Annotated in this window: 203 protein-coding genes, 2 tRNA genes and 2 pseudogenes; 125 read left to right on the top strand and 82 right to left on the bottom strand. The window is 53.1% G+C overall.

The window, feature by feature from the left end:
• Window positions 1-258: transposase (locus AYI96_RS04845; protein WP_144361100.1), on the top strand; the 258-nt coding region annotated here is incomplete at its 5' end.
• A 151-nt stretch (window positions 259-409) separates the two neighbouring features.
• Here AYI96_RS04845 and AYI96_RS04840 read toward each other — a convergent pair.
• Window positions 410-892 (bottom strand): hypothetical protein, encoded by a 483-nt coding sequence (locus AYI96_RS04840; RefSeq protein ID WP_144361099.1) that lies wholly within the window; start codon window positions 890-892, stop codon window positions 410-412.
• Between the two features lie 807 nt (window positions 893-1,699).
• Between AYI96_RS04840 and AYI96_RS04835 the strand changes: the two genes are divergently transcribed.
• Entirely contained in the window at window positions 1,700-1,927 is a 228-nt protein-coding gene (locus AYI96_RS04835; RefSeq protein ID WP_144361098.1) for a DUF2188 domain-containing protein, read from the top strand.
• Between the two features lie 537 nt (window positions 1,928-2,464).
• On the opposite strand, the gene AYI96_RS04830 is transcribed toward AYI96_RS04835, so the two are convergent.
• The 4 genes from AYI96_RS04830 to AYI96_RS20260 form a co-directional block, all read right to left on the bottom strand.
• Window positions 2,465-3,307 carry a DUF4435 domain-containing protein gene (locus AYI96_RS04830; RefSeq protein ID WP_144361097.1) on the bottom strand — a complete coding sequence of 281 codons (843 nt, stop codon included), beginning with the start codon at window positions 3,305-3,307 and terminating at the stop codon, window positions 2,465-2,467.
• Entirely contained in the window at window positions 3,297-4,562 is a 1,266-nt protein-coding gene (locus tag AYI96_RS04825) for an AAA family ATPase (protein ID WP_144361096.1), read from the bottom strand. Before AYI96_RS04825 ends, AYI96_RS04830 begins: the two co-directional genes overlap by 11 nt.
• Window positions 4,563-4,712: 150 nt before the next feature.
• Window positions 4,713-5,087: a molecular chaperone DnaJ gene (locus AYI96_RS04820; RefSeq protein WP_144361095.1), complete on the bottom strand. Its 375-nt coding sequence runs from the start codon at window positions 5,085-5,087 to the stop codon at window positions 4,713-4,715.
• 453 nt (window positions 5,088-5,540) lie between these two features.
• On the bottom strand, window positions 5,541-5,972 hold the full coding sequence (locus AYI96_RS20260; protein ID WP_186300014.1) for a hypothetical protein: 432 nt from the start codon (window positions 5,970-5,972) through the stop codon (window positions 5,541-5,543).
• Here AYI96_RS20260 and AYI96_RS04815 point away from each other — a divergent pair.
• From AYI96_RS04815 to AYI96_RS04805, 3 genes and pseudogenes are all read left to right on the top strand, one after another.
• The gene (locus AYI96_RS04815) at window positions 5,942-6,628 is read left to right on the top strand and encodes a cold-shock protein (RefSeq protein WP_144361094.1); all 687 of its coding nucleotides are present in this window, start codon (window positions 5,942-5,944) and stop codon (window positions 6,626-6,628) included. The genes AYI96_RS20260 and AYI96_RS04815 overlap by 31 nt on opposite strands.
• A gap of 65 nt (window positions 6,629-6,693) precedes the next feature.
• Window positions 6,694-6,873, top strand: a pseudogene (locus AYI96_RS04810) (helix-turn-helix domain-containing protein); the annotation flags it as partial.
• Between the two features lie 71 nt (window positions 6,874-6,944).
• Window positions 6,945-7,154, top strand: a complete 210-nt coding sequence (locus tag AYI96_RS04805) for a hypothetical protein (RefSeq protein ID WP_144361093.1) — start codon at window positions 6,945-6,947, stop codon at window positions 7,152-7,154.
• A gap of 58 nt (window positions 7,155-7,212) precedes the next feature.
• On the opposite strand, the gene AYI96_RS04800 is transcribed toward AYI96_RS04805, so the two are convergent.
• Together AYI96_RS04800 and fumC are read right to left on the bottom strand one after the other, a co-directional pair.
• Window positions 7,213-7,761, bottom strand: a complete 549-nt coding sequence (locus AYI96_RS04800; protein WP_039033497.1) for a DUF2799 domain-containing protein — start codon at window positions 7,759-7,761, stop codon at window positions 7,213-7,215.
• A gap of 100 nt (window positions 7,762-7,861) precedes the next feature.
• Window positions 7,862-9,253 carry a class II fumarate hydratase gene (gene fumC / locus AYI96_RS04795; RefSeq protein WP_071476725.1) on the bottom strand — a complete coding sequence of 464 codons (1,392 nt, stop codon included), beginning with the start codon at window positions 9,251-9,253 and terminating at the stop codon, window positions 7,862-7,864.
• 139 nt (window positions 9,254-9,392) lie between these two features.
• Here fumC and AYI96_RS04790 point away from each other — a divergent pair, with 139 nt between their 5' ends.
• Entirely contained in the window at window positions 9,393-10,373 is a 981-nt protein-coding gene (locus tag AYI96_RS04790; protein WP_144361092.1) for a catalase family peroxidase, read from the top strand.
• A gap of 115 nt (window positions 10,374-10,488) precedes the next feature.
• Here the strand turns inward: AYI96_RS04790 and AYI96_RS04785 are convergent, their stop codons facing one another.
• The gene (locus AYI96_RS04785; RefSeq protein WP_144361091.1) at window positions 10,489-10,722 is read right to left on the bottom strand and encodes a transposase; all 234 of its coding nucleotides are present in this window, start codon (window positions 10,720-10,722) and stop codon (window positions 10,489-10,491) included.
• 510 nt (window positions 10,723-11,232) lie between these two features.
• Between AYI96_RS04785 and AYI96_RS04780 the strand changes: the two genes are divergently transcribed.
• The 3 genes from AYI96_RS04780 to AYI96_RS04770 all read left to right on the top strand — a co-directional run bounded on the left by AYI96_RS04780 (window position 11,233) and on the right by AYI96_RS04770 (window position 13,428).
• A complete protein-coding gene (locus AYI96_RS04780) occupies window positions 11,233-11,895 on the top strand; it encodes an OmpA family protein (protein WP_071476728.1) in 663 nt (220 codons plus the stop codon).
• A gap of 189 nt (window positions 11,896-12,084) precedes the next feature.
• Entirely contained in the window at window positions 12,085-12,876 is a 792-nt protein-coding gene (locus tag AYI96_RS04775) for a molybdate ABC transporter substrate-binding protein (RefSeq protein ID WP_025011757.1), read from the top strand.
• A gap of 168 nt (window positions 12,877-13,044) precedes the next feature.
• Complete coding sequence (locus tag AYI96_RS04770; protein WP_144361090.1) at window positions 13,045-13,428, top strand: hypothetical protein; 384 nt, start codon at window positions 13,045-13,047, stop codon at window positions 13,426-13,428.
• A gap of 141 nt (window positions 13,429-13,569) precedes the next feature.
• Here AYI96_RS04770 and mgtE (AYI96_RS04765) read toward each other — a convergent pair whose 3' ends face one another.
• The 12 genes from mgtE (AYI96_RS04765) to AYI96_RS04710 form a co-directional block, all read right to left on the bottom strand.
• Window positions 13,570-14,934, bottom strand: coding sequence for a magnesium transporter (gene mgtE, locus AYI96_RS04765; RefSeq protein WP_025888608.1), 1,365 nt, complete (start codon window positions 14,932-14,934; stop codon window positions 13,570-13,572).
• Window positions 14,935-15,017: 83 nt separating this feature from the next.
• On the bottom strand, window positions 15,018-15,293 hold the full coding sequence (locus AYI96_RS04760; RefSeq protein WP_025011760.1) for an HPr family phosphocarrier protein: 276 nt from the start codon (window positions 15,291-15,293) through the stop codon (window positions 15,018-15,020).
• The gene (gene rapZ, locus AYI96_RS04755; RefSeq protein WP_144361089.1) at window positions 15,280-16,134 is read right to left on the bottom strand and encodes an RNase adapter RapZ; all 855 of its coding nucleotides are present in this window, start codon (window positions 16,132-16,134) and stop codon (window positions 15,280-15,282) included. The genes AYI96_RS04760 and rapZ overlap by 14 nt, the downstream gene beginning before the upstream one ends.
• Window positions 16,131-16,574, bottom strand: coding sequence for a PTS IIA-like nitrogen regulatory protein PtsN (gene ptsN, locus AYI96_RS04750; protein WP_039033488.1), 444 nt, complete (start codon window positions 16,572-16,574; stop codon window positions 16,131-16,133). Before ptsN ends, rapZ begins: the two co-directional genes overlap by 4 nt.
• A gap of 2 nt (window positions 16,575-16,576) precedes the next feature.
• Complete coding sequence (gene hpf, locus AYI96_RS04745; protein WP_039033487.1) at window positions 16,577-16,864, bottom strand: ribosome hibernation promoting factor; 288 nt, start codon at window positions 16,862-16,864, stop codon at window positions 16,577-16,579.
• Window positions 16,865-16,895: 31 nt separating this feature from the next.
• The gene (locus tag AYI96_RS04740; protein WP_144361088.1) at window positions 16,896-18,359 is read right to left on the bottom strand and encodes an RNA polymerase factor sigma-54; all 1,464 of its coding nucleotides are present in this window, start codon (window positions 18,357-18,359) and stop codon (window positions 16,896-16,898) included.
• Between the two features lie 95 nt (window positions 18,360-18,454).
• Window positions 18,455-19,183, bottom strand: coding sequence for an LPS export ABC transporter ATP-binding protein (gene lptB / locus AYI96_RS04735; protein WP_025011764.1), 729 nt, complete (start codon window positions 19,181-19,183; stop codon window positions 18,455-18,457).
• Window positions 19,180-19,713 carry a lipopolysaccharide transport periplasmic protein LptA gene (gene lptA / locus AYI96_RS04730; protein WP_039033485.1) on the bottom strand — a complete coding sequence of 178 codons (534 nt, stop codon included), beginning with the start codon at window positions 19,711-19,713 and terminating at the stop codon, window positions 19,180-19,182. Before lptA ends, lptB begins: the two co-directional genes overlap by 4 nt.
• Entirely contained in the window at window positions 19,700-20,260 is a 561-nt protein-coding gene (gene lptC, locus AYI96_RS04725) for an LPS export ABC transporter periplasmic protein LptC (protein ID WP_039033484.1), read from the bottom strand. Before lptC ends, lptA begins: the two co-directional genes overlap by 14 nt.
• Window positions 20,257-20,808 carry a 3-deoxy-manno-octulosonate-8-phosphatase KdsC gene (kdsC, locus tag AYI96_RS04720; RefSeq protein WP_039033483.1) on the bottom strand — a complete coding sequence of 184 codons (552 nt, stop codon included), beginning with the start codon at window positions 20,806-20,808 and terminating at the stop codon, window positions 20,257-20,259. Before kdsC ends, lptC begins: the two co-directional genes overlap by 4 nt.
• On the bottom strand, window positions 20,808-21,785 hold the full coding sequence (locus AYI96_RS04715) for a KpsF/GutQ family sugar-phosphate isomerase (protein ID WP_039033482.1): 978 nt from the start codon (window positions 21,783-21,785) through the stop codon (window positions 20,808-20,810). The genes kdsC and AYI96_RS04715 overlap by 1 nt, the downstream gene beginning before the upstream one ends.
• A gap of 30 nt (window positions 21,786-21,815) precedes the next feature.
• Window positions 21,816-22,778, bottom strand: a complete 963-nt coding sequence (locus tag AYI96_RS04710; protein WP_144361104.1) for a calcium/sodium antiporter — start codon at window positions 22,776-22,778, stop codon at window positions 21,816-21,818.
• 284 nt (window positions 22,779-23,062) lie between these two features.
• Between AYI96_RS04710 and mlaF the strand changes: the two genes are divergently transcribed.
• Genes mlaF through murA form a run of 7 tightly spaced genes read left to right on the top strand, consistent with a single transcriptional unit; the run spans window position 23,063 to window position 27,664 of the window.
• Window positions 23,063-23,890, top strand: a complete 828-nt coding sequence (gene mlaF, locus AYI96_RS04705; RefSeq protein WP_039033481.1) for a phospholipid ABC transporter ATP-binding protein MlaF — start codon at window positions 23,063-23,065, stop codon at window positions 23,888-23,890.
• On the top strand, window positions 23,877-24,662 hold the full coding sequence (gene mlaE / locus AYI96_RS04700; protein ID WP_039033480.1) for a lipid asymmetry maintenance ABC transporter permease subunit MlaE: 786 nt from the start codon (window positions 23,877-23,879) through the stop codon (window positions 24,660-24,662). Before mlaF ends, mlaE begins: the two co-directional genes overlap by 14 nt.
• 43 nt (window positions 24,663-24,705) lie before the next feature.
• On the top strand, window positions 24,706-25,179 hold the full coding sequence (gene mlaD, locus AYI96_RS04695) for an outer membrane lipid asymmetry maintenance protein MlaD (protein WP_039033572.1): 474 nt from the start codon (window positions 24,706-24,708) through the stop codon (window positions 25,177-25,179).
• Window positions 25,180-25,189: 10 nt separating this feature from the next.
• Complete coding sequence (locus AYI96_RS04690) at window positions 25,190-25,846, top strand: phospholipid-binding protein MlaC (RefSeq protein ID WP_039033479.1); 657 nt, start codon at window positions 25,190-25,192, stop codon at window positions 25,844-25,846.
• A complete protein-coding gene (locus AYI96_RS04685) occupies window positions 25,843-26,130 on the top strand; it encodes a lipid asymmetry maintenance protein MlaB (protein WP_039033478.1) in 288 nt (95 codons plus the stop codon). The genes AYI96_RS04690 and AYI96_RS04685 overlap by 4 nt, the downstream gene beginning before the upstream one ends.
• A gap of 7 nt (window positions 26,131-26,137) precedes the next feature.
• Window positions 26,138-26,395 carry a BolA family protein gene (locus AYI96_RS04680; protein ID WP_039033477.1) on the top strand — a complete coding sequence of 86 codons (258 nt, stop codon included), beginning with the start codon at window positions 26,138-26,140 and terminating at the stop codon, window positions 26,393-26,395.
• A 9-nt stretch (window positions 26,396-26,404) separates the two neighbouring features.
• The gene (gene murA, locus AYI96_RS04675) at window positions 26,405-27,664 is read left to right on the top strand and encodes a UDP-N-acetylglucosamine 1-carboxyvinyltransferase (protein WP_071476733.1); all 1,260 of its coding nucleotides are present in this window, start codon (window positions 26,405-26,407) and stop codon (window positions 27,662-27,664) included.
• 70 nt (window positions 27,665-27,734) lie between these two features.
• Here murA and AYI96_RS04670 read toward each other — a convergent pair whose 3' ends face one another.
• Both AYI96_RS04670 and AYI96_RS04665 read right to left on the bottom strand, forming a co-directional pair.
• Window positions 27,735-28,694 (bottom strand): sensor domain-containing diguanylate cyclase, encoded by a 960-nt coding sequence (locus tag AYI96_RS04670; RefSeq protein WP_039033475.1) that lies wholly within the window; start codon window positions 28,692-28,694, stop codon window positions 27,735-27,737.
• Window positions 28,695-28,709: 15 nt separating this feature from the next.
• On the bottom strand, window positions 28,710-29,705 hold the full coding sequence (locus AYI96_RS04665) for a response regulator (RefSeq protein WP_039033474.1): 996 nt from the start codon (window positions 29,703-29,705) through the stop codon (window positions 28,710-28,712).
• A gap of 362 nt (window positions 29,706-30,067) precedes the next feature.
• Here AYI96_RS04665 and AYI96_RS04660 point away from each other — a divergent pair, with 362 nt between their 5' ends.
• Window positions 30,068-30,871: a crotonase/enoyl-CoA hydratase family protein gene (locus AYI96_RS04660; protein ID WP_071476755.1), complete on the top strand. Its 804-nt coding sequence runs from the start codon at window positions 30,068-30,070 to the stop codon at window positions 30,869-30,871.
• Between the two features lie 90 nt (window positions 30,872-30,961).
• Window positions 30,962-31,465 (top strand): YqhA family protein, encoded by a 504-nt coding sequence (locus AYI96_RS04655; RefSeq protein WP_039033473.1) that lies wholly within the window; start codon window positions 30,962-30,964, stop codon window positions 31,463-31,465.
• Window positions 31,466-31,541: 76 nt separating this feature from the next.
• Here AYI96_RS04655 and AYI96_RS04650 read toward each other — a convergent pair whose 3' ends face one another.
• Window positions 31,542-32,522, bottom strand: coding sequence for a DUF3530 family protein (locus AYI96_RS04650; RefSeq protein ID WP_052247988.1), 981 nt, complete (start codon window positions 32,520-32,522; stop codon window positions 31,542-31,544).
• A gap of 226 nt (window positions 32,523-32,748) precedes the next feature.
• The gene (rapA, locus tag AYI96_RS04645; protein ID WP_144361087.1) at window positions 32,749-35,655 is read right to left on the bottom strand and encodes an RNA polymerase-associated protein RapA; all 2,907 of its coding nucleotides are present in this window, start codon (window positions 35,653-35,655) and stop codon (window positions 32,749-32,751) included.
• A 344-nt stretch (window positions 35,656-35,999) separates the two neighbouring features.
• Here rapA and AYI96_RS04640 point away from each other — a divergent pair, with 344 nt between their 5' ends.
• The 4 genes from AYI96_RS04640 to AYI96_RS04625 all read left to right on the top strand — a co-directional run bounded on the left by AYI96_RS04640 (window position 36,000) and on the right by AYI96_RS04625 (window position 46,592).
• A complete protein-coding gene (locus tag AYI96_RS04640; RefSeq protein WP_039033471.1) occupies window positions 36,000-37,394 on the top strand; it encodes a PhoH family protein in 1,395 nt (464 codons plus the stop codon).
• Window positions 37,395-37,528: 134 nt separating this feature from the next.
• Entirely contained in the window at window positions 37,529-41,221 is a 3,693-nt protein-coding gene (locus tag AYI96_RS04635; protein ID WP_039034942.1) for a response regulator, read from the top strand.
• 60 nt (window positions 41,222-41,281) lie between these two features.
• Complete coding sequence (locus AYI96_RS04630; protein ID WP_039034943.1) at window positions 41,282-43,687, top strand: zinc-dependent metalloprotease; 2,406 nt, start codon at window positions 41,282-41,284, stop codon at window positions 43,685-43,687.
• A gap of 121 nt (window positions 43,688-43,808) precedes the next feature.
• A complete protein-coding gene (locus tag AYI96_RS04625) occupies window positions 43,809-46,592 on the top strand; it encodes a M16 family metallopeptidase (protein ID WP_144361086.1) in 2,784 nt (927 codons plus the stop codon).
• On the opposite strand, the gene AYI96_RS04620 is transcribed toward AYI96_RS04625, so the two are convergent.
• Entirely contained in the window at window positions 46,589-48,397 is a 1,809-nt protein-coding gene (locus AYI96_RS04620; RefSeq protein WP_144361085.1) for a protein kinase domain-containing protein, read from the bottom strand. The two genes, AYI96_RS04625 and AYI96_RS04620, sit on opposite strands and share 4 nt — an antisense overlap.
• A 228-nt stretch (window positions 48,398-48,625) precedes the next feature.
• Here AYI96_RS04620 and AYI96_RS04615 point away from each other — a divergent pair, with 228 nt between their 5' ends.
• The 8 genes from AYI96_RS04615 to AYI96_RS04580 all read left to right on the top strand — a co-directional run bounded on the left by AYI96_RS04615 (window position 48,626) and on the right by AYI96_RS04580 (window position 57,194).
• A complete protein-coding gene (locus AYI96_RS04615) occupies window positions 48,626-48,973 on the top strand; it encodes a hypothetical protein (RefSeq protein WP_039034946.1) in 348 nt (115 codons plus the stop codon).
• 278 nt (window positions 48,974-49,251) lie between these two features.
• The gene (locus tag AYI96_RS04610; protein WP_039034984.1) at window positions 49,252-49,449 is read left to right on the top strand and encodes a YheV family putative zinc ribbon protein; all 198 of its coding nucleotides are present in this window, start codon (window positions 49,252-49,254) and stop codon (window positions 49,447-49,449) included.
• A gap of 173 nt (window positions 49,450-49,622) precedes the next feature.
• The gene (locus AYI96_RS04605; RefSeq protein ID WP_144361084.1) at window positions 49,623-53,294 is read left to right on the top strand and encodes an ATP-binding protein; all 3,672 of its coding nucleotides are present in this window, start codon (window positions 49,623-49,625) and stop codon (window positions 53,292-53,294) included.
• Window positions 53,294-53,944 (top strand): hypothetical protein, encoded by a 651-nt coding sequence (locus AYI96_RS04600; RefSeq protein WP_025011291.1) that lies wholly within the window; start codon window positions 53,294-53,296, stop codon window positions 53,942-53,944. Before AYI96_RS04605 ends, AYI96_RS04600 begins: the two co-directional genes overlap by 1 nt.
• The gene (locus AYI96_RS04595; protein ID WP_071476737.1) at window positions 53,941-55,161 is read left to right on the top strand and encodes a phosphoenolpyruvate carboxylase; all 1,221 of its coding nucleotides are present in this window, start codon (window positions 53,941-53,943) and stop codon (window positions 55,159-55,161) included. The genes AYI96_RS04600 and AYI96_RS04595 overlap by 4 nt, the downstream gene beginning before the upstream one ends.
• A 275-nt stretch (window positions 55,162-55,436) precedes the next feature.
• Window positions 55,437-56,579, top strand: a complete 1,143-nt coding sequence (locus AYI96_RS04590; protein ID WP_039034950.1) for a transglutaminase-like domain-containing protein — start codon at window positions 55,437-55,439, stop codon at window positions 56,577-56,579.
• A gap of 16 nt (window positions 56,580-56,595) precedes the next feature.
• Entirely contained in the window at window positions 56,596-56,913 is a 318-nt protein-coding gene (locus AYI96_RS04585) for a mercuric transporter MerT family protein (RefSeq protein ID WP_037437323.1), read from the top strand.
• A complete protein-coding gene (locus AYI96_RS04580; RefSeq protein WP_025011288.1) occupies window positions 56,910-57,194 on the top strand; it encodes a heavy-metal-associated domain-containing protein in 285 nt (94 codons plus the stop codon). The genes AYI96_RS04585 and AYI96_RS04580 overlap by 4 nt, the downstream gene beginning before the upstream one ends.
• Before the next feature lie 102 nt (window positions 57,195-57,296).
• Here the strand turns inward: AYI96_RS04580 and AYI96_RS04575 are convergent, their stop codons facing one another.
• The gene (locus AYI96_RS04575; RefSeq protein ID WP_039034951.1) at window positions 57,297-57,716 is read right to left on the bottom strand and encodes an HPP family protein; all 420 of its coding nucleotides are present in this window, start codon (window positions 57,714-57,716) and stop codon (window positions 57,297-57,299) included.
• 247 nt (window positions 57,717-57,963) lie between these two features.
• Between AYI96_RS04575 and AYI96_RS04570 the strand changes: the two genes are divergently transcribed.
• A complete protein-coding gene (locus AYI96_RS04570) occupies window positions 57,964-59,727 on the top strand; it encodes an alkaline phosphatase D family protein (protein WP_039034952.1) in 1,764 nt (587 codons plus the stop codon).
• A 114-nt stretch (window positions 59,728-59,841) separates the two neighbouring features.
• Here the strand turns inward: AYI96_RS04570 and mgtE (AYI96_RS04565) are convergent, their stop codons facing one another.
• Together mgtE (AYI96_RS04565) and AYI96_RS04560 are read right to left on the bottom strand one after the other, a co-directional pair.
• Complete coding sequence (gene mgtE / locus AYI96_RS04565; RefSeq protein WP_144361083.1) at window positions 59,842-61,197, bottom strand: magnesium transporter; 1,356 nt, start codon at window positions 61,195-61,197, stop codon at window positions 59,842-59,844.
• A 22-nt stretch (window positions 61,198-61,219) separates the two neighbouring features.
• Window positions 61,220-61,879, bottom strand: coding sequence for a hypothetical protein (locus AYI96_RS04560; RefSeq protein ID WP_144361082.1), 660 nt, complete (start codon window positions 61,877-61,879; stop codon window positions 61,220-61,222).
• A 548-nt stretch (window positions 61,880-62,427) separates the two neighbouring features.
• Between AYI96_RS04560 and AYI96_RS04555 the strand changes: the two genes are divergently transcribed.
• The 5 genes from AYI96_RS04555 to mtgA all read left to right on the top strand — a co-directional run bounded on the left by AYI96_RS04555 (window position 62,428) and on the right by mtgA (window position 66,583).
• A complete protein-coding gene (locus tag AYI96_RS04555) occupies window positions 62,428-63,480 on the top strand; it encodes an endonuclease/exonuclease/phosphatase family protein (protein ID WP_071476739.1) in 1,053 nt (350 codons plus the stop codon).
• A gap of 166 nt (window positions 63,481-63,646) precedes the next feature.
• Window positions 63,647-64,387, top strand: coding sequence for a sporulation protein (locus AYI96_RS04550; RefSeq protein ID WP_144361081.1), 741 nt, complete (start codon window positions 63,647-63,649; stop codon window positions 64,385-64,387).
• Window positions 64,388-64,453: 66 nt separating this feature from the next.
• Complete coding sequence (trxC, locus tag AYI96_RS04545) at window positions 64,454-64,879, top strand: thioredoxin TrxC (RefSeq protein WP_039034956.1); 426 nt, start codon at window positions 64,454-64,456, stop codon at window positions 64,877-64,879.
• Window positions 64,855-65,526: an esterase/lipase family protein gene (locus AYI96_RS04540; protein ID WP_144361080.1), complete on the top strand. Its 672-nt coding sequence runs from the start codon at window positions 64,855-64,857 to the stop codon at window positions 65,524-65,526. Before trxC ends, AYI96_RS04540 begins: the two co-directional genes overlap by 25 nt.
• A 340-nt stretch (window positions 65,527-65,866) precedes the next feature.
• The gene (gene mtgA, locus AYI96_RS04535; RefSeq protein WP_226684243.1) at window positions 65,867-66,583 is read left to right on the top strand and encodes a monofunctional biosynthetic peptidoglycan transglycosylase; all 717 of its coding nucleotides are present in this window, start codon (window positions 65,867-65,869) and stop codon (window positions 66,581-66,583) included.
• On the opposite strand, the gene AYI96_RS04530 is transcribed toward mtgA, so the two are convergent.
• Window positions 66,567-68,318 (bottom strand): diguanylate cyclase, encoded by a 1,752-nt coding sequence (locus AYI96_RS04530; protein ID WP_144361078.1) that lies wholly within the window; start codon window positions 68,316-68,318, stop codon window positions 66,567-66,569. The two genes, mtgA and AYI96_RS04530, sit on opposite strands and share 17 nt — an antisense overlap.
• A gap of 261 nt (window positions 68,319-68,579) precedes the next feature.
• A complete protein-coding gene (locus AYI96_RS04525; RefSeq protein WP_144361077.1) occupies window positions 68,580-70,607 on the bottom strand; it encodes an alpha/beta hydrolase family protein in 2,028 nt (675 codons plus the stop codon).
• A gap of 304 nt (window positions 70,608-70,911) precedes the next feature.
• Here AYI96_RS04525 and AYI96_RS04520 point away from each other — a divergent pair, with 304 nt between their 5' ends.
• Entirely contained in the window at window positions 70,912-72,279 is a 1,368-nt protein-coding gene (locus AYI96_RS04520) for an L-cystine transporter (RefSeq protein WP_039034959.1), read from the top strand.
• 140 nt (window positions 72,280-72,419) lie between these two features.
• Here the strand turns inward: AYI96_RS04520 and AYI96_RS04515 are convergent, their stop codons facing one another.
• From AYI96_RS04515 to AYI96_RS04505, 3 genes are all read right to left on the bottom strand, one after another.
• A complete protein-coding gene (locus AYI96_RS04515) occupies window positions 72,420-73,721 on the bottom strand; it encodes a type II toxin-antitoxin system HipA family toxin (protein WP_101095680.1) in 1,302 nt (433 codons plus the stop codon).
• Window positions 73,721-73,969 (bottom strand): type II toxin-antitoxin system antitoxin HipB, encoded by a 249-nt coding sequence (gene hipB, locus AYI96_RS04510; RefSeq protein WP_039034961.1) that lies wholly within the window; start codon window positions 73,967-73,969, stop codon window positions 73,721-73,723. Before hipB ends, AYI96_RS04515 begins: the two co-directional genes overlap by 1 nt.
• Before the next feature lie 514 nt (window positions 73,970-74,483).
• Window positions 74,484-74,663, bottom strand: a complete 180-nt coding sequence (locus AYI96_RS04505) for a PH domain-containing protein (protein WP_144361076.1) — start codon at window positions 74,661-74,663, stop codon at window positions 74,484-74,486.
• Between the two features lie 196 nt (window positions 74,664-74,859).
• Between AYI96_RS04505 and AYI96_RS04500 the strand changes: the two genes are divergently transcribed.
• The 5 genes from AYI96_RS04500 to mnmD all read left to right on the top strand — a co-directional run bounded on the left by AYI96_RS04500 (window position 74,860) and on the right by mnmD (window position 79,490).
• Window positions 74,860-75,264 carry a hypothetical protein gene (locus AYI96_RS04500; RefSeq protein WP_071476745.1) on the top strand — a complete coding sequence of 135 codons (405 nt, stop codon included), beginning with the start codon at window positions 74,860-74,862 and terminating at the stop codon, window positions 75,262-75,264.
• A 62-nt stretch (window positions 75,265-75,326) separates the two neighbouring features.
• Entirely contained in the window at window positions 75,327-77,414 is a 2,088-nt protein-coding gene (locus AYI96_RS04495) for a protein-disulfide reductase DsbD family protein (RefSeq protein ID WP_144361075.1), read from the top strand.
• A complete protein-coding gene (locus tag AYI96_RS04490; protein WP_071476747.1) occupies window positions 77,411-77,938 on the top strand; it encodes a protein disulfide oxidoreductase in 528 nt (175 codons plus the stop codon). The genes AYI96_RS04495 and AYI96_RS04490 overlap by 4 nt, the downstream gene beginning before the upstream one ends.
• Before the next feature lie 11 nt (window positions 77,939-77,949).
• On the top strand, window positions 77,950-78,687 hold the full coding sequence (locus AYI96_RS04485) for a DsbA family protein (RefSeq protein WP_144361074.1): 738 nt from the start codon (window positions 77,950-77,952) through the stop codon (window positions 78,685-78,687).
• Window positions 78,688-78,779: 92 nt separating this feature from the next.
• Window positions 78,780-79,490: a tRNA (5-methylaminomethyl-2-thiouridine)(34)-methyltransferase MnmD gene (gene mnmD, locus AYI96_RS04480; RefSeq protein ID WP_144361073.1), complete on the top strand. Its 711-nt coding sequence runs from the start codon at window positions 78,780-78,782 to the stop codon at window positions 79,488-79,490.
• Here the strand turns inward: mnmD and rarD are convergent.
• The gene (rarD, locus tag AYI96_RS04475) at window positions 79,476-80,369 is read right to left on the bottom strand and encodes an EamA family transporter RarD (RefSeq protein WP_039034967.1); all 894 of its coding nucleotides are present in this window, start codon (window positions 80,367-80,369) and stop codon (window positions 79,476-79,478) included. The two genes, mnmD and rarD, sit on opposite strands and share 15 nt — an antisense overlap.
• A 435-nt stretch (window positions 80,370-80,804) precedes the next feature.
• On the opposite strand from rarD, the gene AYI96_RS04470 reads away from it, so the two are divergent.
• On the top strand, window positions 80,805-81,461 hold the full coding sequence (locus AYI96_RS04470) for a thiopurine S-methyltransferase (RefSeq protein WP_144361072.1): 657 nt from the start codon (window positions 80,805-80,807) through the stop codon (window positions 81,459-81,461).
• A 120-nt stretch (window positions 81,462-81,581) separates the two neighbouring features.
• On the opposite strand, the gene AYI96_RS04465 is transcribed toward AYI96_RS04470, so the two are convergent.
• Window positions 81,582-82,679 carry a porin gene (locus AYI96_RS04465; protein ID WP_071476750.1) on the bottom strand — a complete coding sequence of 366 codons (1,098 nt, stop codon included), beginning with the start codon at window positions 82,677-82,679 and terminating at the stop codon, window positions 81,582-81,584.
• Window positions 82,680-83,247: 568 nt separating this feature from the next.
• Between AYI96_RS04465 and tcdA the strand changes: the two genes are divergently transcribed.
• On the top strand, window positions 83,248-84,093 hold the full coding sequence (gene tcdA, locus AYI96_RS04460; protein ID WP_071476751.1) for a tRNA cyclic N6-threonylcarbamoyladenosine(37) synthase TcdA: 846 nt from the start codon (window positions 83,248-83,250) through the stop codon (window positions 84,091-84,093).
• An 86-nt stretch (window positions 84,094-84,179) separates the two neighbouring features.
• A complete protein-coding gene (gene pepT, locus AYI96_RS04455; protein WP_039034990.1) occupies window positions 84,180-85,409 on the top strand; it encodes a peptidase T in 1,230 nt (409 codons plus the stop codon).
• Window position 85,410: 1 nt separating this feature from the next.
• Here the strand turns inward: pepT and AYI96_RS04450 are convergent, their stop codons facing one another.
• The gene (locus AYI96_RS04450) at window positions 85,411-87,042 is read right to left on the bottom strand and encodes an ATP-binding protein (protein WP_144361071.1); all 1,632 of its coding nucleotides are present in this window, start codon (window positions 87,040-87,042) and stop codon (window positions 85,411-85,413) included.
• Between the two features lie 167 nt (window positions 87,043-87,209).
• Here AYI96_RS04450 and AYI96_RS04445 point away from each other — a divergent pair, with 167 nt between their 5' ends.
• Window positions 87,210-87,821 carry a superinfection exclusion B family protein gene (locus AYI96_RS04445; RefSeq protein WP_039034972.1) on the top strand — a complete coding sequence of 204 codons (612 nt, stop codon included), beginning with the start codon at window positions 87,210-87,212 and terminating at the stop codon, window positions 87,819-87,821.
• A gap of 85 nt (window positions 87,822-87,906) precedes the next feature.
• Here AYI96_RS04445 and AYI96_RS04440 read toward each other — a convergent pair whose 3' ends face one another.
• Entirely contained in the window at window positions 87,907-88,035 is a 129-nt protein-coding gene (locus AYI96_RS04440; RefSeq protein WP_071237139.1) for a DUF3149 domain-containing protein, read from the bottom strand.
• Window positions 88,036-88,306: 271 nt separating this feature from the next.
• Between AYI96_RS04440 and AYI96_RS04435 the strand changes: the two genes are divergently transcribed.
• Window positions 88,307-89,896: a bacteriohemerythrin gene (locus tag AYI96_RS04435; protein WP_144131957.1), complete on the top strand. Its 1,590-nt coding sequence runs from the start codon at window positions 88,307-88,309 to the stop codon at window positions 89,894-89,896.
• A gap of 130 nt (window positions 89,897-90,026) precedes the next feature.
• Window positions 90,027-90,113: transfer RNA gene (locus tag AYI96_RS04430), tRNA-Leu, on the top strand.
• Between the two features lie 665 nt (window positions 90,114-90,778).
• On the opposite strand, the gene AYI96_RS04425 is transcribed toward AYI96_RS04430, so the two are convergent.
• From AYI96_RS04425 to AYI96_RS04400, 6 genes are all read right to left on the bottom strand, one after another.
• Entirely contained in the window at window positions 90,779-91,153 is a 375-nt protein-coding gene (locus tag AYI96_RS04425; protein ID WP_039034973.1) for a PH domain-containing protein, read from the bottom strand.
• Window positions 91,154-91,163: 10 nt separating this feature from the next.
• Window positions 91,164-93,017, bottom strand: coding sequence for a peptidase U32 family protein (locus tag AYI96_RS04420; RefSeq protein WP_039034992.1), 1,854 nt, complete (start codon window positions 93,015-93,017; stop codon window positions 91,164-91,166).
• A 469-nt stretch (window positions 93,018-93,486) separates the two neighbouring features.
• Window positions 93,487-93,810: a DUF6694 family lipoprotein gene (locus tag AYI96_RS04415; RefSeq protein ID WP_143078423.1), complete on the bottom strand. Its 324-nt coding sequence runs from the start codon at window positions 93,808-93,810 to the stop codon at window positions 93,487-93,489.
• Between the two features lie 230 nt (window positions 93,811-94,040).
• A complete protein-coding gene (locus AYI96_RS04410) occupies window positions 94,041-94,475 on the bottom strand; it encodes an HNH endonuclease (RefSeq protein WP_144361070.1) in 435 nt (144 codons plus the stop codon).
• A 41-nt stretch (window positions 94,476-94,516) separates the two neighbouring features.
• Window positions 94,517-94,816, bottom strand: a complete 300-nt coding sequence (locus tag AYI96_RS04405) for a hypothetical protein (RefSeq protein WP_039034974.1) — start codon at window positions 94,814-94,816, stop codon at window positions 94,517-94,519.
• A 143-nt stretch (window positions 94,817-94,959) separates the two neighbouring features.
• Window positions 94,960-95,616 carry a quinolone resistance pentapeptide repeat protein QnrA2 gene (locus AYI96_RS04400; RefSeq protein WP_039034975.1) on the bottom strand — a complete coding sequence of 219 codons (657 nt, stop codon included), beginning with the start codon at window positions 95,614-95,616 and terminating at the stop codon, window positions 94,960-94,962.
• A gap of 527 nt (window positions 95,617-96,143) precedes the next feature.
• On the opposite strand from AYI96_RS04400, the gene AYI96_RS04395 reads away from it, so the two are divergent.
• The 8 genes and pseudogenes from AYI96_RS04395 to AYI96_RS20255 all read left to right on the top strand — a co-directional run.
• Window positions 96,144-96,902, top strand: coding sequence for a substrate-binding periplasmic protein (locus AYI96_RS04395; protein WP_144361069.1), 759 nt, complete (start codon window positions 96,144-96,146; stop codon window positions 96,900-96,902).
• Between the two features lie 79 nt (window positions 96,903-96,981).
• Window positions 96,982-97,461 carry a tRNA (N6-threonylcarbamoyladenosine(37)-N6)-methyltransferase TrmO gene (tsaA, locus tag AYI96_RS04390; RefSeq protein ID WP_144361068.1) on the top strand — a complete coding sequence of 160 codons (480 nt, stop codon included), beginning with the start codon at window positions 96,982-96,984 and terminating at the stop codon, window positions 97,459-97,461.
• Window positions 97,462-98,029: 568 nt separating this feature from the next.
• The gene (locus AYI96_RS04385; protein WP_144361067.1) at window positions 98,030-99,793 is read left to right on the top strand and encodes a hypothetical protein; all 1,764 of its coding nucleotides are present in this window, start codon (window positions 98,030-98,032) and stop codon (window positions 99,791-99,793) included.
• A 4-nt stretch (window positions 99,794-99,797) separates the two neighbouring features.
• Window positions 99,798-101,720 carry a hypothetical protein gene (locus tag AYI96_RS04380; protein WP_144361066.1) on the top strand — a complete coding sequence of 641 codons (1,923 nt, stop codon included), beginning with the start codon at window positions 99,798-99,800 and terminating at the stop codon, window positions 101,718-101,720.
• A gap of 6 nt (window positions 101,721-101,726) precedes the next feature.
• On the top strand, window positions 101,727-103,619 hold the full coding sequence (locus AYI96_RS04375; RefSeq protein ID WP_144361065.1) for a hypothetical protein: 1,893 nt from the start codon (window positions 101,727-101,729) through the stop codon (window positions 103,617-103,619).
• Window positions 103,620-103,898: 279 nt separating this feature from the next.
• Window positions 103,899-104,930: a hypothetical protein gene (locus AYI96_RS04370; RefSeq protein WP_144361064.1), complete on the top strand. Its 1,032-nt coding sequence runs from the start codon at window positions 103,899-103,901 to the stop codon at window positions 104,928-104,930.
• Between the two features lie 663 nt (window positions 104,931-105,593).
• The gene (locus AYI96_RS04365; protein WP_039034981.1) at window positions 105,594-107,549 is read left to right on the top strand and encodes a BCCT family transporter; all 1,956 of its coding nucleotides are present in this window, start codon (window positions 105,594-105,596) and stop codon (window positions 107,547-107,549) included.
• 31 nt (window positions 107,550-107,580) lie between these two features.
• Window positions 107,581-107,760, top strand: a pseudogene (locus AYI96_RS20255) (hypothetical protein); the annotation flags it as partial.
• A gap of 50 nt (window positions 107,761-107,810) precedes the next feature.
• Here the strand turns inward: AYI96_RS20255 and AYI96_RS04360 are convergent.
• On the bottom strand, window positions 107,811-110,522 hold the full coding sequence (locus tag AYI96_RS04360) for a hypothetical protein (RefSeq protein ID WP_144361063.1): 2,712 nt from the start codon (window positions 110,520-110,522) through the stop codon (window positions 107,811-107,813).
• Between the two features lie 176 nt (window positions 110,523-110,698).
• On the bottom strand, window positions 110,699-113,419 hold the full coding sequence (locus AYI96_RS04355) for a hypothetical protein (RefSeq protein WP_144361062.1): 2,721 nt from the start codon (window positions 113,417-113,419) through the stop codon (window positions 110,699-110,701).
• A gap of 424 nt (window positions 113,420-113,843) precedes the next feature.
• On the opposite strand from AYI96_RS04355, the gene AYI96_RS04350 reads away from it, so the two are divergent.
• From AYI96_RS04350 to AYI96_RS04330, 6 genes are all read left to right on the top strand, one after another.
• Complete coding sequence (locus AYI96_RS04350) at window positions 113,844-115,130, top strand: acetyl-CoA hydrolase/transferase family protein (protein ID WP_039034996.1); 1,287 nt, start codon at window positions 113,844-113,846, stop codon at window positions 115,128-115,130.
• Window positions 115,131-115,225: 95 nt separating this feature from the next.
• Complete coding sequence (locus AYI96_RS04345; RefSeq protein ID WP_144361061.1) at window positions 115,226-118,480, top strand: winged helix-turn-helix domain-containing protein; 3,255 nt, start codon at window positions 115,226-115,228, stop codon at window positions 118,478-118,480.
• A gap of 20 nt (window positions 118,481-118,500) precedes the next feature.
• Window positions 118,501-118,854, top strand: coding sequence for a DP-EP family protein (locus AYI96_RS04340; RefSeq protein ID WP_039034997.1), 354 nt, complete (start codon window positions 118,501-118,503; stop codon window positions 118,852-118,854).
• 134 nt (window positions 118,855-118,988) lie between these two features.
• Entirely contained in the window at window positions 118,989-119,135 is a 147-nt protein-coding gene (locus AYI96_RS20250) for a hypothetical protein (protein ID WP_157823012.1), read from the top strand.
• Window positions 119,136-119,484: 349 nt separating this feature from the next.
• A complete protein-coding gene (locus AYI96_RS04335) occupies window positions 119,485-120,417 on the top strand; it encodes a sensor domain-containing diguanylate cyclase (RefSeq protein WP_083390217.1) in 933 nt (310 codons plus the stop codon).
• A 10-nt stretch (window positions 120,418-120,427) separates the two neighbouring features.
• Window positions 120,428-120,712, top strand: coding sequence for a hypothetical protein (locus AYI96_RS04330; protein WP_144361060.1), 285 nt, complete (start codon window positions 120,428-120,430; stop codon window positions 120,710-120,712).
• Here AYI96_RS04330 and AYI96_RS20245 read toward each other — a convergent pair.
• The 5 genes from AYI96_RS20245 to AYI96_RS04305 all read right to left on the bottom strand — a co-directional run bounded on the left by AYI96_RS20245 (window position 120,682) and on the right by AYI96_RS04305 (window position 128,160).
• Window positions 120,682-121,290: a histidine phosphatase family protein gene (locus tag AYI96_RS20245; RefSeq protein ID WP_039035001.1), complete on the bottom strand. Its 609-nt coding sequence runs from the start codon at window positions 121,288-121,290 to the stop codon at window positions 120,682-120,684. The genes AYI96_RS04330 and AYI96_RS20245 overlap by 31 nt on opposite strands.
• 2,648 nt (window positions 121,291-123,938) lie before the next feature.
• Window positions 123,939-125,186: a glutamate-5-semialdehyde dehydrogenase gene (locus AYI96_RS04320; protein WP_144361058.1), complete on the bottom strand. Its 1,248-nt coding sequence runs from the start codon at window positions 125,184-125,186 to the stop codon at window positions 123,939-123,941.
• A 46-nt stretch (window positions 125,187-125,232) separates the two neighbouring features.
• Window positions 125,233-126,375 (bottom strand): glutamate 5-kinase, encoded by a 1,143-nt coding sequence (proB, locus tag AYI96_RS04315; protein WP_039034427.1) that lies wholly within the window; start codon window positions 126,373-126,375, stop codon window positions 125,233-125,235.
• A gap of 105 nt (window positions 126,376-126,480) precedes the next feature.
• On the bottom strand, window positions 126,481-127,977 hold the full coding sequence (gene putP, locus AYI96_RS04310) for a sodium/proline symporter PutP (RefSeq protein WP_071476858.1): 1,497 nt from the start codon (window positions 127,975-127,977) through the stop codon (window positions 126,481-126,483).
• A gap of 3 nt (window positions 127,978-127,980) precedes the next feature.
• A complete protein-coding gene (locus tag AYI96_RS04305) occupies window positions 127,981-128,160 on the bottom strand; it encodes a hypothetical protein (RefSeq protein ID WP_039034429.1) in 180 nt (59 codons plus the stop codon).
• A 595-nt stretch (window positions 128,161-128,755) separates the two neighbouring features.
• Between AYI96_RS04305 and AYI96_RS04300 the strand changes: the two genes are divergently transcribed.
• The 5 genes from AYI96_RS04300 (at window position 128,756) to AYI96_RS04280 (ending at window position 134,340) form a co-directional block, all read left to right on the top strand.
• The gene (locus AYI96_RS04300; RefSeq protein WP_144361057.1) at window positions 128,756-129,091 is read left to right on the top strand and encodes an ArsR/SmtB family transcription factor; all 336 of its coding nucleotides are present in this window, start codon (window positions 128,756-128,758) and stop codon (window positions 129,089-129,091) included.
• Between the two features lie 65 nt (window positions 129,092-129,156).
• Window positions 129,157-130,179, top strand: coding sequence for an ACR3 family arsenite efflux transporter (gene arsB, locus AYI96_RS04295; protein WP_039034431.1), 1,023 nt, complete (start codon window positions 129,157-129,159; stop codon window positions 130,177-130,179).
• Window positions 130,180-130,192: 13 nt separating this feature from the next.
• Complete coding sequence (locus tag AYI96_RS04290; protein WP_144361056.1) at window positions 130,193-131,206, top strand: ArsJ-associated glyceraldehyde-3-phosphate dehydrogenase; 1,014 nt, start codon at window positions 130,193-130,195, stop codon at window positions 131,204-131,206.
• A gap of 11 nt (window positions 131,207-131,217) precedes the next feature.
• Window positions 131,218-132,459, top strand: a complete 1,242-nt coding sequence (arsJ, locus tag AYI96_RS04285; RefSeq protein ID WP_144361055.1) for an organoarsenical effux MFS transporter ArsJ — start codon at window positions 131,218-131,220, stop codon at window positions 132,457-132,459.
• Between the two features lie 426 nt (window positions 132,460-132,885).
• Complete coding sequence (locus AYI96_RS04280; protein WP_144361054.1) at window positions 132,886-134,340, top strand: MBL fold metallo-hydrolase RNA specificity domain-containing protein; 1,455 nt, start codon at window positions 132,886-132,888, stop codon at window positions 134,338-134,340.
• Between the two features lie 121 nt (window positions 134,341-134,461).
• Here AYI96_RS04280 and AYI96_RS04275 read toward each other — a convergent pair whose 3' ends face one another.
• Window positions 134,462-134,701, bottom strand: a complete 240-nt coding sequence (locus AYI96_RS04275; protein WP_039034436.1) for a hypothetical protein — start codon at window positions 134,699-134,701, stop codon at window positions 134,462-134,464.
• Between the two features lie 62 nt (window positions 134,702-134,763).
• Complete coding sequence (locus tag AYI96_RS04270) at window positions 134,764-135,165, bottom strand: hypothetical protein (protein WP_039034437.1); 402 nt, start codon at window positions 135,163-135,165, stop codon at window positions 134,764-134,766.
• A 239-nt stretch (window positions 135,166-135,404) separates the two neighbouring features.
• On the opposite strand from AYI96_RS04270, the gene AYI96_RS04265 reads away from it, so the two are divergent.
• Window positions 135,405-135,977, top strand: a complete 573-nt coding sequence (locus AYI96_RS04265; RefSeq protein ID WP_071476856.1) for an SRPBCC family protein — start codon at window positions 135,405-135,407, stop codon at window positions 135,975-135,977.
• Here AYI96_RS04265 and AYI96_RS04260 read toward each other — a convergent pair.
• On the bottom strand, window positions 135,965-136,906 hold the full coding sequence (locus tag AYI96_RS04260; RefSeq protein WP_101095651.1) for a sodium-dependent bicarbonate transport family permease: 942 nt from the start codon (window positions 136,904-136,906) through the stop codon (window positions 135,965-135,967). The genes AYI96_RS04265 and AYI96_RS04260 overlap by 13 nt on opposite strands.
• Before the next feature lie 92 nt (window positions 136,907-136,998).
• Here AYI96_RS04260 and AYI96_RS04255 point away from each other — a divergent pair, with 92 nt between their 5' ends.
• Window positions 136,999-137,961, top strand: a complete 963-nt coding sequence (locus AYI96_RS04255) for a LysR family transcriptional regulator (protein WP_071476855.1) — start codon at window positions 136,999-137,001, stop codon at window positions 137,959-137,961.
• Between the two features lie 114 nt (window positions 137,962-138,075).
• Window positions 138,076-139,443, top strand: a complete 1,368-nt coding sequence (locus AYI96_RS04250) for an alanine/glycine:cation symporter family protein (RefSeq protein WP_039034440.1) — start codon at window positions 138,076-138,078, stop codon at window positions 139,441-139,443.
• A gap of 51 nt (window positions 139,444-139,494) precedes the next feature.
• Here AYI96_RS04250 and AYI96_RS04245 read toward each other — a convergent pair whose 3' ends face one another.
• Window positions 139,495-140,847, bottom strand: a complete 1,353-nt coding sequence (locus tag AYI96_RS04245) for a flavohemoglobin expression-modulating QEGLA motif protein (RefSeq protein ID WP_144361053.1) — start codon at window positions 140,845-140,847, stop codon at window positions 139,495-139,497.
• Window positions 140,848-141,069: 222 nt separating this feature from the next.
• Here AYI96_RS04245 and AYI96_RS04240 point away from each other — a divergent pair, with 222 nt between their 5' ends.
• A complete protein-coding gene (locus AYI96_RS04240; RefSeq protein ID WP_071239136.1) occupies window positions 141,070-142,035 on the top strand; it encodes a PDC sensor domain-containing protein in 966 nt (321 codons plus the stop codon).
• Window positions 142,036-142,070: 35 nt separating this feature from the next.
• Here AYI96_RS04240 and AYI96_RS04235 read toward each other — a convergent pair whose 3' ends face one another.
• The gene (locus tag AYI96_RS04235) at window positions 142,071-142,253 is read right to left on the bottom strand and encodes a PA3496 family putative envelope integrity protein (RefSeq protein ID WP_039034443.1); all 183 of its coding nucleotides are present in this window, start codon (window positions 142,251-142,253) and stop codon (window positions 142,071-142,073) included.
• Between the two features lie 304 nt (window positions 142,254-142,557).
• Here AYI96_RS04235 and AYI96_RS04230 point away from each other — a divergent pair, with 304 nt between their 5' ends.
• The 4 genes from AYI96_RS04230 (at window position 142,558) to rimK (ending at window position 147,848) form a co-directional block, all read left to right on the top strand.
• Window positions 142,558-144,690: a CHASE domain-containing protein gene (locus tag AYI96_RS04230; protein ID WP_405130425.1), complete on the top strand. Its 2,133-nt coding sequence runs from the start codon at window positions 142,558-142,560 to the stop codon at window positions 144,688-144,690.
• The gene (locus AYI96_RS04225) at window positions 144,687-145,118 is read left to right on the top strand and encodes a response regulator (protein ID WP_039034444.1); all 432 of its coding nucleotides are present in this window, start codon (window positions 144,687-144,689) and stop codon (window positions 145,116-145,118) included. Before AYI96_RS04230 ends, AYI96_RS04225 begins: the two co-directional genes overlap by 4 nt.
• A 12-nt stretch (window positions 145,119-145,130) precedes the next feature.
• Window positions 145,131-146,858 carry a putative bifunctional diguanylate cyclase/phosphodiesterase gene (locus AYI96_RS04220; RefSeq protein ID WP_039034502.1) on the top strand — a complete coding sequence of 576 codons (1,728 nt, stop codon included), beginning with the start codon at window positions 145,131-145,133 and terminating at the stop codon, window positions 146,856-146,858.
• A gap of 84 nt (window positions 146,859-146,942) precedes the next feature.
• Entirely contained in the window at window positions 146,943-147,848 is a 906-nt protein-coding gene (gene rimK / locus AYI96_RS04215) for a 30S ribosomal protein S6--L-glutamate ligase (RefSeq protein ID WP_039034445.1), read from the top strand.
• 41 nt (window positions 147,849-147,889) lie between these two features.
• On the opposite strand, the gene AYI96_RS04210 is transcribed toward rimK, so the two are convergent.
• The 3 genes from AYI96_RS04210 to AYI96_RS04200 form a co-directional block, all read right to left on the bottom strand.
• Entirely contained in the window at window positions 147,890-148,582 is a 693-nt protein-coding gene (locus AYI96_RS04210) for a TorF family putative porin (RefSeq protein WP_071239134.1), read from the bottom strand.
• Between the two features lie 266 nt (window positions 148,583-148,848).
• Window positions 148,849-149,121 (bottom strand): HU family DNA-binding protein, encoded by a 273-nt coding sequence (locus AYI96_RS04205; protein WP_039034447.1) that lies wholly within the window; start codon window positions 149,119-149,121, stop codon window positions 148,849-148,851.
• 173 nt (window positions 149,122-149,294) lie between these two features.
• Window positions 149,295-149,690 carry a hypothetical protein gene (locus tag AYI96_RS04200; protein ID WP_039034448.1) on the bottom strand — a complete coding sequence of 132 codons (396 nt, stop codon included), beginning with the start codon at window positions 149,688-149,690 and terminating at the stop codon, window positions 149,295-149,297.
• A gap of 119 nt (window positions 149,691-149,809) precedes the next feature.
• On the opposite strand from AYI96_RS04200, the gene AYI96_RS04195 reads away from it, so the two are divergent.
• Window positions 149,810-150,319 (top strand): DUF4240 domain-containing protein, encoded by a 510-nt coding sequence (locus AYI96_RS04195; RefSeq protein WP_039034449.1) that lies wholly within the window; start codon window positions 149,810-149,812, stop codon window positions 150,317-150,319.
• Window positions 150,320-150,325: 6 nt separating this feature from the next.
• Here the strand turns inward: AYI96_RS04195 and AYI96_RS04190 are convergent, their stop codons facing one another.
• Window positions 150,326-150,631 (bottom strand): hypothetical protein, encoded by a 306-nt coding sequence (locus AYI96_RS04190; RefSeq protein WP_039034450.1) that lies wholly within the window; start codon window positions 150,629-150,631, stop codon window positions 150,326-150,328.
• Window positions 150,632-150,909: 278 nt separating this feature from the next.
• Here AYI96_RS04190 and AYI96_RS04185 point away from each other — a divergent pair, with 278 nt between their 5' ends.
• On the top strand, window positions 150,910-151,434 hold the full coding sequence (locus AYI96_RS04185) for a DUF3016 domain-containing protein (protein ID WP_039034451.1): 525 nt from the start codon (window positions 150,910-150,912) through the stop codon (window positions 151,432-151,434).
• Here the strand turns inward: AYI96_RS04185 and AYI96_RS04180 are convergent.
• Entirely contained in the window at window positions 151,431-153,164 is a 1,734-nt protein-coding gene (locus AYI96_RS04180) for a GGDEF domain-containing protein (protein WP_405130412.1), read from the bottom strand. The two genes, AYI96_RS04185 and AYI96_RS04180, sit on opposite strands and share 4 nt — an antisense overlap.
• Before the next feature lie 118 nt (window positions 153,165-153,282).
• Window positions 153,283-153,594, bottom strand: coding sequence for a hypothetical protein (locus AYI96_RS04175; RefSeq protein WP_039034453.1), 312 nt, complete (start codon window positions 153,592-153,594; stop codon window positions 153,283-153,285).
• A 47-nt stretch (window positions 153,595-153,641) separates the two neighbouring features.
• Between AYI96_RS04175 and AYI96_RS04170 the strand changes: the two genes are divergently transcribed.
• Complete coding sequence (locus AYI96_RS04170; protein WP_039034454.1) at window positions 153,642-154,529, top strand: TraB/GumN family protein; 888 nt, start codon at window positions 153,642-153,644, stop codon at window positions 154,527-154,529.
• Between the two features lie 45 nt (window positions 154,530-154,574).
• A complete protein-coding gene (locus AYI96_RS04165; protein ID WP_144361051.1) occupies window positions 154,575-155,210 on the top strand; it encodes a chemoreceptor glutamine deamidase CheD in 636 nt (211 codons plus the stop codon).
• On the opposite strand, the gene AYI96_RS04160 is transcribed toward AYI96_RS04165, so the two are convergent.
• On the bottom strand, window positions 155,171-155,965 hold the full coding sequence (locus tag AYI96_RS04160) for a methyltransferase domain-containing protein (protein WP_144361050.1): 795 nt from the start codon (window positions 155,963-155,965) through the stop codon (window positions 155,171-155,173). The genes AYI96_RS04165 and AYI96_RS04160 overlap by 40 nt on opposite strands.
• Window positions 155,966-156,163: 198 nt before the next feature.
• On the opposite strand from AYI96_RS04160, the gene AYI96_RS04155 reads away from it, so the two are divergent.
• Together AYI96_RS04155 and AYI96_RS04150 are read left to right on the top strand one after the other, a co-directional pair.
• Window positions 156,164-156,997 (top strand): MaoC/PaaZ C-terminal domain-containing protein, encoded by an 834-nt coding sequence (locus AYI96_RS04155; protein WP_071476860.1) that lies wholly within the window; start codon window positions 156,164-156,166, stop codon window positions 156,995-156,997.
• A gap of 233 nt (window positions 156,998-157,230) precedes the next feature.
• Window positions 157,231-158,937, top strand: coding sequence for a formate--tetrahydrofolate ligase (locus AYI96_RS04150; RefSeq protein ID WP_144361049.1), 1,707 nt, complete (start codon window positions 157,231-157,233; stop codon window positions 158,935-158,937).
• 57 nt (window positions 158,938-158,994) lie between these two features.
• On the opposite strand, the gene AYI96_RS04145 is transcribed toward AYI96_RS04150, so the two are convergent.
• Entirely contained in the window at window positions 158,995-160,614 is a 1,620-nt protein-coding gene (locus AYI96_RS04145) for a mechanosensitive ion channel family protein (RefSeq protein WP_144361048.1), read from the bottom strand.
• A 181-nt stretch (window positions 160,615-160,795) separates the two neighbouring features.
• Here AYI96_RS04145 and AYI96_RS04140 point away from each other — a divergent pair, with 181 nt between their 5' ends.
• Window positions 160,796-161,131, top strand: coding sequence for a hypothetical protein (locus tag AYI96_RS04140; protein WP_144361047.1), 336 nt, complete (start codon window positions 160,796-160,798; stop codon window positions 161,129-161,131).
• A 4-nt stretch (window positions 161,132-161,135) separates the two neighbouring features.
• Here AYI96_RS04140 and AYI96_RS20455 read toward each other — a convergent pair whose 3' ends face one another.
• Window positions 161,136-161,261, bottom strand: coding sequence for a hypothetical protein (locus tag AYI96_RS20455; protein WP_039034459.1), 126 nt, complete (start codon window positions 161,259-161,261; stop codon window positions 161,136-161,138).
• A 245-nt stretch (window positions 161,262-161,506) separates the two neighbouring features.
• Here AYI96_RS20455 and AYI96_RS04135 point away from each other — a divergent pair, with 245 nt between their 5' ends.
• The 6 genes from AYI96_RS04135 (at window position 161,507) to rraB (ending at window position 166,047) form a co-directional block, all read left to right on the top strand.
• On the top strand, window positions 161,507-161,797 hold the full coding sequence (locus AYI96_RS04135; protein ID WP_226684205.1) for a DUF2946 domain-containing protein: 291 nt from the start codon (window positions 161,507-161,509) through the stop codon (window positions 161,795-161,797).
• A gap of 81 nt (window positions 161,798-161,878) precedes the next feature.
• Window positions 161,879-163,078 (top strand): hypothetical protein, encoded by a 1,200-nt coding sequence (locus AYI96_RS04130; RefSeq protein ID WP_144361046.1) that lies wholly within the window; start codon window positions 161,879-161,881, stop codon window positions 163,076-163,078.
• Window positions 163,062-163,970, top strand: a complete 909-nt coding sequence (locus AYI96_RS04125; RefSeq protein ID WP_144361045.1) for a metal ABC transporter solute-binding protein, Zn/Mn family — start codon at window positions 163,062-163,064, stop codon at window positions 163,968-163,970. The genes AYI96_RS04130 and AYI96_RS04125 overlap by 17 nt, the downstream gene beginning before the upstream one ends.
• Before the next feature lie 2 nt (window positions 163,971-163,972).
• A complete protein-coding gene (locus tag AYI96_RS04120) occupies window positions 163,973-164,734 on the top strand; it encodes a metal ABC transporter permease (protein ID WP_144361044.1) in 762 nt (253 codons plus the stop codon).
• 149 nt (window positions 164,735-164,883) lie between these two features.
• Window positions 164,884-165,627, top strand: coding sequence for a 1-acylglycerol-3-phosphate O-acyltransferase (locus tag AYI96_RS04115; RefSeq protein ID WP_039034463.1), 744 nt, complete (start codon window positions 164,884-164,886; stop codon window positions 165,625-165,627).
• Between the two features lie 30 nt (window positions 165,628-165,657).
• A complete protein-coding gene (rraB, locus tag AYI96_RS04110; protein WP_144361043.1) occupies window positions 165,658-166,047 on the top strand; it encodes a ribonuclease E inhibitor RraB in 390 nt (129 codons plus the stop codon).
• Window positions 166,048-166,123: 76 nt separating this feature from the next.
• Here rraB and degS read toward each other — a convergent pair whose 3' ends face one another.
• From degS to AYI96_RS04095, 3 genes are all read right to left on the bottom strand, one after another.
• On the bottom strand, window positions 166,124-167,206 hold the full coding sequence (gene degS / locus AYI96_RS04105; RefSeq protein WP_039034464.1) for an outer membrane-stress sensor serine endopeptidase DegS: 1,083 nt from the start codon (window positions 167,204-167,206) through the stop codon (window positions 166,124-166,126).
• Between the two features lie 149 nt (window positions 167,207-167,355).
• The gene (gene degQ, locus AYI96_RS04100) at window positions 167,356-168,711 is read right to left on the bottom strand and encodes a Do family serine endopeptidase DegQ (protein ID WP_039034465.1); all 1,356 of its coding nucleotides are present in this window, start codon (window positions 168,709-168,711) and stop codon (window positions 167,356-167,358) included.
• A gap of 144 nt (window positions 168,712-168,855) precedes the next feature.
• Window positions 168,856-169,209 (bottom strand): ZapG family protein, encoded by a 354-nt coding sequence (locus AYI96_RS04095; protein WP_052248117.1) that lies wholly within the window; start codon window positions 169,207-169,209, stop codon window positions 168,856-168,858.
• 215 nt (window positions 169,210-169,424) lie between these two features.
• On the opposite strand from AYI96_RS04095, the gene zapE reads away from it, so the two are divergent.
• The 9 genes from zapE to AYI96_RS20240 all read left to right on the top strand — a co-directional run bounded on the left by zapE (window position 169,425) and on the right by AYI96_RS20240 (window position 177,823).
• Complete coding sequence (gene zapE, locus AYI96_RS04090; protein ID WP_101095635.1) at window positions 169,425-170,519, top strand: cell division protein ZapE; 1,095 nt, start codon at window positions 169,425-169,427, stop codon at window positions 170,517-170,519.
• A 298-nt stretch (window positions 170,520-170,817) separates the two neighbouring features.
• The gene (rplM, locus tag AYI96_RS04085; RefSeq protein ID WP_025009334.1) at window positions 170,818-171,246 is read left to right on the top strand and encodes a 50S ribosomal protein L13; all 429 of its coding nucleotides are present in this window, start codon (window positions 170,818-170,820) and stop codon (window positions 171,244-171,246) included.
• Window positions 171,247-171,260: 14 nt separating this feature from the next.
• Window positions 171,261-171,653, top strand: a complete 393-nt coding sequence (rpsI, locus tag AYI96_RS04080) for a 30S ribosomal protein S9 (protein WP_025009335.1) — start codon at window positions 171,261-171,263, stop codon at window positions 171,651-171,653.
• Window positions 171,654-171,765: 112 nt separating this feature from the next.
• Window positions 171,766-171,954 carry a DUF2065 domain-containing protein gene (locus tag AYI96_RS04075; protein ID WP_039034467.1) on the top strand — a complete coding sequence of 63 codons (189 nt, stop codon included), beginning with the start codon at window positions 171,766-171,768 and terminating at the stop codon, window positions 171,952-171,954.
• A gap of 65 nt (window positions 171,955-172,019) precedes the next feature.
• A complete protein-coding gene (locus AYI96_RS04070; RefSeq protein WP_071476840.1) occupies window positions 172,020-173,315 on the top strand; it encodes an adenylosuccinate synthase in 1,296 nt (431 codons plus the stop codon).
• Window positions 173,316-173,428: 113 nt separating this feature from the next.
• A complete protein-coding gene (locus AYI96_RS04065; protein WP_039034469.1) occupies window positions 173,429-174,049 on the top strand; it encodes a tetratricopeptide repeat protein in 621 nt (206 codons plus the stop codon).
• 45 nt (window positions 174,050-174,094) lie between these two features.
• Window positions 174,095-176,509 carry a ribonuclease R gene (rnr, locus tag AYI96_RS04060; protein WP_144361042.1) on the top strand — a complete coding sequence of 805 codons (2,415 nt, stop codon included), beginning with the start codon at window positions 174,095-174,097 and terminating at the stop codon, window positions 176,507-176,509.
• A complete protein-coding gene (rlmB, locus tag AYI96_RS04055) occupies window positions 176,510-177,247 on the top strand; it encodes a 23S rRNA (guanosine(2251)-2'-O)-methyltransferase RlmB (RefSeq protein WP_039034471.1) in 738 nt (245 codons plus the stop codon).
• 9 nt (window positions 177,248-177,256) lie between these two features.
• Complete coding sequence (locus AYI96_RS20240; RefSeq protein WP_162206925.1) at window positions 177,257-177,823, top strand: hypothetical protein; 567 nt, start codon at window positions 177,257-177,259, stop codon at window positions 177,821-177,823.
• Between the two features lie 26 nt (window positions 177,824-177,849).
• On the opposite strand, the gene AYI96_RS04045 is transcribed toward AYI96_RS20240, so the two are convergent.
• Window positions 177,850-178,593: a YdiY family protein gene (locus AYI96_RS04045; protein WP_039034472.1), complete on the bottom strand. Its 744-nt coding sequence runs from the start codon at window positions 178,591-178,593 to the stop codon at window positions 177,850-177,852.
• A 205-nt stretch (window positions 178,594-178,798) separates the two neighbouring features.
• Between AYI96_RS04045 and rpsF the strand changes: the two genes are divergently transcribed.
• Genes rpsF through rplI form a run of 4 tightly spaced genes read left to right on the top strand, consistent with a single transcriptional unit; the run spans window position 178,799 to window position 180,236 of the window.
• A complete protein-coding gene (rpsF, locus tag AYI96_RS04040; RefSeq protein WP_025009342.1) occupies window positions 178,799-179,200 on the top strand; it encodes a 30S ribosomal protein S6 in 402 nt (133 codons plus the stop codon).
• An 8-nt stretch (window positions 179,201-179,208) separates the two neighbouring features.
• Window positions 179,209-179,514, top strand: coding sequence for a primosomal replication protein N (priB, locus tag AYI96_RS04035; protein ID WP_028779665.1), 306 nt, complete (start codon window positions 179,209-179,211; stop codon window positions 179,512-179,514).
• 11 nt (window positions 179,515-179,525) lie between these two features.
• Entirely contained in the window at window positions 179,526-179,753 is a 228-nt protein-coding gene (gene rpsR, locus AYI96_RS04030) for a 30S ribosomal protein S18 (protein ID WP_025009344.1), read from the top strand.
• Window positions 179,754-179,783: 30 nt separating this feature from the next.
• Window positions 179,784-180,236 (top strand): 50S ribosomal protein L9, encoded by a 453-nt coding sequence (rplI, locus tag AYI96_RS04025; protein WP_025009345.1) that lies wholly within the window; start codon window positions 179,784-179,786, stop codon window positions 180,234-180,236.
• A gap of 296 nt (window positions 180,237-180,532) precedes the next feature.
• On the opposite strand, the gene AYI96_RS04020 is transcribed toward rplI, so the two are convergent.
• Window positions 180,533-182,734 (bottom strand): S46 family peptidase, encoded by a 2,202-nt coding sequence (locus tag AYI96_RS04020; protein ID WP_144361041.1) that lies wholly within the window; start codon window positions 182,732-182,734, stop codon window positions 180,533-180,535.
• Between the two features lie 130 nt (window positions 182,735-182,864).
• Here AYI96_RS04020 and dnaB point away from each other — a divergent pair, with 130 nt between their 5' ends.
• Window positions 182,865-184,271, top strand: coding sequence for a replicative DNA helicase (dnaB, locus tag AYI96_RS04015; protein ID WP_039034474.1), 1,407 nt, complete (start codon window positions 182,865-182,867; stop codon window positions 184,269-184,271).
• Between the two features lie 68 nt (window positions 184,272-184,339).
• Window positions 184,340-185,416, top strand: a complete 1,077-nt coding sequence (gene alr, locus AYI96_RS04010) for an alanine racemase (protein WP_025009347.1) — start codon at window positions 184,340-184,342, stop codon at window positions 185,414-185,416.
• A 58-nt stretch (window positions 185,417-185,474) separates the two neighbouring features.
• Here alr and AYI96_RS04005 read toward each other — a convergent pair whose 3' ends face one another.
• The 4 genes from AYI96_RS04005 to dsrO all read right to left on the bottom strand — a co-directional run bounded on the left by AYI96_RS04005 (window position 185,475) and on the right by dsrO (window position 191,038).
• Window positions 185,475-185,942, bottom strand: a complete 468-nt coding sequence (locus tag AYI96_RS04005; protein ID WP_039034476.1) for a chemotaxis protein CheX — start codon at window positions 185,940-185,942, stop codon at window positions 185,475-185,477.
• 179 nt (window positions 185,943-186,121) lie between these two features.
• Entirely contained in the window at window positions 186,122-189,232 is a 3,111-nt protein-coding gene (locus AYI96_RS04000) for a tetrathionate reductase subunit A (RefSeq protein ID WP_144361040.1), read from the bottom strand.
• Window positions 189,232-190,305 (bottom strand): NrfD/PsrC family molybdoenzyme membrane anchor subunit, encoded by a 1,074-nt coding sequence (nrfD, locus tag AYI96_RS03995; RefSeq protein ID WP_039034478.1) that lies wholly within the window; start codon window positions 190,303-190,305, stop codon window positions 189,232-189,234. Before nrfD ends, AYI96_RS04000 begins: the two co-directional genes overlap by 1 nt.
• The gene (gene dsrO, locus AYI96_RS03990; RefSeq protein WP_039034479.1) at window positions 190,295-191,038 is read right to left on the bottom strand and encodes a sulfate reduction electron transfer complex DsrMKJOP subunit DsrO; all 744 of its coding nucleotides are present in this window, start codon (window positions 191,036-191,038) and stop codon (window positions 190,295-190,297) included. Before dsrO ends, nrfD begins: the two co-directional genes overlap by 11 nt.
• A 214-nt stretch (window positions 191,039-191,252) precedes the next feature.
• On the opposite strand from dsrO, the gene AYI96_RS03985 reads away from it, so the two are divergent.
• From AYI96_RS03985 to AYI96_RS03945, 9 genes are all read left to right on the top strand, one after another.
• Window positions 191,253-193,064 (top strand): PhnD/SsuA/transferrin family substrate-binding protein, encoded by a 1,812-nt coding sequence (locus AYI96_RS03985; RefSeq protein WP_071476834.1) that lies wholly within the window; start codon window positions 191,253-191,255, stop codon window positions 193,062-193,064.
• Between the two features lie 26 nt (window positions 193,065-193,090).
• Window positions 193,091-193,735, top strand: coding sequence for a response regulator transcription factor (locus tag AYI96_RS03980; RefSeq protein ID WP_052248120.1), 645 nt, complete (start codon window positions 193,091-193,093; stop codon window positions 193,733-193,735).
• Window positions 193,736-194,014: 279 nt separating this feature from the next.
• Window positions 194,015-194,548, top strand: a complete 534-nt coding sequence (locus AYI96_RS03975; RefSeq protein WP_234595788.1) for a hypothetical protein — start codon at window positions 194,015-194,017, stop codon at window positions 194,546-194,548.
• Window positions 194,549-194,970: 422 nt separating this feature from the next.
• Complete coding sequence (locus AYI96_RS03970; RefSeq protein WP_144361039.1) at window positions 194,971-195,324, top strand: helix-turn-helix transcriptional regulator; 354 nt, start codon at window positions 194,971-194,973, stop codon at window positions 195,322-195,324.
• Complete coding sequence (locus AYI96_RS03965) at window positions 195,311-195,886, top strand: ImmA/IrrE family metallo-endopeptidase (protein ID WP_144361038.1); 576 nt, start codon at window positions 195,311-195,313, stop codon at window positions 195,884-195,886. The genes AYI96_RS03970 and AYI96_RS03965 overlap by 14 nt, the downstream gene beginning before the upstream one ends.
• Before the next feature lie 737 nt (window positions 195,887-196,623).
• On the top strand, window positions 196,624-197,646 hold the full coding sequence (dusA, locus tag AYI96_RS03960; protein ID WP_144361037.1) for a tRNA dihydrouridine(20/20a) synthase DusA: 1,023 nt from the start codon (window positions 196,624-196,626) through the stop codon (window positions 197,644-197,646).
• A gap of 242 nt (window positions 197,647-197,888) precedes the next feature.
• Window positions 197,889-198,188 (top strand): hypothetical protein, encoded by a 300-nt coding sequence (locus tag AYI96_RS03955; protein ID WP_039034481.1) that lies wholly within the window; start codon window positions 197,889-197,891, stop codon window positions 198,186-198,188.
• 127 nt (window positions 198,189-198,315) lie between these two features.
• Window positions 198,316-198,510: a PspC domain-containing protein gene (locus AYI96_RS03950; RefSeq protein ID WP_025009353.1), complete on the top strand. Its 195-nt coding sequence runs from the start codon at window positions 198,316-198,318 to the stop codon at window positions 198,508-198,510.
• Between the two features lie 41 nt (window positions 198,511-198,551).
• Window positions 198,552-198,881, top strand: a complete 330-nt coding sequence (locus AYI96_RS03945) for a hypothetical protein (RefSeq protein ID WP_025886876.1) — start codon at window positions 198,552-198,554, stop codon at window positions 198,879-198,881.
• 62 nt (window positions 198,882-198,943) lie between these two features.
• Here AYI96_RS03945 and AYI96_RS03940 read toward each other — a convergent pair whose 3' ends face one another.
• Window positions 198,944-199,684 (bottom strand): enoyl-CoA hydratase, encoded by a 741-nt coding sequence (locus AYI96_RS03940; RefSeq protein ID WP_039034482.1) that lies wholly within the window; start codon window positions 199,682-199,684, stop codon window positions 198,944-198,946.
• A gap of 52 nt (window positions 199,685-199,736) precedes the next feature.
• Between AYI96_RS03940 and AYI96_RS03935 the strand changes: the two genes are divergently transcribed.
• Genes AYI96_RS03935 through AYI96_RS03925 form a run of 3 tightly spaced genes read left to right on the top strand, consistent with a single transcriptional unit; the run spans window position 199,737 to window position 201,929 of the window.
• Window positions 199,737-200,204: a copper chaperone PCu(A)C gene (locus tag AYI96_RS03935; RefSeq protein ID WP_039034483.1), complete on the top strand. Its 468-nt coding sequence runs from the start codon at window positions 199,737-199,739 to the stop codon at window positions 200,202-200,204.
• 12 nt (window positions 200,205-200,216) lie between these two features.
• On the top strand, window positions 200,217-201,188 hold the full coding sequence (locus AYI96_RS03930; RefSeq protein WP_039034484.1) for a DUF2333 family protein: 972 nt from the start codon (window positions 200,217-200,219) through the stop codon (window positions 201,186-201,188).
• A 3-nt stretch (window positions 201,189-201,191) separates the two neighbouring features.
• On the top strand, window positions 201,192-201,929 hold the full coding sequence (locus tag AYI96_RS03925; RefSeq protein ID WP_071476827.1) for a TIGR04219 family outer membrane beta-barrel protein: 738 nt from the start codon (window positions 201,192-201,194) through the stop codon (window positions 201,927-201,929).
• A gap of 70 nt (window positions 201,930-201,999) precedes the next feature.
• On the opposite strand, the gene tolC is transcribed toward AYI96_RS03925, so the two are convergent.
• Complete coding sequence (gene tolC, locus AYI96_RS03920) at window positions 202,000-203,316, bottom strand: outer membrane channel protein TolC (RefSeq protein ID WP_039034486.1); 1,317 nt, start codon at window positions 203,314-203,316, stop codon at window positions 202,000-202,002.
• 236 nt (window positions 203,317-203,552) lie between these two features.
• Between tolC and nudF the strand changes: the two genes are divergently transcribed.
• The 7 genes from nudF to parC are packed head-to-tail and all read left to right on the top strand — an operon-like array spanning window position 203,553 to window position 211,490.
• On the top strand, window positions 203,553-204,179 hold the full coding sequence (gene nudF, locus AYI96_RS03915) for an ADP-ribose diphosphatase (protein ID WP_039034487.1): 627 nt from the start codon (window positions 203,553-203,555) through the stop codon (window positions 204,177-204,179).
• The gene (locus AYI96_RS03910) at window positions 204,160-204,594 is read left to right on the top strand and encodes a DUF1249 domain-containing protein (protein ID WP_039034488.1); all 435 of its coding nucleotides are present in this window, start codon (window positions 204,160-204,162) and stop codon (window positions 204,592-204,594) included. Before nudF ends, AYI96_RS03910 begins: the two co-directional genes overlap by 20 nt.
• A gap of 15 nt (window positions 204,595-204,609) precedes the next feature.
• Window positions 204,610-205,449 carry a 3',5'-cyclic-AMP phosphodiesterase gene (cpdA, locus tag AYI96_RS03905; RefSeq protein ID WP_039034489.1) on the top strand — a complete coding sequence of 280 codons (840 nt, stop codon included), beginning with the start codon at window positions 204,610-204,612 and terminating at the stop codon, window positions 205,447-205,449.
• Window positions 205,450-205,484: 35 nt separating this feature from the next.
• A complete protein-coding gene (locus AYI96_RS03900; RefSeq protein WP_039034490.1) occupies window positions 205,485-206,060 on the top strand; it encodes a YqiA/YcfP family alpha/beta fold hydrolase in 576 nt (191 codons plus the stop codon).
• Window positions 206,061-206,113: 53 nt separating this feature from the next.
• The gene (gene parE, locus AYI96_RS03895; protein ID WP_071476826.1) at window positions 206,114-208,000 is read left to right on the top strand and encodes a DNA topoisomerase IV subunit B; all 1,887 of its coding nucleotides are present in this window, start codon (window positions 206,114-206,116) and stop codon (window positions 207,998-208,000) included.
• Window positions 208,001-208,044: 44 nt separating this feature from the next.
• Complete coding sequence (locus AYI96_RS03890; RefSeq protein WP_083399850.1) at window positions 208,045-209,223, top strand: PQQ-dependent sugar dehydrogenase; 1,179 nt, start codon at window positions 208,045-208,047, stop codon at window positions 209,221-209,223.
• Window positions 209,223-211,490: a DNA topoisomerase IV subunit A gene (gene parC / locus AYI96_RS03885; RefSeq protein WP_039034492.1), complete on the top strand. Its 2,268-nt coding sequence runs from the start codon at window positions 209,223-209,225 to the stop codon at window positions 211,488-211,490. The genes AYI96_RS03890 and parC overlap by 1 nt, the downstream gene beginning before the upstream one ends.
• Before the next feature lie 76 nt (window positions 211,491-211,566).
• On the opposite strand, the gene AYI96_RS03880 is transcribed toward parC, so the two are convergent.
• Window positions 211,567-211,758: a bacterioferritin-associated ferredoxin gene (locus tag AYI96_RS03880; RefSeq protein ID WP_025009364.1), complete on the bottom strand. Its 192-nt coding sequence runs from the start codon at window positions 211,756-211,758 to the stop codon at window positions 211,567-211,569.
• A gap of 292 nt (window positions 211,759-212,050) precedes the next feature.
• Window positions 212,051-212,977, bottom strand: coding sequence for a D-2-hydroxyacid dehydrogenase (locus AYI96_RS03875; protein WP_039034493.1), 927 nt, complete (start codon window positions 212,975-212,977; stop codon window positions 212,051-212,053).
• A 47-nt stretch (window positions 212,978-213,024) separates the two neighbouring features.
• Between AYI96_RS03875 and AYI96_RS03870 the strand changes: the two genes are divergently transcribed.
• Window positions 213,025-213,357 carry a DUF3392 domain-containing protein gene (locus AYI96_RS03870; RefSeq protein ID WP_039034494.1) on the top strand — a complete coding sequence of 111 codons (333 nt, stop codon included), beginning with the start codon at window positions 213,025-213,027 and terminating at the stop codon, window positions 213,355-213,357.
• Window positions 213,358-213,373: 16 nt separating this feature from the next.
• Here AYI96_RS03870 and AYI96_RS03865 read toward each other — a convergent pair whose 3' ends face one another.
• The 5 genes from AYI96_RS03865 to rsgA all read right to left on the bottom strand — a co-directional run bounded on the left by AYI96_RS03865 (window position 213,374) and on the right by rsgA (window position 220,234).
• Window positions 213,374-214,093, bottom strand: a complete 720-nt coding sequence (locus AYI96_RS03865; RefSeq protein WP_144361036.1) for a glycerophosphodiester phosphodiesterase — start codon at window positions 214,091-214,093, stop codon at window positions 213,374-213,376.
• Window positions 214,094-214,099: 6 nt separating this feature from the next.
• Complete coding sequence (locus AYI96_RS03860) at window positions 214,100-217,306, bottom strand: mechanosensitive ion channel domain-containing protein (protein ID WP_144361035.1); 3,207 nt, start codon at window positions 217,304-217,306, stop codon at window positions 214,100-214,102.
• A 75-nt stretch (window positions 217,307-217,381) separates the two neighbouring features.
• Window positions 217,382-218,272: a DMT family transporter gene (locus AYI96_RS03855; RefSeq protein WP_405130411.1), complete on the bottom strand. Its 891-nt coding sequence runs from the start codon at window positions 218,270-218,272 to the stop codon at window positions 217,382-217,384.
• Between the two features lie 2 nt (window positions 218,273-218,274).
• On the bottom strand, window positions 218,275-219,138 hold the full coding sequence (gene asd, locus AYI96_RS03850) for an archaetidylserine decarboxylase (RefSeq protein ID WP_039034498.1): 864 nt from the start codon (window positions 219,136-219,138) through the stop codon (window positions 218,275-218,277).
• 31 nt (window positions 219,139-219,169) lie between these two features.
• Complete coding sequence (gene rsgA, locus AYI96_RS03845) at window positions 219,170-220,234, bottom strand: small ribosomal subunit biogenesis GTPase RsgA (RefSeq protein ID WP_144361034.1); 1,065 nt, start codon at window positions 220,232-220,234, stop codon at window positions 219,170-219,172.
• Between the two features lie 112 nt (window positions 220,235-220,346).
• On the opposite strand from rsgA, the gene orn reads away from it, so the two are divergent.
• Complete coding sequence (gene orn, locus AYI96_RS03840) at window positions 220,347-220,892, top strand: oligoribonuclease (protein ID WP_039034500.1); 546 nt, start codon at window positions 220,347-220,349, stop codon at window positions 220,890-220,892.
• Between the two features lie 115 nt (window positions 220,893-221,007).
• Window positions 221,008-221,083, top strand: a tRNA-Gly gene (locus AYI96_RS03835).
• Window positions 221,084-221,095 lie beyond the last annotated feature (12 nt).

Here is a 221,095-nt window from a genome sequence, read left to right as displayed (position 1 = left end):
ACCTATTTTAAGTACCCGGAATACGTGCGTAAGGCTATCTACACCACGAACGCGGTTGAGGCCGTACATCGTCAGTTTCGTAAACTGACGAAAACCAAGGGTGGTTTTGCCAACGAGAACAGTTTACTCAAACTGCTCTACGCCGGTATATTGAAGGCTCAGGAGCGGTGGTCACACCCGATTCAAAACTGGAATTTAACGCTATCTCAGCTGTCCATCCATTTTGAAGGACGACTGGATGCTCACATCGATCTGTGATTTTTAACGTGACACAGAATTTTGAACACCCTCTCCCTGTAAGCTCGGCGCCAACATCCATGTTGGCGACGGTCACTGATGCGCATATGCCGGGTGATTTGGTGCAGTCTGCGGGTGAAGTGTTTTGGCTGTCCTCACTCTTTCATGAAAATCAAATTCTCTTTATGCTGCACTGCTCCAACAATATTTCCGGCTTATATCCTACAGTGTTAAAGTCCGCTTTAACAGAAACCGCTCCGGGTGCTGGGGAAGTTGATATCACAACCCATCTTTTATTTTCTCCAATTAAGATAAGTCCGCATTCAGCAATTATGTCATCTTCTTCATTTATTAGAATATCAAGCGATGAAATATCTATCGGCTCAATAGCCACATATGTAATTAACTCTTTATTACTTTCAACTGGCTTCAAGTCCATTCTTAAATACCCATATTCTTTCCATCCTGTAGAACTCGCAACATCTGATGAAAAACTGAGAGTTTTATCAAAACCTTCAAAATAAAGGTTAAATATCCAAGCACAAGATAAGTTCTGTGATGCTGGGACACCATACCCAATCACTCTATTGTTCAAAAGAATGTGTTTTATAATGTCCAGTGAAACATCACCAGTACTAAACTTCAAATATTTCATTGTTTATTCTGCTCTTTTGATGGGTAATGCAATGTCTCATGAGGTTTGTCGCCATTAGCAGGAATGTCAATACTTGAGCCACTTCTTCTATTTTCTGGCCTTCCAAAGATTCCATTTTCACCGATCTGACTGCCTGGAGGTGCCGAATCTCCAGGCCCAGCAGGACGAGTCCCACCAGAGGGCTGCAGGCTCTACTTTTCGGCTCGTCGCCTTCTTACTAATAGATAGGTCCCTGTAGACTCCACACAGCAAAAGTGTTGTGGGTGTCCTGACTTTTGCTTATACTTGAGCCACTTCTTCTATTTTCTGGCCTTCCAAAGATTCCATTTTCACCGATCTGACTGCCTGGAGGTGCCGAATCTCCTGGCCCAGCAGGACGAGTCCCACCAGAGGGCTGCAGGCTTGTCGCCCTCTTACTAATAGATAGGTCCCTGTAGACTCCACACAGCAAAAGTGTTGTGGGTGTCCTGACTTTTGCTTGTTTGGGTTTGGAATGGCTTCCGGCTGATTGTGCCACTCATTGCCTGCCGCAGGCCTTATGCATATGCACCTCAGTGACACGCTGTGAATACATCCCTGTAAGCTCGGCGCCAACATCCATGTTGGCGACGGTCACTGATGCGCATATGCAGGGTGATTTGGTGTAATCTGCTAGTGATGAATTAGTCATTGATCGTATTGGGTTAGTGTTTAGCGATTAAACACTATATATTGTGTTGTTTATTTTAATTTAGCACAATATATATTGATAGCTTAGTTTTTTATCTGTACTATTAACTGGCATTTCACAGAATGAGGAATCAGTAAATGTCAGGAAAAAACCAACACGCTGTACCACACCCTGAAGGTGGTTGGGGGGTCAAAGGGGCTGGTAATGAACGTTTTACCAGTCGACATGCCACTCAAGCAGAAGCTGCAGCAGTGGCTAGAGAAATTGCTCGAAGACAAGAGTCAGAAGCGTTCGTACATCGAAAGAATGGAACGATACGTGAACGTGACTCATACGGTAACGATCCTTTTCCACCGAAAGGCTAGTTATCGGTTGCTGGTTCTCTTTCGTGAGAACTTATAAAGGCATGAGCCGTATGCGGGGGAAACTCGTACATACGGTTCTTAGGGGAGGGGGAGCCAGGAATGGCTGCTCCTTACCCGACATCTGCCCAGCCGCAGATTGATCAAGGCGGTTGCCTTGGTCTCTCTGTGACCACAATAAAACCCCGGATCTGTCCGGGGTTTTGTTTATTCCGAGAAAGGAAAAGGCCCGCGCATCGAACGCGGGCCTTTTCCATTCCAGCGGTTTCTGCCGAGGGCGGGGGAGTGGTTTGGGTTTGGAATGGCTTCCGGCTGATTGTGCTACTCATTGCCTGCCGCAGGCCTTATGCATATGCACTTCAGTGACACGCTGTGAATACATCCCTGTAAGCTCGGCGCCAACATCCATGTTGGCGACGGTCACTGATGCGCATATGCCGGGTCATTTGGTGCGACCTGCGGGTGAAGTGTTGTGGCTGTCCTCACTCTTTTCTCTTAATGGAGACCCTCGAAATAGCTAAACTTTTTAGTTTTATATTTCTAGAGCTTATTTATTTCCGATTCGTAATAGTAGTAGTGAGGGTGTTTGCTATCAAAGATAAAATCCCAAGCTTGAATTGCATTTCCAAAAAAACCATCTACGGAGGTTTTTTTTGATGAACCATTTTCCTTTATCAGCTTGTTTGTATATTTTATTGCTCCAGATATCAAGAAATGTCCTCTGATAAAGTCAGAATTTTTTCTATTAGATCCAATGATAGAGACTTTTGTTTTTTCTAAGTATGGTTTTAGTTGTTTTGATAATGAATTCGACGTTATATGATCTTCTATTTTTTTATCTGATGGTGTGATTGAATCTGCTGATGTCATGAATTTAGTACAGTTTGAGCATAGAATGTTTAATCCTTTATTGTTTGTGTCATTTGCTGCGTCCATTAAAATTAACTCATCAAAATGATTAAAGAATTTTTTCAACCAAGACAAACACTCGTTATGAGCGTTGGTACTATTCTTTTTACGACCATGGATTCTCGCCACACGACATATTACCTTTTCACAAATAATTGTGTTTTCTATAGAATGTCCATACGTCATTAATACTTTTGGGTTGTTGTAATGGTCTTTCCTTAATAAAGAGAAATCCATATCCATTGCTGCGAACGCTGTTAATTCACCCGAGTTAATCTTCTTAATTCTTTTTGAAAGTTCTTCTTTCCCATTTACGGACTCTATTTTGTATTTTGATATTATATTGAATTTGGCAAGAATGTGTTCCCAGAATATTTCGTCATCTTCACCTTCAACATATAGCATTTCTTGACAATCATGAAAAAGAGCTCGTACATTTTCTGCATCATTACTGTAATAGAAGTTATCTGACATTTACCACACCTTTCATATCTTTTATATAACTTCTATATTTTGATGCAACTTCAGGCGAATGGGTTGCAGCAATCACTTGTGCTTCTGGATTTAATTGCCTGACAGCAGGGATAATTTTTCTTTGCCATTCAATATGTAATGATATTTCAGGTTCGTCAGTTAAAAAAATAAATGGTGATGATCGCTGTAGAAGTGTTTCTATTAAAAGGATTAATAGCTGTTTTTCGCCAGATGATAGCTTTTTTAACTCTATTTCTTCATTGTTTAAATTGGTTGCTGTGAGTCCGCCTGCATCTAGATGAAATTTTTTATCTGGTATAAATTCTTTTAGTATACTTATAAAGAGTTCAATTTGGCTAAAAACTTTGTTTGTTTTTTCTTCTGCGGCAAGAGACATTTCAATAATTTTTCTCGTTCTAACAAAAGCCTCTAGTGCTGCAAAATCTATTTTTGTTTGACTTTTTTTGTTTTTACTGGTGCGTAGTTGTTCTACCGCCATGTCTATAGCGTCAACATGTTTAGTTATCTTATTTTTTATTGTTCTGTCCATAGCATTTAGTCTTTTGTATGCTGTGACTAGACTGTGTGTTTCCTTAGCTCTTTCAAAGTCGTTTGGAATATAAAGCTCTAGTTCTGAATCTGTGTATAGAATAGATGCCAAAACATCTTTCTGGAGACTGATTGATATATTCCTTGCTTCTAGTCCTAGTTCAAGTTGATACTGAGTTAATTCTGATGTTAGTTGACTTAAACGGAAGTCTACAGGGGATATTAGTTTTTTCTCTTTTTTGTCAAATACTTCTATCTCATCCCCTCCTCTAAGTCTGTAAACTGATAAAGATGCAAGAGATACAAAGCTACTAATTATTTTTCTTAGTTCTGATGAAACCTCCATTGCTCTTTTCTTATAGTGTAATCCAATTCTAATGTCATTTGTTATTATGGTTCTTAAACTGTACTTTTTATTTGATATGAAGTAGTCGATAAATGCAAATTGTGAGTTTTTATTTGATTCCTTTTTAACCTTTATGGTTTTTTGTTTGTTGTTGTGGTTTAGTTTTATTTCAATTTGGTCGAAGTCATTTTCAATTAATGCGTCAAGGTCAACATTTAAGGCTGAATGTAAAATGTTCATGAATGTTGTTTTTCCTGTTCCGTTTTTCCCTATAATGATATTAACATCTTTGTTGAATGTGCAGTAAGCATCTGCTCTATACCAAAAGTTATTTATTTTTACTTCTGTAACTTTGAACATTTTTATGTCTCTTTCAGGTTTTGTTTGGTATTTGATATACCTGTTGATTTTTTATGAGGTTATTTTTGGCGTAGGAATTATCCGCATCAATAAGACGGCGATTTTTCTCTTTCTTTCATATTTTTAGTACTTGGTTTTATTGAGTGTTAGTTAACTCTGGCTCTTGATTGCTGAGAAATAAAAACCGCATACCGAACCTATAATCGCTCCTGAAAATGCAAGTATTTCAGAGAAGTATTTGTTCTCAAATAGAGCCGATACGCCGATGATACCTAATAGGATTATTACTAAAGAAATCGCCAATAGGGGGGCTATTCGCTTGTTCATTCTTTCTGTTAACGGTTCTGCTTTTCCTATGCCACCGCATGAACCACAAAGCAGTCCATGTTGATTTCGTCTGCGCCAGAATGGTAGTTCATTCTTCTTGGCACAGACTTCACACGAGGTGTTATCTTTTTTGCTGCTGCAGGTTCCTGTACCAGAGCAGTGCTTGCAGTCGTATAGGTTGACTTTGACGTCTTGCATCTAGATTCATTCCTTTGAAAATACAGCGCTAAGATTGATTTTTTGGTTAGGGTTCAGCTATTCCGAGGTCGGGAGCGAGCCCATTGCGCCGAGATACTACTTAGGTGGTGGAATAAGCTTGGCAACTGGCGTCCACTGAAATGCGCCTCTATTACCCGTAATTTTGACGCTACCGCCCCTGATTTTGGCTATCAGACAGCAGTTTCTGTCATGTTGAATATTCTTTTAAAACAACGTTTAAGCTATCAATTTGTTGCCGGTGAAACCTTTGTCTAGGTCACAAGTTGCACAGCGGTTAAAGTGGCTTGGGTCAGGGAGGAATATGAGGTGAGGTATTGAAAGCTTGTCCTTGCCTTTTGCCTGCTCCGGGTGAGCGTGGCTGCCATCCCTGATTGTTGTTCGCACTTTAGCTAGCGCTTAAGTATTGCTTTTAGTTGGTTTTTTGTTAAAAGCTTAGCCAATCCTACAATATTGCCGCGGTGAAAAACAAGCTTTACCGCATGGGGTTTTGTTGTGCGGTTTGGCTGAAGTAACTTGTTTGAGTGACTTGTTTGAGTGGCTTATTTGAGTTGCCTGCTTGAGTTGCCCGTTTAATTTGCTCGCTTGAGTTAGCGGCTTCAGTGAATGGTTTTGCTGGCCTGTTGACGGGCAAAAAGTGGCTGGCGGGGAAGCGGCAATGATTTTTAGGGAAAAGTGAACGGTTTTAACCGGTTTTTGAGGATGTTGCAGCAGTTGCTGCCGGGTTGAGATGTTAGTATCGGTGGCTTGAATCTGTTCTGTTGCTGCAGCGGTTTTTTGTGGCTGTTGCTGTATAGGGCTTTGGAAGTCGTAGAGAAAGTTATCGGGATTGTGTAGTGAAAGGAAAAGTCGTTTCGTATGTCTCATCTAAAAAATTTGGCTTTATCAATGGGGAGGATGGTGAAAGCTATTTTCTGCATGTTTCGGCCCTGGTGAACAGGAGTGATGAGGCTAAGCTGGTCAAGAATGTGCTGGTCGAGTTTGACCCTACGCCAACCCCCAAGGGATTGTCTGCCAAGCAGGTCCGTATTCCTGAGGTCTATATAAGAGAACGACTGCTGAATTTCTTCACCTCCAAGGGTAGCAATCCCAAGCATGGTGACGCCGCGTTGCGCTTGCCTATTTCGACCCGTTTTTTCAAGGACCCGGCCAAGGGGCGCCAGTATATAGAAGAACTGGCTAAGCAGTGTGGCTGCAATGCCGTGCTCGGGCTTGAGTTTGAAAAGAAGACCTTCTCCGAAGGCAACTATCGCTTTACCGGCCATGCTTTCAAGGGGGAGTTGGCCCTGGTCACTGAAAAGCAGCCCTGTGACACCAAAGAGATGGCCCTAGCTGCCGAGCGGCAGTTGCAGCAAAGAATACAGGCGGCTGAGCAGGCCTTTGGGCCGATACAAGAGGCTGAGCTTAAGGCAAGGCAGAGCCAGCTTTCCGGTTGCCTCGGCAGCGCCGTTGCTGTGCTTGCTGTGGTGGCTATCCTGCCAGCGGCGATTATCGCCGGTATCGCCGGTCTGTTCCCGCAGTAACAGGCATGGTGATTTCAGCTTGAATGGATGAAAAAGTGTACTTAACTACACTTTGCGTCGTTCTTATGGCCCCATTAACTCCATATGCATCGGGTGCTTGGATTAAGGCCTGCAGAAAGGAAGCGGCATTCACTCAGTAAGTGGTGGCAATGTTTTGTGGTGTCACCAACAAAACCTTGATCCGGGTAGAGATGGCTGAAGATGTCCATATCTCTACTGTCTTCAAGATACTCAATGGTTTGGGGTTCGTTTGCTGGCGCAGCCCAAGCCTGATGTTGATTTGACCGGGTGTTACTGGATATGGGTGGTACTGGATATGGGGGGTATAAGTGGAACCGCAAACCTTGTCTTGGATATGCATCTTGGTGACCGAATCATAGGTGAGTTGTTATTCGATGCCGCCACCGAGAGTTTTGCCGTCAGTTATCGCCGGTATATTTCCTTGCTGAGGCAGGCTGTTGTTTCAGCGCTTATCTGTCTCTTGGCCGAGCGACAGATAAGCGGCGAAACCAAGCTCCTTGCGTAGCCCTTAGCTTTATCTGCCTGGGCGGTCTGTCGGCGGCTTAACTTAAGGTCGGCAAGTGTCAGAATTGCCATCTGAACTGCACATCCGGGACTTGCAGATACCTGAGCTCGTTCACCAGCTTGTCTTTTTCATTCAGCAGCTGTTTTTTCTTCTCCAGGGTGCTGGCCTTGTCTGTCATGGACACCAGCTTCTGATCCAGATCGCGGATTTGATAATCTATCTGACGCAGGCGGCTGCGGATCTCATCGGCACGTTTGTTGAGCTGGTATTGGTGGTAGCCGGCATTGTACTGTTCGACAAAGGCGTTGCTGGAACAGACACCGGCATAGCCTTCACCTGCCAGGCCGACTCGGTAGCCATTTTCCGGCTGACAGTAGTTTTGCAGCCCCTGTAGATAGCCATTGCGCCACTCGCCATGATCAACCCGAATGCCGAACTCGGCACAATCTTCGGCATAATTATTGATCCTGCTGGCATGAGCGCCATTGTTGCCATCCTGAAGTCCGAGGGAAAACCAATCTGAGTTTTGGCATTGGTTGAGGTCGAGTGAACTGCATTGGGTCAGCATGAGCGCGCTCAGTGCCAATAAGATATTTTGGTATTTCATTCTGTAAATGACTGCTTATTAGTTGAATAAGCCTAATCCGTGGCGAGGAGTCGGTATAATACAGCGATTAGCTCCAAACCTGATACGTATTAATACAAATTTACAATTTAGCCTGGAAAGGGCCCAACATGTTCGCCGGATTGACCCAAGTATCAAACTCGGCCTCTGTTACCAGTCCTGACTCCAACGCAGCTTGCCTCAGACTAATGCCTCTTTGGTGGGCGTCCTTGGCGATTTGGGCCGCCTTGGCATAGCCTATGTGAGGATTGAGGCTGGTGACCAGCATCAAGGAGCGCTGCAGCTGCTTGGCTATCATCTCGCGGTTGGGTTCCAGCCCCGAAGCGCAGCGCTCATCAAAGCTCAGACAGGCATCACCCAGCAATTCGGCGCTTTGCAGCAGATTGGCGGCAATGAGCGGCCGAAAGACATTGAGCTGAAACTGGCCGTTGCTGGCACCTATGCTGACGGCGAGATCGTTGCCCATCACCTGAGCCGCTACCATGGTCAGCGCCTCGCACTGAGTCGGGTTAACCTTGCCGGGCATTATGCTGGAGCCGGGTTCGTTGGCAGGCAACTGCAGTTCCCCTATGCCGCAACGGGGGCCGCTGGCGAGCATGCGAACATCATTGCCTATCTTCATCAGGCTGACCGCCAGGCGCTTGAAGGCGCCGCTGAGCTCGACCATGGCATCGCTGGCACTCAGTGCCTCGAACTTGTTGGCCGCGCTGACAAACTGCTCACCACTGAATGACGATATCAGTTCGGCAGCGCGCTCGGCATAACCTGCGGGAGCATTGAGCCCTGTCCCCACGGCTGTGCCGCCAAGGGCCAATTCACGGCAGTTTGCCAACGCCCGCTCTATGGCGCCTATGCCTTTATCCAACTGAGTCACCCAGGCACTGATCTCCTGTCCCAGGGTCAGCGGGGTGGCATCCATAAAGTGGGTGCGGCCGGTTTTGGGAATATCGGCAAACTGTTGTGACTTGTGTTTTAGGCTATCGCGCAGCGCAGCTATGGCGGGCAGTGTGTGCCTGCAGGTCTTGAGCACCACGGCAATATGCATGGCGCTGGGGAAGGTATCATTGCTGCTCTGGCTGCGATTGACATCATCGTTCGGGCTCAGGCTGATGGCCTTGTGTGCCAGCGCCATGCCGCGATTGGCTATTACCTCATTGAGGTTCATATTGGTTTGGGTGCCGCTGCCGGTCTGCCAAATGACCAGGGGAAAGTGCTGCTCCAGTTGGCCCGCCAAGATTTCATCACAAACTTTGGCGATGAGCGCCGCCTTGTCCTTGGGCAGTTGCCCAAGCTCGGCATTGGTCTGGGCTGCGGCTTTCTTCAACAGGGCGAAGGCGTGGATGATGGCCTTCGGCATACTCGCTTGCGGGCCTATGGGGAAGTTTTCCAGACTGCGCTGGGTTTGGGCGCCCCAGTATTTGTCTGCTTCGACCTTGACCTCGCCCAGGGTGTCGTGCTCAATCCGATATTGCATTGTCGCCTCCTGTCGTCTGTTGCCGTCCTCAGCATAGCATGGCCTTTGGGTTTCTCCTGAAATAATCCGCCGGGTTTCCCGGTCTGGGTTGGGCGGCCTGTTTCAGGCTTGGATTCTGATTTTTACAAAGGGAGTAAGCATGAGAGTATCGGTTTGGCCTGCGTTATTGCTTTTGGGAGCTCAGTTGTGGGCTTTGGGCTCCAGTTCGGTAATGGCGGCTCAGGCAAATGATTTTATCCAGGTATTTGAAGCGCTTTCCGGTCAACATCCGGGAGAGCGCAAGGGACATGCCAAGGGAGTTTGTACCATTGGCAGTTTCCGGCCAAGTGCCGGGGAGCCCTGGCTCAAGGAACTATCTCTGTTTGCCACAGAGCAGGCTCTGCCCGCTCAGGTGCGTTTTTCCATGGCGGGTGGCGATCCTTTTGTGGCCGATACCAGTCGCAGCCCAAGGGGGATAGGCGTGCGCATCGAACTGCCGGACGGGCAGGTGCATCAGTTGGCCGGGTTGACCACGCCAGTGTTTCCGGGGAAAGATCCCGACAGTTTTCTTGGCTTGCTGCGCGCGTCACTGGCGCAGCGTGAGGGGGAAACCGGCGCGGTTGCACGCTATCTGCAGCAACATCCGGATGCCGCCCGTCAGGGGCAGTGGCTAAAGCAGCACAATCCACCGGCGGCCTATACCTCGGTCAACTACTTTGGCATTCACAGTTTTATTTTTGGTAACCAAGGCCAGCAAAAGCGCTTTGGTCGCTGGGAGCTTTGGCCTGTGGACGGGGAGCAACCATTGACGGATGCCGAGATGGCGCAGTTGCCGGATGATTTTCTGCAGGAGAGGTTGATGCAGAGGCTGAAAACAGGGCCTGCTCAGTTTGAGCTTAAGCTGATCCTGGCCGAGGAGGGGGATCCCTTACTCGACCCTTCACTGCAGTGGCCGGATAACCGCCCCAGGGTTACTCTCGGGCGCCTGAGCATAGACTCGGTTGCGGCTTCGGCCTGCGACAGGCTGAACTTTGATCCCAATGTGCTCAGTAAAGGGATTGCCGCCAGTGACGACCCTGTGCTGCGGCTGAGATCCGCGGCTTATGCCATCTCTTTCGGCAAGCGTTTAAGCGGCCGGTAACGGCAATAAAATGACAGGAACGAACCTAAAAAATGTAGCGCTTTATCGTTGTTATATGTACATTTTTTATCGTTGGGGGCGATAACTGTGTGTCAGGTTCGCTCCTGTCGAAACTTTAACGGATTAAGCTGAACTTCTGGCTCAACTGACGAATGCGCTGCTGCAGTTGCTGCATTTCTCCCATCAGCCGGGATTGTCTGGGTCTGCCTGCCGTTTCATTCTGCGCCAGCCACTGATAAACCTGTTTGGTGGAGATCCCATGCTGACGGGCAACGTCAAACATGAGCCTGCCGTTTTGGGTCACTTCCTTAATGGCTTGCTGTCGCAGCTTCTGCTCGTTAATTTCCATACTGCCTCCTTGATGGTTCAAGAATGGTTTTCCAGAGCTGTGATTCCACCTCTGCTATTCCACATCCCATTGGCTGTAGCCCAAGTGCTTGAGGCAATGCCAGAGTGAATGCCAACTGCTGCGCATTTTCATCAATGTTTTCATAATGACTCCTGAACGGTGGAATACTGCTTTATAGGTATGTAAGAAACATGCCAGTTTTTAATCTTCTTTTAATATGTTGATATAAAAGAAAATTGATTCATTTCATTATCGGGTGTATCTGCCTGGCGCCACCCAATAGAGTGCAGTCTGCTCTATTTTGGGACTTCATTTGATGTCAGCGCCATGACACTTGGCTGACAATCCGGGGGTGGGAAAAGTCGGATTTGACTGAATCCATGCTGAACGCCGTGCGGATTTGCCACCTCTATGGCCTCCGGGGGATTGCCTGCTTGAAGCGCTGCTATATACTTTGGCGCCAGGTAGGTTCCGCTTAGGTTGGAACAAGCAGACGAAGGAAAAAATAACATGAAAAAGCGCGCTTTTCTGACAGCTCCTCTGTTGCTGGCATTGCTGGCAACTGGCTGTACTACAGTGAATCCTTATACCAATGAACAACAGACCGCCAAGGCGACCAACGGAGCACTGATAGGTGCCGTCGCCGGTGCAGCCATAGGTGTGGCTTCTTCCAGTAAGAGTGACAGGGGCAAGGGCGCCCTGATAGGTGCGGCATCCGGTGCTGCCGTAGGTGGAGGTATCGGCTATTACATGGATGTGCAGGAAACCAAGTTGCGTCAGCAACTGGCTTCAACCGGCGTCAGTGTGACCCGGGTGGGCGATACCATAGTGCTCAACATGCCCAATGAAGTGACTTTCCAGGTCGACAAGACAGATCTCAGCAGTGGTGCCATGCGGGTATTGGATAGCGTAGTGCTGGTGGCCAAGGAATATGACAAGACTCAGCTGAATGTAGTGGGTTATACCGACAGCAGCGGCTCTGAGTCTTACAACCTGAGATTGTCACAGGTTCGCGCCAGTGAGGTAGGTAATTACTTGATCCGTAAAGGCGTATCCGGACAGCGAGTGCTGACCCAAGGCCGAGGTGAGGCCAGCCCAATCGCCTCAAATGCCAGCCCTCAGGGGCGGGCACAGAACCGTCGGGTAGAGATTATTCTTAGTCCACTTGGCTAAGATTTTAAGCTTAAGGGTCGCTGCGGCGGCCCTTTTTATTGGGTCAAATTGTCCCTTTCTTCGGTTCTCCTTTTCAGATGGCGTGATCTTGAGGGGAATTTATGACAAGTTTTGCCGTGGTGCGTTGATTTGTGATGCGGTTTGGTTGAGTTTAGCGGCATCTGTATCTTATACACCGGAGAAAAATAAATGAAAAAGAGCGTCTGCTTACTCGCACTGTTACTGCCCGCCTTCTCGCAGGCGGCGGATTTGGAATTCAGGGCCGCAGGAAGTTTGAAGACAGCCATGACGGATGTTATCGCCAGTTATCAGGCCGATGGCGGCGTTAAGGTTAATGCTCAGTTTGCTCCTTCAGGCCTGCTCAGAGGCCGAATTGAAGAGGGCGAGAAGGTCGACCTGTTTGCGTCGGCCAATATGAAGCATCCACAGAAACTGATGCAGGAAGGCAAGGGTGCGCCTGTGGTGATGTTTGCCCGTAACCGCCTGTGCGCCTTGGCGCAAGATAATGTTCCTCTGACGACAGAGAATATGCTGGATACTCTGCTGGACAGCAAGATCAAGCTGGGCACCTCTACTCCCAAGGCCGACCCTGCCGGTGACTATGCTTTCAAGGTGTTTGACCGCGCCGAAGCTATCAAGCCCGGTAGTCAGGCCAAACTGGCGGCCAAGGCGCTCAAGCTGACCGGTGGCGCCGACAGTGCCAAGGCGCCGAAAGGCAAAAATCCCTATGGCTGGGTGATGGCCAACAAACAGGCGGATGTATTTCTAACCTACTGCACCAATGCCGTATTGGCCAAGAAAGAAGTGCCTGATCTCAAGATAGTGGCGTTGCCCGAGTCGCTGGCAGTGGGTGCCAACTATGGCATGCTGGTGCTGGATAAGGCCGACTCTGCCGCCTGGCCGCTGGCCATGTATATTCTCTCTCCCAAGGGGCAATCCATTCTGGCCTCTTACGGCTTTGAAGCACCGCTTAAGCCCTAAATCTCTATTCGGCGGAAGCGGGTTTTACTCTGGAGATGTGCGAGTCAGTTGCTCTGAACTTACCCGCACTCTCTTTATGGGTATTTCACGTTTTTTTGGCCAAATCAGCTTGCACAGGCAATTATTATCCTTCTAAAGTAGGGCATTATGTCCTTGCCAGGGGGGAGCATGCTCGAAACCAAAGGCTTACCGATAGCGACAGATTATCTCGGCGACGAGGTGAGATTTATCCGCCTTTGTTATGACAGTCAGGGCTTGGATATCGAACTGAGTGTTGAGGGCAGCCGAGCATTGGTGCACTTTGACTCTGTGGTTGGCTGTCGGATGCTGGATGAAGGCGATCTGATGGAGTTCTGGACCGAGTGCAGCCTTTCCAATGGCTGGTTGTTCCGTATCTCCAACGGTGGTTGGTATCGCCAGGAGGCCGAACGCAGCGGCTTTATGGCCAGCGCCAATCTCAAGTTGCAGGAATATCTGCTGGTGAGCCGCAATGAGTGTGTCTCTGTCTTCTGTGAACAGGATGAGCCCAAGGTGCACTGGCTTAAAGACTGACTCGCTATCTTCCACAGTCAGAGGACGAACCTGGTCGCCCCCTGCTATTTCTGCAATTCATCTAGGCCAGAGCTTCAGGCTATCAACACCAAGCCTTCAGCCCATTAGAACCTGAGCCTTCAGTCCATTAGAACCAGAGCCTCAGCTCATTAAAACGAGAGTCGCCAATCCCAGGAAGGCGAACAGGCCTATTACATCCGTCACAGTCGTCAGCACCATGCCGCCGGCCAGCGCAGGATCTACATTGAGCTTTTTCAGGATCAGCGGAATACTGGCCCCTGCGAGACCGGCTACCGTCATATTGATCAACATGGCGCCGCCAATAAGGGCGCCGAGCGCCAGATCGCCTTTCCAGATCCACACGGCAGTGAATACCAGTGCCGACCACAACAGGCCATTGAGAAAGCCGATGGCCAATTCCTTGCCGATAAGCCAGCGGGAGTTGCTCTGGCCTATGTGGCCGAGGGCGATACCGCGGATCACCAGCGCCAGCGTCTGGTTGCCGGCAACGCCGCCCATGCTGGGCACTATGGTCATCAGAATTGCTATAGTGGCAAATTTTTCCAGCGTGCCTTCAAACATATTGCTGACCGAGGCGGCCAGCAGGGCGGCAAACAGGTTGAAGGTCAACCATAGGGAGCGGCGAAAGGCACTCTTGAACACGGGGCCGAAGGTGTCTTCATCATCGTCCATCCCCGCCATACCCATCATGGAGTGTTCGGCGTCTTCTCGGATAACGTCCACCACGTCATCAATGGTGATCCGCCCAAGCAGATGGCCTTCGCTGTCGACCACTGGCGCCGAGACCCAGTCGTGGCGTTCAAACAGTTGGGCCACTTCATTGTCCGGCATGGTGACGGGAATGCTCTCAAGTTCGGGATCCATTATGCTGCGGATCCCGGCGGTGGGATTACAGGTTAGCAGGCTGGAGAGCTTGACGCCACCGAGCAAAATATCGCGTCTATCTACCACGTAGAGGGTATCTGTGGCTTCGGGCAGCTCGCCCCTTTGGCGCAGATAACGCAGCACCACATCGACATTGACGTCAGGCCTCAGGGTCACGGTATCTGTGTTCATCAGACTACCGGCGCTGTCTTCCGGATAAGAGAGCGCCTGTTCGACCCTGGCCCTGTCCTGGGCACTCATGGAGTGCAGTACCTGCTTGTAGAGGGTATCGGGAAGGCTTCGCAGCACATAGGCCAGGTCATCGGTATCCATACCCGCGGTCGCCCGCGCCAAACGCTCAGGACTCATAAGGCTGATCAGCTGGTCTTTCATATCCTCACCCAGCTCTTCGAGGATCTCGCCGCTCTGCTCCTGATCCACCAGTTGCCAGAGTACCTGACGGGTACGCGGCGGTGAAGATTCGAGAATAAAGGCGATATCCGAAGCCGTCATTCGCTGCAGCATGTCGCGCACATGCACGAACATACCACTGCTAAGAGCTTGGTTTAGTTGAGTAAGACGTTGTTCTGTCAGCTCTTGGTCGAGCGCTTCTATTGGCATGCAGTTCCCCCTGTGATGCAAAGCGAGGATATGTTACCTCAAGACTGGGGTGTTATAGAAACAAAGAGTGCAGCGCTAAGGCTTTAGCTGGCTTCGTCGAAACGGGCGTTGATCAGGGCGCAGATAGCGTCCATCGCGGGTTCGGCATCCGGGCCTTCGGCGATGAGGCGAATACTCTTGCCTTGGCCGGTTTCCAGCATCAAGAGCCCAAGCACACTGGCGGCCGAGGCTTTTTTCTCGCCTTGGATCAGGGTGATATCGGCTTCGAACTCGCTGGCCAGCACCGCCAGCTTAGTGGCGGCGCGGGCATGCAGGCCCAGCTTATTGACTATGGTGACTTCCCGTTCAACCTTTGCCATTACTCAGCTCCCGGTGACGGGCCTGTACCTTGTGTTTGCTGTTGCCAAAACGCTTGGCGAGCTGCTCAGCGACATAGACAGATCTATGCTGGCCGCCGGTGCAGCCTATGGCTATGGTGAGGTAACTGCGGTTGTTGCGTTCCAGGTGCGGCAGCCAAGTTTCCAATAGATTTTCTATCTGCCAGATAAACTTGTTCACCAGTGGCTGGCGGCTGAGAAACTCCTGCACAGCTTCATCCAGCCCGGTCAGTGGCCTGAGCGCCGGCTCCCAGTGAGGGTTGGGCAGAAAGCGCACATCAAACATGAAGTCGGCTTCCTGGGGCATGCCGTGCTTGAAGCCGAACGATTCGAAGTTGATCACCAACTCTTTGTCGACGCTGCCCAGCAGAATTTCTCGCACTTTGTCACTGAGTTCATAGATATTCAGTGCCGAGGTATCTATGTAGTGATCCACCAGTTTCGACATAGGCTCCAGCAACTTACCTTCGTGCTTGATGGCATCTTGCAGCGAGACAGTGCTCTTGGATAGGGGGTGTAATCTGCGGGTTTCGCTGTAGCGTTTAAGGAGTACTTTATCGGAAGCGTTGAGGAAGAAGCTGGTCAGTTGGGTGTTTTCCGGCAGTGCTGCCAACTGTTTTTCCAGCACTTTTTCCTGATCCGGCATGTTGCGCACATCTATGCTGATGGCGACCAGATCATTGCTGCCTCGGAGGTTTTCCAGCAGGCTGCCTATCATGGGCAGGGGCAGATTATCCACACAGTAGTAACCCAGGTCTTCCAGTACCCTGAGGGCAACGGATTTTCCGGAACCGGAGCGGCCTGAGACTATAGCGAGTTTCATCCTGTGATCACCTGATAGAGTTCTGTTTCATCGCGGGATTTACGCAACTGCTTGAGTATTGCTTTGTCGCTGAGCTTTTCAGCCATGGCAGACAGGGTACTCAGATGTTGTTGGCATTGATCTGCGGGAACCAGAAGGGCGAACAGTATGTCCACCGGTTGGTTGTCTATGGCATCGAAGGCGATAGGCTCTTCGCATTTGACCAGCACGGCAATCGGCTCTGTGATATCAGGCAGCCGGCCATGCGGAATCGCAATACCATTACCTATACCTGTGCTCCCCATCTTTTCGCGGGCCAAAAGGCTTTCAAAAATCGCTTGAGAGGAAAGGGTGGGGTACTGGGCGCTGGCGAGATCGCTAATTAGCTCCAGTACCTTTTTCTTACTGCCCGGAGTGGCACAGGTAGTGCACTCCGGCCGCAGGATGGTACTCAGTTCCATCGTTAGTGTTTTGTCAGCTTTTCTTTGTGTTTAATGACCTGACGATCCAATTTATCAATCAGAACGTCGATGGCGGCATACATGTCGGCATGTTCAGAAGTTGCATAGACTTCGCCGCCTGTGAGGTTGATCTTGGCTTCGGCAATCTGTTGCAGTTTTTGTACATTGAGCACAACGTGCACATTATTGATCTGTTCGAAATGGCGTTCAAGTTTCGAAAACTTACTTTCCACATAGTCACGCAGTGAGTCGGTGATCTCGATATGATGTCCTGTCAGGTTGATTTGCATAGAAAGATTCCTCCAATTTCCAACTGTGGATTTATAAACTCTTACGCTGGTTCGACGGTGGTATCATCATAGCCTCGCGATACTTGGCTATGGTGCGTCTTGCAACGTTGATTCCCTGTTCTGCCAGAAGTTGTGCCATCTTGCTGTCGCTCAAAGGTTTCTTCTGGTTTTCCGCTGCCACGAGCTTCTTGATAAAAGCCCTGATCGCCGTGGAAGAGCATTCTCCGCCATCTTCGGTACCGACATGGCTGGAGAAGAAGTACTTCAATTCAAATATTCCCCTCGGGGTATGCATATACTTTTGAGTGGTGACCCTGGAGATGGTCGATTCATGCATCTCGACCGCCTCGGCAATATCGTTGAGTACCATGGGTTTCATGGCCTCTTCACCATATTCAAAAAATCCCTGCTGGAACTGCACTATGCAGTTGGCCACCTTGAGCAGGGTATCGTTGCGGCTCTCCAGGCTCTTGATAAACCATTTGGCTTCCTGAAGATGACCACGAATAAACTGGCTGTCTGATTGGCTGCGGGCGCTACGGGCCATGGCAGCATACTGTTGGTTGATCCCGAGTTTGGGCATACAGTCCGGATTGAGCTCCACTACCCAGCGGCCGCTCTTCTTCCAGACGCTGACATCCGGGATCACATATTCCTCGTCCATCGGCTGCACCAGCAAACCGGGGCGGGGATTGAGGCTCTGAATAAGGTTGATGGCGTCACGCAGTTGATCTTCCTTGAGCTTGGTCTTACGCATCAGGGTGCGAAAGTCGCGGGTAGCGATGAGATCCAGATGTTCGTCAATCAACAAGCGGGCGTCGGCCAGATGCGGGGTGTCGGCGTTGAACTGTTGCAATTGGATCAGCAGGCATTCGCGCAGATCTCTGGAGGCGATGCCGATGGGATCGAAGTGCTGGATCCGCTTGAGTACCGCCTCGACTTCATCGAGCTCAATCTCAGGGTTGCCCATGGCTTCGAGGATCTCCTCAGTGCTCTGGGTTAGATAGCCCTGCTCGTCGATGGCATCTATGATGGCGGTGGCAATGGCGTCGTCGGTATCGGAAAACGGGGTCAGGTTTTTTTGCCATTCCAGGTGTTCATAGAGACCTTCGCTGGTTTCTCCCTGGAAGGGCATATCATCTTCACGGCCCATAGCCGGCCCTGAGGCGCTGGCGGCGGTAAAGACTTCATCCCAGGTGGTATCCATAGGCAATTCATCCGGCATAGACTCATTGTTCAATGCCTCTGAGGTTTCTACCGTGGAACCATCTTCCTGCTTGACGCTCAATTCGCCGGCGTCGTTTTCCTTGTGGTTGTCGTCGATAGCGTCATCCTGGTTGTCCTCGGCCATCTCCAACAGAGGGTTGGCTTCCAAGGCTTCCTGGATTTCCTGCTGCAGCTCAAGGGACGACAGTTGCAGCAGGCGAATTGCCTGCTGCAACTGAGGTGTCATGGTCAACTGTTGACCCAATTTGAGCTGGAGTGACGCTTTCATTATACCGCTAATCCCTACTCGTTATTTTTCAAGGAAAAAATTCAATAATAACAAACTATAATACCCGGAATTGCCGCCGGATGACATGATCCTAACTATAGCCTGAATTGTTCGCCTAAGTACACAGCACGCACTTGCTGGTTGTCCAAGATTTCAGCGGGTGTGCCTTCGGCAATCAACTGCCCATGGCTGACAATGTAGGCTCGCTCACAAACGTCGAGCGTTTCGCGAACATTGTGGTCTGTGATCAGCACCCCCAAACCGCGGGACTTAAGCTGTTCGATGATTTTCTTGATATCGATAACTGAGATGGGATCCACACCGGCGAACGGCTCATCCAGCAGAATGAACTGTGGATTGGCGGCCAATGCCCGGGCGATTTCCACCCGGCGGCGTTCACCGCCGGAGAGGGACATCCCCAGGCTGTCACGTATGTGGGTAATGTGGAATTCTTCCAGCAACTGTTCGAGTTGTTCCTCGCGCTCGTCGCTGTTGAGCTCTTTGCGGGTTTGCAGTACGGCCATGATGTTGTCATGTACCGACAGCTTGCGGAAAATACTGGCTTCCTGTGGCAGATAGCCTATGCCTTTACGGGCACGCAGGTGCATGGGATCCAAGGTCAGCTCGTCGTCGTCAATGAAAATACGGCCCTTGTCACTCTGCACCAGGCCAACCACCATATAGAAGGTAGTCGTCTTGCCCGCCCCGTTGGGGCCCAGCAGCCCCACGATCTGGCCGGTATTGACCGATAGGCTGACATCTTTGACTACGTTGCGCTTCTTGTAACTCTTTGCCAGGTTTTGTGCCGTCAGGGTGCTGGTCATTGCGGCTCCTGCTGCTGTTCTTTCTTATTGAGATCCTGATAGTTTTCCGGCTGGATAACAGTGGTTACCCTATCTTGGCCTTTGCCGCTGCTTTCCGCTTCCAGCTGCTGCTTGTTGATGTCGTAGACTATCTTCTCGGCGGTTACTTCGCTGCCGTCCTGTTCCACTTTGGCTTGACCTATCAAGGTCATGATGCGGCTGTCTATGTTGTAGTGGATCTCTTTGGCCTTGGCACTGGCCTGACGGCCATCTTCCAGCTTCTGGGTATAGGTGGCAGGTGAGCCCTTGGCCACCAGGATCCGCTCGCCACTCTTGTCCTCAGTGTAAGCCGTGAGTTCATCGGCCAGCAGCTTCAAACTGCCCTGGGTGACTGTGACAGGCCCGCCGTATACCACGCGCTTGTTTTTGATATCGGCAAACTGATTGGCGGCGCTGATCTCGACTTTTTGCAGCAGATCTTCTTCAATGGCCACCGCCGACAGGCTTGTGATGCACAAGAGGGCACCGATAAAAAGCTTACTTGGTTTCATAGGTTCCTTTCACCTGACTGGTCAGCTTTACTTGCTGAGCGTTGAGATCGGCATACAGGCCGGATCCCTTGATATTAAAGTCTCTGCCTTCGATCAGGATCTCGCGATCTGAGGTCATGATCATGGTGTCCAGATCCAGCTCCACATAACTGGTTTTCAGGCTCTGGATCGGTTCATTGGGGCTAATGGCGTCGATGATAACATTATTTTCAAGTACCACTCGGTTACTCTTGCGATTGAGCCTGCCCTCGTTGGCAGACAGGCGCCACTGCGCTTCGCCCTTGTCCGGATAGACCAGATAAACCGGTTGGTTGAAGAAGGTCTTCTCATTGGCTTCATAGTGTTCCATGTGTGCCGCCGCGACCCTGCTGGCGACATTGCCCTGCTCGTCAAAGTTGACTGAGCGCAGGTCATCGGCGACAAAGTCCGGCCGCACAACATCCACCGGCGCCTCGCTCTGTTGGGCGTTGCGCTTGTTCTGCACCTGCCAGTAAAGGATAAGTGCAGTGGAGAAAAACAAAATAATGGCCAGAGTGACCCTATTCATATACTCATTCCGTGGGCATTTTCAAATTTGTCCTGACTGAGCAGGATAAGATCCGCCAGCTCCCGCAGCGCACCATGGCCGCCGGTAATCTGGGTGATCATGTGGCAGTGCTGCCTTACCCAAGGATGGCCATCGGCCACGCAAACCGCCAGTCCAACTTGCTTCATCACCGGCAGGTCGACAATGTCGTCACCTATATAGGCCACTTGTTCAGGCTTGAGGTCATAATGTTTAAGCAGCGCCTCATAGGGCTCAAGCTTGTTGTCTATGCCTTGATAAATCTTGTCTACCCCCAGGGCCGTCATGCGGTTTTCGACTATCTGGGACTTGCGGCCGGTGATCACCGCCACCTGAATGCCGCAGGACAGCAGCGAGCGCACTCCATAGCCATCGCGGGTGTGAAAGGCCTTCAGCTCTTCGCCGCTGTTGCTCATATAGATACGGCCATCGGAGAAGACACCGTCGACATCACAAATAAGCAGCTTGATTTTGGCGGCTCTTTGCCAGTTGTCTTCGCTTATGGGTCCGTAAAAACCTTGATGACTCATCAGATAACCCCCGCCTTGACCATATCCAGCATATTGAGTGCTCCAATCGGCTCATTGGCGCCATTGATGACGATAAGGCCGTTAATGTCGTTTTCGTCCATCACCTTGAGCGCCTGCGCCGCGAGGATATTGTCACCACTGGTGATGCAATCCCGGGTCATGACGTCGCTTATTTTGGTGGTACGCAGGTTGACTCCGGCGTCGATGACACGTCTCAAATCACCATCGGTGAAAATACCCACAAGCTGCTTCTGCTGATTGACTACTGAGGTCATACCCAGACCCTTCTTGGAGATTTCATACAGGGCGTCTGTGATACAGATATCTTCTGTGACCAACGGCAGTTCTTCGTCTTTATGCATTACATCGCTGACCTTGAGCAGCAGTTTGCGCCCTAAAGCGCCGCCGGGATGCGACAGGGCAAAGTCGTCTTTGGTAAAGCCTTTGGCCTGCAACAGGGCGACCGCCAGGGCGTCTCCCATCACCAGGGTGGCCGTGGTGCTGGAGGTGGGGGCCAAGCCCAGCGGGCAGGCTTCTTCCGGCACCTTGATGCATAGATGCAGCTGCGCCAGCTTAGCCATGGTGGATTCTGGCTTGCCTGTCATGGAGATCATAGGGATCCCCTGGCGCTTGATGACGGGGATCAGGGTTAGAATTTCGCTGGACTCGCCCGAGTTGGAGATAGCCAATACGATATCGTTTTCACTCAACACTCCAAGGTCGCCGTGGCTGGCTTCGCCCGGGTGAACGAAGAATGCCGGGGTGCCCGTGCTGGCGAGGGTGGCAGAAATCTTGTTGCCTATATGGCCCGATTTCCCCATCCCCATCACTATCACCTTGCCGCTGCAGTTGAGGATCAGTTCGCAGGCTTGGGCGAACTCGGGGGAATCAACAAACTGGTACAGGTTATCCAGTGCTTGTTTCTCGATATCTATTACTCTGCGGCCCCATTGGCGCAGTTGCTTAGCTTCTGCCATAGTTGTCTCTCGTCTTTTTGCCCTTCATCGCTAGTGGGATTGAAACAGGCTGTATTGATAGCCAATGAAGCTTATCAGTAGTAAGGCACCGTGCCAGCGCTTGAGTTCACGTTGTTTACCTGTGCTCAGCACCAGGAGTGCCAGGGCACAACTGGTGCCCAAAGCCATATAAAAGTCGCGTCCGGCCGCTGCGGCGTCGATTACGCCCGGGGCGATAAGACCGGGTATTGCCAATACCGCCAGAATATTAAACAGGTTGGAGCCGACAATATTGCCTATGGCCAAGTCGTCCTCTTTCTTGAGCACACCGGCTACGCAGGCTGCCAGTTCCGGCAGGCTGGTGCCCACGGCAATGATGGTCAGACCGATAACCAGATCCGATAGCCCAAAAGACTTGGCAATACCCACGGCACCTTCGACCATCCAGTCTGCCGACAGTGGCAAGAGTACCAAGCCTATGATCAACCAGAGTACTGCCTTGGCAGTGGGCACATCTTTGGGGATCTCGGCATCGGCTTCATCGGCGAGTGGATCCTTATTCTTATTGGTCAGTGCATGCCAGATAAGATAGCCCATCAGGCCGAAGAACAGCGCCAGTAAAATAACTCCTTCGCTGCGGCTGAGATACTGATCGTGCAGGAAGTAACCCGCCAGCACTGTGGCGCCCAGCATCATGGGGATCTCCCGCTTCAGGGTCTTGGAGCTGACGGCAATAGCCCCGAGCAGGGCGGTCAACCCCAGGATCAAGCTGACATTGGCGACATTGGAGCCCAGCACATTACCCACGGCCGTATCCGGCATGCCGGCCATGGAGGCGTTGGCGGCAACGAACATCTCAGGGGCCGAACTGCCCATGGCGACTATGGTCAGTCCTATCAACATGGGGGGTAACCCCAGGTTACGGGCAAAAGCCCCGGCGCCATAAACGAATTTATCGGCACTCCAGACCAGGACGGACAAGCCGGCGAGCAGCAAGAAAATATTGAATAACATGCAGTAAATAAAGCTACGGATTCTGGCGTGCATTTTCGCCGTATTTGCTACAAATTGAAAGTATCACGGCGCGATACTATTGATTCAGTTGTGCGCTTATCCTCAATTGCGTACAATTTATCGCTTATCTTTGGCTTGGCCAGACGGGTTACCGGGCGCCATTCAGCGTCAATTCAGTAAGCCTGCGGCAGTATCAAGCCTTATAACGGCGGGCCATATGTGCCGTGGTGCTACAGCCGCGCCGTAACTTGAATTCCACTAGACAAGGTCTCCATTTCATTTTGATGCCGGAATCCAGCAAGCAGCAAAATCCTTCTCCCCTGGTCGAGGTCAATAATCTCGGCTTCAGTCGTGGATCGAGGGTGATTTTTGAGCAGATAAGCCTCACGATTCCCAGAGGTAAAGTCACTGCCATCATGGGACCCAGCGGCATAGGCAAGACTACGCTGCTGAAGCTCATCGGCGGGCAGTTGACTCCGGATCACGGCGAGGTGTTGTTCGATGGTCAGGATCTTCACAAGCTGAGCCGCCACGAGCTGTTTGAAGCTCGTAAGCGAATGAGCATGTTGTTCCAGAGCGGTGCCCTGTTTACCGACATGAATGTGTTCGATAATGTGGCCTTTGCTCTCAGGGAACACTCAGGGCTGCCGGAAGCCATCATTCGTCGCATAGTGTTGATGAAGCTTGAAGCCGTAGGACTTCGCGGCGCGGCGCAGTTGATGCCGAGCGAACTCTCCGGCGGAATGCAGCGCCGGGCTGCCTTGGCCCGTGCCATAGCGCTCGAGCCGGAAATGGTGCTGTATGACGAGCCATTTGCCGGTCAGGACCCCATTTCCATGGGAGTGCTGGTGAAGTTGATTAAAGAGTTGTCCGATGCCTTGAATCTCACCTCTGTGGTGGTTTCCCATGACGTGGGCGAAGTGCTGAGCATTGCCGACTATGTGTATGTGATTGCCGACAAGCGCATCATAGCTCATGGTACTCCGTCCGAGCTCAAGCAGGCCGACAATCCACAGCTGAGGCAGTTTATCGACGGTATGCCGGACGGCCCAGTGCCTTTCCACTATCCGGCGCAGGATTATCAGAAGGAGTTGCTCGGTGAGTTTGACTGATTCGATAGCCAATCTTGGCCGCAATGCACTGGGTCTGATAACAGGGCTCGGCAAGGCCGGGGTGATGCTTTGGGGCGCCCTGGTGCAGCTGCCACGGCCACGCAAAGGCTTGCCATTGCTGATAAAGCAGGTGTACGTCGTCGGTGTGCAGTCCATGGTGATCATTTTGGTTTCCGGACTGTTTATCGGCATGGTACTGGCGCTTCAGGGCTACAACATCTTAGTGGATTTTGGCACTGAAGAGAGCCTGGGCCCCATGGTGGCGCTGAGCTTGCTCCGGGAGCTTGGGCCAGTGGTTACCGCCTTGCTGTTTGCCGGCCGCGCCGGTTCGGCCCTGACCGCTGAACTGGGGTTGATGAAATCCACAGAGCAGCTCTCCAGTTTGGAGATGATGGCGATAGATCCGCTGCGGCAGGTGATTGCGCCGCGCTTCTGGGCCGGGGTGATCAGTATGCCGTTGTTGGCCTTGATGTTTACCACTGTGGGTATCTATGGCGGTTATCTGGTTGGGGTTGAATGGAAAGGCATAGACAATGGCGCCTTCTGGTCGATTCTGCAGGCCGCGGTGGAATGGCGGCAGGACATAGTTAACTGCCTGATTAAAAGTTTTGTTTTTGCCATAGTGGTGACCTGGATAGCCCTTTATCGAGGTTATCAGGTGGTGCCTAATCCGGAAGGGATTAGCCGCGCGACCACTCAGACTGTGGTGCAGTCCAGCCTGGCGGTATTGGCGCTGGACTTCTTATTGACGGCGCTGATGTTTGCCCGCTGATTTTGGCGCCGGCGCATAATGGATGATTAACTCTGGTGACTCTATGTTGACACGAAAAATTGAATTTATGGTGGGACTCTTCCTGTTGGCGGGACTGGTGGCTTTTTTGCTGCTGGTATACAAGGTGGCCAATGTGGAGGTGCAGTCCGCTAGCAATACTTACACTCTAACGGCCAAGTTCAGTAACATCGGCGGCCTTAAAGTACGCTCGCCGGTCAAAGTGGGCGGTGTGGTTGTCGGTCGGGTCAGTCAGATCACCCTGGATCCCCAGCAGATGGTGCCTGTGGTGACCCTGACCATGGACAAGCGTTACGACCAGTTTCCTGAAACCAGCAGCCTGGCTATCTTGACCTCGGGCTTGCTGGGTGAGCAGTTCCTCGGCTTGACTCCAGGGTTTATGGATGACGATATCGCGATTTTGCAAGATGGCGATCGCATCGATGATACCCGTTCGGCGCTGGTGTTGGAGGAGCTGATCGGGCAGTTTTTATATAGCATGGGTTCAAAGGACAACTAGGAGCACTGAGATGTTTAAAGGGATAATCCGTAATCTGTTGGCCGTCGCCTGTCTGGCGTCTGCAACAGTGGCACAGGCGACCGATATCGATACCAGCAACCCTTATGTCATGGTGGAACAGGTTGCCGACAAGACATTTAACCGTTTTCATCAGGATAAGAGCATCATCGACAGCAATCCGGATCACCTCAAGGTGATCGTTAAAGAGGAGCTGATGCCTTATGTGGATTACAAGTACGCCGCTTACAAGGTGATGGGCCAATACTTGCAGCAGACCACCAGAGAGCAGCGTGATGCCTTTGTCGATGCTTTTGAGGGCTATCTGGTTTCCACCTATGCCCAGGCTTTTACCGAGTACACCAATCAGAAAGTGGAATTTGGCCGTGCCATTGACTTCAGCCAGGAAAAGATAGTCGAGGTGAATGTACAGATCATTGAAGCGGGCCGCCCGCCAATCAAATTGTTGTTCAAGGCGCGTCGTTTGAAGGACGACAGCTGGAAGGCCTTTGACCTGGTTGCCGAAGGTGTCAGTCTGCTGGCCTCCAAGCAGTCGGAAGTCACTACTCTCATTCGCCAGAAGGGCATAGATGCCGTGATTGAGATGCTAAAAGAGCGCACTCAGGCTCACGTGGATCCCGATGGCCCCAAAGGCAAGGATGCGCTATGAAGCTTGAGCCACAGGGCGATAGCTGCAAATTGAGCGGGCGTTTGACTCAAGAAGAAGTCACCCGTTTGTGGAAGACACGCAAGACACTGCTGCCGGCCGATGTGCGCCGGTTGGATCTCAGCGAGCTGACATACTCAGACAGTGCCGGCATGGCGTTTCTAATGGAGCTTGTCAGTCTCAGAAAGGGGGAGCTGACCCTGGCTTCTCCCTCGCCACAGGTGCGTAAGTTGATCGCCCTGTATGATTTGGATGCCTTCTTTAGCACAGAGGGCCAAACTAGGTAAGTTTCCTATGAATACCACAGAGATAGAACAAATATTAAAGGACTCACTCTCGTTGACGGAAGTTTATGTCAGCGCCGAAGGCAGCCATTTCAAGATAGTGGCCGTGGGTGAATGTTTCGATGGCATGAGCCGTATCAAGCAGCAGCAGGCAATCTATGCCCCCCTGATGGACAAGATCACCAGTGGTGAGATGCATGCGCTCAGTATCAAGACTTTTACGCCTACCCAGTGGCAGCGTGAAAAAATCTTCAACATGCCAGCCTAGAGTATCAATGTGGATAAACTGAAAATTCAGGCAAGCGGTGCGCTTGCCGGTAACGTGGTGATCTCCGGCGCCAAGAACGCCGCTCTGCCTATCCTGATGGCCGGGGTGTTGACCGAATCGGAATTCCTGGTCTCCAACGTGCCTAATCTGAGGGACGTCAATACCAGCTGTAAGTTGTTGCGTTGCCTCGGTGCCGACGTCAGCGAGCAAGGCAAAGGGCAGATACGTATCGATGCCAGCGGCATCAATGAGTTTTGCGCCCCTTATGATCTGGTGAAGACCATGCGCGCCTCGATTCTGATCCTGGGGCCCTTGCTGGCACGTTTTGGTAAGGCGGATGTGTCTCTGCCGGGGGGCTGCGCCATAGGTGCCAGGCCGGTGAACCTGCACCTGCACGGCCTGGAGCTGATGGGCGCCAAGATAGAAGTCGATGAAGGCTATATCAAGGCACGGGTTGATGGCCGCCTCAAAGGCGCGCATATCTTTATGGATATGGTCAGTGTCGGCGCCACAGAGAACCTGCTGATGGCTGCGGCCTTGGCTGATGGTGAAACCGTGATTGAAAACGCTGCCCGCGAACCCGAGGTGGTGGATCTGGCCAAGTGCCTTATCGCCATGGGAGCCAAGATTGAGGGCGCCGGAACCGCTACCATACGGATTCAAGGGGTGGAAAAGCTCAATGGTTGCCGTTATCGGGTGATGCCGGACAGAATTGAGACAGGCTCGTTCCTGGTGGCTGCAGCGGTGACCCGTGGCCGGATCCGTTGTCTGGATGCCGATCCCGGCTCGCTGGAGGCTGTGTTGGCCAAGCTGGAAGATGCCGGCGCCGAAATCCTTACCGGCAGCGACTGGATAGCCCTGGACATGAAGGGCAAGCGTCCCAAGTCAGTCAATATCAAGACTCTGCCTTACCCCGGTTTCCCGACCGATATGCAGGCGCAGTTCTGTGTGCTTAATGCACTGGCAGAAGGCACTGCCACTATCACGGAAACCATCTTTGAGAACCGTTTTATGCATGTGCCCGAGTTGAACCGTATGGGCGCCAACATGGAACTGGAAGGCAATACCTGTATCATTCACGGTATTGAGCAGCTCAATGGTGCTCAGGTGATGGCGACCGATCTGCGGGCGTCAGCCAGTTTGGTGATTGCCGGACTGATGGCCGAAGGCACCACAGTAGTGGACCGTATCTATCATCTGGATAGAGGCTATGAGCATATCGAAGATAAGTTCAAGGGTCTTGGTGGCTCGGTAGAGCGCATCTCCTAACCCGGTTGCACAGCCAGCCAATAAAAAACCACTCCTAGAGTGGTTTTTTATTGGCCGTATTCCCCGCAAATCAATCGCTGAAAATACTGACGCAGTTGCGGCCGGAAACCTTGGCCTGATATAGGGCCTGATCGGCATTGGCCAGCCATTGATCGCTGTTTTCCACCTCGTCACTCAGATCGCAGATCCCCAAACTGATAGTAAAAGGCACCGGCTGACCATTGAAGCTGAAGCGGCTACTTTCTATCTGAATGCGTAGCCGCTCGGCAAAGGAGCGAGCATCTTCGGCGCTGGTGTGGGATAAGACTACGGCAAATTCTTCGCCGCCATAGCGCCCGGCGCAGTCGGTTTCCCTGAGGTTTTGGCTGAGAATATGGGATAGATGCTGAATAACCCTGTCTCCGGCGATATGCCCCAGGCTGTCGTTAATCCGTTTAAAGTGATCTATATCGAACATCACCAGGCTGGCTGGCTCGCCATAGCGGGTGTGACGATCAAACTCCCGCTGCATGCAAAATTGCCAGTGTCTACGATTGTGCAGTTGGGTCAGGCCATCGGTTTGACTCAGGTGTTCCAGGCGCTCGTTGGCGCTTTTGAGCTGCAGCTTATTGATGGCGATATCCGTCACATCATAGATGATGATGCTGATATGGGAGATCTGCCCGGTGAGAGAGGCCAGTGGCAGCAGGGTGACATTCTGGAACATGAATTCGGCGCGGCCTGTGATGGGTCGGTAGTTCTTGAATTTGAATACATAGGGCCTCTGCTCCCAGCTGATGAAGGCGCGGTTTTTCAGCAGAAACACAGATTCCATCTTCTGCTTGAGCCAACTGGCCGGCAGATCCGGAAAACGTTCAAACAGGTTGGTGCCCTTAATATCGTTGGGAGAGACGCCACTGTGGTTTTCCATAAAGCCATTCCACAGCTGAATATTGTAATTTCGGTCCAGTACCACCAGGCCAACCTCTATGGTTTGCACCATGTCGATTAGCCAGTGCAGTTCATTTATTGCATTCAAATCCTTTGCCATGGCAAACCTGTTTTGTCAGTTCATCAGATAGCCGAGCTTGAAATTCAGCGTCGGCAAGGAGTCTTCGGTAAAGAGCAGCAGTAGATCACACTGCACATTGTGATCTTCGATGCGATAATTGATCTCCATCGCCAGCGTGCGCTGCCAGCGATCTGAGTTATCGTGGATCAGATCGTTCACTGTACAATGCCGTCCGAGCACCACAGGGTGCGCCTGGCTGAATTGCATATCCAGCTGCTCCGAGATGCCGCTGAGGAAGGCGCCGATCAGCACATTGGCGGTATCTATCATCACCTCGATTTCCGTGTTGGTGTCTTCGGGATCTGACAGGCCCATTAACTTGGCCATATCCTTGAAGCTGGAGTCGTGAAACAGCAATAGCGCCTCACCGGCAATGCCGGCACCGATAAAACCCTGACACAGCGCCGAAATTTTGGGGCTTTGCTCTGTGGCCTTGAGTGCCATGGTCAACTCACTGACCTCCAGCACATTGACGTTGGGAATGGGCAAGAGCACAAATACATCCAGCAACTTGGCCAGCAGATCGGCGGCGCGCCCCATGGCAATGTTGGCAACTTCCTGGCAGGCATCGCGCATATCCACCTGGATCATAGGTTCTTCGTTGCCGTCGCCGCCTTCGGCCAACTGCAAAATGCCATATTCCTGTAGTATGTTGCGAATGGCATCTGCACTGACGGGCTTTTGAATAAAATCCAGCGCGCCCAAGGCTTTGACTCTTTGATGGGCTTTAATTTGGATATCACCAGAGACGACTATCACCATCGCCGGCAGATCTTGTTGTTGAATGGCTTGCAACACTTCATAGCCGTCCATGACCGGCATGTTGAGGTCCAAAAAGACAATCTCACCCTTGCCGGCGCGGATAGCCTCAAGTCCTTCGGCGCCATTGGCGGCAAAGTTGATGTCGACTTCCCATTCTTTGGGAAGGGTACGGGCCATCTGCTTTCGCGCCAGCGCAGAGTCGTCGCATATGAGTACCGGAATCGCCATAGAGATTTCCTGTTCTACCGCATTACTTGAAGATAACACCTACAGCGGCATTTTTGTGATTATCCTCTGACTATGCCGCTGGATCAGAGAGGACAGGGCCGATAGTAATATACCGGCGGATACGGACTTTATGTCCATTTCTCATATTTGGCAGGATAAAATCTTATTTAGTGCAATGGCTTGCCTTTTGAGGGTCGATATTGTGAACACTTGTCGCCACTAAGTCAAAACCAATGTCAGTTTATTGACGCAAGCCAAAATTTAAACTGTGCTGTGATATTGAAATAGAGCGATTTTTGATCTGGCCTGACCTGTTTGATGGTGATACCGTTAACATAACTTCAACTTTCAAGGACCTGCAGATGCAGTGGCAGACTCTTAGCCTGGAATGGCAGCAACAGTTGGCTATCGTTAGCTTGAACCGGCCGGATAAGCTCAATGCTATTAATTACACTATGTTCAGCGAGCTCAAGGCGATGGCGCGTCACTTGCGCCGTCAACGGCATTTGCGGGCGGTGATCCTCAGAGGTGAGGGGGGCCAATTCAGCTCCGGTTTGGATATCAAGAGTGTGGCTAACTCTCCCTGGCAAGCGCTGAAGCTGTTGTTCAAGTGGTTACCGGGCAATGCCAATCTGGCGCAACAGGTGTCTGTCGCCTGGCGTGAGCTGCCGGTTCCTGTGATTGCCGTCTTGGATGGCCGCTGTTATGGCGGCGGCTTGCAAATTGCGCTCGGCGCCGATTTTCGGATTGCCGCCAATGACGCCGAATTGTCTATTATGGAAGCCAAATGGGGCTTGGTGCCCGACATGGGCGGCTTGGTGAGTTTGCGGGAAATTCTGACCAAAGATCAGGCATTGAAACTCAGTATGACGGCGGAATTAATCCCCGCTTGCAAGGCGTTGGAACTTGGGTTGGTGACCGAGTGCAGCAGTGATCCTCTGGCCCGGGCACAACAACTGGCAGCTGAACTCAATGAACGCTCTCCCGATGCACTGGCGGCGATCAAACTGAGTATCAACCGCAGCTGGAACGGTTCCCGTCGGCGCCTGCTGGCGCGGGAGTCCTGGAGTCAGGTGCGTCTGCTTTTGGGGCGTAACAGAGCCATTGCTGCCGTGCGGCAGGGCAAGGATCCCGAGCGGGCCTTTGAACCGCGGCGAAACTGGTGAGATACCCTTCACGGCTAAATAAATATTAACTTGACCTATATGACAGAAGCGCCTGAAAATCCGTCACTTTATTTTTAGATGGAAATTGGGATGCGGATTTTTTTTGAACGCTTGCTGTGGGGCAGTCGCTTGTCTGTCATGGTTGGAGTCTTCTCCTGTGTGTTGGCGGCCTTGGTCACCTTTGTCATGGGAGTCAAGGACGTGCTACATATGTTTGCTCTGCTGTGGGAGTACCTACTCAGTGGTAGCTATGATGTGCGTAACGATCTTGTGATGGTACTGGTGGAGATACTGGATACCTTCCTGCTCGGGGCTGTGCTGCTGATCTTTGCTTTCGGCCTCTATGAACTCTTTATCCGTAACCTGGAACCGGCCAGTAACTCGGATACCGGTGGGAAGATACTGATCATCTCCAGCATAGATGCACTCAAGAGCAAGTTGGGCAAAGTGATATTGATGATGTTGATCATCAAGGTGTTTTCCTTCTTTGCCGATATCAAGCCCAGCTCGGCACTGGATTTGCTGTTCATGGGAGGCACTGTGGTACTCATCTCCCTGGCGTTGATGTTCTCCAATGGCGGCAAGAAAGAGTAATCGCACTGCCGACATTTGCTCTACGGAAAGCTTGGTCTGCCGGCCGGTTTTGGCAGCAACTTCTGCAATTAGGCGGTCACTGATGGGCTTCAGTGGCTGTTTTTTCGTTTGGCGGCGCTTGTTTCAGCACCTTTCTGGCCATGCCATCTATCATCATCAAGGTGTTTTCAAAGGCAACATCCTGGCGCAGATCCAGCGCCAGTAACCGCTGCCGGTATTGATTTTCCGGCTGGCTCATTGCCAGCGATTTACGACTTTTTACCGTCGCCTGCGAGGCCTGGTGACCGTCGGGGGATTGGATATCGAGTACCGCCAGATCCAGTTCGGCCAGCTGCTTTGGCAGGGCTAAATTGGCATAGGGATCATCGAGGTAGGGATTGATCACCACCAGCAAGTCCGGTTTGGCCAACTCCTGCGCCGCCAATAACTCAATTACCAAGGCGGCGCACTGATCCTGGGCTATCAGTAAGCGCTTGCCTGGAAAGGGGGCTCCCAAGGTGTCCAATTGCGCCAGACTCTGTTGGATAAAGCTCTGTTGCTGTTTCCTGAGTTTCTGCCATTCCTCCGCCTCTCGGCGGCTCGTTGCCTGGTTGCGTTTTCCCGGCATTTTGCCATCGCCGGCCTTGCTTATTTCCTGCGCCTCTGTGGTGAAGTTGGGCTGCTCCGGAAAGGGTGGTGGTGTGATGCTGATACTGGCCCAGCCTGCGGGATTGATGCCGCGGCGCAAGAAGGCGTTGAGTCCGGGAGCATCGGCGTGGGTGCCGGGTGGCGGCAGTAACAGCGCTGCGCCCAATTGTTTCGGGCCACTCCAGGGTCGCACCAGAACGGCTTGTTCCTCGCCATCCACTTGTATCTGTTGCAGTTCTGAGGCGGCGACATGCTCCAACGCCCGGCGATTGTCTCTGGGCTTCATGGAGGCTGTTTCAGGCGTTTGAGTCGCTGGCTCTGGTTGAGCCTGCGCCTGGTTGACCATGTCTTTGTTGACTGGCTCGTCGGCTGCCAGTGCCACCAAAGGCAAAAAGCACAGTATAGCCATAGTTCTGGGTATCAGCGCCAAGGGAACTCCTTAAACTTGCTTTGGTTGGAATAGCATGATTCTGCAGCCTTTATTGGCTCAATGCCAAAATTATAAGCTGCAAATTTGTGCTCTAGTAGCCGTAGTTAAAAAAGTTTGCGCGCCGAACCAAAGCTTAAAGGCGTGGTGCATCAGGGTTGCTGAACTTAAGCATAAAAAGCAAGACCCGCCGGCAGCGGGTCTTGGGGGGTGATACTTGAGTGGATTATCAGGCGTGGCTGACCAGCACCAGGCGCACGGCATCGAGCTGCAGCTGGCATTGATCCAGATAACCGCGTAGTTCGACGATCTGATTTTGCAGATACTCAAGCTCAGCATCGCGGATATTGGGGTTCACCGCCTTGAGGGCTTCCAGACGTTGCAGCTCGGCGCCCAATTGACGCTCCATCTGCTGCTGGGCTTCGGCCTGCAGGTTGGACATGGCCTCCATAGCGTGGGTTTCGCCCTTGGCCAGCAAAGGATGCAGTATCGCCTGCGAGGCATTGACCAGCTTGCTGGCGATATGGCGGTTAACCGCACTGAGCTGGCGATCAAAATGCTCGTAACTCACCTTGTTAGACAGATTGTTGCCGTCTTTATCCAACAGAATGCGCAGCGGTGTCGGCGGCAGATAGCGATACAGCTGGCTGGACTTGGGTGCCGAGGCCTGTGCCAGGTAGATAAGTTCCAGGAACACAGTTCCTGCCGGCAACGCCTTGTTCTTGAGGATGGCAACACTTGTGGTGCCAGTCTCTGAACCTGTGATCAGATCCAGACCGGTTTGCACCAGCGGATGCTCCTGGGTTATCAGGGCGATATCGTCGCGGGACAGGGCGGTTTCCCGGTCGAAAGTCACGGTAATACCATCTTCCGGCAGACCGGGGTAAGTGGGAAACATCATGTGCTCACTCGGGCGCAGTACTATGGTGTTTTCGCCTCTGTCGTCCTGATCCAGACCTATGATGTCCCACAGACGGATCACTGAGCCGATAAGCTGGGTGTCGTTATCCATCTGCGCCAGTCTCTCGGCTAGGGCCAATGACCTGTCGCCGCCGTGGGAGTTGAGTTCCAGCAGCTTGTCGCGGCCCTGCTCCATCGCCTGCTTGAGCTCTTTATAACGGCTGCGGGTGTCGCGCAGCAGCTTGCTCATCTCTTCTTCGTTTTCTTCCACCAGCAGTGGCAGCAACTGGGCGCCAAACTCCTTAAACAGAATATGGCCACCGGGGCAGGTGAGTTCGAAGGCATTGAGGCCCTCGTGGTACCAGGCCAACAGACGCTCCTGCGCTGTGTCGGTGAGGAAGGGCAGGTGGATCTCTACATCATGGTTCTGACCTATGCGATCCAGGCGACCTATGCGCTGCTCCAGCAGATCCGGGTTCAGCGGCAGATCGAACAGCACCAACTGGCTGGCGAACTGGAAGTTACGCCCTTCGGAACCGATTTCCGAGCAGATCAGCGCTTGGGCACCACCCTCTTCCTGGGCGAAGAAGGCACCGGCCTTGTCACGCTCTATGATGGACATGCCCTCATGGAACACAGTGGCGAGGATCCCTTCACGGGTACGCAGCGCTTCTTCCAGACTCAGCGCGGTGGCGGCCTGACTGGCGATAATCAGCACTTTCTTGCTGCGGTTTTGCTTGAGGAAATCGATGAGCCAGTCGACTCTGGGGTCGAACTTCCACCAGGCGGCGGAGTTTTCATCAAACTCCTGATACATTTTTTCCGGCGCCAGCGCGTAGGCGGCCTTCATTTCCAAGGTGCGGTGACCATTCATCATGGCACTGACTCGGGCCGCAGTGAGGTACTGCTCCGGCATGGCCTGTGGATAGGCGTTGAAAATGCGTTTCGGGAAACCTTTGACCGAGGCGCGGCTATTACGGTACAGCACTCGACCCGTACCGTGTCTGTCGAGCAGCTCCTGCAGCAGTTCGTCACGGGCGGCTTGCTGCTGCTCGGCATCGACGCCGTCAGCCTGGATCAGGCGAATAGCGGGGGCGATATCCTTTTCCGACAAGAGCTCGGTCAGGCTGTTGATGGCATTGTCGGGCAGCTTGTTGCCACTGGCCAGCGCCTCGGCGGCGAGGGCCACATCTTTGTAGCCTTGTTCCTCTTTGATAAAGGCTTGATAGTCGTAGAAACGGTCCGGATCCAGCAGTCGCAGTCGGGCAAAGTGGCTCTCATGGCCCAGTTGATCCGGGGTCGCGGTCAGCAGCAGTACGCCGGGCACCACTTCTGCCAGAGCTTCTACCACCTGATAGGCGCGGCTCGGAGCTTCTTCGGTCCACTCCAGGTGATGGGCCTCGTCGACCACCATAAGATCCCAGTCGGCATCCAGCGCCTGATCGAGACGGCGCTTCTTGCGCAGCAATTCCAGCGAGCAGATCACCAACTGTTCTGTGTAGAAGGGGTTGTCGTGGTCGGCAAAAGCCTCGATGCAGCGGTCTTCATCGAATACGGCAAACCGCAGGTTAAAGCGGCGCAGCATCTCCACCAGCCATTGGTGGCGCAGGGTATCGGGAACTATCACAAGTACCCGCTCGGCGCGGCCTGTCATCAATTGCTGGTGAATGATGAGACCAGCTTCTATGGTCTTGCCCAGGCCCACTTCATCGGCCAGCAGTACCCGTGGCGCGTAGCGGCGCCCGACTTCATGGGCAATCCACAGCTGATGCGGAATAAGGCCAACTCTGGGACCCTGCAGCCCCAGCAGATCTGAGGTGGCCAGATTGTGGCGCAGTTGCTGGGCGGCGTAGCGCACCCCGAATCTGTCCAGTCTGTCTATCTGGCCGGCAAAGAGTCTGTCCTGCGGCTTGTTGAAACGAATATTGTGATCCAGCAGAGTTTCCCGGAGCTGCACTTCTTCACCGGTTTCGCTGTGAATGCCGCTGTAGATCACCAACCCGTCTTTTTCATCCAAAGAGTTGATGGTCAGTGTCCAGTCTTCATGGCTCTTGACCTGATCACCTGGGTTATAAATCACCCGGGTTAACGGGGCGTCGTTGCGGGAGAACATGCGGTTCTCTCCGGTGGCGGGGAACAGCAGTGAGACCATGCGGCCTTCCAGTTGTACTACTGTACCCAAACCAAGCTCTGATTCGGTATCACTGATCCAGCGTTGACCTAAGGCGAAGGGCATCTTTAACTCTCATCTCCGGGCGGATTCACAAAGGGCGCGTATGTTATACCAATCCGAGTATAATACCAATCCTGCCCTGCGGGCCTTTTCGTCCGCTTGTCATCCAATCGTCATCTTTAGCATCCTACACTCAAAAACGGATACCGCGCAGTGACCATTAAAGAGACTGCAAAGGGTATTTGTCATCCGTTGCTAAAGGTGCCAGTATTAGTTTAAGCCATGTCACAGTGGTGAAACCTGCCCGTAATCAGTTAGAAACAGGAGTGCCATATACCCCAACCCAGGCCTGCGCTGGCCCATGACAACAAAGCTGTGAGTAGCTCATTGACGCAAATGGAGGCGCCATGGAACAAGACGACAGAAAGTTGTTTGTACTTGATACCAATGTGTTATTACATGAACCCTTAGCGATATACTCCTTTAAAGAACATGATGTTGTGGTCCCAATGACGGTACTGGAGGAATTGGACCAGATAAAAGACAGAAAGCGGGATGTCAGCCGCGATGCCAGGGTCGCCATTCGGGCGCTGGAAGATATTCTCGGCGGCAAGACCACTCCGGAACAGATAATCAAAGGGGTTCCCCTTCCAAGCCGCGAAGGGCATACAGATGCCACAGGTACTCTGGCTATCTTCCCCGACCATCAGATTGAATTCACCATAGGCTCGCTGCCCGGCGACAACAACGACAACCGCATTATCAACACAGCCCTGCATCTACAAAATCAATACGAGCCCCGTACCGTGGTGCTGGTCACCAAAGACATTAATATGCGTCTCAAGGCCAAGGGCGCCGGGATACTCCTGGTAGAGGACTACCGCACCGATCAACTGATCGATGACATACGTTTTCTGTCCAAGGGTTTTCATCAATTTGAAGGCAACTTCTGGGAGCATTTGCACAAGGTGGCCACCGAGCGTCATGGTCGTCATACTGTGCATGATGTGCCGCTCAAGGACCTGGGTGACGATCTCTTTTATATCAACCAATATCTACTGGACGATGAGTCCGAGTTTTGTGGCCGGGTGGTCGGCCGCAGTGAAACCAGTCTCAATGTGCTGGATCTCGGTCGCGATCGCCTGATGAATATGGAGGCCTGGGGCGTGAGGCCGAAGAACATCTATCAGGGCATGGCGCTGCAGGCCTTGATGGATCCCGATATCGATTTGGTTATTCTCACCGGCCCAGCGGGGTGCGGTAAGACCTTGCTGGCGATGGCGGCGGCACTGGAGCTGGTGGTGGAACGTAATCTCTACGACAAGGTGATAGTCACCCGTAACACCCCGGAAATTGCCGAGTCGATAGGCTTCCTGCCGGGCACGGAAGAGGAGAAGATGGCGCCCTGGCTGGCGGCAATTACCGATACTCTGGAGGTGTTACACAAGCATGATGTTAACCCCAGTGGTTCACTTAACTACATAATGGAAAAGGCCAATATCCAATTTAAATCGATCAACTTCATGCGTGGGCGATCGATTCAGAACTCAGTGGTATTGCTGGATGAGTGTCAAAACCTGACCGCCTCACAGCTGAAAACCATGATCACCCGTATGGGAGAAGGTACCAAGCTTATCTGCTGTGGCAACCTGGCGCAGATAGACTCCAACTATCTAACCGCCGTTACCTCGGGTTTAACCTATATGGTTGAACGCTTTAAAAATTTTGAAGGCAGTGCCAACATTTATCTCAACGGTGTTGTGCGCTCACGGTTGGCGGAATTTGCCGAAGAGCAGCTCTGATAAACCCGGCTACTGAAAAAGGCCCCATATCGGGGCTTTTGCTTTGTGCGGGGTACTGCATATGCAGCCAAATTAAGTATATGATATCTTTCTTCCCCACCGCTTGGGGATGGGCCGTGATGCAAGGGTAATGGATGAAATTGAGTGAGCCGGATCTGCAGCTGAAATCTCCGATCCAGAAAAATTACAACCGTGCAGTGTTTTACACCTATATGGGGGTGATTGTACTGGCGTTGCTCACGGCTTGGGTGTTTTTTGAGCGCCAGAAGACCCAACAGATGGAGCTCAGGGAAGAACAGGTCGACCGCCATGTGATGCAGATTGACCTGTTGCTGGAATCCAGTATCCGTGCGGTCAAGAGCCTGCGTAATGTGGCCGTGGACCACTTGCGCCTGGCCGAGCAGGTACGCAAGGACAGGCTGCCCCAGTACGAAAAATTCAACGAAAGTGGTCAGTTTTTTACCCTGGAGCCCAATTACGCCAGGAGTGGTGAGCCATTCACCAACATGGGGCGGATAACCGGCTCAGGTAGTCTCGATGGCCGTAGCGACAAGTTCTATCAGGAACTGGAGATGCTGTTTGAGCTGTCGTTGTCGTTCCCGGTCGCCAAGGAGGCCGCGCCCAAGGCTTCGGCCATCTATTATCTGTCCAAGCGGCGGATGATGTCTTACTACCCCTGGCCTTCGGATGAGCAGCGTTTTCGCGATGAACTGCTGAACAAGAAACAGTTTCAACTGGCGACACCGGCGATGAACCCCCAGCGCAGTGTGTTCTGGAGTGAGGCCTATGTGGACTCGGCCGGCAATGGTCTGTTGACTACCCTTGGGGTGCCCATCTATCTCGAAGATGAGTTTATCGGTTCTATCAATCTGGATATGACACTGGCATCGCTCGCCAAACAGATACGTCTCTATTTCAAGATGCCGGGCACTGTGATTTTGCTGGATCAGGGCAATAATATTCTCTCCCACAGCGATTTTGATACCTCCAGCATCAACCGGGTCTACCACATCAGTCAGCGGATCCCATCCGAGCTGCATTCTCTGCCTGAGTCTGAACTGTTCGATGCCCATGAAGGGATGATCCGCAATGGCTATTACATCCACTCGGTGGCGCTGCACAACGCCCCCTGGCGCCTGCTTTATCTGCAGGATGTCGATGATCTGTTTCTGGACTCGTTTGAGAAGCTGCAGCTGAGCTTTATTTTGGTGGTACTGGCGCTGTCCGTACTGGTGACCATAGTGCACTGGCAGACTCGCCGCTCTTTCGTCAGTCCGGCCTCGCGCCTACTGTCACACCTGGAAGACTGTTCCCGTGAGCCGATCCGGCCGCCGGCGAAGATTACCCAGGGCTGGGAGCCCTGGTTCCAGTTGGTCAGCCGCATTTTTGAAGAAAACCAGCAATATACCCGTCACCTGGCAGAGCAGAACAAGCGTCTGGATAAACTGGTGGCCCGGCGCACCGAACGGCTGAAGGAAACCACAGAAAAGCGGGAGCGGGAATACGCCCTGCTGCGCTCTTTGCTGGACTCCATTCCTGAAGCCATTGTCTTCAAAGATAAAGAAGGTAAGTACCTCGGCTGCAACAAGTCGGCCGAGCGGGTACTTGGCTATACCGAGGCCGAGATGATCGGCCTGAATTCAGACACTTTGACCACCCCGGAGCAGGCCGCCAGAATTCGCGCCGAGGATGAACAGGTGCTCAAGGACAGGGCGCCACTGCGCTATCAGGAAAAGGTTGAACTGGCGGGCAAGCCTGTACTGCTCGATACCCTCAAGCTGCCGTTTTATAACCGCCGCGGTGAGATGCTGGGCTTGATTGCAGTTTGGCGTGATGTGACCCGCGAATATGAAGCAGCCGAGCAGTTGCGATTGTCGGAAGAACGTTATCACCTGGCGATGGACGCGGTGGAAGATGGCCTGTGGGACTGGTATCTGGATTCGGAGCAGATCATCTGCAATCCTGCCTACTACACCATGCTGGGCTACAAGACCAATGAGTTTCCGGCGTTGCTGTCGACCATAGACGAGCTGATCCATCCGGACGACAGGATCCGGGTTGAAGAGTATCGCGAGCAGTATCTAGCCGATCCCATAGGCGCCTATGAGATAGAGTTCCGAATGCGCGGCAAGAGTGGTCAGTATCACTGGGTGCTGTCCCGTGGTCGGGTGGTGGAATTTACCACCAACAATGAGCCCAGGCGTATGCTGGGTACCCACAAGGACATTACCCGCAGCAAGAGCAACGAAGTGGCCTTGCTGGAGGCCAAGAAAGATGCGGAACTGGCCAATCTATACAAGAGTGAATTCCTGGCCAATATGAGCCATGAGATCCGCACGCCGATGAATGCCATCATAGGTATGCTGCAACTGGCGCAGCGCACCAACCTGACGGCGCAGCAGAAAGATTATCTGGAGAAGGCTGGTTTCTCGGCCCAATCATTGCTGCGGATCATCAATGACATTCTCGACTTCTCAAAGATTGAAGCCGGAAAGCTGGAGCTGGAGCGGGTCTCCTTCCCGTTGGATAAGGTGTTGGAGCACGCCCTGGATATCAACTCGCTCAAGGCGCAGGAGAAAGGAGTCGAGCTGTTGCTGTATGCCCCTGTGACCGCCGGGCTTATGCTCAAGGGCGATCCTTTGCGTCTTGGTCAGGTGCTGGTGAATCTGCTGTCCAATGCGGTTAAGTTTACCTCCGAAGGGGAGATTGAACTCGGTTGTGAAGATGTCGGCGAACGCGATCATCGCATCACCCTCAAATTCTGGGTTCGGGACACTGGCATAGGGATCAGCAAGGAGCAGCAGGAGATACTGTTTGATGCCTTTGCCCAGGCAGATGGCTCCACCACCCGTAAATATGGCGGCACAGGCCTTGGCTTGTCCATCAGTAAGCATCTGGTGTCCATGATGGGCGGCAAGATGCAGGTGCAGAGTGAGCCGGGTGTCGGCAGTGTATTCAGCTTTACCATTAGCTTTGAGATCGCCGAAGAGGCCAAGATTGAACCTTTGGTGATGCCGGAACAGCTCAACAGCCTGCGGGCGCTGGTGGTGGACGATAACCCCACGGCGCTACAGATATATTCGACCCTGATGCGCGACTTCCACTTCGAGGTGGACACGGCTGCCAGCGGTGCCGAAGCCCTTTATAAGCTGGAAAAACAGGAAACCGACCTGCTGCTTATCGACTGGATGATGCCGGAAATGGATGGCCGCGAGGTGATCCGTACCCTGGATGAAATGGTGGCCGATGGCAGAATAAGCAAGCGCCCCGTGGTGATTATGATGACGGCCTATGCCGCCGGTCCATTGGCCCAGGAAGTGGAAGATGCCAATGTGTTTGCGCTGTTGCAAAAACCCTTCAAGGCCTCGACTCTGTTTGATGAGATAATCTCAGCCTTTGCCGAGAAACCTCACCCGGCGACTGTGGCTGAAATTACTGACAATCAGAGTGGTGGTCACAAAGGCTTGGTGCTGCTGGTGGAAGATAATCTGATTAACCAGCAGGTAGCCTCCGAACTGCTGCGCAGCGCCGGCTATGAGGTAGATTTGGCCGACAATGGCCAGATTGCCCTTGAGATGGTGGAGCAGCGTCAATATGACGCGGTATTGATGGATATTCAGATGCCTGTGATGGATGGTCTGACGGCGACCCGGGAATTGCGCAAAAAATACGACAGGGAGACGCTGCCGATTATCGCCATGACGGCCCATGCCATGTCTGGCGATCGTGAGAAGAGTCTGGCGGCGGGAATGAACGCTCATATCACCAAGCCCATTATGCTCAATGAACTCTTTGATACCTTGAGTGAATGGGTGGGCAGGACTTGAGATAAACCGGCCGATCCCTTAACTTGAATGGCAACTTACAGATAACAATCAGGAGATGGGATGAAACCTCAAAGTTGGACCTTGTTGTTGGCGCTGATCGCGGTACCCGGATTGGCGCAGGCGGCACAGGAGAGGGAGGCCGCCGACGTCATCAGCGAAAGCACTCAGGCCGAAGGTTTTATCAATCTCTTTTATGATGCCAAGGCCGGGCAGCTGTATCTGGAACCGAGCAGACTCAACCAGCCTATGTTGCTGCTCTCCAGCTTGCCCCACGGCGTTGGCTCTAACGACATAGGGCTCGACCGGGGGCAACTGGGATATACCCGCATGGTGCAATTTGAACGCCAGGGGCCCTATATTCTGCTCAAACAGCTCAACACCCGTTTTCGTGCCGATACCGATGACCAAGCCGAGCAAAGAGCCGTGCATGAAGCTTTTGCCGAATCTGTGCTCTGGCGCGGCAAACTCCTGCCGGGAAAACGTCTGCTGGTGCCGGTCAATGACTTGATGTTGCAGGACCTACACGGCATCAGCCAACAGTTGGCGGCCAGGGGCCAAGGGCATTATCGTCTGGACACCAGCCGCTCAGTGGTGTTGCCAACCTCGGTCAAGTCGTTCGAGCGTAATTCGGATGTGGATGTGCAGCTGACCTTTGCCAGTGATAAGGCCGGCGCCAGAGTCGCCGAGGTGACTCCGGATGGTCAGGCACTGTCTCTGAGACTACGCTACTCCTTTATCGCCTTACCTGAGCCGGGTTATCAGGCGCGCCGTTATCATCCCATGAGTGGTTATCTGTCCGATGAATACAAGGATTATGCCACCGCCATAGATCAGGATATCAACCAGCGCTTCTTGCTGCGCCACCGGCTGCAGAAGGTCAATCCCGGCCCCGAGCCAAGCGAAGTGGTTGAACCCATTACCTATTATCTGGATCCCGGTGTACCAGAGCCGATTCGTGGTGCCTTGCTCGAAGGCGGTCGCTGGTGGGAGCAGGCTTTTAATGAGGCGGGGTTTATAAATGGTTTCAAGTTGGAGCTATTGCCGGAAGGTGCCGACCCTCAGGATGTGCGCTACAACGTGATCCAGTGGGTACACAGGGCCAGTCGTGGCTGGTCCTACGGTGCGGCGGTGACAGATCCCCGCAGCGGTGAAATCATCAAGGGCCAGGTCACTCTGGGGAGTCTGCGGGTGCGTCAGGATCACCTGATTGCCCGTGGTCTCACTGCCGGGTGGGAAGACAGACAAGCGGCCGATGCAGCCGCCATGGCCTTATCTCTGGCGCGTATTCGCCAGTTATCGGCTCATGAAATCGGTCACACCCTGGGGCTGGATCATAACTTTGCCGCCTCCACCAATAACAACGCCTCTGTGATGGATTACCCCCATCCCTATGTACGCCTCGACGGCAAACGGGTGGACATCAGCCAGCCTTACGCCGAAGGGTTGGGCGCCTGGGATAAGTTTGCCATCAAGTACGGTTATGGTGACTTTGGTGATGAGGCCCAAACCCAGGCCGCGCTCAAATCGCTGCTCAAAGAGGTGCAGCAACAGGGGCTGAGATACATAGGCGAGGGTGACTCGCGAGCGGCTTCAGCCGCCCATGCTTATGCCAGTCTTTGGGACAGAGGCGAGGATCCGGTCAAGGAGTTGGCCAGAATGCAGCTGGTCAGGCGCCAGGCGCTTGAGACATTCTCCGCCAAGGCGCTGTTGCCGGAGCAACCCTTGGGCGAACTCAGTGATGCCCTTGTGCCCATCTATCTGTTGAATCGTTACCAGATCAGCGCCGCGGCCAAGTTTGTCGGCGGCATTGACTACAATTACCTGGCAGATGCCAATAGCGGTAACTGGCATTTTATTGCGCCGGAATTGCAGAAGCGGGCACTCGATACCGTGCTGGCGACTCTGGATCCCAGAGAACTGTATCTGCCAACTGAGCTTCTGGAGCAACTGGTGCCCAAGGCCGGTAACTATTACCGCAGCCGCGAGAGTTTTGCCTCATCTCTGGGGGTTGCCGTGGATCAGCTGAGCATGGCAGAAGTGCTCAGTCGCCATACAGTGTCGACGCTGTTGAACCCTGAGCGGCTCAACCGAGTGGATCAGGCCTTTACCAGGGACACAGAGCAGCTGTCGGTAGAGGATTTGCTGGATAGATTGCTGGCTAAGACACTGCTGAAATCTCTGCCTTCGGGAGATCAGACCAGTATTGCGATGCGGGTCAATGCTGTGGTTTTGGATGGCATGTTGCAGAGTTTCGAGAGTGACGCCAGTAGTCCGGAAGTTAAAGCCATATTGAGAATGAAGCTGGATTATCTGCTTAAGCAGTTGCCCAGAAAGGAAAAAAGAAGTTCAGGTTACAAGGCGGCTCACTATGGACAACTGCAAGCTGTGCTTGAGCAGGCACTGAAACAAGCCGGGGTTAGAGCGATCAATAAACCTGCGGAAATGCCACCGGGCTCGCCGATTTAGTACGTCGTAAGGTATTGATTATGTGACATAATTATTTTATTACCTTATATTGGCATCTTTCATGTTCCAGAGGTTCGGGCCCATTTTGCACCGAGCCTCTGTTTTTTTTAGGGAATTGGTTATGCCAAAAATTCTGTTTCTCAGAGTCTGGCTTGGCAGCTTATTGCTGCTGCTCTGTTTCATTGCCAAGGCCGATGGGCTAAGCCTTAGCCCCCGCGTACACCAGGGCCAACTGGATAACGGTCTTAAATATCAATTGGTGGATAACAAGACTCCGTCGAATGCCATAGTGATGCGGATGCGGATCGCTTCCGGCTCACTGAATGAGGCGGAAAATGAGCAGGGGCTAATGCACCTGCTGGAGCATATGGCATTTAAAGGCTCCGTCGCTATCCCGGAAGGGGATATGATCCCAAGGTTGCAGCGTCTTGGTTTGAGTTTTGGGGCCGATACCAATGCCGTGACTGAATTTACCCAGACAGTCTATAAGTTCAACATCACTCAAGGGAATGAGCTAAAGCTGGATACCGGGCTGATGTTGATGCGGGAAATTGCCGACAGGCTCACTCTGGATCCCAAGGCGCTTGAACAGGAAAAAGCCGTGGTGCTGGCCGAGCTTAAAGAACGTCAGTCGGCTGAGCTTGAAAATTATCGAAACCAACTGCGTTTCTGGTATCCCTCCAACCTACTATCAAAGCGTTTCCCTATTGGCGAAGCAGATATCATCAAGGCGGCAGATGTCGCCAAGCTGCGATCTTTGTACCAACGTTTCTATACCCCGGAGCGGACAACGCTGATCCTGGTAGGCGACCTGGACATTGCCCGTACTGAAGCCCAAATCAAGCAGTTGTTCGCCGATTGGAAGCCGCACCCTCAGGCGGTTGCCCCGGCACAGGTGAAGCTTTCTCCGCCTGTAGTCAGAAAGCAGCCTCAGGCAGACACTTTCTTCGACCCCAGTTTGCCGACTCAAGTCTCTCTTGGGGTGCTGACGCCCAGAACACCAAAGCCTGACAGTATTGAAAAGCGTCAACAGCAGATGCTTGAGTCGCTGCTGGGGAGTATGCTTTATCAGAGGTTGCTGCCACACCTGTTTGCCGAGGAAGGTGTGAGCCATGCTTCTGTTGAGTTAGGTGAAGAGTTTGGCACTGCGGTAAGGGTGGAATTGGCTCTGGAGACCCAGGAAGATAACTGGAAGGATGGGGTGGTACTGTTGGAGCAGACCATACGCCAGGCCTTGCAATACGGTTTCAGCAGTGAAGAGCTGCAGCAGGCGCTGAAGAGCCAACATAAGCACTACCAGCGCAGTCTGGCCGGCAGTAACACCATTCACAGCCTGAATATGGCCGAGGCTTTGGTATCAATGGATGCCGAGGCCATGATACTGATAGAACCAGCAGATGAGCTGGCCATTTTTGAGGCCTTGGCGCCGCAGGTTACGCCGGCGCTTATCCAACAGACACTGGCAGAACTCTGGCAGGGGCAACCCGGTATCTATCTTTCCGCTGCCAAGGCGCCAACCGCGGTAGAAACACAACTCTTGGCGGCATATCAGCAGAGTCAGCTGCAGCCGGTTACTCCCTATAAGGCTAAACAAGCCAGCGAGTTTGCTTATCAAAGCTTTGGTGAACCCGGGAAGATAGTGGCCGATAAACGGGATCCCGATACCGGAATACGCCAGTTACGTTTTGCCAATGGCACTCTGCTTAACCTTAAATCCACCGAATTTGAACAGAACAATGTGGCTATCAGCTTGTCATTGGGATTCGGTGATTTGCCATTTCCGCGCCAAGAAGGTTTGGGCACTCTGTTCAATAATGCTTTTATTTACGGTGGGCTGGAGCAGCACTCCTGGCAACAGCTGGGGGATATCTTTGCCGGGCAGAATATCTCGGCAAATATTGGCGTCAGTACTGAAGGCTTTGGCGGCGTGACCAATACCAATGCCGATGAACTCAGAACTCAGCTGGGGTTACAGGCCGCCTTTTTAACCGCCCCGGGCTGGCGCCAGGAAGCCATCAACCTCTTTCGGCAGCAAGTTAAGGCTGAAAGTCAGAGCCGCAACGCCAATCCTAATAGCGCTTTCTGGGATGGTCTGAGTGGACTCCTGCACCCCGGCGATCCCCGATATGGTTACGGCCGGGAAGAGCAGGTGTTGCAGCGGGACTTTGCAGAAATAGCCAAGGTATTGGCATCGGCGCTGGATAAGGGAATGCTGGAAATCGCGCTGGTGGGAGATTTCGATGAGGCTCAAGGGATAAAAGCAGTCACCGAGACATTCGGTGCCATCGAGCGGCATCCGGCCAAGGAGTCGGCCTTCGAGCGGCTGGTATTCCCCAAGGTGCCGGCACAGAGCCAAATTTTCCATCGGGGCGCCGAGAATTCGGCGGCACTGGCCTGGCTGTGGCCGACCACCGACATGCAGGATGTTCGGCGTCACAGTGAGCTGATATTACTCGAGCAGGTGATGGACATTTTGTTGAATGAAGAAGTCAGGGAAAAAGCCGGCGCCGGATATTCGCCCTATACCTTTAATTATGTCGATTGGCATCCAACAGGTTACGGTTATCTGGGGCTGTTTACTGTCACAGATGCCGCCAAGCTGAAGGCGGCCGAACAGGGCTTTGCCGCGGTCGTAGCCAGAGTCATGGCCAAGGGTGGCATAGATGCTGAACTGCTGGAGCGGGCGCGTCAGCCCTTGCTGCAATGGTTGCAAAGTGCTCCTGCCAGCAACGACTTTTGGTTGGATCTGGCAGCAACGGCCCAGACTCGGCCGGGCCGTTGGCTGGGATTTCAACAACGACAGCAAATACTGGGGCAACTGGATGGTGAAGCCCTGGAAGCCGTGGCTCGAGAGTATCTTCAGAATGATCGCCGCTTGAGCGTGACGACAACTTACGCCAACTAAGCGCTGGTTTTGGGATTTCTCGGATAGAAGCGCTCCGGCTTGCGCTGCAGGTGTTCGAACCTGCGGGTATTTTTATAGGGCAGCTTCATAAACCCCGAGACGCCTTGACCTTGGATCTTGTCCACATGACTGAGGATCCTGTCCAGACAGGCGCGAAACTGCGCCTGTTTTCTCGGGTTGAGTAGTCTAAGGTAACTGTGGATCTTCATATGAGTTGGCAGGGCTTCGAAGATGATACAGCCTGTGTGGTGTATCTGGTTGAGCCAGCCAAGTTCAGTCATGATTTCCGCAGGCAGCTCCAGGTTTTCATCCGGATCCCGGCCATCTTCAAAGTAGGAGTGCAGCCGGGATTGATCTTCGAGTGTCGGCACATCGCCCACCTCAAAGGGCAGCAGCTGATCTGCCTTGGCCTTGAACGGCTCTGAAGGGCCGCTTCGCTCCAGGTGCAGGGTATCTTTGGCGTTGAAGAAACAGGCCTTGAAGATACCTATGCGATGAATTCCCCGGGCCAGAGTCACCATGTTGTTGACCGCTTGAATTAATGCCGGCCTGAGCTCTTCATCATAAAGGGCCAGGTTGGAGTCGATATAGACGCCTGTCTCCTGCCAATGAATCGCCAAACCGCCCACAATCGGATACTGACCCAGGCGGCCAACGGCGGCGATAAAGCCCTTCTCTGTGTCTCCCATGCCGGCGAGGAAGTTGCGGTAGTACTTCTCCAGCTGAATATCTTCGGCGCGAATAGCCTCGGCATCGGCGTCCGGATGATGGCTGCGCAGAAACGATTTCCGCGAACTGTAGCTGACTGTTTCCACGTCCCGGGCCCGTTTCTGTACCCAGACGGGGATCTCGGCATTCAGCTCCTGTGGCAACGGTGGCAGTAAAAGATGCTGGCTGTATCTCATGCTGCGCAGGAAGTAGTCGCCGGCCTTGAGACGGGTGAGTGGATCTGAGCCCAACATGCCTTCGAGGATCCTGGCCAGTTCTAGCGGCAGACCTATGCTGGTGGGCGGGATCACTTGGGAACCGAAGCGGCTGGCCTGGCCGGACGCCAGAGCATAGAGGGTGGCGGCAACCCCTTGTTCATCAAACCTGGGGCTGGAAAGCGCCCCCGAGAGTTGCTCATCGCCGATAAAATAAACATCGCCCATGCGGGCGTTGGTATGCTGTTGATCGCTCGACATTAGCTCCATCACATTGCCGCCGACCGGGCGGTTATCGGCATCGCGCTGGGCAAATACCGCCGAGCCCCAGTCAATCAAAGACAACTTGTCTTCTTCTGGGTCATAAACCAGGTTGGAAGGTTTGATATCCCCATGAACCAAGGGTCTGCCGCTGCGCAGATATTGCAGCAGATCTGCCAACTGCCTGGCAATGCTCATGATTTCCGCCACAGGTAAGGCTCCATGCCGACGACAGCGCTGATCCAGATCCTGGCCCTGAGCTCTGGCCATCACCAGGATCCCCTGGCGTCCAACTCTGTCGAACTTTATCAGTGGTGGCACATTGGGATGATTGACCTGAGACAGCATGAAGGCTTCTTCTTCCAGTCTGTCCTGTACCTGTTGGGGCAGGGTGATGCGGGAGAACTTGAACACATGTTCCTGGCCATGGCGGTTTCGTCCGGCGAACACAAAACCATAGGCGCCTTTGCCTATCAGTTGCGGGTCATCATAGCCCAACTTGATCAGTTGCTGGCGGCAGAGGCGGATCCAGGCTCTGTGCTTGCGAGCGTCATCGGCCTTAAGCAGATAGACAGATTGCTCTTCAGAAATATAAAAGTGCTGCAGCTCAGGTGTTTGCAAGCGATTTCTCCATTGGCAGAGGCAAGGATACAAAATAACAACAAGCAGAAGCTCATTAAAACAGCAAGGGATAACCGCGGCAAGTTGTGACTCTGGGATCCAGCTCAGAACAAGGCTTCCTAGCGTATCCTTTTGGACGGCACTTTGACCTATATCAATTTCATTGCGCCCTCCCCAGAGTAACCTGTTTGCAACAAGCCGCAGTGGCAGAAGAGATTTGGAGGCCTTATGTCAGTGCCAGATAAGCAGGAGCTGATCGCATTGTTCGAGTATGCCCGCCCCAGGGTGATACAGTCGATGGAATTGCGTCATTGTCCCCATGCGGGTTTTTATAATCCAGTGGATGAACGCTGTAATTTTTGTCATCAGGGCATGGAATGTATCTGGATGAACCAGAATGATGAGCTGGTGGATCTGGAGCAGAAATCACTCGAAGAGTTGAGGCAGCAGTTATTGATAGCGGTCGACTTTGTCGATTCCAGCCTGAGCCCGCATCATTTGTCACGGCGCAAATGTCAGTGTGATAACTGCAATTGGCTGCGCAAGGTGCAGGAGACCCTGGCCAGATTAGCCTGATACCACCCCACCCCCAAGTTTGACTTGCCACTCAGTGATGCCGGATTATTGGGCTAAGCGAACTTCCTGATGGAATGGTATTGGAATTGCGCGATACCATTCTTTATCTGGGATCAATTCCAAATAATCTGCTACATATCCATCTTAGTTATAACCATATGTTTTTATATGGTTTATTGATTAATGGCACAAACATTATCCTAACGCTGTTTAAAATGCGCCATGGCAGCCACAGATATGGCAAAATAATGCCATTGCTTATCAACCAGACTCAGAAGATGAACAGGATCAAGAAACGCTTTGTGGCCGGTGCCAAATGTCCCAAATGTCAGGCTCAGGACAGCATAGTGCTGTTCAAGGAGAACGGCATAGAAACGGTCGAGTGCGTCGAGTGTGATTACCGCGAGCAGCAGACCGATGACAAGGTCAGTGACAAGGCGACCGGTGAAGTGATAGGCCTGTTCAAACCTGAATAATATTCTTTAAAACCCGCAGCGGATCCCGCTTTCTTTACCGGCCCTTCAATTGCCAAGGGTGGGGCTTTCCATTAATTTAAGGGTTTTGCTGTATTGAGGCGGTTTGCCCGCCTGTTGCCGCGAGTGCCGGTGCCTCTGGCCTTTTGGCGCTTGCTGTCTGCATAAGGATTTATATGCCAAGCTTGATTCGAATAGTGCTGATCGACACCCATCTGCCGGGCGTGGTGGAGCTGAAGCTCGATGGACATACCAATATCTGTGGTACCAACGCCTCGGGCAAGACCACGTTGCAGCGTCTGGTGCCTGTATTTTACGGTGAATACCCCAGCCGGGTCGTGCCTTCGACCCGTGACAGCTTCGAGCGCTGGTATCTGCCCAGAGAATCCAGCTATATCATTTACGAATACCAAAAGAGTGATGGCTTGCTGTATCAGGCGGTGCTGGCCTCGGCCGGCGACGGCAAAGGGGTCAACTATCGCTTTATCGCCAAGGGATTTGAACTGGAAGACTATATCAAGTCCCAAAACGGCGACACTATTTTGTGCCATACCATGGCCGAACTGGGCCGCGAGATGAAACGCGCTGGAGTGAACCATACCAAGCTTTTGAATACCCGAGAGTTTCGCGCCATCATCCAGAATGACCGTACCTTGCTCAACACAGGCACCAGCCGCACTGAGCTGCGCAGCTATGCCCGTTTGTTCTCTCTGTGCGAGGCCGACCATTCACTGCGCCATATCGAAAAACTGGCCAAGGCGGTGCATTCCAAAGAAGGCAAAATGGAAACGGTCAAGTCGATGATCGCCGCCATTTTGGAAGAGGATGGCGTTAACCCGCCGGCATCAAGGCTCAATCCACAACGAGTCGAGGCCTGGATCCGCGAGAGTCAGCTGATCGCCGGGTTCGAGCAGATCCGTCCCGAATTTGACAAGCTGGAGCAGGAGTTCAACGAACTGCTGTCGGCCGAACTGCGTCTTGGCAGCCTGGCCAAGGGTTATCGCAATGACGAAGTGCTGGAGGCCCAGCGTCAGGAGCAAAATCAGACCCTGTCGCGGGAGCTGAACTTCCGTCTCAAGGCATTGGACGATGAGTGGAAAGAGCAGCGCGACGAGCTTAACCAGGAGCTGTCTGCCGCCAAGGGAGATGTCGCCAAGCTGGAGTATGAACTCGACGCCATCGAAAACCAGCATGCGGCGTTTCTCGATGCCGATATCGAACAGGCCAAGGCCAATCTGGAACAGCTGCCGCTGTGGCGTAGCGATCTTGAGAACCTCAGCGAAAGACACAAGCTGCAGACAGAGAAGCACCAGGACATAGAAGCCGCCTATAACGCCCGTCGCAGCAAGATTGGCGAACAGCTCAATAAGGAGCTGGAAAAGCTGCAGCAGGAGCTGGATAAGCAACGCGAGGCCCGCGACAAGCAGCGTGAAGTGGCCCGAGAAGACTTGGCGCGCCTCGATGCCGAATTCCGTGAGCAGCAGGAAAACGGCAAGGCCAAATTCCAGGAGCAGGAGTACCAGCTCAAGCTCAATGCGGCCGAGCTCAAGCTGCAGGTCGACAGCGTGACTTATACCGAGGAGGAGAAGCTCAGCCTGGCGGTGTTCGACGAGCGTATCGACCGTGCCGATGCCGAGCAGGAGGCCGCCAACGCCAAGGTGGAGCGGCTGATGAGCGAAGAGCGCAAGCAGCGCTCACTCAGGGATCAGGCCAGCGAATCACTCAGAATTGCCGCGCTCAGAGTCACGGAGCGCCAGGGCGATCTGGACGATCTCAAACACATGCTGTTCCCCCAGTCCCATACCTTACTGGAGTTCCTGCGAAAAGAAGTGCCGGGTTGGGAGCAGCACCTGGGTAAGGTGGTACATCCCGACTTGCTGCACCGCACCGACTTGCACCCGAATGTCGGCGCCGAAAGCGACAGCCTTTTTGGGATCTCATTGGATCTCAAGGCGCTGGAGATCCCCGAATACGCCAGTTCAGAGCCTGAGCTGAGGGCCAAGCTGGCCAAGGCCGAAGATGCGCTGCAAAACGCCTATGGGCTGCAGGAAGAAGCGGAAGAGCGACTGGTGCAGGCCAACGAAGCGCTGGATAAACTGAGCCGTGAGCTGACCTTTGCCCGCACGGCATACAAGAATCTGCGTGACGATTTGCGGCGTCTGTTCGAGGAGCGCCGCACTGTGCAGGAGCAGATTAACAAGGCGTTGGCTGAGCGTAAGGCGCAGGCCGGTAAACGCCTGACGCTGCTGGATCAGGAGATGAAACAGCTGCGCAACCAGCACCTGGAATGGCTGGAGGAACTCAAAGAGCAGGCACTGGATGCCAGAATGGAAAAGAATGCCTACTGGCAGGAAGTGGTCGGCGCGCTGGAGCAGCATCTGGAGCAGCTCAAGGAGAGCATCAATCAGCGTCGCAGTCGTGCCAAAGAGGAGCAAAAAGCCTGCGAGCAGTGGTACAAGAACGAGCTTAAATCCCGCGGGGTGGATGAAGACAAAATTCTCGCCCTCAAGCGGGAGATCCGTGAGCTGGAAGGTGCCATTGCCGCTGCCGAGCAGCGCCGCAGTGAAGTGCTGCGCTATGACGACTGGTATCAGCATACCTGGCTGGTGCGTAAACCCAAGCTGGTGACCGACCTGGGCGAAGTCAAGCGCGCCGCTTCCGAGTTGGATCAGCAATTGAAAACCAAGGCCAACGAAGTCAAACATGCCCGCCAGCAACTGGAGCAACAAAGGCGCCAGTCCGATGCCGCGCAGGTAGAGGCCTCGGAAAACCTCACCAAGTTGCGCGCCTTGCTGCGTAAGCTGGCCGAGCTGAAATTGCCGCGTAACGATGAAGAGCCCCAGGGCAGCCTGGGTGAACGTCTGCGTCAGGGCGAGGAGCTGTTGCTCAAACGGGAGCATCTGCTGGGTTCGGTCAGGCAGTATGTGGATCATTTCGATCAGGTGATTGCCAGCAAGTCAGGCTCCAGCCTATCCGAGTTCTGGGAAAAGGCCCGTGAGGAGTCCAGCTCAGTCAATGACAAGGGCATTCGCCTGCTGGATTACCGCAAGTTGGTGCCGCATCTGGCCCAACTGCTCAATGTGATGGTGCCGCAGTCGATTACCGCGCTGCGTGAACAGGGCCGGATCTTCGGTGTCGACCTGACTGCCTTCTACGATGTTTTGGCCGATATCGACCGCCGTATTGCCTCCCAAAGTGCCCGTATTACCCGCGAAGTCGGGGAGGAGCTGTTCCTTGAAGGCGTCTCCGAATCTGCGGTCAGGATCCGCTCGCGGATCAGCGAACTGGAGTTCTGGCCGGAGCTTGAGCAGTTCGTCAAGGCGTTCCGCGCCTGGAAGGCCGAAGGCTTCACCGGCCTGCCGGATGAGCACTATACCAACAGCATGCGCCGGGCCCTGGATATCATAGGCCGCTCGGCCCTGACCGGCGGTATCGCCAAGCTGCTGGAGATTGAGCTGCGCCTCAAGGAGGGCAACTCGGATCTGGTGATCCGCACCGACCGTCAGCTCAACGAGTCATCCAGTCATGGTATGGCTTATCTGATCCTCTGTAAGTTCCTGCTGGCCTTTACCCGCTTGCTGCGGGGCAAGGCGGATGTCACTGTGCACTGGCCGATTGATGAGCTGGGCACCTTGCACCACGCTAACGTGAAGAAGATCTTCGATGCCTGTGAAAACAACAATATCAGCGTGTTGGGTGCTTTCCCCAACCCTGAGTCCGAGGTACTGAATTTGTTTGCCAACCGCTACATCATCAATAAGCAGACCAAGCGACTGCAGGTGGTTAAACCCAAGGTCGATCCCATAGCGCAAAAGCTCTCTGAGCGCTTGGCCAGGGAGGCGGTGTAATGAGCGAACTGCAAAGCACTATCGTCGGCTCTGGCGCCCTGATTGAGCGCCTGCTCAAGGGTGAATTTATCTGCCGCACCACGGATGAGGAAGGTTGGCGCTCACTCAAGAGCCCGGCCACCCGTGACAGAGTCGAGGCCTATCTCAACCAAATCAACCGCACTGTGGCCCAGGCCGCCGAGGGCGAAGTCTTCTTCTGTGGTTATCTGCAGTTGGGGGAGGACGAGCGTAAAGTGATTTCGGCGCAGTTTCGCGATATCTGCCAGGCGTTGATCCCCATGGTGGAATGGCTGGTATTGGTGCAGGAAGCCAGCGGCCAGGACGCGCCCCTGACCGAAGGCGCGGCGGTGCGGCTTACCGAATTGCAGAGCCGCATTGAGGATACGCCGGCGTTTCGCGAGCAACTGGCCAAGCTGAGCCAGTATCGCTTGTTCGGCTCCAGCTCAAGCAGTGTCGATGGCCAGATCAAACTGGTTTTCAAGCGCTTGCAGGAGCTGGGTTATCTGGTGCGGCCAAATCCGGAAAAACAGATCTATATCGCCACCGGCAAGCTGGATTACCTCTACGAAGTGATCCGTTTTATCGATGAAACCGAAGGCCTCAGTCTGGAGGCTCAGGCTGAAACCGCCACCCAGAGGGATCTGATATGAGCAGCAACCTGCATCAGGCCGGGGTCAAGCTGCTGAGGCTGCTTGGGCGTAACGCCGAACTGGTGATGGACGCCTATCTCTCCGGTAGCTTGGATGAGACCCAGCAGGAACCTGCGCTGCTGAAGAAGCTTACCGACAACGGCATTCTCTGGCGTCCCGAGCCGGACGAACCGCTCAGGTTGTCGCGTAATGTCAGGGCCCTGCTGGAAGAGGGCCTCAAGGATGAGCGTAACCGCCAGATCAACGCCAACGTCGGTTCGGCCCTGGCCACCATCAAGACCTTGGCCAATCACTACCGTGAGGCGCGCGCCAGTGTGGATTACAGCGCCGCCGAGGCCTATCTGGCGGACTTGACCGAACACGTATTCAGCTTCACCGAGAGCCTGCGTTACTCCATTCGTGTGCTCTGGGGACGGATCAATAACGAGTTCGGTTATGTAGGTTCAATTAACGCCAAGATCCGTGAAAACGAGCTGGCCCAGAGCCAGGTATCGGAACTGCTTAACGGCCTGGAGCTGTTTGAGTTTACCGAGCTTGGCGAAATTGCCGGTGATATCCGTGAGCTGCGCCGCCTGCTGGTGACCATGCTGCAGGATACCCTCAGCGATTGCACCCAGGAGCTGAGCGTGGTGCAGGGGCGTCTGCTGGAGTTGCTGGGACGCTTCAGGCAGATCCGCGGTCGTACCCGTTTGCTCAAAGGTTGGTTGCTGTACACAGATTTGCACCCCGACTATCAGGTGGCCGACCATGTGGCGCACAAGCAGGTGCCCGTGCTGTTCAATCATGCCGAGCCCTTGCTGGCACCGGCATCAGTGGATGTGAACAACAGCGGTCAGGAACTGCAATTGATGGAGATGGTGGCCCGTATCAAGGCTATCAGTCGTGACCATCTGCCCAAGAGGTTGCAGGAGCACGACGTGCCGGTTGCGGTTAGTCCTCAGGAAGACTTTGATATGCCGGATAACCCGCTCAAAGAGGCAGTGGATGAGTACTTCTGCGCCGTCATTGACTCGGGCCGCAACACTTCGGCGCTGGAATATCTGCAGCAGCAACAGCTGTCCTGGGATCCGGAAAGCTGGCTCTATCAGGTGATAGGTGGCTTCGAAGGGCTCAGTGAAGAGCACAAGCGCTTCTTTGCCCTGGAGCCTTTGGGTGAACCCCATCCGCTTTATTCGGGTAATTTCATTATCCGCGACGTGGAAGTGGGGCTGAGATAAGCCCAGCTGAGAATGTGATCCGGCGCCGGTTTTTCCCTCTGCCATACCGGCTTTACATTGGTAAAACTCAAGGCGAGACAAGATGACCAATATGGTTGTTTTGTCTCGCAAACTTGTTAATTTTTCTTATTATTCCACCTTACTGATGACTCTGGCTGCACTGCCCTTGCGTCTGCGGCTTTGTTGCGGTGCCAGGGGGCGCCACTTATAATGCTTCGGCCCGCCAGCGGGCAGCTCATTGACTCGTCTGTTAATCAAACGTAAGGAATCGAATAATGCAGAGACGCAATTTTTTAAAAACTGCGGCTATTTTGTCGACGGCCGGTATCATCAGCCCTGTGATGGCGGCCACATCGAAGACCAAGGCCGTCGAGCATTATTCCGCTGACGGCCGCAGACACTTCACCCTGACTCAAGATTACCAACTGATCGCACCCGAGGGCTCAGAGGGCGTGGTCAAGTTGTGGATCCCGCTGGTGGAAGACACTCAGTTTCAGCAAGTTCGTAAGTTGAACTTCAAAGGCAATTTCCAGGACGCCTATATCACTGCCGATAACAGTTATGGTGCCAAGACACTGTTTGCCACCTGGCCTGATGCCAAAGGCAAGATGGAGCTGCAGTTGGTGATGGAGCTGGAAACCCTCGACTGGGAACCGCTGAAAAACGGTGAACTCGAGCATTATCGCGCCCCAAAAACTATCCAGTACCCGGTGGATGTGGAGCGCTATCTGCTGCCTACCAAGCATATGCCCATTGATGGCATAGTGAAGCAGACTGCAGACAAGATTGTTGGCAAGGAAACCGATCCACTGAAAAAGGCCCGCCTTATCTACAACTGGGTCAGCGCCAATATGTTCCGCGACAATGACGTTATCGGCTGCGGCACGGGTGATGTGGCCACTATTCTCGAGAGCGGCAAACTGGGGGGTAAGTGTACTGATATCAACTCGGTATTTGTGGCCTTGGCTCGCGCCGCCGGTATTCCGGCGCGGGAGATGTTCGGGATCCGGGTCGGACAGGCTATTAAGATGGGCAAATACTCCAAGAAAGCTTTCGGTAGCAGTGATGCCAATGGCCTGGCCAAGGTCAGTGGTGGTCAGCACTGCCGTGCCATGTTCTATCTGGCGGGTTACGGTTGGTTGCCGGCCGACCCTGCGGATGTGACCAAGATGCGTTTGACCGAGAACAAGCAACACCAGGATCCCGATGTGCAGGCGGTCAACGACTATCTGTTCGGTAACTGGGAAATGAACTGGGTTGGTTTCAACTTCGGTCGTGACTTTGATCTGGCGCCCATGGCCGAGCAGACGCCGCTGAACAACTTTGGCTATCCTTATGCCGAAGTGGATGGCGACCCTGTGAACTACTATGACCCTAAAGTTTTCGCCTATGATTTCCAGTCAACAGAACAGCTCTAAGGGGTTTTTGGCGACACTGGCAGCAGCCGTTGTTGCCGCTGTCGCCTCCAGTCTGTGCTGTATTGGGCCGCTGATCTATCTGGTGTTTGGAGTATCGGCAGCCTCGCTGTCGGGCATTGAACAGCTCGGCTGGCTGCAAGTGCCCATGCTGGCGCTGTCGACTCTGTTGATCCTGCTGGGCTTTTGGCGTTTGTATTTTTCCAAAAGGCCTCTGTGCACCGCGACCATGAGCCGCACCAGAATGTTGCTGCTCTACTGGCTGGCCGTGCCTGTGGTATTGGCATTTCAACTTTACCCTTTTGTATTACCTTGGCTGTTAGAGGTGTTTGAATGAGAAGCTTGTTACTGGTTTTACTGCTGCTGTGCACGCCGTTTGCCTGGGCGGGAAATCTGGTGGTCACCCTGGATGTTAAAGGCATGACCTGCCCTTTGTGTGTCACGGTAATCAACAAGGCGCTGCGCAAGACAGAGGGCGTGATTAAGGCCAAGTCCTCGCTCAAGACCCAACAGGCCAGAGTGATAGTGCCTGAAGGCTTTGATATGGATGCGTTGATAAAGGCGGTGGATGAAACCGGCTATAAGGGCAGTATCAATAAGATAGAACCAGAGGCCTAAGGACTATGAATTAAGATCTAAGACCTGGTTCATTTAATAGATTCAGCTTGAACCAAAGCTCTGTCCAAAAAAGCGTGCTTTAAGCACGCTTTTTTGATGGATTCAGGCCTTGAGCAATTCCCGGCACAGTTTGACGAAGTCAGAAGAGGTGATTATGCCCTGCACCTTGTTGTGCTCGTCCACAACCGGCAGACAGCCATGCTTGTTGGCAATAAAATAATCCACCACTTGAGTCAGCGGCGCATCGGCCATGAGTGGTTCAAAGTCGGTTTCAATCAAGTCGGCTATCAGGGTGCCGCGTTCCTTTCGTTCCAGCGCCCCCTGGCCGTAGCGGGTCAGCAGATTGACTACTGTGGCAATCATCTTCTTATGGGTAAGTATTCCAACCAGAGTGCCGCTGGTTTCTGAGATCACCGGCAGATGGCGTACGCCGCGGGAATGCATTAGTTGGTGGGCGTCCTTGACGCTGGCGCCATCACTGATACACACCACCTGGGTACTCATGATGTCTTTGACTTTCATTGTTTTGTTCCTTCAGCAGGGCCCTGATAGGGCTAATTATCTGTCCTGTAAGGCATTTTGCCCCCTGTTATCAATGTCTGCAAGTTAAGGGGCTTAAAGCGGGCATCATTTTATTTAACTTACTGAATTCATTTGAATACCAATAGGTATTTACCTGGTTGTCACAATTGTGCAATAGTTTGACTTCACAATCTGGACATCCGACCTCATACCAGCATGATGAAGCGTTTTTAAAGGAATAATAACAATGACCCGTAACTTCTCCCGTCGTGACTTTATTGCCCTCTCAGCCAAAGGTGTTGGCGCTGCCGTGCTTTCATACGGCCTGATGGGCTGCTCCAGTGACAATGATGACAATACAGTCGCCGCCGATTTTCTTCATGGTGTCGCCAGCGGTGATCCCACTCAGGATGCCGTGATTATCTGGACCCGGGTAACGCCGCAAACGGCGGGGGATGTCAGAGTATCCTGGCAGGTGTCCCGTGATGGTGCCTTCAGCGACTTGGTGACCACAGGTGAAATGGTGACCAATGCCGAGCGTGACTACACGGTTAAAGTCGATGCCATAGGGCTGGAGAGCGGCAGCCGCTACTTCTATCGTTTTATGACGGGTGACAAGACATCCACGGTCGGTATGACCAAGACCCTGCCCGAGGGCGCGGTCGATTCGGTTAAACTGGCGGTGATGTCCTGCGCCAATTTCCCGGCCGGTTACTTCAATGTCTATGAACTGGCGGCGCAGCGGGACGATCTCGACGCCATGCTGCACTTGGGCGACTATATCTATGAATATGGCCGTGGTGGCTATGCCAGTGAACATGCCGCCGAGCTGGGCCGGGAGGTGTTGCCGGCGGGAGAGCTGCTGTCCTTGAGCGATTACCGTAGCCGCTATGGTCAGTATCGCGGCGATGCCAGTTTGCAGAAGCTGCACGCCAAGCTGCCGTTTATTACCGTCTGGGACGATCACGAAGTGGCCAACGACACCTGGAAGGATGGTGCCGAAAACCATAACCAAGGGGAGGGGGATTTCGATGCCCGTAAACAGGCGGCATTGCAGGCTTACTTCGAATGGCTGCCTATCCGCCCATGGCGCGAGGGCAATCATGAAGAGATCTACCGCAGTTTCAGCTTCGGCGATCTGCTGGATCTGCATATGCTGGATACCCGGGTGTTGGCCCGTGATAAACAGTTGGACTATGGTAACTATCTGGATCCGGCTACCGGCGCTTTCAACGATAAGCAGTTTCTCGCCGACGTGACCGACACTCAGCGTACGCTTCTGGGCCAGACCCAACTGCTGTGGCTGCAGGGGAAACTGTTGCAATCCAGCGCCAAGTGGCAGCTTTTGGGGCAGCAGATTCTGATGGGGCGGATGATGTTGCCGGCGGCGATAGCCACTCAGCAGCTGTCTATTCCGCAGTTTGCCGAGTTGGCGGCATTGGCCCAGTTGGCGGCTCGTGCTCAGGCCGGCGATCCGACTCTGACCCAAGCGGAACTGACCTATCTGGCTGCCAACCAAGCTAAACTGACGCCGGAAGTGCTGGCACTGTTGCAACTGCCGTCGATTCCTTACAACCTGGATGCCTGGGATGGCTATGCCTATGAACGTGAAGTTGTGCTGGCCACTGCCAGGGCCTCGGGTAAAAACCTGGTGGTGATTGCCGGTGATACCCACAATGCCTGGGCCAATGATCTCAAGGACAAAGATGGCAACATGGTTGGGGTTGAGTTTGCCACCAGTTCGGTTTCCTCCCCTGGGCTTGAGTACTACCTCAACCTGCCACCAGAGCAGATCCCGGCGACAGAGGCGGCCGTTGTAGGGCTGGTGGATGACCTTAAATACGCCAACCTGTTGAACCGGGGTTATATGACGCTGACCTTCAGCAGCGAAGAGGTGGTCAGCGAGTGGTTCTATGTGGACAGCATTCTGAGCAAAGATTTCACTGAAGCAGAGGAGCGCCGTGCCATTGCCCGCTCCTTGGATGGAAAGCCGGGGATCTTGCTTGGCTGATAATTGACTTATATTTTTACCAGCCGATCCACGGTGAGTTTGGATGAAATTGTTCAGCCATGACAAGGCGTTTTCTGGCATAACCTAGGTTTCCATAGGTTATGCCAAGGTCAATTAACCACTGACAGGCGGAAAATCCAAAATAGCGGTGGCGACATTGAAGTAGACGATGACACCTATGATATCGGCTATCGAAGTCACCAGCGGCGCGCTGGCCGAGGCCGGATCCAACTTGAACTTGCTCAGCAAGAAGGGCAGGGACATGCCTATCAGGCTGCCGATAATCACCACAAGTTGCATGGTCAGAGCGACCACCAGGGCGATATCGCCGCCACGCCAATAACCCAGGGTAAATACCGCAATCGCCATGGTGGCACCCAGTAAACCGGCCACAAACAGCTCTTTGCCTAGCAGCGACAGCCAGTCTTTGAGGACGACCTCCCCGGTGGCCAGTGCCCTGACCATCAAGGTGGCAGACTGCGAACCGGCGTTGCCGCTGCTGCCGATGAGCAGTGGCAAGAAGAACACCAGAGCAACATAGGCTGTGATGGTATCTTCAAAGTAGGCGATCCCAGTGCCGGATAACACATTGCCGAACACCAGCAATACCAGCCAAAAGACTCGCTTACGATAAAGCATGCCAATGCTGGCTTCCTTAAAAGAGCAGGCCAATTGACCCACGGCGCCGTGTTTGTTGAATTCGGCATCGGCCTGGGCACTGGCTACATCCATGGCATCATCATAAGTGACTATACCGACCAGTTGGTCTTTGCCGTTGACTACCGGCAGCGCCAGCAGGTCATAGTGGGCTATCATCTGCGCCGCTTCTTCTTTGAAGGCTTCCGCTTCTATGGCAATGGTCTGCTCTTTCATAAACTCTTTCACCAACGCCTTGGGCGGCGCGATGATGAGCTGACGCAGTGACACATTGCCTATCAGGCGGCCGCGCTCATCCACCACATAGGTCTGGTAGATGGTTTCCAGATCTGCGGCCACTTTCCTCAGGCTGTCTATGGCCTCTTCCGCGGTTTGATTGACCCGCAGCAGGGCATAGTCAGAGGTCATAATGGAGCCGACCTTGGAGTCATCATAGGCCGCCAGGGTACGCATATCCTCGCGCTCCGCCTTGGCTAGAGTGGGCAGCAGCAGGGCCTGCTGCTCAATCTCCAACTCGTTATAGAGATCGGCGCGCTCATCTGCTGCCATCTCCATGATAATTTTCCCAAGGGTTTGATGATCCAGCACTTCTGCCAGCAGCTTTTGCTGCTGATGGGGTAGATACCGCAGCAGCGCCGCCGCGGTTTTGGGCTGGCACAGGGTCAGTATTGAGGCCGTTTGCTGGCAGTCGAAGGTCGGCAGCACGGCGGCTATGTCCGCAGGATGAAGCTCAGATGCCAGCATCTGCATCGCCTTGGCGTCTTTGTTGGTCAGGATCAGATGCAGGTTGAGTATGATGTTGTTGCTGTTCATAGGTCATTCTCCCAATGAGCTATCAAGAAAAGAAAAGTTGTAGGCCGGCACCAAATTGGCGGGCGCCACCGCCATACTGATTGCCATAACCCAGTTGCCACTGCCAACGGGCGTTGGGTTGGTTTTGCCAGAGTAGCTGGTAGCCATAGTCGCCTTGGCCCAGATGCTGGTTTTCAAACAGCAGGGTGTGTTGCTGTACTTTGAAGCCGGCTCCCAGGCCAAAAATCATCGCCGGGCCTTCACCCGACTCCAGGCTCAGCCCTAAGTTATTGCGCACAAAGAAGCCTTGGGTGGCAATCGGCAGATCGCTACTGACCAGGGCGTGGCCCTGCCAGCCATCTCTGTGATGACGCCCCAGCTCCAGTGCCAGAGCCTGAGTCTGAACCTGGGATAAGCCGTTTGTTGCCAGCGGTTGTTTGTAGCCCAGCTGCCAGCCGCGGCTCTCATGTCTGTCCCAGGGGGCATCCCGGTTGTCTGTTTGCAGTTCCAGCGCCAATTCGCCGCCAAAGACGGTTTGGTTGAGCCCCAGGGCAAAGCCGTTGTTGCCTGTATGCCGCTGCCAGTCGATTGCCAGCTCAGTTACTGTGGCGATATCGGGGTCTTCCAGCAACTGAATGCCGGCATGCAGTTGTCCGTGCCAGAGCAGGCCGCCCAGCAGCCAAGTGGTATATCTGAGTGTCATGTTTGTTCCTCCTGTGTGGGGGAACACTCAAGGTCGTAGATGGGGCAGCAAGGCTGTCCTAAGTAAAAACCTTTGTGGTTGCATTAGTTTGCAGCCACAGGAGAACACTGCGGCATACGTGAGCATGTCAAGCTCAACAAGGTTTTTATGGGGAGTAACGGAAAAAGGATTCTTTAATACGCTACTGCCAGGCTCGGCAGTAGTTTGCGAAGCTGCAGACTAGTGCCGGGCAAATAATCCTGTCTGACTGACAGGGCATCTACTGTCACCTATGTGTGTGTCCACAGTGGGTCTCCGTATGGTTAATTAAGCGGCGATTGTATGGTTGCAAGCAAACAAGTCAAGAGGGAGATTGAAAAAGCGCGTTAAACAGGGTTGTTTAGCCACAAATAACGGCTTTTTGTTGTTTGTTTGTTGTGCTATTGGGCGCCATTGGGGGGAATGGGTAGCCGGGAAGTTGTTTTTTGGGGGGCTATTGGACAAATCCCAGCAGCGGCTTAATATCAACACTATTACTCAGTAGGGTTACCGGAGCCGCAGCGCTTTTCATGTCTTCCAATATCCGTATCGCCAGCCTGAATCTGTTCAATTTTGCCATGCCGCCGCTGGCGTTTCATGAGTTCAACAACATCTATACCCAAGGACAGTGGCAACAAAAGTGCGACTGGATAGCCCGCTGGCTGCAGCAAGCACAGCCAGATCTGGTGGGCTGGCAGGAGGTATTCAGCCCCGAGCCGCTGCGTGAATTGTGTCAGGCTGCCGGTCTTGCCCACTTTGCGCTGGTGGATTCGCCGGTCGTAGAAGGCTTTATTGCCCGCAAGAGTGTAGTAGCTCTGGCAAGCCGTTATCCAATCGTTTCCCTGGCGGCGGTGGCGCTGGATGCCGAACTGGCATTTTCACTGGGGCTCAAGGATGAGTTTCAAAGCAGTCGTCAGATATTGAGAGCCACCTTGATGCTGCCTGGGATCGGCCACTGTGATACCTATGTGGTGCATTTCAAATCACCACGCAATAAGTTGCCCAAGGGCGCGGTCGAGCAGCAAGGTGCCGCCGGGCTGCTGGCCGAGAGTGCGCTGGGCCGCTGGTCAGCCACTTTGCAGCGTGGCAGTGAGGCGATGTTGTTGTATCAGGCGATACTCAAGCGGCGCCAGCAAAGCGGCAACGCTGTGGTACTGATGGGGGATTTTAACGCCGGCATAGACTCCAGTGAACTCAAGGGGCTGTTGGTGGGTGCCGGGCAGCTCTATAACGGGGATATTCGCGCCGCGGGCCTTTACGGCCTGCCCGATGAAAGGCTGAAACTGCAGCTGGCGCATTTTCAGCTGTTTGACGCCTGGCAGCTCTGGCGAGAAGCTTCTGAGCAAAGTGGCGAGCGAGTGACAGTGACTCGGCCCGTGACCCATTTTCACGGCTCTCAAGGCGGGGTGATCGACTATCTGTTGTTGAGTCAGGAGTTTGATGCCCGTAGCCAGCATAGCCTGGCTGAAGTGGTGGATTACCGGGTTTATGACAGTCACCTGCTGCGGCCGCAGTTTGAGCTGGATGCCCAGGCGAGCGACCATACACCGATTTTGGCAGAAGTCTGTTTACGCCATCCCTGATTAGGGCGTGATTTGGTCAGCTTCTGGTTTTTAACTGGCTCAGAATGATTTCGTTGCTGCCTGCTTATTGGGTTTGGGAATTTACAGCCGATGCGCCCACCCTTTACTCGCCGAAGAAAAGGGGCTTAAATGCGGCAAGGCCTTTTAAGTAAATCAGGAACAGAGGATGTTTAAGAAATTGCTCGCTGCAGTTGGCGTTGGCGGCGCCAGTGTCGATACCCGCTTACTCAATGCCAACCTGCAACCAGGGCAAACCTTCGAAGCCCGAATCGTGCTCAAGGGCGGCGAGGTAAGCCAGAGTATTGCCGGCCTGGAGCTGGCCCTTATGACTCGGGTTAAGGTCAGTGATGGCGACAGCAGTCATTTTATCAATCATTGTCTGGCCAGCTGGCGTATCAGCGAAGGCTTTGAACTTCAGGCCGGAGAGGTGAGAGAACTGCCTTTCATCGGTCAGTTGCATCCTGAGACCCCATTTACCGAGTTGCCGGTGCGTAACAATCAATGCCGGGTCTGGCTGCAAACCGGGCTGGCGATAGATTACGCTATAGATCCGGGCGATCAGGATCTGCTGCAGATCCAGCCTACCCAGCTGTTGCTGCACCTGCTGCAGGCCATGGAAGAGTTGGGCTTTGTCCTTAAAAAAGCCGATGTCGAGCAAGGCTATATCAACACCTCTGGGTTTCGCAGTGGTTCAGGTTGCTATCAGGAGTTGGAGTTTGTGCCCGCAGGGCTTGGGATCTGCCTTTTGCGTGAAGTGGAGCTCACCCTGGTACCTGCCGGAAAGCAAACCCATATCTTGCTGGAGCTGGACCGGGCTTTTCGCGGCGATGGCTATCTGAGTCTGACCTTGGATAATCAGGCCGATTATCCTCAGGTATTGGCCGCGTTGCGACCTCATCTGACTTGAATCGGTTTAATGTCGTCCCCCTATTTCACAGTGTGCGGCGATAACGCCGCTTGAGAGGAGAATCCTATGTTGATTGCATGTCCCCAGTGCGCTGGAATGAACCGGGTGCCGGAAGAACGCCTGTCTCAAGGCCCTAAGTGCGGCCATTGTAAGCAGCCTTTGTTTCAAGGCCTTCCAGTAGAACTGACTGATGCCAACTTTGCCAACCATGCCCATAAGTCAGAGCTGCCGCTGGTGGTGGATTTCTGGGCCGGCTGGTGTGGACCCTGCAAACAGTTTGCTCCCATATTCGAGCAGAGCGCTGCCGAATTGGAGCCGGAGTTTCGGTTCGGTAAGCTGGATACCGAGGCTCAGCAGGCATTGGCGGCCCAGTATGGGATCCGCTCCATTCCGACCATAATGCTGTTCAAAAATGGCCGAATGATAGCCCAGCAGGCCGGTGCCATGCCCAAACAGGCATTTCAGCAATGGCTCAAGAGTCAGCCTGCTTGAGGCTAGATAGCAACAAAGCCTTGGTAGTGTTGGTGCATGGCTTCAATAAAGATGAACGTGATATGGGGTTTCTGGCCCAAGGCTTGGCTCGGCAATACAGGATCCTGTGCCCCAGATTACCCACCCGTTTCGGCTCACTGCAACAAGCGGTAGTGACCTTGCGCCAGGCGCTGGATGAGCAGAACTGGCAGCAGTATCCCAGGGTGCACTTTGTGGCTCACAGTATGGGAGGCTTAATCGTCCGGCAACTGCTGGCAGAGCAGCTGCCCGGCAATCTGGGCCACAGTGTGTTTATTGCCACGCCCCATGATGGTTCACCGCTGGCGAGCCTGGCCGATAAGCTTCCGGGATATTCCCGGCTATTTCAGCCGTTGCAATCTTTGCTGCCGGGGCAGCGCTGGGCAAGCTGGCGCATGGATAGCCGGGCTCATCTTGGGATCATCGCCGGCAGTGGGACTCAGGATCCCTTGGGCGCCTTGATTGACGGCGAGTCCGATGGCCGGGTACCCCTGGCTTCTACCCGTTGTGATGATGCCAGTGATTGGCTGGTGTTGCCCCTGTGCCATAAGGCCATACATTGGCATCAGGATACGCTGGCGGCGGTACAGAGCTTTCTTGAGTGCGGCCGCTTTGGCGCTGACTCATGAGCGCTGACTAATAAGCTAGGGGTATTAGACTTTGGCTAAGGGGAAATGAGGGCCGCTGAGTTTCTCTGGTGCGCCGGATAAGCTTACAGATTGGAATTTTGGGCCGGGTTCGCACCTGGCAAAATACTCAATTATTATTCACAGAGGGTTTCCTGGCTCACTCAGTTTCAGGTGCACTCAGTTTCAGGTGCACTCAGTTTCAGGTGCACTCAGTTTCAGATGCACTCAGTTTCAAGTGCACTCAGTTTCAGGTGCACTCAGTTTCAAGTGCACTCAGTTTCAGGTGCACTCAGTTTCAAGTGCACTCAGTTTCAGGTGGGCTTATTTATCAGGAGCGAATTTGGCCGCGAAAAAGGGATGGTTTAGGCGACTGACGGCCTGGCTGATAAAACTGTTGTTGGGGCTGATGATACTGTCCCTGCTGATGGTGATTGCCCTTAAGTTTGTTAACCCACCGCTGTGGAGCTGGCGTATTGAACGCTATTGGTTTCCACCGGCGCCGGTAACACAGGTACAGCGCCAGGTGCAGCATCAGTGGCAGCCGCTGACTCAGATATCTGCCAATATGCAGCTGGCGGTGATCGCCAGTGAAGATCAGCGTTTTGCCCTTCATTCCGGTTTTGATCTCAAGGCGATTCAGACTGCCATAGAAGATAAGCTTCAGGGGGAGCGCCTCAGAGGCGCCAGCACCTTGAGCCAGCAAACCGCCAAGAACCTGTTTATGTGGTCTTCGCGTAGCTTTATTCGCAAGGGGGCTGAAGCCTGGTTCACCTTGCTTTTGGAGCTGGTGTTGGATAAGCCCAGGATCCTTGAGTTGTATCTGAATATTGTTGAATTCGGCCCGGGGATCTACGGCGTTGAAGCGGCGGCGCAACACTATTTTCATAAGAACGCCGCTCAGTTGTCGTCCCGCGAGGCGGCCTTGCTGGCCGCCTTGTTACCCAATCCCTGGCAATATCAAATCAATCCGCCCAGTGCTTACATGAACCGCCGCGCCGACTGGATCCAGCAGCAGATGCGGCAATTGGGGCTGCAAACACTTAAAGACCTGGATTGATTTCAATGTCGGTATTTAACCCTTGGTCGCTAGCGCTTGAATTGGCGACGACCCGATTGCGACCACTGTTTTTGGCTTGATAAAGTGCGTGGTCGGCTCGTTTGACGGCCGCTTCTATCGATTCTGTTGCAACTTCAACCTCGGCCACGCCCAAGCTTATGGTGCAACTTATCTTGTCTCCCGTGTCGGCGGTCAGTTGCATAGCTTCGACATTGAGGCGCAGCTGCTCGGCTCGATGCAAGGCTTGGTTTAGTGTGGCTCCCGGCAGCAAGATCACGAACTCTTCGCCGCCGAAACGGGCCGCCATCTCGGCTCCTTGGCAGTGTTGTTTCAATAATTTGGCCAGGGCGACTATCACCCTGTCGCCCAAGTGATGACCAAAGTTGTCGTTGATCTGTTTGAAACTGTCTATATCCAGAATAAGCACAGAGATAGCCTCGCCATTGCGGCCGGCCAGCTTAAGTTGATAGTCGGCCTCAGAATAGAAATAGCGCCGGTTATAGAGTTTGGTCAGAGGGTCGGTGGCCGCCTGGCGTTTAAGCTCTTCCTGCGAGGCGCGAATATCCTCAAGAATTTTGATCCTATAGGAGATGATAAACGCCAGGGTGAGGGCTTCCAGCATAATGCCTATGCCGACTCCATGACTGCTGAGGTAGCTCGGAGAGATCAAGCCCTTGTAGAAGAGCACGGCTATGCCGTTGAAGATTACGAAGAAGCTGTGGCCCACCAGAAAGTATTTCACCAGAGGATTGCCCTTGCGATAGAGGGAGATACTCACAGAGAAGGTTACCAACATCATGACTGCCGCCATACTGCTGGCGGGTTTGAGTGCCGCTGAGATATCAAACAGCCCCCAAATCAGAATGGCAAATAGCAGCAACAACAACAATTGCAACACCTTGTGCTCTGTGGGGTAGAACTGCCTGGTTTCGAAGATAGCCGTCATAAACAGCAGCAGGAAAATCGGCATGGTGAGCAGCGACAGATTGAGCATGAAGACGTTCGAGCCGTAGGCGTTGAACACGCTGGCGACTAGGCCATAGGACAAGGCAATCCACACCAGACCGGAGATTAGGTACAGCGAATAGTAGATGTTCTCTTTCTTGCTGCTGGCGAAATACAGCAGGCAGTTGTAGAACACCAGCGCCAGCAACATACCCACCATGATCGCAATATCATAATGGGTGCTTACCAGAGCTCTTCGCGAATTTTCTCCATCCATCAGTGTCATGGCAAACCATTGATGGGAGTAGGCGTGGCTACGAATATACAAGGTTGTTATCTGATCTGGCGCCAGAGTCAGTGGGTAGACCACTGTGCCCCGATACATAAGTGGGTTGTCGGCGGCCTGTTCAAGATCCAACTGCTCGTGTCGCTGCAGTTGTTGGCCGCTTTCCTCATAGATGTCGATTTGCTGCACATGGTAGGCATGGGGCAGGTGCAACAACAGCGGCTTTTCCTGCGAGAGTCTATTGTGCAGTATCAGCTTGAACCAGGTGACCCTGGCGTTGGTACCCAAAGTGGTGACATTATCGGTTACGCCGAAAGGTTTCTGGCGTGCCTGCTCAAAGCCAAGGTTCTGGCTGTTATCAATAAAATAGCCGATTTTGAACTCTTCGAGCGCGACGCTGTTTTGTTCTATATTAATAACGGGAAGCTTAACCTGCTCTAATGCAAATAGTTTTAGGCTGGTTAGTAGCAAAAACAGGCACAGCAACGCGTATCTCAATTCCATTCAGGTATCCATTTTCCCTGGCGCCGGCATGTCCAGGCGCTTCTTTATTGTTCAATGGTACCCAAGGATAAAAAGTGTCGCCAGCAATACCGCTTGTTATGCGGTTTCTTGTTTGAATGACAGTATCTTGAAGTTTGGAAAATTATTGAGTGATGGATTGATGGTGCCTCTTAGTTGTTGCAGCTTATATTTAGGCTCATTTTTGGCACTAAAAAAGGCGACCCTGAGTCGCCTTCTTGCTTGGATGCCGATTATCGACGATTAACGTGGGCCCGGCTCGGCATAATGGGTCATCCAGTCTTTGACCTGGTTATACCAATAGATGGAGTTGTTGGGCTTCATGATCCAGTGGTTTTCATCGGGGAAATAAATCATCCGCGATTCCACTCCACGGCTTTGCAGGGTGCGGAACAACTCAAAACCTTGCCCCACTGGCACCCGGTAGTCCAGCTGACCATGGCTCACCAGGGTCGGTGTATTGAAACCGGCGGCAAAGTAATGGGGTGAAATCGACTGGTAGATCTCCGGTTTTTCCCAGTAATGGCCGAAGCGGGTGCTGTGCACGGCGAAGTCGGAAGCCATCTGGGAGTACATGTCGTACACGGCGGCATGGATCAACAGCGCCTTGAACGGATGTTTCTGCCCGAGGATGATGGAGGTCAGATAGCCGCCGTAGCTGGCACCACCGGCCACCATGCGATCGCTGTCGATCCAGCTCTTTTGTTCAAACCAGTCGGCTGCCTTGAGGACATCATCCAGAGACTTGTTTTTCCAGTCCGGGTTGATGGCATCGGCAAACTCCTGGCCGAAGCCGCTGGAACCGTGGAAATTGGGCCAGGCGGTGACATAACCCCAGGAGGCAAAGGTCTGGGCGTTCCAGCGATAGTGGAAACCATCACTGATAGCGTTGTGTGGGCCGCCGTGTACCAGCATAAACAGCGGGTACTTCTTGCTGCGATCGAAACCCGGTGGGTAGTGCACCCACATCTGGATATCCTGGTTGTTGTAACCCTTGTAGGTCACAGACTCATAGCTGCCCAGATCCACATCCTTGAGCAGTTCATCATTGAACTGCTCCAGCCTTTGGCCTTTACCGTTCTTGGGATTGATCGCCAGCAGTCGCGCCGGATAAAGGAAGCTGTCGTTGAGGGCAATCAGGGTGCCTTTCTTGCCTATCTGCGGCTGACCATAGTTGGTGTCCTTGGTGATCGCCTTCACTTTGCCGCTTTTGGCATCAATATGATAGATACGGCTGGTGGCGGCATCATCAATGGCGGCGTAGAAGCCTTTACCATCCGGCGTCCAGCTGAACTGAGACACAGATCTGTCCCAATTGGCGGTCAGGGTCTTGAGCTTACGGCTGTGGATATCCAGCAGCATCAGCCTGGAGGTGTCGGCATAGAAACCCGGGATCTTCTGGCGAGTGAAGGCCAGCGTCTTGCCGTCAGGGCTGAAGCTTGGGCGGCTATCGGGCGCTTCGTTGTCCGGTGTCAGGTTTTCTGCCTTGTCTGCGCCTATCTTGCCGAGGAAGATATCCAGCTTGGGATCGACCCGGTTGTCGGAGCCGTAGGCGTTGAAGGCGATCAGTTTCTCATCGGCAGACACATCATAGCTGCCGGCGCTTTGACTCGAACGAGGCAGCTCATGGCCCAGTGTTTGAGTAATGGCTTCTATCTCGCCGCCCTTGGCAGGAATTCGGAACACATGCGCCTGACGGCGTTCATCCAGCCAATGATCGAACTGGGCATAGGGCAGAGCATTCCACTGCTTGGCCGAGGTCTTGTTGTCCTTGTCGGCTTTCAGCTGCTCTTGCATCTGCTTCCAGTCCTGCCCGGGGAAGATATTGCTGATGAAATAGAGATGGTTACCTACCCATTTGATGCCGTACACGCCGGTAGGCACCTCGGTCAGCCGCTGGGCTTCACCCGGGCCATTCATCGGCAGCAGATAGATCTGCCCGGCATCGTCCTCATTGCGCTGGCTGACAAAGGCCAGAGTGTTGCCATCGGGAGAAAATACCGGGTTGCTCACCTTGAGTCCGGCGGCAGTCAGTGGGCGTTGATGTTTGCCATCGGCATCAAAGTACCAAAGTTGGGTCGACCCTTTGTCGGCCTTGACATCATACTCGGTCACGGGGGCGATGATATGCTCGCCGCCGGGCGATACTACCGGGCTGCCGATACGCTTGAGTTGCCACAATAGCTCAACCGACAAGGGCTTGCCCGGCTCTGCCCACGCCGATGCCAGTGGCATCAAGAGGCAGAGTAATAGAGTTCCAACCTTCTTCACGGAAAGTCTCCTTTAGATACAGATAGTTATTATATTTGGCAGCGAAGGCTGCCTCGGGAGTATATCCCCGGATGATGAAAACAAGCTTATCCGGGCACGGTTTGATGGGATTATTTTGTGTAACTTTCTGTTAGCGCTGGTACGGTATCGTGTGAAATTTGGCCGTTTTGTGTGGGGGTTAAGTCAGGTCATTTATAATCAGAGGCTATAAAGAATAATAACTTAATATTTTGTCGTGCTTAAACTAGCGCTTATTATGCGGTAGATTCTCTCTCTATATACCGTTTCCCGTATAAGGTTCCATATGTCTATTGCAGTTATCGCAGCCATTGCGGTATTTCTCGGCGTTCTGTTTATTCTGTTTCACCAACAGCAAAAAGAGCACAAATTATCCCGTCTGGTGCTGATCGGCTTAATCCTCGGCAGTGCCTATGGTTTCCTGATGCAGTCATACTTCGGCGTGGATAGCCCGGTCACTGCAGAGACGCTCAGTTGGATTGCCATAGTCGGCGGTGGCTATGTGGCCTTGCTGAAGATGGTGATCATGCCCCTGGTACTGGTGTCCATGGTCGCGGCAGTGGTCAAGTTGGATAAGGGCGGCTCGCTCGGCAAGATCTCCTCCCTGACCATATTTATTCTGATGGCGACCACGGCCATAGCGGCTTTGATAGGTATTCTGGTCACTTCCATCTCTGGGATTTCTGCCGAGGGGCTGATCGCCGGTAGCCGGGAAACGGCGCAAATGGCAGTATTGGATACCAAGGCGGCTTCGATTGCTGATCTGACTGTACCGCAAATGCTGCTGAGCTTTATTCCGGTAAATCCTTTTGCCGATCTGGCCGGTGCCCGTTCCACTTCCATCATTGCCGTGGTGATTTTCGGTATCCTCCTTGGGATAGCGGCCCGCAAGGTGATGCATGAGAAAGAGCAACTGGAATCGCCCATACGGACCTTTGTTGAAGGTGCACAGGCGATTGTTATGCGCCTGGTGAAGATGATTATGGCGTTGACCCCCTATGGTATTGCCGCGCTGATGGCCAAGGTGGTCGCCTCTTCCAGCGGCGCCGATATGCTCAATTTGTTGGGCTTTATTCTGGCCTCTTACGTCGCCATTCTGCTGATGTTTGTTGTTCACGGCATACTGGTGGCCATGGTAGGCGTCAGCCCGCTGGACTACTTCCGTAAAATTTGGCCCGTGCTGACCTTTGCCTTCTCGTCGCGCAGTTCGGCGGCGACTATTCCATTGAATGTCGAGGCTCAGGTGACCCAGCTGAATGTGCCGCCGGCCATTGCCAATCTGGCGGCCTCGTTCGGCGCTACTATCGGCCAGAACGGCTGCGCCGGTATCTATCCTGCGATGTTGGCTGTCATGGTGGCGCCCAGCATGGGCATAGATCCACTGGACTTGCATTTCATGCTGTCCTTGATTGCCATAGTGACTATCAGTTCTTTCGGGATAGCCGGTGTCGGTGGCGGCGCAACATTTGCGGCGTTAATTGTCCTGCCTGCCATGGGACTGCCGGTGGCCATTGTGGCGCTGCTGATCTCCATCGAGCCGCTGATTGATATGGCGCGTACCGCCTTGAACGTATCCGGCTCCATGACCGCAGGTACCATGACCAGTCGGCTATTGAAGCAAACCACGGAAAACCAGACGGCCGAACAGCAGTAAGTTGCTCCGGCTAACGGCTTGATAAAAAGGATGCTGCGGCATCCTTTTTTAGATTGGCACAGGTAATGAAAATCTTACTTCAAAAGGACATTAACCCGCATCCGCTTATGGAAATAGCATTTAAAATTAATATCTTATAGCTAGATTTTTTTAATTATTTTCTTGGCATTCTCAAAAATGGAGTTGGAGATATGCTCTGGAAAACCCTCCGGTAGATTCGCCCTTACTTGTAAGATTGCCTCAGGTAACGCACCTTTCATTTCATCCATTATTCTTTGCATCTTATCCTGACTAAAATTCACAGCTTTAGCAGTATCTAAGAAGTGACGAGGCAGGATTTTATTGATTTCATACTTCTTGCCTTTTGTGGCTTTCAACCCCATTGCGAGCTTAAGTTGTCTAATATTGAGTCCTTTTCCTCCCAACAATGGGTAGGCAGACAAAATGTCGTAGAATGGGGTGAGTCGATAGCTACCTCCTTTATCAATATAGATAGAAAAGTTTTTAGCATGTCCATCCGTAGCCCCAATGATCCATTGAAATACCTGGAATCTCATGAAGTTATATCGATCTTCAAGTGCATTACTTGAACCCATTAATAACTCCATGATCTGTGCTATACCTGGGCCACCTTGAGATTCATATTTGATGGATGATGGCATACCAAACACTTGGCAAATATCTTCTTGAGGTAAGCGTAGCAAGCCTGCTCTGTCTTTTGTCCAGCGTCGATCAAATCGTTCTACAGCTAAAGCTTTAAGGTTGTCTGTTTTGATTATATTGACGCTGGGAACTGCGAATCCCAGAGCTTTAGCTAGCTCAATGCAAAGATATTCATTTTCTACGCTATCTTTGAGATCCAGTGTCGCGTTAGCTTGTTGTATTTCGCCTATTGGCAGCTTGATAATGTGAGTGGTTGGGGTGTTTCCTTTCGGGATACACCATTGTCCATCAACGAATAAGAGTGCAGTTTTCTCTTGAGCACCTGCCACTGAGATCCTAAAGTCTTCTTCCTCTTTGAGCATCCCGAGGGGAATATCAGACTTGTATGCAGAAAGAATCGCCTCTAGTTTCTTGTCATCCAATACTTCGTAGCTGAGTGGCTCTTTTTTATAGGGGTGTTCGGGAGGAAGTAATGCAATTGCACCAACACTATCCTTTCCGATTGCTTTTAAGAGATCAAATGGTTGTTTGGATGAGGCTTTGTACCTTGCAACGATCCTATCTCTGACTTGTGGGCTGTCTGGTAAGAGATTGTCAAAATAGTTGATAACGGCATCGGAAGTGATAGTCGGTAATTGAAGCTTTAAAGACAGTGACAGTGGGCGAGTCTTCGCATTGGTTATCCAGTCCTTATCATATTGAAAAGTGTGAGCGCCGTTCTTATGCTTCGCCAAGGTGCCAACAAGTTCACCATTCATGTATGCTATTAGCTTTTGCATTACCAACTCTCATCATCATTTTCATTTAGCGAAGTCAGCTGTGTTTTTTCTTGGATACTCAATGTTAGATCCATAGCTTGTACAAGCTTAAAGAAGGTAGAAAGCGTTGTTTTGTTGGGGTTGTTCTCGAAGTTCGAGATCGTCGCTTGCTTTATACCGACTTTTTTCGCTAACTCTGACTGAGTCCAGCCATTCTTTTGGCGTATCAGTAGCATCATATCTGCGAGTTGCTTTGGACTATATATCATTAGTTCCAGCCCTCAATGATTAGAGATGAATTTTAAAGTTATCTCATATCCCCACTAGAGGGTTAGCCTGCATTTATCCCTTTATTGGGATAAATGCTGATTTATACCTACCAGGGGATAAATACTGCTTTATACCTACCAGGGGATAAATACTGCTTTATACCTATCGGGGGATAAATACTGCTTTATACCTATTAGGGTATAAGTGACTAAATATCCGCTATTGAGGATATTTAGTCAATAGAAGTCAGAAGGAACAATGATATTTAGTTGAGTCATAGACTGCTCTAGCATCCTGTTTAGTTTTGATCCGCACTCTTATCCCAAAGGACAAACCCCCAAAGGGGACAAGTTGGATTTTTGTTGTCTCAGACGGTTATAATTCCGCCATCCTCACTTATTGGAGCTCACGCCAAAATGAACAACTGACACCTGATCACCAATCTTTTTTACTTTTCCATTATTAGATTGGCAGGGTCGGTCGGCGTGTTCGCTCAAGTCTTTATTGTTGCAGTCAGTTGGCACTCATTCGCCATATCAGTGCCGCGCTGGCGCTCTTTGACCAGGGCTCTGGCTTGCCTAAGATACACAGCTTGAGTTTGGCATCCATATCGAAGCGCCCGGCGCAAAGCGGCGCTGCTCGCTGACGCAACTGAGCAGTACCCGCTCCACCGGAGGGAAGTCTGATTGCCACTCATGGGAGTATCTGCCTTGGGTAAGAGGTTTAAGCTGCATCTGGGGCCGAAAACCGAGGCTTGGTAGGGGAATTATCCTGCCAATGGCGCAGATGGCAAGCAAGGATTGGTTACAGTAACGGTTTCAGGATTGACCTTTGTCGTCAATCATGGAACCCTATCGGCATTCTTGGGCCATACAGAGCAAAGTGCAGCATGGGGTTTTCACTCGGTGTTAACCGCTTCTCCCTCAGAGACAGGGCGCTGGTGTCATTGATCATCAGTCTGCTGGTGATTCTGCTCTGTTTTGGTCAGCAGCTTTCGCTGTTTGGCTCCTGCCCGCTCAAGGCTCAGCATCAACTGACGCAACTTGGCGTTGATACTGCGCCGACTCACGCCAATGATGCGGGTAAGGCGCAGCTCAATGAAGAGCCCTGCCATCTGTCTTCCCATATGCTGAACCTGCAACCTGTGGTACTGCAACTGGGACTCACGGCCCTGTTGCTGTTTCTGCTGTTGCTCAACTGGCTCGGCAGTACCCGACCTTTCAGTGTTTATCTCTCTCACCCCATAGTCTCCAAACGAAGGCGACACTCAGTGTTGTGCGTGTATCTGGAATGAAAACATCCTGAACTTTTGCCGGTTAACACCGGGTTCTGATGTTTTGTTTTGGAGCTAATTTCATGTATTTAAAAAGAATATGGCATGCCTTCGCGGTATGTCTGATGCTGCTCAGCCAAGTTGCATTGGCAGAGCCGCTGAGCAGTGGCTGGCTCAAGCACCCGGATCATCCTCCGGTTAAGGTGCAACTGACACTGGCCGATGTTGATGCCGGCCAAGTCGGTGAGCTCAACGCCTTGCTGGATGTGGCCCTGAGCGGCGACTGGAAAACCTACTGGCGCGCGCCGGGGGAAGGCGGGATCCCGCCGACTCTGGACTGGTCCGCCTCGGAGAATATTGCCACGGTCGACTGGCACTGGCCCTTGCCGCAGCGCTATGTGTTGCAGGGCATAGAAACTCTGGGTTACAAGGGCGATACCCTGTTTCCACTGACTATTCGCCTCAAGGATCCCGGGCAGCCGTTTCGGCTCAAGGGCACCCTGACCCTGTCTTCCTGCACCAATGTCTGTGTGTTGACCGATTACCCTGTGGAGCTGAGTGGTAAGGCCGCCGGGCTTAAGGCCGATGATGGCTTTTTGCACCAGTGGGGCGAGGCGATGGCCAGGGTGCCACAGGGCAATGGCGGCGCGGTATTGCAGTCGATTGTCTGGGATGAAAAACAGCAGTTGCTGCAACTGGCCATAGAGGCTGCTAGCCCCTGGCAGCAGGCAGATCTGTTTCTGTTCGGCGAGGATGAGACAGTCAGTGAGCTGATCTTCTCCCGGCCGCAGATCCAGACAGATGGCAAACGGCTGACCGCCACTTTCGGGGTCAAACATTGGCTGGGAACGCCGGAGCTGGAGGGCAAGCCGCTGCTGATTCACCTGGCCGACACACACCTTTCGGCCGAACTGAGCGGCGCCATCGCCACAGGGCATGTTGCCAAGCCGCAGCCGAGCCTGCCGCTGTGGAGCCTGTTTCTGATGGCGCTGGCTGGCGGCCTTATTCTCAACATCATGCCTTGCGTATTGCCTGTGCTGGGCATGAAGGTGCACGGGGTCATGATGAGCAGCCAGGGCAGTCGCAGTCAGGTTCGCGGCCATTTTATGGCTTCGGCACTGGGTATTTTGCTGTCCTTCTGGTTGATTGCCGCCGGTCTTAGCTTGCTGAAGTTGTCCGGTCAGTCGCTGGGCTGGGGGATACAGTTCCAGCAGCCCTGGTTTATCGGCTTTATGGTGCTGCTGACCTGGGGCTTCGGCCTCAATCTGCTGGGGGTGTTTGAAATCAACCTGCCTTCCAAGTGGCAAACCCGCCTGGCCGGTGCCGGTGATGATTCGCGCCTCGGCCACTTGTTGCAGGGGATGCTGGCTACACTGCTGGCTACGCCATGTACCGCGCCGTTTCTCGGTACTGCGGTGGCTTTCGCTCTCGGCGCCGACTACCCCATGCTGTTTGCCCTCTTCAGCGCCATGGGGCTGGGAATGGCCTTGCCCTGGTTGATGCTGGCGTTGTGGCCGGCGTTGGCGCAGCGTTTACCCAAGCCCGGGCGCTGGATGAACTGGGTCAAGCCTGTGTTCGCGCTGATGATGCTGGCAACCTGTCTCTGGCTACTGAGTCTGCTGCAAAGCTTCTTCTCCGTTGCGGTCATCTTGGGGCTGGGCGCCTTGATGTTGCTGCTGACACTGGGACTGCTGGGCAAGCGTTACGGCACTCAGGTAATGGTGTATGCCATTGGCGGCAGTTTTCTGTTTGCCAGCCTGGCGCTCGGGGTAGGTTATCTGACACGGGATGCCTGGGTCAGCCCTTTGCCTTCGGATCACCATTGGCAACCGCTGAATTTGGTGCAGCTTAAACAGGCGGTCAATGAGGGCAAGACAGTGTTTGTCGATGTCACGGCCGACTGGTGCATTACCTGTCAGGCCAACAAGGTGGGAGTGCTGCTGCAAAACCCTGTCTATGATGCCCTTGGCGATGACAGAGTGCTGCTGATGCGTGGTGACTGGACCAAACCCAGCGAGGAAATTACCGCCTACCTCAAGGCCAATGGCCGCTTTGGGGTGCCTTTCAATCAGGTCTATGGCCCGGGAACCCCCGCCGGTAATCCATTACCGGTAATTCTCAGTAGCGATGGGGTATTGGCGGCCTTGGCCGAAGCGGAGAGCAGACAATGACCCAGAAAAATAAACCGGCCCACAAGGGGCTTCAATGGCTCAAGACCCTGCTTGGCTATGGGCTATTCATTCTGGTGGTGAGTGTTGCCCTCGATGCTTTTCGCAGCCGCGAGATGCCGGAAACCTTGCCACTGCAAACGGTTCAGAGCCTGGCCGGCAGCCAACTGGATATCGCCGCCATGAGTATGGAGCGCCCGGTTATTTTGTACTACTGGGCCAGTTGGTGTGGCGTCTGCCCCTTGGTGTCCGGCACTGTCGATGGTTTCAGTGACCGCGAGCAGGTGGTGACTGTGGCGCTGCAATCGGGCAATAACACCCAGGTCAAGCAGTACCTGCAAAACAAGGGCTACGGCTTTGAGGTAGTCAATGATCCCAGCGGCGCCTTGGCGCGCTCCCTTGGAGTGTCGGCGACACCGACGCTTTTGTTTATCTATCAGGGCGAAATCCGCAGCAGCACCACAGGAGTCACAAGTTGGCCGGGGATCTGGCTGCGACTCTGGCTGACAAAAATGAATTTAATTTGAGGAATAACAAGATGAAGTATTGGATAGTATTGAGTGCCTGGCTGCTGGCGGCCAGCGGCAGTTTACAGGCGGCAGAGCAGCAGCTGAGCCAACAAGAGGAACAGCAATTGGGGCAGATCCGCAGCATTTTGCTCAAGCATCCGGAGATCATTCCCGGCGTGCTCGGCAGCATAGAGTCTTATGTGGAGCAGCGGCAGTTGCAGCAGCAAGCGCTGGCCAAGCACAAGGACTGGCTGTTCAATAATCCGCAGATGCCGACTATGGGCAGCAGTAAGCCCGAGTTACAGCTGGTGGTGTTTACCGACTATAACTGCCCCTACTGTAAGCGGATGGAACTGGAATTTGCCAAGCTTTTAAAGGAGTTTCCAAACTTGCAGGTGGTCAATGTGTTTGTGCCATTGAGGCAGATAAAGGCCCAGGGCACTGAGCTTTCCTCCGGCGGCTTTGCCCTCGAAGTCTGGCAGCAGGATCGCAAGGATTTCCCCCGGGTACATGAACTCTTGATGGCCAAAAATGGTATGCACACAGAGAATTCACTGCAGCAGGTCGCCAAGGCCACGGGCACTGAACAATACCTCAAGCCCAGCGGCCGCGCCGACGAGTTGATGCATACCAATGTGAGAGTCTTCTCTGAACTGGGCTTTGGCGGTACGCCGACACTGCTCATAGGTGATGAAGTGATCCCCGGCTATATCGACTATGCCACCCTCAAGGCCGTGGTACAGCAGGTGCTGGAGCGCCAAGGGTAATTGGCTTGCGGCAGTTATCGCCTTTCTGGGATAATTGGCCGTCGCCGGGGCGAGCGCCCCGGCTTTCCCCGCACAGATGATTAAGAGTCGAGATGAAACACGTAAGCCTGCAGCTGACCGAAGACGGGTCACATACTCTATTTAATGCCGAGCTCAATGAGACCTACCACTCCCACAAGGGGGCGTTGGCCGAATCCCGTTATGTGTTTATCCACGCCGGGCTCGAGCAGGTGTTGCAGGACTTTGACCATCTGGCGATTCTGGAAGTGGGCTTTGGCACCGGGCTCAATGCCCTCATGACCCTGGGTAAGGTGCTGGAGCTGACAAAGGCGCGTCAGCACAGTGGCTTGGCGCCGCTGCCGGTGCGTTATGTCACCATAGAGCCTTATCCCTTGTCCGCCGATCTGATTGAGGGGCTGAACTACAAGGGCATGCTGCCCGGCTGGTATGCGCCGCTGTTCGATGCCTTGCACGCCGCCCCCTGGGATCAGGATGTGGAAGTCATGCCGGGTTTTGTGCTGCGTAAGGTCAAGGGCAAGCTTGAGCAGCTCGAATGGCAGGGCGAACCCTTCAACTTGGTGTATTACGATGCCTTCGCCCCCAGCAAGCAGCCGGATGTGTGGGCGCTGGATAACTTCAAAAAGTGTTATGGGTTGCTGGAGCAGGGCGGCTTATTGGTGTCTTACTGCGCCAATGGCCAGTTCAAGCGAGATCTCAAGGCCGCCGGTTTTCAGGTAAAAGCTTACCCGGGAGCCCTGGGCAAGCGCGAGATGACCCGCGCCTGGAAGTTAGACCCGCTTTAAGCTGCGACGCAGGCCGGGCAAGGCCTCCAGCGAGCACAGCAGCAGTCCGGCCCAGATGAGGGAGAAACTCACCAGTTTCACCTCGTCAAACACCTCTCCAAAGATAACCACCGCCAGCAAAAATTGCAGGCTGGGCTCAATGTATTGCAGCAAACCCACCATGGACAGACTCGTGTATCTCAGCGCCAGGCTGAATAGGATCAGCGGCGCCAGCGTCACGGGCGCCGAACCGATATAGAGCATAATGCCTTCGCTGCCGCCAGCCAGTGCGGCGCTTTGCTCTGTGGCCAGCAGATAACAGAGGTAGCCCAAAGCAAAAGGAGTCAGCAGCAGTGCTTCCAGGGTAACCGAGGTGAAGGAGTCAAAGCGGATAAACTTTTTCAGCAGCCCGTAGAGGGCAAAAAAGCTGCCCATCACCAGAGACAACCAGGGCAGGCTGCCGTATTGATATACCTGCCAGCCTATACCGGCAATCGCCAGCACCACCGCGGCCAGTTGCGCCTTGCTCAGCTTGTCGCCGAGGAACAGCACCCCCAGAGCGATGGCAAACAGAGGGTTGATAAAGAATCCCAGGCTGGCCGCCAGTACCTGACCATGGGTCAGGGCCCAGGTGAAGCTGACCCAGGAGATACACATAATAAGCCCGGCGGCAAAGCACAGCAGCAATGAGCGTTTATCGCGCCACAGCGCGCCAAAGGCTGGTAATGGTCGTCTGAGCAGGACAAAGACCAGCAGCATAAAGGGCACAGACCAGATGACCCTGAAGGCCAGCAACTCAAAGATGGCCGCATCCGGCAGCAATTGATAGTAGAGGGGTAATATTCCCCAAAGTACGAAAGAGAAGGCCGCCAGAGCGTTTCCCTTGAGAGAGCTGGACATGATTGTCACCGAAACAACACAATACTCGGATATGGCGGCTATTCTGGCATGGCCTTTATAAAAGGGAAGTGAATTAACTCACTGTTTAAAAAATCTTTTCATTCTTTAAACCCAGCCCGCTGCGAGAGAATTCATTCTTGGGCTTTTAAATTCTATTTGCGCCTTTTTTGATTGGCCCCAGAGCTTTCAAAATGATCTTGGTCATTTGGGGAAAGGGCGGCGTTCTTGATGGCGAACAGACAGAGTGAGTCGGGGGAAGTGGGTAGCCAACTCTGCTCCTCATCAATTCACTCAAGCTGAGTATTGGTGCGTCTTTCAGTCTGAAACTGTGAGGCTATTCTTTTATCTGAGACTATTATTTTACACCTGTTGGACTTTGCATCTGTTACTCGAGTCGCTAGAGTATCAAGATTTTCTGATGAACAGGATGGATAGATGGAACCCGGATTCTGGCATGAACGCTGGCACAAACAGCAGATAGGTTTTCACCAGCAGGATATTAACCCCTTCTTGGTAAAGTACTGGTCCACACTCGCGCTTAGGGGCAATGAGCAGGTTTTTGTTCCACTTTGTGGCAAGTCTTTGGACATGTGTTATTTGGCCGAGAAGGGCCATGATCTGCTCGGCTGTGAACTGAGTGAGTTGGCGGTAAGGCAGTTCTTTGAAGAGAATCGCCTTGCGTATCAACAGAAAGCCTTTGGCGAACTGCAGGCGTTCTCCAGTGAGCAGATGACTTTGCTGCAGGGAGATCTCTTTGCATTGCAGGCTCAGCAATTGGCGTCGGTAGGTGCCTTCTACGATAGGGCAGCGTTAATCGCCTGGCCTGAGGAGATGCGTTTGCAATATGCCGCCAAGCTGGCTGCCTTGTTGCCGAGTGGTTGTTGTGGCCTGTTGATCACTCTGGAATACCCTCAGGATATGCTCAAGGGGCCGCCATTCAGTGTGACCCGGGAGTGGATAAGGGAGCATATGAGCCAGTGGTTTGAGGTCACTCTGCTGGAGCAAGCCGATGTGTTGGCCGATAACCCAAGATTCATTGCCAAAGAGGTGCCGTGGCTCAACGAGAGTGCTTATCTTTTGAAACGTAAATAAGTTTTTCTGGCGAAGATAAGCGTTGAAGGCGTGAACAGCGCTTGGCGCTTGGTTATAAGCTCGATAAACAAAAAGGCGACCCTGAGGTCGCCTTTAGTTCAACAACTATCTCAACAGAGATTAGAAGTCGTAACGTACACCCACGGTGAATACGTTGTCGTCTTCCAGGTCAAACTTAGCACCGCTAGAGTCTTTGAACTCACCTTCATAGTGAGCATAGTGACCATATACCAGAGTTGACTTGGCTACGCGGTAGTCGGCACCAACAGTGATGTTGGTAACTTCAACGTCATTCTTGATTTTGTTGACAGTATTGATGTTGTCAACTGGAACATTCTTGAAGTAATTACCGAAACCAGCTTCGTCATAGCCGTATTGCAGCTTCAGGTTTACACCGTTCAGGTTGTAAACTACGTTGACGAAGTAAGTGTTGTCGTCGTCAGCACCGTCAGCAATGCTTTCGGAGTTCTGGAACAGACCACCGATTTTGAAGTCGCCCAGCTTAACTTGACCTACGGCGCGGTAAGCGTCGATACCACCGATAGCCTTGTTGTAGGCGATGGCTGCATAGTAGTTCTGAGCCTTCAGCTTCTTGTCACCGAGGGTGGCACTCAGAGCATACATGCTGTCTTTGTCGATTTCTTTACCGTTCGCGTCGTAAGTCGCGTAGTTGTCATCCATCAGGTAAGTGGCGTTCAGAGTGATCAGGTCAGCGATCTTTGGAGAGTAGTACCAAACACCGTCACCACTACGAACCTGGCCACCAACCAAACGGTCGATATCCGCGTTGGTGTTACCGAATGCGTCAACGCCGCCTTCAGCTTGCTTGAATACTGTGTCGTTACGACCGACCAGTACTGTACCGAAATTGGTCTTGGCACCCAGGTAAGTGTTACGGGCTTTGAAAACATCGCCATCTTCTTCACTACTTGAGCCAGAAGTATTCTCTACTTGGAACTCCATCTGATAGATGATGTCTACACCATCAGCAATCTTCTCGGAACCTTTTACGCCCAGGTTTGAGAAGTTGTTCTCAATGTAGGTACCGCTTTCACCAGCTTTTACGCCGTTAGTACCTTTTTGCAGAGTGGCGCCTGTGTCAGAGTTGGTGATAGCCAGATCCAAACGGCCATACAGAGTTGGGCCATCAGCCAGCGCACCGAAAGAGGCTGCGGCCAGAACTGTTGCTACTGACGCAGAGATAAGGGTCTTCTTCATGTGTTGTGCTCCCTAGAACCTGAGTTCTAATCCATGTATTTATGGTTATTTAACAAACGAGTGTTCCTGGATTTGCAGCGGACATCCTGTCCGTCACAAAGCTGCGCTGATTCTTACAGTTTTGTTTCTTCAAGATTGTGGCCCAGATCAAACTTTTTGCCCCGTTTCGTCAGGAAAAGCATCAATCTGTGACAAAAATGTCCATTTGGTTCAAAAACCAATCAATAGCCATTGTTCACAAAATCAACACAATGATCTTTTCGCTATAAAAAGATAATTTTGCAGTATGAAGGACTGTATCTGTTGGTTATTTTTAATAAAACAAAATGTAAATTAGTGATAGATGAAGTTTTAATAAAAGTGAAATTTTTCAGCACAAAAATGACATTTATGTGCTCTGGTTCTCATTTAAACCGCCAAGCCAGTCCCTGGCAAGTCGACGCTGGTCTCTGCAAGCGCCGGTTAAATACGCTTTATGACAGAGAGACTTTGATTCTGTTACCCCCTTGGCTTGGGGATACTTGGGTATTCGGCTAAAATGCCGCCGAAGACAATTGGGAACCAAGTTATGCAAGATATAGACTCAGAGCTGTTGGAGTCCGAAGCCTACCAACAGCGTTTCGGTGGCATTGCTCGTTTATATGGTGTTGCTGCACTGGCGGCCTTTTCCAAGGCTCATGTGATGGTAATAGGTATAGGTGGCGTCGGCACTTGGGTCGCCGAAGCTTTGGCACGTAGTGGAATAGGGCATATCAGCCTGATGGATCTCGACGATGTGTGTGTCACCAATACCAACCGTCAGATCCATGCTCTGGCAGACACTATAGGCGAGTCCAAGGTCGCCGTAATGGCGCAGCGGATTAAGGCGATTAATCCATTGTGCCGGGTGGATGAAATAGAAGATTTTATTGCGGTAGACAATCTGAGCCAGTATCTGGCACAGGACAAGGGCATAGATTTTGTGGTGGACTGCATAGATGCGGTAAAGCCCAAGGCGGCTTTAATCGCTTGGTGCAAGCGGAATAAGATTAAGTTGGTGACTATCGGCGGTGCCGGTGGTCAGACAGATCCAACCCAGATCCAACAAACGGATCTGGCCAAAACCTTTCAGGATCCATTGCTGGCCAAGGTACGCAACTTGCTGCGTAAAGAGTATGGTTTTAGCAAGAATCCACAACGGCGTTTTGCCGTTGATGCCGTGTTTTCCAGTGAACACCTCAAGTATCCTCAGACCGATGGTAGTGTTTGTTCCACCAAGGCTGGTGCCCAAGGTAGCATGAGAATGGATTGCTCCTCAGGGTTTGGTGCCGTGACCATGGTGACCGGCAGCTTTGGCTTTGTGGCAGCAAGCCGGGTTTTGGCGCGCTTGGCGCAAGAAGCCAATACTCCCGGCGGCAATACCAAGGCTGAATAAACAGCACAAAACATGATCTGAGTCTAATGTGGCAAGTGTCTGGGTTGTTAGAATCCAGACACTTTTTCGCTACAGATATTAAGCTTATGCGACAAGCGCTGCTCAATCGTTTCCTGCGGTATGTCAAACAGGATACACAAGCTGATCCGAGTTCCCAGTCTGTTCCCAGTTCTCAAGGCCAGGTGGCCTTCGCCAAACAGTTGCAACAAGAACTGCTCGAGTTGGGATTTGATGATGTCTTTCTCAGTGAATCATGCTGCCTTTATGCCAAGTTACCGGCGAATACTGCCAAGGTACCGGCAATTGGCTTTCTGGCTCATATGGATACGGCGGCGGATTACTCCGGTGCCGGGGTCAAACCTCGGGTGATAGCTGACTATCAAGGACAAGTTATTGAACTGGAGCAGGGGGAAGAGCTTAGTCCTGAGCAGTTTCCTTCGTTGCTGAACTATCTCAATAAAACACTGATCACTGCCGATGGTACTACGCTATTGGGGGCTGACGACAAGGCAGGTATCGCCGAAATTGTCACGGCACTACACTATCTATTGCAGCACCCTGAAATCCCCCATGGTGAGATCAATCTCTGTTTTACACCCGATGAGGAGATAGGCCGAGGTACTGATGGTTTGGAGCTCGAGCGTTTCGGCGCAGATTGGGCCTATACCGTCGATGGTGGCGCAGTTGGCGAACTTCAATATGAAAACTTCAATGCCGCCACTGCGGTGATAACCGCCAGGGGCAATAATTGCCATCCCGGCAGTGCCTATGGGGTGATGGTCAATGCCTTGACCATGGCTGCCAGGTTCCATGCCAGAATGCCACTCAATGATGCGCCAGAGACCAGCCAAGGTTATCAGGGCTTTTTCCACCTGTTATCCATGGAAGGCCAAACAGAAGAAGCCAGCTTGGTATACCTGATAAGGGACTTTGACCGCGCTCAGTTTGAGCAACGTAAAACCTGGCTGCAAGAATCTGTGGCTAAATGCAATGCTGAGCTGCAGGCCGGTAGTCTGGAGATCTGTATCAGCGACAGCTATTACAATATGAAGGACTGCATCTTGCCTGTGCCTCATGTGACAGATATTGCCTGTCAGGCGATGGAGATGGCAAACATCACACCGGATATCAAACCTATCCGCGGCGGCACTGACGGCGCGCAATTGTCCTGGAAGGGACTGCCTTGTCCCAATCTTTTTGCCGGCGGCCACAACTTTCATGGCAAACATGAGTATGTTTGCCTTGAGTCAATGGAAAAGGCGGTAGAGGTGATCATCAATATCGCCAGGTTAACGACCCAGAGATACGCCGAGTAACCTAAATAAAGAGTTCCACCCTGTCATCATCGACGGGGTGGAACTCTATCACAGCCGGGAAACGAACCCTAAAGTGAGCGCCGCCGAGACTGGAGTTATTGACAAGGGTGATATTGCCCTTCAGCAGTGTGGCGGCATTGAAGGCCGCTGCCAATCCAAGCCCGGTGGCGCCGGTTCGTCTACTGGTGGTAAAGAAGGGCTCAAAGATCTGGCCGGCAATCTCGGGGGCGATTCCCTTGCCATTGTCTTCGATATCCAGCTGTAGTTCTTGACCCTGTGGTTGTGCGCTGATGCGGATCTTATGGTCGGAATTACCCTCAAATGCGTGAGCATAGGCGTTGGAAAGTATGTTGGTCACTATCTGCTTCAGCAGGCTGTGGCTACTGGTAAGCCAAAGTTCGGCCTCGACCTGAATCTCTACATTAACCTTTAGTTGCTTGAAAGATAGCGCTACAGCATCGGCAAATTCCTGCAATACCTGGGGTAGCGGCATCTGTTCGTGCACGTCATTGCCTTGCTCGGCAGCAATTGTCTTGAACTTCTGGATTAGGTTACTGGCGCGGGTAATATTACTGATGATCAGTTCACAGCTTTGTTGATACTCGTTGAGAATGGCATTGAGCTCTTCCAGCGTAGCGCTATCGTTTTGTAATAGCTCAACCAATTCATTGATATGCTGCAGCTGACTACTGGCAGCGGTGAGGCAGATACCTATCGGGGTGTTTATCTCATGGGCGATGCCGGATACCAGACCGCCGAGTGCGGCCATTTTCTGCTGTTCGACCATCACCTGTTGAGCCCGTTCCAACACCAACAACGACTGTTCAAGTTCTTTGGTCTGTTCTTTGACCTGCCTTGCCAGCTCATCTTTATAGCTGCGTTCCAGTTCCAGCAGTCTTTCCCTGTCGCTCAGGGCTTCTTGCAGTTCGTAGCGGGAGCGGTTCAACTGTGTGAAGGAGGCGCGCAGCTGTTGCTGCATCAAATTGATAGCCAGGGCAACCTGGGTAAATTCATCCTGTTTGTCCCGGCGCTTAAACTGCAGTGGTTGATAATCTTGCTCTAAATCGAGCTGTGAGCAGTACTCACTCAGTTGCAACAGATGCCGGGTAATGCTGGCCCAAACCAGATAGAGAATGAAGCCAGCCACCAGAAAGGTCTTGATACCATTGGTCACTAGTATCAGTAAGGCTTTATTCACCAATCTGTCGTAGATTTTGGAGAGGTCGGCCTGCACCCTCAGCTCGCCGACATTGTAATTCTGGCTGCTGGTCTTGTGCACCAAAGGAAAACGCTTCTCTATTACACCTCTGTCTCGGGATTCGCCGGCGGTCCATTCTTTGCCGCTGTCATCTTTTATGACGACATAGCTGGTATCCGGCAGTTGGTTGAGACCGTTGAGTTGAGTATTGATAAGTTTCTCATCTATTACCCAGATACTTGCTGCCAACACATCCAGGTTAGCCCTTTCAATATTGGCAAACTCATCGTTGATTCGACCAATGTCCCCCTTGTAATCGGAAACCAACTGCAAACCTGTGGTTACCAGAGTGATCAGAGAGCTGAACAGGATAATAGCCAGAGTCAGCCTGCGGCCGATGGGACTACTGATGAGCTGCTGTATAAAACCTGGCATTAATATCAACTATCTTAAGTGCTTACTGTGGATAGCTTTAAGCATAGCTTCGCATCTGACTTTCGCGGTTTTTTTGTCGTTATATTAAGCCGAGGTGCTTTGAATGAATTTGGCATTGGTTTTGCTTGATTAGAGGTTGGGACAATTTTCTGACGCTGGATAGAGCCATGAAGAGACTGAAATTTGAGGTATTGAAAGAGGGCAAATTCAAGGCCGCTGCATTGCAACTGACGCTGTGGGTGCTGCTGATAACCACATTGCTGCTGTTTATGCCAAAGTCCTTGCTGGCTCTGTTGCATTTGGAATCCTGGGTAGATACCAATGCCCACTATATTGGCCTGACATTGCTACTGGCTTTGGCCTATATCGGCGCTCTGGCTGTCAACTTTTTGTTGGATGAAGCGATAAGCCGTTTAAGTGAGCGCCGAATCAACGAAATGATTGAAGCTAAGGTGAAGTTGTTGGATCCGGCCGAGCGGGCCTTGTTACGAGAGTTCTTTTTGCAGGGAGCCAGTGTTTTGACCCTGCCGCAAAATGAGGCTCCCGTACAGGCGCTGCTCAAGGCGCATATACTCGAGAGCCTGGGAAATGAACGCCATTACGCTATTCAAGGCCCCACCGCCGAGTACAAGATAGCGATGGCAGCCCGTAAGCATTTAAATCGAAGAGTGTTGCGTCTTCCTCCGGGAGAACCGAGTCAGGAAGAGTTGCAATATCTTATCAAGGCAAGACCGCAATTTATCAATGCTATTGCCCAAGTGCGGAAACACGCGGCTTAATCGCAATAAAAAAGAGGGCAGCCACAGGGCTGCCCAAGCAATACTCAAAAATGTCATTGCATTTAAAAGAACATGGAAGTCAAAGCTAAGGCTTTGCTGACTTTACAATAAACATCCACATAATGTAGGAGATGATCCCGATAGTACTGAAGATAACTATCATCGACAGTAAACCTATGGGGTTTCCGAACATTAGATCTAACCAGAATGCCATCACTGAAGTCCTCTTTCTTGTAAAGTCAAAGCTAAACTAACCAAATTTGCTTCGGCCGGAGCTGATCTCGATCAACAAATGTTGTCAGAGTTGTTAATCGGGTAAATCAGCTTGTTAAAACATGAGCTTTATCATGTTTTGCTTAAATTAGCCGGCTAAGGAGCAACGTAAGTGTTCCCTAAAGGGAATAGGATCAAAGGCTAATACTAATTACTACACTAAAGGAGTAGGGTGGCTTGGCCTGCGATTGTTCATTGGCAAGGAGCGTGCGATGCAAACATCCCGAGGTCTTTTAAAACTGATATTAAACCAGTGGCAGTTTTATCCGCTGTTGTTCTTGTTGCTTTACCCCCTGTGGAGCCTGTTACATGGCGCCAGTTATCTCGCCTTTGCTTCTCTATTGGCCGCCTTGATAGTGCTGGCTTGGCTCGGTGCCAGACAACTGTCCAATCTCAAGCGCCTGGAAAACGCCGCCCGTCATCTGGGAGAAGGCGATCTCAGCTATCAGTTGTCGGAACAGGATGCCGGCATGTTCCATTCTGTGGTCCACGGTATCAACCGTATGGGAGAGGACGTTGGCCGCACCATTCTGTCTTTGGTCAATACCGCAGATGCGATGAAGAGTGTGGCCATGGATATCAAGTCCATCAGCGATGCCGCCCATATCGGAGTGGAGGAGCAGGAAAAACAAGCGGAATTGGCAGCGACCGCCATGACCCAGATGGTTTCTACTGTGCAGGAAGTCAGCCGTAATGCTGCCAGTGCCGCCAATGCCGCAGAAGAAGCCAGGCAGGCGGCCCGCAGTGGCGACCAAACTGTCAGGCAGGTGGTGCGGCAGATAGATGATATGTCGGCTCAGGTTGGGCAAACTCAGCAAGTGATTGCCCGCCTGGCGGAAGACAGCAACAACATAAGTACCATCATAGACACCATTTCCCAAGTGGCAGAGCAAACCAATCTGCTGGCGCTCAACGCCGCTATCGAGAGTGCCCGCGCCGGCGAGCATGGCCGAGGTTTTGCTGTGGTTGCCGATGAAGTCCGTAGCCTGGCACAGCGGACGTCTGCGGCTACAGTTGAGATCCAACAACAGATATTGCAATTGCAACAGGGCGCCGATGAAGGCGTGAAAGTGATGACCACCAGTGTCGAGCAGGCCAGTGCCACCCATGCTATGGCTCACCAGGCGCAGCAAGCATTGGGGCAAATTGTGGCTCAGATTGAAAGCATTACAGATATGTCGCATCAAATAGCGGCAGCTTCGGAACAACAACAGGCAGTTGCCGAAGAGATCAGCAGCAATATCTCATCAATGGCACAAGTGGCGGTGGAGAATGCCAAAGAGACCCACAGTACCAACCTCTCCAGCCTGAAGGTATTCAATATGTCGCAGGAGATCAGTTCCCTGCTTGGGCGCTTCCATGTCGACAAACGGGCGATGGAACAGTTGGAGAAACGCCATCGCTTTGTTGAGTGGGGGCCGCAGTTGGATCTCGGCATGGAAGAGATCAATCGTCAGCACCAACGTCTGGTATCCCTGATCAATGAACTGCACCGCACCTTGGAAGAAGCTTATGGCCTGGAAGCGATTAAACGCATAGTACAGGGCCTGGTGGATTACACCGCCAATCATTTCGCCTATGAAGAGGAGTTGTTTGCCCGTTTCGGTTATCCGCAGACCGAGCAGCACAAGCTTAAGCACCAGCAATTAGTGGCTAAGGTACTGGATTTCCAGAAACGAGTGGCCAGTGGTGAAGATGTTGCCGATGAATTGATGACCTTCCTCAAATCCTGGCTTATCAACCATATTCAGGGCAGTGACAAGGAGTACACAAGCTTCCTAATTGCCCGCGGAGCCCAGTAGTCAGACTGAATTTTGTCCAACCGATCAGGATTTTGGCAAACAGGCTCGTAAAGCGCTTGCCATTGAAGTGAGCACAGGTATAATGCCGTTCACTCGCCGATGAGACTTCATCGCGAAACAATCTATATGTGCCAGAGTGGTGAAATTGGTAGACACAGGGGATTCAAAATCCCCCGCCCTTAAAAGCGTGTCGGTTCGAGTCCGACCTCTGGTACCATCTCCCTGAGAGATAACAGAAACCGACCCTGAGTCGGTTTTTTTGTTTTCAGGTCAGATTCAGCCCCGAGTCAGGTCTGAGTCGGTCATTGCGCCACGCGCGCATCGGCTGGAAGGCCAGCCCCGTCGCTCTGACCTCTGGTACCATTTCTCTCTTAGAGAGAGCCGAAACCGACCTTGAGTCGGTTTTTTCGTTTTTAGCTCCGAGTCAGGTCTGGGTAGGTCTGGGCAGGTTATTGCGCCACGCGCGTGTCGGCTGGAAGGCCAGCCCCGTCGCTCCGACCTCTGGTACCATCTCTCTCTTAGAGAGAGCCGAAACCGACCTTGAGTCGGTTTTTTCGTTTTTAGCTCCGAGTCAGGTTTGGGCAGGTTTGGGCAGGTTATTGCGCCACGCGCGTGTCGGCTGGAAGACCAGCCCCGTCGCTCCGACCTCTGGTACCATCTCTCTTAGAGAGAGCAGAAACCGACCTTGAGTCGGTTTTTTTTGTGGCTAAAATAAGGCGTTACACACTTTTGCCTTGGTTGGTGTTCGGTGCAAACACCCGTCTTGCCTACCCCTAATCCCTCCAAATTTAACATTCTTTGCAGGGCGCTCCAGCGAAACAGTCACAGTAAATACGTCCATTTCGAGCTAATAGGTGAGGGGGAATCCTTCCCTTTTTAACCTCAGAGCGTGAATTTGGCTATGGTCTTTTGAATACCCACCACATCAGTGCCGCGTTTTAGCTCTTTGACCAGGGGCTCTGTCTGGCCTGAGATCCACAGCCTGAGTTCGGCATCCATATCGAAGCGCCCGGCGGTTTCCACTTCAAAGTGTACTATCGCCTTGTAGGGGATGGAGTGATAACTCACTTTCTTGCCGGTCATGCCTTGTTTATCTATTAAGATCAGGCGCTTGTTGGTGAAGACAAAGATGTCGCGTACCAGTTTATAGGCCAGTTGCAACTGTTCGCTGTCGGCCATAATAGGCGCCAGTTCTTCGTTGAGTTTATCCAGATCCACTTCACTGGCATTGCCCATCAAGGCATTTAAAAATCCCATATTTTTCTCCTTAACCTACCAACAGCATTTCACACTTATGGCAGTCGAACACCAGCTTGAACTGCTTGCCACCCAGCTCCATCTCCAGCGGCTCGGCCTTGATCCCCGGCACTTCTTTGGGGCACATGTTGTAGCTGTAACGTATGCAGTGCTTGGTGATCATCAAAGGTGCATCGCCTTTCACCGGCCGTACTTCATAGGCATCACGGATGGATACCACCCCGTGACGGGTATAGAAGTCCTTGGCTTTTTGGTTGGCCACATTGCCAAGATAGGTCAGGCTGCGCTGCGGGAAGCGGGCACTGTCGTCCCGTACCCAGGGCGTGGGTCTTTGATACCCTTGAATGCGCGCTTCGTCCAGGGCGGCAACGGCATTACGGCGCAGGCCATTGATGATGGATGCCGGTACAAAAACGGCTTCGGCATCGCCCAAATCTACCTGTCCGAGGCGAAAATCTGTATTGCCCAGCTTGGCGAGATGCTTGCCGAGTGATTCACGGTTGCGGCCAATATCCTTGGCTTGCTGTTTTTCGAAGTCAGCGGTCACTGTCGCCTGATGGCCATGACGGTCGGCGGCGGTCAGCGCCAGACCTGTCTGGGTATTGCTGAGGCTGAAGTCCACCAACAGGGTGCGCTCGGCAGACTCTTTGGCCAGCAGGGCTTCAAAGGCTTGATCTTTGTTGCGATACAAGGTGGCACCGACATAGAGATCTTTCGGCATGTTTTTTAGATACAGGGTGTTGCCCTCGGCGCGGTTGACCCGAAAACCTGTCAGCTTGTCATCCGACAATCTGGCCTTTTGATAATTGGCGGCGAAGAAGCCCAGGCCATCACCGTTGTGGAACTCGGTATCCGAGTCGACCTGGATAAAGTCTTTGCCTATCTTGCTGACTTTGCCGACCTCTATTCCCAAGTATTTCGGAGTGCGGAAGTCGCCGATGTCCGCCTTGCGCTCATTGACAAAGTAGTCCGTCTTGCCGCGGTTAAAGCTCTTGTCAGGATCCGGGGTGAAGCTGTAGCTGCAGCGGCCGTGGGACGAGGGTTCAAACTCGGGCCGACGCGCCATGATAGCATCCAGTTGCTGGCGGTAGTGAGCGGTAACATTCTTGACGTAGCTGAGGTCCTTGAGTCGGCCCTCTATCTTGAAGGAGCGGATCCCGGCGTCGATCAGCGCTTCGAGGTTATCTGTCTGGTTGTTGTCCTTCAGCGACAGCATATGGTCGTTGCTGGCAATAATGTCGCCCTGGCGGGTCTTGAGATTACCCGGCATCCGGCATTGTTGTGAGCATTCGCCGCGGTTGGCACTGCGGTCTGTGTAGGCTTCACTGATATAGCATTGGCCGCTGTAGGCCACGCACAGGGCGCCATGGATAAAGAACTCAAGTCGCATCTTGGTCTCGGCGGCCACGGCGCGAATTTGGCTCAGGCTCAGCTCCCGCGCCAACACTACCTGAGAAAAGCCCACATGCTCGAGAAAGGCGACTTTGGCCGGAACCCGATTATCCATCTGAGTACTGGCGTGCAGTGCAATTGGGGGCAAGTCCAGCTCAAGCAGCCCCAGGTCCTGCACAATAATGGCATCGGCACCTGCCTCGTACACCGCCCAGATCAGGCGCCTGGCTTCTTCCAGTTCATCGTCCAGCAATATGGTATTGATGGTGACAAATACCTGAGCGTGATATCTATGGGCAAACTCACAAAGGCGGGTAATGTCCTCTATGCTGTTACCGGCGGTATGACGGGCACCAAACGCCGGGCCGCCAATATAGACCGCATCTGCCCCGTGGCGAATGGCCTCAATACCGAAGTCGGCATTCTTGGCCGGCGCCATCAGCTCTAACTTGTTATCGGCCAATTGCACCATTTGCTTGGGGGCCGCAGCAGGGGCTTGTGTCTGTTGGCCGGGATTAAAGAGTTCAACACCTGTAGTGGACATGACTTACCGCTCGTCTGGAATTGGCTGAGAAATTTCGGGCACAAATTATAGCAGAGCCTGCCATTCATGATAGGGGAACTGTGACTTATGCCCTGTTTTTGCTGTTTCAGCCGATAATAGCAGTAGAGGCAACACTGCGCCCGACAGTATTCAATACTTGCTGTTGGATAATTAACCTCTAACTCTCAATGTCTTACTAAACTGAGCTTGGTTTGGTGGCATGAGAAGATACTCATACCTGGCAAGGAGTGCTATAGACATGCTTACTCAATCAGAACTCCCGGTAGACTCCCGCCTCCAACTGCAACAAAGAGCCAAAATATGGCTCTTTGTGTCGGGATAACTGCTGATGCGCGCCATTATTATCTAACGTGTTAGCGGCTTTGTTGTGCAGTTTTTACCTGTTGCTTGGTTTTTGTGCAAGTTTGAGCACTTGCTCTAAGGTGAGTCCATCGATTTTTTTACCCACCAGGGCAAAGTCAATTTGACCCGCTTGATCTGAGTGTTTCATCGCGGCCAGAGGACTGTCGAATTCGGCATGTTGGATTTTCATCAAGGCCATCACGAATTCCTGTTTGTCATGAGAATTTAATGTTCTCATGATACTAATAACACCTCGTTGGGTGGATTCTGCACTGCTGCCGTCGAAAACCATGGCTGTTGGCGTAGAGCTGCAAGCTACTAGTCCGGTTAAAAAGACCGCAATTATTATATTTTTCATATGCAAATTTCCGTATGTTGTTACTCATGTGTCTGCTGCTGAGTACTTAAAAGTATGCTTTCAAAAACCTAAGCTTGAGAGAATGCCTGGTTGAAAGCTGATTTTTGTCTATGTTGTTGACTTATATTTTTTATAAAATTACGTGCTTTGCCCAACTTTGAATGTTAGCAGCTTTGTTTCTGAGCGGTAAATGAGTTGTTTTTTTGACGGGTGATTTACTGAACAATAAATCATCTGTCCAACTTCCCAAGGTTGCACTCTTCACAGAGTATTTGCAGATTATTGATATCTAATGCCTTGTCTTTGTGTTTGCTGCGAGGTAGTACATGGTCAACATGCAGCACTATATTGTGTTCGGCTTTAGTACGGTTACACTTTGCACATCTGTGCTCGTGAGTTTGCAGCACCTGATATCTGAGCGCTAGCCAAGCCCTGGATTGATAAAAGTTATCTATGGTTTGGGGCTCAAATTCACTGAGCTGCTCTGGTTGTGTAAAGATGCGGTGGCCCTGTTCGGGGGAAAAGAAGCTGGCTTGAATATCTCCCTGCTCCTGATGCTTGTTGAGCCATTTCCAAATGCCCCGTAAGGCACCTTGTTCACTCTTGTAGCGTCGGGTTCTTATGTTGTCTCCTGTGCGAAAAGTAACTTGAATCTCTAATTCCATTATTTCTCCTATGTGTCTAATTCATTAGGTGTTTTTCAGCATCAAGCGTTTTCCTTTTCCGACAACTCATTACATTCATCGAGTTGTTTGAGAAGCTGAGTTTGTTTTTTGGAGAGCTTAATAATCTTTAATGCTTCCCAGAGCGTGATGGCCGAGCCAATGGCGATTAATAGATAGCAATTGATAGGATTATTGAGCGCCTGGATGAAGGCATCTCCTTCGGCGATAACCAGGCCATAGAGTGCCAAACCTATGAGTAAGATGCCTGGTGCTCCCAGTAGTTGGGTGATTGCCAAAGAGCGCTTGACCTGAGCCAGCTCGGCGTGCAGTTGAGTCTTCATAATGCCTCCTTTGAAGGGAAGGTATAACGTCGGCTGCGGCAGCAGAGAAAACGGCATTCCTGCGGTAATGCTCTGCTATAGCAGAATCTGCCCTGTTGCAGCGCGGAACTCAAGTGATATTTGCCTCTTAAGTTGCCTTCAGGCTAATCCGGAAGCACTATTATCCCCAGAGGCTCTAACAGTTGCTCCTGTTGCCAGGCACAGATCTTGACCCCCTCGAGGTTGACCCGCCTGGGATCGAGTCCATCCAGATCGGCAAAGGTCAGGTCACAGCCCCGCAGATTGACCTGTTGCCAACAGTCGCGGGAGAAGGTGCCGCGGCTGAGGTCGGAGCCCATCAAGGAAGCACCGCTGAGATTGGCATTGCTCCAGTTATTTTCAAACAGCTCGCACTTTTCCAGGCATTGGCCACTCAAATTGGCATAGGCCAGGTTGCAGCCTGAGATATAAGCCGCACAAAAGTACATTTTATGGCTGACTTGATTGTAAAAGCGGGCCCGGGAAAAGTTGGCGCCCTTGAGATCGCATTCCCTGAACTCTATGCCAAAGCAGTTGGCACCGCTGAAGTTAGCCAAAGACAGACGGCAAGCCTTGAAACTGGCATCGCGCAGATCGGCATAGCTGAAGTGGCACCCTTCAACGGCGCCGCTTTCAATGAAACTGCAATCCTCGAAACTGGCATCCCTTAGCTGACAGTGGCTGAAGTCACACTGATAGAAGCGGCAGCGGCGAAAACGGCTGTCACTCAAATCCTGGCGTGAGAAATCCTCTTGTTGAAAAACTTTATCGATAATATCCATACGGCTTCCTTTAATCAGGGAGGACGCTACCTCTTTCGGCGAACTCTGCCTAGGCAGGCAAATATGGGGTTGGTTCGCGCCTTCCCAACAATCTTTGCAGGCTAACATCGGCACTCTGGAATATCACTAAAAATAAAACCTTTAAAATCATGACTTTGAGAAGTGCTTAAAACGCGATTTTAAGGGGGTAAATCGACATTTTGAGAGCCTTTAGGTGGGCTCCATGCTCAAGGCGTCGTGAAAAATAATGCAAGCCTTTGGTGAGCTGCTGACGTGGCTTGCTGGATGTGAGGACTTTCCTTTCGAATGGTTTTGTTAAAAAATATATAAATACAATGAGTTAATAAGCATTGAAACCCGGGTTTGTATGTTGAACCACCTTTGACAACACTTAAGCTGGGCGCGAGTAAATCCTCGTGACCTTCTTTCTGTCGAGAGTGGCGTGCACAACCATTGGCACTCAAGGCATAGCACTGAAGACCTGCAGAGGTCCTTCCTATAGATATAGTTGTCCGGGGGGGGTAGTTATGCGCTTACTTTTTCCGCTATTGCTCTATTGTTGCAGTGTGCTGGCGGCTGCGGATCTGAGCCAGCTCAGGTATCTCACTGAAGAATACCCTCCCTACAATTTTAGTTTGGGACAGGGTCAGGTTTCCGGATTCACAACCGACATTTTGCATCTTGTTTGGCGGGAGATGGCGGTTGAGCCGCAACCCATAGAGATATTGCCATGGGCCAGAGGCTACTACCTGTTGGCAAGCCGCGATAACGTGGTGTTGTTTTCCACGGCCCGCATAGATGCCAGGGTTCCCCTGTTTCAATGGGCCTGCAGTCTGGGCACTTTGGAGTTAAATCTGTATGCATTTAAACAGATGGCGCCGAGATTAACCCGCCTGGATGACGCCAAGCGGCTAGTGGTGGTGGCAGTCAGAGATGATGTGGGTGAGCAGTTGCTATTGAGTCATGGTTTTAATCCCGGCTTGTTGGTGCGTACCAGCAGCCTGGAGCAGGCGATTAGGGTGCTCAGTAGTGGCCGAGCCAATTTGTTGTCCAGCAACCGATTAACCTTGGTGAGTACCCTTAAACGGCAAGGCTATGAACCGGACATGATGGCGCCTTTGCTTGAGGTCAGTCATAAGCCTTTGTGTTTTGCATTCAGTGCCGGTATCCCTGCACAATTGGTGAGTGACTTTCGGGCTGTGCTCAACCGTGTTTTGAGCTCGGAAGAGGGGCGGCGTCTGAGGCAGAAGTACTTTGATGAAGAAACCTTGCTCAGCGTTCCCTGAGGCGGGAATGTGAGTTGTCTTGAGGATCCCCTCTGAGCCTTGAGGTAGACTGCAACTCTGTATTTGCAACGGAGTTGTTATGCAAGTTGTCAGCTTTACCGCCATAGGCCATGCCGAAACCCAGTACACAGAATTGGCCAATATGCCGATCCAGGGCAGCAAGGTCGCCGATAACCAAGGGGTCTTGGTGATCCATCCCGACTACGCCGAAGGGTTGGCCGACCTCGATGGTTTTTCCCATGTTTATGTGCTGTTTCATCTGCATCAATGTAAGCAGGGAGCACTCAAGGTTAAACCTTTTCTCGATAACCAATTGCGCGGTGTGTTTGCGACCCGTTCACCCAAGCGCCCCAATCCCATAGGCCTGTCGATACTGGAAATTGCTCGTTTAGAGGGCAACCGCATTCATGTTAAGGGGATCGATATGCTCAATGGCACTCCCATCATAGATATCAAACCTTATATTCAGGCATTTGATTGCGTGCAAAATACCCGTGATGGTTGGTATGAACAGGGCAAAGATCCACTGCAAACCCTCTCTGATGACAGGTTTGCCTGACACAGAAACCGTTCCTTTTTTATCACCGGAGCAGCATATCCTGGTTGCTCTGGTTTCCTCGCGCCTGGCCACGCCGACATTCTCGCCGCTGTGAGCTGAGCTTTTTATCCGCTTAGTCGGTTTTGACTATGGTGTAAATTTTTTCCCTCTTATTGATTCATATCACTTTGTTGGTGTTTTAACTTGTTTCCAATGGCTGGAATCGTCAAAATCCACCCTCCCGCCAAGGGAGCTTAAGGATGCTCTGGCGGCCGCCTCTACTGTATTGACTGTGCTTATCATCGCGGTCGAATTGAATTTAAGTGAGCCCTGGATGGGCTCAGGCCTTAAGGCCATCGAAAAGGATTGTTTTGAAAACTGCTATTGTCGTTCAGTTTCCCATTAGGCCGCTGGTTAATCTAGGCCAAACGCTTCCTTCCCCTTTATTTGCTCTGTATACGCACCTGGCAAGCCCCCTTAGCCATGCCAAGTTGTTTTTATGTTTGATGGGTGCTTTGGGGCTATTTCATCATGCCGTTTCGATATACGGACGTGGCTATCTCTTTACTGTTAACAACAGGAGTCTCAAATGACAGCTGCCAAATGGATATTACATTCCCCGAAGCAGGCCGGCGCCCCGCAGTTGCAGCTGTTGACGCCGCTGGCTGATGGCCGTCAGCAATTGCTTTGGCAGTATGAGTTGCCTCAGGCCGAGGATGAAGTGGTGCTGAGCGCCTTCTACAGCGACAGCGAATTTGTGGTCGCCACCTGCTCCGGGCAGATCTATGCCGGTGATATCGAAACCGGGCCTCGGCTGATGGTCAATCTGCCAAATGTCGGCATCTATGGTCATGGTTGGCTGGATAAAGACAGAGGCGAGTTCTGGTATGTGGCCGAGCAGCCAAGAGGGGATGATGAATATCCCTGTCTTCTGGGCTGGTCGCTGGCCGACTGGCGGCCGATTAACGATATCTGCTTGCCTGAATATCTGGATAATCGCCGCCTTGGCAGCACCATGGTGCGGCGCCGTGACGGTTGTTTTTTATTCTATGAGCGTAAATGCGGCTCTCTGGCGCAGCGGGAGCATGGCTTCTGGTGCATCAATGTGGTCGATGGCCAGAGCCAATTTCACCGGATTGAGGGCAAACCGCTGCTTAAAGGCGTCCGTTACCCGAGTATACACCTTTGCCCTGAGCGGCAGTTGGCCTTATTGCCTGTGTCTGAGTGTCTGTTGGATGAGAGCGGTGACAGTCCACGCATTGGGTTGCAGTTGCAACTGGTAGCTCTCGAATCCCTTGATGTGCTTTGGCAACAGCCGGTGCTTTGGTTTGACAGTCATGATGGCTTGTTGGATCCGGATGAGTTTTCCACTTTGCTTGAGTCGCTCAGGAGCGGCGAAGATACCTGTGATGAAGATGAGCTGACTGATGCACTCGAAAGCCTGTTTGACGGGCTGAGCGGTATCCGCCTTTGCCGGGATGAAGCCGCTTTTTGGCTGAGTTGGCGCAGTGGCGAGCTGATGAAGGGCTATCTGGCGCCAGAGGAACACTTCCGCCTCAAGGCGGTGTCGCCTCGCTATCGCGCCAACGAATGCCCACTCCCCGGCGACGAAGCCAATCCCTTTGCCCTGGTAGCCTTTGATCACTATGACTATCAATTGACCTCACCTACGGCCAATCGTTTGCTGCTGGTGGGGTTCAAGATATATGCGCTGGATACCAGCACTGTCAGGCCCATGCTGCCTGGGGAAGCCGAGTGCCAGAGTTTACCCTGTTATTTCTGGCCTAAACCTGAGTTGGTGATGAGTGAGCAGCAGAGCCTGGCCCATGGTGAGGCGGGACTCAATCTTATTGAGGCCGATTATCTGGAGCTGGGGGAGTGTTTGCTGGGCAGCGCCAAAGAGATGGTCAGTCGCCTGGCCGACTTACCAAACAGCGCCAAGGGTGAGCGCCTGGAGTGGCGTTTCAGCGACAGACATGGCCGTGAATGGACCGAGGCGCAGTTTGTGGCCGCGCTGATAGCTGTGCCGGGCGGTGCCGAGCTGTTGGCAGAAGCCGTTGAGAAGCTGCTGGCCTATCCGGATGCGGCAAGTCTGCGCAGCGGCGCCGACAAGTCGGCCTTGTCGGACACAGTGCTGGCGCTGGCCGGTGATGACATAGCTTATCTGCCTTTGTTGGCTCGTTATTTTAATATGCTGGCTGATGTTCCAGGCGCGGCTTTCCATCAACAGCACTCAGTGCCGCTTATTCAACGGCGCCACTGCCAGGGGCTGCTCAAGCGCCGCCAATATCGCCGTTTTGTCCAGGATTTGTCCTGGCCGATTTCCCCGCCTGATTGCAAATCACAGGAATAACTCAATGAATGCCAATGTAAGAACCAATATCCGCCTGCAACAGGCCAAGCTGTTTTTTATCGGCCCTGAACTTATTCAGGTTATCCAGAGTTCTGCCGAGGCCGACACCCTGTTGTGGCAATGTGAGTTGCCGGGAACCGAGGATGGCGAGCTGGCCTTGTTGCAGTGGCTGGATGACACTCGCTTTCTGGCCTTGGGCCAAAATGGACTGCTTTTTGTCTGCGACTATCAGGCGCGCAGTTGTGAACAGGTGCTGGATTTACAAATCACCGGAAGCCCCGGGGCCTGGCTCGATAGCCATAACCAGACCCTGTGGGTGGTCGGGCGGGTGGGCATCGCTGCGCGCCGCGGCCACAGCTTGCTCAAGGTCGATCTCGCGGCCATGGAGCCGGTACAGCATTGGCCTGTGAGCGCCGAAATCGAGCCTGAGTCACTGATTCTGACCCGGGATGGACGCGTGGCCTTCTATGGTTGCAATGATCATGAGGGTTACCGCTTCCGCTTTCAGCAACTGGTGTATTTTGACCCGTCAAACGAAACCTGGTCCGAACAGCCTCTGCCGGGGAAACCGGCTCCAGTGCAGGTTTCACCGCGAGATTATTGGTTCCAGAACCGTGCCAACGGCCTTATCACTACCCTGGCCGCCGATGGGGTGAGCCGTCATCAGGCCGAGGGCGAGCCTGTGCGTTACGAAGCCAGGTTGCAGCTGATAGATATGAATCTTGGCCGTCAAGTTGATGCCGGGGTGCGCTTGCTGGCCATGGCCGATATTTGTGATGAATATGATGCCGAAGCGGTTCAGGAGGCGCTGGAGCGGATTGCCGCCGGTGAGATATCCCACCAGGATAACGACGAGTGGCAGCAACTGCTCAACAGCCTGACTTCCAGCTATTTTTGCGAGCAGGAGCAAGTCTTGTGGCTGGGCTGGAAAGGGGGTGTGGTACAAAAGGTGTCGCCGGAGGGCGAGAGGCTTTCCCCTCTGTACCAACTGGGCAGCCAAGATGCGGCGGGGCAGTGGCGGCCCTTGAGCCACTATGGTGATGATCTGGTCATGATCAAGGGTGTCGACCAAGGGCGGCTCTGGTTGGCGTTCGGTGATCTCGATGAGCCCAGTCATTACTCGGTCGACATCGGCTCCCAAGCTGCTGTGCCCCAGAGCCTGCTGGCTGCCGAACAGCAAAAGTGCCCGCTCAATTGCCGCAGCTATCAACCCAAGCCTATGCAAATTCCCAGCCAACTGCAGGCCGAGCCTTGCCCCAGTGGCAGGGTGACTCTCTATTGTGACGATCTGACATCAAATCAAGGCAGGCTGCAACTCTTGCAGCAACTACTGGCGGTGCTGCCCAAATTGGAGCAGAGCTTGGGGGAGGCGTGCGGAGCGCCCTTAGCCTCAGTAACAGCCAGAGCCCCTGTAGCAACCAGAACCGGCTGGCTTGGCCGCTTGAAACAGAAAATAACCCATAGTGCGGTTACTGAGCCTGGCAGGCTCTGGTTTGCCTTTGTTGATGGTTTGGGGAATCGGCACAGCGAGTACGACTTCTTCCACTATGCCGTGCGTCTGGAGCAGGGGCCTGAGTTGATTGCGGCCATCCTGGCGGCATACTGCCGTCTGCCCCAGGCCAGATGCTTGCTGGGAGCCAAGGGACAGCCAGTGCTGGCCGAGGCTGCCTTGGCGCTCAGCCAGTACAGGCAGGCACTGCCGCAACTCGCGGACTATTTCAATGTTCTCAGTGCCTTACCCGTGCATCCATTTCATATCAATCGCACCTTGAAAGTGATCTTTGCCGAACATCAGGGCTCGCAACAGTTGGCGGCTTTCCTGGCGGCGGTCCCAAGCCCCTATAACGACCCGGAGTTTAAGCTGGCCGAGAAAGGCGACTATGACGACGATAACTGGCAGTCGCTGGTATTTTTGAGCAAAGGATAAAGAAATATGTCATTCACAAGTTCGCCGGTTGGCGACGGTAAACTCATCTATATCGATGCGGACAATGGCTGCCCTTGCCTGTATCTCTATGAAGCGGCAGATACGGGCTCGGGTTATCGGCTCGTCTGGAGCACAGACTTTCCCATGGCCGAGGGCACTATGCAGGTCAGTGGCTGTTTTCATGGGGTGCCGGGGCGTGAGCAGAGCTGCGTTATCTGGGATCAGCAGGGCTGTATCTACTTGGTGGATCTGGCGCGTCGGCAGCAGGAGTTTTTGGCTCATACCGGGATGGAATATCTCAAAGTCGCGGTATTGAGTGATGGCCGAACCCTGGCATCACTGGGCGAAAATGACCGGCGCTGCTGTTACGATTTAATGCTCTGGCACTGGCTGGAGGACAGGGAGCTCTCGCCCTCGGCTGCCATGCAGCTGAATGATGAGGTGGATAATCAGGGCAGCCCTTGGGCCGAGGTCGATGAGACCGGACTGCCGGACAGCATGGGGCTGAGTTTTACCGATCGCCTCTATGCCGGGCCGGATAACAGTTTGATCCTGCATTGTCACCGCAGTAGGCGTCGTCGGTCCCAGGCCTGGCAGTTTTTGCTGCGGCTGGACCCTATGGCTGTCGTCGGCAATGATCTTGTGGGCAGTAACCCCGTAGGTAGTGACCCCGTAGGTAATAACATTAGCCAAGTTCAATGGCAGGGCCGTTATTCCGAGCTCTTGCAGGTGGCGGCCATGCCTCTGCCCAATCCGCCGGGGAATGAAGCGCTCTGGGAGTGTGCCCTGGCGCTGGACAGTGAGCGCGGTGAGCTTACCCTGCCGGCCATGGAGTTGAGCCGGGTAGCCGATGCTGAAACCGAGGCGCTGGCGTATCAGTTGCAGCGCATCGACTTGCGCCTTGGCCGCGAGATAGGCCGTTTTTGCGTGCGTCAATATACCTGCGAGCAACTGGCCGATGACGCCGACATGCTGTTGGCCCCGGCCGATGTCGACAATCTCGACTGGCAAGAGGCGCTGGGGCGTTTCTGGCTCCAGCTGGATGATATTGCCTACTGCGATGACGAAGCGGCACTTTGGCTTGGCTGGCATGGCGGCGCGACCCGCAAGGTTTCTCTGGACGGGCAGTGGCGCTCACCCTTGTACCTCCCGGATGGCGAAGATGACTTATACGACGAGGAGGGCATGAAACTCCTCGGCAAGGGAGCTTTGCTGACCGACTGGCATTATCTGTGGCGCGTCAATCCCAACCCCACTTTGGATCTGGCCAGCCAGATGAACCAAGCGCCCGCCGCCATGGACGCGAGCTTTGCTGTGCAATTACAGCAGACAGAATGGAGCAGCTTCCATGCCCAGGCGCAGGAGCAGGATACAATTCCCCCTTTGCTTGGTTTTTCGCGAATCGAAGTCAGGGATCTGCAGTCAGCGAGTGCGAGGCTTGAGGCCTTGGACAAGCTGGTGCTGCGGGCATTGACAGATTTTGAATCGCTAAAGTCGGGTAAAGACTTGCGCCTCGGTTTTTATGATGCCGCCGAAAGCTGGGATGAGGCGCGCTTCTTTGAGGCTGTGGCCTTCCAATTGGAGGGCCGGAACTATATGGCGCGTCTGCTGGGGCTATTCATTGCCAATGAGCGGCTCCATTACTGTTACAGCGATCCACATATCAGCAAGCCGGCACTGGCCGACTGTGCGTTGCAATTGGGCTTGGCCGGCAGCCAATATCTGCCGCTGGTGGCCCAATACCTCAACTGTATCGATGTCGATCATGAGCTGTTTTTTCAACAGGATGGCAATCTGGATACCTTGCTCGGCAAGTATGCCGATACCCCTGACGGCGAGGCCTTTAACCGCCTCCTGCCATATGAAATGAGCCATCAGGATGAAGATGATTATCAATGAAATGATGCTTAATTCAGGGGTAATTATCATAAATAACAAAGGGTTGTTTTGTGATTGAGATTTTGGATTTTGCCCCGTATCCAGAGAGATACGCCCAGGGGGGCGAATTGGGCCCCAGGTTGCTGAAAGTAAAGTCTGCAATAGGTGGCCCGGTTCTCCTCTATTGCAGATGCGTCCATTCGCTGAAGGCGGCACCGAACGGCTTTGGGCTGCCGAGTTGAGTTCATCCAAGGGATTGGTGACTGTTCTGACTGGCAAGCATTTCGAGGAGGATGAGCAATGGGATTGAGACAATCGGCCAACAGCATGGCGAGGGTGATTAGCGATCTCTTTGTTGAGCCAGAGTTTGGCGGGGCAGAAAAAGCCCGCGACCGGAGTCGCTATTTTATTGCGCTGCTGCCCATGCTGGCTATCCATTATCAGTGGCAACTGGTGTACATGTTCTCACCTTCATTGCTGCTGGCAATTCGAGAGGTCGACTTCTTTATTTCACTGTTGGCTATCTTGGCAACTGGGCTACAACTCAGTATAGGTGCGGGGTTGCTGGCAGCGCATGTTGCTATAGGGCGACGGGCGTTCGGGTATTGGTGCGGTGTGCCGCTGGCATTGGTGAACATCCTGTTCGGCTTCTCCTACCCAAAGCTACTGAGCATGCTTCAGTTTGACAAGATGATGCCTTGGCTGGGCTTGATGTTTGCCTTGGGCTGCGCTGTTGTTTGGCTGGTGGTGCAGTTACTGATCTACCTGTTTCGGCCTCCCTTGGTAAACGTTGAACCTGAACACCCTTTGCTGGCGCATCGTAAGGGGTGCGCCCCCGATCGTCAGACGCCGGCGTTGGCTTTCTTTCGCAGCAGCATGATACTGGGGCTTTGCAACGGATTGTTTCTCGGATGGCTAACCTTTATGGTGCAAACTTCCGGTTCTCCTGCTTTTGCGTTGCGGTCTTTGCTGCGGCTTGAAGGGCAGGGGACAGGAACGCTCATCATGTTTTGGTTACTGCCCAGCCTCTATTTCGGCTATAGGATTATCAGTCGCAGGGCTCGTAATCTGGGGTGGTCAGTCGCCAAGACGGTATGTTTGATGCTGTTTATTACTCTACTGTTATTACCCGGGAGTGGTGTGGTGATCAGTCTGGCCCTGTCCTCAATAGATTCCTACGTCAGTTATATCCTTATCAGCATCTCACTGATGCTGCTTTGGGGAGCCACGCTCTCGACTTCACTGCTGAATATGATGCTGCTTTGGCTGGTGCCAAAGGACCCCAGAAGCAGTCGTGATACCCAGGCCGCCTGGGTGAAGCTGAAGCAGTAGCGAAGCGGCAGACTGGCAGCCTGGTTTTGCTGGTTGTTAGGGAAGGTGCGAACAAGTCCCATGTGTGCTCTGCGTCGGCTTACGGGCTTGGATGCAAGGCGTGGTTCGCAGCAAATGGCCTAGTCCTTTGCAAGAAGCACAACACAGCAGACAGGTCTGTAAGCCACGCCCTTTGGGGCTTTCACAGCAACCGGCTTTCTGCGTTATCCGACTTCGACAGGCCCCGGCATGCCTTCAGTCAGATGCCTTGAACGCCAGTTGCTGTGCAAGCCAGAGTGCCACGAGGACTTATTCGCACCTTCCTTAGTACTTTGTCTGTCTGGGGCCTCTGTGACTGTGGGCTCCTTTGCTTTTTGAGTCTCTTGGCTTTTATAAATCTCTTGCTTTTATGAATGACACCTCCCAGACAGGGGCAAACTTGCAATCAAGCACATAAATCCTTATGGTCTTAAGCGTTTTATCGTATTTACTGAAATATTCAGCAATCCATACAAGCTGGACACAAATATATCATCAAGTAACATCTCATTGATTTACGTCACTTTTTGTACGTTTTCCGGATAAATGTAATCGACTGGATGGCGACTTGCGCCTATTTTATCCGGCATGGGCCTCTGCCTGTGATCCCAGCTCCCGAACGGAGACAAACAGAAGAGCAAAAGCATGAAAAAACACTTCGAACTCATAGATAAAGCCACTTTCTTTGGTGCACTGGGCCTGCTGCTTGCGGTGGTGATCCCGCTGGCGCTGTTTCCGGTTGAAGGGGCAGAATGGATAGCTGTTGCCAAGGCGTTTATGACGGATAAGTTGGGTTTTGCTTACCTGTCGCTTGGGCTAGCCGCCTTCTTCTTTATGATTTACATCATCTTCTCGGATATCGGCCAGATTAAGCTCGGCGATGCCGATGAAAAGCCGGAATTCGCCACAGCTTCCTGGGCGGCGATGCTGTTTTGCGGCGGGATAGGCGCCAGTATCCTCTATTGGGGCACGATTGAGTGGGCCTATTACTATCAACATCCGCCGTTTCAACTTCAAGCCGGCAGTGAAGAAGCGGTGCGCTGGGCCGCGACTTACGGCCTCTTCCACTGGGGGCCCATCGCCTGGAGCATCTATTTGATCCCGGCCATCCCTATCGCTTATTTCTTTTATGTTCGCAGGCAGCCTGTGCTCAAGGTATCGGCGGCCTTGATGCCTGTCATAGGGGAAGGCCGCAGTCACGGCAAGCTCGGTAAGTTTATCGATATATTATTTATTTTCGGCTTGCTGGGTGGGGCAGCGACAACGCTTGGGTTGGCGGCGCCGCTGATCAACGAAGGCTTGAGTTACCTGTTTGATCTACCATCGACCACGGGTAGCCAGATTGGGGTTTTGCTTCTGTGTACTGCACTGTTTGCCTATTCCTCCTACAAGGGAATGGATGAAGGCATTAAGGTGCTGAGTAATATCAACTTCTGGGGCGCGCTGGCGCTGCTGGCATTTATTCTGTTTGCCGGCCCTACCATTTTTATGTTGGAAACCGGCCTGGATTCTCTGGGACGTATGCTGAGCAACTTCTTTATGATGGCCACCTGGGCCGAGCCTTTCGGTGGTTTGGGCACTTTTGAGAATACCCATTTCCCTCAGGACTGGACCATCTTCTATTGGGCCTGGTGGTTGGTGTTTGCGCCCAGCATGGGCTTGTTTGTGGCGCGGATCTCCCGCGGCCGCACCATCAAACAGATGGTGGCCGGTTCAATTTTCTTCGGCTCCCTGGGCTGTGCCATGTACTTTATGATCTTGGGTAATTTCGGCTTGTCGTTGCAGTTATCCGGTGAGCTGGATGTGGTGGGTATCCTCAATGAACACGGGGCGACCAGGGCAATTTTTGCGATATTGGAGCAGTTGCCGTTCAGCTATCTGGTCATCGCAGTCTTTACGATCTTGTGTATCATCTTTACTGCCACCACCTTTGATTCCATCTCCTATATTCTGGCGTCAGTGGTGCAAAACAATGTCACCGAGGAACCACTGCGCTGGAACCGCCTATTCTGGGCCTTTACCCTGTCTTTTATGCCTTCGGTACTGATGTTTATGGGTGGGCTCGCCACCTTGCAGACGGCGGCTATCGTCGGTGGTTTGCCGCTCTTGGTGATAGCCGTGATGCTGATGATGTCCGGGGTCAAGGCGGCCATGCTGGACCTGAGTCATCAGGATGGTTATGAGGATCCCGTGATTAATATTTCGGATCTGCCTGAGGTCGATCCCTGGAGCCGTGAGGGCCAGGCGCTGGCCAAGTTTGAGCAGCTGCGAGACAGTGCCATAGAGGCTGCCGATGCCGAGCGTGAAGCCCTGGATGCCATCTGGGAGCTGAAAAAACAGCTGCGCCGTGAAGCCTTGAGCCGCAGTGAATCGCACCTGGAATTGGGGGATGCGCCCGATGAGTCACTTGCCGAGCTGCAGCGCCTCACAGATGAAGCCATGACGGCGAAGGAACGTAAACTGCAAGCCTCGGAGCAAGCCCAGTCTGCCCGCATTACCTTCAATGAGCTGATGCGGCAGAAACAGGAAGAGGAAGCATTGCAGGCACAGGAAGAGGCCAAGGCACAGATCATTGAACGCCTCAATGGCCGCGACTCGTAACGCTATGGCCCGGTTTGCCGCCCGGGCCTAAAGCGGCAAGAATATTCTTGGCTGGTTATTGGCGATTGGCTCAATCACAGCGATGATCTTCGGGGTGATCTCTACCATTCACTTTAGCCTGCGCAGCATGAGCAGTTTTGATCTCTTGGTGATCCTGGTATTGCTGACAGGTGGCATAGGTTTGTTGCTGCGCTCACTCAAAGGTAGCTGAAACTGTCTCAAAAAGGCGTTACTGCGTTGACCGGCAACGCCTTTTTAGTCTTAAAACAACTTATTCAGCATGCGCCTGACGACGCTCGACTCATCTTGCTTGAATGGCTCTGCGTTTTCTTCGGTCAGACAATCAAACTTGGCGATGATTTCCAGCAGGCGTTTGCGCTCATCTGCGGTCAACAGCCTGGACATATCCGGCAGCCGCTGTTGGCTGGCCAAGTGAATAATGAAAGACTCAGGTTGCCGCCCTTCGTGCATGGCAAAATACACAGTGGCCTGTGGCGTCACACCTATCCTATCCAACCAGAGTAGCGCCCAGAATTCCTTGTCGGCTTCAAGTTGCAGGCTCACATCGACATCGCCTATGCTTGAGTGCCCAAGCGCTTCATCCTGCCAACGTTCGGCCATATTCAGATGGCCTTCGGCAACCAAATGGTTGACATAGGCTTCCCTGACACTGGGACAGCCCAACCAGTGCAGCCCTCGCTTCCCAAGACCGCTGAGAAACAGTGCCAGCCGCTCTCCCATCTCGGTTGGCAACAGCCAGACAAAGTCTGCCACGCCAACCTTGCCGCGATAATCGCTGTAGGGATCCCAGCCTTGCAGAACCGGCAGTTTCAAGGCTTGTGGTGTCAGGTTTTCCAGGCCTTCGCCGCTTTGTAAATAGGCCTGTAACTTGTCATAGACAGCCTTCGCCGCTGCCGGTTTGAGTTTTTGCTCCAGGCCGCGTTGCAGGCTGAGGTTAAATAGCTCAAAGGTTTGCTGCGGCAAGGGGCGCTCCGGGAAACAGGCCTTGAGATCGGCAATAAATCCCAGCATGGCAGTTTCATCGCAATAGTTTAGGGCATCCAACAGCTTTTGCTGAGCCAGCCAATGGCTGCGGCCTATCATGCTGTTATCTTCGGGATCGCCTTCGGCAAAGCTTGCCAATCGCTCCAGGTAACGTTGCCAGAAGCGCTCATTGGCCGGCGCATAGCGCGCGATGCGCCTGTCTTGCAGCAAAGTATGGGCATCCAGCTGCGCCTCGCTGACTCCCAGTGCCAGCAGCTTTTGATGCAGGCTCTGCTCTGTCTGCGGATCATCTATGGCGGCATATCCTTCATAGTTTGCGTAAAACTGACTGATGCGGCTGATAAGCACCATAGGCGCCAGTTTCAAAAGCAGTTGCCAGTGGCGCTGGGCCAGGATCTGCAGTTCGGTGTGAGCCTTTGGCAGTTGGCTATTTAACAGGAAAAACAGGCTGAGCAGGCCGCGCTGGAAACCATCGTCCGGGAAAAACAACCAGTAGGCCGCTTGACGCTGGCTTATCTGGCTTCCGCGTTTCCCCCCATCCTTGCCAAGTAGCGATTCGGCAACGGCGGCCATAGTGTCAGCATCCTGCTGCTCCTTGACCTCAGTGAGCCAGGCCTTGAGTATCAAATGCTGCGGATTATCGCTATTGAAGCGGCCACCATGCCGATTGAAGACACGCATATAGGCAGTGAGGAAATGCTGCTCCAGCCAGCCAAGCAGCGCCTGGGTTTCTGCCTCTGTGCACTCGGGGCGGCCGAGCCGATAGGCGGCATAGGCGACGCCTCCCAAGTGGGTCGGCAACTTGTCCAGTGCCGCCGGCAGACGCTCGGCAATGGCTGCATCCAACTGTGCGAAGTCACTTTGCTTGCAGGTATGGCTAAGCAGGAAAAAAGGCAGCTCTTCCAAGCTGGGTAGTTGGCAGTCGCCTTGAGTTTGCCCGGAGCTCTTGCCACTTTCCGGCTCTGCCTGGGCGCTGCCGGTATCTGTCTTATCCTGCTGCCAGGGGGCGAACCTGTCGTCCATCAACCAGGCTTCGGCAACCTGTGCCTTGGGCTCAGCGCCGAGCGCATCCTGCAGCGCCAGCGCCTCATCTTCCACCCTGTGCCCCAAGATCAATTGCTGCTTGACCTGATCCCGCCACAGATCAGTGTCTTCAAGTTCCGCTTCTACTGGCCAGTCTTCCAGGCTGTAGAAGAATTCCAGTATTGGCTGGGTTTGTTCCAGCGTTTGTTCATCGGCATAGGCCAGTAGCGGGGTTTGCTTTAGACGTTTGAGCAGCTGCGCCTTAAACCAGGTGTAATCGTCAGCATGCTCGCTAAAGTGTTCCAGCAGGCTGGGGTTGACAGGATCACCCTCGGCGGTTTGGAAAAAACAGCGGCGGCTCTGTTCGCCATCACAGTGCAGATAGGCGTGGATTAGTTCGCGGCGCCAGCCGAACTCCTCTACCAGTTTGCCCAGCAGTTCCACGGGTGTATAGCCGCTGTCCAAATCCCAGTAAGGCACTAAAAAGGCGGCCAGATAATGACTCAGTTCGGGATATTGCCTGGCCAGCATGTAGAGGGCTTCTACCCCGAAGACGTTGTAGTCATCGAGAAAGAGATCGCTAAAGTCGTTACGACTGCGGGAGAAGGCCACCATGGCCTCGGCAGTTGCCTTGATCTCGTCCAATAGCTCGGGGAAGTTCAGCGCTGCGGCAAACAGCACGGCTTCAGTGCAATATTTAAAGGTGTGGTGCGCTCGAGCGGCGCTGAGTGCATGCACCAGCAAGTTGCGGTTGTCGCCGGCATCGTCATTGCTAAGCGGCCGCTGCTGCTCGTTGACAAACTCGATATTGAACAGCAGGGAGCCTTCAAGACGAAAGGCGCTGCCATCGTGCAGGTGTTGCCGGTATTGCTGCAGCGCCTGGGAGATGCTAACGGGATCTTGTGGCTTGAGGCTGATGCTGAGGGTTTTGTCGAACTGGGACATATTGCTTCCTTGATTTTAAATTAACGCTTTTGCCGGTCGCTGCCTGTAAGGCACTTCCTGTTAAACAACCGGCGACCGCGCCGTGAGCCAGGGCGCGGGCAGTTATCCTGTTATTAGTTGTTTATTGGGGTGTTCCCAACTGCTTTTTTATCTATGCCTTCCTTAAGAGCCTGCTATTAAGAGCCTTGCGCCAAATCTTTGGCCAGTTGCCGTACCGTGGCAGACTCGTCTTGCAGGAAGGAGCTGAAAAGCTCGGCGTCAACCCCGGCTTGCGCCAGCAACTTCAGCAGGCGTACACGTTCGTCTATGGTCAAGAGCTGCGAGGTCTCCGGCAGTCGGCCCTCATCGGCCAAATGTCTGAGGAAGGGCGCCGGGGCGCGGCCTTGGCTTACGGCGAAATAGACAGTGCTTTGCGGCGCTACGCCTATGCTGTCGAGCCAGCCAAGGGCCCAGTTTTCCTTGGCACTCTGAAAGGCTAACCCAGTGTCATAGTCGCTGTGACGCTTGTGTCCTACGCTTTGATCTTCCCAGCGCTGCGCCATCGAGAGACTACCCTCGGCAATGAGGTGGTTGACATAGGCCGTCTCCACACTCGGCCGGTGAAGCCAATACAGGCTTTGGGTTCCAAGGCCTGCGAGAAACAGGGCCAAAGCTCGCCCCTGCGCTTCAGGCAGCAGCCAGACAAAGTCGCTGAGCTCAGCCGCATCGGCGGGGTCGTCCGAGCGGCAAGGCGCCCAGTCCTGCAACTCGGCAGTGGCTTGGGGCGTCAAGGGCTCAAGCCCTTCGCCCGATGCCAGATAAGTCTTGAGTTGGCGGCAGAGGTTTTGCGCCTGCTCTTCGGTAAATGATTTGCTGAAGCTTTGCCGCAGGCAAAGATCAAACAGTTCGAAAAATGCCTGCGGCAGAGGAGTCTCGGGGAAGTTGGCCTTGAGATGGCCAAAAAAGTTCAGCCTCGGCAGCTCGCGGCTTGTGTGCAGCGCTTGCAACAACTGCTGCTGTTGCTGCCAGAGGCGGCGGCCTATCATGCTGTTATCCTCCGGGTCGGCTTCGGCAAACCGGCTCAGCCTGGTGATATAACCTTGCCAGAAGCGTTTATCGGCCGGGCGATAGGCAGCCACCTGTTGTTCTGTCAGCAGGGTATGAGCATCGAGCTGCGCCTCGCTGACACCCAGCTTGAGCAGGTTTTGCCGCAATTCGGCCTCGATATGCTCATCATCAATGGCCGGATAGAAGGCGTAGTCAGCCCAGCAATAATAAATTTTTTCAATCAGTTGCAGCGGATCTAACCTCAGCCATAGCTGCCAGTGCCTTTGTGCCAGGGTTTTTAAGGCCTGCCACTGCGGCGCTTCGAGCTTCGGGGCGCAGAGCAGGAAATACAGCGCCAACAAGCCGTTTTGGAATCCTTTATTGGCATTGGACCACAAGAGTGCAATACGCTTTCCGTCCTTACTGGTATAGAGTATCTCAGAGGCAATTTGAGCCATCTTGGCAACATCGCCCTCGGTGTCGATATCCGTGAGCCAGCTCTTGAGAAGGCGATGTTCACGCCTTTTCTTTTGGTACTCCCCGCCCTCATAGAAGATATGGTGCTGAAACTGTAATGGCAACTGCTGCGCCAGCCAGCGAAGCAGCGCCGCGGTCTCGTTGGCCTTGTCGGCTTCCGGGCTTAAGCTGTGGGGCGAGTTCAGGCGGCTCAGGCGATAGGCGGCATAGGCGCAGGCGCCAAGGCTCTTGGGCAGTTCGGCCAGCGCGCTCAGCATAGCCTCTCCCACTTCGGCATCCAGCTCCTCCAGCTCGCCAATCCTGAGATAGTCTTCCGGCTCTTCCAGGTCATAAAATAGCGCGGCATAGTCAGAGCCCGGCTCGTTATCATACTGATCCCAGTCATAGTCCTCTGCCAGAGCCTGCTCTTTCCCGGTTTGCCATAGACAATGACGGTCGTCTTCCCGCCAGGCCTCTGCCACTATTACCAGAGGTTGGCTCTGCTCGCTCAGCTGCGCCAGCAAGGAAAGCGCTTCATCCTCTACCCGGCGACCCAAGATCAATTGCTGCTTGACCCGATCCCGCCACAGTTCAGTGTCGTCAATGTCAGCCTCTACCGGCCAGTCGCCCAGACTGTAGAAGAACTCCAGTACCGGCTGGGTTTGTTCAAGCGGTTGTTCATTGGCATAGGCCAGTAGCGGGGTTTGCTTTAGACGCTTGAGCAGCTGCGCCTTAAACCAGGGGTAATCGTCCGGATGCCCGGCAAAATGTTCCAGTAGGCTGAGGTTGACTGAAGCACCCTCAGTGGTCTGGAAAAAGCAGCGGCGATTCTGCTCGCCGTCGCAGTGCAGATAGGCGTGGATCAGTTCGCGGCGCCAGCCGAACTCCTCCACCAGTTTGCCCAGCAGTAACACAGGTTGGTAGAAGCTTTCCAAGTTCCAGTAAGGCACCAGAAAGGCGGCCAGATAATGGCTCAGCTCGGGATATTGCCTGGCCAGCATGTAGAGGGCTTCCACCCCGAAGACGTTGTAGTCATCGATAAAGAGATCGCTGGAGTCATTGCGGCGGCGGGAGAAGGCCACCATGGCCTCGGCAGTGGCCTTGAGCTCGTCCAATAGCTCGGGAAAGTTCAGCGCTGCGGCAAAGAGTACTGGTTCGGTGTAAAAGCTGAGTCTGTGATCCCGGCGGGCAGTATCGAGGGCGTGTTCCAACAAGGGGCGGTTGGCACCGGCATCGTCACGGTTAAGCGGCCGCAGCTGCTGATTGACGAACTCGATATTGAACAGCAAGGAGCCATCGAGTCGAAAGGCGCTGCCGTCGTTCAGGTGTTGCCGGTATTGCAGCAGTGCCAGGGCGATGCTGGCGGGATCCTCTGGATTGAGGCTGACGCTGAGGGTCTTGTCGAACTGAGACATACTACTTCCTTGAAACTGGGGTCCTGCCCGGGCACTGGGATGTGACGTTTTTCGCCATGAGGCCCAAGGCTTGGCTAGTCTAACGACAGTGGCTTTGAGGGTAAACGCCTTATCCGCCACGGTGGCATTTTTGTGAGGCTCGCAGTTTGCAACCTGTTTGCTGTGGCGTAGCGCTCACTTTCCACAGTCGCGGGGGTTAGGTTGTTTGTCAGGGATTGCCCTTCACAGAGCAACTGGCTAGGGTTAAGGCCTTTTTGTACAGGAGTTGGTTTTCCCTCCGGCGGAGCCTGTCATGGCTTGGGTGAAGTCGTCTCGATGGGACAGCCCAAGTCAATCAGGCGGGATGTGGGAAAACAAATACGGCATTGCCTCAATCAAACTCTTGTCACGGAACGGTATAAATAAAAAATAAGGAAGCAGCAGTATGGCGCCAAGAGTTTGTTCCAGTGCACTGGAAGCGGTATCCCTGATAGGGAATGATGAATTTATCTGGACCCACTCTATGGGAGCCACCCCCAGAGTCTTGCTGGAGGCGCTGGCACAGCATGCCATGACGCGGCAGAACCTGACCTTGCTGCAACTGCATACCGAGGAAGCCGAGGCCTTGAGTGTGCCCGAGCTTAAGGGCCATCTGCGCCATCGCTGTTTCTTTGGCGGCGCCCCGACCCGCGCCCTGCTGGCCAGTGGCGAGGCGGATTATGTGCCTGTCTTTTTATCCGAGGTGCCCAAGCTGTTTCGCTCCGGCGAGCAACCCATAGATACGGCGCTGGTACAGGTGTCACCGCCTGACAGCCATGGCAACTGTTCGCTGGGGATCAGTGTCGAAGCCAGCCGCGCCGCTTGTGATGTGGCAGGCCGCATCATAGCCCATATCAACCCGCAAATGCCGCGCACCCATGGCGACAGCTTTGTACCCTATGACCGCTTTGCCGCCGTGTATGAACAGAGTTCGCCTCTGCCCGAACACCCCATGGCCGGAGCCGATGCCATCAGCCAGGCTATCGGCAAGCATGTGGCCTCTCTGGTTGAAGACGGCGATTGCCTGCAGATGGGCATAGGTGCCATTCCGGATGCCGTTTTGGGGCAGTTGGCAGACAGACGAAACTTAGGGATCCACACCGAACTGTTCTCCGACGGCATTCTGGCGCTTTATCGCTCCGGGGCGATTAACAACAGCCGCAAGAAGGTGCATCCGGGGAAGTTGGTCACCGGCTTTGCGCTTGGCAGTCGCGCCCTCTATGACTTTGTCGATGACAACCCCGAAGTGCTGTTTCTGGATATAGAGCAGGTTAATGACACCTCGGTTATCCGCCGCAACCCGCAGGTGATGGCCATCAACTCGGCGCTGCAGGTGGATATTTCCGGCCAGGTATGCGCAGACTCCATAGGTACCCGAATCTATTCCGGGGTAGGTGGGCAGATGGACTTTATTCGCGGCGCCGGTCTTTCTCCCGGCGGGCGCTCGGTTATCGCCCTGCCGAGCACGGCCGCCAATGGCGCGGTTTCCCGTATCGCGCCCGTGCTGAGCCCAGGTGCCGGGGTAGTGACTACTCGGGCCCATGTGCACTATATTGCCACCGAATATGGTTGCGCCAACCTCAGGGGCCGCAGTATCCGCGAGCGGGCCAGAGCCTTAATCGACATAGCGCATCCGGATTTTCGCGAATCCCTGTGCCGGGAGACATTCGAGCTCTGGGGTTTGAGTATTTGAGTTAACGCTCATTACGTAAAATTTAACGCTGTTATCATGGTGTTAACTTTGTATACCGGGTAAGATGCGGTCAATCTCTTATCGCGGTAGGTTCCATGAGCGACAGCAGCTTCTTTTTGGGTGATTGGCAGGTCGAACCCGGCAGCAATAGTTTGCGGCTGGGAAAGCGCCTGCGGCAGTTGGAACCCAAAGCCATGGATGTGCTGCTGTATCTGTGTCGTCGCAACGGCGAGGTAGTCAGCAGCGATGAGCTGCTGGATGCCTGTTGGCCAGGCAGCGACACGGGCGATAACCCGCTGCACAAGACCATCAATCAGCTGCGCCGGGCGCTGGACGACAAGGCCGGCGATCCTTCTTTCATCGAAACTATCCGCAAACGCGGCTATCGAGTTGTAGCCGATATCCGTTTCCCCATCGGCCACGAAGCCAGTTTGCCGTCGCTGGCCTGGAGCCTGGGCTCACCATTTCCCGGGTTAAAACCCTTCAGCGCCGATTATGCCGGGGTGTTTTTCGGCCGCAGCGAACAGATCAACGCCTTACTGGAACGCATAGCCCGGCAGATCAAACATGGCCGCGGGTTTTGCTTGCTGCTTGGCCCCAGCGGCAGCGGTAAGTCGTCGCTGATCAACGCAGGTATTTTGCCCAATCTGGCTTCGCCTCAGGGCTTTCACGGCATAGGCCTGACCTGCTATTCGATACTGGATCTGGCCGATGTCGCCGAAGATCAACTGCTGATGGAATTGGCCGCCGCCATGCTCGACTGGGAGCTGGACGATGCGCCGGTATTGGCAGGCTACAGCGCCGAAACGCTGGCGCATGCACTGGAACAGGATATCGACAGCCTCTGCGCCCAACTCTGCCAGGCGCTGCCGTCCCAAAATTGGCAGAAGCCCAGGTTCGGCCTGTTTGTCGACCGTCTGGAAGTGCTGCTGTCTTCGCCGCGCTTCTCGGCCGCCGCCCGTGAGCAGGGGCTGGCGCTGCTCGACACCCTGGCGCGTTCCGGAGCCGTATTGCTGCTCAGCGCCTGTCGCAATGAGTTCTACCCTCAGGTGGTTGCCAGCCCCAGCTTGATGGCGGGCAAGGGCAATGGCGCCCATTTCGATCTCTTGCCGCCCAGCCGTCAGGAACTGCTGCAGATGATACGCTTGCCGGCCGCAGCCGCAGGCTTGAGTTGGGAATTTGACCCTGAATCGGCACTGGGCTTGGATGAGCTGCTGTGCCGTGAGGCCGCCAGTAACCCGGATGCCCTGCCCATGTTGCAGTATATGCTGCAGGCCCTGTATCTGCAGCGCAGTGACGACAACCAGTTGCAACTGGCGGTTTATCACCGTCTGGGTGGGCTGGCCGGGGCTATAGGCCAGGCCGCCGAAGATGCCATCGCCTCCTTGTCGAGCTCGCAAAGGGCGGCCCTGCCGAGGGTGCTGTCGCTGCTGGTGACCCTCAGGGAAGATGAGCAGTCGGTCACCAGTCGCAGTGCCAGATATTCCGAATTGGCCACGGATGCCGAGCGTGCCTTGGTACAGGCCTTGGTCGACAGTCGGCTGTTTGTCTCCCATCTGGAGGACAGCGAACCTGGTTTCAGCATAGCCCATGAAGCCTTGCTCAGACGCTGGTCCAGGGCCAGAGACTGGATAGATAGCCACAGGGAAGGGCTGGCGGCCAAGGCCAGGCTGTTCCATCAGGCCAGGCGCTGGCAACAACAGCAGTGCAGCCGCGATTTTCTGCTGCCCCAGGGCAAGCCACTGACCGAAGCGCTGGCGCTGAAAAACGATCCCCTGCTTGAGCTGGATCCTGTCAGCGAAAGCTATGTTGCCGCCTCCAGCGCCAGAGGGCAGCGCCAACGGCGCCTCAAGGGCGCGACCTTCATGCTTTTATGTCTCTTGACCCTCATCTCGGTATTCATGAGTTATCGCAGCGTTGAAGCCGAGCATCAGGCGCAGGCAAAGCGCCTGGCGGCAGAAGACTTGCTGGGCTTTATGGTGGGCGACTTTGCCGACAAGCTGCGCAGCATAGGCCGGATGGATCTGCTCGATGGTGTCAGCAACAAGGCGCTGGATTATTTTCGTGAGGCCGACGGCAGCCTGAGTGAGGCGGCGCTGTTTCGCCATGGCCAGACACTGGAAGCCATGGGTGAGGTGGCCTATTCCCGTGGCCGGGTGGATGAAGCGGAAAAGGCACTGCTGGCCGCCAGAGACAAACTCTTGCCGCTGCTGTCCGGCAGTACAGATCAGCTGGAGCTGTTAAAGACCCTTGGCGCCAATGCTTTCTGGCTTGGGCAACTCAAGTATGACCAGAGCGATTGGCAGGGCACCCGCCCCTGGTTCGAGGCTTATCTGCAACACAGCCAGGCCATGTACCGACTGGCGCCGGACAACAGCGAAGCGCTGATGGAACTCTCCTACGCCCATAACTCTCTGGGGTCCTTATCGATGGAGCTGCAGGACTTCAGCAAGGCGCGCCAGGGCTTTGAAGAGTCGCTGCGGCTCAAGCTGATTGCATTGTCCGAGTCGCCGGATGATCCTCAGCGTCTGGCCGATGTCGCCAATGCCCGCTCATGGCTAGCCAGCGCCGCCAGTGCTGAAGGGGATATTCAAGCAGCCATCGCCATTCATAAGCAGATAGCTGAAGAGTTAAAACGGCATGCTCAGGGAGAACCCTATCAGCTATATAGATTATCCGGGAATCTGGAGATCTTGGCTCAGTTGTACAGAGCGGTGCAGCAACCCGAATTGGCCAGAGAGAGCGCAATTGAAGCCAGTCGGGCTATTGCTGCCGCACTTGAGGCCGATCCGGAAAATGAGCGCTGGCGAATGCAGCAATCTTTTGTTGAGGTGTTACTGGTTAGCTTGCTACCGGCATCAACAGAAAAAACGGCCATGCTTAATACTTTGAATGGATATATGGCCAGTGAGCCGTCAAGCGAAACCTCGACTAAACAGCTTAAATTGGAGGCTCGTTTTTGGTTGGCTGCTGCCAATGAGCGGCTCGAACAAGGTGATTATCAGCAAGCTCAGAAGCTTGCTTTGTTGGCAGAAGCGTTTTTTACAACATTAGGACAGAAAACGGTTTTGGGCACTGTCGATATGGGAGCCTTGGCCGAGGCTGGGCTTGTAACCGCCTATAGTGTGTCCATGTTAAATAACGATATAAGCTTTGCCTATACTCACTGCCAGAAAGTCAGCCGAATGCTGCAACCATGGGTCACTGTGAATCATGATGCCCGTATACTCGCGCCTTATGCTATGGCTTTGGATTGCATGGATGACCAACAGGAACTATTGAAAATGAAGGCTAAATTTGAGCCACTTGGTTATCGTTTTCGTCAATTTAAATACCCCCTCAAAAACTAACCTGAAACAAGGATGAAGCAATGTCTGTTCCCGTAAAAAATATCATTGTCACCATTACTCTGGATGACAACCGCGTGCCTCAGTTTGCCTATGAGCCGGACGGCCCAGTAGTGGTAGATAAGCCCAACACTCATATTATCTATAAGCTGCAGGACAAGACTGATATGGACTTGGCCTTTGTCGGCGCCTCTTTCGATACCCCCTTCGACGGTATTATCGATGCGGTCAAGACCGAGGCTCCGGATATGCTGATACTGATGGATACCAACTCAGTGGTGGGTAAGACAGGCTTTAGGCTGATCCTCAGTAACAGCAGCAACACTCTGCTGGTTTCAAGCCAGGATCCTGAAGTCGTGAATACCGGCAATAACTGAGCAAGTTTATGTTACTGAAAGGGTGTTCAACCCAGGCTTGATTACATTAACCTGGGTGGCTTCAGTCCTGAAACTACCCATTAAGTTTTTCATCTCCACATAAGGCATGTGGAGCGAATTGACATGGAGTCGTTATGCGTATTGCTTTGATGGCCAGCGCGCTGCTGGCAAGCTTTCCCCTGGCACTGAGTGCCGCTACTCAGGCCGAGATCGATCTGGCGATGGCGCCGGTAAAGAGTGACGCCGAGTTGCAACTCTTGCTGGCCGAGCCCGGATCCTGAAGTCGTAAATAAGCCTGACTAAACAAGTTGTAGAAGTGAGATATTCTGCTTGTTTTTGTTTAAATGTGGGGGCTCTAATCTTAAAGCTGTCACTAAGGATATAAAGTAACTATTTTCCCCGAATCGTGCCGAACGGGGGATTCTTTCCCGCCCGAAAAGCTCCAATGGTTGCCAATCATTGCCGTATTTCTGTGGTTGGACGCCTTTCCTGTCTACAGAAGGTTGGAATTATTAACGATATTTTTCAATAGATTACATCGTAAGCTTATCAGAAGGTTTGCCTTGTACGTACGCGCTAGAGTTATCCCTGTCGAAATTGAACAACCCGCAGGTCGGGAGGGAGAACAGCATGGCAAGCCCCTACAGCAATGAAGCTGGTTTTAGTCAGTGTGAGTGTGACAGCGAGGCTTTGGCGACCCTGATTGAGTGCATGCAGCAACCTATGGTGCTGGCCGATGGTGAGGGCAAAGTGTTGGCGGTGAACTCTCCGGCGGCCGAGTTGCTGGGCGATCAGAGCGAAACCTTTGCCGGTGAATTCTGGCATACCTGGTTGGCGGCGCCTTACCGTAGCCGCTACGCCAGCATGTTCAGCAGCCAATACGGTCGCCAGGTACCACTGCAACATGGTCCCTGGGAGGTATTGCTCAGACGTGTCGATGGGGTGGAGCTGCCGGTGAATCTGTCGCTTTCCTTTATTCAGGGTTTGCTGCCGCTGTTTGTGATTGGTTTGCATGATCTCAGCGGCCACAGGGATGAGATTAAACGCCTGTCCACCCTGGCGGCGACCGACTATTTGACCGGACTGGCCAATCGCCGCACCTTTACCGAGACACTGGAACGCCAGTGGCAGCAGTGCATTGATAAGCACAAGCCCATCAGCACCTTGATCATAGATGCCGACCATTTCAAACAGTTCAACGATCAGCATGGTCACCTGATGGGGGACGAATGCCTGAAATTGATGGCCAAGACCATAGCCGCGGCGTTGCCATCGCCCCAGTGTCTGGCGGCACGTTTTGGCGGTGAGGAGTTTGCCCTGGTGTTGCCCGGATTCAACAGCGCCATGGCCTGGGTGGTGGCCGAGCAGATAGCCGAGGCCATTCGTAGTCTGGACTTTGTCAAATTGGGGCTGAGCCGTGAGGTTTGTGTCAGTGTCAGCCAGGGGATTGCCACTGAGATCAATGGCCAGTACCGCACCGCCGAGGCCATGCTCAGTGCGGCGGATACCGCCCTGTACCGGGCCAAGAGCGATGGCCGCGACAGGATCAAGTTATCCGCCTGAGGAGGAGAGGATGAACTGGTATGTGATGACGCTGATGCCCAGTGCCCGGGAGCGGGCCGACTGGTTTGTCGATATTCAGCTGCGGCGCTACTGCCATTCGCCGAAAAAAGCCGCCCTGAGACTGTGGAAGGGCTACTGCACCGAGCCTTTGGTAAGGCAGCTGCTGAGCGACTTACAACAGATAGCAGCGGCTGAGGGGCAACTTCTGGCGGAAGAGCAGCGCTATTTGCAGGCCTTGTTGGCCCACTTCGACTGGTTGGCGAGTCAGCAACAGATGCGTTTGAGTCTCTCCTGAGCCTCACTGTGAAAGTGATAGAGGGCATCCTGAGGTTTGTCCTGACGCCAAAGTGCCTTGTCATCCAGGCCCAGCAACAGGGCGCGCAGGATAATCCCTGTCAGGCCGTGCGACACAAGGATCACCCGCTCCGGGGTTGCCGGATCGGTCAGCCAATGTGCCAGCCGCTGTTGCACCTGGAGTAGTGTTTCTGCGCCCGGGCCCTGCAGATACCAGTCATTGCGCCCGGCAAGCTCGGGTCTGGCGGCGTGGATATCGGCGACCCGGGTCTGCTCCCATTCACCTAAACCGCATTCAATCACCCTGGGCTCGGCAATAATGGCGCCGGGATCCCGGCAAAGCACCTCTGCCACCAGAGTCGCCGTTTCCATAGCCCTTCCCAGCGGGCTGGAAACCAGCTGAAATTCTTGTTCAGGATTGCCTGCCGATTGCCGCAGCTGTTGTTGCAAGGCAACACCATAGGCCTTGGCCTGTGCCCTGCCGAGTTCGGTCAGCGGCGAGTTACAGTGTCCCTGCAGCTTACCGGCGGCATTAAATTCAGTTTGGCCGTGGCGTAGTATAAATATTTCCTTTGGCATGGCGGTCAATTCCCGATACTGCTTAAACGGTTGGCTGCGAAAGAGGGTACTCCCCGGCTGCGTAAGGAGCAAGTTGGAGCTGAATACTAGTGGCCCACTTGCCGTGGGCTTCCTGTCCATCTGCACCGCAGGTGATGGGCTGCAGCTTAGCCAGCAGCTAAACCAGCAGATAAACCCAAGGTCATTGGTTAGTTTTTGCCTGAAGCTATCATAGCCGCTGTACCAGCGGCCTAAAGTCGTGGTGTAAGTGCATCCATGCACAAGAGCCAGTTCGCCATCCCTGGCTCTCGCTCGTAGCCGGTCGCTACGCGACACTCGCCAAACCACACCGGGCAAGGGGCTTTGCTTGTCCAAAGCCCCTTGCATCCCCAAGGACACCCCGACGTAGCCGAAATCCCCGCTGGCTTATGAAACAAATTGGCTACACTCAGGACTCGCCAAATGCATCCATGCATAAGGGCCAGCTCGCCATCCCAGGCTCTCGCTCATAAGCTTGTTGCTTCGCAACATTCGCCTTGCTCGACCTTCGAGCCTCGACATCCCTGTCTCGGCTACGCCAATTTGCAACAACGCCAGCGGCGGCTCCGAAGGGGGATTTGGTGCAATTCTGTAATAATAGCGTTGCTTGAAATTGCTTATATACCCACAGACCTACGCCTAATTCTAGGCATAGGCGGGACTGTGACCGTCGAAAACAGGGCCGAATTCTGTTCCTGACAAATTCGGCATTTCCTACGTCCCTGTAGGTCAGATATTTTCGTCGAGGCGACTACCACATTTGTTCCAGACAAATGTCGGCATACACTCCATCCATGGAGATAAGGGACGTATTCACAAAAACATCCCTGTTTAACGGCCAGCTCGTCATCCATGACTCGCGCTCGAAAGCATGTTGCTGCGCAACTCTCGCCATGTCACAGGATCGCCTGTGCGAGAGGCGCACCGCAGGTGATGGGCTGCAACTTAGCTGGCAGCTAAGACCAAGTTCATTGGTGAGATTTGGCTTAAAGCCATGATAGCCGCTGTGCCAGCGGCCTAACGTCGTGGAGCTTAGCCCCACACCCGAGGAAAGGGGGCTGTATCGACTCGCCCCCTTTCCAAACCCCTAGCGACCCGCGACGCAGCGGAAAACCCCTTGTGCTTATGATGTCAATTCGCTATCGCGCCAGACGCTCAGAGTCACATCCATGTGACTCTGGCCCAGCTCAACATCCTGTTTCGCGCTCGTTAGCTCGTCGCTAGGCGACACTCGCCCCTGATTCGACTGGCGCTGCTTCGGCATCCAGATCCTTCCATGGATAAAGGCCCGTTCGCCTTCCTTGGCTCGCGCTCATAAACACACTCGCCACTGGCGAGCATTCGCCCTCAGCTACGCGATTGTCATCAACGCCCTGCGGCCGCTTCGAGCGGGAGCCGGTGCATTCTGTGAGAATGGAGTAGTTTGAAATATCTGAAGAGTTTGCAGACATACGCCTATTTTCCAGGCATAGGCGGGACTGTGACCGTCGAAAACAGGGATGTTTTCGTCGAGGCTACAGGGATGTATTCACGCCGTGTCACAGGATCGCCTGTGCATAAGCCTGCGGCAGGCAATGGGAGACATCCGTCGCCGGAGGCCCTGCCAATACTAATTAGTAACTTTTAGTTAGAAGCTATGATAGCCGCTGTGCCAGCGGCGTAAAGTCGTGGTGTAAATGCCTCCATGCACAAGGGCCAGTTCGCCATCCCTGGCTCTCGCTCGTTAGCTCGTCGCTAGGAGACACTCGCCCCTGATTCGACTGTCGCTGCTTCGGCATCCAAATCCTTCCATGGATAAAGGCCAGCTCTCCTTCCTTGGCTCGCGCTCATAAGCACACTCGCCACCGGCGAGCATTCGCCCTCGGCCACGTTATTTGCGCCAACGGCTGTCGGCGACACTGAGGGGGGAATAGGTGCAACTCTGTTAGTTCTAAGTAGCTTGAAACATCTGAAGTATTTGCAGACATACACCTATTTCCAGGCACAGGCGGAACTGTGACCGTCGAAAACAGGGACGTTTTCGTCGAGGCTACAGGGACGTATTCACGCCGTGTCACAGGATCGCCTGTGCGAGAGCCCACCGCAGGTGATAGGCTACAGTTTTGTGAGCAGTTCATTGGTGAGTTTTGGCTTAAAGCCATGATAGCCGCTGTGCCAGCGGCCTAAAGTCGTGGAGCAAATGCATCCAAGCATAACGGCAGTACTCAAAAGCACGTTGCTGCGCAGCTCTCGCCATGTCACAGGGAAGCCTGTGCGAAAGGCCGTTCTCGGACGTCCTGTCCTTCACGGCATTCGGGCTTCCTGCCCATCCGCACCGCAGGTGATGGGCTGCATCGAGGCCGGAAGCTCGGCCAATACTAACTTAGCGACTTTTAACTTGAAGCTATGATAGCTGCTGTGCCAGCGGCCTAAAGTTGTGGTTCAAATGCCTCAATGCATAACAGCCAAGTTGCCATCTCTTGATCTCGCTCGAAAGCACGTTGCTGCGCAACTCTCGCCATGTCACAGGGGAAGCCTGTGCGGGAGACCGTTCTCGGACATCCTGTCCTTATTCGGGCTTCCAGCATCCGCACTCTAGGTGGTGGGCAATAGCGGTTTGGCATTAAGCCCCGCTATTGCCAAACCCTTCCTCAATCGCGTGTTTGACCTGTACCATTGACCAGGAATTTCTCCGTGGTCAATGACTCCAGTCCCATGGGGCCGTAGGCATGGAGCTTGGTGGTGGCGATACCGATTTCGGCACCGAGCCCAAGCTCGCTGCCGTCGCTGAAGCGCGATGAGGCGTTGACCATCACCACAGAGGCATCGACCCCTTGCTGAAATTGTTGCGCCGCTTGCTGGTTTTCGGTGCAGATCACCTCGGTATGGTGGCTGCCGAAGCGGGCGATATGCTCCATGGCATCCGCCAGTGAGTCGACTTGGCGCACGGCGATTTCCAAGCTCAGGTATTCCTGGCCGAACTCCTCTTCCGTCAGCACAGTGGCCTGGTCGAAGAAGGGCGCCGCCTTCTCATCGGCATTGATCTTCACCCCCTTGTCGGCCAAGGCCTGAGCGGCGATGGGCAGCCAGACTTTGGCGATATCCTTGTGTACCAACAGGCCCTCCAGGGCATTACAGACGCCGGTACGCTGGGTCTTGCCGTTGAGCAGCAGGTTGAGCGCCTTTTCCACATCGGCATCTCTGTCGACATAGAGATGACAAACGCCTTTAAAGTGCTGGATAACCGGGATTTTAGAGTTGTCGCTGACAAAGTTGATCAGGCCTTCGCCGCCTCTTGGGATCACCAGGTCGATATAGTCGCGCTGCTGTAACAGTTCCAGCATCAGGGCGCGGTCGGGATCCGGCACCACGGATACCAGCGCGGTTGGCAGTTTGAACTCTTGCAGCACTTTGTGCAGCACTTTGGCTATCGCCAGGCTGGAGTTGAGTGCCTCTTTACCGCCGCGCAGTATTACCGCGTTGCCCGATTTGAAACACAGCGCTGCGGCATCCGCGGTCACATTGGGGCGCGCCTCATAGATCATACAGACCACCCCGAGCGGCACTCTGAGCTTGCTTATCTGAATACCGTTGGGGCGGCGGCCAAGCTCGCGGCGCTGACCCACGGGATCGTCCAGCTTGACTATGGTGTCTATGCCGCTGGCCATGGCGGCGATCCGCTCTGGCGTCAGGGTCAGCCGGTCGAGCATGGCTTCGCTGAGGCCTGCACTGCGGGCAGCAAGGAGATCTTCCTTATTGGCCTTGAGAATATTGTCATTTTCAGCGAGAAGCGCTTGGGCCATCGCCTTCAGCACCTGATTTTTGGTTTGGGTGTCTATGAGTGCCAGCTCTCTGGCCGCCTTGGCCGCTGAGCTTGCCAGTGTGGTTATCAGACTCATTTAGGTCCTCCTTTGTTCGTTGCGCTACTCTGGTGGCGGGCCACTGTTATTTCTCCAGTTGCGGCGTTTTACAGAGCAGGGCGATATCTTTTTCCGAGACTATGCCGCCCAGGCTATCGGTGAAGCTGTCGGCCAGTTCGGGGTCTTCCTGCTCGGCAATAAAACTCAGCAGGCGGCTGCTGTAGTTGCTGCGAGCCTTGGCCAGACGGGTGCCGTCGTCGCTGCACAGCAGTATGGTATCACCGGCGGCAAAGTTGCCTTTGACCTCAAGTACTTCATTGCTGGAAAGCTCGGCGCAATCCTTGGCGCTATCCATCACCTCATCGGAGGTGACTATCACTTCCCCCTGCGCCCTCACTGTGTGGGTCAGCCAGTGCATTCGCTCCTGCAGCGGGGTTTCGGATGCCCGGAACAGGGTGCCGGGATTGCGGCCCGACAACAGGGCATTGAAGCTCTCTTCTTTGAAGCCGTTGACTATGTAAGTATCAATGCCGTGGGAGCTGGCCTTTTCTGCTGCTTCTATCTTGGTGCGCATGCCGCCGGTGCCGACATCGCTGTGACTGCCGCCGGCCATGGCATAGATGGTGGCATCGATTTTATTGACTTCGGGCAGCAGCTCGGCATCGCTGTGCAGATGCGGGTTCTTGTTGTAGAGACCATCAATATCCGAGCAGATCACTAAGGTATTTGCGTCGGCAGCGGCTGCCACCATGGCCGACAGGTTGTCGTTGTCACCCACCTTGAGCGCATCTGTGGTGACGGTATCGTTCTCGTTGAGGATCGGCAGTATGTCGTGATCCAGCAGGGTAAACACGGTTTCCCTAATCGACAGATAGCGCTCTCTGTCGCGCAGATCGCCATGGGTCAGTAGAATTTGCGCCGTGGGAAAGTCGAAAAACTTATCCCAGGTCGCCATCATCTCAGTCTGCCCGGCGGCGGCCATGGCTTTTTTCAGTACCACCTGGGCCTCTGGGCTATTGACTTCACTGCCAGGTTTGAGTGGAAACCTGTGGGCTCCGGCGGCAATTGAGCCGGAAGAAACCAGTATGGTTTGAATGCCTTTGGCGCGGCAGCGCACAATGAATTGGGCTATGGCCAGCAGATAGCGCGAGCTACAGCCCTGTCTGTCAGGGGCAATCAGGGCGCTGCCGACTTTTAGAACAATTCGTTGCCTTGGTTGCTTATTCATAACTTCCTTAACCTATTTGAGGTGTTACTTCGAAGCGGAGTGGGGATTGAAACCAGACCCGGTGTCTGCCACCGGGTCTAATTGGGGAGCTGTTCTATCCAGTTATTAGTTGACCTGCAGCAGCTTTTCCCGGGTCGCATGGAAGGTCTTCTGCACTGAGTGTGAGGGATCCTGACCAAAGTGACTGACCAGCACTATCGCTGCAGAGCTCATGATAAAGCCGGGAACTATCTCGTAGATCACGCTGGAGAGTGTCTTGCCATCGGGCAATACCGGCAGCAGGATCCACAGCAGCACTGTGATGGCGCCGGTGAGAATACCGGCAACGGCGCCCGAGTGGGTCATCTTCGACCAGAACAGACTGAACAGCACCAGTGGCCCGAAGGCGGCACCGAAACCGGCCCAGGCGTTACTCACCAGTGACAGTATGCTGCTGTTGCTATCCAGGGCCAGCAAGGTGGCCACGGCGGCAACGGCAAATACCCCGAAACGGCCTATATTCACCAGCTTCTTCTCGTCTATGTCCTTGTGGAACACGGCGCGGTAAACATCCTCGGTCAGTGAACTGGATGATACCAGTAGCTGTGAAGAGATAGTGCTCATGATGGCAGCCAGAATCGCCGCCAGCAGGAAGCCACTCACCAAGGGGTGGAACAGAATTTCCGAGAACAGAATAAAGATGGTTTCCGGATCCTGCAGCCCTGGGTGGAACTTGTTGACATAGGCGACACCGATAAGACCTGTGGCCAGGGCGCCGAGTATGGTCACCAACATCCAGCTCATGCCTATGTTGCGGGCGGTCTTGATATCTTTCACCGAACGAATTGCCATAAAGCGCACTATGATGTGTGGTTGACCGAAATAGCCCAGTCCCCAGGCCATGCTGGAAACAATCGCCAGCAGGCTCATTTTCTCCACAGATTCAGACAGAGGCACTATGGTGTGATTGGCCTGCGCCATCATTTCAGTGCCATTGTTGAACTCCTGAAAAGCCACTATAGGCACCATCACCAGGGCGACAAACATGATACAGCCCTGCACAAAGTCGGTCATACTGACGGCCAGAAAGCCCCCCAATAGGGTGTAGGCCACCACCACTGAGACAGTGATCACCAGGCCAAGTTGGTAACTCAGGCCGAAGGCGGATTCAAACAGTTTGCCCCCGGCGACCAGGCCGGCAGAGGTGTAGAGAGTAAAGAAGAGTATGATCACCGCGGCAGAAATCATCCGCACCGAGCCATTTTTCTTCTCGAAGCGTTTGCTGAAAAAGTCCGGCAGTGTCAGGGCGTCATCGGCTTCCTGGGTATAAACCCTGAGCCTGGGGGCTACCAGCAGATAGTTGAACCAGGCGCCGATAAGCAGGCCCAGCGCAATCCAGATGGTGTCGAAGCCGATAACAAACATGGCGCCCGGCAGACCCATCAGCATCCAACCACTCATATCGGAAGCACCTGCCGACAGCGCCGTGACCTGAGGGCTGACCTGACGGCCGCCGAGAATGTAGCCCGAAATATCATCGGTAGAATTGCGATAGGCAAACAGGCCTATCGCCAGCATGACCACAAAGTAGATGGCCAAAGAGATATAACTCGAATAATCCATAGATTAGTGCCCGTTATTGCCACTGAAGGCTTGATTGAGTTTTTGTTTGCAGAATGGGTACAGGTAGGTTGAGAGTACGAGCCAGAAACACCCTAATTGGATCAGGTACTTGGCTTTATCTCTGAGGCTGATTTGGTAGCGTGAAAGATGACTGTCAGACTCCTGTGAGCTGTTGGCATTCATCGTGATTCTCCTTCCTTAAGTTTCAGCTAAAGTTGGACTGGCGAAAAACCACTTGAAGGCTAACCAATTAATTGATTAGTGTTCAAATGGTTTTGGTTCGAACGATATTATTCATGTTTATCAGAAAATGATCAAGTTTATATCTGAGTTAATCACTAGGCTATTACTGGGTGTTTGGTGTTTTGTTTATTTAAAATCATATAGTTATGCTTTTATTTTCTTAAGCTTATCAATTTTTAATATATTGCATGCAATTATAAGACAAGTGATTAAATCTCGATTTGAGCTATAACTGTTTTGTAATCAAGCTCTGAAATAAGCCGGAAATAATTAGAGTTTAAAATTAATTTGCGATAGCGTCCGCTTCTGCCAAGCGAACCACTGCAAACCCGTGTAATCACTGGGCCAGCTCTCCAATTCCAACTCGATAAACTCCTCAAAATAGCGCTTGAACTATAGGCGTTTTTATATATGATTTAGCATATATCTGGTTATCCATATGTCTTGCCGGTTGCTGAAGGTGTTCAATTGAGTGGCAACTGAAACGGCAGATGTATGGCTGGCCGAATATTGGCCTTAAGGAGCGGCATTTATCATGGAACTACCGAATTTTTTCAAAGCCTTGGCTGATGAAACCCGGCTGCGCAGCCTGCTGTTGATCCTGCAGCAGGGAGAGCTTTGTGTCTGCGAGTTGACTGAGGCCCTGGCCTTGAGTCAACCGAAGGTTTCCCGTCATCTGGCGCCGCTGCGAACTCAGGGGCTGCTGCAGGACAGACGCCGGGGCCAATGGGTGTTTTATCGTCTCAGCCCCGAACTGGCACCCTGGTGCGAGCAGTTGCTGCGGGACACACTGACGGCCAACCCTGGCTTTATTGCTGATGAGCTGACTCGGCTGGAGGCTATGGCATCGAGGCCGCAAGCTTGCTGTTAAAACCGGCCAAAATCTATCACTTGAGCGCCGGAAGTTAACCGCCGGGGAACCGGAGAGGGGGATGTATGGGCATTTTTGAACGTTGGCTTAGCCTGTGGGTAGGGCTGTGCATTTTAGCTGGGATAGCGCTGGGTTATCTGGCACCTGGTGTATTTGCCGCAATTGCGGCGCTGGAATACGCCCATGTCAATCTGGTGATCGCCATACTTATCTGGGTGATGATCTATCCCATGATGGTGCAAATCGATTTTTCCGCTATCAAGGATGTTGGCCGAAATCCCAAGGGATTGCTGCTGACGCTGGTGATCAACTGGTTGCTGAAGCCTTTTACCATGGCGCTGCTTGGCTGGCTCTTTTTCCGTTTTCTGTTTGCCCCTTGGGTAGAGCCGCAAACGGCGCAGGAGTATATCGCCGGGATGATCCTCCTCGGAGTCGCTCCTTGTACCGCTATGGTGTTTGTCTGGAGTCAACTGACCCGCGGCGATGCCAACTACACTCTGGTGCAGGTATCGGTCAATGATGTGATCATGATTTTTGCTTTCGCACCCCTGTCGGCGCTGCTGCTGGGGGTGAGCGATATACAGGTGCCATGGGAAACCTTGATTCTGTCTGTGGCGCTGTATGTGTTGCTGCCTTTGTTAGCCGGGGTATTGACCCGCAAACACTTCAATAGCCGACCAGGGGCGATCACGGCCTTGCTGTCCAGGCTCAAACCCTGGTCGATATTGGGACTGCTGCTGACTGTAGTGCTACTGTTTGCTCTGCAGGCCGAAACCATAGTGGCCCAGCCGCAAAATATTGTGCTGATCGCCATCCCGCTGTTACTGCAAACTTACGGTATTTTCCTGCTGGCCTGGTGGCTGGCGAAGCGTTTGCGCCTGCCCCACAACATAGCCGCTCCGGCTTGCATGATAGGCACTTCCAACTTTTTCGAACTGGCGGTTGCCGTGGCTATCTCCCTCTTTGGTATGCATTCGGGAGCGGCACTGGCCACAGTCGTTGGGGTTCTGGTGGAAGTGCCTGTGATGCTGTCTCTGGTGGCATTTGCCAATCGCCGCCGCGGTAATTGGCTTGCGGCCAACAAATAAAAGGAGAACTGAGATGACAATAAAGGTGGGAATTAACGGCTTTGGCCGTATGGGGCGGCTGGCCTTGAGGGCTGCCTGGGATTGGCCGGAACTCGAATTTGTGCAGATCAACGACCCGGCGGGTGATGCCGCCACCCTGGCGCACCTGTTGGAGTTTGACTCGGTTCATGGCCGTTGGTCGCACCCAGTCGAGCATGAGGACAACGCCATAGTCATAGCCGGGCGGCGGATAGCGACCAGTCGCAATCAGGCCATTGCAGACAGTGATTGGTCTCAATGCGATCTGGTGGTCGAGGCCTCGGGCAAGATGAAAACCAAGGCGCTGTTGCAGGCCTATCTTGATCAAGGGGTGAAACGGGTGGTGGTGACAGCGCCGGTTAAAGAGGAAGGCGTCGCCAACCTGGTGATGGGGGTGAATCATCAGAGTTACGACCCGGCCAGGCATCCGATAGTGACAGCCGCATCCTGTACCACCAATTGTCTGGCGCCTGTGGTCAAGGTCATCCATGAGAACTTCGGTATTCGTCATGGCTCCATGACCACAATTCACGACATCACCAACACCCAGACTATATTGGATGCGCCCCATAAGGATCTGCGCCGAGCCCGCGCCTGTGGCCAGAGCCTGATCCCGACCACCACAGGCAGTGCCACCGCTATTACCCATATTTTCCCTGAGCTGAAAGGCCGCCTCAACGGCCATGCGGTCAGGGTGCCGCTGGCCAACGCCTCGCTGACCGACTGTGTGTTTGAGCTGGAGCAAACAGTGACAGAGCAGCAGGTCAACGACTTGCTGCAACAGGCGGCCGAGACTGAACTCAAGGGCATTCTTGGCTTCGAGTCGCGGCCGCTGGTGTCGGTGGACTACAAGACAGATCCCCGCTCCTGCATAGTGGATGGGCTGTCCACCATGGTGATCAACGGCACTCAGCTCAAACTCTACTGTTGGTATGACAACGAATGGGGCTATGCCAACCGTACCGCCGAGTTGGCGCTAATGGTGGGCCGTTTGGACCGGGATGCCTGAAGGACAACACCATGGCTGAAATGAGTCCGGCGCTGCGCCAATATCTGTTGATCACCGGCAACTACTGGGCTTTTACTCTGACAGATGGCGCGCTACGCATGCTGGTGGTGCTCTATTTCTATCAGTTGGGTTACGGTGCGCTGGCCATTGCCATGCTGTTTCTCTTCTATGAGTTTTTCGGTGTGGTCACCAATCTGTTGGGCGGCTGGCTCGGCGCCCGTTTGGGGCTCAACCGCACCATGAATATCGGCCTTGGGCTGCAGATAGTGGCGCTGGCCATGCTGTTGGTGCCTCAGGCCTGGCTGACCATTCCCTGGGTGATGGCGGCCCAGGCACTGTCGGGGATTGCCAAAGATCTCAACAAGATGAGTGCCAAGAGTGCTATCAAGACTCTGGTACCCAAGGATGCGGCCCAAGCGGGACAGACCCTGTATCGCTATGTGGCGCTGTTGACCGGTTCCAAGAACGCCCTCAAAGGAATAGGTTTCTTCCTCGGCGGTGCGCTGCTTAGCCTGCTGGGATTTGCCGGTGCCATTGCCGCCATGGCCGCTGTTTTGACCTTGGTGTGGCTGAGCTCGCTGCTGTTTCTCAAGGCGGAACTGGGCCAGGCCAAGAATAAGCCCAAGTTCAGTGAGCTGTTTTCCAAGAGCCGGGCGGTGAACATTCTCTCTGCGGCCAGGCTGTTTCTGTTTGCCGCCAGGGATGTGTGGTTTGTGGTGGCCTTGCCTGTGTATCTGGCCAGCCAATTTGGCTGGGATCACTGGCAGGTGGGGGGCTTTCTGGCCGGCTGGATTATCGCCTACGGCTTGGTGCAGGCCCTGGCGCCCAGGCTGACCGCCAGGGCCGACGGCAAGACAGTTGGCAAGCATAAAGGCTCGGCCTTGCCGGGACGGGCAGCGGCGCTCTTATGGTGCGGCTTGCTCGCTCTGGTGCCAGCGCTTATCGCCCTTGGGTTTGACAGCCAATACTCGTACGTCTGGCTGATCGGCGGCCTGTTGCTGTTCGGCGCCTTGTTTGCGGTGAACTCTTCGCTGCACAGTTTTCTGATTGTCAGTTATGCCCGCGAGGATGGGGTATCCCTGGATGTGGGGTTCTACTATATGGCTAACGCCGCCGGGCGCTTGCTGGGCACAGTGCTTTCCGGTGCGCTGTTTCAGTGGTGGGGGCTGGAGGCTTGCCTCTGGGTTTCCAGCGCCATGTTACTGCTGACTCTGATTATCTCCCGCGGTCTGCCCCAAGAGCATGAGGCGTAATGATCCATTGCAAAATTAGACTATAAGGGAGTGTCACTTTTTCCCATAAGGGCATAGGCTTAGGGAAGGTGCGAACAAGTCCCATGCGTGCTCTGCGTTGGCTTACAGGCCTGTATGCAAGGCGTGGTTCGCAGCAAATGGCTAGTCCTTTACAAGAAGCACAACATAGCAGACAGGTTTGTAAGCAACGCCCTTCGGGGCTTTCACAGCAACCGGCTCTCTGCGTTATCCGACTTCGACAGGCCCCGGCATGCCTTCAGTCAGATGCCTTGAACGCCAATTGCTGTGCAAGCCAGAGTGCCACGAGGACTTATTCGCACCTTCCTTAGGAAGGTGCGGCAGAGTTTTCCCGAGATCCTGGCTTAATAGCGTTGGGAAGATTATCCGTAGCATCATTGGCCGAATCGTTTCAAAGAGGGAAGTGTTATGTCCATGAGCTTGCAGTTTTGGGGTGCCACCCAGGAAGTCACAGGTTCCTGCCATCTGTTGCGGGTCAACGATGCAAGTTTGTTGTTGGATTGTGGTCTTATTCAGGGAGGGCGGCAGGATGAACTGCGTAACCATGAAGCCTTTCCCTTTGCTCCTGAATCCCTGACTGCAGTGGTGTTGAGCCACGCCCATATCGACCATTCTGGGCGGCTGCCCCTGCTGGTGAAGCAGGGTTTTAGCGGCCCTATCTACACCCATAAAGCCACCATGGATCTGTGCGCCATCATGCTCAAGGACGCGGCCATGCTGCAGCAGCGTGATGCCGAGCGGCAGAACCGCAAACGCGCCAGGCAAGATCTCGAACCGATAGAGCCACTGTTCACCGAAGAAGATGTCGAACTGGCACTGACCCGTTTTATTCCACTGGACTATGGCACCAAGCTGGATCCCATTCCCGGTGTGACCCTGTGTTTGAGTGATGCCGGCCATATTCTGGGGTCGGCGCTACTGGAGCTGTGGATCAATGATGGCAACACCCAGAAAAAACTGGTGTTCAGTGGCGATCTCGGCCGCGCCGGTATGCCGATCCTCAAAGATCCTACGCTGATCCAACAGGCCGATCTGGTGTTGATGGAAAGCACCTATGGCGACAGGTTACACCGTAGTTGGGAGGCGACCCAGGAAGAACTCAAGGGGATCTTCGCGACAGCCATCAGTGAGAGCCGCGGCAATATCCTGATCCCTGCTTTCTCGGTTGGCCGGGCGCAGGAGCTTTTGTATCTGTTTCACCTCTATGCCGGGGAATGGGATCTGTCACGCTGGAAAATCTGCCTCGACAGCCCCATGGCGATAGAGGCCACCAAGGTGTATATCAATAACTATCCCTTGATGGACGAGGACTTCAAGCGCTTCGTGCATCAGCACCCCGGGCAGCACCCGCTGCTGTCTGGGATAGAGTTTATTCAAAGTACCGAAGAGTCGATGGAACTCAACGACGTACATCAGGGGCTTATTATTATTGCCGGCAGCGGCATGTGTAACGGCGGTCGTATCCGCTGTCATCTGGAACACAACCTGTGGCGGCCCGAGTGCGACATTATCATCTGTGGTTTTCAGGCACTGGGAACCCCGGGGCGGCTGTTGGTCGATGGTGCCAGTGAGCTCACCATCAACGGCAATTCGGTGAATGTCGCCGCCAGAATTCACACAGTCGGCGGGTTGTCGGCCCATGCGGATCAGGCCGAATTGCTGCGCTGGTACCGTGAGTTTGAAGGGGCGCCGCCACTCATTCTGGTTCACGGTGAGCCGGATGCCCAGCGGCAGCTCCTGAGTGTGCTGGAACATGCCGACGGTGTGCAGCCCAAACCCAGACCTCAGGCCTCGGCCATAGCGACCGAAGGCGACAAGCTGGATCTCAGCCGTTTACCCGAGCTGAGCTGGGTTGTGGGCTAAGTGTGTTGTCAGGCTTAACAGCTTCAGGGAATTAAACAGGGTTATTTTATCTTTGCCATTAACAAAAAATAAAAACGCCCCTTAATAAAGGAGCGTTTTTATTGTTGGCGCAAACTTGGCTTTAGCCTTGGCGCTGCCAGAGGATCTCCAGCTCATCGGCTTCGCCCATTGCGGCTTCCAATAGATTGATGAGTTCAGCATCGGCCTCTATGGCTTTAAAGGTTTCTAGTTGAGTGCGGTTCAGCCAGTAGTCCTGGTCGGCATCATGCTCTTCTACCAGGTTGTCGATCAGAAACTGCAGCTGTTGTTCGGAGATATGGCCGATAAAGGCGCCGGTTTCTTTATTGCTGAGTTGGATCATTCTCTCTCCTTGGATTGCTGTGGCCTTATTGGCCGAAAATCTTAGCTTGCACTATATCCTCTTCAGTAAGTGCGTTGAATCCCTTGTTTTGTCATAAAGGTCTCTTCATAAGCGACCCCTGCCAGGGTGGCGATAGCCAGGCCAAGCACCAGTGCCAGCAGTAGAGGCTTGCAAACCCCCATGGGCACCAGCCAGATCAGTAGCAGTGCCAATACGCAAATGCCCCCGCTGATGGGGTTGAATAAGAGTTCCAGACTGATCTCGAAAACATTTAAGGTTTCAGCGTCCTGATAGCGCCGGAAATGGAGCAGGAAATAGAGGGCTCCGCAGAGCAAACTGACACTGGAAAATGCCAATAGGCCGCTGAGGCTGAAAGTTTCTTTGAAGTATAAAGTGGCCTGGTAACCCGCCACAGTCAATATTGCCAGCCAGATAATAAGCAGTGGCGCCAGGATCAGTCCCATTACAGTCCTTTGGTTAGACGTCCATGTTTACAGGTGACTGTAACCTAAAAACATTTTTACAACAAACCACCAGTGGATGATTTGTGGCCTGGCTCGCTTCTCTGCCAAGATTTGCTAGCTCTAATAGCGGTAAAACCACTTTTTTCAATATTTAACAGATTGGTTACTTTTTAAGCTGTTTGCAGGATATACTCAGACAAGTAATTGTTGTCGGAAGAAAACTTGTTTGGAGAATCCTTATGCGTTTTATTAAGACACTGTTTATCCTGCTGGCACTGATAGTGGCTGTGCCGCTGATTGCCGCTCTGTTTGTCAAAAGCGACTATCAGGTGACCACCAATGTGGTGATAAATCGTCCGGTGGCCGAGGTCTATGACTATGTTAAGTATCTGAAGAATCAAGATAATTTCAGCGTCTGGGCTAAGATGGATCCGGCGATGAAGCGCAGTTATCGCGGCGTTGACGGCACTGTTGGCTTTGTCTCAGCTTGGGAGAGTGATAACCCAGAGGTGGGTCAAGGTGAGCAAGAGATAGTTGCCATGGAAACTAACAAACGCATAGATTATGAGCTCAGATTCCTGACTCCCTTCGAGGCCACTGAACCCGCCTACATGTTATTTGAGCCCTATGAAGGTAATAGAACCAACCTCAGTTGGGGCTTTAAGGGGCATCTGGATTATCCGATGAATCTGATGTTTCTGTTTGTCGATTTTGAAACCATGATCGCCACGGATCTATTGCGCGGGCTCAGTAATCTTAAGCTGTTACTCGAGTCTGCACCCGCGCCACAAGAACAAATTCAGAGCCCGTAAATCCAGGCGACCCATTGACGGTAAAGATTAAGCCCTATCAGCAGGTTAATCGGGAAAGTAACCCCCAGCGAGGCCAACATGGCCACGCCGATATTGGCCGATGGAATGGCCGCGCGGATCGCTGCCGGTGCCGCAATATAAGAGGCGCTGGCGCAGAGGCCGGCCAGTACCAGTGCCGAACCGGCGGGCAGCCCCAAGGCGTGACCTGTAATGATGCCCACCCAGGCAAGGACAAAAGGCGTAACGGCGGCAAATACCAACAGGCGCCAGTGACTCAAGGGCAGCGGAGCACACACCCTGGCGGTACATAAGCCCATCTCCAGCAGGAACAGCGCCAGCAAGGTCTTGAATCCCTGCATTAGCACAGGGCTCAAAGAGGCCAAGCCCTCAGCGCCGTAGCCCCATCCGATAAGCACGCCGCCCCCCAACAATATCACCCCACGACTGGTAAGCGCTTCCAGCAGAATATTGCCACTGCCTCCCGTTTTATTCCGGTTCAGGCGTCGATAGAGCCACAACATGACTATGATGGATGGCAGCTCCAGCAGTACCAGATAGAGAGTGGTTTCGGGTTTGAGTGGCCAGCCCAGCTGCTCCGTCATGGCGTAGACAACGGCAAAGGTCCCGGCACTGACCGAACCGTAGTGGGCGGCAATACTGATGGCATCGCTCTGGGATAGGCGAACCACTTTTTTCAATATGGGATACAGCGCCAGCGGGATAGCCAGTCCCAGGCCTATCACCAACCCCAGCTCGGTAAAGGACAGCTGATCTGTGTGGCCGTGCAGTGCCATGCCACCCTTTAGGCCCAGGGTCAGCATTAACAGAATGGAAAGGGTTTCGTAGGTGGATTCGGGGACTCTGAGATCTGATTTGAGCAGACCGGCCAACAGGCCTAGGCCGAAAAAGGCAATAACAACATCAGGCATGGGGTTCTCCTTGTTAGACGGCTGGAGATTGTGCTCGCCCGGCGCTATATTGGAAAATAAATTATTCACTACATATATATAGATAATTATCTATGGATCTTCGTCATCTCAGCCTGCGCTTGTTGCAGGTGTATATCGAAGTGGTCCGGCGGCAGAATATTTCAGCCGCTGCCAGACACCTTTATCTGACTCAGCCGACCGTATCGCTGCAATTGAAAAAATTGGCCGAGCTGGTGGGGGAGCCATTACTGGAAAACGGCCCGGGAGGACTGCGACCGACCCAGGTAGGCCAGGAGCTGTATCGTGCCGCCGTGGATGTGATGACTCGTTTGGAAGACTTCAACGGTATGCTGGCCAAGGTGCGGGAAGGGCAGAGCGGCCACATCAATATCGGCCTGGTGACCACGGCTAAGTATGTGGTGCCGCGGATCCTCGGCGCCTTCTATCGCCATTTCCCCGGCGTCCGAGTCACACTGAACATAGGCAACCGTGCCCATGTACTGAATCGCTTTGAGCATCTGGAAGATGATCTTTATCTCTTCAGCCATCCCCCCAGGGGCGATACTGTGCAATCGGCGCGGATCATCCGTAACCCTCTGCAGTTGATTGCCCCCAGAAACCATTGGGCCGCCGGGCAGAGTGAACTCAAGTTTGAGCAGCTCAGTCGCGAGCGCTTTCTCATCCGTGAGCCTGGTTCGGCTACTCGGTTAATGTTTGAGTCCTGGCTCAGTGGTCAGGGGATGGAACTGGGCGACTGTATGCAGATCGAGAGTAATGAAGCCATTCGTCTGGGGGTCGCTTCTGGGCTGGGGTTATCTGTTATTTCGGCCCATACCCTGGAGGAAGGGCGTGAGCGCCCGGCTATTCTGAACGTGAAGGGCTTCCCGTTGGAGAGCAACTGGTATCTGGTGAGTCGTAAAGACAGGCGCATGCCTTATGCGGCGCGGCAATTGGTGCACTTTATGGCTGAGCATCTGCAGCAGTGTATAGAGGCTGAATGGGTGGCCGGTGATATAGCCCAGCTGCCGGCCAACCTGGGGTTGAGCGCCGACTGAGTTTGACCTCGGGTTTTCAATTGTTAATATTTCGTTGTAACCTGGGTATTCCTTATGCTGTTTTGCCATAACAGGTGGACACTGCAGCGATAACAATAACTACACGAGGTTGGAATGGAAACGATAATGGAGTGGGTTAGCCAGCTTAACAGCCTGGTTTGGGGTGTGCCCATGCTGGTGATGATCCTGGGGGTAGGACTGTTTCTGTCCATAGGTTTGCGCTTTATGCAACTTCTCAAGCTGGGGAGAGGCTTCCGTTTACTCTGGTCCGGGCGGATCCCGGATAAAGACACCAATATGAAAGGGGAGATCAGCCCCTTCAATGCGCTGATGACGTCACTGTCGGCCACCATAGGCACAGGGAATATCGCCGGAGTGGCGACGGCAATTTTTCTTGGCGGCCCGGGGGCATTGTTTTGGATGTGGTGCACCGCGCTGGTGGGGATGGCTACCAAGTTTTCAGAAGCCGTGTTGGCGGTCAAGTATCGCGAGGTCGATGACAGCGGCAACCACATAGGTGGCCCCATGTACTACATCAAGAATGGCCTCGGCCAGAAATGGGCCTGGTTGGGAACGCTATTTGCTTTATTTGGTGGCTTTGCCGGTTTTGGTATCGGCAATACAGTACAGGCCAATTCGGTGGCTGACGCCTTGGACAGCAACTTTGGTGTTCCAGCCTGGGCAACTGGCCTGGTCATGATGATCCTGGTGGGTGCAGTCCTGATGGGCGGTATCAAACGGATTGCCGATGTGGCCGGTAAGTTGGTGCCCTTGATGACTGTGTTTTATATCACAGCAGGCTTGGCTGTGATTGTGGTCTATTTCGATCAGATCCCGGCGGCACTGGAGTTGGTATTCGAGAGCGCCTTTAGCCCAGTGGCGGCCCAGGGTGGCTTCGCCGGGGCGGCAGTTTGGGCTGCTATACGTTTCGGGGTCGCCCGAGGGGTATTTTCCAATGAGGCCGGTCTTGGCAGTGCACCTATTGCCCATGCGGCAGCCCAGACCAATAACCCAGTGGCTCAAGGTCTGGTAGCCATGCTGGGTACCTTTATTGATACCATAGTGGTCTGCTCCATCACAGGTTTGGCGATTATCGTTTCCGGCGCCTGGACCTCGGGGGAAACCGGCGCAGCCTTGACCTCCTATGCTTTCAGCCATGCCTTGCCCATAGGGCATTACATAGTGGCGGTGGCTTTGGCAATTTTCGCCTTTACCACTATTCTCGGCTGGAGTTTTTACAGTGAAAAGTGCGTTCAGTATCTGTTCGGCATTCGCGCCATAGTGCCGTTTCGCCTGGTCTGGACTCTGATGGTGCCGGTAGGGGCTGTTGCGTCTTTGGACTTTATCTGGCTGGTGGCCGATACCCTCAATGCCATGATGGCTATCCCCAACCTGATAGCCCTGGCGCTACTCAGTCCAGTGGTTTTCGCGCTGACTCGGGAATATTTCATCAAGCAGCGTCAGGCCGAGTTGCAAAAATAGTGATTGGTTTAGAACCCAAAACAGGGCAACTCGAGTTGCCCTGTTTCTTTATCAGTCGGCGTTGCTGTCAAACTCAGTGTCTTCCTGCAGTTCAAACATGGGTTCGGCATTGGGTAACTGCTTGAATAGATGACTGAAGTGCCGCTGAACGCCTTTGAGGTCTATCCCGGCCATCCCGGAGGCGAAACCAAACCAGGCATAGAGGCCACTGAAGTTATCGAACATGGGCGGCAGATACTTGGGGGCGGCAATAAGCCCCTCCCTATGAGCCTGATAAAGTACAGGGATATCTTCAATGGCCAGCTTACCGACAAACAACATGGGGATGATCTCCGGGATCCCGGCTGTGATGGCGGAGCGGATAAAGTTAATGTTTTCCACATAGCCGCGCACATAGGAGATATCCTTGGTGAAGTAACTGCCACCTTGCACCATACCACCGCGAAATACCCGCTGAGTCACCCGGTAACTGTCTCGTTTACTGAGATTCTGGCCGCAGAAATAGTTGAATACTTCTATGAAGTCAGCACCTTGCTCGGCCATGTCGACCGCAGTGATCCTGTCGCTGATGCGTCTTGCCCGCCCTGGGTTGGAGCTCAGGGTGATGGTTTCCATCAATACCGCCAACCCTTCCTGGGCTGCGGCTACCCTGGGGGAGCCGACACTGAGCCAGGTGGCCCAGGGTTGAGCCCGGCCATTGAGGGTTGTGCCCACATGTACCCAGCCCTCATGTACCTCATAAACATCGAGATCCGATTGGCTGAATAGCGCCTTGCTGTTGAGTTTGACCGTATCGCCACCCACGGCGGCATCCGAGACTATGCCGTCACTGAGGCGTACCCGAATATCGTCGCTGTGGAAATAATCTTTCAGGCGGCGGCCGAGTATGTCCACCGCCTCCGGCGCGGCGATTTCTTTGGGGTGATGGCGATTGCTGCGCAGCGCTGCCGGCAGCGAGAAGATGTAACTCAAACGATCGCCGAGCTGTCTGAGGTTGTGTCTGTCGCCGTGGAGCTTATGGTTGGCGCTACCGTAGAGGCGACGGCTGAACTCACCGAATTCGGCCTTACCTCTATGTTGCAGCATGTCGATAACCTGAAGATACTGCTCGATATTAGCCACCAATATCTTGCCAAGCTTGTCGTATCTTCCCAGACGCTTGCGGGTCTGCAAACGCAGTTCGGTTAACTCTTGGCGAGTCTTATCCGGGTCAAAAGGCAGTGGCAGACGCTGGTAAAACTCGGCGTCTATGGCGGGTAATTGTTTACCGTTATTCTCGAGAAATCGGGCTTCCACCTCCCTCGGCCATTTGATGGCATCGAGGATTTTTATCGGTTTCTGCAACCGGATAAGCTCGTCCGAGAGGCGCCGCAGATCCTCTTTATAGGTACTTGTGTCTGGCATCAATGGTCTCCTCGGAAGACACAGGTTATTGGCGGCTATCATCTTGGATAACGCGCTGTCTGGCAACAGAATTTATCCTTGCCAGATCTTGGTGCAGTTGCTTGGTTATTGAGCATAGTCGGCGTACATAATTTAAGCTAATTAATTGATATTCATCATGTTGTAATATTGGCACTCAAGCTGCTTATTTGAGGTTGTATAGGCGAACTTTCAGGAGCCCTTATGGCAAATATGAGTTACTTGAGTGTGATTGAACGTTTTCATGAGTATCAGCCGCTAATCGATGAACTATTGCAGTCGATTTTGACCGGAATGGCCGATGCTCAGCTCTTTGATGACACAGGGCGGGCCATTAAGGTGTTTTCTGAAGTGTCGGCCTGTTATCCCTTTGTGGAATTGATGTATTTGCTGGATGAAAATGGCCAGCAGGTGAGTCCGAACCTGGCCCTTATCCAGCAAAAGATCAAACTGCTGGCGGTGGGGGAACATCCGGATCGCAGCCAGCGCCCCTATTTTCTCAATACCAGCGACAAGAGTGGGGTACAGATAACTTCGCCTTATCTTTCCAATGCGTCCGGGCAGTTATGTTTATCGGCGTCCCTGGGCGTGAGCCGTTTGGATGCCAGTCGTGGCTTTGTGGTGGTAGATATCAACCTGACCCGGCTGATTGAGTTTATGATGGGCGACAGTTTAAGACGCAAGGTGACGCCGCTGTTCAAGGCGGTTTATCTCACTCTGGTGACAGGGCTATTCATCATAGTCGGGGTATTGGTGTTGATTTCGGCCAGGGATATCTGGCATTTATTGGCGCAGGGGCCGCAGTTGGCTCATGATTCGCTCAAGCCGTTTGGGATCATCATCTATATCACCCTGGCGTTGGCGATATTCGATCTCGGTAAGACCATACTGGAAGAAGAAGTGTTGATGCACAAAGACATCTTCCGCCACAGTTCCACCCGGCGCACCATTACCCGCTTTGTTTCCACCATATTGATCGCCATCTCCATCGAGGCCTTGCTGACCATGTTCAAGGCATCACTCGGACAGGTGGAGTATATTCAGGGAGCGATTTTGATGATGTTGGCGGTGGTTGGCTTGTTGGTGGCCTTGGGGCTATACGTCTGGTTGGGTGCCAAGGCCGAAGCCCTGCTTATCCAAACCCAGTCTTTGCGGGGGCGGCAAGGATAAGGAGGATGTTGCTGACATCCTCCTATTTCTGAAGGCTAAAACATATCGTCATCATCGAGCCCCATGGCTCGTCTGAGTTCCAGGCGTTCCAGATAATCCTCCAAACGGCGTTTTATCTGGCGTTTGTGTTGCAGCGCCTTCTCGGCCTGGCGGTTTTTTGGGGTGGTCATCGCTTCAATTTCAGCATCGTTGGGCACGAGTTCAACAATATGGGCCATCACGAATTCCTCATGGTTTATCCAAGGATTTTCTAGCCAAAAAAGCATTGGCTGAAAAGCAAAAATTTTTGTCTAACAAAGCAAATGATTCTGTCCGTCCCTCTAGTCAATATTAGTTTTGGTTAAACTGAAATCTAGCATTGAGCTTCTGTTGAATGTGAGATCGAGACAACATTTTGACGATATTTTCCAAGAACCTAAATCTTGGGGATTTTGTGCTGTTTTTGACTTGTTTTTTTCATGAACCCGACCAGAATTAACCCCATGGCATTCGCTTAATTGGCTAAGGACTCGGCTGTTTATGATCCCGGACGATCGTCTCACCGCATCATCCACCTCTGTAAAACGCTTCGGCTTTTCCACTCCGGCCTCGGTTTGGGTGATTATCCTGGTTGCACTCCTTTTTACTTGCCTGGGTTGGTATCTGTTTAATCAATATGCGGAGCAGCGTGGACGTGAGCGCTTTGAGTATCAGGCCATGTTGGTCAAAGATGCCATAAGAGATCGTCTGTTGACCTATGAGCAGGTACTGCGGGGTGGCGTGGGCCTGTTTATGGCATCCGATGGTGTGACCCGTGAGGAGTGGCACGAATATGTGACCAACGCCAAGATGGAGAGTTTTTATCCCGGGATCCAGGGAATAGGCTATAGCGTTATTGTACCCCCGGAGCAGTTGACTGCTCATGAGGCAGCTATCCGCGCTGAAGGTTTTGAAGAATACCGGGTGTACCCAGTCGGTAAGCGTGATGCCTACCAGGCCATTATCTATCTGGAACCCTTCGATTGGCGTAATCGGCGGGCATTTGGTTATGACATGTATTCCGAACCGACTCGCCGAGAAGCGATAGACAGAGCCATCAACACCGGGGAGGCGGCAATATCCGGCAAAATTACCCTGGTACAGGAAACTCAGCAGGATATTCAGGCCGGCTTCTTGATGTACTTAGCACTTTATGATGACACCTCTGTCGGCCCCAAGGCCGCTAAAGGTGTGGTTTATGCTGCCTTTCGAATGAACAACCTGATGCAAGGCATTTTGGCCGACAAGTTTCCCAGTCTGAATCTAGAGATCTTCGATGGCGACACCCCCTCTGACACTTCGCTGCTGTACAGCACTGAGGAGGAAGGCCAGGTTACCAAAACCTATAACCAAGTACTGCCACTCAAGGTCGGCGGTCATCAATGGTTGCTGCAAATCGGTGCCGACAAGAGTTTTGTCACCGAAACCGAGAAGCTGCAAAGCAAGCTGATGTTGGGCATAGGCGTGCTATTTATCATGGTGTTGCTCTATTTTCTGCTCAGTAACGCCAGGGCCAGGTATCAGGAAGGCTTGCTGGCCAATGAGATCCTGGCCAATGAAAAGCGCTTCCGCTTGGTTATCGAGGCCTCGCCGTCGGCGCTGATCATGGTCGACGGTCATGGACTCATCACTCTGGTGAATGCCCATACAGAGCAACTGTTCGGTTATGCCCGGGATGAGCTGCTGGGCCGCAGCGTGAATATACTGCTGCCGGAGAGCCTGCATAAGTCGCACAATCAACACATGGGGGGCTACCTGCAGCAGCCGATTGCCAAGAATATGTCCCAGCGTGATGACCTGTTTGGCCGCGCCAAAGATGGCTCTCTGGTGGCGGTTGAAGTGGGGTTGACCCCAATTCATTTTACTAATGGCCAGTCGATTCTGGCCACTATCAATGATGTCTCGGATCGCAAACGGATTGAAGCGGAAAAAGCCCGCCACACGGAAGCGCTGGAGAAAATAAACCGTGAGCTGGACAGTTTTGCCTACATAGCTTCTCACGACCTCAAATCGCCGCTGCGGGGCATAGAGCAGTTATCCGAGTGGCTAGCAGAAGATCTCAGTGACAACAGCAGCGAACAGGTACAAAAGTATTTGCGACTGATCAAGAGCCGGGTCCAGCGAATGGTTCGGCTGCTGGATGGCTTGTTGACCTTCTCGCGCATAGGCAGAGTGGATACCGAGTTGACAGAGGTGGACAGCAAACAGTTGCTGCAGGATACCTTCAGCCTGGTGGCTCCGCCAACTGGGTTCAAGCTGGTTATCTTGTCTGAAATGCCTGTGCTGACCACGGCCAGGGTGCCGCTGGAGTTGGTATTTAGAAACCTATTCAGCAACGCCATCAAACATCACGATAAAGAAGAGGGGGTACTCAGCGTCAGCAGCGAGCGTCAGGGAGACTACTATTGTTTTTGTGTTATGGATGACGGCCCTGGGATAGCGGTCAAGTTTCATCATAAAATTTTCGCCATATTCCAAACACTTAAACCAAGAGATGAAGTTGAAGGCAGTGGTCTGGGGCTCTCTTTGGTGAAAAAGTCGGTGGAAAACATGGGCGGCAAGATCTGGGTGAAATCGGAAGGGCGCGGTTGCAGCTTTTATTTCACTTGGCCGGTCCACTTCAAGGAGGAGTCATGAGCCAAACTGCTGGATATAAGGAAGTCACTATTCTGTTGGTTGACGACGATGATGTCGATTACATGGCGGTACAACGAGCAATGCGGCAGCTTAGGCTACTGAATCCCTTGGTCAGAGCCAAAGATGGTTTGGAGGCCTTGGAGATGCTGAATGATGGCCGGGTGCACCACCCCTATCTGATCTTGTTGGATCTCAATATGCCAAGGATGAATGGCTTGGAGTTTCTCGGCCATATCCGCAACGACCCCGTGCTGTCTCTCTCTGTGGTTTTTGTGCTGACTACTTCAAGTGCCGATGAAGACAAGGTCGAGGCTTATAAGCATCATGTGGCAGGTTATATGGTCAAGCATGAAATAAGTGATGGTTTTTATAATATTTTCAATATGCTGGAAAGTTATTGGCGTATTGTCGAATTGCCGGAAGCCTGAGGGATGGAAAGCATGAATCTGCTGTTGATCGATGATGATGAGATAGACAGAGCCGCTATCATCCGCGCCCTGGAACAATCGTCACTGGCGTTCAAGGTGATGGAGGCCAACTGTGCCCAGAGTGGCTTGGAGTTCGCCTGCCAACAACATTTCGATGGCATACTGCTCGACTATATGTTGCCCGATGCTAATGGTCTGGAAGTATTGAGCCGTCTCAATGAATCTGCCGGAGAGCAGACCGCGGTAGTGATGATTTCCCGTTATGAAGACGATAAGCTGGCACAGCGCTGTATCGAACTTGGGGCGCAGGATTTTCTGCTCAAGGATGAAGTGAATACCAGCCGCTTGACCCGTGCAATCCGCAATGCCAAACAGCGGGCCTCGATGGCGTTGGCACTGCGCCAAAGCCACGAGAAGCTCAAAGAGCTGGCTGAACATGATTCCCTGACCAAGCTGGTCAATCGCTACGGTTTTGAACTCTGCCTCAATCGTACCTTGAGTCAGGTCAAGCGCCATCAGGACATGCTGGCGGTGATCCTCTTGGATCTGGATGATTTCAAAGGTATCAACGACACCTTAGGGCACCAGGTGGGGGATATCCTATTGGTGGAAGTGGCCAACCGTCTAAGCGCGGCGCTCAGGGAAGGAGATCTGATTGCCCGTCTAGGCGGCGATGAATTTGTGGTGTTGGTGACAGAGTCCGAGAATCGTTACTTTCCGATGGCGGTGGCCAATAGGCTACAGCAGGCCTTTGAAGAGCCTTTCCCGCTTGGAGAGCATGAGGTGCTGATCGGCGCCAGCATTGGCATTGCAGTGTACAGTGATTCTGTCTGTGATAGTTCTGAGCTGCTCAAGTGTGCCGATATAGCCATGTATCGCGCCAAAAAAATTGGCCGCAATCAGATCCAGTTTTATTCTGAAGAGTTGGCCAGGGAGGTGAGGTTTCGTAACCGTATCGAAATGGGGCTGAGAACTGCGCTGGAGCGGGATGAATTCAGGGTCTTTTATCAGGGGAAATTCGATGCAATTTCCGGCGAGCTTTTGGGAGTGGAGGCGCTGCTGCGCTGGCAACATCCTGAGGATGGTCTGCTGTCGCCTGACAGTTTTCTGCCTATAGCAGAAGAGATAGGCCTGGTGGATGAGATAGGTGAGTGGGTGTTGGTACAGGCATGCGCGCAAACCGTTGAGTGGCTGACGATGTTGGCTCCTGTAGGCAAGCGGTTATCAGTGGCGGTAAACCTGTCACCGTCGCAGATTATTCGCGAAACCCTGTATCAGACCATAGTCAGGGTATTGCAGCAAACCGGGTTGCCGGCGTCGCAACTGGAGCTGGAACTCACCGAAAATGCCCTGATTGAAGAACCGCTGGAGCTGGCCAAGGTGTTGGAGCGGATTGCTGCCTTGGGGGTAGTGTTGTCTTTGGATGACTTTGGCACCGGCTTTTCATCTCTCGAGCACATCAAATATTTTCCTATCAATGTACTTAAAATCGACAAGAGTTTTGTGGCTTCGGTCGAGCAGGATGAACGTGGTAAACGTCTGTTGTCTGCCTTGATTAATTTTGCCAACGGTTTTAACGTGGTGTCTGTGGCTGAGGGTATAGAGACAGAGGCGCAGGCGCAGTTTTGTCGTGAACGAGGCTGCAATCTGCTGCAGGGATATCTTTACTGTCGGCCGATTCGGCCCACGGATTTTGAAGTGCAGCATATTTTACCTTTGCTGGCCGAGGGGAATGTTTGATTTTGCTTGCCTATTGGCAAAGTATGGTCAAAGATGCCTGCTCTTTTTGCTGGGCCATAACTCTCTTTACCGGGTCTTCCAAACATGAAAATCGGTATCCTCTCTCAATTTCCCGAGCTTTATTCTACCCGCAGGCTGGTGGAAGCCTGTGAGGGACGCGGTCATCAGGCCTTGGTGATCAATCCACTCAACTGTTATATGAACATCAACTCGGTGCAACCCAGTATTCATCTTGAAGGTGAAGAACTCAGCGGTTTTGATGCCATTATCCCGAGGATCCATGCCAGTGTGACTTTTTATGGCTGTGCCCTGGTGCGCCAGTTCGAGATGATGGGGGTGTACGCCGCCAATGATTCTATCTCCATTGCCCGCTCAAGGGATAAGCTGCGGGCACTGCAGTTGCTCTCTCGCAAAGGGGTAGGTATGCCGGTCACCGGCTTTGCCAGCAAGCCGGACGATATTCCGGATCTTATCGCCATGGTGGGTGGTGCGCCGCTGGTGATTAAACTTTTGGAAGGCACCCAAGGAATAGGCGTGGTGCTGGCCGAAACCAAGAAGGCCGCCGAGAGCGTTATTGAAGCCTTTCTGGGGCTTAAGGCCAACATTCTGGTACAGGAATATATCAAAGAAGCCAACGGCAGTGATATCCGCTGCTTCGTGGTGGGCGACAAGGTGGTTGCGGCCATGAAACGCCAGGGGCCGGAAGGAGATTTTCGCTCCAATCTGCATTTGGGTGGCAGCGCCGAGAAAATCAAGATTACCCCCCAGGAGCGCAAGAGCGCCATAGATGCAGTCAAGGCGATGGGGCTGGCTGTGGCCGGGGTGGATATTCTTCGCTCTGAGCGCGGCGCTTTGGTGCTTGAAGTCAATTCGGCTCCGGGTATTGAAGGCATAGAACTGACTACAGGCATCAAGGTGGCAGAGCCGATAGTGGAGCATATCGAAAAAATGGTTGCTGCCCGTAAACACAATCGAACTGTCATCGCCTAATTGCGCCTCGGGCTTTCCCCATATAGGAGTTCGCACCTTCCTTAGAATTCGAACTCATAGACATAGCTGAGCACTATCTTGGCATCGTCGTCCGGCAGATCCGTATCGGCTACCATAAAGGAGACAGAGCCTATGCCTGTGTCCTTGCTGATGGCCAAATGGTAGTCGGCGTAGTTGGAAACCTGGAACCAGCTCTGCACCACATCGCCGTCTGAATAACCATAGTGTGCCGTCAGCGTCACGGTTTCCGTGATGGGATAGCTGAAACCCGCGTGGATATAGCTCAAATCCTTGTTATCCAGCGGCGCTTTGGCTACATCATCACCGGCATTGACCACCTTGGCATAACCCAGCTCAAACCACTTCCAACTGAGGGTCAACGCCAGTTCGCCAAAGTCGATATCACCCTTGGCATCAGGATAACCATAGTAGAGATAGCCGATGTCATAGCCAAAGTCTTCGCCTATGCTGCCGGAGTAACCGCCGTAAAAATCGAGCTCGTAACTGGTGTCATCACCAAAGTCGACATTAGAGGCCCAGGTGCCCAGGTAAAAGCCAGAGTCGTGGCTGTAGTCTATACCGCCTTGAACGGCGACAGAGTCATTTGTTTGGGTAACCCCGCGCCACAGATAGTTGGAGGCGACGCCGATATTCCCTGATACAGTCGCCTGGACTTCGCCGGCCAGCAACAACAGACCTGCAATAACTGACATTGAAAACTTGGTGTGTTTCATTCTCATCCCCTCGATGGTTGGGTTCCGGAACCGGGCAAGCTTGACCGGCGCAGACACTCGTTATTGTCTTTGTGGGATGAGCGAATCTTGTGCCAAGTTTAAATGAATATGAAATACAGAAAGTTAGCTTTTATTCTGAAACTCAGTTAACAGATTGTTGCCTTTAGTTAGGGCGTTTTGCCCTTTTTTTGTGCAGTGGAATGTTGGGAACTACAGACAATAAAAAAACGCCTCAATATGAGGCGCTTTCATCCGTGAAAAGCAGTTTAGTTGACGCTGTCACGCAGTGCCTTACCGGCTTTAAACTTGGGAATAGTGGCTGCAGGGATCTGGATCTCTTTGCCGGTTTGCGGATTACGACCTGTGCGGGCCGCGCGGGTTGAGGTTTCGAAAGAACCAAAGCCTACGATGGAGATTTTAGATCCTTCTTTCATGGCATCAGTCACTGCTACTTCGAACGACTTGAGGGCGCGGGCAGCTTCTGCCTTGGACAGGTTTGCATGTTCTGCCATTTTTGCGATTAGTTCAGTTTTGTTCATCTGGAGCGTCTCTTCTTTCCGTCGATTGAATTATTATTGCCCATCTAACATGCCATAAGGTTTTTGGCTTGAAAAGGCCTTTCAGCGGGCTTCTTGGGCTTTATTCGCTATTTTTTAACCAAAATTATACAAAATTGTGAGCCGGTCGCTGATTTCCTTAAATTCAGTGCGATCTAGTCAGATTTTTCCTGTTGCAAGAAGCGTTTTGTGTTGGTGGAAAAAGCTACCCAATACTGGAATGCCAGCAAGGCCAACAACACAGCCGCCAGCGGCAGCAAGGGGATATTGCGTCCAGCCAGCTCAAGTTTGACATCTTCAGGCGTTATCTGCAGTGCCATCAATGCAGTAGCGGCCAATGCCAGTAGTCCCAGAGTCTGGATAAAGAGATAGATACGCAGTGCCCACAGCGACCAACTTGTACGTAACATTATGCCTACCAATACTGGGATGACTCCCAAGGTAAACAGATCTACTGCACCTGTGCTGATGGTGCGCCACAGTGCTACCCCGGCCAGTACCAGATAGAGGATGCAAAGCAGTACCAATGGTATTGGTCTTGAAATGGACATAAATGACTCCTGTGAGAAATGGGCCTAAGTCTATGGAAAGCCCTGGGGTGAGTCCAGCCGGATTTTAATCGCATTTTCCGGTAAAATGAGCGCCGACATTTTTGGCAGGATAACACTCAATGACAGAAGAGCAGTTCTGGGAGCTGGTCAGCCGCGACTATCCCGATCAGGAACAACAGGAACTCCAGGCGCGTTTGACCGAAAAACTGCAAAGCCTGGGCGATGATGAGCTGGCAGAGTTTGATAAGCACTTTGCCAGGCTGCTCAGGTTGAGTTACAGCTGGGATCTTTGGGGCGCAGCTTACATTATTGCCGGAGTTGATTCAGATTATGGTTTCGCCGAGTTCCGGAACTTCCTGGTGACTCTGGGAAAGGAGCGTTATCAGGCGGCCTGCAATGCAGCGGATTCGCTGGGAGAGCTGGAAGTTTGGCCGCAATTGAATGGTTACGCCTATCCTTTTGTTGAGGAGATAGATCTGCTGGCCGGCCAGCTATACGAGACCCGTACCGGCAAAGAGTTACCGTTTGTGCCTTCGGGGCTGAGTCAGCCCAAGGGCAAGCGTTTCAACGACCAGCCCAAGGCACTGCGTAAACAGTACCCCAAGCTCAGCGCCCGTTTCCCCTTCTAAGCAGACTTAGTCGTTACGCATCTGCTCGCACTGAAAGCCCTGGCGGCGGGAGTCAAAGCGGCAGTAGCTGCCGCACTCCCAAGGAGCCCCTTCTGCGGCCTGGGACTTCTCGATGGCGAACGCTTTACAGCTGGCATAGTCGCCAAAATCGTCCTCTTTGAGATAACGCCCCGAATCGAAACCATGGGTATAAATGAAGGCACTCCAGGTTTCCGGCCCCTTGGGTTTAGCATCCTGATTGATGGCAATGAGAACAATTCCCAGAGCGGTAAAGAGTCCCAAGGTAATTAGCAAAGGCGGTGAGAGTTTCACTGGTGCTCCTGTAATGGCTCGGTTTTTCGGTCTATTAGATTACTTCAGCGGGGCTGACTCAAGCCGCATTGTTTGAAAGTTTGTTGCTGCGGCTACAAATTGATACTCAAGTTAATCTTCCTGGATGATGTATTACGAAAAATATCACATTAAAATAGCTACTTATAGCACGACACTATTCGCATATTAGTTTTGCGTTAAGCCCGGATTCAGGTTAAATTTTATACTCTGAGTTTGAAGCAAAAGCATACTGACAATCGCTCCCAAAGGAGGCTGAGATGAAAATCAGACATCTGTTACTTGTAAGTGCCCTGGCCTCTGGCTCGGTGCTGGCGGCCGACAAGGTCGATGAAAACCCGGTTACCGAGTCGGGTAAGGTCAAAATTGAGTGGCAGTCACCTAAGGATTTTCGGGATATCAAGTCTGCCAGCGAGCTGCAATCCCGTTATGAAAAACGTCTGTTCGATACCTTGACCAAGACTCTGGATAAAGACGTTTCATCTTCTCTAAAAGACAACCAAAAGCTGGAGCTGACGGTCACAGACGTGGATTTGGCCGGTGATGTGCGGCCTACCTTTGGTGCTACTGCCAACGATATACGTGTAGTCAAGAACGTTTATCCACCAAAAATAAGCTTCAGTTATCGCTTGTTGGAAGGCGATCAGGTAGTCATTGCCGGCGATGAAAAGCTGACCGATATGCAGTTTCTCGACCATGTGGACAGAATCAACAGCGACAGCTTCCGCTATGAAGAAAGAATGCTGAAAGACTGGTTCCAGAAAACACTCAAGCCAAAACTCTAAGCCGTTTTCGGCATATCCAGCAAGCACAGCCCTTGGGGGGTGTGCTTGGCCTGCTTTTTCGCCAGCGCACACAGGCGGGATAATTCATGTTCGTTGGCATCCAGACTCAATGGCGGTGGCAGTATTCCGACGCTGAGGCGCAATAGCGGTTGAAAGCATTCCTGCTCTTGTCTGTCCTTGGCAAATAAGCGCTGTCTTTGCCAATGTTCATCACTGAAGAATTGCCTTTTACTCTGCTCAAACTCGGCCAATATCTGCTGGCAAACCCCGAGTAGTTTTGGCTCTGTGCCTATCATCACAAAATCATCGCCACCCACGTGGCCGATAAACTGCGCTTTACCATATTGTCTGAGCAGGTCGGCTACGGCCCTTATCACTTCATCACCACGACTGAAGCCATAGATGTCGTTATAAGGCTTGAAATGGCATAGATCAAAATAGGCCAGATAGAAATGCTGTCGTAGTTTGCGCAGCCGTTGCAGCTCTTCCTGAATGGGTACATTCCCGGGCAATTCAGTTAACGGGTTGGCGTGGCGCGCCATCTGTATTCTATGTTCAGTAATGCGCTGCAGCAGCTCGCGGGTGTGACCAAGACCGATAAACTCACCTTGACGCAGGATAATGAATTCCTGCGCTATTTCGGAGCCAGGCTTGGCGGTAAGTTTTTGGCTTACCAATGACAGAGGTGTGGCCGCATCGACCAGAAGCACGTCTCTGTCCATGAGTTCAGTCACCGCCTGGTGTTCATGCAAGGCGCGGCCATAGGGACGGGAAAATAGCTCCATCAGCCGATGGCGATAGACCAGTCCCAAGGGACGTTTATGCTCCAGCACCACAATGCACTGAAGCTCCGGCTGGGAGAGAAAGCGTTCGCTCAACTGCTTGAGCTCAGTCTCGGAGGGGCAGGTTTGTGCCTGATGGCACAGGCTCTCCGCCGCCTCGTTGTATCTAGGTTGCTCCTGCTGACGAATGGTGAGATAGCGGGTTTGCAGTTGTCTATCCGGCTGCGCCTCGGGTCTGCCGAGTAAGAAGCCCTGACAATAAGTGATCCCGAGCTGGCGCAGTATCGTCAGCTCGGCTTCAGTCTCTATACCCTCGGCGATGACTTTACAGGTCAGGCTTTGGCAAAGCTCTATGATGGAGCGGACAAACTCCTGTTTTACCGGAAACTTGTCTATTTGGTGAATAAAGTGGCGATCAATTTTGACATAGTCGGGGGAGAGTTCTGACCATAGACGCAGGCCAGAATAACCGGCACCCAAGTCGTCGAGAGCGGTCAAAAACCCCTGATTGCGATAGTGATTAAGGCAGGCTTTGAGCTGATCTATGTCATCGGCAGGGTATTGTTCCGACAGCTCTATGACCACATTGGATGGCGCTATGCCGAACTGTTGCAAGAGCTTGAGTGTTTGCCCCTTGGGATGGGTTGGATCCAGCAGCGCCTTGGGTGAGATATTGATAAAAAGCTTGCCAGGCAGTTGTTTTTGCTGAAATTGGGCTATGGATACCCGGCGACACAAGGTTTCCAGCTCGGAGAGGCGCCCCAGGCGTTCGGCAGCACTGAACAGATGAAATGGAGAGTGAACGCTGCTGCCTATGGGGCCGCGGCTTAAGGCTTCAAAACCATGAATACTGTTGCTGTCTATGTTGATAATCGGCTGAAACAGTGCGGTGACATCCTCGTTATCCAACACACTTCCGAGTTCAGCTATTCTGTCTATGGCCATCAAACTGCAATACCTTACAAGGCCCCAAATCGAATAGAGTCTAGGTGTTGCAAGTGACACTAAGATGACAAAGCCGGGCTTGACCCGGCTCATATTATTGATTCAACTGATTGAACTCTTGCTATTTACTCTGCTGTTTAAATTGTTGCAGCGTTTGCAACAAGACTGCCAGTTTCGGCAGTAGGGCTTCCAGCTGTTCCGGGGTGGGTGCCGTTTCGGCTTCAAGATCCGCTACCGCCTGTGCCAACTCCTGTACATAGGGGAGGAAGCGGTTACTGCATGTGGTAAAGCCTTGCTCTTGAGTGAATACGGCAGAAAACTTTCCATGACCGGCTTGTTGCAGCTGATCCAGACGATTATCGGCATCGACAGCCTGGCGGTAAGCGGTCTGCAGATTGGCTTTCAGTTGCTCAATGACCTTGGTGTATGGCATAACAGCCTCTAACTGATGAACTTTGGCTGAAATTATAAGGAACAGGGATGCGCGCAACAAGTCGACTGCTGTGGTTCTTCTTCGGATGTGGCTTACTTTTAAGTGGTTGGGCCCAAGCAAAAGATGGTGATACACCACCCTTCTACCAGTTGGAGTTTGCCGGTAAGACGGCTTTTCTCATGGGCTCAGTGCATGTCGGCAAGGCTGATTTTTATCCACTGCCAAACCAGATAGAGCAGGCCTATCACAATGCCGGTGCTCTGGTGTTGGAAGCCGATATTCGCGATCCTGCGGCGCAGCAATTGCTGCAGCAGTATGGCTTGAAGGCTGCAACACCGGATGAGGAAACTCAGACGCTGCTGCAGGGATACTGTGGCGGTAAACCTTTATGTCGGCAATTGGCTATGATGTCCCCCTGGTTGCAGTCGGTACAGATCAGTATGCAACGCTTCGTGGAGCTGGGTTATCAACCCAGCCTGGGTGTTGAGCAGTATCTGTTGGATGGGGTAGGTGGCAAACCTGTGTTAGAGCTGGAAAGTACAGAAATGCAGTTGGCACTGCTGGACTCGCTGGCGCTGGAGTACCAGTGGAATATGGTTAGGGAGAGCATTCGCGGTGAAGATAGGGAGATCCAGGCGCTGATCACGGCCTGGCGCAGCGGGAATGAAAAAGCTTTGGCCGAATTGATGCTGCATCAGCTGTCCACCGAAGGAGAAAACGTATTGCTGGAAAAACTGCTGTGGCAGCGTAACCAAGGCATGGCCGAGCGTCTGTTGAGTCTGATGGGTTCCAATCAGGCGCCACTATTTGTGGCCGTCGGTGCCGGGCATCTGGCCGGCAAAAGGAGCCTACTCGAGTATCTGCATAAAGCCGGAGTCGACAGTCGTAACTGCTGGCAGCAAAGCTGTGATATACCGCCCGGCGAGGCAAACTGAGGCGCTGAGGTCTATACTTGCTGTGCTTGAACACAGGGAGTTGAGATGCAAGGCATTAGCGATGCGTACAAGGGGTTTGAAGGAACAGTTCGCCAGTGGGATCAACGTTTTGGCAAGGTGGTTGCCAGGGTCGACCCCGGCGGTTTTTATATTACAGGTGCCGATGAGTACATTTTTACCCGTTTGGGTTCCTGTGTGGCGGCTTGTATCTGGGATCCCGTACTCGGCATAGGTGGCTTGAATCACTTTCTGTTACCCGAGCGCAAACTTCACGAAGATTGGCAGCAACTGACCAGTTACAGCTGTCGTTACGGCAACTGGGCCATGGAGCAGTTGGTCAACGCCATACTCTGTGTCGGCGGTCAGCGACATAGATTACAGGCCAAGATTTTTGGCGGTGCCAGAATGGGCCAAAACAGTGTGCTGAATGTCGGCCAGTCCAACATAGATTTTGTACTGCGTTATCTCAAACTTGAGCAGATCCCTTTGCAGGCGGAGGATTTGGGCGGCCCTTGGCCGCGCAAGGTGATGTTTCACCCCAACAGCGGCAAGGTCTTGCTCAAGCACATGGATCCCGAACGTCTGGCACAGCTGGTGCCGGAAGAGAACCGTTATCTGGATCAGATAGTGGATAGCAAAGATCAACCTTCAATCGAGTTATTCGGCCCGGATGCCTTGTGAGCAATGAAATGCACGTAACGGCCCAGAGACAGATAGGGTTGCTGGCGTGAGTATTTCAGCTCCATCTCAAGTAGTTGCTGGAAGTCGAAATTATCCGGCAAGCTCTTTTTAAGATAGTCATGGATGACTCTTACCCCGGATTCACACCTCAACTCCAGTTGCCACTCCTTAAACCAAGCTTGTACGTCAGCTATTTGCAGCGGATGTTTCGGGCTGAGGCGGACTTTTTTGCGGGTTTGCAGATCGGCAGCCACATAGTCGAGATTACCTGACACCAGGGCGTGAAAGCGCATCGCTTCCTTATTGAAAAACATCAGTGAAAACAGGCCGTCATCTTTCAAAAGTGACAGCAAGCCCGCCAGCGTACCTTTGGCATCATGCAACCATTCGGCAACCGCATGGCAGAGAATAAGGTCGAACAGGCCCAGTTCCGTTACGTTCAGCTCCTGGATAGCGCAGTGCAGCAGTTGAATATCCAAGGGGGCGGCCGAGGCGGCTATCTGTTCCCGGGCTTGTTCCAGCATGGCCGATGAGATATCGCACAGCACCACCTCATGCCCCATAGCCGCCAGTTTCTGACTGAAAAAACCGAAACCGCCACCGGCATCCAGTACTCTGAGTTTACGGCCGGCAAAATAGGGTAACTGTTCCTGCAGATCGCGCCAGAGCACCGCGGCTCTGATCTGTCCTTTAGGGGTTCCATAAATATTGTTGGCGAACTTTTGCGCCAGCTTGTCAAAGTTCTGATCTTGCACTTTGGAGGGTTCTGCATGACTTGAAGGCATATAGTGTCTCACAAGCCGCAGCCCTTGGCATCAGAGCCAAGCGCTTATGGCGGACAGATCGCAAAATCATAGATAGCTCCGAAAACGGCAGGGATGAGGTATAATGCTCGGCTTGGAATACTCAAGGTGGGCTTTTTGGTTATGGAATTCAGTGTCGAACTGCGAACAATGCCTTCGTTGTTTTCGCTGTATCGCAAGATTTTTTTCGGGCGAAAGCCTGGCTGGGACAACCAGCCTTTACCTCGTATCAGCGTTAATACTCCCGGCGTGGCTTTGGAGCCCGGCAAGGTGGCCGACTACGCTCAGGTGTGTGGCTTCGAGTTTGATGGCAAAACTCTGCCGCCTACCTATCTGTACGTGATGGCCTTCAGGTTGCATGCGGTGATCTTTACCCATGACGCTATCACTTTTCCTCTGCTGGGAATGATCCACCTGCGTAATCGTATCAGTCAGTTTCGCAGTGTTACTGTGGATGAGCGTTTCGATATCGACTGTCGCCTTACTGATAGCCGAGAGACAGATTCCGGCCTGGAGTTTGACCTTATCTCCAGGGTGACTGTGGCCGGAGAGCTGGTGTGGGAATCCCTATCGACTTATCTGTATCGCATAGATAAGCCGGGGCGCAGGGCAAGGCCACCCAAAGCCGGGGATATTCTGTGGGAAAACCCCAGTGTCTGGGAGTTGGGTGACGATTTGGGGCGGCGTTATGCCAGAGCCTCGGGTGACTATAACCTGATCCATCTGCATCCCCTGCTTTCCAAGCGTTTTGGTTTCGACCGGGTGCTGGCTCACGGCATGTGGTCCAAGGCCCGCTGCGTAGCTCAGTTGATGCCTGAGCTGGGCAATAAACCCTGTGTCATTGACGTGGCGTTCAAGTTGCCGCTGTTTATGCCGGCCAGTGTCTGCTTCTGCGCCGAGGCCATGGAGCAGGGCTATAAGTTTGAACTCAGGGATCAAAAGGGGCGTAGGCCACACCTTTGTGGTGAGCTCTCCCTGCTCTGAGCTGTCGGGCCCTGGTTTTCCACCTTGGCCCCCTGTTTGGCTCTATTATTCCTGCGCTCGCTATTTTCCTTCCGTTCGGAAACTGTTTTTCGGCCAATTCCGGCCAGAGATTTCTTGACTCAGATTAAGGTATTGCTGAATAAAGAGCGCTCCGACTTTAGCTTGAAGCCGGAATGGCCTAGTATGCGGGTCCTTTGATCTATTTGCTTTGGCCCTTGTGGGAGTTTTACTGAATGTTGAAGGACATAGAGATCTCTAGAATGACGCCGAGGCGTCCCATTGAGCATATCGCTACTGAGCTGGGGTTGCGTCCCGGTGAGTTCAGCTGTTACGGCGACCACAAGGCAAAAATCCCGCTGTCGTTGCTCGAACGAGTCTATGACTATCTGCCCGGTAAGCTGATTCTGGTGACTGCGATAACGCCTACGTCACACGGTGAAGGCAAGACGGTGACCAGCATAGGTTTGACCCAGGCCCTGCATGCGCTCGAGCACAAGGTCTGCGCCTGTTTGCGCCAGCCCAGCATGGGGCCGGTCTTTGGCGTCAAGGGTGGGGCTGCCGGCGGTGGTTATGCCCAGATAGTGCCGATGGAAGAACTGAATCTGTATCTTACCGGGGACATTCACGCCATTACCAGCGCCCATAACCTGGCCGCCGCTGCGCTGGATGCCAGGTTGCATCATGAGCAGCGCCTCGGGGCAGCAGAATTCAGCCGTCGCAGTGGCTTGGATGCGCTCAATATCGATCCGGAAAAGCTCTTTTGGCACAGGGTGATGGATCACAATGATCGTAGCCTACGGCAGATTCAGATAGGGCTGGGAAATAACAATGGCCCGGAGCATGAGTCTGGCTTTGATATCACCGCCGCCTCGGAGCTGATGGCGATTTTGGCCCTGAGTCGCGATCTTGCCGATATGCGCCGCCGTGTTGGTCAGGTGTTGCTGGCGCTCGACACCGCTGGACAGGCGATTACCGCCGAGCGGCTCGGGGTTGCCGGTGCCATGTGCGCTATTTTGCGTCAGGCGTTGGAGCCGACACTGATGCAGACTCTCAACGGTGCCCCTTGTCTTATCCACACCGGACCCTTTGCCAATATCGCCCACGGCAACTCCTCTATTATTGCCGATGAGATGGCGCTGAAACTCAGCGATTATGTGGTCACTGAAGGCGGCTTTGGCTCGGATATGGGCTTTGAAAAGTTTTGTAATATTAAGGCACCTGTTTCCGGACGTCAGCCTGATTGCACCGTCTTGGTGGCGACCTTGAGAGCACTTAAGAGTAACGCAGGACTCAAGGGCGAGGCAGTAAGCCGGCCTAACCAGCAGGCTCTGGAGCAGGGCTTTGTCAATCTGGCCTGGCACCTGGCCAATGTGCGCCGTTACGGCACACCTGTGGTGGTGGCTATCAACCGTTTTCCCGAAGATACCGAGCAGGAGCTTGAGTGGTTGAGACAGGCCTGCCTCACCGAGGGTGCCGATGCTTGCGAACTCAGTGAGGCTTTTGCCCTCGGTGCTGATGGCGCCAAGGCTCTGGCCGAGTCGGTATTGGCAGCCATAGGTAAGGGTGATGGCTTCAAGCCTCTCTATGACCCTTCGCTTGGACTCGAGGCCAGTCTGGCAACTCTGGCCGAGCTTGGTTATGGCGCTGCCGGGGTTGAGTTGTCGGCCAAGGCCCGTGAGCAACTTGCCGAGATCCAGCGCCTTGGCGCAGACAAGTTGCCTGTGTGTATGGCTAAGACGCCTATGTCTATCAGTCACGATCCCAAACTCAAGGGGGCGCCCAGCGGTTTTACTTTGCCTATTACTGAGCTTAGGCTCAATGCCGGAGCCGGTTTTGTCACCGCTTTGGTGGGCAAGGTGATGACAATGCCTGGGCTGGGTTTGAACCCCGGCTATCTGCATATCGATATTAATGAGCAGGGTGAAGTGATAGGGCTTTAATTCGACAACAAAGGGCGCAGATGCGCCCTTTGTTGTATTGGAGACTGCCGCGCCGATTTAACCGCGATAGAAGTGTACGTCCCGCTGCGGGAATGGAATGCTGATCCCTTCCTCGTCGAAGCGCATCTTCACCGCCCGGGTGATGTCCCAGTAAACTTCCCAATAGTCTTCCGGCCTGACCCAGGGGCGCACCACAAAGTCCACCGAGGATTCACCCAATAGGTGCAGTTTAACCGTGGGCTCAGGGTGTTTCAGTACCTTGGGATGCTCTTGTACCAGTTGCTCCAGCACGGCTTCGGCCTGTTCGATATTGTCGCTGTAACTGATGCCGAAGGTCATATCTACCCGTCTGTGATGCTCGGCGGTGATATTGTTAATGGTATCGCCCCAAATTTTGTTGTTGGGAACAATCAGTCGTTGGTTGTCCAGGGTCTTGATGGTCGTTGAAACCAGGCTCATATGGCTGACTCGGCCAGTGACTCCGGCGGCATGGATCAGATCTCCCACATCGAAGGGTCGATAGATGAGGATCATCATTCCTGAGGCGAAGTTGGATAGGGTATCTTGCAGCGCAAAACCGATAATCACCCCGGCAATACCGAAACCAGCCAGTAGAGGCCCGAGTTCGAATCCCAGCTGTGACAAGGCGATCAACAAGCCCAAAGTGAAGATGACCTTGCCCGAAAGCGAGGTGAAGAAGTCTTGCAGCAGCTTGCTGAACTTGAGCTTGGAGTTACTGACCGCCTTGGCAACGATTCGCTTGGTCAGTTTGGCCAGCAAGACGGTAAGTAGCAAGATAAACAAAAAGATAAATATCTTGAACAGTATATCCGGCCCGCCTTCAACCAACTGCGCCTTGGCGATTTCAAACCATTGTCCCGCCAGGCTGGAGACAACATCGATATTGAGTACATCCTGGGTGATATCCCCCGAGATGGCAAACAGGGTCTTTTTCAGATCGCTGGTATCCACATCCAACTTATCCAGCATGCTTATCACTGCGCTCAGGCTGCTGCTGTTGTTTTCCAGTCGCTCTTTCAGCAGGGTCAAGGTCTTGCTCTGCTCGCTGCTGACATCTTTGCCCGCCAGCGCATTTTCGGCCATTTGCACGGCCAACTGCTGCTGGTTATAGCTCACCAGGCTCTCCAGCAACCCGGCTCTGACGATAAGACGTTGCTTGAGTGATTCTTTCGCCTGGCTGACATCCTGCCCCAGTTGTTCTGACCAATTGAGCAGTTCCAGCAAGCCTTTTTGAATTTCATCCTTTTCCAGGCTGCGGCGGGAGATCTCAAGCATCAGCTGTTGATCTTCCCCTTTGCCGAGCTTGCCCTGCAGCGACACTATCTCCTTGTCGAGATATTGCACCATCTGCTGCAGGAGTTGCCGCTGCGTTTGCAGGTGCGGCAGAACGTTCATCAGGGCCTGAGGGGCTGCATTCTTGTCGCCAATGGCATCTATGCTCTCTTTGAGTTTATTTCGCTGTGCCAGAGTCAGTGCCTTGATCCTAAACTCAGTCACTGCCTTGAGTTCGCCCTTGGCAGTGCGAAGCTGTTGGATATTTTGTCTTATAGTTTGCTGTATCAAAGTGAACTGCTCGGTGGCGAGCGGTTCAGGTTCAGATGCAAAGGATTGCCAGGAAAGAGTTAAACACAACAGGAGCAAGAGAGATCTAACCATGTTTTTAGTCCGATTTTTATCTGTTTTTCTGAGGTGTTGGAGTTAATAAATATGACACGAAAATTTCCATGGTGCCTAAAAAGCGCATGGATTTGTGGTTTTTCGCACATGGGAGATATAAGGCGGACGCCAGCTTTGCTAGAATAGCGCCCCTTTGTTGAACTCGCCGGAGAACGCCCGAGTGTTATGCTCCAATTGCAATAAAACCTTTAATGTTTCTCAGATAGCCCAGCAGCGGGGCAGCGGCTTTTCTGCGCAGATCCAGTGTCCTCATTGCGAGGCCTGGCTTGGAAAGACGCCTTGGTTATTGAAATTGAAACTGGCGGGTTTTTATCTGGGGGTGGCTGCGGCTATTTGTGCCTGGTTGGTACCAGAGACCAGACACTTCGGGATACCTGTCGCAATCCTTGGGCTGATCGTCTTGCTGATCAGCCACCTGATGGATCATCTGCACACGGTTGAAGCGCCGGTTAAAGTTGAAGAGGATGATTCGGCGCAGCGGCAGAAGTACCGCTAACGGCTTATTCTATCACCTGTACCTGATTGGCCAGGGAGGTTTCTACGTAATAGATGCCGCCCAAAATAGCGCCGCAAAACAGAATGGCAAACAGGATAATCCCCAGGTTATTTTTGAGAAATGCCAACATAGCTTTTCCTTTGGTTAGGCTGCTCTCATGGACGGGTCCGTGCGAGCACAAAGAGTATAGGGTAAACCTTAACCGGCAGAGCTTAAGCAGAACTTAATCTCCGCCCGGCCTGTGATTTGCGCCGAAACCTCTGCGCCGTTACATATCTTGTAACTTTTAGTTTCAGCTTCGCCCTGTTAACCTTGTTGCAACCTCGGGGCAGGCTGGCTTACACTAGCGCCGGATCTATCTGGGGGATGTTAGGTTTGGATATCGCTGTTCGCACAAGAAGCACTATTGCCATATGGCTTGCCGCCATATTGGTGCTCTTGTCTGTGGCTGCTTCGGCCCACAGCATCTCCCATCTCCAAGAGGGTCATAAGACCCACTGTACTCTCTGTTTTCATCAGCATCAGCTGAATAAGGTCATGCCCGGCACTGGGCTGCATCTGGATGCTGTCAAACAATCCTATATCAGAGTCAATCTTACGGCTCCTTCCTGGCAGGCGCCCCACGTTCGCCTGTTCAACAGTCGTGCTCCCCCTGTCACAGCCTGAATTTAAAGAAACCTCTATTTAAATTTTGCTATCGACCGCATGGAATTGCGGTGCGATGACTGCTGTATTTCAGGAGCTAAAATGACTGTTTTTTCAACTCGTATTTCGCCTCTGGCCTTGGCCTGTGGCTTGGCTTCCACCTGTGCAATGGCCCAGGACCCTACGCTGACCAATCCGGCGATCAGTGCGGTTTTGGATGGCTATTATCAAACGGCGGATCGTCCCTTGGCCGAGCGTCAGGAAGGTTTTGGTCTGGGGGAAACCGAACTGGCGCTCAGCGCCAATATTGACGATATGTTCTATGGAAAAGTCACCACCATCATAGAAAACCATGATGGTGATACCGAAGTGGAGCTGGAAGAGGCTTTTATTCAAACTTTGGCGATGCCGGCAGGGTTTGCGGTGCGTGCCGGTCGTTTCCTGTCTGACGTGGGCTATCTCAATAACCAGCATCCCCACACAGACGCCTTTACCGACCGACCGGCGGCTTACCGTGCATTCTTGGGCAATCACTACTTCGATGATGGTATCCGCTTGAACTATGTGGCGCCGACTGATCTTTACTGGGTCATGGGGCTGGAGGCCTTCAAGGGCGACAAGATGCGTGCCGAGGATGAACACGGCGAGCGCGAGTTCGAGGATGTGGGTGTCTACACCGCTTACACCAAGATAGGTGGTGATATAGGGGCAGACAGTTCCTGGCAGTTGGGACTGTCATATCTGCGCAATGAAAATGGCCGCATGACCCCTTTTGAAGAGCACGCGGGTGAGGAAGAGGAGCATGATCACGGCCACGAAGGTCACAGTCATGGTGCTGCTTATACGGGGGAAAATACCTATATTGCCGACTTTGTTTACAAGTGGGCGCCCAACGGCAACTACAAGTATCAGCATCTGACTGTGAGTGGTGAGTATTTCCGGGTGGCAGATTTCGTTGCCGAGGCCGAGCATGAGCATCACGAGGATGAACACGCCCATGCTGAGCCGAAAGATTACCATCAGGGCTGGTATCTGAGCGGTGTCTACCAATGGAGCCCCAGCTGGTCTACCGGGATCCGTTACGGTGAGCTGGATACCCAGCAGGCCCACGACGATCATTTCCACGGTCAGAAGCTGAAAGAAACCGAAGTTAGCCTGGCCTGGCATCACAGCCATTTCTCTACCGTAAGACTGCAGTACACCAATCAGCGTGGCACTAATTTCGACGGTATCGAAGACGACAATGTTATCACTCTGCAATACGTTATGACTCTGGGGGCCCACGGTGCGCATCAATTCTAAATTTGTCGGCCTGGCCACGGCCGCTTTGACTCTGGTGGCCAGTTGGCAGGCTCAGGCCAGCCTGAATATTTTTGCCTGTGAACCTGAATATGCCGCGTTGGCCAAGAGCTTGGCGCCGGATGCGAACATCTATTCGGCCACAACCGCCTTGCAGGATCCTCACCAGGTGCAGGCGCGGCCCAGTTTAATCGCCAAGATGCGCCAGGCTGATCTGGCGGTCTGCGCCGGTGCGGATCTGGAAATCGGTTGGTTGCCTATGCTGCAGATGAAATCTTCCAACGCCAAGGTGCGCTCTACGGATCAGGGGCTGTTTTTTGCAGCCGATCAGGTTGAGACCCTGGATAAGCTGGATTCGGTCGACCGCAGTATGGGGGATGTGCACGCCAAGGGGAATCCGCATCTGCACTTTGACCCTTATCGGATGCTGGATATCGCCAAGGCGCTGAGCGCCAAGCTGGTGGCCCTGGATCCTCAAGGAAAAGCCGACTATGAGGCTGCGCTCAAGGCATTCAGCGAGCGTTGGCAGCAGGCTATTCCCAACTGGGAAGCCGAAGCGGCATCACTCAAGGGCAAGAAGGTTATCGCCTATCACACCAGTTTCCGCTATCTGTTCAACTGGTTGGGAGTTTCTCAGGTCGCGGATCTTGAGCCCAAGCCCGGGTTGCCTCCCAGTAGTTCACATTTGGCTTCGCTGCTTGAGCGGGCAGGGCAAGGGGATGTCAGTGCCGTGGTAGTGGCATCCTATCAGGATGAACGTGGCGCCAACTGGTTGGGTGAAAGAGCCAAGCTGCCGGTATTGGTATTGCCCATGTCGGTCGGTGGTAACGCCCAGAGCCAGGATCTTTTCAGCCTGTATGATAGCGCCATCTCGCTGCTCAAGAGTGTGAATTGATTATGGACAGCGGACTGTTCAGCATACTCCTGCCGGCCTTTGCGGCCGGCCTGCTGGTGCTTTCAACCCATGTGGTATTGGGGCGCCAGGTGTTGAAGCGCGGGATCATCTTTATCGATCTGGCGATTGCCCAAGTCGCGGCACTGGGGGCGATAGTGGCGCATCTTAATCATGATTTGGAGGAGATCCCTTATTCTCATGTATGGATGCCGGCATTGTTTGCCCTGGCCGGGGCCGGAATCATAGCCTGGTTATCACGTAAAATGGCCTCTGAGCTGGAGGCCATGATCGGCTGCTTCTACGTGTTGGCTGCAGTGGCTGCCATGTTGTTGCTCTCCAACGACCCCCATGGTGCCGAGCTGCTCAAGCAACTGATGTCGGGGCAGATCCTTTGGGTCAACTGGCCACAACTGATCTTGCCGGCTCTGGTTTATACTCTGGTGTTGGGGCTATTGCTGTGGCGCCCGTCTTTGCTCAATGGCGCCGTGTTTTATCCCCTGTTTGCCCTGGTGATAACCCTGTCTGTGGAGCTGGTGGGTGTCTATCTGGTGTTCAGCACCTTGATTCTGCCGGCACTGGCGTTGAATAAATACAGCGGCCGTTTCGCACTTGGCTGGGCCTATCTGGTCGGAGTATTGGGTTATGTCGCCGGTCTGTGGGCCTCGGCGAGTTATGACCTGCCTAGTGGGGCCGCTATAGTGGCAACTCTGGCACTGAGCGCTCTGCTGTTTCGTATACTGTTAAGTTTCAGCGATCGTCACTGAGTTCAGGAAACTGAGAACAAGCCTCAAAATGCGGCCCGGCGGCCGCATTTTTTTTGCTGTTAAAAATCAGCGCACAGATGTAAACAAAAGATTGAGCCGCAGCAGGCCTGTAGCTATACTGTCCGCCGTTGCATAAGCGGAGTAAATTTATGCTGTTGATAGTCCGTTCTCTGCTGCTGGCAGTGCTCTTGTTGCTGGCCTTTGTTTTTGGTGGCATTTTTTGCATTTTACGCCCGAGACACAGAGATAATGTACACCTGTTTGCCCGACTTTTTTCGGCGGTAGCGCCCATATTGGGTGTTAAAGTTATAGTGCGAGCAGGCAAAACCAAACCGGGTGAGCCCTGTATCTTCCTGGCGAATCACCAAAATAATTTCGATATGTTTACCCATACTGCTGCGGTTCCCAAGGGCACTGTCAGCCTGGGGAAGAAAAGTCTGTTGTGGATGCCGCTATTTGGTCAGCTTTATTGGCTTTCGGGTAATATTCTCATCGATCGCAAGAACCGTGCCCGCGCCTTTGAAACCATGGCCGAAACGGCGCGCAAGATCAAAGAGAAATGCCTTTCTGTGTGGATCTTTCCTGAGGGTACCCGTAGTCGCGGTCGCGGCCTGTTGCCCTTTAAGGCTGGAGCATTTCATACCGCTATAGCCGCCGGAGTGCCTATGGTGCCTGTGCTGGCTTCCAATCAATGCCATATTAAGCTCAACCGCTGGAACAATGGTGTGGTGATTATTGAGATGATGGAGCCGGTGGCAACCCAAGGCTTGAGTAAGGCTAATGTCAAAGAGTTGTCCGATAAGATCCATGCCACCATGGCCAGTAAGCTCAAACAACTGAATGCCGAGGCGGCAGCACTTATGGGTAAAACTGTGCCCGCGGATATCGTATAATACCCTCTGACCTATTTTTCGGAGACAAGCATGTCCATTGAACGTCTGTTGCAGGCACAGAAGCAGGAAAACCGTGACATTATTCAGTCCTTGCTGGATGACGGTTCTGAGGCCGATGCTGAATACACCATAGAGCACCATTTTTCGTCCACTAACTTTGACCGTCTGGAAAAAGCCGCAGTCGATGCCTTTAAATTGGGCTTTGAGGTTAACGATGCTGAAGAGGTGGAACTGGATGACGGTAGTCTGATTTTCTGCTTTGACGCTATAGCCTATCATCAACTGGAAGCCGAGCTTCTGGATAAGGCCTGTGAGCAATTGCTGCAGCTTGCGGTCAAGCACAAGGTCGACTATGACGGCTGGGGCACCTATTACATAGGTGACGAGCTGGAAGATGAAGGCGACGAAGAGCAGGACTAAGTCCTGTTACCAATAAAAACACCGGGTTCTTGACCCGGTGTTTTTGTTTCTGCCACCTTTACCGGCAGATTGATTTTCAGTTGTAGTCTACCGGCTTTTCGCCAATGACAACCGGAAGTTCTATCTGTTTACCGGCGCGGATCACCTGCAGGGTGACCTTGGTACCGGGGGGGGTCTCGGCAATCCTGTCCATCAGCATATAGATGCGGGTAACGTCTTCACCCTGATACTGAGTGATTACATCTCTGGGTCTCAAGCCAGCCAGCGCTGCCGGGCCATTAGGTTCTATGCCGGTCACAACTACGCCGCGAAGATCCGGCAAGTTGAGTATTTGGGCCACAACCGGGCTGACGTCTTCACCCGAGATCCCCAAGGCACCGCGAATAACCCGGCCATCCTTGATCAGTTTGCCCATGACGGCGTAGGCCAGCTTGATGGGAATGGCGAAGTTGATGCCATGGCCCCCCCCTTCACCACCTATCTGGAAGGCGGCAGTATTAATGCCTATGAGCCCCCCATGGGTATCAATCAAGGCGCCGCCCGAGTTACCGGCGTTGATGGCGGCGTCGGTTTGCAGAAAGTCCAGGTAGCCTGTACTCAGGCCATTACGGCCGGTGGCACTGATGATCCCCTGAGTGATGGTTTGTCCCAGGTTATAGGGGTTACCTATGGCCAGCACCACATCGCCCACCTGAGGAGGACTGTTGAGGTTAAGCGGCACCACGGGCAGATTTTCGCCTTGGATCTCCAGCACGGCCAGGTCGGTTTCCGGATCCTGACCGACCACTTCGGCACCGAATTTTCGGCCGTCCTGTAATGCCACTACAATCTCATCGGCCTTCTTGACTACATGATAGTTGGTGAGAATGTAGCCTTCTTTGCGCATGATAACGCCTGAGCCCAAGCCCTGCAGCGAACCGCCGTTAAGGGGGCGGCTTTGGTTGATGCTCAGGCTGTAGATGTTCACCACTGCAGGCGCGGCGCGGCGTACCGCTTTGGCAAAGGACAGCTCTGCACCACTGTTTCCCCTGAACTGCAACAGGTTGCCACCAAGATTGCCTTCGCCCATAAAACGGCTGACCAGCAGAAAGACTGCCGCCATTACCAGGCCAAAGACCACTGCTTTGCAGATATAGATCAGGGTTTCTTTCATTGTGATGACATTGCTGAATATTAAAAAAGGCTCGTTAGATTAGCATGTTTCTTGCTATTGCGAACAATAGTCAAGGCTCGGGAAGTTAATTTTGCCCTGAATTGGGCGCCGGAAATAAAAAAAGCGGGGAGCACCCCGCTTTTTCAGGATGGCTGTTAACCTCTGAGGATCAGATACAGGTTGCTATTGCCCCTGACTATCTTCAGCGCCACCGCGCCTTGCTGCTCTTTAAGCTCCTCTTTCAGCGCTTTTAGGGTGGTGGTCTTGGTGCGGTTAACCCCAATAATCAGGTCACCTTTTTGTAAGCCACTCATGGCCGCTGGAGAGTTCTGGGCGATATCGGTGATTTCGATACCTTTCTTGCTGTTCTCCAGTGTGGCACCGGCCAACATCGGATGAACAGCACCGGCCGCAGTTTCTTTCACCTGGCTGGCTTCGCCCAGGGTAACTTTGACTGTCTTGTCATCACCATCACGTATCAGGCCAAGCTCTATTTTACTACCGGCACCCATGGTGCCAATCTTGGCCCGCAGTTCTTGGAAGCTCTTGATCTTGCGCCCATTGATGCTGACGATAATATCGCCGGCCTTGATGCCTGCCTTGTCGGCGGCGCTGCCTTCCATTACTTCGCTGACAAAGCCACCGTGCTGGGTCTCGAGACCGAAGCCTTGAGCCAGTTCATTATCCAGATCACGACCCATAACCCCCAGCACGCCGCGGCGCACTTCGCCGTGTTCGATTATCTGATCCACCAGGCTGTGAACCATGTTGGCCGGTATCGCGAAACCGATACCTACGTTACCGCCGCCGGGAGCCACAATAGCGGTATTGATACCGATAAGCTCGCCGCGCAGGTTAACCAAGGCGCCGCCTGAGTTACCGCTGTTGATGGCGGCATCGGTTTGAATAAAGTTTTCCAGCATCTCTATGCCAAGGCCGGTGCGCCCCAGAGCACTGACGATACCTGAGGTGACGGTTTGCCCAAGACCGAAGGGGTTACCTATGGCTACGGCAAAGTCACCGACTCTTAAGTCATCCGAGTCGGCGGACTTGATTGCCGTGAGGTTGTCGGCTTCAATCTGCAGCAGAGCGATATCGGCGTCTTTATCTTTACCTATCAACTTGGCCTTTATTTCACGGCCGTCGTGTAGACCTATTTGAATATCATCGGCGCCATCAATCACATGGTTGTTGGTGACTATGTAGCCCTTATCGGCATCTATGATGACACCGGAGCCCAGGCCGCGGAAGGGGCGCTCCTGTACTTGCTCCTGAGGGGCATTGGGGCCAAAGAAGTAGCGGAAGATATCCGGTACCCGTTGGCGGGAAACCTGAGTGCCGGAAACGGCGACAGAGACAACTGCTGGAGTAGTTTGCTCCAACATGGGGGCCAGGCTCGGCATGGTTTGGCCGGCAACAGCTTGAGGTAGAGCGGCCTGGGAAACCACAGGAGCCAGTGTCAGTGTGGCTCCAAGCAGGGCGGCGGAAACAAGAGATAACTTGGTCTTCATCTATGCATTGCTCCTAATACGGGATCAAATAACCATGTACTGTTTGCCACCAAGGTGGCTGAATCTTAAAGGCTCTTTTACGAGCGTTCGGTAATTAATCCGACTTTAATCTTGTTTAAAAAGTTCATCCTTCATTAATAAAGATTAATTTTTAATGCTTTCCGGCGAGAGTACGGCGTCACTCTTGTCATCAAGGTCACTGATACTGGTTTGCATAAATGGCAAAGGGGCCAGCTGCTCCTCTTTGGCTAATCTTTGGCTGCCCTGATTCCAGTGCTGATTAAGGCGATTGATTTGCTCTGTCAGTTGTCCCAGCAGTGCTCTCTGTTCAGCCAGATGATCACTGACTTCCTGTTTGTGTTGGCTCAACTCCATCTTGCTGCGTTCAATAGCCACACTTTTACTACTCTTGCTGAGTCCGCGGCTGACCAAGGTCTTGCCGATATAACCCAGTATTAACCCCAGAATGAAAGCCGCAAACACCAGTGGCCATTCCATATCGACTCCTTAAGTTTGTCTTTGTGTCTTAAGTTTTTGCCCGATCCCATAGGGATAATAGGCAAAATATACCCCGAGAGTGGGTCTCATGATACCATTTGCCGCCCCGACTCTGTTGCTTGAGTTGGGCTAGGGAAGATGCGAACAAGTCCTTGTGGGACTTGTTCGCATCTTCCCTAGTACCCATCAAATAAGGTTAAAAGAGAAGAATTCAAGTGTCGCAGTTAACCCCTTGGCAGCATTACCAACAAGATCTCACCCGTGAAGATTTCAGCCATGACCCGGCGCAGGAGCAAGCGGTAAAGGCATTGCAGCGTGTTTATGATGAGCTGCAAAGGCCGCAAAAGTCCGGATGGCGCAATTGGTTCAGCCGGGAAAAAAACAGCAAGGTTCAGGGGCTTTACCTCTGGGGCGGTGTTGGGCGCGGCAAGACCTACCTCATGGACACCTTTTTTGATGCCCTGCCGGGTGAGCAGAAACTAAGGGCGCATTTTCATCGCTTTATGCACAGAATTCATCAGGAGCTGGACGCGCTCAAGGGAACCAGGGATCCTCTATTGGTGATAGCCAAACAGATGGCAGCGAAATATAGAGTGATCTGTTTCGATGAGTTCTTTGTTTCGGACATCACGGATGCCATGTTACTGGGCACTCTGTTCGAAGCCCTGTTCAAGGAGGGCGTGGTCTTGGTGGCCACCTCCAACATAGTACCGGATGATCTTTATAAAAACGGTTTGCAGCGGGCCAGATTTTTACCGGCTATCGCCGAGATCAAGGCCAACTGCCAGGTGCTGAATGTCGATTCAGGAATCGACTACAGACTGCGAACTCTGGAGCAGGCTGAGATCTACCATCATCCACTCGATGAAACGGCCGAATCCAACCTACAACGTTATTTCACCCAACTGGCGCCCGAGTCGGAAGTCTCTGAAACGCCGCTGGAAATCGATGGACGCAGCATAGTGATCCGCAAACAAGCCCAAGGTGTTTTGCTGGCTGACTTTAGAGCCCTGTGCGATGGACCGCGCAGTCAGCGGGACTATATGGAACTGGCGCAACTGTTTCATACTGTGCTGCTCAGCGGCCTGGAACAGATGGGCGCCCAACAGACAGGGGATGATATCGCCCGTCGTTTCCTGGCGTTGGTGGATGAGTTCTATGAACGGCATGTGAAACTTATCATCTCAGCCGAGGTGCCGCTCGAGCAGATTTACACTGATGGGCAATTGAGTTTCGAGTTCCGCCGTTGCCGCTCCCGCCTGATTGAGATGCAGTCCCGGGATTATCTGGCGCTGGAACATCTGCCATAGCTAAAGGGAAAATCCGCTTAGATGCGGGAAATTCAATCAAATAGCCATACTCAATAAGCCTTGGATGGCGGCAAAGTGCTAACAGCTTGAAAAAGATCGTCTTTTAAGGCGAGATATTAAAAAGCAGGTGATTTTTAGTTCAGCTTTGACTATAATCCGCCACCTGCCCACGTTACTCCGCCGATTGGGCGGATTTAAAAGCCAGTTTCTTTGCTCGAAGGGGCAGAGAAAGGCGTTTTTGTGTTATCTGCATCCGCAGGTAGCATGTGACAGAATTTAACTTTGGGTTTTTGTAATAATGAAGACTTTTACTGCTAAGCCAGAAACTGTAGCTCGTGACTGGTACGTTGTTGATGCCGAAGGTAAGACCCTGGGTCGTATCGCCACTGAAATCGCTCTGCGTCTGCGTGGCAAGCACAAGGCTGAGTACACTCCTCACGTAGATACCGGTGATTACATCATCGTGATCAACGCCGAGAAAGTAACTGTGACCGGTAACAAGGCTGCAGGCAAGACGTACTACTCGCACTCAGGCTTCCCAGGTGGCATCAAGCAAATCAGCTTCGAGAAGCTGCAAGCTCACAAGCCAGAAATGATCATCGAGAAAGCAGTCAAGGGTATGTTGCCAAAAGGCCCCCTGGGTCGTGCCATGTTCCGTAAGCTGAAAGTTTACGCTGGCGCAGAGCACAACCACGCTGCACAACAACCTCAAGTTCTTGATATCTAAACGGGATTAAGCAAATGGCTGCAACTCAGTACTACGGCACTGGCCGTCGCAAAACTTCAACTGCTCGCGTATTCGCTAAAGCAGGTAGTGGCAACATCGTTGTTAACCAACGTCCTCTGGATGTTTACTTTGGTCGTGAAACCGCTCGTATGGTTGTTCGTCAACCACTTGAGCTGGTTGAAATGACTGAAAAACTGGACATCTATGTAACTGTTAAGGGCGGTGGTATCACTGGCCAAGCTGGCGCTATCCGTCACGGTATCACCCGTGCTCTGATGGAGCTGGACGAAGCTCTGCGTCCTACTTTACGTTCTGCTGGTTATGTAACCCGCGATGCTCGTAAGGTTGAACGTAAGAAAGTGGGTCTGCGTAAAGCACGTCGTAAGCCACAGTTCTCCAAGCGTTAATATCGCTTTCGAGATACCAAAAACCCAGCGTATGCTGGGTTTTTTTATGGTTGAGATTTATCTCTGACAGCCCTGTATACTTTGGGCACTTGTGGCATAAAGGGAGAAAATCATGAGTTGGCAATTGTTGTTGATAGCCTTGGGTTTGGTATTGATACTTGAAGGCCTTGGACCCTTATTGTTCCCCAACCGCTGGCGTCGTTATCTGCTGGAAGTGGCTTCCCAACCGACCGCCATCATGCAACGCCTGGGCGGCGTCCTGGTTGTTGCAGGAATCGTCATATTGATTATTTTTTCATAAATACTTGCCCCTTCCATGCCAATATCTGTTAGAATCCTGCTTTAACCGCAACCTTGCAGCAAACAATGGGCAAAAATGTAGTTGTTCTCGGCACTCAATGGGGTGACGAGGGAAAAGGTAAGATTGTCGACCTTCTGACCGAACAGGCAAAATTCGTAGTCCGTTACCAAGGTGGCCACAACGCTGGTCATACTCTGGTTATCGATGGTGAAAAAACCGTTCTTCATCTGATCCCCTCAGGCATTCTGCGCGATAACGTCAAGTGCATTATCGGCAACGGCGTGGTTTTGGCGCCCGATGCTCTGATGAAAGAGATCGGCATGCTGAAAGATAAAGGTATTCCGGTAGAGGAACGCCTACTTATCTCTGAAGCTTGTCCTCTGATCCTTCCTTTCCACTGTGCGCTGGATATCGCTCGCGAAAAAGCGCGTGGCAATAAGGCTATCGGTACTACAGGACGCGGCATAGGCCCGGCTTATGAAGATAAAATTTCCCGTCGCGGTCTGCGCGTAGGGGATCTCTTCAATCCGCAGCTATTTGCCGAGAAGCTGAAAGAAGTGATGGCCTATCACAACTTTATGCTGACAGAGTACTATAAGTGCGAAGCCGTTGATTACCAGCAGACTCTGGATGAAGCGTTGGCTCTGGCAGACTATTTGAAAGGTCTGTGTGTGGATGTCACCGAATTGCTGGATCAAGCCCGCAAGAATGGCGACAACATACTGTTTGAAGGCGCTCAGGGCACATTGCTGGATATTGACCACGGTACTTATCCATTTGTAACCTCTTCCAACACTACCGCGGGTGGTGTGGCAACTGGTTCTGGATTCGGCCCTCGTCATCTGGACTATGTCTGCGGCATCATCAAGGCTTATACCACCCGTGTGGGTGCCGGCCCATTCCCGACTGAACTGGAATGTGAAATCGGCGATCACTTGGGAACCAAGGGCCAGGAATTTGGTGCGACAACCGGTCGTAAGCGTCGTCCGGGTTGGTTGGACATAGTGGCTATGCGCCGCGCGGTTCAGATCAACAGCATCAGTGGTTTCTGCCTGACCAAGCTCGACGTTTTGGACGGCTTGAAAGAAGTGAAGCTCTGCGTAGGCTATCAGCATCCAGACGGTACTGTGTCCAATGTGACTCCGCTGGCAGCAGAAGGCTATGAGCACGTTACTCCTGTGTATGAAACCATGCCAGGCTGGAGTGAAACCACCTTTGGTGCCACTTCACTGGAGCAACTGCCACAGGCAGCAATCAATTATATCAAGCGGATTGAAGAACTGCTGGAAACACCTGTCGATATCATCTCAACCGGGCCAGACCGGAATGAGACCATGATTCTGGTGAATCCATTCAGTTAAGTAAAAAGGCCGCCTAAGCGGCCTTTTTCGTTTATGGGGCTTACACTGTTTGCCCTTAAGAATTGGGTTATACTGCCGATGAAAAGACAGTCTATTTGTCATCAGGACAGCTTATGTTGCGTATAGCCCTATTACTCTTGTTAGTAACCAGTGCCAATGTGTTGGCCGTAGAAACCAAGGCCGTGGATATCTACAGCCAGGAAGAACTGCTGGAGCTTATTCGCAGCAAGCAATACCTGACCCGGGTCAAAGCCGATGACTGTCAGCTGGTGCAGGATATTGAGGCGCGCGCCGAAGTGCTCAAGCAGCCGTTGTACCAGTACCTCTGGGGTGAAATGCTTAATTTCGGCATCTGCGTCAAGGCCAATCCACCCAGAGGAATATCGCTGCTCAGGGATGCCGCCGAGCAGGGCAGTGCCGAAGCCATGGTGCGCATTGCCGAGTATTATAAAGATGGCAAGTTTGTACTTCAGGACAAAGAACGTTCGGTACAGTACCTGTTACCCGCTGCCGCCAACGGTGACTTGCCGGCCAGGATGATGCTGGTCGAGCTGTTTGCCAAGGGGTATGGCAGCCCAAGGGATTATGTCTTGGGGTATCACTGGCTCTACAACCAGGTGTTCAGCGATGAACAGACCCAGCAAGACGCCAAAAGATTATTGCAGCTGTTAGCGGCTAAAATGCCCGCCAGTCAGGTGGAGAAGGCCAAAAATGAACATCTGCAAAGCCGTTAATTAGCTTGTCGCATTGGATGCGACAACGAAGAAATTGGAAATTGAATGATAAAAGATCCTCATTTTGAGCGAGAACAAGATAAGTACGACAACCCCATTCCCAGCCGGGAATTTATATTGGAATATCTGCGCTCGCAGACCTCTCCCCTGAATCGTGAGCGGATCGCCACGGCCCTCAACATCTCTGACGAAGAACAACTCGAGGCGCTGCGGCGTCGGCTGCGTGCCATGGAGCGCGATGGTCAGCTGGTATTTACCCGCGGCCAGTGTTATGGCCTGCCGGAGCGGATGGACTTGATCCAGGGCACAGTGCTGGGCCACAGAGATGGCTATGGCTTCTTCCGTCCCGACGAAGGCGGCGATGACCTGTTTATCAACCATGGCGATATGCTCAGGTACTTCCATGGCGACAAGGTGTTGGCGCAGAAGGCCGGGGTTGATCGCAAGGGACGCCGCGAAGCCCGCATAGTGCGCCTGGTCGCCGAGCGAACCGCCGCCTTGGTGGGGCGTTTCCATGTCGATTGCGGCATGGCCTTTGTTATCGCCAATGATAAGCGTATTACCCAGGAAATATTGATAGACAACGCCGATCGCAACGGTGCCCGTCAGGGTGATGTGGTGGTGGTAGAGCTTACTCGCAGGCCGGGGCGCTATGTCAAAGCCGCCGGTAAGGTGGTCGAGGTGCTGGGTAAAGAGATGGCTCCGGGAATGGAGATAGAGATTGCCCTACGCAACTATGATCTGCCCCATACCTGGTCTGCCGCCATCGAGAAGAAACTGAACAAGATCCCCGATGAAGTGCAGGAACAAGATAAGTTAGGTCGGGTTGACCTGCGACAACTGCCCTTGGTCACCATAGACGGTGAAGATGCCCGCGACTTTGACGATGCCGTCTATGCCGAGTGCAAGCGCGGCGGCGGTTGGCGCCTGTGGGTGGCCATTGCCGATGTCAGCTATTATGTACGTACTCAATCGGCACTGGATCAAGAAGCCCGTGCCCGAGGCAACTCTGTGTACTTCCCGTCACAGGTGATCCCCATGTTGCCGGAAAAGCTCTCCAACGGCCTGTGCTCCCTGAATCCGGGAGTCGACCGCCTCTGTATGGTGGCCGAGATGACAGTATCGGCGGCGGGTAAGTTATCCGGCTACAAGTTCTATCCGGCGGTGATGCATTCCCACGCCCGCTTCACCTATACCCAGGTGGCGGCCATGCTGGAAGGCGAAGAAGGCCTGGAAGAGCATAAGCCTTTATTGCCGCATCTCAAGGTGTTGCAGGAATTGTATCTGGCGCTCGATAGCCAGCGGGCCAACCGTGGCGCCATCGCCTTTGAGACGCTGGAAACCCAGTTCATCTTCAATGAGCAGCGCAAGATAGACAAGATAGTGCCCAGAGCCCGTAATCAGGCGCACAAGATCATTGAAGAGTGTATGATCCTCGCCAACGTGGCGGCGGCCAAGTTTGTTAAAAAGCACAAGGGTGAAGTCCTTTATCGGGTGCATGAAGCGCCATCCGAGCAGAAGCTGACTCAGTTCAAGGAGTTTCTGGCTGAGCGGGGGCTCTCCATGGGCGGCGGTCTCGAACCCGAACCCAGTGACTACCAGGCGCTGATGGAAAAAGTACAGGGGCGCGCCGATGCCGAACTCATTCAGGTGATGTTGCTGCGCTCCATGCGCCAGGCGACTTACACACCGGACAATGAAGGCCACTTTGGTCTGGCGTTGGAGGAGTATTCTCACTTTACGTCGCCCATTCGCCGTTATCCTGACTTGGTGTTGCACAGGGTGATCCGTTACCTGCTCGCCAAAGAGCGTGGCGAAGCGAGCGATAAGTGGACCCCGGACGGCGGCTATCACTATCAGCTCGATGAGCTGGATCAGCTTGGCGAAGAGTGTTCCAACACTGAGCGCCGCGCCGATGAAGCCACCCGTGACGTCTCCGACTGGCTCAAGTGTGAGTTTATGCAGGACCATGTGGGTGACACCTTCGATGCGGTGGTGGCTTCCGTCACCAGCTTCGGGCTGTTTGTGCGCCTCAATGCGCTGTTTATCGACGGCTTGGTGCATATCTCTACCCTGGGCAGCGACTACTTCCAGTATGATCCCATGCGCCAGCGCCTGATAGGTGAGCACTCAGGGCAGATCTACCAGATTGGCGATCCTGTGACAGTTAAAGTCGCCTCGGTCAATCTGGACGACAGACAGATAGACTTGCTGATGGTGGACGAAGAGGGCCGCAGCCAGCGCCGCAAAGGCCGCAGCAAGAGTAAGCCGCTGACCGCTCGGGAAAGGGTCAATATTGAAGGAGCCCGCCGCTCGGCCAAGGCACAGAAACCGGCAGGTAAAGGGAGCGCCAAGTCTAAGTCCACAGGCGCATCCGCCAAGAGCAAATCAACCAAGGCTGCCGGCAACGCCGGGGCGAAAAAGCCCAAGGCAGCCAAACGAGTCAAGAGAAAGAAGTAAATGAAAAAACAGGAACTGGTGTTTGGCATTCACGCGGTCGAGTCTTTGCTGAAACACGCTCCGGAGCGGGTATTGGAAATGTGGCTGCTCAGTGGTCGTCAGGATGACAGGATCAAGCCCTTGTTGGAGATGGCGGCTCAGTGGGGCATTCGCCCCCAGCAGGCATCCCGCAAAACACTGGATGACAAGGCCGAAAGCTCTCAGCATCAAGGGATCATCATCCGGGTACGTCCGGCCAAGGTCTTGACCGAAAACGATCTGGAAGCCCTGCTGGACAACACAGACTCGCCATTTTTACTGATCCTGGATGGCGTCACAGATCCCCACAATCTGGGGGCCTGTCTGCGAAATGCCGATGCGGCTGGGGTTCACGGCGTCATAGTGCCTAAAGACAACTCCGTGGGACTGACGCCGACCGTCAGCAAGGTGGCTTGCGGCGCGGCCGAGACAGTGCCGCTGTTTCAAGTGACCAACCTGGCGCGTACCATGAAGCGTTTGCAGGAACGGGGTGTGTGGATTGCCGGCACTGCAGGCGAGGCCGACAGCACCCTGTTTCAGGCAGACCTCAAGGGAGCTCTGGCCATTGCTATGGGCGCCGAAGGCAAGGGACTGAGACGCCTGAGCCGTGAAAGCTGCGACACCCTGATCTCTATTCCTATGGCGGGCAGTGTTTCCAGTCTGAACGTGTCGGTGGCGACCGGCATCTGTCTGTTCGAAGCCGTTCGTCAGCGCCTCTAACTGCCGAGCATGACTAGCTCTCTTTGGAATACGGGCGGTGAGCTTTATAGCCGTACCGGTCCGTATCCTATACAACTGCAACAAGCCTATCTGGGTGAAATCTATGGTATGACGTTCTTCGAGCACCTCGGCCGGGATTATCATTTTCAGGCAACTGAGAGCCAGTTAACAGCAAGTCAGTTAACAGAAATCCACTTAACTGAAAGCCAAGCCGTGTTTTCTCTACTGTTCAAGGTGGAGCAATATACTGCCAAGGCTTTGCTGAAACTGCTGCCTGAACTGACTAGTCTGGACGAGGCATTGTTGGAGCAAGTGCGCATGCAAGCGCAGAAAGAAGTGGACAGTTGGCTTAAGCTTCCCTGGCATGAGCTGCTTGCGGCGCTAAGCCTCTGGGTTGAACCTTACCAGCAAAAATATGCCAAGTGGGCGGATGATGCCGAGATCAACTCTGAGTACGGCGCTGCCTTTCGTCTATTGGAGCGGCATGAAACCGCCATCTATCGCTATCTGCAGGCGCTTGAGCGCGGTGACAAGCGTTCAGCGTTAATCCTGGAGTGTTTTCTTGGAGCTCTTTAGTTGAAAGAGCTCTTCAAGCGAGGGAGTTACTGAAAGGTATAGAGCAGGTTGAAGGTGGTGATGGTATCTGTCTGTCTACTGCCTTCCGGCACCACTTCTGTATATTTGACGTTAAAGCCTATTTTGAAGGCCCAGTCCTGAAACAGGGTATTTTTATAGCCCATGTCCAGCGCCAGGGTGTTGTTGTTTTCGCCCACCTCGGCGGTCAGGTCGGCAGTGAAACTAGTGTATTCGTGGATTTTCTGCTCGAACTTAGCCGCGGTTCGCAGGATCACATCCTTTTCGGCCACAGGGTCCGGAGCGGCATCGGTTTCCTTGGGCATGTTGTATCGGTAACCCGGGCCGACTTCGAAGCTCAACTTGGTACGACGGGTACTGATGGCATCGAAACCATAACCACTGGACGCGGTATAAATTTCTGTGTAAGAACCGAACTTGTCCCAGATAAATTCGCCGCGGCCGAAGATATAGCCGCCGTTGAGTTTGTAGTTGGACTGCAGTTGCAGATTGTACTTCTCGGCAGTGGTTTTTTCAGAGTCAGAGGCGAAATAGGCCTTGAGGGTTCCTTCCTGTTTGGCGTTTTCCGTGTCGTAAACCAACTTGGTGCGACCATTGAAACTGCTTGAGTCTGTGTTACCAGTGTTGAGCTGAAAGCCGGCCTCAATTTCTGCGGTGAAGTCGCTCGGAGGCTCGCGATAATCCGGAGGCACCAAGGCCCACGCCGAAGTCGGTAGCGCAAACAATAACGCCAATACAGAGGATCTTGTCATTATTCTTGTGTCTTTTGCTGTCACTGCCATAAATTTAGCGTCACATAATACCTGCTGATGGGGCCGAGGCAAAGTTATTGCTTGAGTTTACCGCGGCCTTTATGTACTATTTCGCGCCTAATTCAGTCACATTAATTTTCGTTCCTTGCCTCCATTTGGTCTGACTGAGCCAACCACGAGGCTAGATAACCGTAAGGAGCACTAAATGCGTCATTACGAAATCGTATTTATGGTTCACCCTGATCAGAGTGAACAAGTACCAGGTATGATTGAGCGCTACACAGGTGTTATCACCGAAGCTGGCGGTCAAATCCATCGTTTGGAAGACTGGGGTCGTCGCCAACTGGCTTACCCAATCCAGGATCTGCACAAGGCTCACTATGTTCTGATGAACGTTGAGACTACTGCAGAGTCTGTTGAAGAGCTGGAAACTGCTTTCCGTTTCAACGACGCCGTTCTGCGTAGCCTGGTGATGCGCACTAAAGCTGCCATCACTGAAGCATCTCCAATGGCCAAAGCTAAAGACGAGCGCGATTCACGTCGCAGCGCCGTTAGCGAAAAAGCTGCTGAAGAAACCCAAGAAAACGCTGAAGCAAGCGCTGAGTAAGTTTTTCTGTGACCACCAATCACTTGGTGTTGTCCGGTACCGTCATTCGGTCCAGACACTTTGATAGCCCGGCTGGAATACCTCACACGGTACTTCAACTGGAACACAGGTCGCAGCGTTTCGAGGCCGATTTGCCCAGAAACGTCTACTGCCAACTTCAAGTGATATTGAGTGGTGAACGCTTCAAGAGCGTAGCAGACAAGCTGAAAGCGGGTGTGGATATCCAAGTCAGTGGTTTTCTGGCTCTACAACAGAGTCGCAATGGCCAAAGCCGACTGGTGTTACACGCCGAAAATGTCGAATTGAAAAATTAGGAGACTGTCAAATGGCACGTTATTTCCGTCGTCGTAAGTTCTGCCGTTTCACTGCTGAAGGTGTTACGGAGATCGATTACAAAGATATCGCTACTCTGAAAAACTACATCACAGAAAGCGGTAAGATTGTTCCAAGCCGTATCACTGGTACTTCTGCCAAGTATCAGCGTCAACTGGCTCGCGCTATCAAGCGTGCTCGTTATCTGTCACTGCTGCCATACACTGATCTGCATCAGTAATCGGCACTGTTCTAGCTAGAGGAATTGATAATGAACGTTATTCTGCTTGATAAAATCGCAAACCTGGGCAACCTGGGTGACCAGGTATCAGTTAAGGCCGGTTACGCTCGTAACTACCTGCTGCCAAAAGGCAAAGCTGTTGTTGCCAACGCTGAGAACGTAAAAGTTTTCGAAGCTCGTCGTGCTGAGCTGGAAGCCAAACTGGCTGCCGACCTGGCCGCTGCCACTGCTCGTGCAGAGCAGATCTCTGCTCTGGAAGCGGTTGTTATCGCTTCTAAAGCCGGTGACGAAGGCAAGCTGTTCGGTTCTATCGGTACCCGTGACATCGCTGATGCAGTAACTGCTGCCGGCGTTGAACTGGCCAAAGCCGAAGTACGTCTGCCACTGGGCGCTCTGCGCACTACTGGCGACTTCGAAGTTGAAGTTCAGCTGCACACTGAAGTAAAAGCTGTAGTTAAAGTAACTGTTGTTGCTGAAGCTTAATCCCGGCTTTTACCAGAAAAACACCGCCTTCGGGCGGTGTTTTTTTATGCCTGTTTGGTCGCTGAGTGCCTCGGGGGCCCCCCTTTCTTCTTTGCCTGCGAATGCCCAAATCAAGCATCTATTACCAGCACACCTTCACTACTATATAGTCGCTTGTTCACGTCGCTATTACAGCGGCATTGATTGAAGATTTGTTATCTTTGGTAGAACCTCTGTTGACTTGATTGCCGATGACTACAGAGACGAAAACACCCGCCGGGGCGGGTGTTTTCAGGGGTATTGCAGATTAGTGGCTATCAGTTGCGCACCAGTTCCAGCTCTTTGAGCAGGTTGTCGGCATGATCCACTTCATCCATCATCCACAGAATGTAGCGGATATCCACGTGCACGGCGCGGGTGATGGTGGGGTTGAAGTACCAATCTTTGGTGATGGCTTCATAGGTGGAGTCAAAGTTGAGGCCAACCAGCTCGCCCTTGCCGTTAAACACGGGGGAGCCTGAATTGCCTCCTGTGGTATCTACGCTGGAGAGAAAGTTAACCGGTACAGAGTTGAACTCGGCGGGGTTATCCAGGCAGGAGAACAGGCGGCACAACCAGCTGCGAGGATCCTGATACAAGTGCTGCACCTTATGCTCGCCCAGTCGTCCCTGCTTGATGGCATCCAGCAGCTTCTGCGGTGCATTGTAGGGCTCGACACCTGTGTGCTTGGCGACTATCCCTTCCAGCTTGGTAAAGGGTTGCTTGTAGAGCGCATCACGGGACTGATAGCCATCGACCATACCATAGCTGATCCTTAAGGTGCCGTTGGCATCCGGATAGACAGGCTTACCCATGGCCTTGTTATAGGCAATGATCGCCTTCATGTAGGCGGGGCGGGCGATGGACAGCTTACCGGCCAGTTCCTTGTCGGCTTTTTCCTGCGCCATATTGGTGTCGTACAGGGCTACTGCCATGCGAATGAAGGGATCGCTGCTGCTCTCGAAGGCTTCCGGCTTGGCCAGCATCCAGTCGAGGCGTTTTTCTGGGTCGGTCAGCTCGGTCAGGGCATACATGCCTTCGAGCTTGTCGCCCAGGCTGATACCTTGCTCGGGTGTCAGCAACTGATCCATCACGGCGACCCGGTTATCCTGCGCCAGGTAGGCGTCGATATCCATCTGCCACAGTGTCTTGTCGACGCTGATATCGAAGCTGGAGTCAAGTCGCTTGAGACGGGCGGCGAACATCTTCATGTCACGCTCTTGATAACCCGCTTCGCGCTCGGCATCGGGTTTTTGGTTTTCTTTGGCCAGGCGATAAAGCTGCTTGGCGGCGCTGAGCAAGGCACTGGATTGAGCGTTGTCAAAATAGTAGCTCTGCTGATACTTGTGCTGTTGCTCGGCCAGCAGTTGTTCGAGCTCACTTAGTTGCGCCATCAGCGGCTGTGCGTCTTTATCTTTGGCCAGCCAGTCGCGGAAGGCATTTTCCTCGACCTGCTTGATGGCGGCGATGTCAGTGGCGTGGAAGCCATCCAATAAGCCGTTGAGTTTTTTCATCCGGTTGGCCATGCCGGCCAGAGTCCCGGCATACTTGATGGCGATATCCTTGTCGGAAGCGCCCATGCCCTCAATGGTGTCGATTTTGGCCTGATAGCGGGCGGCTTGGGTCGGATAGAGCCAGTCGCTGGCGAATCTCAGCTCTGAGGTCAGGCGGTAGCGGCTGGTTGAACCCGGGTAACCGGCCACAAACACGCCATCACCGGCCTTAACGCCATCGGCATTGACCTTGAGGAAGCTCTTGGGCTGATAAGGCACGTTATCCTCGGCATAGGCTGCCGGTTTGCCATCCTTGCCGACATAAGCCCTGAGGAAGGTAAAGTCGCCGCTGTGACGAGGGTATTCATAGTTATCTATGTCGCCACCGAAACCGCCAACACTCTCGGGTGGCGCATAAACCAGGCGCACATCGCGAATAATCAGCTGTTTGATCAGGTAGTATTCAAGTCCATTGTGGAAACTACGTACTGAGCAGCGGTAGTTGTCGTCGGCTTCACACTCTTTGACCAGCGCCTTGCTGTTGGCCTGGATGGCTTCATAACGCGCCAGTGGCTCGCTCGGCAGGTTGGCCGTTATCTTATCTGTGACATCTGTGACCGCCTCGGTGACATAGAGGCGCTCGTTGGGACCGGCCGAAGGCTCCAGGCGTTGTTCTTTGGCCAAAAAGCCGTCGGCCAGATAGTTGTGTTCTTTGGTGCTGTTGTATTGGATACCCCGATAGGCACAGTGATGGTTGGTGACAACCAATCCTTGGGGTGAGACGAAACTGGCGGTACAATAGCCGAGGCCCACCACGGCGTTCATGGGGTACTTTCCTAGATCGGCCAGTTGCTCTGCCGGGATGGCGATGCCGCGCTCACTGAGCTTGTCGGCAATAGAGGGCATTTGGTAAGGTTGCCACTGCCCTTCATCGGCTATGGCGAGGCCGGAGGTCAGCGCCAAGGCTGCAGCCAATGCATTGCGCATGTTCATTCCTTATTTATTGTTAGTGTCCGTTTGGATATGAAAAACAGGTGATTGTAGGTGTAAAATTCCTGTTCTGATTGAACCGGGTTTTATATCACATTTTGCCTGATTGTTGGAGAGTTGGAGATTTATGCAACAGCAAGGTGCCTTTAAGGCCAAAGATAAGCGAAGAGACGTCCAGGTTGACGCGCTCAAGCTGCCCCCCCACTCCATTGAGGCGGAGCAATCCGTGCTCGGGGGACTAATGCTGGATGCAGAGGCCTGGGACAAGGTGTCCGAGGCCGTGGTCAGAGAAGACTTTTACTCCCGTTCCCACAGGCTGATTTTCAGTGCCATGCAAAAGCTGGTTGAAAACGGCCAACCCATAGATTTGATTACGGTTTCAGAACAACTGGAGCTGACTGACGAGCTGGAAGATGCCGGTGGTTTTACCTATCTGGGGGAAATCGCCAAGAATACCCCCAGCGCCGGTAACATTCTCTCCTACGCCGAAATCGTGCGCGAGCGTGCTGTGGTGCGGGAGATGATCCGGGTAGCACATGAGATTGCCGACGCAGGTTATAATCCTGAGGGGCGGGACTCAGGTGCTTTGCTGGACTTGGCCGAAACCAAGGTGTTCAAGATAGCCGAGCAGCGTGCCAACGCCAACGAGGGCCCGGAGGGGATTAAGAGCATCCTCGAAAAAACGGTCGACAAGATTGAGCAGCTCTACAACAACCCGCACAACGGTGTGACCGGGGTATCCAGCGGCTTCTCCGATCTGGATAAGATGACCGCAGGTTTCCAGTCCGGTGACCTGGTTATTGTCGCGGCCCGTCCTTCCATGGGTAAGACCACCTTTGCGATGAACCTTTGTGAATATGCGGCGCTCAATGAAGACAAGCCAGTTCTTATCTTCAGTCTCGAGATGCCCTCGGAACAGATCATGATGCGTATGTTGGCGTCGCTTGGCCGGGTGGACCAGACCAAGATACGTACCGGCCAGCTGGATGATGATGATTGGGCGCGGGTGTCATCCACCATGGGGATCATGCTCGAGCAGGGCAAGATGTATATCGATGACAGCTCGGGCCTGACACCGACCGAAGTGCGCAGCAGGGCCAGGCGTATCGCCCGGGAATACGGTGGTCTGTCCATGATCATGGTCGACTACCTGCAGCTGATGCAGGTGCCGGCATTGGCCGATAACCGGACCCTGGAAATTGCTGAAATCTCCCGCTCGCTCAAGGCCCTGGCCAAGGAGCTGGAGATCCCGGTGATCGCCCTGTCGCAGCTGAACCGCTCATTGGAGCAAAGGGCCGATAAACGCCCGGTGAACTCTGACTTGCGTGAATCCGGCTCTATCGAGCAGGATGCGGACCTTATCATGTTTATTTATCGTGACGAGGTGTATAACGACGATTCGCCCGATAAAGGCACGGCAGAGATCATCATAGGTAAGCAACGTAACGGCCCCATAGGCCGGGTCAGGCTGACTTTCCAGGGGATGTTCTCCCGCTTTGACAATTACGCCGGTCCGCAATTTGAAGAGGACTAAACCTCTGCGGACGGTTTTCCCGGCGCGGCCAGAGAGCGCGCCATCCAATCCAAGATTGAAGGTAAGCTTTGAAACCCTTTCCCAGAGCAGAGATTAGCAGCCGGGCGCTGCAACATAATCTGGCCAGGCTGCGTGAGATCGCGCCCGCCAGCAAAGTTATTGCTGTCGTCAAGGCCAACGGCTATGGCCACGGCTCACTGAACGTGGCCAAGAGCCTGAGTAGTGCCGACGGCTTCGGTCTGGCGCGGCTCGAAGAAGCGTTGGAGCTCAGGGCCGGTGGTGTAACGGCCAAGCTGTTGTTGCTCGAAGGTTTTTTTCGCAGTACTGAGTTGCCTCTACTGGTTAAGCATGACATAGACACCGTGGTGCATCATGAGTCGCAGTTGCAGATGCTGGAGCAGGCCAAGCTGGATAAGCCGGTAACTGTGTGGCTCAAGGTCGACAGCGGCATGCACAGATTGGGTTTTCGCAGCGACGAGTTTAGCGAGGTGTATCAGCGGCTGCTGGATTGCCCGCAAGTGGCCAAGCCCATCAATCTGATGACCCATTTCGCCTGCGCCGATGAGCCGGACAATGACTATACCCGCAAGCAGTTGGAGCATTTCAACCAGCTCACCGCCGGGTTGGATGGCGACCGTAGTCTGGCCAACTCGGCCGGTGCCCTCTATTGGCCCAGCAGCCAACAAAACTGGATCCGCCCGGGTATCGCCCTCTATGGGGTGTCGCCTGTGGTCGGTGACAGAGGCGCCAATCACGACCTGCAACCGGCCATGAGTCTGGTGTCACAGCTGATAGCCGTGCGCGAGCACAAGGCCGGAGAGAGCGTGGGCTACGGGAGTTTTTGGCGTTCATCAAGGGATACCCGCCTCGGGGTGGTGGCTATAGGTTATGGTGATGGTTATCCCCGCAATGCCCCCGAGGGCACGCCTGTGCTGATTAATGGTCGCCGGGTGCCTGTGGTTGGCAGGGTGTCGATGGATATGCTGACTGTGGATCTGGGGCCGGATGCCCGGGATGCGGTCGGTGATGACGCCCTCTTGTGGGGGCCGGCGTTACCGGTGGAAGAGGTGGCGGCTCATATCGAAACCGTGGCCTATGAACTGGTGACCAAGTTGACTCCCAGAGTGGCTGTCTGCCTCGATTGAGTTTGAATCATGCCATTGAGTTGGCAAATAATAAAGGGCGCCTCGGCGCCCTTTGTCATTACTGTCCTTCGAAACAGATCTCTATGTAGGCCGAGCCCTTGGGAGCGACAAAAGGCATGATGATCTTCTTGCCCTGAGCCTGATGGGAAATCTTGTGGCCTATGCCGGAAACCACCACAGGGGTGGCCATTTCAAACTCGTAGCCCTTGTCCGACAGCAGGTTCTTGGCGCCGCCGGTCACCATGTTGGTGATTTCCCCCACCAGATCTGTCACTTCTTCATTGATATTGCCGGGGTTTTCTCCCAGCATATTTTGCATTATCTCCAGGATCAGCCCTTGCTCAAAGGTGATCGACAGTGATCCTTTAGTCTGCGGGCCCACCATACCGATAAGTCCGGACACATCGCCCTTGGCCAGGTTATCTGTCTTGAGTCTGGGCTTGCCCGGGGTCAACTGCATGTTGGCCATGGTGGAAATCACATTGAGAAGTGACTGAAGAAAGGGATTGATAAAAGTGACATTCATGCCGGATTTGTTCCTCTTGCTGCCAAGGGATGCGAATAGTGTAAGGCTAATCCATAAGCGATTTGACTCCCGCCCACTGGATCACACTCTTATTAGCTTAGAACAATGGCTTGGGCTCTGTGGCGATTTCTTGCCCGGAAAAACAGTGCCCGGCATAAAAACCGGGCACAGAACGAGCTTCAGGAGACTTTTTCGATTTTGGCCGGCAGCCCTTGGCGGGCCGAGGCGCCGCTGGCCCAATCCACCAGAGGGTATGAACCCGAGCGGCTGGGATCCAGTACGGCGAGATCGTTGAGGTTAACCCCGGCACGGATCAGCGGGTTGGCGGCAACCTGCTTGTCATCTATGCTGAATGCCCGCGCGCCGAGCTCCTTGTGACCAAAGCCGTGTTCGATGGCGATACACTCGGGATGCACGCCGGCGACGCATTCCACCAGTGCCAGCACACTGCCGTTGGGGGTGCTGATTTTCACTGTATCCCCCGTGGCTATCCCCAATCTTTGGGCCGTGTCTTTATTGATCCGCACCGGATTATTGGGGTGCACCTGTCTGAGCCTGTCAGAGCCGATACTCATAGAGCTCATGGTGTGTGACTTGTAACTCGACAGCAACATGGGCCAGGACTGGCGGTCGAAGGCTTGCCTGAGGTCTGTGCCATCGGCCAGGCGTTGACCATAACTGCGCGGACAGCCACTGAGAAACTCGCCGCTCTGGGAGTGACGGCGACTACCCACCTGAGGGTTCCACAACATCATAGGCTTGGGCCAGACCTTGGTGGGGTTGCCCTCAGCGTCCCTGGCCTTGTTCATCGATTCGAAACGGCCACCGCGGGCATAGAGATAAGCCACTCTTGATGCTTCCTCTTCACCGAGACGAGCCTTGAGTTCGGGAATGATCCTGGCAACCCCGGACCAATAGAGATCTTCCTTGCCTATGGCGGGGACTTTTTCTCCCAACCAGGCGACGTTGGCGGCGCCGTAGAGAGAAAAGTCGGCGGCGCGAGTCAGCGGGTGGCGTGTGCCATCATGGGCCAGCACCGCATTTTCACCGAAGCCGGGCAAGGCCAGCGCCATGGCAATCCGGGTAAGAAAGCTTTCCATGCACACGGGATCGCCATCTACCGTGTGCTCCACCCTGGGTTTGACTATCGGCCAGCGGCCGGTGGCTATCTTGGTCATGGTGCCCTGCCAGGCCGAGGTCCAGCCCCAGGACTCATAGGTGAGGGTGTCCGGCACTATATAGTCGGATAACGCCGTGGTTTCGTTGATAAAGCTATCGATACTGATAAACAGCGGCAGCACCTTGGGATCTTTGAGTTTATCGCCTATGGCGGCGCCGAGCCCGGCCTGACCATAGACAGGGTTGCCCATATGGTTGATCCAGGCCTTGAGCGAATAAGGGTAACCGTTGACCGCCGCGGTTAGATGCTCGCTCAACATGGGCGCCGAGATCGGGAACCAGGGCTCCTTTGCCGGGTAGGGCGACTCGCCGGCCTGCTGCTTGCGCTTGTATTCCGAGCTTTTTTCATAGGGGAAACGGGAGCGCGACAGGAATACTCCCTTGGGCTGCACCATGCCGTCAAACTCGGCCAGATTGTAGCGTGGGCCTTTGCCGAAGGGGGGGAAAGTACCGCCCTTGGCCAGCGCGCCGCCCTTTTGGTTGATATTGCCTATCATGGCGTTGAGCATCATGATGGCCCAGGCGGTATAGAAGCCATCACTGCTCATGGTGCCGCCGTGGCTGATCACCGCCGCCTTGCTGCCATGGCTGGTGAATTTGTTGGCCAGGGCTTCAATCTCATCGACCGGCACATCGCATTCGGCGCTGTATTGCGCCAATGTCTTGAGCCGGGCCGATTCGGCCAGCAGGCTGAAACTGCTCTTGCAGGCCAGGCTCTGGCCATTTGGGCCTGTGAGTCTGTGGTCCACTTCGAGCTGCGCCTTAGTGCAGGCCTCGGCGGCCATAGGTTCACCGCTGACGGCGTCCAGCACCAGCAAGGGGTCTTCATCGCCGAAGGGTTTGCCGCTGAAGGCCAAACCCAATTCGCTGGCGTGCAGATACTGGCCGTATCTCGGATGCGCCTGGTCTGAATGCACCAGGAAACCGGCATTACTGAAACCGCGGAAACCGGCGGCTTTGGCGGCCTTGACATTGGGAGCGCTGAGAAACTCGGCGCTGTAGCGCTGATTGTCGATGATCCAGCGCAGCATCGCCATCGCCAGCGAGGCGTCTGTGGCCGGGCGGATTGGCAACCAGACATTGTCCGGCGCCGACGCCAGATTGGAGGTGTTGGGCAGCATGGGCGAAACCACAACATAGCTGAAGTTGCGGTTGTTGACCCTGGCATTGGCCATTTGCCGCGCTTGGCGCTTGAAGGGGTTGCCGGATTGCTGCGGTGAAGTGCCGATGAACAACAAGAACTCGGCATGATCCCAGTCCGGTTTCAAGTGGGCGTACTTTTTCAGATCGTCCAGCAAGGCGCCGGCACCGGCCCGATAGCTGAAGCCACAGTAAGAGCCGTGGTTGGCAAAGTTACGGGTGCCGAAGCTGTTGAAGGTAAAGCGTTTTATCAGCGTGTCCCGCCCCTCATCCGAGGCGTTGCTGACCAATAGCTGATTGGCCTTGGGGCCATATTCAGGGTTGGCGGGATCCAAAGGCGTGTTGAGATCGCGAATCGCCCTGAGTCCATCCACATGGCCTTCACCAAACAGATCGCCACCTTCGACAACCTCCTTGAGCAACTGCTCGAATGCTATGCTCTGCCACTGGCCCGAACCTCTGGGGCCGACCCGTTTCAGGCAGCGTGTTACCCGATAGGGGCTGTCCAATAACTCCAGCATGGCGTTGCCGCGGGCGCAGGCGGTGGAACGCCCGGCAAGCCCCTGTTCTTGCCAGGCGCTGGTGGCCACCAGGGCATCGCGCACCGGGGTGTCAAAGTCCAGGTGTTCACGGGCCGACAGCGGATGATAAGGATTACCGTTGATACGGATAATGCTGTCGGTTTCATTATCGATACGGGCCCGCACCCCGCATTTGGTCCAGCAGCCGAAACACATGGTATTGGCCAGACGCTGGTTGTCATTGGCGCTCAGTTGGCCGCTATTCAGGTCGACCTTGAGTTCAGGTGCCAGCGAGTTGCCATGAATCGCTTCTTGGGTATTTTTGCCCGAGCTGCCATTGACCAGGCCCTTGCCCAGCTGGGTTAGGGTGTGGCTGTAGCCTGCAACAAATAGTCCGGTACCACCTGTGATGGCAGCCCCTTTGATAAAACGGCGTTTACTCTTGTCCATTATGCGGCTCCTTTCAGTCCGGTGGCAGACTGACGTATCAGTTCGGAAATCAGGGTGATCAGGGCCAGCCAAAGGCCAAAGGTACCCAGGATCCCCAGCAGCCCCTGTGGGCCCCAGGGCAGTTCATAGAAGTAGGTGCCGGCGCCATACTTGGGATCCGTCTGCGCCTGGATAAGCACCAGCCAGCGAAAGCCCCAAGCCAGGTGGATGGCGGCAAAGCTGCCAAACAGCAAGGCCCAGCGGGGCAGATGTCTGAAGGCCAGCAGCAGCGCCAACAAGGCCAGGGTTGCCAGCACCCAGATAGCGGCCAGCTGCCAACTGGGGCTGTCGCCGAGTAGCAATCTGGCTTCATTGGCGCTGTTGCCGCCACTGAGGGCCCAGCCGATAAGCAACAGGGCAAACAGGGCGAAGGAACCGCGTAGCCAGAGCAGCAGCTGTTTGTCTGTCTCCTGCTTATGACCATTGAACAGGCGGTTGAGCCAAATTAGCATGCCGCTGCCGGCGGCCAGGGCGCTGGCGGCGAACAGGGGCGGCAGCCAGTAACTGTGCCACAGCGGCCTGGCCTTGATGGCCATGGTTTCCATGCCGGTGTAGAGGGCGATACTCAGACCACTGAGCAGGGCAACCCAGGCCAGAGGCTTGAGCCAGGGCTCGCCTTGCCAGTTCCCCAGGCGTAACCAGTATCCCAGGCGGCTCCAGCCATCTTTGGGCTGAGTCGGAAGGGAAGGGCGCAGCAAGAGGTAGGCAAAGGCCAGCGCCGCTGCCATAAATAGCGGTAGTAACCAGGCGCCATACCACATCCAGGAATCCAGCCTGAGCTGCATATAGAAGTGCCAGGCGCGGGCGGGTTGGTGCAGATCGGCCAAGAGTGCCACAGGTGCCACTATGGCTGTGCTGAGGATCAGGCTGCCACAGAGTGTCAGCAGGCGCTTATCCTTGGCGCCGGGGCGGATAATGGTCAGCGCCGCAATCCACACTGCGGAATAGGCCAGTCCCATCATAAAGAAGTATTGCACCGCCCAGGGTAACCAGGTGATGGCGATATCCGGGGTCAAGATCTCTTTAATGTCCATGGTGCAACTCCTCTCCAGTGGCGGTCATCAGGCTGCGAACCGGCGCTTCGCCGCGGATCCTTTCTTCAAATGCGGCTGTCATCCCCAGATAGAATACGCAGGGCGAGGTTTCGGCCGAGGGCTTGAGTACCTTGATCTCGTCTCTGTGCTCGGCCAGCATGCGACTGATTTGGCTGCCGGGATCGTTGAGATCGCCGATGATCCTGGCCTCACCGACACAGGTTTCGACGCAGGCCGGTAGCAAGCCCGCTTCCAGCCGATGGGCGCAGAAGGTGCACTTGTCGGCGGTGTTGGTGTCATGGTTGATAAAGCGCGCATCGTAGGGACAGGCCTGGACACAGTAACCGCAGCCGACACACCAGTGGCTGTCGACTACCACTATGCCGTCCTGGCGCTGGAATGTGGCGCCTGTGGGGCAAACCGGGATGCAGGGTGGGTTTTCGCAGTGATTGCAGAGCCTGGGCAGCATCATAAAGGCGCTTTCCTGCCCTTGGGTCACTTCATACTGGTTGACTGTGGTACGAAACTGCCCCAGTGGGGGTTGATTTTCTATGGTGCAGGCGACAGTACAAGCCTGGCAACCGACGCAGCGGCGCAGATCGATCAGCATGCCATAGCGTTTGCCACTGGTTGCCTGGGGCTTGGCGGTCGATGCCTGGGCGACGGGCAAAAACGCAGCTCCGGCGCTGATGGCGGCGATTTGCCCCAGTAGTTGACGTTTACTCTTGTCCATACAGACTCCTGAGTCTTGCGGTGATTGGAAACCCACCGGGCTCCTGTTGCCTGTATTCTCGGCAACTGGCGCCCCTGGTCTCTATAGTGGTTTTCCACATATCGGGGCTGCTATTGATCCAGCGCAAGAAATTGAGGCTAGAATGGCGGGCAGACTGATGTTGCCCCTGCCGCTTGTGGCCGCAACATTTCCTAACCGGAGCTAAAACCAAGAGATGAGAATCCTGTATCTGCTGTGTTATCTGTTTGCGGCTGTACTGCTCGGCCATTGGTCGTCAGCTGCGGCAGCGACTGAGCCTTTGCCGGTATCAGGCCCAGCTATGACAAGCGGAGCGCTGACCGATAAGGCCGTGGTGGATATAGGTGTGTTGGCTACCCGGGGCTACAGCGACAGCATTAACCGTTGGCAACCCACCATGAATTGGCTCGAGCAGCAGATCCCGGGATATTACTTTCGCCTGCACCCCTTGACGCTGGAGCAGCTGTCGCAGGCGGTGGCCGCTCAGGAGCTGGACTTTGTGATCACCAATCCGGGCCAATCTGTGCTGTTGGCGCGGCAGTATTCCTTAAGCTGGCTGGCAACCCTCAAGAGCCGCCTCAATGCCGGTGAGCCGATGCAGGTGGGTTCGGCGCTGGTGGTAAGAAGCGAGTCCAGCCTGCAACATCTGCAAGATCTCAGGAACAAGCGCCTGGGGATAGTCTCGACCCAGGCCTTCGGCGGCTACCTGACCTTGGTGTATGAAGCGCGGCTCAAGCAGATAGACCTGCCAAGCTATGTGGCCGAGATCCAATCTTTGGGATTCCCGCTGGATAATCTGCTCTATCGCCTGCGCGATGGCAGCATAGACGCCGCCGTGGTGCCAGTCTGCCAGTTGGAGCAGATGGCGGCGGAGGGGCTTATCGATGCCGGGCACTATCGGGTGCTGGACAATCAGGCACCGGCAGGGTTTGCCTGCGAGGTGTCGACCCGCCTCTATCCCAACTGGTCTATGGCCAAGACCAGTCGTGCCAGTCAAGGGCTGGCCAAGCAGTTGACCCTGGCCCTATTGGCACTGCCGGAAGACAGTGAGGCGGCCAAAATGTCCGGCTCGCTGGGGTGGACCACGGCGGTCAGTCAACTGGCCATTGATAAGCTGCTCAAGGATCTGGACCTGCACCCATTGCAGGCGCCTTGGTGGCAAAGGGCGCTGCAGTGGCTCAAGGCTCACAGTCATTGGGGCTGGAGCTTGCTGGCGCTGCTGGTGCTGCTCAACGGTTATCACTTCTGGCTCGAATACAGTTTCAGCCGCCGCGGCCGGGAACTGGCCAAGGCCCAGCGGCAACTGAGTGAAAACCTCAGTTTGCTGGAACATGCCCAGCGGGCGGCGGTGGCCGGTGAACTGGGGGCCAGTCTGGCCCATGAGTTGAACCAACCTTTGGCGGCCATAGGCAACTATTGCCACGGCGCCAGTGTCAGGCTGCAACAGGGGCAACTTGACAAGTTGCCGCTGGCACTGGAACAGATACAGTCGGAAGTGGGCCGCGCCCACGGTATCATTCAAAGGCTCAGGGGGCTTTTGAAAAAGCGCCCGCCGCAAAAACAGTTGCAGCCGTTCAGCCCCTTGCTGAGCGAGACGCTTATTCTGCTGGGGCATGAATTGGAGAAACAATCGATCCGCGTCGATTGGCAGATTGTCGGCGAAGAAAGCCCCATGCAACTGGATACGGTCGCCATGCAGCAACTCTTGTTGAATCTGCTTAAAAATGCCATCGAAGCCTTGGCTGAAGAGCCTAAGGTCGAGCGCCTTATTGCGCTGCGGCTGGATTATCAATCTCAGCCCGGCAAGCTCTTGCTAGAAGTGCAGGACAATGGCCCTGGACTTAAACAGGATGGCAAGAGCCTGATGCAGGCCTTTACCAGTACCAAGACAGATGGCCTGGGGCTGGGGCTGGTGATCTGCCGGGAAATCGCCGAGAGCCATGGCGGCAGCATCAGCCTGCTGCAGCCGCCTGAGGGCGGTTGTCTGGTCACAGTGTTGCTGGCTTAAACCCGTTTTGCCAAGGAGAAAGAAAAATGCCGGGACAATTTGCTGCTCAAAACAGTTCACCGACCGATGACAAGCGTCAGTCAGTCTATCTGGTGGATGACGATGATTCGGTGCGGCGCTCGTTGGGGTTTATGCTGGAAGGCTATGGTTTTGAGGTGCAGGCCTTTGAAGATGCCGAGCATTTTCTCAAGGCGCAGCTGTTGGATCTGCCCGGCTGCCTGATCCTCGATATGCGTATGCCAGGGCTCAGTGGGGCGCAGCTGCAGCAACTGCTCAACGAGCGTAATAGCCCGCTGGCGGTGATCTTTCTCACCGGCCATGGCGACGTGCCGCTGGCGGTGGATGCACTTAAATCCGGCGCGGTGGACTTTTTTCAAAAACCCGCCGATGGCGCTCGCCTGGCCGAGGCGGTCACCAAGGCGCTGAGTCACTCTGCCGAAATCGCCAAGCGCCGAAAGCTGCAAGGCATCTACCAGGCGCTGACTCCGAGGGAGAAAGAGATATTGCATCTCATCGCCAAGGGCTATAAGAACCAGCAGATAGCCGACGAACTCTGCATCGCCATGCGCACAGTGGAGATCCACAGATCCAACCTGATGAAGGGCATGCAGGTGAGCTCGCTGGCTGAAATGTTGTTGATTTATGCCGGGATAGAGACAGAGTTTGAGTAACTCGGGTCAAAAGTCTTCGGCGGCAACAGAATGACCTTTGATTCGGGTTTATGAGCGGGATTTATCTGCGGCTGTCGTTTTATGGCCGCAGAGGGTAAAATAGCGGCCCATTTTTTGCGTACCGGATCTGTGAATGCCAAGCCCTATCGATGCCAACCGCCGTTTTTCCATTGCTCCCATGCTGGATTGGTGCGATATCAAGCTGTAAGCCAGTCTGTATGAGGGTTTGTGTTTTTTATGGGTGCCTATTGGGTACCTGACTGCTGATGGTCTTTGTTCATGGGTACCCAGCTTGTTAAGCTGATGTTATTATCTATTGGTCAGATAATAGGTGGATCTATGGACGGGAAAATCATCTTGCTATCGGCACTATTCTTGGTGCCCTGCTCTCAGGCTGCGGTGTTTAAATGTGAGATTGACGGGAAGGTGATCTTCTCTCAGGATCCGTGCGCTGCTGAATCAGAAGAACTGGATCTAGGCAATGTCGGCAGTGTTGTTAGTCGGCAGGAATCAACAGGAGCCGAAAACCTCTCTGGCCTGCGTGATGACATTGACAGCTATGTTAAAGGGCAGGACATACAGCGGAAGATTGATAAGCTTGAGAACGACAGACGCCAGGTGTTTAAGGATAGGGATCAACGTATCAAGCAGCTGCAGCACAGTCGAAACTATGCTGCCAACAATTTAGCCGGCGCTAACTGGGAACAAAGCCTGGCTCAGGAAATGGCTGCAATATCTCAGGCCGCTGACTCCAGGGTGACTTCTATTGACCGGCAGATATCGGCGTTAAAAGAAGAACTGAAGAACTTATAATGCAGAGGCGAAAACCAATATCAGCTGATCTGGTAGAAATGGTGTGTGAGCACTGTAAGCGCTGCTATATGCGAGTGATACCAGGGTCAAGAGTCATCCACTCAAATCCCAAAATGTGGCAGCATGCCTGTTCAAGCTGTAATGACGAAGTGTGGTACACAGTTGTATACCCCCTGTATTGAGTATCGCGGTGAGTCCTTTATGCTGGAAAAGCATGCTCGATTCCAAACTGAGATCAATCCAGTTCAGATTAACAAAGAATAGTGATTAATTATAAATTGTTGTTTTAAAGGATTAAATCCTTAACTCCATTTCGTTTTTCAAAAAAGCGGTAGATATTCTACAAATTTTGTAGAATCCGTGGCTTCGATGTGTTTTAATATGTCTAACGCTCAACGATGAGTGTTAAGTGAGGGTGGAGTATGGTTACAGCATTTGGAAAATTTCTGAGAACTATCAGAGTTGAAAATGATTTAATTCTAAAAGATATGGCTGATACTCTCGGGGTTAGTGCAGCTCAGCTTTCGGCGATGGAGCTAGGTAATAGAACAATCCAGGATAGTATTGTTCAAAAAATTAAGAACATGTACAAGTTTTCGCCTGAGATCGACGTTCAGCATCTTGCCGATATATCACAACCATCAATGAAAATGGACTTGAAACCAGCAAATGATAAACAACGAGAAACTATGGTGATGTTTGCTCGTGCATTTACTGAGCTATCCAATGAACAGTTGCAGTCGGTACAGGATCTTTTGAACAATGACAGAAAATAGAAATGGACGGTCAAAACATCGAAAATTATGTAACAAAGTTCCTAGGCTTGAAATTGCAGAGATTCGCCAGTTAGCCCATGGAGTTAGGGATATTTTATCAAGCTTTCCTAGGTTCAACAAAACTGAAGTACCCATAGCCGAGTTGTTGGATAGGTTGCGGGATACTGGTCAAATTGAGTTCCAGTTAGTGGAACAGCACGAGCTGCCAAATGAGTACGCAGTTTCGTACCCTGATAAGAAATGTATAAAATGTAGGGAAACAGTGTATAACAATGCTCTTGCAGGCCAGGCTAGGGATAGGTTTACTCTTGCTCACGAGCTTGGACATATACTTTTACACCAAAATATAAATCCTATGTTTGCTCGTTCCCAGTCAGTATCATTTCATCATTTTACTGAAGACGCAGAGTGGCAAGCGAATGCATTTGCTAGTGAGTTTTTAGTAGACTCTAGGATGGTTGAAAGCTCTATGACACCAAGAGATATAAGCAAATTATTTGGAGTTAGTTTTGAAGCTGCTGGCTATATCTATGACAGATTTAAGAAAGAAAATCTCATATAAAATATGAGAAACCCTATCCAAAGGATAGGGTTACCGGGGGTTAGTTTTTGATTATTGGCGTAATCACAACTAACGTGTCTTTTAACCAGAGGGCGAACTCATGGGTAAAACAAAACGAGCTGATTATAGTTCCTTGTGGGCGAATGATGCAACTTTATTTCTTGACGGAACTCTCACAATTTTCATAGGAGTCTGTCATGAAGATGGGATACTGTCCGAAGTGCAAAAGCTCTTGCGAAATTACATTTGTTACCCACGTGACGGGTAAGAATGGCAAAAAGATTTACCCTAAACAGGGTAAGAAATGCCTAGTAATTCCGCAGAATCATCAATGTAAGAGTTGACCGATAAGGCTTCCACTGTCTGCATCAGATTGTGGAAGCCTTAGTATTATATAGAGCTTATGGTAAGAGCCTTTCCATTTGGTTATGTCACTTAGCCCTATTTTTGGCTTGATCCATTTGATGCAGGAAGCGGGCATAAGGGACCGCCTCCTTTTGTTCAGCCCCAAGCCTCGGCTGCTGCATTTTTGCCAAAAGTCCGGGTGTCGCTGTATACTATTTTCCCTTTGGACTTGACTCTCACTGTGCATTTATAGCGCGGCTCCCCGTTCGTTTTTTGCCCGGGGTTCAACCTTATAAAAGGCCATATGGGTTCCTAATCCTAAAAATTAGGGTACCTAAATGGGTACTTGATAGCGCTAAAATACATCAAAACGCACAGAAATAAACCATAATATGACAAACGCAAAAACCACTGAATCCAGTACAGTGACTGGAGTTAGAGATATATCAGGCAATAGACGATTCTCCATTGCCCCCATGCTTGATTGGACGGATCGCCATTATCGTTACTTTGCCCGGCTGATGTCGAGTCAGACGCTGCTCTACACTGAGATGGTGACCACAGGCGCGATACTACATGGCAAGGGCGATTATCTGGCTTATAACCAGGAAGAGCACCCGCTGGCATTGCAATTGGGCGGCTCCAATGTTGAGGATCTGGCCCGCTGCGCCGAAATCGCCCAGCAAAGGGGGTATGACGAAGTAAACCTCAATGTGGGGTGCCCTTCGGATAGAGTTCAGAACGGCCGCTTTGGCGCTTGTTTGATGGAAGATCCCGAGCTGGTGGCCCATTGCGTCGATGCCATGCGCCAGAAGGTGGATATCCCGGTGACGGTCAAGACCCGCATCGGCATAGACGATAAGGATTCCTACGAATTTCTTTGTGACTTCATTACCAAGGTGAGTACCGCCGGCTGCGATACTTTTATCGTTCATGCCCGCAAGGCCTGGTTGCAGGGGCTTAGTCCCAAGGAAAACCGTGAGATCCCGCCATTGGATTATCCCAGGGTTTATCAATTGAAGCAGGATTTTCCCGGCCTGCATATCAGCATCAATGGTGGTATCAAGAGCTTTGAAGAGATGCATACCCATCTGGCCCAGCTGGATGGGGTGATGGTGGGGCGCGAAGCCTACCAAAACCCCTATCTGCTGGCCGAGGTGGATCAGAAGATCTTTGGCCTCGATAGCCAGGTTATGAGTCGCGATCAGGTGGTGGATGCCATGTTGCCCTATGTGGAAGCTCATCTGCAGTCGGGTGGCCGCTTGAATCATATCAGCAGACACATGACAGGCTTGTATCAGGGGATCCCCGGCTCTCGTAGTTGGCGCCGTCATCTGAGCGAGAATGCCCACAAGCCGGGTGCCGGCATAGAAGTGTTACTGCAGGCCCGTGAAATGATGCACAGCGGAGTTTGACCTTGCTGTAATACCCGAGTGGTGAAAATCGCTATGGTGATAGCGCTTTTTACCAACAGATAGGAAATTGCTGTATTTTTGTGCTGCTACGGTCAGTCATTCTGTGTTAATGATTGGCCGTTTTTATTTTTATTTCATTTAATATCATATCCTTAATCGAAACTTTTCCCAGTTGGCACGCCCTTTGAATTAGTCATCTTGACCGCTGACCCGTTCAGCTTAACCAGAAAGGGATGACAAGCATGAAAACTTCCAACCTGACTATTCAATCTCTGTTTCTTGGCGTTGTTATGGCTTCAGCCAGTGTTTCAGCCCAGGCCGATGTACTGCCTACTCAACCTATCTTCAGTGCTGTTGAACAGAACCTGAGTCAGCAGGCTCAGACCATGTTGCTCAGTGCCAAGCGCGAAATGCTGGCCTCTCTGCAACAGGAACTGGAGCGTAGCGTGGCCCAACTGAGCGACGAGATGACTCAAGAAACCCTGAGTCAGATCACCGAGTTACCCGTGGAGACCAGTGTTCTGACCCAAGCCAAGGATTGAGGTGCCTATGTGGATAAATAGCACTTTGGCACTACTGATGTTTCTGCCGTTGCTTGGTTACACCCTGATGGCGTTGTTAGCCTGCGGTGCCCGGCAGATACAGTTAACGAGATAATCGGAGTCAGTTATGTTTGATTTGGAACGCACACTCAAGGGAAATTCTTCCATCGTCTGTGGCCTATGCCGCGATATGGCCGAGCGTTTTGGCTGGTCGGTATTCTGGACCCGCATTGTTGCCGCAGTCATCACTCTGATGCACCCATTGCTCGGATTGACGGCTTACTTTGCCCTGGCACTGCTGTGGCCCAAGTGGGTGAAATGAGTATGTATAACAGGAGTCGAAACAAGCACAGAAGATATAGGTTGCTGTCTCAGTTACTGGTGTGGAGCATAGTCGGCGCGCTGATCCTTATGGTCTCTCTGCTCAGCCGCGAGTTTATGTCAGTGGGGATCTGGGGTAGCCCGTTTTTATGGCTGGATGCCGAAAATTGGAGCTGGGTGTTGACCCTGATAACCGCGATGCTGGCATTGGTGTGGGCCGCAATGACTTTCAGTGTGTTGGCAGTGGTGTGCGTACTTTGTGTTGCTGCGGCATTACTGATGTTTATCAGCGGCTTTGCAATGATTTGGCCGGTGCTGGTTTTGGCATTGGCAGTATGGGGAATAGGCAAGTCCAGTCAATGGCAGGAGTAGTGTTGCTGCGACTGGCTTGATGTCAGCCCAGTCGCAGCAACATTGGATTCAGCTTCGATGATTTAACCTTTGTTGAGAAACTGGCGGAAAACCGCTTTGGCTTCATCGCTCTGCAGACGTTGGCCGAAGAGTTCCAACTCCTGATGCATCTGGTGTTGTACCCGGCTCTTGTGTGGCCGCATAAGTTGTCTGGTGAGTTGCAGCGCCTGAGGTGGCTTGGAAGCCAGGGCTTTGGCCTTTTCCAGCGCATAAGGGAAGAGCTCTGCCGGACTCAACATGCGGTTGATGAGTTTGAGATCCAGCGCCGTTTCGGCATCGAAACTCTCGCCCAGCAACAGCAGTTCAGAGGCCTTTTGATAGCCGACCAATTCAGGCAGTAGCAGGCTGGAGCCGGCTTCAGGCACCAGTGCCAGGTCGATAAAGGGCAAGCGGAACTGGGCTGTATTATCGGCATAGACCAGGTCACAATGCAGCAATAGCGTGGTGCCGATTCCGACAGCGGCTCCACTGACAGCGGCGACCAAGGGCTTTTTCAGCTCTAGCAGGCAAAAGAGAAATCGCACTGCAGGGTGGTTGGGCCCCAGATCCGGTTGCTTGAGAAAATCAGCCACATCATTGCCTGAAGTAAAGCAGTTTTCACTGCCTGTCAGCAGAAAGGCGCGGATCTCATTGTCCGCTTCCCCCTGGATCAGGTATTCTGTAAGCTGCTTATACATATCGAGATCGAGGGCGTTACGTTTATCCGGGCGGTTAAAACGTATGATACGTACACCCTGCTCATCCTGAACCTGAATCGTGCTCATTCGTTATTTCCTTTACTGACGAAATGGGTTTTACATGGAGTTTAAGACATAGATGGCGATATTCAAACAACTGTTTAAAGTTATCTTGCTAGCCGGCATCAGTGCCAGCGCCTTCGCCTCGAACATAATGCTCGAACAAGGATATATCCGGGCCATGCCCGCTTCTGTTCCCAATACGGCGGCGTATCTGACACTCAGCAACCATGGCGCGGCGACTGAGCTGGTTTCTGCCAGCACCCCTGTGGCCCGTGAAACCATGCTGCATACCCTGATTGAAGAGGACGGCTTGGTTAAAATGCGCCATGTGGCGGCTTTCCCGCTGCCTGAGCATGGTCAGTTGACGCTGCAAAGCAGTGGCGATCACATTATGATCATGGGCCTCAAGGCGCCGTTGCAGTTGGGGCAAAAAGTGCCTATGACACTGAGTTTTGCCAATGGTGAAACCCTCAATATCGAACTCGAAGTAAAATCCCCCCATGATGCTCCTGCAGCCCAAGAGCATCATCATCACCATCATTAAGGAGAACCCGGGATGCAAATGACATGGAAAAAAGGTGTCGGTGCTGCGGCCATAGTGTTCGTTATCGCATACGGCATCAGTGTTTGGTGGAGTATTGAACCCGATGTATTGACCCCTGAGGTGATGACATCGGAAAAAGGCGAAAAGATAACAGGTTATGCCACCACCAGCGCGCTGATAAATACCATGGAGACCTTGCTGGATAAGCAAGGAGGTTGGTTGTCCAACGACATGATGCCGCCTTCTGTGATGATGGACAACATGCCGGCGTTTGAATTCGGCGCCCTGGAACAGGTGCGGGATCTCGCCTTGATCATGCGTAAAGAGTTCAGCCGCTCCCAGTCTCAGTCCACCGCCGATAAAGATCTGCTGGAAGCACACTCCAAGCTGAATATCGAGCATACCAGTTGGCTGGTGCCCAGTGCCGAGAGCGAATATCGTGATGCCATCAAGCTATTGAAGGTTTACCGGGCGCGGATGATGGATCCCAATAACCCGGATGCTCAGTTTTATGCTCGCGCCGATAACCTCAATGAATGGTTGAAAGAGGTGCAGAAGCGTTTGGGCAGCATGTCACAGCGTCTGGCAGCCAGTGTGGGTCAGGAGAGGTTGAATACCGATCTTGCCGGCGACAGTGCCGCGCGTCAGTCGACCCCCAACCTGGCGAGCCAGCAGATTAAGACCAGCTGGTGGCAAATAGACGATGTTTTCTATGAATCCAGAGGCTCTGCCTGGGCCTTGCTGAATTTCATGAAGGCGGTAGAGGTCGATTTTGCCGACGTACTGAAGAAAAAGAATGCCGAAGTGAGTCTCAAACAGATCATCCGTGAACTGGAAGCGACTCAGCAAACAGTCTGGAGCCCAATGGTCCTCAACGGTTCCGGATTCGGTTTGGTGGCCAACCATTCCTTGGTGATGGCCAACTATGTGTCCCGCGCCAATGCCGCGGTGATTGATTTAACCAACTTGCTTTCACAGGGTTAATTTATGAAAAAGACTTTATTGGCGACAGCCTTGCTGGCTTCTTTGATGGCGACCTCCGCCCAGGCAGCAACAGTCGTAGGCTTTAAGGTAGGCGCCGATTACTGGAAAGGAGATGCCAGCGGTACTTTCGCCGAGAAAGGCCAGCCGCAGCAGGAGTTCAACTATGACTCTTCTGCCCAGTACAGCCTTTGGTTCAGCGTTGAGCACCCTGTGCCACTGCTGCCCAACCTGAAGATCCGCGAAAACCGCCTGAAAGAAGATGGCGCGATGAGCAATGCTAACTTCAACTTCAACGGCCACAGCTTCAGCGGTGATGTGTACGCTACGGCCGACCTGAGCAACACAGACTTTATCCTCTACTATGAGTTATTGGACAATGACCTGGTTGCTCTGGATGTGGGTGGTGCCTATAAGTTGATGGATGGTTCTTTCCGGGTGGCTGACAAGGGGCATCCGGAAGAGCGTGATATCGACAGCGGTGTTGTCATGGGTTATGCCAATGCCGAGGTGGGCCTGCCTTTCTTTGGCCTGTACGCCTTTGCCGATGTGTTGGCCGGTATCAATGAGTCCAGTGTTTATGACTATCAAGTAGGCCTGGGCTGGGAGTTTGATGGTGTAGCGCTGGATACTCGGGTGCGTGCCGGCTATCGCGACTTTAAATTTGACGTAAACGGCTTCAATGGCATGAGCAGTAATATGCAGTTTGACGGCTTCTTTGCCGGTGTGGAACTGGTGTTCTAATTCCGTTATCCGTTGATAAATGACAATAAAAAACCGCCAGCTGGCGGTTTTTTATTGGCTGAGCTCCAGCTTATTGCTGTGCAGGAGTTGTCAGGCCGTTGTTGATTGAGATGACATCATCTTCATTCAGGGTGCCTGTGGCCTGCTTCAGTGCCAATATCGACTTGATATAGCCGTAACGGGCGTTGGACAGCTGGCGTTTGGAATCATACAGATCCCGGGTACGGTTCAGCACGTCAACTATGGTACGGGTACCTACTTCAAAACCGGCTTGAGTGGCTTTCAATGCACTTTCGGAAGAGAGCACTGACTGCTCATAGGCCTTGATGGAGCTGATAGAAGCACCAACATTGTTGAAGTTGTTGCGAACATTTTTGACTACCTGGCGGTAGGTCTGCTCCAATCTCTGACTGGCTTCAACATAGGCATATTGCGCTTGTTTCACCTGAGAGCTGACCTTGAAACCTTCAAAGATAGGTACACTGAGGTTAACGCCTACGGTACCGTTATCGAAATCAGGTTGGTTCTGACTGCCGATTTCCTGCTCCAGGCCCTTGGTATAACCGGCATTCAGGCTCAGAGACGGCATATGGCCGGCCTTATAGAGGCTGATGGTTTCCTGAGCGATATCTTTACCGATACGCTGGGTCAGCAGGTCGACACTGTTGGTCTCGGCCATTTTAAGCCAATCGTTTGGCATGGCTGGAGTTGGGCTGGCCGCAGAGAAACGGTCTGTATCCAGAATGTCGATGCTCTTGTGATCTATGCCGGTGATTTCACGCAGGGCTTCATAGCTGTTGATCAACTCGTTCTCGGCCAGGATTTCGGCTGCGGTCGCCAGGTCATACTGAGCCTGTGCTTCATGGACATCGGTAATGGCTGTCAGACCAACAGCAAAGCGCTGTTTGGTTTGCTCCAATTGCCGCTCAATGGCACGCTTCTCGGCGCCTTTGAACTCGTAATTGTCCTTGGCGGCCAACACGTCAAAGTAAGCGGTTGTTACCCGGGTGATCAGCGTTTGCAGGGCTGAGGCATAGACGGCGTCGGCCTGTGATGCGGCTTTCTCCGCCAGGCTTAAACCGACCCAGGCAGAATGATTATAGATGACCTGGTTAAGCTTGATTGCACCTGTCAGGCCACTGGTGTCATCAGAGGGATCGTTCCAGGCTTTGTCATAACCGACATTGGCACTGATAGTCGGCAGCAGAGGTGCACGACTTTCTTCAATTTTTTCATACAACTGGTCTCTTTTGGCCTTGGCCTGGAGCACCACTGGATCATTGGTTAATGCCTGCTGATATATCTGAAGTAAATCGTCGGCTTGAACGGCCGGGGCAGAAACTGCGAGCGTTAACGCCGCGCATAAAGTGCGGATCTTGAATTTCATTGGCTGTCCTTATAGACAAACACCCTGTGACGGGCGGTTTCAACTTCGTTAGACTGTTAATGCCTTTGATAAAGGCGGTTTGCGCTTCCCGACGCTTCCCGATACAGCAAAACTTAATGGTTTTGATACTAAAAAATCAACCGTTTTCAAGTCAATTCGGAAGTGTAACAGATTTTATTGGTAAATGGTGCCGGGTGGTTTGAAATTGCACCTTTTATAGCTAAAGCGGAGTGAAAATGGCAGTAGAAAAATTCACCAAAGAGGATGTTCAGGTGCTGGGGCAGCGCACGTTATACCGGGGATTTTTCCGGATGGAGGAATACCGTTTCCGTCATCGGCTGTTTGCCGGGGGCTGGAGCGATGAAGTGACTCGCGAGGTATTTGAGCGCGGTCACGCTGTAGTGGTTTTGCCCTATGATCCGCGAGAAGACAAAGTGGTGCTGATAGAACAGGTGCGATTCCCGGCATTGGAAACCAGTGAATCTCCTTGGTTGCTGGAGTTGGTGGCGGGTATGATTGCCCCCGGCGAAGTGGCCGAGGAGGTCGCCAAACGGGAACTTTTGGAAGAAACCGGACTCAACTCCAGTGCAATTTCGGCCGTAAGCAGTTATCTTTCCAGCCCCGGAGGTTGTAGTGAGCGTTTCTACTTCTATTGGGCTGAGGTGGACTCATCCAACGCAAACGGGCTGCACGGCTTGGCCGAAGAGCATGAAGATATTCGGTTGCATGTGCTTTCCCGCACTGATGCTTATGCCAAGGTGCTCAGTGGCGAAATCGACAATGCTTCGACTGTACTCGGGCTGCAATGGTTGCAGCTCAATTATCAAAATTTACTGCAGGCCAATGAACAAGAGAGACAGTGACAAGAAATACCAGCCGGATGTCAGCCGCTTTTTAGCCTTGTGTGGTCGCAACTACGGCCATATTCAGCGCTGGTTACCGGATGAGGGGGAAGTGGGCGAAAGCTGGCAGGTAGAAGGGGATTTCGGTTGTCTGGATGTCGAGCTGCTGGAAAATACCCGCTATACCCAGCTGGTGAGTATTTCCCGTCATGTGGGGAAGGGCGGATTAGTGCCTGTCCCCAAAGTTACCGTGCGGATTTATCATGATGCTAAATTAGCAGAAGTGTTAAGCAGCCGACAGATTTACCAATTGCGGCCAGTGTATGATTATCCGAACTTACGCATGTATCACCGCGATGAAAAGTACCAGGTAAACGCCTTCCTGGAGGAGTTATTGAAAATAGACTGTCAGGCGCGCCTCGTTTGTCAGTCCTGAGATTGGGTAATCAAAGTGCTGAAAGAGGCAATCACATACGGTATTCCTGAGGACAAGAGCGTTCGTTTGGTGCAGATCACAGATCCTCACCTGTTTGCCGAACCTGAAGGACAGCTTCTTGGCGTCAATACCGCCAACAGTCTCAACGCCGTTATCAATACTATCCAGGCCGTCAAGTATCCCGCCGACATGCTGCTGGCCAGTGGTGACATCAGTCAGGATTATTCCGGTGAGTCATACCGTAACTTTGTTGAAGCGATCAAGCCGTTAAACCTTCCCTGCCACTATATTCCAGGTAATCACGACGACCCCAGGATCATGTATTTGCATATGCAGGGCGAGCGTGTCTATGGTCACAGGCGGGTGTTGGCCGGGAATTGGCAGATTATCCTGCTGGACTCTACAGTGCGGGGAAAACCCGGTGGTCATATGGCCGAAAGCGAAATTGAGATCATCCGTAGTGCCATCGCCGCCGAACCTGACAGGCATGTGCTGTTGGTGATGCACCATAACCCTGTGTTGGTGGACTGCACCTGGTTGGATCAACATTGCATGGACAACGGTGCCCAGTTCCTCAAAGAAATGGGGCGTTACCCTCAGATAAAGGGCATGCTCTGGGGTCATGTTCATCAGCAACTGGATACTGAATATCAGGGGGAAGGTCACAAGCTTTCCTTGATGGCGACACCATCGACCTGTATTCAATTCAAACCCTTGTCGTCCTATTTTGCGCTGGATGCACTACAGCCAGGCTACCGTTTACTGGAGCTCAAGCCAGATGGTAGCATGCTCACCAATGTTTATCGGATCCCGGGCGAACGCTTCGCACCGGATGCTGAGGCCAGCGGCTACTGAGTTTGTTTTGGAGCAGTGGCCCCTTGTGAGGAACTATGCTGCTCTATATTCACGGTTTCAACAGTTCTCCCTTGTCTGACAAGGCTGTGCTTACCCGTACCTATATTGAACAACACTTTCCCGGTGTGCGACTGGAACAGCCACAACTACCCACTTCGCCCAAGGTGGCGATGGAACTACTGATTCAGTTGACCGAAGCCGCCAAGGCCAGCGGCGAGCCACTGGCGTTTATCGGATCATCCCTCGGCGGTTATTTTGCCTCTTGGTTGGCAGAGCGTTATGGCGGCAAGGCGGTACTGATTAACCCGGCGGTGCGCCCCTTTGAGCTCTTTGGTGATTATTTGGGGGCACAGTACAACCCCTATACCGATGAACACTATCAATTATTGCCGGAGCATCAGCTACAGCTGATTGAATTTGATACGCCGGTCATTCTCAATCCGGATCGTTTTTTTGTATTATTACAGACTGCCGATGAGGTACTGGATTATCGCCAGGCCCTGGGCAAATATCACTGCTGTGAGATGCTGCTGGAAAGCGGTGGAAACCATAGTTTTGTGGGTTACGGCGACAAGCTGGGCTCAGTCTGCCGTTTTTTACACTTATCTTGACAATCAGATCCTCGCGGCCCACCATGGCCTGAACATAAAAGACAGTGTGCGCTATGACCAATCAATACACCTCCGATGCCATTGAAGTACTGAACGGACTGGATCCGGTAAAACGCCGTCCCGGCATGTATACCGATACCACTCGACCCAACCATATGGGTCAGGAAGTCATAGATAACAGTGTCGATGAGGCCTTGGCCGGGTTTGCAACTCGAATCGATGTGGTGTTGCACACAGACAACTCCCTTGAAGTTACAGACGATGGCCGTGGTATGCCGGTGGATATTCACCCTGAGGAGGGGATCCCCGGGGTCGAGCTGATCCTGACCAAATTGCACGCCGGTGGTAAGTTTTCCAACAAAAACTATCAATTTTCCGGTGGTTTGCACGGGGTGGGGATCTCTGTGGTCAACGCCCTTTCTCGAAGAGTCGAGATCACTGTGCGCCGCGATGCCAAAGTCTATGAAATGGCCTTCGAGCATGGCGATAAGGTCGAGAGCCTCAGGGAAACCGGTACCTGCGGGCGCCGCAATACCGGCACCCGGGTGCAATTCTGGCCTGAGCCCAGCTATTTTGATTCGCCCAACTTTTCGGTCACCAAGCTGACTTACCTGTTGCGGGCCAAGGCAGTGCTCTGCCCCGGGCTCAGAATTCGTTTCACCAACAAACAAAACGCTGAGGTCCATGAGTGGTTTTATGAAGAGGGCCTGACCGACTATCTGAAAGACTCCCTTAAAGAGGCACCGGCTCTGCCGCAGGAGCCTTTTGTTGGTAGTATCAAAACCAATTTGGAAGCCGCCGACTGGGCCATTACCTGGCTGCCCGAGGGCGGAGACAGTATCAGCGAAAGCTATGTTAACCTGATCCCAACGCCGCTTGGTGGTACCCATGTGAACGGTTTCCGTCAGGGACTGCTCGAGTCGATGCGTGAATTCTGTGAGTTTCGCAACCTGATCCCAAGAGGAATTAAGCTTAGCCCGGAAGATATCTGGGATAAGGCCAGTTTTATTCTGTCGGTGAAGATGCAAGATCCGCAATTTGCCGGTCAGACCAAGGAGAAACTCTCCAGCCGCCAGTGCTCTGCATTTGTGTCGGGTGTGGTGCGTGATGCCTTCAGCCTCTGGCTCAACAGCAACACAGATCAGGCCGAACTGCTGGCCGAAATGTGCATCAATAACGCCCAGAAGCGTCTCAGGGCGGCGAAGAAAGTTGCCCGCAAGAAGGTCACTTCCGGCCCTGCTCTGCCCGGTAAACTGACCGACTGTACCGGCCAGGACCCGGCGCGTTCCGAGTTATTTCTGGTGGAAGGGGACTCGGCCGGTGGCAGTGCCAAACAGGCCAGAGACAGAGAATTTCAGGCGATCATGCCGCTGCGGGGTAAGATCCTCAACACCTGGGAAGTGGAAGCGAGCCAGGTGCTGGCCTCTCAGGAAGTGCACGATATCTCAGTGGCTATAGGCTGCGATCCCGACAGCGACGATATTTCCGAACTCAGGTACGGCAAGATCTGTATTCTCGCCGATGCCGACTCAGACGGTTTGCACATAGCGACCTTGCTGTGCGCGCTGTTTCTGAAGCACTATCGCACCTTGGTTGAAAAGGGGCATGTGTATATCGCCATGCCGCCACTGTTTCGTATCGATATCGGCAAAGAAGTGTTTTACGCTTTGGATGAGCCTGAAAAGCAAGGCATTCTTGACCGGATTGCCGCAGACAACAAGAAAGGTAAAGTGCAGGTCACCCGCTTTAAAGGTCTGGGTGAGATGAACCCACTGCAACTGAGGGAAACGACCATGGATCCTAACACCCGTAGATTGGTGCAGCTGACGATAGACGATGTCGACGAGACGGTGGCATTGATGGACATGTTGCTGGCCAAAAAGCGTTCGGGTGATCGCAAGTCGTGGCTGGAAACCAAGGGAGACCTTGCTCAGCTGTAATCGCCCTTGATGTGCCAATAACTATAAAATTTAAAGGCAAGGATATGATGAACCTGAATAACAGAATCGGTATCGCGGCCGGTGGAGGCTTGCTCCTGTTGGGAGCTGTGTTGCTGAGCGCAGCGGCCCATGCATCTCAGTCGATGATCATTACCGTGACTAAAGGCTTTGGTGTTTCTCTTTATGCTACAGATGTTGGTGATGCCAAACAGATGGCAGTAGGAGATGAAGGCACTCTGTTTGTCGGTTCTCACAAGAGCGGTACGATTCACGCTTTGGTCGACAGTAACCATGATGGCCGGGTCGATAAACGTTATCTGATAGCCAAAGGCTTGGATTACCCGGAGGCGTTGGCTTTCCACAAGGGTGACCTTTATGTTGCCCTGGAAGATAGAGTGGTGGTGTACCAGGATATTGAACCTAGGCTCAGACGTCCTCCGCGCGCTCGGGAAGTCTATGATCAACTGCCGGGCAACGGCAGAAAGAGTGCCAGAGCCATGCGCTTTGGTCCGGATGGCAGGCTCTATATTGCTATCAGCGCCCCTTGTAATGTGTGTGAGCCCAGCGCCCCTTTTGGCAGCATCATTGCCGTGAATGTAGACTCGGGCGGGAGTCAGCAGATAGCACTCGGAATACGTAATGTCATAGGTTTTGACTGGTCGCCACTGGATAACCGCCTTTGGTTTGCCGATATGAGCCGTGATTGGATGGGGGATAATCTGCCTCCTGATGAAATCAACCGGGTTGACGTTGCCGGGGCGCATTATGGTTTCCCTTATGTACATGGCAAAGATGTCCAGGAACCTGCCTATGAAGAACCCAAGAGCCTGAATATCACCAAGCCAGTCTATGAACTGCCGGCCCATGTATCCCCTATGGGGATGCTGTTTTATCGCGGAAACCAGTTTCCCGCTGAATACCATAACCGGATTTTATTGGCAGAGAACGGCTCCTGGAACCGTTCCAGCAAGGTGGGCTATCAGATAGTGGTGCTGGAAACCGATGGCCGCCAGGTGAGCAATCGCCGCACCCTGGTGAGTTTTCTCGATGGTGAGTTTCCGGTGGCCAGACCCCATTCACTGGCGATAGCCCCGGATGGCGCCGTCTATATTTCGGATGATCTGAAGGGAAACATTTACCGCCTGTATTACAAAGACACTGGTGCAGAAGATGCTGAATCTGAGTCGGACTATGCGCCGGCACCTGAACAGGAAAATAAATAATGAGTGATGCGATAGCCTTGAGCCTGGATGGCGTGGAGCAGATGCCGCTCAGGCGCTTCACCGAAGAGGCGTATCTCAACTATTCCATGTATGTGATCATGGATCGGGCCTTGCCCCATATCGGCGATGGCCTTAAGCCGGTGCAACGGCGAATTGTCTACGCCATGAGCGAGCTGGGATTATCGGCGGCGGCCAAATACAAGAAGTCGGCCCGTACCGTGGGTGACGTGCTGGGTAAGTATCACCCGCACGGCGACAGCGCCTGTTATGAAGCTATGGTACTGATGGCGCAGCCCTTTACCTATCGCTATCCCTTGGTGGATGGTCAGGGTAACTGGGGGGCACCGGACGATCCCAAGTCGTTTGCGGCCATGCGTTATACCGAAGCCAGGTTATCCAAGTTTTCCGAGGTGCTGCTTAGCGAACTCGGTCAAGGTACAGTGGACTGGGGCGTCAACTTTGACGGCACCCTGAAAGAGCCCTTGGTACTGCCGGCCAGACTGCCGCATATTTTGCTCAACGGTATTACCGGTATCGCTGTGGGTATGGCGACGGATATCCCACCCCATAACGCCCGCGAGCTGGCCAGCGCCTGTATCGAGCTGCTGGATAATCCTAAGGCTGATCTGCCGCGGCTGATGGAATTGGTGCCCGGGCCCGATTATCCGACAGCGGCCGAAATCATTACCCCGAGCGCTGAAATTGCCAAGGTCTATGAGTCGGGCCGCGGATCAATCAAGGCCCGTGCGGTTTACACAGTGGAAAACGGTGAAGTGGTAATAACGGCTTTGCCGCACCAGGCCAGCTCCAGCAAGATCCTCGAGCAGTTGGCGGCGCAGATGCAGGCCAAGAAGTTGCCCATGGTGACAGACTTGCGCGATGAATCGGACCATGAAAGTCCGGTGCGCTTGGTAATAGTGCCGAGATCCAACCGGGTCGATATCGAACAGATGATGGCGCACCTGTTTGCCACCACAGATCTGGAAAAGAGCTATAGGGTCAACCTCAATGTGCTCGGTCTCGATGGTCGGCCCCAGGTCAAGGGCCTCAAGCAACTCTTGAGTGAGTGGCTGGAGTTTCGAATTCATACAGTGCGCCGCCGTCTGGAATTCCGTCTGGATAAAGTACTGGCCAGGTTGCATATTCTTGAAGCCTTGATGATTGCCTTCCTCAATATCGATGAAGTGATAGAGATCATCCGCTTTCACGATGAACCCAAGGCCGAACTGATGCGCCGCTTTGGGCTGACAGATAAGCAAGCCGAAGCGATTCTGGAGCTCAAGCTGCGCCATTTGGCCAAGCTGGAAGAGATGAAGATCCGTGGTGAGCAGGATGAGCTCGAAGCCGAGCGGGAAAAGCTGCAACTGCTGCTCAGTTCGGAACGCCGCTTGAAGACCTTGATCAAGAAAGAGTTGCAGGCAGATGCGGAAACCTATGGTGATGACCGCCGCTCGCCACTGGTGGTGAGAAGCGAATCCAGAGCGTTGTCGGAGCAGGAGTTGGTGCCAACCGAGCCCGTGACTGTGGTGCTATCTGAAAAGGGTTGGGTACGCTGTGCCAAGGGCCATGATATCGACGCTGCCGGGTTGTCCTACAAGGCAGGTGACAGTTTCCTCTGCGCCGCGGCCGGACGCAGCAACCAGCAATCTGTGTTTATTGACAGCGCCGGGCGTGCCTTCGCCACGGATACCCATACTCTGCCTTCGGCCCGCAGCCAAGGGGAACCTATTACCACCAGATTCAATCTGGCCCCGGGGGAGAGCATGGAGCACGTATTGCTCGGGGATGATGATAACTGCTTCCTGCTGGCGAGTGATGCCGGTTACGGCTTTATCTGCGCCTTTAAGGACATGGTGTCGCGCAACAAGGCGGGTAAGGCTTTGCTGACGCTGCCGACCAATGCCAAGGCTTTGACGCCACGTAAACTGGATAAGTCCAGACCCAGTTCGATTCTGGCCATCACCAATGAAGGGCGGATGCTGATGTTCTCCATGGAGGCACTACCGCAGTTGGCCAAGGGCAAGGGCAATAAGATTATCGGCATCCCATCGGAGCGGGCGAAAAACCGTGAAGAGTTGGTGACTCACCTTTACTTGGTGCCGGAAGGCGCCAATGTCACCCTTTGGGCCGGCAAGCGTAAGCTGACACTAAAGAGCAGCGATCTGGAGCATTATCGTGGTGAGCGTGGCCGTCGCGGTGCCAAGCTACCTAGAGGGTTGCAAAGAGTCGACAGTGTTGAAGTCAGTGTGGAGGAACCGGCGCTGTAGCCCGACCCAAAAGTAGCCCGGCCCAAAAACCACAAAAGCCGCATCATGATGCGGCTTTTGTTTTTTACCTGATATATCAGGCGACTTCGTAATAATTGGGCTCAAGATCCAGCTGATTTTGGATGATTTGCGTCGCCATCCGTACACACTTACCGCATTGATCACCCACCCCGAGGCGTTTTTTCACCTCGCTGAGGCTAACATCTCCCTGGCTGACTGCCTGCTTTATCTGGGTATCCGTAATTGCATGACACAGACAAACGTACATTTATCGGGCTCCGGTTACTGCTGGTAAGTGGACGTTATTTTTCAATACGCAATTCTAAATGAAAACCGTTATCAATACTAATAACGCTTGGATATATTTTAGGGTAGATCACCCTTTAGTTGGTTATTAGGGAAGGTGCGAACAAGTCTCATGTGTGCTCTGCGTCGGCTGGCGGGCTTGGATGCAAGGCGTGGTTCGCAGCAAATGGCCCTAGTCCTTTGCAAGAACTTCCTTAGGTCTTTAGTCAGAAAATAGCACCGCGCCCGGAGGAATGGGCGCGCTAGAGGAAGGATTAGTAACCTCTGTCGAAGTACACCAGGTTCTCCAGTGATTCAGCATTGAGATAGTGGTGATAGTTGCGGGCGAAGATATCGACCACCTGAGACGGGAAGCTGGGCGCTGAAATATGGGGAGTGATTACCGCATTGGGGCGATCCCAGATGGGATGCAGCGGTGACAGCGGCTCCTGGGCAAACACATCCAGCACGGCTTTAAGCCGGTTTCTGCGGCCGAGTTCGACCACCAGGGCATCGAGATCTAGGGCGTCGCCGCGGCCTATGTTGAACAGTATCGCGCTGTCTTTGAGTAGTGCCAGTCTTTCTTTGCTCAGCAAACCTCGGCTTTCCTGAGTGCTCGGCAGAGTGTTGACAACCACATCGGCCTGGGGCAAAAGCTCATCGAGCTGGGCCGGGCTGATGATGCAATCAAAGCCCGCGACGGCCCTTTGGCTGCGGTTCATGCCCCAGACCTGCATTTTGAAGTGTTTGGCGCTGGCGGCCAGGTGCTCGCCGATGGAACCCGTGCCCAGGATCAGCATCTTCATCCCCTGCAAGGTGGCCAGAGGACCTGGGTGCCAGTATTTCTCCTGCTGCTGGTGATGATACAGCGCATGTTGGCGAACTTCGGCGAGCAGATAACCGAACACGTATTCGCTCATCAAGGGGCCGAAGATCCCCTTCACATTGGTCAGCAGGTAGTCTTTTCTGGTTTTAGCGCCAAGCAGTTTATCGACACCGGCGAAGGTTGATTGCAACCAGCTGAGATTCTTGCCGTGACTCAGCAGCGGTTGGGCCAGAGCCGGCTCGGCCAGCCAGATATCGGCACTGGCGATATTGGCCGGGTCATCGCCAAGGATAGTGAGGCCAGGAAGTGATTTTTCGGACAACAACTGTCGATATTCAGCATTTTCCCGGGTGAGTAACAGCAGCTTGTATGCCATAGTATCAGTCCTTGTTGTTTTCGTTATTTTTATGGATTTATATTTTAATGGATTCAGTTACGCAACTGCTGACCCAGCTGGGTAGTCAGCTCTATCCCTGGCTTAATGAGATAGCCACCGCCATGGTTGCCTGCGTCATTTTGGTGTTCGGTGCCGACTTCAACCGTTTTCTGCGCCGTAAGCTCGGGGCACGCAATTTTGTACTGCGCACGCTGATCTTTATTCTGGTCAACGCCTTTGGTTACGGCATGCTGATAGTGGCTCTTAGCCCCTGGCTCGCCAGGCAGCTGGCGCACCTACCGGCGCTGTGGACTTTACTCTTGGTCAGTGGCACTTTTATTTTTGTCGGCGGCTGGGCCCAGCGCAATAACCAGAGTTGAACAATCTAACCAGAGATCACTCAAACCAGTGGCGGTAGTCGGTTTGTGACTCATGAGTCAATGCGGCGGCGGCTCTGTCTGGATAGTTGGCAAAAATTCCATCTACCCCCAGCGCCGCTAGTGCCCTGATATCATCGGCATCATCTACGGTATAGACATACACTTTGGCGCCGCGCTGATGAGCATCGGCTACCAGTTCACGGCTGATAAAGCTGATATCCAGATGCAGTGACCAGGCTTTGAGCTCACTGACCACGGCGGCTTGGTTGAGCGCTATCCCCTCGAGCAGTGGCGCTACCGGTATCTCGGGCAACTGCTGTTTTACCTGTTTGAGCCAGAGATGATTGAATGAAGACACCAGTAGTTGCTCTGGCTGGTAGCCGAGTTGCAGTAGCTGCGGGTATTGCTGGATAAAAGGCTCGACGCAACCTATTCCCTTGAGCTCTATGTTGACCGTCATGCGCCCCTCGATAAGCTCAAGTACCTGGCGCAGGGTAGGGATAGGCTCTCCCTCGACCCTCAGCTGTCTTAGATAGCTGCTGCTTTGCTGCGCGAGTAGCCCTTTGCCGTCGCTCTTGGGACTTAAACGGCGGTCATGAAACACCCAGAGCTCACCATCGGCGTGGTGCACGTCCAGTTCAACTGCATCACAACCAAGCTCTAGTGCCAGCGCCATCGCCTTAAGGGTGTTTTCCGGCGCATAACCACTGGCGCCACGGTGTGCGAAAATCAACATCTGCGATTAACCTCTGATAATACCGCTGGTGTCTTTGTTGTGCGTGTTGCTGATATGCACTTCGAGCTGAGGGTAGGCCAGCTCCAACTGATTCTCCTTGAGCTTCTTGCTGATCCGCTTATGCAGATCGTGGCGCAGCGGCCAGCGGGAAGACATATCTTTGGCATAAGCCCTGACTTCATAGTCTTGAGTGTGCTTGCCGAAACCGGCGAACCAGACTTCCGGTTCTGGGGTCTCCAGTGCGTTCTCACACTCTTTCACCGCCTGGTAGAGCGCGGCCTCCACTCTAGCGGGATCTGAATCCCTGGCGACCGAAACATAGATGATCACCCGGGTAATGGGATCCGACAGCGACCAGTTAATTAGCTGCTCTGTGATAAAGGCCTTGTTGGGGATGATAATTTCTTTTCTGTCCCAATCTATGATGGTGGTCGCGCGGATTTTGATCTTGGATACCGTACCTGTAAGGTCGCGAATAGTGACGGTATCGCCGATCCGCACCGGCTTTTCAAACAGTATGATAAGGCCCGAGATAAAGTTGGCGAAGATCTCCTGCAGACCAAAACCAAGACCCAGAGTCAGCGCTGCAATTAACCATTGCAGCTTGGACCACTCCATCCCCAGGGTGGCAAAGCCGATGACAATACCGATAAAGACCACCAGGTAACGGGTCACAGTGGTGATGGCAAAGCCGGTTCCTGGAGTGAGATCCAGTTTTTGCAGTATAGTCAGCTCCAACAGGCCGGGCAGGTTGGTGGCTATCATCATGGAAAAGCCGACCACGATAGCGCCAAATACCAGTGATTTCATGGTGATGGGCAGCGGTTGCTCGACTCCGCCTACCCCGGTAGTCGTTGTAGTCCAAAGAGTAATGCCATCGAGGAAGCTGAATAGGGCGGTATGAGTTTGGGTCCACAGGCCGACCAGGCAGGCGAGAAACGCCAGCAGCAGCAGGGATCTCACCAACCCCAGTGATTGGCTGGACATGGTTTCCAAATCGACAACCGGCTCTTCATAGGTGTCCTGATGATCGTTGTTGCTTGATGAGGTATCACCTTTTTCCCGCTGCGCCAGACGCTCGGCCCGGCGGGCCTTGGCGCGATCGAAGGCGATGCGGCGCCTTTCAATCAACATCCAGCGTTTCAGCAACTGGTACAGCAACAGAAAGCCGAGTCCCAGCAGTAAAGAAAGCTGCAGCTGCAGCAGCATCTGGAAGGCGGTGAAGTAGTAGCCTCTGAATGCCAACACGGCGCTCAGTGGCGGCACCAGCAACAACAGTAGCCACAATAGCTTTTGCAGCAGACGCTTATTCTTGTCGTCCAGATGGCTTTCACGATAGCGACGGGACAGAGTCAGTACGTCCCGATAGAGCATAAACAGCATGATACAGAACAGAATAAAGGCGCCGCGGCCTATGCTGTTGCGCACCAGAGATGAGTCGAGAATTTCGGTAAAGCCCATGACGCCCACCAAGGGCATGGTCATGATAATAAAGCGGCGAAAACGCTGCTGGCCCTGGCGGATCACCTCTTGTGGCCGTTTGAAATGGCCTATAAGCAGGCCCTTGTCCAGTGCCAGCAGATAGATGAAGCGATAGAGCTGGTACAGGCTGCCTATAGCCAGCACGCCCATACCTATGGCTTGAATGGGGTTACTGTCGGACTGCAGCATAATCAAGCCGGCCGCCACTATGGGAAAGGGTTTGAACAAGCTGTAACCGGCGCTGATTAGCAGCGCTTGGATGGTGTAGATGAACTTATCCTGGGTCACCTTGCCGACCGGCGCCTCACATTCGCGCATCATGGTCTTGAATCTGGGGGTGAGAATATCCTGTGCTACCAGACACAACACCGCCAGGATGATCCACCAGGACCAGTAAGGACTCAGTTCGGTCAGCCCCTGCTTTATTTCCGGCAGGTCGGTTTGTTGCCAGAGCCAGAGACTGGAGCGCTGCAGATCCGTCAGCCACAGCTTGCTGATGCTGTAGGCGTTGGGCACCCAGAACAGGTGTTCATTGAGGGTGGATTTGAGTCTTTGATAGCTGTCGGTGAGCAGCTCATACTTGCTTTTGAGCTTGGCCAGTTCACTGAGGTAGGTGTCATAGCCTTTCAATAACTGACTCAGCAAGGCCTGTTGCGATTCAAGCAGTCGTAACTGAGATTCATTGTTGTAGGCTTGGGTCGTTAGCAGTTGCTCATTGGCGGCAAATTGCTGCTCAATCTGATAGCGATTGAGTCTGGCATCGGCTATCTGGGTTTGCAGGTGTTCTTGGTTGGGGGGCTTTGGCAGTGACTGCAGGATCTGCAAAAAGCGCTCACCGAAAACCGGGTTCATCTTGACCCAGCTGATCTGCTCTTTGATGTTGTCCAGTTGCTTGCTGTGGGACTGATCCTGCTTCTCCGCCTGCTCCTGCAGGGCAATGGTCTGTGCCGTCTGCTCAGTCAATTGCTGTAACTGCTGACCATACTTTTGGTTGGCCAGACTCAGCTCTGTGGTCAGGCGATCGCGGCCATCAGCCTCGGCATTAAGAGTTTCGGCCAGTGTGGCATTGACCTGCTGCTGCCTGGCATCGGTAATGGCGCGGTTAAGCTGTTCGATAAGCAGCTCTTGTTGCTGCAACTGCTTGCGTACCAGTTGCAGTTGTAACTGATGCAGTTCGCGCTTTTGTTGGCTGACCGCCAGTTCGCTTTCCAGAGTGGTGAGCTGTTGCTCCAGCAATAACAACTGTGCCTGTTGCAGCTCTTTGGCGGCATTGTCACCGGCCACCGCCTGACTCTTTTGCTGTTGCAGCAGGGCCTGTCTGATTTTTACTATTTCGGCAGGTAATTCGCTATGGCGCTTGAGCATGGCGCTGTTGGCCTGACTGAGGCTGGTTTCACTCTCTTTCAGTTCGGAAAGGCGCAGATAGGCCATGGAGGCCTGCTGATCCAGATCCTGATGGCGTTCGGGCTTAAGTGGTGTGGCGGCTTCCTGCAGCAGATCATAAAGATGCTGGCGTCGGCTTTCGAAATTAAGTTGCAGTTCTTGATAGCTGCGGTTGGTGTCGGCAAGTTGTTGAATGCTTTTTTCCAACTGCGCCAGTTGTTGCTCCTGCGACAGGGTTTCAGTGTTTTGTTGATTAATTCCCAGGCGTTTATCCAACCCCAGTGGCGAGTTGGCCTGGGCGGTGGCGACAAAAAAGAGACAAAACAGCAGGATGCAGGCTCGAACCATAGTTAAATTCAAAGAGTTAAATACAAAGAGTGAATCGACAGCTCATATTAGCTAAGTTAAGCGGGTTTTGATATGTCAGCCAAGGTTCTTTTTCGGGGCTTGTGATTTGTGACTCTGTGATGTTTCAAACAAGGCGGTTGCTACCACCAGAGTACCGCCGATGGCGGTTGTCAGCGTCAGCGACTCATCCAGCAGTAACCAGGCGAGCATAGCGCCATAGAAGGGTTGCAAGCAGGAAACTAAACCGACAGTTTTGGCGCTCAAGTATCTGAGTGCGGAAGTAAACAAGGCATGGGGCGCCGCGGTAAAGACGACTCCCAAAAGCAGCAGCAATCCCCAGGTTTGGTTGTTGATGTCACCGGCATTAAGACTGTGCCAAGGGGCCAACACCAGCACTGCCACCGCGGTTTGATAAAACATTGCTTGCTGGCCGCTGTAGGCGGTGAAGTAGCGTTTGTGCAATAGGTTGCGGGCGGTGAACAAGATGGCGGAAACAATCCCAACCAGGATCCCAAGGGTAACGTCGTTGCCCAATGACGGCTCGGGGATCAGCAGAATCACCCCCAGCAATACTGCCAAACCGCTGACAAGATCTCTAAGGTGTAAGCGACTGCCGGTAAACCAGGGTTCGACCAGCACTGTCATCACAGGATAGGTGAAAAAGGCTATCATGCCGATGGCGACAGAGGAGAGTTGCATCGCCGCAAAGTAGGTCACCCAATGGAGGCTGACAATCACCCCAAGCAACAGGGCGATGAGGTAATCTTTGCCGCGCAGCAAGCGCAGGCGTTGACGACTAAGTTTAACCAGCAGCGCCAGAACTATGGCGGCGATAATGCAGCGCAGCAGAGTGATATCGAGGGCGCTTAAGGGGATAAGTCGGGAGAACAGGGCGGTTCCTCCGAACAGGAGTACCGCCAGATGAAGTTCTGTCAGGCCTGTACGTGCTTGCCCCTTGGCAGACAAGTTCAGTCCTCTATTTTGGCAAAAGGTGTACCCATACGGGTTACGGCACCTGGCTCAACACCATCGGCAAATTCATCCAGGGCGTCCTTGGCAAACAGCATGACCACGGTACTGCCCAATTTGAAGCGGCCCATCTCGGCACCTTTCTCCAATGTGATGGCATCCGGCCCTGTGGTGGGGTATTCCCAGGTAAACACGCGCTTGCCTGTCGGCGGCGTGACAGTGCCAGCCCAAACGGTTTCTATGCTGGCCACTATGGTTGCGCCGACCAATACCATGGCCAGGGGGCCAATTTCGGTTTCGAATATGGCGACCACTCGCTCGTTACGGGCAAACAGCCCGGGTACATTGCGGGCGGTCAACGGGTTGACTGAGAAGAGTTCGCCGGGCACATAGGTCATTTTCGACAGCGTGCCTTTGATGGGCATATGGATTCTGTGATAGTCCTTGGGAGCCAGGTAGATGGTGGCAAAGTCGCCGTCTTCGAAGCGTTCGGCGTCTTTGGCCTGATTCCCCAGCAGGGTCAGAGCCGAATAGTGGTGGCCTTTGGCCTGAAAAATACGGCCGTCTTCAATGGGACCACACTGACTCACGGCGCCATCGACCGGGTGCACTATGTATTCTGAGTCCTGATACAGAGGGCGTGCGCCGTCTTTCAGGGCGCGGGTGAAAAAAGCGTTGAAGCTCTTGTAAGCTTCAGGCTCGCTTTGGGCCGCTTCTGACATATCTATCTTGTACTGTTTGATAAACCAGCGAATAGCCCAGGTGGTCAGCTTGCCGGCTTCGGCCGCTGCCAGTTTCCCTACCAGGCGGGACAACAGGTGCTTGGGCAGCATGTACTGCAGTGCAATCTTCACTTTATCCAATTTTTGCTTCCTTCAAATGGGCTTTGCCAGCTTAAATGTCGTCCATGCCGGCGCGGAAGTGGCGGGCGTGACGCTGTTCATCCAGACTGGAGATAATTCTGTGATAATTGTTGAATCTGTCTTCGGCAATTTTGCCTTCCTCTACCGCTTTACGCAATGCACAGCCGGGATCGTCCAGATGTTTGCAGTCGCGGAATTTACAGCCGCCGAGAAAATCACGGAACTCCACGAAGCACCAGCCGACACGGTCGGCAGGTAAGTGCCAGAGGGCAAATTCGCGAACCCCGGGTGAGTCAATCAGATCGCCACCGCTGGGCAGGTGAAGTAGTTTCGCCGTGGTGGTGGTGTGTTGACCCAGGCCTGAATTTTCCGATATTTCCCCGGTTTGCAACTGCGCCTGCGGTAGCAGGGCATTGATAAGAGATGATTTACCTACCCCGGATTGCCCGGCGAATACACTGGTTTTGCCTTGCAACAGGGTTTTCAGTTGTTCTATCCCTTCAGCGGTTTTACTGCTGACTTTATAGACCGGGTAGCCGATAGCACGGTAGCGGGCCAGGGCGGTTTCTACTTCAACAGCCTGAGTCTCATCCAGCAAGTCGACCTTGTTGAGAATGATCACCGGCGGGATCTCTGTGTCTTCTGCCGCCACCAGGTAGCGGTCAATAATCTGGGTGGTAAAGCTGGGCAGTATAGATGACACTATGAAAATTTGATCTATATTGGCGGCAATAACTTTAACGCCATCATAGAGATCAGGCCGGGTCAGTGACGAGCTGCGTGGGTGGACGGCTTCAACCACTCCTGCGACGGTAGTTTGTGGGTCGGTCGCCAGACGTACCACCACTTTATCGCCTGTAACCAGGCTGCCTATGGTGCGGCGAAGATTACAACGAACCAGTTGGCCATCATGGGTTTCAATATCGGCATGCTGGCCGAAACGGGAAATAACCGTGGCCTCCAGTTCGGGGCCGAGTGAGCTATCTTGTATTTCAGGGGCAGTCTCAGTAGCGTTTTTCCCACGTTGCAGACGCTTCTGGTGATTGGCTTTCATACGGCGCAGTTGGCCATGGCTCAATGGTTTCTTTTTACTCACAGGCAGCTCTTCGCGGTATAAGGTGATTTTGTGTCTTGGCAAAAAGCAGTATGATACACGGTCTTAAATAAAAAAGCCTGAATTTAGGCGAACTGGAACGGTGGGCTGAGCTATGGTTGCGGATGAAAATAACCTGATTTGGATCGATCTCGAGATGTCCGGGCTGGAGCCTGAAACCGATAGAGTATTGGAAATAGCAACCTTGGTTACAGACAAGGAGCTGAACATTATCGGTGAAGGGCCAGTGATAGCAATTCATCAGAGTGATGAAGTGTTAGCCGCCATGGATGATTGGAATCAACAGCATCACGGCGCTTCCGGGTTGATTGAGCGGGTGAAAGCCTCCAAACACACAGAGGCTGACGCCATAGCTGAGACTATTGCCTTTTTGAGTAAGTATGTGCCTAAAGGCGTGTCTCCCATGTGCGGCAACAGTGTTGGTCAGGACAGACGCTTTCTGAACAAGTATATGCGTGAGCTGGAAGAGTACTTCCATTACCGCAATATCGATGTCAGTACGGTGAAGGAACTGACCAAGCGCTGGCAGCCGGAAATCATGAAGGATTTCAAAAAGCAAAATACTCATCAGGCGTTGATGGATATTCAAGAGTCGATCGCCGAGCTGAAGTTCTATCGTGAGCGAGTATTTAAAATTTGAGCGATCGGACGATAAATCTGTTTTAGGGGGTTGCAGCAGATGGAAATTTCCATATAATGCGGCCTCACCTTTCCGCTGGTGGTAACCAGTGTGAACGGTTAAAGTAAGTGGAAATGCGACATTAGCTCAGTTGGTAGAGCGGTACCTTGCCAAGGTACAGGTCATCGGTTCGAACCCGATATGTCGCTCCAAATTCCAGACGC

Origin of the sequence: Shewanella sp. MSW (genome assembly GCF_007636515.1) — a bacterium.
Lineage (GTDB): Bacteria > Pseudomonadota > Gammaproteobacteria > Enterobacterales > Shewanellaceae > Shewanella > Shewanella indica.
The sequence above is the reverse complement of the archived record's forward strand: the minus strand, read 5'-3'. Positions and strand labels throughout refer to the sequence as shown.

Excerpts from the sequence above, each read along its gene's own strand:
- AYI96_RS04840 (WP_144361099.1), bottom strand. The coding sequence starts at position 892 with ATGAAATATTTGAAGTTTAGTACTGGTGATGTTTCACTGGACATTATA.
- AYI96_RS04835 (WP_144361098.1), top strand. The coding sequence starts at position 1,700 with ATGTCAGGAAAAAACCAACACGCTGTACCACACCCTGAAGGTGGTTGG.
- AYI96_RS04830 (WP_144361097.1), bottom strand. The coding sequence starts at position 3,307 with ATGTCAGATAACTTCTATTACAGTAATGATGCAGAAAATGTACGAGCT.
- AYI96_RS04825 (WP_144361096.1), bottom strand. The coding sequence starts at position 4,562 with ATGTTCAAAGTTACAGAAGTAAAAATAAATAACTTTTGGTATAGAGCA.
- AYI96_RS04820 (WP_144361095.1), bottom strand. The coding sequence starts at position 5,087 with ATGCAAGACGTCAAAGTCAACCTATACGACTGCAAGCACTGCTCTGGT.
- AYI96_RS20260 (WP_186300014.1), bottom strand. The coding sequence starts at position 5,972 with ATGAGACATACGAAACGACTTTTCCTTTCACTACACAATCCCGATAAC.
- AYI96_RS04805 (WP_144361093.1), top strand. The coding sequence starts at position 6,945 with ATGGGGGGTATAAGTGGAACCGCAAACCTTGTCTTGGATATGCATCTT.
- AYI96_RS04800 (WP_039033497.1), bottom strand. The coding sequence starts at position 7,761 with ATGAAATACCAAAATATCTTATTGGCACTGAGCGCGCTCATGCTGACC.
- fumC (WP_071476725.1), bottom strand. The coding sequence starts at position 9,253 with ATGCAATATCGGATTGAGCACGACACCCTGGGCGAGGTCAAGGTCGAA.
- AYI96_RS04790 (WP_144361092.1), top strand. The coding sequence starts at position 9,393 with ATGAGAGTATCGGTTTGGCCTGCGTTATTGCTTTTGGGAGCTCAGTTG.
- AYI96_RS04785 (WP_144361091.1), bottom strand. The coding sequence starts at position 10,722 with ATGGAAATTAACGAGCAGAAGCTGCGACAGCAAGCCATTAAGGAAGTG.
- AYI96_RS04780 (WP_071476728.1), top strand. The coding sequence starts at position 11,233 with ATGAAAAAGCGCGCTTTTCTGACAGCTCCTCTGTTGCTGGCATTGCTG.
- AYI96_RS04775 (WP_025011757.1), top strand. The coding sequence starts at position 12,085 with ATGAAAAAGAGCGTCTGCTTACTCGCACTGTTACTGCCCGCCTTCTCG.
- AYI96_RS04770 (WP_144361090.1), top strand. The coding sequence starts at position 13,045 with ATGCTCGAAACCAAAGGCTTACCGATAGCGACAGATTATCTCGGCGAC.
- mgtE (WP_025888608.1), bottom strand. The coding sequence starts at position 14,934 with ATGCCAATAGAAGCGCTCGACCAAGAGCTGACAGAACAACGTCTTACT.
- AYI96_RS04760 (WP_025011760.1), bottom strand. The coding sequence starts at position 15,293 with ATGGCAAAGGTTGAACGGGAAGTCACCATAGTCAATAAGCTGGGCCTG.
- rapZ (WP_144361089.1), bottom strand. The coding sequence starts at position 16,134 with ATGAAACTCGCTATAGTCTCAGGCCGCTCCGGTTCCGGAAAATCCGTT.
- ptsN (WP_039033488.1), bottom strand. The coding sequence starts at position 16,574 with ATGGAACTGAGTACCATCCTGCGGCCGGAGTGCACTACCTGTGCCACT.
- hpf (WP_039033487.1), bottom strand. The coding sequence starts at position 16,864 with ATGCAAATCAACCTGACAGGACATCATATCGAGATCACCGACTCACTG.
- AYI96_RS04740 (WP_144361088.1), bottom strand. The coding sequence starts at position 18,359 with ATGAAAGCGTCACTCCAGCTCAAATTGGGTCAACAGTTGACCATGACA.
- lptB (WP_025011764.1), bottom strand. The coding sequence starts at position 19,183 with ATGACCAGCACCCTGACGGCACAAAACCTGGCAAAGAGTTACAAGAAG.
- lptA (WP_039033485.1), bottom strand. The coding sequence starts at position 19,713 with ATGAAACCAAGTAAGCTTTTTATCGGTGCCCTCTTGTGCATCACAAGC.
- lptC (WP_039033484.1), bottom strand. The coding sequence starts at position 20,260 with ATGAATAGGGTCACTCTGGCCATTATTTTGTTTTTCTCCACTGCACTT.
- kdsC (WP_039033483.1), bottom strand. The coding sequence starts at position 20,808 with ATGAGTCATCAAGGTTTTTACGGACCCATAAGCGAAGACAACTGGCAA.
- AYI96_RS04715 (WP_039033482.1), bottom strand. The coding sequence starts at position 21,785 with ATGGCAGAAGCTAAGCAACTGCGCCAATGGGGCCGCAGAGTAATAGAT.
- AYI96_RS04710 (WP_144361104.1), bottom strand. The coding sequence starts at position 22,778 with ATGTTATTCAATATTTTCTTGCTGCTCGCCGGCTTGTCCGTCCTGGTC.
- mlaF (WP_039033481.1), top strand. The coding sequence starts at position 23,063 with ATGCCGGAATCCAGCAAGCAGCAAAATCCTTCTCCCCTGGTCGAGGTC.
- mlaD (WP_039033572.1), top strand. The coding sequence starts at position 24,706 with ATGTTGACACGAAAAATTGAATTTATGGTGGGACTCTTCCTGTTGGCG.
- AYI96_RS04690 (WP_039033479.1), top strand. The coding sequence starts at position 25,190 with ATGTTTAAAGGGATAATCCGTAATCTGTTGGCCGTCGCCTGTCTGGCG.
- AYI96_RS04685 (WP_039033478.1), top strand. The coding sequence starts at position 25,843 with ATGAAGCTTGAGCCACAGGGCGATAGCTGCAAATTGAGCGGGCGTTTG.
- AYI96_RS04680 (WP_039033477.1), top strand. The coding sequence starts at position 26,138 with ATGAATACCACAGAGATAGAACAAATATTAAAGGACTCACTCTCGTTG.
- AYI96_RS04670 (WP_039033475.1), bottom strand. The coding sequence starts at position 28,694 with ATGGCAAAGGATTTGAATGCAATAAATGAACTGCACTGGCTAATCGAC.
- AYI96_RS04665 (WP_039033474.1), bottom strand. The coding sequence starts at position 29,705 with ATGGCGATTCCGGTACTCATATGCGACGACTCTGCGCTGGCGCGAAAG.
- AYI96_RS04660 (WP_071476755.1), top strand. The coding sequence starts at position 30,068 with ATGCAGTGGCAGACTCTTAGCCTGGAATGGCAGCAACAGTTGGCTATC.
- AYI96_RS04655 (WP_039033473.1), top strand. The coding sequence starts at position 30,962 with ATGCGGATTTTTTTTGAACGCTTGCTGTGGGGCAGTCGCTTGTCTGTC.
- rapA (WP_144361087.1), bottom strand. The coding sequence starts at position 35,655 with ATGCCCTTCGCCTTAGGTCAACGCTGGATCAGTGATACCGAATCAGAG.
- AYI96_RS04640 (WP_039033471.1), top strand. The coding sequence starts at position 36,000 with ATGGAACAAGACGACAGAAAGTTGTTTGTACTTGATACCAATGTGTTA.
- AYI96_RS04635 (WP_039034942.1), top strand. The coding sequence starts at position 37,529 with ATGAAATTGAGTGAGCCGGATCTGCAGCTGAAATCTCCGATCCAGAAA.
- AYI96_RS04630 (WP_039034943.1), top strand. The coding sequence starts at position 41,282 with ATGAAACCTCAAAGTTGGACCTTGTTGTTGGCGCTGATCGCGGTACCC.
- AYI96_RS04625 (WP_144361086.1), top strand. The coding sequence starts at position 43,809 with ATGCCAAAAATTCTGTTTCTCAGAGTCTGGCTTGGCAGCTTATTGCTG.
- AYI96_RS04615 (WP_039034946.1), top strand. The coding sequence starts at position 48,626 with ATGTCAGTGCCAGATAAGCAGGAGCTGATCGCATTGTTCGAGTATGCC.
- AYI96_RS04610 (WP_039034984.1), top strand. The coding sequence starts at position 49,252 with ATGAACAGGATCAAGAAACGCTTTGTGGCCGGTGCCAAATGTCCCAAA.
- AYI96_RS04605 (WP_144361084.1), top strand. The coding sequence starts at position 49,623 with ATGCCAAGCTTGATTCGAATAGTGCTGATCGACACCCATCTGCCGGGC.
- AYI96_RS04600 (WP_025011291.1), top strand. The coding sequence starts at position 53,294 with ATGAGCGAACTGCAAAGCACTATCGTCGGCTCTGGCGCCCTGATTGAG.
- AYI96_RS04595 (WP_071476737.1), top strand. The coding sequence starts at position 53,941 with ATGAGCAGCAACCTGCATCAGGCCGGGGTCAAGCTGCTGAGGCTGCTT.
- AYI96_RS04590 (WP_039034950.1), top strand. The coding sequence starts at position 55,437 with ATGCAGAGACGCAATTTTTTAAAAACTGCGGCTATTTTGTCGACGGCC.
- AYI96_RS04580 (WP_025011288.1), top strand. The coding sequence starts at position 56,910 with ATGAGAAGCTTGTTACTGGTTTTACTGCTGCTGTGCACGCCGTTTGCC.
- AYI96_RS04575 (WP_039034951.1), bottom strand. The coding sequence starts at position 57,716 with ATGAAAGTCAAAGACATCATGAGTACCCAGGTGGTGTGTATCAGTGAT.
- AYI96_RS04570 (WP_039034952.1), top strand. The coding sequence starts at position 57,964 with ATGACCCGTAACTTCTCCCGTCGTGACTTTATTGCCCTCTCAGCCAAA.
- mgtE (WP_144361083.1), bottom strand. The coding sequence starts at position 61,197 with ATGAACAGCAACAACATCATACTCAACCTGCATCTGATCCTGACCAAC.
- AYI96_RS04560 (WP_144361082.1), bottom strand. The coding sequence starts at position 61,879 with ATGACACTCAGATATACCACTTGGCTGCTGGGCGGCCTGCTCTGGCAC.
- AYI96_RS04555 (WP_071476739.1), top strand. The coding sequence starts at position 62,428 with ATGTCTTCCAATATCCGTATCGCCAGCCTGAATCTGTTCAATTTTGCC.
- AYI96_RS04550 (WP_144361081.1), top strand. The coding sequence starts at position 63,647 with ATGTTTAAGAAATTGCTCGCTGCAGTTGGCGTTGGCGGCGCCAGTGTC.
- trxC (WP_039034956.1), top strand. The coding sequence starts at position 64,454 with ATGTTGATTGCATGTCCCCAGTGCGCTGGAATGAACCGGGTGCCGGAA.
- AYI96_RS04540 (WP_144361080.1), top strand. The coding sequence starts at position 64,855 with ATGGCTCAAGAGTCAGCCTGCTTGAGGCTAGATAGCAACAAAGCCTTG.
- AYI96_RS04530 (WP_144361078.1), bottom strand. The coding sequence starts at position 68,318 with ATGGAATTGAGATACGCGTTGCTGTGCCTGTTTTTGCTACTAACCAGC.
- AYI96_RS04520 (WP_039034959.1), top strand. The coding sequence starts at position 70,912 with ATGTCTATTGCAGTTATCGCAGCCATTGCGGTATTTCTCGGCGTTCTG.
- AYI96_RS04515 (WP_101095680.1), bottom strand. The coding sequence starts at position 73,721 with ATGCAAAAGCTAATAGCATACATGAATGGTGAACTTGTTGGCACCTTG.
- hipB (WP_039034961.1), bottom strand. The coding sequence starts at position 73,969 with ATGATATATAGTCCAAAGCAACTCGCAGATATGATGCTACTGATACGC.
- AYI96_RS04500 (WP_071476745.1), top strand. The coding sequence starts at position 74,860 with ATGGGGTTTTCACTCGGTGTTAACCGCTTCTCCCTCAGAGACAGGGCG.
- AYI96_RS04495 (WP_144361075.1), top strand. The coding sequence starts at position 75,327 with ATGTATTTAAAAAGAATATGGCATGCCTTCGCGGTATGTCTGATGCTG.
- AYI96_RS04490 (WP_071476747.1), top strand. The coding sequence starts at position 77,411 with ATGACCCAGAAAAATAAACCGGCCCACAAGGGGCTTCAATGGCTCAAG.
- AYI96_RS04485 (WP_144361074.1), top strand. The coding sequence starts at position 77,950 with ATGAAGTATTGGATAGTATTGAGTGCCTGGCTGCTGGCGGCCAGCGGC.
- mnmD (WP_144361073.1), top strand. The coding sequence starts at position 78,780 with ATGAAACACGTAAGCCTGCAGCTGACCGAAGACGGGTCACATACTCTA.
- rarD (WP_039034967.1), bottom strand. The coding sequence starts at position 80,369 with ATGTCCAGCTCTCTCAAGGGAAACGCTCTGGCGGCCTTCTCTTTCGTA.
- AYI96_RS04470 (WP_144361072.1), top strand. The coding sequence starts at position 80,805 with ATGGAACCCGGATTCTGGCATGAACGCTGGCACAAACAGCAGATAGGT.
- AYI96_RS04465 (WP_071476750.1), bottom strand. The coding sequence starts at position 82,679 with ATGAAGAAGACCCTTATCTCTGCGTCAGTAGCAACAGTTCTGGCCGCA.
- tcdA (WP_071476751.1), top strand. The coding sequence starts at position 83,248 with ATGCAAGATATAGACTCAGAGCTGTTGGAGTCCGAAGCCTACCAACAG.
- pepT (WP_039034990.1), top strand. The coding sequence starts at position 84,180 with ATGCGACAAGCGCTGCTCAATCGTTTCCTGCGGTATGTCAAACAGGAT.
- AYI96_RS04450 (WP_144361071.1), bottom strand. The coding sequence starts at position 87,042 with ATGCCAGGTTTTATACAGCAGCTCATCAGTAGTCCCATCGGCCGCAGG.
- AYI96_RS04445 (WP_039034972.1), top strand. The coding sequence starts at position 87,210 with ATGAAGAGACTGAAATTTGAGGTATTGAAAGAGGGCAAATTCAAGGCC.
- AYI96_RS04440 (WP_071237139.1), bottom strand. The coding sequence starts at position 88,035 with ATGGCATTCTGGTTAGATCTAATGTTCGGAAACCCCATAGGTTTACTG.
- AYI96_RS04435 (WP_144131957.1), top strand. The coding sequence starts at position 88,307 with ATGCAAACATCCCGAGGTCTTTTAAAACTGATATTAAACCAGTGGCAG.
- AYI96_RS04425 (WP_039034973.1), bottom strand. The coding sequence starts at position 91,153 with ATGGGATTTTTAAATGCCTTGATGGGCAATGCCAGTGAAGTGGATCTG.
- AYI96_RS04420 (WP_039034992.1), bottom strand. The coding sequence starts at position 93,017 with ATGGTGCAATTGGCCGATAACAAGTTAGAGCTGATGGCGCCGGCCAAG.
- AYI96_RS04415 (WP_143078423.1), bottom strand. The coding sequence starts at position 93,810 with ATGAAAAATATAATAATTGCGGTCTTTTTAACCGGACTAGTAGCTTGC.
- AYI96_RS04410 (WP_144361070.1), bottom strand. The coding sequence starts at position 94,475 with ATGGAATTAGAGATTCAAGTTACTTTTCGCACAGGAGACAACATAAGA.
- AYI96_RS04405 (WP_039034974.1), bottom strand. The coding sequence starts at position 94,816 with ATGAAGACTCAACTGCACGCCGAGCTGGCTCAGGTCAAGCGCTCTTTG.
- AYI96_RS04400 (WP_039034975.1), bottom strand. The coding sequence starts at position 95,616 with ATGGATATTATCGATAAAGTTTTTCAACAAGAGGATTTCTCACGCCAG.
- AYI96_RS04395 (WP_144361069.1), top strand. The coding sequence starts at position 96,144 with ATGCGCTTACTTTTTCCGCTATTGCTCTATTGTTGCAGTGTGCTGGCG.
- tsaA (WP_144361068.1), top strand. The coding sequence starts at position 96,982 with ATGCAAGTTGTCAGCTTTACCGCCATAGGCCATGCCGAAACCCAGTAC.
- AYI96_RS04385 (WP_144361067.1), top strand. The coding sequence starts at position 98,030 with ATGACAGCTGCCAAATGGATATTACATTCCCCGAAGCAGGCCGGCGCC.
- AYI96_RS04380 (WP_144361066.1), top strand. The coding sequence starts at position 99,798 with ATGAATGCCAATGTAAGAACCAATATCCGCCTGCAACAGGCCAAGCTG.
- AYI96_RS04375 (WP_144361065.1), top strand. The coding sequence starts at position 101,727 with ATGTCATTCACAAGTTCGCCGGTTGGCGACGGTAAACTCATCTATATC.
- AYI96_RS04370 (WP_144361064.1), top strand. The coding sequence starts at position 103,899 with ATGGGATTGAGACAATCGGCCAACAGCATGGCGAGGGTGATTAGCGAT.
- AYI96_RS04365 (WP_039034981.1), top strand. The coding sequence starts at position 105,594 with ATGAAAAAACACTTCGAACTCATAGATAAAGCCACTTTCTTTGGTGCA.
- AYI96_RS04360 (WP_144361063.1), bottom strand. The coding sequence starts at position 110,522 with ATGTCCCAGTTCGACAAAACCCTCAGCATCAGCCTCAAGCCACAAGAT.
- AYI96_RS04355 (WP_144361062.1), bottom strand. The coding sequence starts at position 113,419 with ATGTCTCAGTTCGACAAGACCCTCAGCGTCAGCCTCAATCCAGAGGAT.
- AYI96_RS04350 (WP_039034996.1), top strand. The coding sequence starts at position 113,844 with ATGGCGCCAAGAGTTTGTTCCAGTGCACTGGAAGCGGTATCCCTGATA.
- AYI96_RS04345 (WP_144361061.1), top strand. The coding sequence starts at position 115,226 with ATGAGCGACAGCAGCTTCTTTTTGGGTGATTGGCAGGTCGAACCCGGC.
- AYI96_RS04340 (WP_039034997.1), top strand. The coding sequence starts at position 118,501 with ATGTCTGTTCCCGTAAAAAATATCATTGTCACCATTACTCTGGATGAC.
- AYI96_RS20250 (WP_157823012.1), top strand. The coding sequence starts at position 118,989 with ATGCGTATTGCTTTGATGGCCAGCGCGCTGCTGGCAAGCTTTCCCCTG.
- AYI96_RS04335 (WP_083390217.1), top strand. The coding sequence starts at position 119,485 with ATGGCAAGCCCCTACAGCAATGAAGCTGGTTTTAGTCAGTGTGAGTGT.
- AYI96_RS04330 (WP_144361060.1), top strand. The coding sequence starts at position 120,428 with ATGAACTGGTATGTGATGACGCTGATGCCCAGTGCCCGGGAGCGGGCC.
- AYI96_RS20245 (WP_039035001.1), bottom strand. The coding sequence starts at position 121,290 with ATGCCAAAGGAAATATTTATACTACGCCACGGCCAAACTGAATTTAAT.
- AYI96_RS04320 (WP_144361058.1), bottom strand. The coding sequence starts at position 125,186 with ATGAGTCTGATAACCACACTGGCAAGCTCAGCGGCCAAGGCGGCCAGA.
- proB (WP_039034427.1), bottom strand. The coding sequence starts at position 126,375 with ATGAATAAGCAACCAAGGCAACGAATTGTTCTAAAAGTCGGCAGCGCC.
- putP (WP_071476858.1), bottom strand. The coding sequence starts at position 127,977 with ATGGATTATTCGAGTTATATCTCTTTGGCCATCTACTTTGTGGTCATG.
- AYI96_RS04305 (WP_039034429.1), bottom strand. The coding sequence starts at position 128,160 with ATGAATGCCAACAGCTCACAGGAGTCTGACAGTCATCTTTCACGCTAC.
- AYI96_RS04300 (WP_144361057.1), top strand. The coding sequence starts at position 128,756 with ATGGAACTACCGAATTTTTTCAAAGCCTTGGCTGATGAAACCCGGCTG.
- arsB (WP_039034431.1), top strand. The coding sequence starts at position 129,157 with ATGGGCATTTTTGAACGTTGGCTTAGCCTGTGGGTAGGGCTGTGCATT.
- AYI96_RS04290 (WP_144361056.1), top strand. The coding sequence starts at position 130,193 with ATGACAATAAAGGTGGGAATTAACGGCTTTGGCCGTATGGGGCGGCTG.
- arsJ (WP_144361055.1), top strand. The coding sequence starts at position 131,218 with ATGGCTGAAATGAGTCCGGCGCTGCGCCAATATCTGTTGATCACCGGC.
- AYI96_RS04280 (WP_144361054.1), top strand. The coding sequence starts at position 132,886 with ATGTCCATGAGCTTGCAGTTTTGGGGTGCCACCCAGGAAGTCACAGGT.
- AYI96_RS04275 (WP_039034436.1), bottom strand. The coding sequence starts at position 134,701 with ATGATCCAACTCAGCAATAAAGAAACCGGCGCCTTTATCGGCCATATC.
- AYI96_RS04270 (WP_039034437.1), bottom strand. The coding sequence starts at position 135,165 with ATGGGACTGATCCTGGCGCCACTGCTTATTATCTGGCTGGCAATATTG.
- AYI96_RS04265 (WP_071476856.1), top strand. The coding sequence starts at position 135,405 with ATGCGTTTTATTAAGACACTGTTTATCCTGCTGGCACTGATAGTGGCT.
- AYI96_RS04260 (WP_101095651.1), bottom strand. The coding sequence starts at position 136,906 with ATGCCTGATGTTGTTATTGCCTTTTTCGGCCTAGGCCTGTTGGCCGGT.
- AYI96_RS04255 (WP_071476855.1), top strand. The coding sequence starts at position 136,999 with ATGGATCTTCGTCATCTCAGCCTGCGCTTGTTGCAGGTGTATATCGAA.
- AYI96_RS04250 (WP_039034440.1), top strand. The coding sequence starts at position 138,076 with ATGGAAACGATAATGGAGTGGGTTAGCCAGCTTAACAGCCTGGTTTGG.
- AYI96_RS04245 (WP_144361053.1), bottom strand. The coding sequence starts at position 140,847 with ATGCCAGACACAAGTACCTATAAAGAGGATCTGCGGCGCCTCTCGGAC.
- AYI96_RS04240 (WP_071239136.1), top strand. The coding sequence starts at position 141,070 with ATGGCAAATATGAGTTACTTGAGTGTGATTGAACGTTTTCATGAGTAT.
- AYI96_RS04235 (WP_039034443.1), bottom strand. The coding sequence starts at position 142,253 with ATGGCCCATATTGTTGAACTCGTGCCCAACGATGCTGAAATTGAAGCG.
- AYI96_RS04225 (WP_039034444.1), top strand. The coding sequence starts at position 144,687 with ATGAGCCAAACTGCTGGATATAAGGAAGTCACTATTCTGTTGGTTGAC.
- AYI96_RS04220 (WP_039034502.1), top strand. The coding sequence starts at position 145,131 with ATGAATCTGCTGTTGATCGATGATGATGAGATAGACAGAGCCGCTATC.
- rimK (WP_039034445.1), top strand. The coding sequence starts at position 146,943 with ATGAAAATCGGTATCCTCTCTCAATTTCCCGAGCTTTATTCTACCCGC.
- AYI96_RS04210 (WP_071239134.1), bottom strand. The coding sequence starts at position 148,582 with ATGAAACACACCAAGTTTTCAATGTCAGTTATTGCAGGTCTGTTGTTG.
- AYI96_RS04205 (WP_039034447.1), bottom strand. The coding sequence starts at position 149,121 with ATGAACAAAACTGAACTAATCGCAAAAATGGCAGAACATGCAAACCTG.
- AYI96_RS04200 (WP_039034448.1), bottom strand. The coding sequence starts at position 149,690 with ATGTCCATTTCAAGACCAATACCATTGGTACTGCTTTGCATCCTCTAT.
- AYI96_RS04195 (WP_039034449.1), top strand. The coding sequence starts at position 149,810 with ATGACAGAAGAGCAGTTCTGGGAGCTGGTCAGCCGCGACTATCCCGAT.
- AYI96_RS04185 (WP_039034451.1), top strand. The coding sequence starts at position 150,910 with ATGAAAATCAGACATCTGTTACTTGTAAGTGCCCTGGCCTCTGGCTCG.
- AYI96_RS04175 (WP_039034453.1), bottom strand. The coding sequence starts at position 153,594 with ATGCCATACACCAAGGTCATTGAGCAACTGAAAGCCAATCTGCAGACC.
- AYI96_RS04170 (WP_039034454.1), top strand. The coding sequence starts at position 153,642 with ATGCGCGCAACAAGTCGACTGCTGTGGTTCTTCTTCGGATGTGGCTTA.
- AYI96_RS04165 (WP_144361051.1), top strand. The coding sequence starts at position 154,575 with ATGCAAGGCATTAGCGATGCGTACAAGGGGTTTGAAGGAACAGTTCGC.
- AYI96_RS04155 (WP_071476860.1), top strand. The coding sequence starts at position 156,164 with ATGCCTTCGTTGTTTTCGCTGTATCGCAAGATTTTTTTCGGGCGAAAG.
- AYI96_RS04150 (WP_144361049.1), top strand. The coding sequence starts at position 157,231 with ATGTTGAAGGACATAGAGATCTCTAGAATGACGCCGAGGCGTCCCATT.
- AYI96_RS04145 (WP_144361048.1), bottom strand. The coding sequence starts at position 160,614 with ATGGTTAGATCTCTCTTGCTCCTGTTGTGTTTAACTCTTTCCTGGCAA.
- AYI96_RS20455 (WP_039034459.1), bottom strand. The coding sequence starts at position 161,261 with ATGTTGGCATTTCTCAAAAATAACCTGGGGATTATCCTGTTTGCCATT.
- AYI96_RS04130 (WP_144361046.1), top strand. The coding sequence starts at position 161,879 with ATGACTGTTTTTTCAACTCGTATTTCGCCTCTGGCCTTGGCCTGTGGC.
- AYI96_RS04120 (WP_144361044.1), top strand. The coding sequence starts at position 163,973 with ATGGACAGCGGACTGTTCAGCATACTCCTGCCGGCCTTTGCGGCCGGC.
- AYI96_RS04115 (WP_039034463.1), top strand. The coding sequence starts at position 164,884 with ATGCTGTTGATAGTCCGTTCTCTGCTGCTGGCAGTGCTCTTGTTGCTG.
- rraB (WP_144361043.1), top strand. The coding sequence starts at position 165,658 with ATGTCCATTGAACGTCTGTTGCAGGCACAGAAGCAGGAAAACCGTGAC.
- degQ (WP_039034465.1), bottom strand. The coding sequence starts at position 168,711 with ATGAAGACCAAGTTATCTCTTGTTTCCGCCGCCCTGCTTGGAGCCACA.
- AYI96_RS04095 (WP_052248117.1), bottom strand. The coding sequence starts at position 169,209 with ATGGAATGGCCACTGGTGTTTGCGGCTTTCATTCTGGGGTTAATACTG.
- rplM (WP_025009334.1), top strand. The coding sequence starts at position 170,818 with ATGAAGACTTTTACTGCTAAGCCAGAAACTGTAGCTCGTGACTGGTAC.
- rpsI (WP_025009335.1), top strand. The coding sequence starts at position 171,261 with ATGGCTGCAACTCAGTACTACGGCACTGGCCGTCGCAAAACTTCAACT.
- AYI96_RS04075 (WP_039034467.1), top strand. The coding sequence starts at position 171,766 with ATGAGTTGGCAATTGTTGTTGATAGCCTTGGGTTTGGTATTGATACTT.
- AYI96_RS04070 (WP_071476840.1), top strand. The coding sequence starts at position 172,020 with ATGGGCAAAAATGTAGTTGTTCTCGGCACTCAATGGGGTGACGAGGGA.
- AYI96_RS04065 (WP_039034469.1), top strand. The coding sequence starts at position 173,429 with ATGTTGCGTATAGCCCTATTACTCTTGTTAGTAACCAGTGCCAATGTG.
- rnr (WP_144361042.1), top strand. The coding sequence starts at position 174,095 with ATGATAAAAGATCCTCATTTTGAGCGAGAACAAGATAAGTACGACAAC.
- rlmB (WP_039034471.1), top strand. The coding sequence starts at position 176,510 with ATGAAAAAACAGGAACTGGTGTTTGGCATTCACGCGGTCGAGTCTTTG.
- AYI96_RS20240 (WP_162206925.1), top strand. The coding sequence starts at position 177,257 with ATGACTAGCTCTCTTTGGAATACGGGCGGTGAGCTTTATAGCCGTACC.
- AYI96_RS04045 (WP_039034472.1), bottom strand. The coding sequence starts at position 178,593 with ATGACAAGATCCTCTGTATTGGCGTTATTGTTTGCGCTACCGACTTCG.
- rpsF (WP_025009342.1), top strand. The coding sequence starts at position 178,799 with ATGCGTCATTACGAAATCGTATTTATGGTTCACCCTGATCAGAGTGAA.
- rpsR (WP_025009344.1), top strand. The coding sequence starts at position 179,526 with ATGGCACGTTATTTCCGTCGTCGTAAGTTCTGCCGTTTCACTGCTGAA.
- rplI (WP_025009345.1), top strand. The coding sequence starts at position 179,784 with ATGAACGTTATTCTGCTTGATAAAATCGCAAACCTGGGCAACCTGGGT.
- AYI96_RS04020 (WP_144361041.1), bottom strand. The coding sequence starts at position 182,734 with ATGCGCAATGCATTGGCTGCAGCCTTGGCGCTGACCTCCGGCCTCGCC.
- dnaB (WP_039034474.1), top strand. The coding sequence starts at position 182,865 with ATGCAACAGCAAGGTGCCTTTAAGGCCAAAGATAAGCGAAGAGACGTC.
- AYI96_RS04005 (WP_039034476.1), bottom strand. The coding sequence starts at position 185,942 with ATGAATGTCACTTTTATCAATCCCTTTCTTCAGTCACTTCTCAATGTG.
- AYI96_RS04000 (WP_144361040.1), bottom strand. The coding sequence starts at position 189,232 with ATGGACAAGAGTAAACGCCGTTTTATCAAAGGGGCTGCCATCACAGGT.
- nrfD (WP_039034478.1), bottom strand. The coding sequence starts at position 190,305 with ATGGACATTAAAGAGATCTTGACCCCGGATATCGCCATCACCTGGTTA.
- dsrO (WP_039034479.1), bottom strand. The coding sequence starts at position 191,038 with ATGGACAAGAGTAAACGTCAACTACTGGGGCAAATCGCCGCCATCAGC.
- AYI96_RS03985 (WP_071476834.1), top strand. The coding sequence starts at position 191,253 with ATGAGAATCCTGTATCTGCTGTGTTATCTGTTTGCGGCTGTACTGCTC.
- AYI96_RS03980 (WP_052248120.1), top strand. The coding sequence starts at position 193,091 with ATGCCGGGACAATTTGCTGCTCAAAACAGTTCACCGACCGATGACAAG.
- AYI96_RS03975 (WP_234595788.1), top strand. The coding sequence starts at position 194,015 with ATGGGTACCCAGCTTGTTAAGCTGATGTTATTATCTATTGGTCAGATA.
- AYI96_RS03970 (WP_144361039.1), top strand. The coding sequence starts at position 194,971 with ATGGTTACAGCATTTGGAAAATTTCTGAGAACTATCAGAGTTGAAAAT.
- AYI96_RS03965 (WP_144361038.1), top strand. The coding sequence starts at position 195,311 with ATGACAGAAAATAGAAATGGACGGTCAAAACATCGAAAATTATGTAAC.
- dusA (WP_144361037.1), top strand. The coding sequence starts at position 196,624 with ATGACAAACGCAAAAACCACTGAATCCAGTACAGTGACTGGAGTTAGA.
- AYI96_RS03955 (WP_039034481.1), top strand. The coding sequence starts at position 197,889 with ATGAAAACTTCCAACCTGACTATTCAATCTCTGTTTCTTGGCGTTGTT.
- AYI96_RS03950 (WP_025009353.1), top strand. The coding sequence starts at position 198,316 with ATGTTTGATTTGGAACGCACACTCAAGGGAAATTCTTCCATCGTCTGT.
- AYI96_RS03940 (WP_039034482.1), bottom strand. The coding sequence starts at position 199,684 with ATGAGCACGATTCAGGTTCAGGATGAGCAGGGTGTACGTATCATACGT.
- AYI96_RS03935 (WP_039034483.1), top strand. The coding sequence starts at position 199,737 with ATGGCGATATTCAAACAACTGTTTAAAGTTATCTTGCTAGCCGGCATC.
- AYI96_RS03930 (WP_039034484.1), top strand. The coding sequence starts at position 200,217 with ATGCAAATGACATGGAAAAAAGGTGTCGGTGCTGCGGCCATAGTGTTC.
- AYI96_RS03925 (WP_071476827.1), top strand. The coding sequence starts at position 201,192 with ATGAAAAAGACTTTATTGGCGACAGCCTTGCTGGCTTCTTTGATGGCG.
- tolC (WP_039034486.1), bottom strand. The coding sequence starts at position 203,316 with ATGAAATTCAAGATCCGCACTTTATGCGCGGCGTTAACGCTCGCAGTT.
- nudF (WP_039034487.1), top strand. The coding sequence starts at position 203,553 with ATGGCAGTAGAAAAATTCACCAAAGAGGATGTTCAGGTGCTGGGGCAG.
- AYI96_RS03910 (WP_039034488.1), top strand. The coding sequence starts at position 204,160 with ATGAACAAGAGAGACAGTGACAAGAAATACCAGCCGGATGTCAGCCGC.
- AYI96_RS03900 (WP_039034490.1), top strand. The coding sequence starts at position 205,485 with ATGCTGCTCTATATTCACGGTTTCAACAGTTCTCCCTTGTCTGACAAG.
- parE (WP_071476826.1), top strand. The coding sequence starts at position 206,114 with ATGACCAATCAATACACCTCCGATGCCATTGAAGTACTGAACGGACTG.
- AYI96_RS03890 (WP_083399850.1), top strand. The coding sequence starts at position 208,045 with ATGATGAACCTGAATAACAGAATCGGTATCGCGGCCGGTGGAGGCTTG.
- parC (WP_039034492.1), top strand. The coding sequence starts at position 209,223 with ATGAGTGATGCGATAGCCTTGAGCCTGGATGGCGTGGAGCAGATGCCG.
- AYI96_RS03880 (WP_025009364.1), bottom strand. The coding sequence starts at position 211,758 with ATGTACGTTTGTCTGTGTCATGCAATTACGGATACCCAGATAAAGCAG.
- AYI96_RS03875 (WP_039034493.1), bottom strand. The coding sequence starts at position 212,977 with ATGGCATACAAGCTGCTGTTACTCACCCGGGAAAATGCTGAATATCGA.
- AYI96_RS03870 (WP_039034494.1), top strand. The coding sequence starts at position 213,025 with ATGGATTCAGTTACGCAACTGCTGACCCAGCTGGGTAGTCAGCTCTAT.
- AYI96_RS03865 (WP_144361036.1), bottom strand. The coding sequence starts at position 214,093 with ATGTTGATTTTCGCACACCGTGGCGCCAGTGGTTATGCGCCGGAAAAC.
- AYI96_RS03860 (WP_144361035.1), bottom strand. The coding sequence starts at position 217,306 with ATGGTTCGAGCCTGCATCCTGCTGTTTTGTCTCTTTTTTGTCGCCACC.
- orn (WP_039034500.1), top strand. The coding sequence starts at position 220,347 with ATGGTTGCGGATGAAAATAACCTGATTTGGATCGATCTCGAGATGTCC.